Source organism: Devosia sp., from assembly GCF_017744655.1.
In the GTDB taxonomy this organism is placed as follows: domain Bacteria; phylum Pseudomonadota; class Alphaproteobacteria; order Rhizobiales; family Devosiaceae; genus Devosia.
Map to the genome: position 1 here is coordinate 115,344 of NZ_JAGIAW010000014.1, position 230,686 is coordinate 346,029.

Below are 230,686 nucleotides of genomic sequence, written 5' to 3' on the forward strand. Positions count from 1 at the left end.
AGCGTCCCCACCACCACCAGCACGCTCAGCATCAGGATGAAGCTGGCGGCCATGTACATGTCCTGCTCCATCAGGGCCTTGATCAGCAGCGGCCCCGTGGTCTGCAGGCCCATGACGATTGCCACGATGGTGCCGCCCGAAACGATGTCGACGAAAATGTCGTTCTGCCCGGAAACGAAGGGGTTCATTGCGTGGCGCACCGGATATTTCATGAGGAGGGCAAACTCGCCCTTGCCCTTGGCGCGGGCCGCCGTGACATAGGGCTTGTGCAATTCGTCGATGAGGTTGGCCCGGATCACGCGGATGACGCTGGCCGTGCCTGACGTGCCCAGTACCACCATGGGCAACCAGAGATGGGCCATGAGATCAGTGAACTTGCCCCAGCCCCAGGGCGCCTCGATATATTCGGGCGAAAAGAGTCCGCCCACATCCTGCCCAAACCAGGCGAAGGCGACATACATCAGCGCCAGCGCCAGCAGGAAATTGGGCACGGCCAGCCCGAGAAATCCCAGAAAGGTGAAAATATAGTCCCCGACCGAATAGCGGCGCACCGCCGAATAGATGCCGATGGGAATGGCGACGACCCAGACGAAGAGGAGGCTCGCCAGCGACAGCACCACGGTCAGCCCAAGGCGCGGCCAGATGACTTCCTTGACAGGCAGGTTCCAGCCGAAGGAATAGCCAAAATCCCCGCGCAGCACGACGCCGGTGATCCAGCTCCAATATTGCACGAGAAGCGGCTGATCGAGCCCATAGGCCCGGCGCATGGCCTCGATTTCCGCGAGCGGCATGATATCGCCCTTCTTGGCCGCTTCCTCGGCGAGCCGGTCGACGAAATCGCCGGGCGGTACGGCGATGACGAGAAACGATATGAGCGAAACCGCAATGAGCGCTGGGATCACATAGATGATGCGGCGCAGAATGAATGAGCCCATACCGGTCTCCTCTACTTCACGCCACGGACCCTGCCTCGCCCGTCAAAACGGAGGTTCCCGCTTTCGCGGGAATGACATCGGGGGTTGAACGAACCCGGCGAGATCACGGCAATGCGTGGCAATCAATGAGACGGCCGGCCCCTGCAGGGAGTGAAGAGAGACCGGCCGATGCCGGATGGCCCCTGGCGTGGCCATCCGTAGGGCGAGACCTATTGCTTGATGAAATAGGTCGACAGGTTCGACGGCGCCGGGCCCGGATAGAGCCAGCCTTCGATCAGTTCGTCCGGCACGTTGTGCACCTCGTTCTTGACCGACCGGTAGAAGCCCGCCGGGGTGGCGACGCCGATGGCGAGGAGTTCTTCGGCCGCAAGGTCGGTGAACTCCTTCATCAGCGCGGCCTGCTCGTCGCCGATCTTGGTCGGAATGAGCGAACGCAGTTCATACATGCGGGCGACATTGGCGGGCGGTTCCACCGGGGTCACGCCTTCGGGCAGGCTCGCACTGGGATCAAGACGCTGCTTGTCCCAGGCCGCCCAGCCGTCCCAGTGGCCGAGCTGCCAGCCACCGTAGTCATTCATGAAGCGGCCGAGATTGAGCAGCGGCAATTGACCGCAACCATTCTCGCCCACCCAAACGCCGGCGTCGGATGCAGCGTCGGCCAGCGCATTGCGATAGACGCCATCGGCATGGAAATTGAGCCGCACATCGAGACCGGCCTGTTTCCAGGTACGTTCGATGAGCTGGAAGGCGTCAACCGTGTCCGGCTTGAAGTCGGCATTGATGTCGACGGCGAAAGAGAACGGCTGGCCATCGAGGCCCACGCGCACCCCGTCCGGCCCCAGGGGTAGGATCTTGTCGAGATATTCGGCAGCCTTGGTCAGGTCGAACTCGGTAAAGTCCTTGGCCATGGCTTCGTTGAAGAACGGGGAGTCACGCAGCGGCGCGGGCTGGAAGGCCTCGCCCTGCCCGAGATAGACCGTGTCGATGATTTCCTGGCGATTGATGGCCAGGGAAACGCCCTTGCGGAAATCGGGGCTCGAAAACACAGCTGCCTTGCGCGGATCGGCACTGTTCACCGAGAAGGCGAGCACGGCCGTGTTGTAGTCGCAACTCCTGGCATTGACGAGGTGATAGTCGCCTGCCTCCTGATTGTCGAAGAACACGGCGCGGTTCTGCGGAATGGAGACATTGCGGGGCGACATCGAGATATTGCCCTGGATCGCCTGGAGCAGCGTCACTTCCGGATCGGCCGCCAGCGCCCAGACGCGCTCGTCGATATAGGGAAGCTGTTGGCACTCGGGATCGACCGCAAAGTAGTAGGGATTCCGGACATAGGTCAGGCGTTCCTTGCCCAGAAGCGTATCGGTGCCGATCCAGGCATGGATCGACGGGCGCTTCGGGTCGTTGAACTGCGCGGCGTCGTTATAGGTGCCGACATTGGCCTTCCACCAGGCCGCATAATCGGTCTGGCCGGCATCGGCCATCAGCTTGGCCACGCCATCGGGATTGGCGTCAATGTCGAACTGCTCGAGATAGTGCTTGGCGAACTGCACGGCGCGCTGGCCATAGGGGCCGGCGAGGTTCTGCAGGAACAGGCCATTGGGTTCGGCATAGGCGAAGGTCACGGTGTAGTCGTCGACCTTAGTGACGGTCGGCGCCTGACCGTTATTCTTCCATTCGGCGCGCGGCCCGCCGGTCATGACCTTGGGATTGTTCTCGACCCGATCCCACCAGAAGAGGATGTCGTCGGCGGTAAAGGGCTGGCCGTCCGACCACTTCATGCCTTCGCGCAGATAGATAGTGTAGGTGCGCGCGTCTTCGCTCACATCCCAAGCCTTGGCGACGCCGGGCACGACTTCCGAGCCATCGACGCTCCAGCGCACCAGCGGCTCGTATCCGAACTGGCGGATATCGGCGATATTACCGCCGCCCCAGCTATCGATGAACTGGCCACCATAGGTGCCGATCTCCTTGGCCGGCTGAATCACCAGCGGCTCGATCGGCAGGCGCTCCGCCACCGGCGGCAGCGTACCTGCATCGACAAGAGCCTTGAGTTGCGGCGCTTCGGTAAAACCGCTCGCGCAAACCGCGGCGTTATCCTGCGCCTGAACCGGCAAAACCACCGCGCCAGGCAAAGTCGATGCGCTCAACAGCAGCGATGCTGCCATGAGCCTCGTTAGGCCAAAACGTACCTTCTGCATTTGCTTCCCTCCCACGAATTGAACACTTCGCATCCTCCGAGGCCCGGCCGGTGGGTTGGAGCCGGAAGCCTCACCTTCCTGAGGGTGCTTTTGCCCCTCGTCACTAGTACCCACATCTATCGGTTTAGTGACGCTATCTTGTAAACGTTTTCAATACAAGCTAGGAAAATCGACATGGTCGGGCGCTTCGCAAAGTGCTATCGCAAAGGCCTTTCCGTCACCCCTGATGTGAACAGTGTGCTAACCAAGTGGTAACCATCAAAGACGTCGCGAAGCTGGCCGATGTGTCGATCGCCACCGTGTCGCGCGTGGTCAACGGCTACGCACATGTGCGTCCGGAAGTTCGCGACGCGGTCAACAAGGCCATCGACGCACTGGGCTATCGCCGCAATGGCCTCGCCAGTTCCTTCCGCACGCAACAGTCTAATATCGTTGGCGTTTTGCTGCGCCAGCAGCGCACACCCTTCTCCAGCGCGCTCGCCTATGCCATCGAAACCACCATGTTCGACCAGGGCTACCGCGTGCTGCTCTGCTCGACCAATGGCGATGCCGACCGCGAACAGGCCTATCTCGAAACCATGCTCGACATGCGGGTACAGGGCATCATCATCCGCCCCTCCGCCACCACTGCACGCACCGTCAAGCAGGTCTCAACCCTGCGCGAAAGCGGCGTTTCCGTCGCCTTCGTCGATATGAAGCCCAAGATCGCCTCGATCAGCTCCGTGGTTTGCGACAATTTTTCGGGCGGCTATCAGGGCATGCGCCACCTTATCGAGCTCGGCCACCGCAAGATCGGCGTTGTCGCCGGCGGCATCGCCCAGCGCGGCGGCAGCCAGGACGTCGGCAGCGAGCGCGTTCGCGGCATCCGCCAGGCGGCACACGACCTTGCCGACGATGTCGAGATCGTCTTCTCGCATCCTTTCGACACCGCCAGTTTTGAAGTGGGCCGCGAAGCGGGCCAGGCCATGATCACAGGCAGTCCCGGTATCACGGCCATTTTCGGCACCACCGACATGCTCGCTATCGGCGTCATGCACGCCGCCCACGCGCTTGGCCTCGAACTACCGCGCGACCTGTCGATTCTGGGGTATGACGGCGTCCTCGAATCCGCCGTTACCTTCCCCACGCTCTCCACCATCGCCCAGCCGATCCACGAAATGGGCCAGATCGCCGCCATGACGCTGATCGACCACATGCGCGAAGCCAGCAAATCGCCGCGCCAGGTCGTTCTGGAAAACACCCTCATCCAGCGTGCCTCGACCATTCCGCTGGAGATCTAAGGGCCCCATCGCCCGCCCAGGCCCAGCGGATTATTCAGGCCGATCGTTCGGTTCATCCGCGCAGTTTTCATCTCCACGATGCTGGCGCGGGCCCGACCCGAGAGCCAGTGCAGAAGCCACGGCACTTGCGCTGTTGAGACCTCGGGTCAAGCCCGAGGCAAGTGCGGGGGGTAGCTCGATGAGTGCCCAAGACAAACACGTTCCCGGCACACGCGAACCCGCTCGCTCAAGATTTTCGAGACCCTCTCAACCACGGCAGCATTTCTCCCGAAAGCGGGAATCTCTGCTTCTACGCCGGGACTCCCGCTTTCGCTAATGCCCCCGACGGGAGCGCGAAGGCCCTGCCCGGGCCCACCCTCCAAGTCCCCGACGCCTCTTGCCCGGCCGGCCCACCAGCGCGCGGCCAAACCATCAGCTTATCCCCGCCCCACCCACCTCCGTTATACTGGGCACGACGGGAATGCAGCCTATCGAAAAACGTGGTCAGACCAGCAACAGCATCTTTTGCAAATTTAACAGCCAACGCCTCTTGCGGTATAATCTTGAAAACGATTACAAGATTGCCAGCGACAGCCGATCGTCAAAGGGAAGTCTCATGTCCTCGCCAATCCGGGCCGCCACCGCAGCGGAAATCGAACTCGCTCGCCGTCTGGCCCCCGTCATCCGCTTTTGCGACAACGAGCCATTTCTGCCCGGCCGCGTCGGCATTTCGGTGTTGACCGAACCCTGCCGCTCGCCCTCTGCGGCGCTCGACATCACCTTCGGCCCAGGCATCGCCAAGGTCGTCGAATATGCCATCTGGTGGGACTGGGACATCCAGCACCTCTATGAGCTCGAGCACATCTGGCTCAAGCTCGACGCAGAAGACCGTGTGGTCGCCGTCGAGGCCAGCGCCCATGGCGGCATCTTTCCCATGGTGCAGGAAGACGGTGCGCTTCCCCTCGAAAACGGCCGCGTGACTCTGGTCTCCGCCCCCGGCAAGCACGCCTTTTCCGCCACCCCCGAAGGCCAATTGCCCGCCGCCAAGGTGACGGCCCTCTGCTGCCAGGAGTTGGCCGGCCGCGACACCATCCTCGTCAACGACATGTTCCGCGCCGCCCTCGATGGCCTCACCGCGGAGGACCATCGCGCGGTAAAACGCTACCTGCAGGCCCGCGCCTTCCTGCCTTCGGTTCATTTCAACCAGCGTTTCGATCTATCCTCGGTCGAATTTTCGTCCTGGGCAGATCTCATGGCCTGGATTCCAGGCCGAGTCCGGACGGTTCTGGCCGAGGTGCGGCAGCAGCAACCTCTTCTCAAAGCTGTGTTTCTCGATAGCGGCGACACGCTGGTCAATGAAGCCACCGAAATCTTCGACGCCGAGGGCTATGTCATCGAGGCCGGACTTATCCCCGGTGCTCTGGAGATGATCAACGCCCTCACCAACGAGGGCTATCGCCTTGCCCTCGTCGCCGACGGCCGCGTCCGCAGCTTTGCCACGATCCTCGGCGGCCATGGCATCGAACCGCATTTCCACGCGCAGGTCATTTCCGAGGCGGAAGGCTGCGAAAAGCCCGACGCGCGCATGTTCCAAAAGGCCATATCGTCGCTTGGCCTTGCCGAAAGCGACGCCAAAGACATCGTCATGGTCGGCAATCACCTCGAGCGCGATATCGGCGGCGCCAACCGGCTGGGGATCGTCAGCATCTGGCAAAGCTGGTCCAAGAAGCGCAGCCACATTCCGGCGAACGAGGATGAAGTCCCGCGCTACACGATCCGGACCCCTGGCGAACTCCCCACGCTTCTTGAAGAAATCGAACGGCAAATGGCAAGATGTCACATGAACCCGATTAAACCGGCGGCATGACAGCCATTTTCGGAGCGATTCGCCGTGACCTTGAAATTCCTCGTGCTCAGCGACCTGCATGTCATGCCCGAGGGCGAATTGTCGGTCACGCTGGACACCGGCGCCCGCTTCGAACAGGCGGTCGAGGCGATCACGGCGCGCTATGGCAATGCCGATTTCTGCGTACTGGCCGGGGATCTTGCCGACCTCGGTCAACCGGCCGCCTATGAGCGGCTCAAGGCCATCATCGATCGCATTCCGATCCCCGTGCACATCACGCTCGGCAATCACGACGATCGCAATAGCTTCCTTGAGGTCTTCGGCGCCAGCCACATCGCCGCAACCGGCAAGGTGGATAAAGCCTTTGATATCAAGGGCTACCGCATCATCCTCCTCGACTCGTCCGAACCCGGCCGGGTCGATGGTGTGCTGACCGCATCACAGATCGACTGGCTGAAATCCCGCCTCGACGAGGCTGCGGATCGCCCCGTCATCGTCATCCTGCACCACAATGCCAATGCGCTGCATATCGAATCCGACGACATCCGCATCCTCGAACCCGGCGCCTTTATCGACGCGCTCAAAACCCATCCAGATATCCGTCAGGTCATCGCTGGCCACGTCCACCTGACCTCCACCGCCACCTGGCACGGCATCGCTTTCACCACGCTTTCGGGCGGGCATTATCAATGCACGGTCGACCAGCCGCACGTCCCCATGCGTCGCCTCACCGGTCCCGGGCAGATGGCCTATGTAATCGGCACCGAAGACAGCACTACCGTGCTTTTCGACGACTATATCGACGGCAATACCGAGATATTTCTGGAGAATCTGTAGCCGTTCCAAAGACCTAGCGCGGCAACTCCGGCGTCGAGCGACCCCAGCGCACAACGCAGTCGACCACACGCTGCATGGGGGGCTCCGTCGGGTCCCTGTCTATGATCTCGGCAAGAGCGGTGCTGACCATGCCTTCCAACGGCATGATCGTGGTTATGGAATGTGCTTCCCAATTGGCGAGCGCGACACCGTCGTGGCCGACGATAGCAAGGTCTTCGGGCACGCGGATATTGAGGAGCGATGCTGCGTCCTTGACCCCGATCGCCATCAGGTCGTTGGCGCAGACGATGACGTCGGGGCGAGCGCGGCGCAGCAGGAGAACGGCTTCCTTATAGCCGGATTCATAGGAATAGTCGCCGTGCTCGACAACGTCGAAGGCAAGCCCCTGGGCTTCGAGGGCGTCGGAAAACCAGCTCATGCGCTGCTTGTCGATATGGCTCGAAGAACGGCCTGAGAGATAGACGAAATGGCGGCGGCCCATATCAACGAGGCGATCGACAACCTGGCGCGTCGCGGCAGATGCGTCGAGCCGCACGTCGGAAACGGCACGGCCCTGCAAAGGCTCGGAGGACGCAACAATCAGAGTGGCGGAACGAAAAATATCGGCGGCGTCATCGATCGAAACGGCGTCGGAGTAAAGCACGACATGATCGACGCGATAGGCCGAGGCGATGCGCATCAACTGGTTGCGGTCTTCGTGATTGGCGCAGCAAAGCAGCAGCGGCATGCGCTCGCGGGCCTGCAGACGATGCACCAGTTGATCCAGACCTTCCCCTTCGGCCGGATTGGCAACTGTATTGACCACCAGGGCGACGAGGCGCGACTGGCTCATATTGAGCGAGCGCGCCATTGCATTGGGGCGATATCCGTGTTCATCGGCGAGCGCGAGAATGCGCGCCCGCGTTTCGGGCTTGATCAGTGAATCGGCAGTGAAGGCACGCGAAATGGTGGCTGACGAGACGCCGGCGAGCTTCGCCAATTGTACTGATGTCAGCCCTTTACTTCGCATGCCGGCCGCGTTCCGTTGAGTGTCAGGAGTGTGACACCTCTATGGCAATTGGCGTGCCGTCGCCAGCCACAGATGCCTTGATCGCATCCCAAAGACGCGCAAAGCGCAGGCCATTGGCGACCGTCGAAGGATTTTCGAGGCGTCCGTCGCGGACAGCCTGGAAGGTCTGCATCGGAGTATCGCGAATCTCGTTTTCCTCACGCGGCTCGGCGACACCCTCAATGGTGACCTCGCGCCAGCCGCCCCAGGCATCGATGCGGACAATGGCCTTGGTGTAGAAGAAGGTGATGGCGGAAGCACAGCCCGGGGGACCGTCGCCAGCGGCATTGAACGTGACGAGCGCGCCATTGCTGAGTCGTGCGGCCACGGCAGTCGCCAGATCGACCGCGAGGCCACGATTGTTTGCATAGGCCGACAGGCGCTCGAACTCGGCATCGGCCAGCACGCAGACCGTGTTCATCATGTGTGCGCCGGTGTCGAACATGAAGCCGCCGCCGGAGATGGCCGGGTTCTGCTTCCACTGCCCCGCATAGTTCTTGGCCCAGCCTTCCCAAATGGAGGCATTGACGCTGACGAGGTCGCCGAAATCGCCACGGCGGGCGCGGTTCTTGGTGTCGTGAACGAGGGGAGAGAGACCGCCCTGAAAAGCGATGACCACGGTGCGACCAGTACGCTTCTCGGCTTCGGCCAGCGCCAGGGCTTCCTCGACGGTCGTGACCATGGGCTTTTCGAGAAGCAGGTCAAAGCCGGCCTCGACGACGGCCAGGGCATTGGCACCGTGGAAGACGTGCGGCGTGGAAACATAGACCGCATCCATCTGGCCCTGCATGGCGGCGAGCATCTCTTCGGCATTGCCATATTCGGCGGGCCGCTGAGCGCCTGCGGCTTCGCAGGTGTCGGCGAACCGCTTGCGCGAGACTTCGCTCACTTCGGCCGTGGCAACGATTTTGACATCCGCCATCGCCGCCCAGCCCTTGGCATAGTCGGCCGCCTTCAGGCCCGCACCAATGACTCCCAAACGCAAAACCATGTTCGCAATCCTCCATTTTGGAGACGTGTACATGAGGTTTTGCCCAGCCGCAAACGTCAAAATGAACGAAAAATTCTGCCATTCTGAAAAATGGAAAGAACGTTCGATTTCATCTTGTGGGTAAAATGTAAGCGTGTACATTTGTGTCGTCACGCTAAGAGACATGCGGCGCCGACGCGCCGCCAGGGAGGAAATTGTGAACAAACTTGTTGCAGGTGGCCTGGCGGCCATCGCTTTGAGCCTGCTCGCCGGTACGGCCAATGCGGAATCTCTCCGCGTTGCTTTGCACGGTCAGGCCGGCATCGACGCCTTCACCCCCACTGCCGAGCGCATCGAGAAAAATCTCGGGATCGACGTCGAAATCGTCGAATATCCTGCGCCCGACAAAGACTATATGACCAAGCTCCTCACCGAGCTGGCTGCGGGCAATGGTCCGGACCTGTTCTCGATCCCGAGCGCTGCCGACGTCGCCGACATGGTGGCCGCCGGCTATCTTGCTCCGGTCGGCGCGGAACTCGCCGCCTGGCCCGAATATGCCGACTTCGTCGATGTCGCCAAGCAGCTCGCCGTGAGCCCGGATGGCGAGACTTATGTGGCCCCCTACATCCTGGGCATTCAGCAGATCTACTTCCGTCGCGACGTGCTCGAAAAGGCCGGCATTTCGACCGAACAGCCCAAGGACTGGGCTGATCTCCTCGCACGCGCCAAGGAAATCAAGGAAAAGACCGGCTCGTTCGGCCTGTTGTTCCCCGCCGGCGTGAGCTGGGGCGGCGGCGCCTTCGACGAAGGCTTCTCGCACCTCATTATCGGCTCCTCGACCCCGCAGCTCGTGACCGACGACGGCAAATTCGACCTGACGAGCCAGGGCGTGCGCGATGTGTTCCAGTTCTACAAGGACCTCATCGACGCCGACCTGATGCCGGTCGACCCGCTGCTCGGGCCTGAGCCGTGGGTGATCCCGAAGTATGAAATGTTCCCCAGTGGCGAGCTGGCGGCGACCACTTGCGGCTCCTGGTGCTACATTTTCGACTGGGGCCGCGAGAGCCGCAACCCGATCCCGGATGTGACCAATGTCGTGGGCACCTGGGCTGACCCCGGCCAGAACGGTGGCGAATTCGTGCTCGCCAACCTTGGTGCTCCATGGGCCGTCAACGCCAAGGCCGCCAATCTCGAACTCGCCAAGAAGGCGCTGCTCGAAGCCGGTTCGGTTGAAAACCAGATCGAAACCGCAGCCCGCATCGGCAATATCCCGGCCAGCAATGCCGTGCAGAGGGACCCGCGCTTCCAGGCTCTGACCGAGCTGGTGCCGATCCAGGCTGCTGCCAACCACGGTACCTATCTCAAGCAGGCAACCGGCATGTCCGTCGTGTCGGAAGGCGTGGCACGCGCCACCGAAGCCCTCTTGCGCAAGGAAACCGATGCGGCCGGCGCCCAGCAGATCCTCGTCGATCACGTTCGCCAGACGCTCGGCGACGAAGCGGTGAAATAGGCGTCGTCGGATTCCTCCTCCGATGCCCCGGACGCGGCCTCCCAGGGTCGCGTCCCACCTTTCCAGTCGAGCCGCAGCCTCGAGGGCCGCGTCTCCCTTTCTCCCAATCGAGGCACCCGTTCATGGCCTTCGACGCGTTCCAGAAGCGCAAGGAGCGGCAGCTACTCTGGCTGCTTTTGCCCGCGCTCGTTCCGCTGCTGATCCTGACCATCTATCCGGCGCTCTATGCTGTTTATCTCAGCATGACCAATGAGGCGCTGACCGGCGTCGCCGCGGCAAAGCCCCGCTTTGTCGGCGCCGCCAACTACCTGCGTCTCTTTTCGGACGGCCGCTTCTGGAACTCGCTGTTTGTTACCTTCGTCTTCGTGGTCGGTTCGGCCATTATCGGGCAGTTCGTACTCGGCTTCATTTCGGCCATGGCGCTGCGGCGCAAGATCGTCGGTGCACCGGTGTTTGGCGCGGCAATCCTTCTGCCCAATGCGGCACCGGAAGTGGTGGCTGGCTTCATGTGGATTTCGATGCTCGCCGGTGGTGACCACGCGACGCTGAGCAAGATCCTCGTGTTCTTCGGCCTGCCTTATGTCGACTGGCTGCAGACCTTTCCGCTGTTCATGGTGGTCATGGTCAATACCTGGCGCGGCATCGGCACCGCCATGATCCTGCTGACCGCCGGCCTCGCCGCCGTGCCTGCCGAGGTCTATGAAGCGGCGCGCATGGATGGCGCCAATCCGCGCCAGATGTTCATGCGCATCACGCTGCCGCTGATGGCGCCGACCATCTTCCTCTACATGCTGATTTCGACCGTCTCGACCATTTCGGTCTTTGGCCTCGTCTACGCGCTGACCCGTGGCGGCCCCGGCAACAAGACCGAGGTGATCTCGGTCTACATCTACAACCAGTCCTTCGCCGCTTTCCAGATCGGCTACGGCGCGGCCGGTGCCGTGGTGGCGCTGGTGGTCTCACTGGCGCTGGGCATTGCCTATGTGCGCTCCCTCAAGGTGGAAGTCTGATGGCCGGCATTTCCGAAAAGCGCTCGGGCGCTTACACCCTACTTGCCTATGTCACGCTGATCGTCATTTCGATCTTCTGCGTACTGCCTTTCGTGTGGATGGCGCTGGCCTCCATCGACAGCAATGTGCAGCTGTTTCTGAAATGGCCCGATAGCGTCACCTTCGACCACTACACCAAGGTGTTTGCTGAAGAGAACGGCGTGCGCTGGTTCGCCAATTCGCTGTTCACCGTGCTTAGCGCGACCTTCATCGTCATGGTGGTGGCCGGGCTCGGCGGCTATGCGCTGTCGCGCTCGAAAGCCTGGTGGAAGCAGCCGTTCCTCTACGCCATCCTGCTCATTCGCGTGCTTCCGTCCACGGCGCTGCTGGTGCCGCTCTACAAGATCCTGCTGACGGCCAATAACGGCATCGGCACGGTGCTGCGACCGCTGGTGGGCGAGCACTATCGCTTCGTCATGCAGCTCTTCGGCTTCATCGATGGCTATCTCGGGCTGATCATCGTGCTCGCGACCGGGCAATTGCCCCTGGCGCTCTGGATTATGAAGGTCTTCTTCGACGGCGTGCCCAAGGACTATGAGGAAGCCGCCATTCTCGATGGCGCCACCCTGGTCCAGCGCATCCGGCGGGTGCTGATCCCGCTAGCCCTGCCGGGGCTCGCGGCAGCCGGGCTCTTTGCCTTCATGTCGGCCTGGGGCGATTTCCTTTTGCCGCTGATCCTCCTGTCGTCGCCTGAATTGCAGACCCTGCCGATCGGTCTTTTCCGCGCGTTCCTGCGCGTCAACGAGATCGACTACGGGCTCCTCGCGGCACTGGCCACCATCTACCTCATCCCCGCCGTCATCGCCTTCAGCTTCGCGCGACGGTTCCTCGTTCAAACTTTCTCCGGCGGCGTCAAAGGCTAAGCGATGACCACTCCCATGATTCAACTCTCTGGCGTGCGCAAAAGCTTTGGCTCGGCCGAAATTATTAAGGGCGTCGACATTGCCGTGGAAGACGGCGAGTTCACCGTCTTTGTCGGACCCTCGGGGTGCGGCAAGTCCACCCTGTTGCGCATGATTGCAGGCCTGGAATCCATCGATGGTGGCGACCTTGTGCTCAACGGCAAGCGCATAAACGATGTGCCGCCCGACCAGCGCGGCATCGCAATGGTGTTCCAGTCCTACGCGCTCTATCCACATATGACCGTGGCGCAGAATATCGGCTTTTCACTGGACCTGAAGAAGGTGCCCAAGGCCGAGATCGCCCGCGAGGTGGGCCGGGTTTCCGAACTGCTGCAGCTATCCGAACTGCTTGATCGCCGGCCGGCCGAACTCTCCGGTGGGCAGCGCCAGCGCGTTGCCATCGGCCGTGCCATCATCAAGCAGCCCCGCGTCATCCTGTTCGACGAGCCACTCTCCAACCTCGATGCGGCTCTCCGCGTGCAGATGCGCGCCGAGCTACAGAAGCTGCATCAGGAACTGAAACCCACCATCGTCTATGTGACGCATGACCAAGTGGAAGCCATGACCATGGCGACACGCATCGTCGTGCTCAACAAAGGCAAGGTAGAGCAGTGGGATACGCCCATCGAGCTCTACAATAATCCCGTCAATACCTTCGTCGCCGGCTTTATCGGCTCACCGCGCATGAATCTCGTTCCCGGCACCATCATTGGCGATGCAACCGGCCAGAGTTTCAAGGCGAATGCCGGCTGGACGACGCGGCTCGATAATCGCTCTCTGGCCGGTGCCATCGGCCAATCGGTGACACTGGGCATGCGGCCCGAGCACATCCAGCCGGCAATCGACAATGTCGATCTCGAAGCCACCATCGCCATCGTCGAGCGCCTCGGCGCCGAGACCTATCTCAATCTGCGTAATGGCGACGACACCCTGCTCGTGCGCGCCCAGGGCGACCTGGCGCTGGCGCCGGGCTCAACCGTGAAGCTGGCGCTCAACCATGGCGCCTTCCACCTCTTCGATCAGTCCGGACGCGCTATCACCGGCTGATTCATTCTACGGAGACTATTGTGACTATTCGCCTGACCATGTGGAACGAAGGCCGCCACGAAAAGAACGATCCGCCAGTCGCCAAGATTTATCCCGACGGCATGGATGGCGCGCTCGCCGCCGGCTTTGGGGATCGTGACTTCACCATCGAGCGCCGTACCATCGACGATCCAGAACAGGGCCTGACGCAGGAACTGCTCGACCGCACGGACGTGCTCACCTGGTGGGGCCATGTCGCCCATGATGAGGTGAAGGACGAATATATCGACCGCGTACAACAGCGCGTGCTCGCCGGCATGGGCCTGGTCGTTCTCCATTCAGGCCACCACTCGAAGATGTTCCGCCGCATGGTCGGCACCAATGCCAATCTTTCCTGGCGCGAACTGCCGGAAGGCGACCTCGAGCGGGTCTGGACCATCCTGCCCAACCACCCGATCGCCGATGGCGTGCCGCCATTCTTCGAGATTCCAGCCTCGGAAATGTATGGCGAGCCGTTCGACATTCCCGCGCCCGACGAGATCGTCTTCCTCTCCTGGTACAAGGGCGGCGAAGTGTTTCGTTCCGGCGTGACCTTCTATCGGGGCCTTGGCCGCATCTTCTACTTCTCGCCCGGCCACGAGACCTTCCCCATCTATCACCATCCCATGGTGCAGCACGTGATCGGCAATGGCATCGAATGGGCCATGCAACCGCACAAGCCTTCGCGCAAGTTGGACAACTGGCACCGCAAGGAGCCGATCCACCGCTAGAAGTGGCAGCGATATCTAGAAGAGAGGGGCGCCCGAAAGCGCCCCCCTCATTTTATTCCATCTATTATTCCGCCGGCTGAGCCTGAAGGCGATCGGCATCTCTGGGCTTATTATCCCCAAGCACCCCCTGCCCCAGTGCTATGATGAGGGCACTGGCCGCACCTGCCGCCACCGAGACCCAAAAGCCATGCTGCGGACCATAGGCATCGACGATCCAGCCGGCTGTGAATGACCCCAACGCCATGCCGATACCAATGCCGGTCATCACCCAGGTAACGCCTTCGGTGAGCATGGACTCCGGCACGCGCCGCTCGATGAGACCAAACGCCGTGATAAAGGTTGGCGAAATCGCGATACCGCTGATGAACACCGCAACCGCCAGAGCTGCCACTGAGCCGGTGGAAAACAGGAGGGGGATCGAGGTTACTGCCAGCACGCCGACGGCGATCATCAACTGTCGATGGAGAGCCATCTTCGGGTTGAGGGCACCCAGGACGAGGCCGAGCACGAAGGACCCTATGGCATAGACGCCGATGACGAGGCTGGCGGCGCTCGCCTGGCCGAGCGCCTCGGTGATCGCTACCGCGCTGACCTCTGCTGTGGCAAACATGGCACCAACAAAGACCAGCGCCAAGGTGATGATCTGAACTGGGCGCAGCCTGATGGCGGAGCCGCGTGCCGTCACGCGATCATGCAGCCGCACCTTGGGTTCGCTGCCGCGCTGCAACAGAAAGGCAATTGTGCCCAGAGCCAGAAACGCGGTGCCGGCAATCATGCCCGCTTCCGGAAACACCGATACGGACAGGGCCACCGAGACAGAAGCTCCGGCAATATAAACGAGTTCATCGGCCGAAGATTCGAAGGCAAAAGCGGTATTGAGCTCAGGACGACCACTGAACAACTCGCTCCAGCGGGCGCGAACCATGGCCGAAATGCTGGGCATGGTGGCCGCGAGAAGAGCCGACACAAAGAGCGTCCAGATTGGCCAGCTCTGGTTCGCAGCCAAAATTAGCGCGACGAACGCCACGACCGAAATCAGCATGGCCGGCGCGACAACAGCCGATTGGCCGTAGCGATCGACGAGTCGGGAAATCTGCGGCGAGACAATCGCATTGGCAATGGCGAAAGTCGCCGAGACCGCACCGGCCAGCCAGTATTCGCCATGGGTCTGGGACAGCATGGCGACGATACCGATCGGCGCCATGGCCATCGGCATGCGCGCAACGAAGGCGGCGGCGGCAAAGCCCTTCGCACCGGGTGCGCGGAAAATTTGAGCATAGGGGTTGGACATTTCACCCATCCTTGATGAACTCTCGCAACGCTTATATACGTTACGTATGTGAAATGGATATTGGCATACATCTCGTATGTCAATTCCAAATACGTTGCGTATGCGAATGGAGTGACATGGTCGGAAAATCGCGAAAGGAAACCATGGCCGAGACCCGCCAGAAGTTATTGGCGGCGGGGCGAAAGGCTTTCGGCACCATCGGCTACTCGGCGTCCTCAATGGATGATTTCACGGCGGACGCCGGCCTGACGCGCGGCGCGCTCTATCACCATTTTGGTGACAAGGAGGGATTGCTGCGCGCTGTGGTCGAGGAGATCGACGGCGAAATGTCCGAGCGCCTGCTTGCCATTTCGACAAAAGCGCCCTCCCGGTGGCAGGGGCTGGTCGACGAATGGATCGCCTATATCGAAATGGCGCTCGAACCCGAAATTCAGCGCATCATGTTCCGCGATGCACCGGCCGTGCTCGGCGACCCCTCACAATGGCCCAGCGCAAACGCCTGCATCATGGCGCTCAAGACTAATTTGGACGCTGCAAAGACCGAAGGGCAGTTGATCGATGTCGACACGGAGGTCGCTGCCCGCTTGATCAACGGCGCGAGTTCTCATGCCGCAACCTGGATTGCCAGCGCCGACGACCCCCAGGCAACCTCCAAGCGGGCGGTCGCCGGGTTTCGACTATTGCTCGAAAGCTTGCGCAAACCCGACCATGGCGGCACAGCCTAAAGGGTCGCCAGTTCGCGATTGGCGATCCGTTTCCCATAGGCGTCGCTGATGGCCTTTTTCTCCTCCAGCGCCGCGATGACGCTATCGGAGAAATTGGTTTCGTAGAGCTCGGAGAGATTGTTCAGCCCGCCGGGGGTGAAGACATTGATCTCCAAAATCTTGTCGCCGACGATGTCGAGACCGACGAGAAACATGCCATCGTGGATGAGCTTTGGCCGAACCGTTTCAGCTATGGCCAACATGGTCTCCGTCACCTCGACGGGCGCGGGGCCACCACCGACGTGGATATTCGAGCGAATTTCGCCCTTGGCTGGCACCCTTCGAAAGGCTGCATATTTGCCATCGCGGACCAAAGGGCGTCCGTTCATCATGAAGAAGCGAACGTCTCCCTCGCTGGCCTCCGGCAGAAAGGCTTGGGCAATCAGATAGCCCTCGCCGCTGACGGCTTCGAAAATCTGGTTGAGATTGTGGTCCTTAGGCGACGTCACCTTGAAGACGTTCTTTCCGCCCGATCCCTGCAAGGGTTTGACGATCGCCCCCTTTTTCTGGCCGTCGAGGAAGTCTCGAATTTCCTCGATATTCTTCGAGATGAGCGTTGTGGGCCGTACTGAAGCGGGAAAATCCTGGAAATACAGCTTGTTCTGCGCCTGAGCCAATCCCTCGGGATCGTTGACAACCAGAACGCCGCGCTGGGCAGCCATGCGACCAAAAATGATGCCGACATTGGCGGCCCAGGGCCGATCCACCGCATCGAGAGACGGATCGTTGCGCAGAAACAGCACATCGATCTCCTCCACATCGAATGTGCGCATCTCGGCGCTTTTGCTCTGCAGGTCCTTATGGAGCGTTTCAGGCTTCTTGTAGTTGGAGGCCGGAAGTTCGAGGCCGCGAATGGCCAGCCCATCGTCGGCGCGCAGCACAAAATCCGACGGCGTGACATAGCAGACGTCGTGACCGCGCCCCAATGCGGCCAGGGCGAGGGTTGTGGTCGTGTAATGGGGCGACTCGCCTTCGATTGAGTTGACAAAAAATGCAATGCGCATGGCCACTCCTAGGCAGCGATGAGATCGAGGGGTGAAAGCCCGCCCTTGAGGCGGGCCAGGCGCTGGTCGGCGCCCGGAATGTCCAAAAATTGGGGCAGCAGGCGCGGCGCCTTGAGAAGGCCACGGGTGCTCAATTCCTGAATGACAGAGAAATGAGCGGAAGCGATCTTGCCCAGCCAGAAAGGGTCAAGAGAACCCCCGCTTGAAAGGTGATCCAGCAGCTCAAAAAGCCCGCGCAGGTAGATGGCGTCCTTGGCGAGGCCGCCTCCGCGATGGACGCGCAGGGCAATGTTGAAGGCATTGCGCTCGGAGAACTTGTGCTCCCCGGCCAGCATGGCGAAGGTATCAACAAAGCCAGCGCCGCTCAGCATGGCCGACACGGCCAAGACGCGACCTGCAAGGAGACGCAAGCGGGCGATCGTCATGCCGCCTGCCAGATACTCGGCCAGCACGGCGAGCCCTTCCTGGGCACCCTCATAGCCGGCAAGTCCGCTGCGGAATATCTGCAGGCCGTGGCCGGAGCCGTTGAAATAGGTCAAGAGATGCACACCCACCTCATGGCTGAGCAGGGCTTCCACGCGATCTCTAGCCATTGTGGTATTGCGCGAGATCAGCAATTGGCCATTGGTCACCATCATGCCGGCGGGTAAATCGTCCCGCAGGTCGATGGACGCCGCAAAACTGTTTGACTGGGCGGCATAGCGGTCGATCATCGCCTGCGCGCGTCGCTCCACAAACCGGTAGTCGACATTGGCGACCTCGTTGCCGGATTGGCTTTTCGCCGTTGCCGCCAGAATTTCGTGCGCCGCTTTTTCGAGGCGCGGTTCGATGGAGCGATAAAGCGCCCGGCCCAGTTCAAGGAATTGACGATCCTCGCGCATGGCAAGCATCGACAGCTGCAGATCGAGTTCACGCTGCTTTTCCCGATAGAGCGTGCTCAGCACGGGATCCTCGAAGTGATCGAGGCCAATGGAAAAAAGCGCCTTCTTGCTCGCCGCGATATCGATGGTCAGCGGCCTATAGAGAAAATGGGGCGCACGCTGGAATTTGCCGGCCTTGAACTCGGACCAGGCGTCTTCCGCATTAATAGGCGTAACGGCGAGGAGAAAATCAAAGCTACTGGCAATCGCGTCGATGGCCTTATCGGCGCGCAGAACCGCATCGACGAAGACTCGGCGGCCCAGCGCCCGATGGCTGGCCGGGGACAGACTGGTTCCGTGGCGGGCGAATTCAGCCACCGCCTGCAAGGCGGCATCGAAGACATTCGCGACAAGACGCTCCCGCAGTTCGGGATAGGTCGCGTGGGACTGCGGCACCTTGTAGATCGGCGCAAACCGCAAGGTCAGCACGGGAAATGCTGGGAGACGACGGGCGAGGCCCGCATGACCGTCTTCATCGAGGGCCTTGCGGGTCACTCTCGGCGCCCGGTACCGCGCGTCAACCGTTTCGAGGCCACCGATCAACGCCGACAGTGCCGACTGTACGGCCCGACCTGCCGGAGCTGAAGTGCTCACCTCAAAGGGAGCGAGATAGGGTGCGTCCTTGGCGAGACCGTCCTTGGTCAATTCTCCAATGTCGAGGACGACAAAGGCTCCGAAGCGTTCGAGCATGGCGGTGCCCACCAGGCGGATCACGGCCACGGCATCGGTCAGATTGGGCACCAGCAAATAGGCGGAATTGGCCATGGCCACATCCCGCGCCGCCGGCTCGGATCGTCGTCCGATATGCACCACAAGAAAGGGCATGGGCCGGTCCATGAACAACCGCCCCCGCCCGGCCAGGTCCAGCCGAATGGGACCGTCTTCCCGCAGCGCGGCCTCAACCGCTCGGATATCGACGCCGCTCCTTCCTTGCTTCATGGCCGACCCAGCAGAGCGGCTTGCAGAACAGGCAGGCTCGTCGCCACCGCGCGGCGGAGATCGGCAATTGCCGCCATATCCGGCGTGCCGGTCCACTCGTCCATGAAGATTTTCTTGAACTCGACGGCAATGGCGCAGCCGGTTTGCGGGAAATGCTCGTGGATGAACCGTGTCTGTTCGCCCTTGCCGGCGAAGGCGACATTTTCGCGAACATCCAGCGGGCGACCTTTTACCGTGGCCTGCCGCAGGCGGGCGATGAACGGATCAAGGATATGGGCCCAGCGCGCACGGTCCATCGAGAAGGTTCCGATATTGATATCGGGCGCATCGGCCTGCGGCGTGGCCGGCCCCTCCGCACCATTGCGACGATGGTTGTAGCTGTGCATGTCGAGCACGACAAAGGCGCCAAACTGGGCCTCGATGTCGCCTAGCACGTGCCGCAGGAGGGCGTAGTAGCGCGCATGCTGGCGCAGAAGTTGGGCGACATGTTCCTCGTCAGGCGGACGCCGCCAAACGTCGAGGCCCCAGGCCTGTTCGGGGCGAAGATAGACAGCGCCTTCCGGCGCCCTGTTGAGATCGACCTCGAAGCGTGATCGCCGCACGACGATGTTCGTGGGGATATCTTTCACGAATTCGGCGGTGAATGGATCCTCTTCACGAAGGCGCTGCGCCTCATCAAGAGCCATGATCTGCGACAGGTGCGGCCAAACGGCGTGCCCATCGTGAATGGCGGTTCCGACCAGGGGCGAGGCGGCAACACGAAGCGCCCACAACTCGCCCTGATCGAGGTTCTCGGAAAAATCGACGCTGGTTTCCATGGCGGGCTCAACGCCCGCCGTGCTGGTCCAGTTCCGACATCTTCGGCCCGCGGCCTATCCGAGGGCTGACTGAGCCGCGCAGATGCGGTCAACCAAGGCATCGAAATCGCCCTTTGGCGGGCGGTTCGTCGCGAGCCGCTGCTTCAAGTGAATAATGGGCTCGGCCAGGATTTCATCGAGACTTTCAGCGCAGGAAAAATCGCCGACCACACTCTTGATCTTGGAATTATCGAAGATCGCGGTCCAGACTTTGTCGCCGGTCAGCGGGCCTACCCATTCGGGATTGTAGCGGACCAAGGTGTCGGTCGGCACATGCACGATCTTGGCTTCGACGCCGAGCAAACGGCCTATGGCCTTCTGGATATCGTCCCAGATATGAGCGCGGTCATTGGTGATGTGAAATATCTCGTGTAGCGCAGCCGACTTGCCGAAAAGGCGGACGAAGGGCACGGCAAAATCGACCGAACGCGTCAGCGTCCAGGGGGTATTGCCATCCCCGGCGACGATAGTGGGCTCACCGTCTAGCATGCGGCGGGCCATGATATCGCTGTCGCCCATCATGATGGGCAGGCCCGTGCGCACCGTGTGGCTCGGTCGCACGATCGTCCAGGACAGGCCTTCCGACTTTTCCAGCAATTGCTCGCAGGCAATCTTGGCCTGGCTATAGGGCCAGTAGGGATTGATGGCCGGGGTCTTCTCGGTGATCACATAGTGCCGCGCCGGCTTCTCGTAGACCGAGGCCGACGAGATGAAGATATATTGCCCGCAATGGCCGGCAAAGACCTCGATGTCGCGCGCGACTTGATCGGGCGTGAAGGCGATGAACTGGCAGACGACGTCAAAGTTTTGCTTAGCAAGCTCGGCATATTCGGGCCCCGCCAGATCACCAACAATGGACGTTACGCCTTGAGGCAAAGCGTCCCCGCGCTTGCCGCGGTTGAAAACACTGACTTTATGGCCCTGCGCCACCGCTTTTGCGACACACGGATAGGAAATCTGACCGGTACCACCGATGAAAAGAATAGTCTTAGCCATGGAAACCTCGAAGGGTGAAGGGAGTTTTTGGCGCCTCAGGCGCCGGCAATGGTCTTGATATAGGCCAGACCGCGTTTGTATTCGGGCACACCAAAGTGCTCGAGCATCAGCGGAACTTCGCGTCCAAGCTTCCGGATTTCGGCGACATAGGCGCCGTAGTCGAGATTGCCTTCGCCAGGGGGCACTTCGTCGAGATGGAACGAGATCGTCCCCGGTCCACCCTGCATCACGATATCCTTGGCGTGGCATGACACCACCCATGGCCCGAGGAGTTCGAAGGCCTCGCGGATCATGCGCCCGGTATTGAAATAAATCCGCGGGCTGATCACCATATTGGCCGCATCGATATGCGCACCGAATTGCGGACGGTCGATCGCCTTAAGCAGTTTCAGATAGTTCTCCGCCGTATCGGTCACGAGCCACGGCACCATTTCGAGCGAGAATTTGGTCCGCTTGGGCTTTACCGCATCGATGACATAGCGCGCCGTATCCACTGCCCGCTGAAATCCGGCTTCGCTCTGATTGTCCGGATGCGGGCCATAGTCGTAATTGTCGCTGAGTTTCCAAGGGTCGCCAGCATGGCCGACAGTGCCATGGAAAGCGACACATGCCCGCGCCCCCAACTCATCCGCCAGCGCCAGTTGGTGGACGGCATAGTCGAGGTTGGCCTTCCGCTGCTCCTCATCGTGGGCAATCAGGTTTTTCCAAGCGCCCCCCTCGGCGATGATCACATCTGCTTCGGCCATGGCCGTGATGATGGCAGCGATCTCGTCGCGATTTTCGAGGCTGATATTGGGCATGTAGGCCGCATTGTATCCGAAGGCGACATGCGCTTGCGCATAGGCTTCGGGGTCGCCCGCATAGTCGATGCCGTAACCACCAAGTCTCATCGTCATACCCCTGCTCCCTGACCACCTGGATAGAGCAGCACCTTGCCGCAATGCCCTGTTTCCTGCAGCGCGAAAGCGTCGCTGACATCAGCCAGGGCGAAACGATGCGTCACGAGCTTATCGAGCAGCGGTCGGGCGTCGCGAACACGCTGCATCATGCGCTCCCCAGCCTGATCATGGTTCCAGTGCCAGCAGCCAAAGATATCGACGCCCTTGCCGGTAATGCGATTGACCGGCAAAGCGCCACTCCAGGTGACGAAGGCGAGACGACCACGAGCGCGCACCAGTTCGAGCACCACCGGAGGCGCAGCTTCATTATTGCTGGTCTCGATGACAGCATCGGCGCCGTAACCACCGGTCAGCGCCCTGACCTGCTCGATGAGGTCGGGCGCGCGCGGATCAAGCACATGTTCGGCACCGAGCGCACGGGCGAGATCGGCGCGGAACGGATGCAATTCGAGCGCAATGACGCGCGCCCCGATGGTTCGCGCATTGACGATGGCGCCGAGGCCAACCGCGCCGCAACCCGACACCACCAGCGTATCGGCTGGAGAGAGACGCATGCGCTCCATCGCCGTGAAGCTGGGGCCGAGCGCACAAAGCGCCATGGCCGCGTGGTCGGTTTCGATATCATCGGGTACGGGATAGAGCAGGTAGTCGGGCTTCAGGAGGTATTGGGCATAGCCGCCAAGTCCGCAACTGGAACCGGTCTCGGCCAAGAGATCACGTTGATCGGTGCAATGGATGTGCTCCCCCGAAAGGCAGGCAGGGCACTTGCCGCATCCCCAATGCGGCATGGCAATCACCCGGTCACCGACCTTGAGGCGCGTGGACGAGGCGGCGTCGACAACTACGCCGACCGCTTCATGGCCGAGTTCATGACCGGGCTTGCCGGCGCGCCAGGACTGCCACTCGGTGCACATCGGCGCGACGAGAATTTCGACCTTGACGACATCGCCTGCCGCTTGCGGGTCTGGACGTTCCGCAACCACGGCTTCGCGCACACCGGTAATTTCTACACTTAGAATTTTCGTCTCCTCCTCGAAAACCTAGAGTTGCCCGATTGAGGGCTAGTCTCCCCTGCCCGCCGTACTGTCGCGAACGATGAGTTCTGGATCGATCATGGTGACCCGCGGCTCCGGCAGGCCATCCGGGGCGGCGATCAGTTGCAACAGGCGCTCCACTGCCAGTTCGGTCACCATATCGACTTCATATTTGACCGAAGAAATCGGCGTCGCCGCATGCTCGGCAAATTCGATATTATCAAAGCCCATGATGGCGACATCCTTGGGCACGCGCATATTGTTCTTCTGCGTCCAGCGCAGCGCGCCGATGGCCAGGGAGTCATTGGCCGCAAAAACCGCCGTCGGCCGCACCTGCATGCTCATCAGGCGATCCATGGCCCAATAACCGCGGATCACCGAATTGCCCAAGGGGTCGGCCAGCAATTCATTGTCGATCGGCAGCCCGGCCTCTTTGTGCGCCTGATTATAGCCATCGCGCTTTTCGAGGTTTCCCTTGGCATTCGAAGTATCGATGATGGCAATGCGCCTGTGGCCGATATCGATGAGGTGGCGCACGGCCCGATAGGCACCACGACGCTCGTCGATGCAGACGGCGTCGATACCAGCATCGGGATCCCCCACCAGCAGCACCACGGGATAATTGGCCTGGCGCAGCCGACGGATATGATCGAGTTCGCGGTGGCTGCGCGGGTAAATGAGCATGCCGTCCACCTGCCGAGAGCGGAACATCTCGATGACCCGCTTTTCCTCGTCCAGGTCATTGTTGGAGGTGGCAAAGAGCGTGGAATAGCCGCGCTCCGACAAGAGCGTTTCAACGGCCTGGGCAACCTGCGTAAGGGCCGGATTGGTAATGTCGGTCAACACAAGCCCGATGGTCTTGGTTTCGCGGCTGACCAAGGACTTGGCGACATGATTGGGCAGATAATTGAGCTCTGCGGCCGCCTCGCGAATGAGGATCGAGGTTTCTTCGGGAATGCGCGGGCTCTGCCGCAGGGCCAGCGAGACCGTATTGACCGAGAAGCCGGTGCGATCCGCAATATCCTTCAGGCGAACGGTGGATTTGCCCATGATCTCAACCTACCGACATGCTGCGTGAGCGGCGAACACTGACCGATACGCGGATATACGAGGCCGACGAGAGACGATCAAAATCATGGGCGACAATACACACCAGAAGCGGCTCTAAACTAGACGCCTTCTGCGTGGAGACGGCGAATGGCCTGATATTGCAGGCAGTCCGGGTGCATTTCCATCAGTTCGATGCGATTGCCATCTGGATCTTCGAGCCAGGCCTGGCGATTGCCATCGAGCCCGGCCTTGGGTTCGGACAGAAGCTTTATGCCCGTGGCCTTGATGCGATCGCAGGTGGCGTCGAGGTCGTCGATGGTCCAGCACATATGGGTCATGCCATTGGTGTGCCAGCTCGCCGGAGCGCGATCATTTTCGGCGCCGGGGAAGATTTCCAGATATTGCTCGTCGGTGATGCGCAGATAGACGAGCCATGTCTCGCCATCGTCACGCTTGAGCCGCAGCATTTCGGGGAAGCCGAGCTTGTTGACATAGTAATCGAGCGACTTTTCGAGATCGACCACGTTGATGGCGATGTGCCCGAGGCTGGTAATGCCCTTCATAATTCCTCCACGCCGACATTGCGGCCATAGCTGATCCTTTCCGCCGGCAAGGGACCAGCGGACCGCCCGATATGTCAGTATGGGCGACCTAGTAGGAACGTTAATACGACAAGCTATTATCCCAAGTCGCGGCGTTGTCAACAGCCGCCGAGGCGCTCAATCCCAGTCCGGCCCCCAGGCCGGGTCGATGACGCGCTGCCCACGATCCACCGTTTCGATCGTCGCAATATCAGCGGCGGAAAGTACGAGTTTAGTGGCGAGATAATTGGAGCGGATGCGGTCTGCCCGGCTCGATGTAGGGATGGCGATATAGCCTTTGGCAAACTCGAAGGCCAAAGCCACCTGCTCCGGCGTCGCGCCATGGCGGGCGGCGATTTGGGCAATCTCCGGCACGGCGCCCAGAATGCCGCGGGCAATCGGCAGATAACAAGTGACAGAAATTCCTTTTTTAATACAATAGTTTGCAAGTTTTTTGTTCTGAAGCAGCGGATTCAGCTCGAACTGGTTGTTGGCAATCTTGAGGTCACCGAGAATGGCCTGAGCCTCTTCAAGCATGGCAATGGTGAAGTTGGAAACGCCGATCAGGCGGGTCAGCCCCAGTTCATGCGCTTCGGCCAATTGCTCGATATAGACCGCCAACGGTACGGCGTTGTTCGGGGATGGCCAGTGGATGAGCGTCAGGTCAAGCTGGTCCATTTGCAGATTATCAAGACTCTGCCGCAGCGATGAAATCAACGCACCGGCTCCCAGATTTCCGGTGGCAATCTTGGTGGTAATGAAGACATCAGCGCGATTGAGGCCTGATCGCTGCACGGCCTGACCAACCTCCGCCTCGGTCCCATAATCCTGCGCAGTATCAAGATGTCGATAACCCGTCTCGAGCGCTATCAGCATCGCCTCGATGCCATCGCCTCCTTTTCGCGCATAGGTACCGAAGCCCATTTGCGGTATATCATATTGATTTTTCATATTTTTATCTCCTCCAACCGAGATCCCTGACGACGAACTCGCTCCATCAGTCGATCAAAACACCCATCCGGCAAGCGAAAAGACTATTGACGGATCGTCCGGCATGACCCTAGTTTAACGATAATACTGCCCGCAAGAGCTGTCACGACGAAGAGCGGAACAATCCGCCGCGACGTGCAAGGGAGGACAAGCATGACCTTTCGGTGGAGCCGATGGTCACCCCAGCTGGCATTGATGCCGGCTGGCCTGGTGACCTTGGTCGCCTTCATTGGCGCCATCCTGTGGACGATCTACCTGTCCCTGACGCGCAGCCGGCGCCTGCCGGAATACGAGATCGACTGGACCGACTGGGGCCGGCAATACGAGCGCCTGTTCAAGGACGACGCCTGGATGATCTCGTTGCAAAACCTGATCGTGCTGGGCCTCGGCAGCGCTCTCGCCATCGTCTTCGGCTTCATCCTCGCCGCCATGATCGATCGAGAAAAGCGCGGGGAAAGCCTATTCCGGACGGTGTTTCTCTATCCCCTCGCCATCTCGCTGATCGTTACCGGCGCGGCATGGCGCTGGATTTTCAATCCCGAACTGGGCGCCGAGCATTTCATCCATTCCATTGGCCTAACCTGGGTCAATGCCAGTTGGCTGGCGCGCCCGGAAACCGCCATGTACGGCGTCATTCTCGCCTCGGTCTGGCAGAGCGCTGGTTTCTACATGGCGCTGATGCTGGCAGGCCTCAAATCCATCAATTCGGAAATCTGGAGCGCCGCGCGCCTCGATGGCGTGGGTCTATTCAAGCTCTATACCGAGATCATCATTCCCATGATGAAGTTCACCTTCATCACCTGCGCCATTCTGCTCTCGCTGGGCGTTATCAAGGCCTATGACGTCATCGTCGCCATGACCAATGGCGGCCCGGGCCAATCGACCTATGTGCCAGCCTATTTCACCATCCAGGCGCTCTCGGCCAAGGGCAATCTCGGCTTTGCCTCGGCCGCCGCCGTTGTGATGCTGCTGATCACCGCCGTTATCTTCCTGCCGCTAGTGCTGCTCACCGCCTGGCAACAACGCCGTTCGGGAGCACGTGGATGACCGATCTCACCGCCACGCAAAAGGCCCTCGGCGCCGAAGTTGCCGTCCGCAGCGCGCCCTATTTTCCCCGCAAGAAGAAAGCGATCACCGGTCGTTCGATCGCCGTCCTCGCCTTCCTTGCCATCTGCGCCCTGTTCTTCTGCATTCCGCTCTATGTAGTGATCACCACCTCGTTCAAGACCATGGACCAGATCCGCGAGGGCGCCATGTTCGCGCTGCCCAATGTGTGGACGCTGGAGGCCTGGGACCATGCCTGGAACACCGCATGCTCCGGCACGCGCTGCGAAGGCCTGAAGGTCGGGTTCTGGAACTCGGTCTCCATCCTCATTCCCTCGCTGGTCCTCTCGATCGGCCTTTCCATCGTCACCGGCTATGCACTGGCGCTGTGGAACGTCAAATGGGCGGGCCCCTTCCTTTTCGTCCTCTTCATCTGCGCCTTCGTGCCGTTCCAGATCATCATGTTCCCGCTGATCTCGATGACGGCGACGCTCAAGGTCTATGGCAGCATCTGGGGCGTCGCCATCATCCATGCCGTGCTGGCCATGCCGGTGCTCACGCTGATTTTCCGAAATTATTACAAGGATATACCGCAGGAAATCATGAGCGCGGCCGTCATGGATAGCGGCTCGTTCTGGAAGATCTTCTTCGAAATCATCCTGCCCATGTCCGGCAATATCCTGATCGTGGTGCTGATCCTGCAGATCACCTCCATCTGGAACGACTATCTGATCGGCGTGACCTTTGGCGGCCTGGGCGCCCAGCCCATGACGGTGAACCTTGCTAACCTAATCACCATCTCGACCGGCACCGTTCGCTACAACGACAACATGGCGGCCGCCCTCCTCACCGCCATTCCCCCTCTCGTCATCTATTTCTTCGTCGGCAAGCTCTTCGTCCAGGGCATTACCGCCGGCGCCATCAAAGGTTGACCTGAATGCCCCGCGTAAGCTTCGAGCACATCACCAAGACCTATGGCCTCCTCAAGGTCCTGGACGATCTCAACCTCTCTATCGACGATGGTGACTTTCTCGTGCTGCTTGGCCCCTCGGGCTGCGGCAAGACCACACTTCTGAACCTGCTCGCCGGCCTTCTCGACGTCACGGATGGCCGCATCATGATCGGCGAGCGCGATGTGACCGACCTCGATCCCAAGGATCGCGGCCTTGCCATGGTATTCCAGTCCTACGCGCTCTATCCGACCAAGACCGTGCACGGAAATCTCAAGTTCGGCCTCTCGGCCAGCAAGCTGCCGCGCGAAGAAATCGAAAAGCGTATCGCTTGGGCGGCAAAGTTGCTGCAGATCGAACCCTTGCTAAACCGCAAGCCAGGCCAGCTCTCGGGCGGCCAGCGCCAGCGCGTCGCCATCGGCCGGGCCCTGGTGAAAAATGTCGGCGTCTTCCTCTTCGACGAACCGCTCAGCAATCTCGACGCCAAACTGCGCACCGAGATGCGGCTAGAAATCAAGAAGCTGCACGACCAGCTCAAATCGACGATCGTCTACGTGACGCACGACCAGATCGAAGCCATGACCATGGCGACCAAGATCGCGGTGATGAATGGCGGCGTTATCCAGCAGTTCGGCACGCCGGACGAAATCTACGAGCGCCCCGCCAATCTTTTCGTCGCCGGCTTCATCGGGTCCCCCGCCATGAACTTGCGTAAGGCAAAGCTGAGTGTCGCCGCCGACAAGGTCGAGGCAGTCTTTGCCTCTGGTGTGCGGCTTGATGTGTCTGACTACCCCTTCGCCAGCCCGCCACGAGACGGCGACGACGTAATCGCCGGCCTTCGCCCGGAACATTTTGTGCTGACAGCAACCGGCCCGGTCGCGGCCAGCTTCACCGTGCCAGTGCAATATGCAGAGCGTACCGGCCCCGATGCGTCAGCCTACTTTAAGTTCGAAGACGAATTGCTTGCCCTGCGCGTCGAGCCTGGCGCCGCCGCACAGTTGACGCCCGGCCAATCCGTCGCCGTCAGCTACCTCAAGGGCAAGGCCAACCTGTTCGACGCCCGAACCGGGCAGCGAATGTAAGCATAAATAGGGAGAGAGAACGATGTCTACCAAGAGACTTGCCGGCATTGTCGCTGGCCTCATGCTGAGCACCACCTCATTCGGTGCCATGGCGACCGACCTGGTCATCTATCATAGCTGGTCCGCCCCGCCAGAAATCGCCGCCCTCAACGTCATCAAAGTGGGGCTCGAAGCCAAGGGCCACACCTGGACCGATATCGCCATTCCACACGATACCGGCTCCAACGTGAACTTGATGAGCCTGATCACCGGCGGACAGCCGCCCAATGTCTTCATGGAATCCAACCCTGGCGTCTATCGCGACATTGCCGGCATGGGCCTCGGCTTTCCACTGACCCAGTGGTTCAATGACAATGCGATCGTAGACAAGCTGCCCGCGGCCGTTGCCGCCTCGATCTCTGTCGATGGCGAAATCGTCAAGGTGCCACAGGCGCTGCATATCGACGGCATGCTCTACTACAATATGGAAGTCGCCAAGGCTGCGGGTGTCGACCCCACGGCCTGGGACTCGATGGACGCCATGTTCGCCGACTTTCAGAAAATCCGCGATGCCGGCTACGCTCCGCTCGCCGTCGGCAGCCAGCCGTTCCAGGTCGGCTATCTGACTCATGCGCTGGTGGCTGCCGTTGCCGGGCCTGACGTCTACAAGAAGATCTATGGCGAAGAGGTCGATCCGACGGCGCTGGACGATCCCAACTTCGCCAAGGCTCTCGAAACCCTGCGCCTCTTCGCCAATGAAGCAGGCCCCGAAGCTCAGAACCGCCCCTGGAACGAGACCACCAACGAGGTCATCACCGGCAAGGCGCTGATGCAGATCCATGGCGACTGGATGAAGGGCGAATGGCTCGGCGCCGGCAAGGTCGCCGGAACCGATTTCGGTTGTATCGAAATCCCCGGCGCGCAGGCCGTGGTCGTTACGGTTGACGCCTGGGGTCTGCTCGGCGGCACCGCCGAGGACATCAAGACCGCCGAACTCGACTTTGCTTCGGTGGTACTCGATCCCGCCGAACAGGCCAAGTTCGCAGCGGCAAAGGGCTCAACCCCAGTGCGTCTCGACGCGCCGGCGGAGAGCCTTGATGCCTGCTCGACCGAGGTTCTCCGCATTCTCGAAGATCCGGCCCAGCAGGTTCAGAACCCGCACAATACCGCCGACGCCGACTGGCAGGATTCGATCTGGAACGTTGTCTTCAACTTCTGGAGCGATCCGAACATGACCGTCGAAGACGCCATCGCCCAGATGCACGAGAACTACGACACCATCCTGGGTTAACCGCCTCTCCCTGGGTCGGCGACCCCAAGGGCCGCCGGCCTCCCTCCCTTTGAATGGACCGATTGAAATGGATAAGCGCCTGCTTGATGAAGACGAGGTAATGCAGATCTGCTTCGTCACCGACGATGTGGATAAATCCGCGCAATGGTTTGCCGACCTGACCGGCAAGCCCATGCCATCGCTCGGCAAGGCCGCGGAGCCGGAGGAGGCCAAGGCCATCTATAATGGCATGCCGGCTGCGGTTGGCTGCAAGATCCGCATGTTCAAGTTCGGCAATATCGACGTAGAGTTTCTTGAGCCCGGCCCCGAGAAAAGCGCCTGGCGCGATCTTCTCGAAGAAAAGGGCCCCGGCTGCCACCACATCGCCTTCCGCACCCGCAACCTCACCAAGCGCCATGCCTATCTCGAAGAAAAGGGCCACAAGTTGTTGCAGCGCGGCGAATTCGACGGCAGCCACGGACGCTACGCCTATTACGACACGGTCAAGGACCTGGGAGTGATGGTGGAACTGCTCGAATTCGACAAGGACAAGGAAGTTCAGCCGTAGCTGTTGCCTCTCGGGGGACGTGGAGCCCCATTATCCCGCCCTGCTGCGACCTCGTCCTTCGGCACGCCCTACGAGAAGATCATGCCCTATCCAATTGCCTACCAGCTCTATTCCTCACGGAACTTTCCGCCGCTCGCGGATCAGTTGCCCATTCTCAAATCCATGGGCTACGACGCCATCGAGCCCTGGCTTCCGGCCTACGAAGCCGACGCCAAGCTGTTCCGACGTCAGCTGGATGATGCGGGGCTCGCCTGCTACGGCTTTCATATGCCGTTGGCAGGCCTCGTATCGGAGCCAAACCGCTTCATCGACATGGCCCTGACACTGGGCGCCACAGTCATGATACCGCCCTATGTCACGGCAGAAGAGCGCCAGAACACGCCGGACTACTGGCGGGAGTTGGGGCACAAACTGGCGCGTGGCGCGACCCAGGCGGGCTCGCACGGTCTCAAGGTGGCCTGGCACAATCATGATTTCGAATATGTCCCGCTGCCCGACGGGACGCGACCTATCGACCATATTTTCGAGGCCGGCGGGCCTGATGTCCTATTCGAAATCGACTGCGGCTGGATCACGAGGGCTGGTGCCGATCCGGCCCAGGAACTGAAGCGCTATGCCAACCGCATCATCGCCATCCAAACCAAGGACACCGCGCCCCTAGGCACCAAAATCGATGACGGCTGGACCGCGACCGGCGACGGCATCATCGACTGGGCGAACCTGGTGCCGCTATTCCGGGCAACCAAAGCCGATCACATCGTGACCGAGCACGACAATCCCAGCGATTGGCAGCGCTTCGCCAGGCGTTCGATCGACCATATCAAGGCGTTGGGACTCTAGCCGGTTAGCCCAAATTGGCTGACTTTGTGCGCGGGCGGGGGGTTAGTTACTCACCCGCCCGGCGTTCACATTATGAGAATCCGCCCCGCCATACCCTACATAGGAAGCAGCTTTCTCCTTCGGTGTCTGGCACACTGGAGCGTGAGTATGTTGGCTCTCAAAGGGTATTGCGGTGGAGAAGCTCGTTCCAGGCACGGCGCTGTTGCGCAAGCTTTTTGTCCTGCTCGATATTGTTGGGCAGGGACCCGGGAATGTCACCGTTGCTGATCTCGCCACCGAGACCGGCTGGCCTCGTCCGACGATCTATCGGATTCTCAGCGCAGCAACCGCCAATGGGTTTCTGCGGCTCGACCCCCGCAGCAATGGCTATACGCTTGGTTTCCGCTTCATCGAACTGGCGCAAAACGTCTGGTCTTCGGGCGAACTGGTAACGACAGCGTCCCTGGAATTGCGTCGCCTGCGCGACATAACGGGAGAAACCACCCATCTCGGCGCCTTGCAAGGCGATCACGTCCTGGCGTTGGGCAAATTCGAAGGCCCGCATCCGCACAAGGGAGCGGATCGGCTAGGGGCACAGAAGCCGCTCCATTCAACCAGTCAGGGCAAGGCCATCCTCGCCTTCCTGCCGAAAAACGAGGTGGATGCGCTGATCGCCCGCATGAATTTTCGCCGCGGCACCGAGCACACCATTACCGATCCCGATCTCCTGCGCTCGCAACTGCGGATCATCCGCCAGCGCGGCTATGCCATTGATGATGAGGAGGTTGCGATCGGCACGCGCTGCGTCGGCGCACCAGTGCTCGACTCTTCGGGGCGGCCGGTTGCAGCCATCAGCATTGCCGGCCCCACCTATCGCGTCACAAGCGAGCGGGTCGAAAGACTCGGGCCGGAGGTGGCGCAGGTCGCTCAGGATATCTCTCAACTTCTGCGCAACCAGGTAGCAACGCCCGTACCTCCCGCCGATTGGCCGGTGCCTCACGGCGGACATCGTGAACCTGCCCTCCATGGCGTTTCACCCAGCTGGGATGAGCACCGGCAGGCCTTGCATTGGGCTGACCGGTTCGCGCCGCGTCTCCATACAAGCCATGCCTCCACACGGGCCCATGGTTTCGCATCAGAGGTCGCTATTGACGCCGTGGCGCACACGGCCAGTCACGCGATTGCCTTTGCCAAGGGCACATTGCTGTTCGTCGACCGGGAAGGCGGCAGTCATGAACGTCACTTCGAGGCGCTGCAGAACCTGACATGCCTTTCCGTCCGAGCCGATGGCGTGCCCTATGGCGCCACCTTTTGCGAGCATGAGGCGCGCACCAGCATAGGTTCGATCACCAAGGCCGGCGAAATCGAGGAAACCTGGACCATCGCCGCTCAGGTAGAGCATATGACTTGGTCGGCCGATGGCCAGGTTCTCTATGCTTCCGTTCCTCAGCGTGGCCTCATTTATGCGCTGTCCCGCGGGTCCGGGGCTCCGCGCATATTAGCTCGCATCTCCAAGGCCTCAGGCGAACCGCATGGACTGGCCATCGATACCGAAGACCGCCTCTGGGTCGCTCTCTACGATGGTTGGAGCCTTGCCCGGCTCACGCCGGAAGGAGAGATCGACCACGTCATCGCCCTGCCCGTGCCCCGCCCGACCGGTCTTGCCTTCTCCAGCGCAACTGAAGGCATATTGCATGTCACAACGGCACGCATGGATCTGGCACGCGAAGTTCTTGAGAACGCGCCTCTGTCCGGGCGGCTGCTGACGGTCAAGACGCCTGTAAAAGGCATCATACCGCCAGCCATGGCTTATGCGCCGGGCGATGCTTAGCCCAGCACTGTCTCGATCGACGTGAGTTCCTCTTCGGAAAAATCGAGACGGTTGATAGCCGATATATTTGTCTCGAGCTGGGCGACGCTCGACGCGCCGACCAGTGCCGAGGTCACCCGTCCGCCTCGGAGCACCCAGGCGAGGGCCAATTGTGCAAGGCTCTGCCCACGACCCGTCGCGATCTTCGACAACTTGCCGACCGTCTCCACCACCCGCTCATCCTTTGCTCGCTCCAGGAGAGACGGATTGCGGCTCGCACGCGATTGCGCGGGGACGCCGCCGGCATAGCGATCCGTCAGCACCCCCTGATTGAGCCGCGAGAAGGCGATAGAGCCAACGCCGAGATCGTCGAGCGCGTCCAGAAGGTTCGGCGCGCCCTGCTCCACCCAGCGGTTGAGCATGGAATAGGACGGCTGGTGGATCAGCAAAGGCGTGCCCATTTCGCGCAGGATCGCGGCTGCCCGCAAAGTATCCTCTGCCGAATAGGATGAGATCCCAGCATAGAGTGCCCTGCCCGACCGTACCGCAGTGTCAAGCGCACCCATCGTCTCTTCAAGCGGCGTCTCGGGGTCGCGGCGGTGGCTGTAAAAAATGTCCACATAGTCGAGCCCCATGCGCTTGAGCGACTGGTCGAGGCTGGCGAGCAGATATTTGCGGCTGCCGAAATCGCCATAGGGGCCGGGCCACATGTCGTAACCCGCCTTGGTGGAAATAATCAGCTCGTCCCGGTATCGAGCAAAGCTGTCGCGCAGATGCCGGCCGAAATTGGTCTCGGCCGAGCCATAGGGAGTGCCATAATTGTTAGCGAGATCGAAATGGGTCACGCCCAGATCGAAAGCGCGATGCAGGATGCCTCGCTGTGTGCCGAAATCCCGATCGTCGCCGAAATTCTGCCAGAGGCCGAGAGAAACGGCGGGAAGTTTTAGCCCACTGCGGCCAACGCGGCGAAAAGGCATGTCGCGATAGCGCCCGGAGGCGGCAAGGTAGGTCATGGTTCGATCCAGTTGGTGAAGATATCAGGCCGGCACTTTGCCGGCCTGAGCCAGCCGGGCCCGCCGGCGCTCGGCCTGAGCGATGGGATCCGGTACCGGGGCCGCCATCAGCAGGCGCCTCGTATAGTCGTCCTTGGGAGCGCTGGTAACCTGGTCAGCCGGCCCCTGCTCGACGATCTTTCCACCGCTCATGACCGCCACACGATGGCTGATGGCACGCACCACCGCCAGATCGTGGGAGATGAAGAGATAGGCCACGCCCGTGCGTTCCTGGATTTCGATAAAGAGATCGATGACTCGCGCCTGGGTTGAAAGATCGAGCGCACTGACCGGTTCGTCGCAGACGATAAGCTGCGGATTGATCGCCAGAGCGCGCGCGATGGCGATACGCTGGCGCTGTCCGCCGGAAAACTCCCGCGGCAGACGCGTCGCCGCATCGGACGGCAACCGCACCTGATCCAGCAGTTCCTGCACGCGTTCTCGTGCCTTCGCGCCATTGACTCCCTGAACCAGCAAGGGCTCGACCAGTATGTCGCCAACGCTGAGCATGGCATTGAGCGAAGTATAGGGGTCCTGAAAAACCACCTGGATTTCGCGCGACAGCGCACGCCGCCCGGCCCGATCAAGACGGCTGATCTCCTGGCCGAGGTACCGGATGCTACCCGATGAAACCTCGGCTAGACCAAGGACGGCACGCCCGAGGGTGCTCTTGCCTGATCCGGATTCGCCGACGAGCCCTAGGGTTTCACCCGGTGCCAGGGTAACTGACACACCCTTCAGCGCCTGGAACTTGCCATAGTGGACCGTGAGATCATCGACTTCGAGCAAGTTGGTAGTCGCGATAATGCTCATGTCTCTGCTCCTGCGTTCTGCCGGCGGGGTGGCCGCGGTACGAGTGGCGGGCGCACAGGCGCATCCTCCAGCGTCGAGGCAAGGAGGGTGCGCGTATATTCATGTTGGGGACGCGCAAAGATATCGTTGACCGCGCCCAACTCGACGATCTCGCCGCCGCGCATGACGGCGACGCGATCACAAAGATCCGCGACGACGCCGAAATTATGCGTCACCATCAGCACGCCGAGATTGCGTTCGGCCTGGAGGTCCCGGATCAGGTCGAGAATTTCGGCCTGTACCGTCACATCGAGCGCCGTCGTCGGTTCATCGGCAATCAGCAGGTCGGGATCACAGGATAACGCCCCGGCAATGAGTACGCGCTGGGCCATGCCGCCGCTGATCTGGTGCGGATAGCTCATGAAGACGCGGTGTGGATCGGCAATGCCGACGCGCTCGAGAAGAGCCAATGCCCTGCCCCTGGCCTCTTGCCGGCTGAGGCCGCCGACGACCTGCAGGGGTTCACAAAGTTGGCTGCCGATACGGAACAAAGGATCGAGATTGCTCATCGGCTCCTGCGGAATATAGCCGATGCGCTTGCCGCGAATGGCCTGCATCTGTGCGTCGCTAAGCCCGGCCAAGTTCTGTCCCTCAAGCCAGATGCCGCCGCCGGTGACCATGCCGCCCTCGGGCAGGAGGCGCAGCACGCTGAGCGCCGTCTGGGTTTTCCCCGAACCGGATTCCCCCACAAGGCCAAGTATCTCGCCCCGCGCGATGGTAAAGCCGACGGACCTGACGACGGTCTTGGTGGAACCATCCCGACCGGCATACCCCACCGACAGGCCCTGCACCTCAAGGAGAGCTTCTGGAACCGAAGGCACCGCCGCTTCCGCCCGCGCCGCGTCCTTCACTCGCTGGCGCGGCGCGACGATAATGGCCTCTTCGCCATTGAGCGCATCGCGCAGGCCATTGCCGATCAGGATAAGCGCCCCCACCGTCAGCCCGATCATCAATCCCGGCGGTAGCAACAGATGCCGGCCGATATAGATATTGTTATAGGCATCGAGCAGCATGCTGCCCCAGGTGGGCGTCGTCGGATCGCCAAGACCGATGAATTCAAGCCCGGCCTGCACCACGATGGCGATGCCCCAGACCGATGCCGCCATGATGATGATCGGCGCCCGGACAACGGACAGGATGTGCCGGCTGATGATGCGGCCATCGGACAGTCCCGAGACCCGCGCAGCATCGACATAAAGTTCGTTCCGCACCGAAATGACGAGGTTGCGCACCAGACGGAAAAAGTTCGGGGCGATCAGCACGCCCAGAACCACCATGGTGATGATGATATTGGGCCCGATCAGCGTGAACATGGCGACGAGCACGATGGTGCCCGGCAGCACGATGAGAAAATTGGCCATCCACCCGCCGAAACGATCGAACCAGCCGCCGAAATAGCCCGCGACAAGGCCAGTGCTGACGCCAAGACCCGCCGCCACGAGGACGGTGAGAAAGGACCCCGCCAGCGTCAACTGCCCGGCATAGATGAGGCGGCTCAGCACATCGCGGCCGGCGCCGTCCCCGCCAAGCAGGAATTCCTCTCCCGGGGGGGCGGTCACCAAAGCGAGCTTGGTGAAATTAGCGCCATAGGGCGCAAGCCAGGGGGCGAAAACAGCGGACAGGACGATAGTCAGGAAAACGAGGCTCGCAATGACGGCCAGGGGATTGCGCAGGAAGCGGCGCAATACGGCGCGATCCTGCCCCGTGGCAACGGCTGGCGTGGTGGCAGCTTCAAGGTCCACTGTACTCATGCCAGCCTCGCTTTCGGGTTGATCCAGGCATTGGCAAGATCGACGAACAGGTTCACCACCACCACGATCAGCGCCATGGTGATCAAGACACCCATAATGACCGGTATATCGCCGCGCACCGTCGCATCGATGGCCAGCGTTCCCATGCCGGGCAACGCAAAAACCTTCTCGATCATCACCGCGCCACCAATCATCCCGATGAATTGCAGGGAAAGAACCGTGATGGCGGCCGGCGCGGCATTGCGCAGCGCATGGCGCAGAATGACCCGGTTTTCAGGAAGGCCACGGGCACGCAAAGTTCGGATATAGTCCCGGCTCAACACATCGATCAACGCACCGCGCACCTGGGCAGCGGCCGAGGCGACGCCGCCGATCACCAGTGCCGTCACCGGCAGCGTGATGCTGCTTAGCCAGCCAAGCGGCGAGCGATTGAGTGGTACGAAGCCCGTGGCCGGGAAAAGCCGAAGGGAAATGGCGAATGTGGCGACCAGCAATAGCCCGACCCAGAAATTAGGCAATGCCTCGCCGATGACGGAAACGATCTGCACTGCCCTGTCCCACCAACCGCGCCTGACCGCAGCAAAGGCCCCCAGGGCCACGCTGATCACGGTACAGATGAGAATGGCCACCGAGACGATGGAGAGGGTGACGCCCAGCCGCGACGCGATCGCGTCCGACACGCGTTCGGCGCTGAACCATGACCGGCCGAGATCGCCCCGAACCGCATTGGCCAGCCAATTGCCGTATTGGATGGGCAGGGGCTGATCGAGGCCCAGTTCGACATTCTTGGCGGCCACCTGTTCGTCGGTTGCCAATTCGCCCAGGATCGAGCGCGAGACTTCCGCGCCGCCGCTATAGATCAGGCCATAGGCCACCGCCGTAATGGCCAGCAACAAGAGCATCGCCGAAGCGAACCTCTGGATCACATATCCGGTCATCCATCGTCCTTTCAGATTGCCGGAGCGGCCATGGTCCATGGCTGCTCCGGTTCAGTGTAGCTGGGAGGCTACTCCGTTGCGGGGGCGAAGTGGCGGATATAGGGGACCACATTTTGCGGATGCATGGTCACCTTCACATCGGGCGCCGCGAAATAAACCGCATCCGCCTGGTACCAGATATCGAACCAGGCATTCTCGGTGACATAGGTGTTCACATCGCGCATCAGCGCCGTATATTCGTCGCCGCTGGCGGCTTGGGCTTTGGCGAGGAGCGCGTCGAGTTCGGGCGTAGCGCTGTCGAACGGGTTCCAGGGACCGCTGGCCGAAATCTGCTTGGTCATGTCCCACCAGGGATTGCCGGTGCTAAGCGACATCCAGAACGCGCCATAGCGCTTGGATTGGGCTTCGGTCACGTAGTTTTCGGACACGACCTTGTCCCAGATCACGCGGATGCCGACATCGGCGAGCTGTTGGGTGATGATCGGATTGGCCGGCACCGTGGGGTTTTCCGGCAGGGTCAGATCGAAGCCATTGGCATAGCCGGCTTCAGCCAGCAGCGCCTTGGCCTTTTCGGGATCGAAGGGATAGCGGTCCTCGAGCTCGGGCACATAGGCGACGCTGTTGAGATTGAAGACCTGCGTCGTGTGGTGGCCGAGATTGCGCTGAATGGCTGCTAACAGACCCTCGCCGTCGATGGCGTGATTGATCGCCTGACGCACGCGCACATCGCCTAGTGCCGGCACGAGGGCACCTTCGCGGTCCGCAAGGATCAGGCCGTGCCGGTCGATGGGTGTACGGTTGACGCTGAGACCCGAAGCTTCGGCCTCGGCAGCCGTCTGGGCATTGCCCTGCGCGCCATCGACCTGACCAGACCGCAAAGCGTTCATGCGTGCGGTGATTTCCCCCATCGGGATCAGCACGACCGCGTCATAGGGGAAGGCTTCGGCGTTCCAGTAGTCGGGGTTGCGCACAAAGCTATATTGCGCGCCCTTGGTGGTATTGGCGACGTCGAGCATATAGGGGCCCGAGCCGACCGGCACGGAAATGATCTCTTCGGTACCCAGTGCCGCAGGGCTCCCCATGACGCCGCCGGCCATGGTGAGATAGGTTAGCTGCGCCGGATTGGCCGCCGACAGATGCAACTCGACGGTAAAGTCGTCGACAATGACGATATCGGTAACCGCACCGACCATGAAGCTGTTCTGGCCGGTGCCCCCGCGCAAATGCTCGACATTGGCTTTGACCGCTTCGGCATTGAAGGGCGCGCCATCGGTGAACTTGACGTCTTGACGGAGCTTGAGGGTGAGGACCGTATTGTCCTCGTTGTAAGCATAGCTCTCAGCGAGGTTACCGACGATGGATCCATCCGGTTCCATCAGCAGAAGCGTGTCATAGACGGCCGCCCAATATTGGGCGCGCGGACCATTTTCGACGATGGCCGGATCGAACGAACCATTGTCGAGCGCAACCGCCAGGGTCAGCGTTTCGGCGGAGACGCCAGCGGTCAGCATCCCCATGAACGAGAGAGCAAGCGTGGCGCGGCGGAGCGTCGGTCGCCCAGCCCACGACAGAGTGATGGTCATATGCAGTTTCCTCCTGTTGCATTGCCCTTTCGAGGGCGGGGACCCGGCTGTTCCTGGCTCCCCAGGCCGGGCCCCGGTTCTTCAAGTGGTCTTGATATTGAGGCTCTTGATGAGATCAACCATATTGAGCAGCGGATCGAATTCGTGATCGCCCAGCGGCTCGGCACCCGTCATGCGGCTGAACGGGGTCATGCGCAGGCGGCCGGTCTCGTTGAGCAATTGCTTGAGCGAGCTGGGATATTTGACATTGATCATGCGCTCGAAGACCGTCATCAAGCGTTGAACAAGACGTGTATCCTCATCATCGCGCGTGCCATTGGCACAGAGCCAGACGAGCAATTCCGGCGCGATGCTCGATGCATAACCCGAATGGCCGGAACCACCGAGCTGCATGGATTCGATGACAGAGGAAATCTGGCCATTGTAGAGCCGCATCGGCGATCCGCGCGAGACCTCGAGCTTGGCCTTCATATCAGGCACTGAATGGCTCACGTCCTTATGGAACACGAAGCGCCCGGTCCTGGCCGCCCATTCGTAGACCGTGGTTGGAACGAGGCGTTTCCACGGCGTCGGGCACTCGTAAAATCCAAGCGCAATATCGCCGGTTCCATCGACGATGCGCTTGAGATTGCCGCTCCACTGCGCCTCGGAATCCCCGGGCGAGCCGAGATGATTGGTGAGAATGCACACCGCGTCGGCCCCCACATCGGCAATCTGCTTGATCGAAGCGATCTCCTTGTCGGGCGATGCGCCAAACGTGCCCGTCGCGATGACGGCGGCGCGGCCATTCGCGCGCTTGACCACGCGAGCGGCAAGCTCGACGCGCTCTTCGGGCGTTAGAAATTCGACCTCGCTTGAGCGCGAGTTGGTGAAAAGTCCAAGGCACCCTGCCTCGATATACCAGTCGGTCAAGCGGTCCACCGCATCCCAATCGATTGCGCCGCTCCAGGTCATGGGCGTCAGCATCACCGGCCAGACCGCATTGGTTTTCAAATGTTCGCTGCTCATCTCGTGTCCGTTCCATTTGCAATCTTTGAGGGAATGACGACAAAGCTTCGCCACCAGCCGGCAATGCTCTCGCTGCCAGTCTCCAAACTCGAGATTTCTGGTTTTCCCTCGAAGGCAAGCTCCTCGCGCCCTCGACAAGGTTCTTGCACGCACCATCACGGGAGGAAAGCCGCACGCTCGGGAAAGCGCAGAGCTGTTATCACGATGTGGACACTGGGCCCCAAACGACGCAGTAGCATCGAAGGCGAATTGGGTGACAGACTGTTCCCCTTTCGCCTCACCGACGAGCGATTTGGATGTTGCTGAGGGGCTCGTCGGCCGTCCGCAACTTGCGTGGCCTCAACGGGCGCGCTCTACCCGAATATCGTCAAGGCGCCATCGTGAGCTAGCACTGCTCCAGCGGCCAGGGCCAAATCCAGTGAATTTCCCATTTCCCGACTTGGCTGAGACGACGTGCAAAGCCAGGTTTGTCATCATGGCCGGTCCATCGCACCTGAAGCGCATCGACTTCGTTATTAATACCCATCTTCAAGCCGCATGGAATCGTGCCGTCTGGAGCGTCTTGACCAAACGAACTCGAGACGCGTCGGCGACGTGACCTGCTGGCACTGCCCGTGAGGTCGTTGAGCGACATGTTGACGAAAGCGGGGTATTTGCCGAGCTATCCCGGCAGCGATTTTCTTCTTGGCGAGGCTGAGGATATCGCTGTCTTACTTAATTCAATGCAGTTGCGGTGCCGGGACAACACATTCGCCGGCATTGAGCGACGCCGTATGCGTGGTTCCCGGCGTCACTTTTGAACCCCGCAGGCGGCCGCGCCAATTTTCTCATCGGCCTGCTCGGAATAGTCCGCTACCGACCGACATGGGCGAGCCGGTATGAACTGCTATCGTGCTGGCAAGGTCATCCCTCCGCTCACGTTGCGCGTCCTCACAGCTATCGTTTGCGGCGGCCGCGACCATAACAGGCAGAAGGAATCGCCATAATGGTACCCGGCCGCCCGGTTTCGAGTTTTGATCTATGCCCGAACATCACATCTCGGTCAGGCGTGTCCTGCCGCTTCTAACCTCGCATTTCGAGCGTCAGAAACGGTTCGATAGATCGATACAGCCCAGATCAGCAGCGTAGCCACGCCGAACACGGCAGCAACGGGCCGGCCGAAGAAGCCAAGCAGGTTGCCGTCGGCGATCATCATCGAGGTGGTGAAGTTGGTCTCGACCAGCGGCCCCAGAACGATGCCGAGAATGATGGGGGCAATGGCGATCATTCGCGCCTCGAGCACGTAGGCCACGATCCCCGCGCCCAGCATCAGCCAGACGCCGAACATGGAATTGTTGATCGAGTAGGAGCCGACGATACAGAAGAGCAGGATGGCGGCATTGAGCAGTGCGCGTGGCACCTCGAAAATCCAGCGAGCCGATTTCGCAGCCACCCAGCCGAGCGGCAGCATCAGGATATTGGCGATCGCGAAGACGATCATCACCGCATAGAAATTCTGCGGATGCAGCGTCATCAGCGTCGGGCCGGGATCGAGCCCCTTCATCACCAGCACGCCCACGGCAATGGCCGTCACCGCGTCACCGGGAATGCCGAACACCATGGCCGGAATCCACGAGGCGCTGAGCGCCGCATTGTTGGTGGCGCCAGCTTCGACGAGGCCTTCGGGATGTCCCTTGCCGAACTTTTCCGGTTCCTTCGACGTGCGCTTGGCCAGCGAATAGGTGATCCAGGCCGCAAGGTCGCCGCCAACGCCCGGCAAAGCGCCCAGCAGCGAGCCGATGATCGAACCCCGCATCTGGTTCTTGCGATACTTCCACAGTGCCGCCATCGTCCCCTCGAACGGGTTTTTCAGGTTCATCTGCGGCACTTCGGCCATGGCACGGCGGCCGGCCCGCATGATTTCGGACACGGCGAACATGCCGATCATGATCGGGATGAAGCTGATGCCGCCCATCAGTTCGAGATTGCCGAAGGTAAAGCGCGGCGTCGCCGTTAGCGGGTCCATGCCCACCTGGGCGATGAAAAGGCCGAGCAGCAGCGCCAGCGCGCCCTTGACGAGGCCACCCGAGGAGATCAGCGCGGCGCAGGAAAGACCGAGCACGGCGAGCCAGAAATATTCAAAGCTCGAAAAGCCCAGTGCAGCCTTGGCCAGCATCGGCGCGGTGAACAGCAGGAACAGGAAGCCGAAGAGACCACCGAGAACCGAGCCGACGACACCGATGCCGATGGCAAGGCCAGCCTTGCCGTTCTGGGCGAGGCGATAGGAGTCTTCCACATAGGCGGCCGAGGCCGGCGTTCCGGGAATGCGCAGCAGCGTGCCGGGCAGGTCACCCGCCGTGATCGCCATGGCGGTGCAGGAGATGATCGCGGCAATGGCCGGGATCGGCGCCATGTAGAAGGTGACGGGCACGAGCAGCGCGGTCGCCATGGTGGCGGTCAGGCCTGGAATGGCGCCGACAAACAGGCCGAACACGGCAGCGAGGAAAATGGTCAGCAGCGTCTCGAAATTGAAAACGAGGCCGAGGGCGAGAGAAAAAGCTTCCATGGTGAATTATCCCAGGATGCCGCGCGGCAGCGGAACGCGCATCAGTGCGGTGAAGGTGAAGTAGATGGAGGCCGCTGCAATCGGACTGAAGATCACGGCGGAAAGCCACTTGCCACCACTGAGCAACACCACGACGACGGCGAAAAGCGTGCCGGCGACGAGGAAGCCGAGATAGGGCATGACGAGCGTTACCACGACGAGGGCAGCGACAATGCCGAGTGCAAACCAGGTGACGAGCGGCTGCGCTTCGTCTTCGGGCGTATCGCGCACGATCCAGCCCTGGATGGTGAGCGCCACACCCATGATGGCCATGCCGGCGCCGACGATCGAGGGGAAGAGGCCGGGGCCTACATTCATGCCGGGCAGGGTCTGCATGGCGAGCGCCTGCTGCAGGATTGCAGCGCCGCCCAACGCAAAGACCACGCCCAGGGCGCTATCCATTGGAAATGACTGCCTCATGCGCTCCTCCTAAAAGCTCTGGACTGGGGCGCGGCCGTTCGGGGCAGAACCGCCGCGCAAAGAAAGAACCAGAGCGCCTGATCCGATGACGTTTGGACCATTATGCGCTCTGGAAAGAAGACGGCCGGAGGTGCATTCCGGCCGCCGAAGCAAGCGGGCGCTTACTTTGCGAGGCCGACGGCCTGCAGGGCCTTGCCGATCGACTCGTCCGCATCCTTGAGGAAGGCCTCAAAGCCGGCGGCGTCACGATAGTCGATGCCGAAATTGCGCTGGGCCATGAAGTCCTTGAACTCCTGCGAATTCACGACCTTGTCCATGGCTTCCGCGAGGCGTGCCTTGACGTCTTCCGGCAGGCCCTTCGGAGCAGCAATGCCGCGCCACGCATAGGCGGCCCACTTGTTCCCAAGCGCTTCTTCGGCAGTCGGCACATCGGGGGCAGCTGCAACACGCTCGTTGGCGGCTACAATCAGCGGCTTGACTTCACCAGCATCGACCATGGGACGCGCGTCGGGCATCGTGGTGGTAACGACGCCAATGGCGCCGGAGGCAAGCAGCTGGAGGCTGGCCGAGGCTCCTTCCGAGGGGACCCAGGGGGCAGCCGCCGGATCGATCTCGTTGGTCACGAGCACGCCTGCCCAACCCAGATGCGCCATACCGCCGAGATTGGCACCGGAAGCCTTCACGGAACCGGGATTGGCGCGGATTTCAGAGAGCAGGTCTTCGATCGAGGGGCCGTCGGTGCGCACGAACACGGCTTCCGGATCGGCGTTGAACAGCGCGATCGGCTCGTAGTTCTCGTAGTTGAGCGGCGATACGCCGGTCCAGTGATACATGGACAGTTCGGTGGTGATCACGCCCAGCGTATAGCCATCTGGCGGCGAGTAGGAAATTTCGGTGTGGCCGACAATGCCGCCGCCGCCGGTGCGGTTGATGACGTTGATCGGCTGGCCAAGTTCCTTTTCGAGCAGGGTCGCGATGATGCGACCGGTGGCATCGGTGCCGCCGCCTGCAGCCCACGGCACGATCAGGTTGATGGCATGGTCAGGATACTGCGCGGCCGCCGGGGCGATTGCCAGGACCGAGAGCGCAAGAGCGCCAGCGAGCGTCTTCAAATGGGTCATTTCTGTCCTCCCAGGTAAAGTCGGGTGTTCCGACATACGAACATTGCTTGCCGTATTGCAAACTTCTGTACCACATTCCGGAACTAACATGTCAACTCCCCGGGCGCAGAATCTGCATTTCTGCGCAAATTGGCCCAAATATGTTGACACGTGAGTGCGATCACTCCTATCAAATGCAGGAATGATGTTCCGGATTGTGGAATTTCATGAATGTGAGGCGCAAATCGCGCCCCGTATGGTGGAAAAATTTCGGACTGGCATCGCCATGGTGGCGGCCGTCCAGGCCTTGGAGGAATTCGATGAGCAACCCCATCGCGCTCAAGCTGCGCAACACCCTGACGGGCATCCTGCCGCCCCTTTCCATGCCGTTCGACGAAAAGGGCAACCTCGTCAAAGGTGCGCTCAAGGCTCAGGTCGACTTCATGATCGATTCCGGCGTGCGCGGCCTCGTCGTCGGCGGCTCGACCGGTGAGGGCCACACGCTCTCGTCCACCGAATTCACCGAAGCCATGATCGAGGCGCACGACGCCAATGCCGGCCGCGTGCCCTTCGTCGTCGGCCTCATCGTACAGTCGACCCGCGAGGCCATCGATCGCGTCAAGGCGCTGGGCGACATCAAGATCGACGCCCTGCAGGTGACCCCGGTCCACTATCTGTTCAAGCCGGGCCGCGAAGCTACCATCGAGCACTTCCGCGCCATCTGGGAAGAAACCCAGGTTCCGATCCTGATCTACAATGTCATTCCGTGGAACTACCTCTCCATCGATGACATGCTCGCCATCATGGATGCCGTTCCCGGCGTCGTCGGCATGAAGCAGTCCTCGGGCGACGTGAAGTCGGTTTCCGACCTCATGCTGCGTTCCAAGCCCGAAAACATCGTCCTCACCGGCATCGACGCGCTGCTTTACCCGAGCTTCGCCCTTGGCGCCCATGGTGCCATCAGCGCGCTCACCTGCGCCGTGCCGGGCGTCACCGTAAAGCTCTTCGACGCGGTTCAGGCCGGCGATCACAAGACCGCTAGGGATATCCACTTCCGCCTCAACGCGCTGTGGAATGCCCTCCGCCACGACAACCTGCCGGCCTGCGTGAAGTACATCCAGCACCGTCAGGGCCTGCCGCTCTTCCACCCGCGCGCTCCGATGGAACGCGTCACCGATGCGCAGAAGGCTGCCATCGATGCCGTGCTCGGCCCGGTTCTCGAACTGACCAATGTGCGCGCCAAGTCGGCCGCCTGATTGACCTGAGGCGGGCCGCCGCAGAAGCGGCCCGCCTCCCACCACGACGCCTGGGAGGACGACATGAAAAAGCTGATCAACGACCCCGCCAACTATGTCGACGAGATGCTCGACGGTCTCTGCCTCGCCCATCCGGGCCTTGTCCGCGTCGGCGATGACCGTCGCGCCATCGCCCGCAGCACCAAAATGCGCCGGGGCAAGGTCGGCGTCGTTTCCGGCGGCGGCTCGGGCCACCTGCCGCTCTTTACCGGCTATGTCGGTAAGGGCCTGCTCGATGCCTGCGCCATCGGCAATGTCTTTGAAGGTCCCACCATCAATTCCTGCCAGGACGCGATCGCCGCCGCCAATGGCGGTGCGGGCGTCCTCTGCCTCTTCGGAAACTATGGCGGGGACAAGATGAACTTCGAAATGGCAAGCGAATTCGCCGCCATGGACGGGGTCGAAACCCGCACCGTGCTCGGCACCGACGACATCGCCAGCGCCAAGCGCGAAGAGAGCCAGAAGCGCCGCGGCGTCGCCGGCCTGATCTTCGCCTACAAGGCCGCCGGCGCGCTCGCCGAACAGGGCGCCAGCCTCGACGAGGTTGCCGCCATCGCGCAGAAGGCCGTCGACCGCACCCGCACCATCGGCGTCGCGCTCTCCTCCTGCCAGATCCCCGGCGCCGCAGGCCCCAATTTCACCATTGCCGATGACGAGATCGAATTCGGCATGGGCATCCACGGCGAGCCCGGCATCTGGCGCCACAAGATCCGCCCAGCCGACGAACTCGTCGACGAGATGATCTCCCTGATCCTTGCGGAAAAGCCCGAAGGCGCGAGCCGCGTCGCCGTGCTGGTCAATTCGTTGGGCTCCACGCCCTTCGAGGAACTCTTCATCCTCTATCGCCGCGCGGCCCAGCAACTCGGCGCCGCCGGTCTGGCGATCGTCAACCCGCTGATCGGCCCCTATGTGACGTCCATGGAAATGGGCGGCGCCTCGATCAGCCTCTGCTTCCTCGACGACGAAATCGAAACCCTGCTTGCGGCTCCCGCCGAGTGCCCCTTCTGGAAGGTGGGCTGAACCATGGCCATCACGCTTGAAACCCTGGCCGACGCCATCACCCGCGCCAATGCCGCCATGTCCCGCTTGACCGACGTGCTCAACGCCGCCGACGCCAAACTGGGCGATGGTGATACCGGCACCATGCTGGCCCGCCTCATCGGCACGTTTGCCGCCGTGGATGTCAGAAACGCCGAAAACCTCGGCGCCGGCTTCATGGCCCTCGCCAAGGCCGGCGCGGCCTCGACCGGCTCCAGCTTGGGCACGCTCATCATCACCGCCATGATGACCGCCGGCAAAGCCACGACCGGCAAGACCGAACTCGACTGGTCCGACCTCTCTGGCCTCCTCGCCGCCATCCGCTATGCCGCCATGGTGCGCGGCAAGGCCGAACTGGGCGCTAAAACCATCATCGACGGTCTCGATGCGCTTGCCTCTAGCCTCGAAGGTAAGACCGATGCCGCCAGCGTTGCTGCGGCGGCCGAACAGGCCATGGACGCCGTCCTCGCCGAATTCCGTAATCGCCCATCCGCCATGGGGCGCGCCCGCATGTTCGCCGAAAAGAGCGTCGGTCTCGACGATCCTGGCATGCTGGCTTTGGCCGAAATCGTTCGCAGTCTTGCCAAAACCGCTCAACATGGCGCAACGCCCGTTGCTTGAGAGCGGCCAAGAAGTGAAATAAGAGGATTAGGCTTTGCGGTCGTGTGCGATTGTTCAGCCAAAGTGTTGAGACCCAGCCGATGACCGAAACCGATCAAGCACTGGCCCCAGCCAAGCCGGCGCGCAGCGACGAAAGCCTCAAATCTCTGACAAAAGTGTCGCGCGTGCTCGATTGTTTCGACACCGCACACCGCTCGCTGACCCTGGCCGAAATCTGCGCCAGAACCGGCTATCCGCGCTCCACCACGCACCGTCTCCTCGCCGCCATGCGCGAGGTTGGCTTTATCGAGCAAGAGCGCGAACGCGACGCCTACCGGCTCGGCCTCAGGCTCTTCGAGCTCGGCAATACCGTGCTCGCTAATCTCGAACTGAACCGCGAAGGCCGGGTCATCGTCGATGCCCTCCATCGCCTCACGAGCCGCGCCGTGCACCTCGCCGTTTTCGACGGCCACCGCGCCGTCGTCATCCAGCGCACCGAAGCCGAGCCCATGCTCAGCAACACCATGGTCGAAAATTCGCCGGTCCACTGCACCAGCGTCGGCAAGGCTATCCTGGCACATCAACCTGAAGAGATCATCGCGAGGGTTATCGATGCCGGTCTTGAGCGTTTCACCGAAACCACCTTCACCGAGCCCGACGCATTCCGCGCCGAACTCGACCTCACCCGGCAGCGCGGCTACGCCATCGACAATGGCGAACACCAGCCGGGTCTGCGCTGCATCGGCGCGCCGATCCGCAACCAGTCCGGCGCCGTCTTTGCCGGCATCAGCATCAGCTCCCCCGCCTGGCAATTGCCCATGGCCGAGGTCGATGAGCTCAACAAAGTTGTCATCTACCACGCCAACCTGATTTCCCAGCGTCTGGGATACGTCCGCTAACTGCATTCGCCTCCCTCCTCTGGTTGGCGTGTTTTGGGCTTTTGCGCCGGTGGCATTTCGTGCCGCCGGCGCTGTTTCATCTGCCGATCAAACGGGGCCGCCGGTCTTGCCGACCGGCCAGATCTTCTGCAGGTCTTCGCCGGCGAGGATGCGCTGGCGGCAGGCCACTTCGTTCTTGCCCAACTCGTCTGCCGCATCGGCAATCACGCCCACCAGCTCATGGGGAATGACCACCACGCCGGTCACGTCGGCGAAAATGACGTCGCCGGGGCGGATGCGCACGCCATCGATATTGAGTTCGGTCTGGAAATAGGTCGCTTCCATGCGGCCCGAAACGCCCACCGGGCTCATGCCCTTGGCAAAGAGCGGGTAGTCGAGCTTGCGCACTTCAGCGAGGTCGCGCACCGTGCCATTGACGACGGTCGCGGCCGCGCCCTTGGTCTTGGCGCCGCTCGACATCAGTTCGCCCGTGCCCGAACCTTCGGCGCAGGAACTATCGACCATCAATATGCCGCCCTTGACCACGGCATCGATGGCACCGTGATAGACGTCCTGCGGCTGGCCGACGCGCGGGCTTTTTTCATAGAGCACGGTCGAGACGGGGCCACACACGACCTGTCCGGGCGCCAGCACGCCAAACTGCGAAATGCCCTTGAGGTAGCCATAAGGGCCGCGGCCATCGAGCACGTCGTGGATATCGCCCGAATACCACTGGGAAAGCCGCTTGATCGCTGCCCAGTCAGTATTGTTGTAGTCATAAGCCGCCATTGTCTCAGCGTCCCTTTCTTGCGGCGTCGATCGCCTGTTCGAGATAGGTGGTGGAATTGTCGATATGCTCGCGCATCAGCGCGCGGCTCTGTTCAACATCGCCACTACGGATGGATTTGAAGATGGCCTGGTGTTCGGCGACGCCTTCGGCCTGCGTCTTGCTCGGCACGCGGCTCGTCAGTCGGATCACGTCGGTGATCAGCCCATAGAGATTGGCATAGACGCTGGACATGATTTCATTACCCAGCGACTGCACCAGCGCGAGGTGAAATTTCGCGTCGGCCTCGGCATAGTGGGCAAAATCCTTGGCCGCTGCGAGATCAGCCAAAGCCGTCTCGACCGCCTCGGAAACCTTGCCCTCGCCCGCCGCCAGCCGCCCAACCACCTCCAGCTCGAACATGCGGCGCACATCCATGAGCTGCACGAGATAGGCCGGGTCCTCGGCAAAGAGCGTCTTCACGCTCGTCGCCAGCGAACCAAGAAACTGGTCCACGTCATCGCGCACGACTTCGGCGCGCTCGCCATGGCGGCGACGGACGAGACCCTTGGTTTCAAGGATTTGCAGCCCTTCGCGCACCGAGCGCGTCGAGATCGAAAAGCGGCGCGCCAATTCGGCTTCCGAAGGCAGGCGTTCGCCGACCTTCAATTCGCCCGAGAGGATGTCCGCCTCGATGGCGGCTACCACTGAAGCGTGGAGTTTTTCCCGATCTGACGCGCCTGGGGTCACCATGCGGTAAACCCGCCATCGACCACGACGTTGGAGCCGGTCATGTAGGAGGAGGCGTCCGAGGCGAGGAATTGGATGACCCCGTTATATTCGCCCTTTTCCGCCTGGCGGCGCATCGGCACACGCTCGAGGAAGTTGTCGACGAATTCCTTGTCGAAGCTGCCGGTCTTGACCCCACCGAAGGAGATCAGGTTGCAGCGGACATTCTTCTCGGCCCAATAGGTCGCGACATAGCGCGTCAGGTTGACGAGACCGGACTTCGAGGCCGCATAGGACACCGCCTTGATGAAAGGCACGCCGTCGCGCTTTTCACGATAGGCATAGAGCGCCTGGTTGGGCGAGACGATGCCGTAGATCGAGCCCACATTGATGATGCTGCCGCGGCCCTTCTCGGCCATCTTGGCGCCGACCACCTGGCTGCACAGCATCACGCCGGTCAGGTTGGTATCGATGATCTCGTCCCAGAATTTCTGCGGATAGACTTCAAACGGCGCATTCTGCTCGGCGCCGCCATCGGGTTTCGAGTCGATACCAGCATTGTTGACCAGCACATCCGGCACGCCCCAATCGGCGATCACCTTGTCGGTCGCAGCTTCGATGGCCGCCTTGTCGGTAACGCTGGCTTCATAGATGCGAACGTTTTCGCCGAGCCCGGGAAACAGCTCGTCAAACTTTTCCTGGGTGATCGAACGGCGGCTATAGACCGCCACCTTGGCACCGGCCTTGGCCAGCGAAGTGGTAAATTCGCGACCAAGCTGCCCCAGACCACCGGTCAGGACCACCACTTTGCCAGCGACGCTGAAAAGGTCAGACATCTATCGCTCCAACTTATGTCATAAGTCATATGTCATAAGTTGGCTGAGGATGTTTGACAAGGGTCCGAATAGAGTGCGTGGTGGGTGGCAGGCCAACCCATCACGCTCTCGAGCTTAAAAATGCGAGGTCGGCGCTCCGAAGAAACTCGGCGGAACGCGTCTTAGCGCCGGATCCTGAACCGGCACTCATAGTCGCCTTGGAATTCCGTAGCTAAGTGGGCAGCACCCGTGGGCTCAAAACAAAGGCCGCCAAAGCCGGCCTTTGCGTCGCGGTGTCTCGGACGATCAATCCGCCGGATCATACCGGCTACCGGCCCCTCGTTCGGGCTATGCGTCAACCTGCTGGGGTGCGGCCTTGGCTCCGGTCATAAAGGCCACGGCGTCGGACATGGTATAGTCCTTAGGATCAATGACGCAGAGCCGGCGGCCAAGGCGATGCACGTGGATGCGGTCGGCCACTTCAAACACATGCGGCATGTTGTGGCTGATTAGAATTATCGGAATACCACGCGCTCTAACGTCCTGGATCAATTCCAGCACGCGCCGGGATTCCTTGACACCGAGTGCAGCAGTCGGCTCGTCAAGAATAATAACCTTCGAGCCGAATGCCGCCGCACGCGCCACCGCAACACCCTGCCGCTGCCCACCGGATAGAGTTTCGACCGCCTGGTTGATGTTCTGGATGGTCATCAAGCCCAGGTCCGACAGTTTTTCGCGTGCAATTCGCTCCATGGCAGGCCGGTCAAGCTGGCGCAACACCGAGCCCATGAAACCCGGCTTCCTCAGCTCACGCCCCATGAACATGTTGTCGGCAATCGAAAGGGCCGGCGACATGGCAAGTGTCTGGTAGACGGTTTCGACGCCCGCCTGGCGCGCAGCGATCGGGGAGGGAAAACTGACTTGGCGATCCTCGAGGAACATCTCGCCGCTATCGGGCTGGATGGCGCCCGAGAGCACCTTGATCAGTGAGGTCTTTCCCGCGCCGTTGTCACCGATGACAGCCAAGATTTCGCCGGGCATCAGGTCAAAATCGCAATTGTCGAGTGCCGTGACCTTTCCATAGCGCTTGTTGAGGCCACGCGCGTAAAGAACCGGTTGGGTCATGCCGACACCTTTCTAATCCACTGATCGACCGCGACGGCGGCGATGATGAGAACGCCGATGAGGAGATAAGTCCATTGCGCATCGGCGCCGAGGAGACGCAGCCCTAGCGAGAATACGCCGACGATCAGCGCGCCGAACAGCATGCCCATGATCGAGCCGCGCCCGCCGAAGAGCGAAATGCCGCCAATCACCACGGCCGTAATGCTTTCGATATTGGCTGTCTGCCCCGAGGTCGGCGAGACCGAGCCGATGCGGCCGATGAGCACCCAGCCCGCAAAAGCGCAGATAAGGCCCGACAGCATATAGACCGAGATCAGCACTGCCCGCGTATTCACGCCGGCAAGCTTGGCCGCTTCGGCATCATCGCCCACGGCATAAACATGCCGGCCCCAGGCCGTGTGGCGCAGCACATAGGCGAGCACCAGCACAATGGCGATGAAGGCGATAACGCCATAGGTGAAGACCGCCCCGGCCACCGAAAACGACTGCCCGAAAAACTGCAGTAGCGGAGCCTGGGTCTCGATCTCCTGGGCGCGGATCGTCTCATTGCCCGAATACAAAAAATTGCTGGCAAGGGCGATCTGCCAGACGCCCAGCGTCACAATGAAGGGCGGCAGTTTGACCCGCGCGATCAGCCAGCCATTGACGAAGCCGATAAAGGTGCCGAGCGCGAGGCCAAAAGCGATGGCGACCGCTGGCGGCATGCCGAGACGGAAGGTGAACTGGCCCATCACCACCGAGCTCAAAACCATGATGGCGCCGACCGAGAGGTCGATGCCGGCGGTGAGGATGACCAGCGACTGCGCTGCGCCCACGATGCCGACAATGGCCACCTGTTGCAGGATCAGCGTCAGCGCAAAGGACGAGAAGAACTTGCCGCCGAGCAGCGCGCCAAACACCACGATCGAGAGTACCAGCACGATCAGCGGCACGAGCGCGGGATTGCTGTGCAGCGCATGCTGCAGGCGCGAGAGCAGGGTAATCTGCTGCTCGAAGCTCGCAATCGACTCGTTGCGGCGCGCGAGGCCGGCTTCGGCCTCGGTTGGGTTGGTCATTGGGTTTCTCCTCGCCCGAATTCACTGTGGTGGTTCGGGGCGACCTCCACCGCCCCGAACCGACGACTAGATTATCAGCCCCAGCAAAGGTTGGCGCCTTCGGTCGTATCGATGGAGTCGACGCCATCGACCGGCTGGTCGGTCACCAGTTTCACGCCGGTATCGTAGAAGTCCTTGCCTTCAGTCGGCATCGGCTTGGTGCCGCTATCGGCCCAGGCCTTGATCGCTTCCACGCCAAGGGCCGCCATCTGCAAGGGATACTGCTGCGAGGTGGCGCCGATGACGCCGTCCTTCACATTGGCCACGCCCGGGCACCCGCCGTCGACGGAGACGATGGTGACATCCTTTTCGCGACCGATGGATTTCAGCGCTTCATAGGCGCCAGCAGCGGAGGGTTCGTTGATCGTATAGACGACATTGATCATCGGGTCCTTGGCGAGGAGGTTTTCCATGGCCTTGCGACCGCCCTCCTCGTTACCGGCCGTCACGTCATGGCCGACGATGCGCGGATCGCTTTCATCGCCCCACTTGTTGGGATCGCCCAGGTCGATGCCGAAGCCGGAGAGAAAGCCCTGGTCGCGCAGCACATCAACGCTGGGCTGGCTGACGGCGAGGTCGAGCATGGCGATCTTGGCATTGGCAGCCTCTGCGCCAAGCTTGCCAGCGGCCCATTTGCCGATCAGTTCGCCGGCCAGGAAATTGTCGGTGGCGAAGGTAGCGTCAGCCGCGTCGACCGGATTGAGGGGGGTATCAAGCGCGATGACCAGCAGGCCGGCATCGCGGGCCTTCTGGACTGACTGGACGATAGCCGAAGTATCGGAGGCGGCGATGAGAATGCCCTTGGCGCCATCGGCGATGCAGGTTTCGATGGCGGCAACCTGGGTTTCATGATCGCCGTCGATCTTGCCGGCAAAGGCTTTGAGCGTCACGCCCAGTTCCTGCGCCTTGGCTTCGGCGCCTTCCTTCATCTTGACGAAGAAGGGATTGGTATCGGTCTTGGTGATGAGGCAGGCGCTGACGGCATCCTGTGCCAGGGCAGCGGACGACATGACGGCAAGGCTCAATGCCGTGCCAATAAGCAGCTTCTTCACGGATTTCTCTCCCTTGAAACAGCCCCCGCCAAAGCGGCTCCTCCACAGGCGGAAGGCTGGTTCCATGCGTTTTCACCCTTCCATCGTTGCGCGGAAGAGGATCGGTCGTCAATATATAAATCTCATTTATTTATTTATTCGAGATGCGCTATCTTCCGCTTCGGAAAAGCTCCAACTATGGTGCCGCCATGACTACGGCAAACATCAGAAGCGTCAGCAGCGGGGTCAACCAGAGTGGGGTTCGGGATCACAACGAACGGCTGCTGCTGACCCTTTTGCAGCGTCATGGAGCACTGGCCGGCAGCGACCTGGCGCGCCTCGCAAACCTCTCACCGCAAACGGTTTCGATCATTCTGCGCGAGATGGAGGCTGAGGGACTTCTGGCGCGCGGTGCGCCGGTCAAGGGCAAGGTCGGGAAGCCTTCCGTGCCTATGAGTCTGGCCGAGGGCGGCGTGCTCTCGGTCGGCTGCAAGATCGGGCGGCGCAGCGCCGTGCTGCTGCTCGCCGATTTCCGCGGCACGGTGCGCCAGCAGCTGCAGATCACCTATGCCTATCCCCTCCCGGAGCGCATCTTCGCCTTCCTGCGCGAGGGCCTGACGCAGATTCTCGCCTCCTGTTCGGCGGACGAACGCACCCGCATTTGCGGCATCGGCATCGGCGTGCCGTTCGAACTTTGGAAATGGAACGAACTCGTCGGTGCCCCGGCCGAAGAATTCCTGCTCTGGAAGGATGTCGATTTCGCCACTGAGCTGGCCGAGTTCACCGACCTGCCGGTCAGCCTCGTCAACGATGCCACAGCAGGATGTCAGGCCGAGCACATCTATGGGCGCGGCAAGGAGTTTCGCGACTACGCCTATTTCTTCGTCGGCGCCTTCATCGGCGGCGGCATTGTCCTCAACAACTCGGTCTATCCCGGCCATCGCGGCAATGCCGGAGCCCTGGGCTCGCTCCGCAGTTTTGGTCCGCAGGGCGAAAGCCAGCAATTGATCGACGTTGCCTCGATCCACCTCCTCGAAACCCGCCTCATCGAAAATGGCCACGACCCGGCAGAACTCTGGACGTTGCCGCAGGATTGGAGCCGTTTCCCCCGCTTCGTCGAGCCCTGGATCGGCCGCACCGCCCAGGAACTCGCTCGCGCCAGCCTTTCGGTCTGCGCCGTCATCGATTTTGAAGCCATCCTGATCGATGGCGCCTTCCCAACTGCGGTCAAACACGAGCTCGTCGAAAGAACCCGCCGCTACCTCGTCAATCAGGACATGCGCGGCCTCATAGCCCCGCGCGTGGAAGCCGCGACCGTCGGCTTCAACGCCCGCGCCATCGGCGCCGCCGCCAGCCCCCTCTTCGACCGCTACTTCATGAACGGCAACCTGCGCCTGACGGCGTAAAGCCCATCAGGTGTAACGAATGCGAGGGTCGAGCCAGGCAAGTAGGAGATCGGAAAGGAGGGTACCGATCACCGTGAGGACGCTGAGCATCATGATGAAGCTGCCCGCCAGATACATATCCTGGCTGATCAGCGCCTGAAGCAGCAAGGGACCGGTCATGGGCAGGTTGAGCACTACCGCCGTGATGGTCGCGCCCGAGACGAGCGTGGGCAGAACCCAGCCAACCGTGGAAATGAACGGGTTGAGCGCAATGCGGACCGGATATTTGAGCAGCATGCGCCTTTCCGACAGGCCATAGGCCCGCGCCGTCGTCACATAGGGCTTGCCCAGTTCATCGAGAAGATTGGCTCGCAGGATGCGGATGAGAGATGCCGTGCCGCTGGTCCCGAGCACGATGGTGGGGATGATCAGGTGCTGTCCCATGTCGAGCAGCTTGCCCCAGCTCCAGGGCGCATTCTCGTATTCGGCCGAGAACAGACCGCCGATACCGGTGCCGAAATAGCGGAAGGCGATATACATGAGGACGAGGGCAAAAAGGAAATTGGGGATGGCAAGGCCAAGCACGCCGACGAACGTGGCGAGATAGTCGCCAATCGTGTTCTTGCGCACGGCCGTGTAGATGCCGATGGGCAGAGAGATAGCCCAGATGAAAAGCAGGGTGATGAGCGCGAGGACGAAGGTAAGGCCAAGCCGGTTCCAGAGAAGATCTGCGACCGGGCGGCGCCATTCGAGCGAATAGCCGAAGTCCCCGGCAAAGATGATATTGGAGATCCATTTCCAATATTGAACCCAGAACGGATCATCGAGCCCGTAGCGTGACCGGATGGCAGCCATCTCCGCCGGATCGACCGTCGTGCCCTGCAGGTTCAACTGGGCGACCATGGCGGTCACATAGTCGCCGGGCGGCAGTTGAATGATGACGAAGGTCATCAGCGAAATCGCAGCGACGGTGACGATCATGTAGAGCAAGCGGCGCAGGATGAAGGCGGTCATCGAACTCTCCGAAACGGGAGTCGCCCGGCCCTTGGGCCGGGCGACGGAACAAGGTCTATTCGGCTTCGTAGTAGAACTGCTCGGGATTGGCGGCGCCCGGATGGGCGTATTCGGAGCTGGCAAGCAGCACGGATGGGAAATTGCCCATACGCTTGTTCACGATGCCGTAGTCCGAGGTCGGCTGCATCACGCCGATGGTATAGAACTCGTCCTTGGAAATGCGCAGCACTTCCTGCATCAGCCGCAGGCGCTCGCTGGCATCCACTTCGGCAAAAACCTGCTGGTAAAGATCCATCTGTTGCTTGGCGGCTTCGGACGGCTCTTCTGGGTTGGTGTCATTGGTGAACCACTGTCCCCAGGTCGTGGCGTAGAAGGCGGCCCAGGACGAGGGAAAGTAGTATTTCGGATCAAAGATAGAGTCCGCGCCGCCCGATGCAGACCAGACCGCCGCATCGTGGTCATTGGACTCGACCCGCTGATTAAGGGCCGTCGTGTCGGAGGTATTGACGAGCAGATCAACCCCGATCTGGCGCCAATAGCCCTTGATCAGTTCAGCACTATCGATCCAGGGCTGGCGAATGACCGATATGTCGATGGTGAATTGCAGCGGCCGGCCATCGGACATGAGACGGATGCCATTGCCGTCCTTCTCGGTGAGCCCCAGGCCATCGAGCATTTCATTGGCTTTGGCGATATCGAAATCGGTGAACTGGGTCGCCATTTCCTCGTCAAAGAGTGGGGATTCGGGACGTTCAACCGTCTGGTAGGGCAGGCCCTGGCCCAGCCAGACAAGCTCGATGACCTCTTCGCGGTTAATGGCCGTCGACAGTGCCTGGCGGAAGACCTTATTGCCGAACAAATCGCGCAACACGGGATCCTTGTGGGTCATGTTGAGCGAAACGATCATGAGGTTGGCGCGGTTGGGCAGCACCTCGTAGAACTCATAACCGCCCGCTTCCTGATTGTCGAAAAAGGTGCCGCGATTTTCCGGCGTGGCGACAAACCCGACATAGGAGTCGAGCATGTCGAAGTCGCCATTGGCGGCCTTGAGCGTGGTGACCTGCGCGTCGGTAATGATGTCTACTGTGACCCGATCGAAATAGGGCAGTTGGTTCCCTTCGGTGTCGACCTTGAAATAATAGGGATTGCGCTCGGCGATGACCTGCGAGCCGCTGCCTTGCCCGATGCCCTGGGTTATGATCCAGGGGTGGAGCCGCGGCATTTCGGGATTGCGCCACATATCCGCCTTGGCGTGGAAATTCTGCACCCAGTCGGTGCCGCCGGCGCTTGCGTTGAAATCCGGATGGAACTGCTCGAGATAGTGCTTGGGATAGGCGAAGGGCTGGTTCTGCTCGGCGTCATTGGCAGGCGTCGCCATATATTGCAGCAGGAGCCCATTGGGTCCGCCAAAGACGAACTTGACGGTGGTGTCGTCGATCTTCTCGACCACCAGCGGTTTGTCATTGCGGACGGTCCAGGTGGGTTTGGAAGGGAAAAGCGCGGTGTTGGAATAGACGTTCTTGTACCAGAACATCACGTCATCGGCAGTGAAGGGTTCGCCATCGCTCCACTTGTGTCCCTCGCGCAGATGAAAGGTATATTCCGAGCCGTCCTCGTTGATCTCGACGTCTTCGGCGACGTTCATGATGACATCAGGGACGATGTCGGCCTGCTCGATATCGGGCTGCCAGGTCACGGAGCGGACGAAGTTCTCGTAGCCGATGGTGCGCGCCAGGGTACCGATATCGCTTGGTGAACTCATCACCATGCGCCAGGTGCCGCCATATTGACCGACGGATTCAAAGGGCTCCACCACCATTGGATTGGCGGGCAGGCGCTCCTCGACCGGTGGCAGCGCCCCGGACGCGACCTGATCGGACAGGACCGGGGCTTCGTGATAATCCTGCGCGAGCGCAGCGGCCGACGACAGCAGCAGGGCAACCAGAGTCAACTTGGGCACTGTCAGTGCCAGCTTCGACAGATCAGGCATGAGTTTCTCCTCCTCCATGTTCAGGTCTATGGCGGTGTATCCGCCTTGGTCTGGAGCCGGCGGGGCACGCCGGCTCCCGAAATCAGTGGGCGCGGACCTGGATGGCCTCGAAGGCCTCGACCGGGGGCAGCGCGTACCAGAGATAGCCTTCGCTATCGGCGGGGCCCTCAGGCTGCACCGTCTCGCCCGATACAAGGGCCAGGGCCGCACCCGTGACCCCGCGAACACCGAGGCGCAGGCCATGCAGAGCCGGCGCGTCCTCGTAGAGATTGTTGCGTTGGCCGCTGTAATTGATGAGGTGGACCAGCACCTTGCCCTCGGCGGGCTGGCTCTGCACCGTCACTTCGAGCGAACCGCGTCCCTCCACCTTTACCCTCGCCGGCGCGATGTGGCGGACGACAAGATCGGTGAGGAAGGTCCGGGTATGGGGCAGGCTGTCGCGATAGTAGAGCGCATCGGCATGCCAGGGCACATAGATCGCCCTGCCCTTGCCATGGGCGCCGATAATCGCGCCGGGCATGTCGCTTTCATAGTCGGGGAAGCAGAGTTCGGGCGGGCCGAACCGTTGCGGCGGCAGGAGTTTCAGAACCGTTTCGGCCCCTTGTGCGGCCTCTGCGACGTAATAGGTGTGATCAAGCATCAGGAGCTTGACGTCGTCGCTGATCGGCAATTCGCCCGGCGTGACGCGGAAATAGGCCCCCTTCATGTTGGGGCGTGCCATCGGCCTGTCGGTAATGGGCAGGCTCTTGAGCGCAGGCGTCTCACGCCGCGCACCCTTTTCGTCATAGAGCCCGGTTTCGCCCGTAGCGAGCAGCACGCCGCCGGCCTTGACCCAGGCGTCGATAGCTCTGGCTTCGGCATCGGACATGCAGGTGACATTGGGCAGGACCAGCGCATCGTAGCGCGAGAGCACATCGGCGCCCTTGTCGCCTGTGATGACTTCATCGACGACGAGATCGAAAGGCAGGCGTGCTTCGACCAGGGCCCGATAGGCGCCGCGGAAGGCGGCCTCGGCGAGATGGCCGCTGGCCGGGCGCTTGGAATAGCCCCCTGCCCCATGTCCGGGTACGACAGCGTGGGAATGATAGAGCGCAATTTTCGAGGCCGGCTTGAGGCCGACATAGTGGCGTTCGTTGGCCTTGTGCCAATGAAAGAGCCTTGAAGTGTCCGGGAAGGCGGTCTTGTCGTCCTGCTCCATCACGCCGAGCAGATAATAGTCGAGCGTGGCCCCGCTACCCAGTTGCTGGGCGGCGCGGGCCAGCTGATAGGGCCCGGTCTCGGAGACGAAGCGCCAGGCAAAGTCGATGAAATTGGCCGATGTCGAGGACACCGTCTTGCCCTGACCATAGGCCTGTCCCCAACGCGCCTGTTCCCCGGCCTGATAAGGCCATTCCGGTTGCGGCCGGTCGACGGCGCGCTGGGTTTCCATGCGGATGAGATCGCTGTCACCGCGATGGCCGGTCATGGCGACCTGCGGGGCGACCTGCTTGATGTGCTTGTAGACCTTGGCGCGCAATGCGAGCGAAGTGCGGTCCTTGAACTCCAGATAATCGGCATAGGATGGATCGGAGAAATCCTCCTTGAGCGGGAGGGCCTTGCCATACATATCGTGGAAGAGACGTCGGCAATTGTCGCACACGCAGGTGCCGAAATAGTGCCCCGAATAGGTGAAGTTGGTGTAGCCGAACATGTTGAAGAACACGCCGTCCACGTCATATTTGCCGAGAGATTCCGAGATGATCTCCAGCGAATAGTCCTGATACCAGCCCCCGTTCACGCAGGCCTGGTAAGTGCCGTTATATTCGAGCGCCTCGCCCCTGGCATTGTGTACAAACCAATCAGGGTGGGCCTCGTAACCCAAGCGGGTGGCCTTGGACATGTCATAGCGTCCGACAAGCGCAATGCCTTCGGAATGGGCAGCCTCGATGGCATCCCCCAGCGCATCGCCCTTCATATGCGGGTTGATGGCATGAAGATCGAGCGTCGTGGGGTAGAAGGCGTAGATACCACCGATATTGTAGAGCAGCACGTCGGCGCCGAAAGCCTTGACCTCGCGGGCGAGCGCCTTCTGATCATAGAGCGCGTCGGTCTGGCGCAGGTTGGTCTGCACCATGCGATAGGGGCGCTTCCACCAGTTCTTGGTATCGGCAGCGACACCCGCGCCGGCCTCTTGTTCATGCAGCATCGACAGTAACTCCCTTGAGCATCAATTCTTCGGCGTGGTGGCAGGCAACAAGGCTGCTACCGACCGGGCGCAATTGCGGATCTTCGGCCTGGCAGCGGTCGGTGGCGTAGGGACAGCGCGGATGGAAAGCGCAACCGGTAGGCCGGTTGGCGGGATCGGCGACCTCGCCCTTGAGGCGGGTCGGGCGCTTGGCACGGGCGCTACGCGGATCGGGCCTTGGCACGGCCGCAAGAAGCGCAGCCGTATAGGGATGGCGTGGTGCGGCGAACAGCTGCTCGGTATCGCTGAGCTCAACGACACGGCCGGCATACATGACCGCCACGCGATCCGAGATATATTCAACAACGCTCAGGTCGTGGCTGATAAAGACATAGGTCAGCGCGAACTCTTCCTGCAGGTCCTGCATCAGGTTGAGTGTTTGGGCCTGGATCGACACATCGAGCGCCGAAACGCATTCATCGGCAACGACCAGCCGCGGATGTACCGCGAGGGCCCGGGCTATGCCGATGCGCTGCCGCTCGCCGCCCGAAAAGGCATAGGGGAAGCGGTTCATATATTCGGGGCGCAGGCCCACCTTGCGTAAGAGCGCGGCGACCTGGCTCTCGAGTTCGCGCTCGTCGCGGACGCCGAAATTGCGCATCGACTCGCCGATGATGTCGATGACCCGACGCCGCGCATTGAGCGAAGCAAAGGGATCCTGGAAGATCATGCGGATATCGGAGCGATAGGGCCGGAGCTCGGTTTCGCCGAGATGGGCAATATCTGTGCCGTTCTGATCCTTGCCGAAATAGTCTATCGACCCATTGGTGGGTTCGAGCACACGCACGAGCGCCTGTCCGAGCGTGGTCTTGCCACAGCCGCTTTCGCCCACGATGGAAAGGGTTTCACCGGCGCGGATATCAAGGCTGATGCCATCGACGGCGCGGACATGGCCGACCGTGCGCTTGAGAATGCCGCGCTTGATGGGGAAATGGACCTTGAGGTCCTTCACCCGCATGAGCAGTTCCGGCGGGGGCGCGGCGTTGAGGGTGGGCTGAACGTTCATGCCGATACTCCCGCGGCGTCGCCGACAATGGCCGGATCACGCATGTGGCAGGCCGCGAAATGCCCGGGCGCCAATTCGAGGTTGCGTGGATCGACCTGATCGCAGAGCCCCGCGCGCGCTTCGGCGCAGCGTGTATTGAACGGGCAGCCCTTGGGCCGGTTGAGCGGATGGGGCACCATGCCCTCGATGGCCCGCAGGCGCTGCCCCCTCGCCCGGCGGGCACCGAGCTTGGGAATGGAGGAGAGCAGCGCCAGCGTGTAGGGATGCTGAGGATTGTAGAAAATTTCCTCGACCGGACCGCGTTCGACGACGCGGCCGAGATAGACCACGGCCACTTCATCGGCGATCTCGGCGACCACACCGAGATCGTGGGTGATGAACACCACCCCCATACCCAGTTCGCGCTGCAGATCCGCGATGAGATCGAGGATATTGGCCTGAGTGGTCACATCGAGCGCCGTGGTCGGCTCGTCGGCAATGAGTAAGGCCGGTTCGCAAGCGAGCGCCATGGCGATCATGACGCGCTGGCGCATGCCACCGCTCAATTCAAAGGGATAGTTGTTAAGGCGCTGGCGCGGGTTGGGGATGCCCACCTTGTCGAGCGCGTTGACGGCACGATCGATTGCGGCGGCCTTGCCGATGCGATGGTGGAGCAGGATCTTTTCCACCAGCTGGTCACCGACGCTGTGGATCGGGGAGAGCGAGTTCATCGGCTCCTGGAAGATCATGGCGATGTCGCGACCGCGCACGGCACGGATGGGCTTGCCCGTTGGATCCAGCTTGGCGATGTCGACGGTGGGTTGGCCGGACCGCGTAAAAAGGATCTCGCCACCGGTGACCCGGCCGGGCGAGGCCACGATCTGCAGCAGCGAGCGGGCCAGCATCGACTTGCCCGAGCCGCTTTCGCCCACGATGCAAAGCGTCTTGCCTGAATGAGCGTCGAGATCGACACCGTCCACTGCCCGGATCGTGCCTTCACGCAGGGCGAATTGAACCTGGAGATCGCGAATGGAAAGGAGGGGTTTGTCGCTCATGTGTAGGGATCCGCAGCGTCGCGCAGGCCATCGCCGAGAAAATTGAGGGCGAGGACGGTGATGATGACGAGAACGCCTGGTGTCAGGAGCCACGGCGCTTCGGCGAGGGAGCGGATGTTCTGCGCTTCCTGCAGCAGCACGCCCCAGCTGACGGCGGGCGGGCGGAGACCGATGCCAAGGAAGGACAGCGAGGTTTCGGCGATGATCATGGCGGGGATGGCCAGGGTCACCGAGGCAATGATGTGGGAGACAAAGCCGGGCACCAGATGGCGCCCGATGATGGTCATCTGGCTGGTGCCATCGAGCCGGGCGGCTATCACGAAGGGCTCGTTGCGCCAGGACATGAAGCGGCCACGCACTTCGCGCGCCAGGGACGTCCAGCCGATCAGCGAGATGATCATCGTAATGATCAGATAGACCATGATCGGCGACCAGGTGACCGGGATGGCCGCAGCCAGACCCATCCACAGTGGAATGGTAGGCACCGACATGATGAATTCGATGACGCGCTGGATGAAATTGTCGACCCAGCCGCCGAAGTAGCCCGAAATGCCCCCAAGGATGACGCCGAGCACGAGGCTGATGGCGACCCCGATAAGACCAATCGAGGTCGAGATGCGCGTGCCATAGACGACGCGGCTGAGCACGTCTCGACCTAGACGGTCTGCACCGAGGAGATAGAAGGGCTGGGAGGGATCGACTGGCCCGATGAGATGAATATTGGCCGGGATCAGGTTGAAGAGCTTGTAGTCCTGGCCCTGCACAAAAAAGCTGACGGGAATGATGACGGATTCATCGGGCGCAAAGACGCGGCGCAGTGTGTTGGGGTCGCGCTGGGACGAAAAGCCCGTGACATGGAGGCCGAATTGCGTCTGGCCGGCATCATCCGTGTACCACAGCTTCAGGGGCTGGGGCGCCAGCATGGTATAGGCGGAGTCGTAATGTTCCGGACTGCGCGGCGCGACGAACTCGCAGAAAATGCCGACGAGATAGATTAGCCCGATCACGACCAGACTGGCGAGCGCGAGTTTGTGCTCGGTGAATTTTGTCCAGATCAGTTGGCGCTGGGTGGCCATGCCGACGGACGACGGTTCGTTCTGGGCGATGGTCTCGCTCTCTTGTGTCGCAATCGTCATGGCGGCCCACGACGGCACAAAGCGCGCGCCACGGCGGGCAAAGCACAGGGCTTCACTTGCACGTCCTCCTCTCGCTGCAGGTGCTTTTTGCACCATTTGTTTTGTAACAATTTAGCCAAACAATGAGCACGCAACATGCAAAGCGTCAAGCACATATGTGCCGATATTTTGGTTCACCAATCCCCTGATATGGGAGAACTTATCGGAATACCTTCCATTTTCCGGCATTTTTGCCCAATTTTCCGCCCACACAAAGCTTTGAAGTTTGGTAGTTCGTTTGGAAAGCGATTTCGCGCTCGTTGACAAACGAAACAAAAACAACATAACAAATGAAAAACAACCAAACACGCGATCAGAGGGAGCGTGCCAAGGCACGGATCATGTCTCGCGTCACCATACAAAGCATCGCCGATCATCTCGGCATTTCGAAATTTGCGGTTTCGCGGGCACTGACGGGCAAGCCGGGCGTCAGCGAAGCGACGCGTCTGCAGGTCCACAATGCTGCAACAGAACTGGGCTATCAGAATCGCCGCCGCACGCCGGTGATCGGCACCACGATAGAGGTGATCTTCAGGGATCGGACGGTCGCAAGCCGCGAACTCTGGATCGACGTACAGAACGGAGTCGACAGCGAAGCCGTGCTCAACGGCTACAACATGGCGGTGCGCTGGACCGATGATGCATCGATCCTGAAGCGCCTTGAGACCAACACGGCCGGTTTCGTACTCATCGGCCCGCAAAGCCCAGCTATGTTCGATGCCATATGCAACAGCCCGCTGCCGGCCGTGGTGGTAAATCATGTGGTGCCGCCGCTGCTCGACATCGACCAGATCAGCGCTACGGACATCGAGGCGGGCGTTTATGTGGCGCGTTACCTCGCCAATCTGGGGCATAGGCGAGTCGTCTATGCCCACGGCCGGATGGGCTATCCCGGCCGCTATGCGCGCCTGCGCGGCTTTGCCGAAGCAATCAATGCCATCGAGGGTATGGAACTGCGCGAAATCGCCTTTGCGGATGACCAGGCCGCGAGCGATCTGCGCGATGCGTTGCTGGCCATGGTAAACGCCGATTTCGAACCGACGGCATTCTTCTGCGGCAGCGACGGCGTCGCCGTTACCGTCGTCTCAGAACTCATGCGGATGGGCTTGCGCGTGCCGGAGGATGTCTCGGTCATCGGCCATGCTGACTATGGCATTGCCACCCAAATCTCTCCGCAACTGACCACGGTAAAAATGCCTCATCGACAGATGGGGGTGGCGGCGGTGCGAATCCTGCTCGGCCGGGCCGGAGGTAGTTCGGAACTCGAAGGCCTGCCCGCGCAACGGGTCAGCCTTGTGCCTCAGTTGGTCGAGCGCCAGTCGTCGGGGCCAGCCTCGACCCGGTCCTGGCGCAGCCGACTACGCGGCGCACCGGAAATCTCGACGGTGGAGGGCCAATGAATGGCACAGCGATTGGTGGTCGTATCGAGCGATGTGGACGAAGCCCGCCTTGGCGAAGTAGCCGCGGCCATGCCCAACGCTAGGGTGAAGCGCGCGGGTTCGCTGGCAGAATTGGCCGCGTTGGCGTCTGAGGCCGAAGTGATCGGCGGCCAGGTTCCCGCCGATCTTCTGGCGAAGGCCGTCAAGCTGAGATGGGTACATAGCTGGGCAGCCGGACCTGATGCGCAACTCTATCCTGAATTTGTCGATCACCGCGCGCAGTTGACATCGTCGGCGGGCAATGGGGCCATTCCGCTGGCTGAACACGCCATGATGTTGATGATGATGCTCAATCGCGATGCGGGGCGCTGGTTCGAGGCACAACGTGAACGGCGTTGGGCTCGCCACACCCATGGCGAACTCAACGGCCAGACCCTTGGCATTATCGGCGCCGGTCATTCGGGCACCGACCTGGCGCTCAAGGCGAAGGCTTTCCATATGCGCGTCATTGGCTTGCGTCGCCGCAACCTGCCGGCAGAAAATTATGACGAATTCTATCCCCAAGACTGCCTGCACGACTTTCTCGGCCAATGCGACCACGTGGTGATTACCGCGCCTTTGACCGATGACACGCGCGGCCTGATAGACGCCGAGGCCATTGCAGCCATGAAGCCATCGGCCTTCATCATCTGCTTTTCGCGAGGCGGCATTATCGACGATAATGCTCTCATCGTCGCCTTGCGCGAGCGGCGCATTGCCGGGGCGGGTCTTGATGCCCATGGCGTCGAGCCATTGCCGCCTGATTCAGAATTCTGGACCCTGCCCAATACTATCGTCACGCCGCATAACGGCGCCACGACGCCGGGCACGAGGGAACGCGGCTTCCAGATTTTTCTCGAAAACCTTCGGCGCTACAGCGCCAACCAGCACATGATCAACCTCGTCGACAAACAGGCGGGATATTGAACCCAAGGGAGATCTGAACATGATCGGATTCATCGGCCTGGGCGTCATGGGACGCCCCATGGCCCAGCATCTTATTGCCACCGGCCAGAAGGTCTTTCTGCATCGTATCAAGCCCGAGAGCCAGTTCCTGGTCGACCAGGGCGGCATTGCGGTGGACAGCGCCCGCGACGTCGCTGCGAAGGCCGAGATTATCATTCTCATGCTGCCCGATACGCCTGACGTCGAACATGTGCTGTTCGGCAGCAATGGCGTGGCCGAGGGGCTGACGGAGGGCAAGCTCGTCATCGACATGAGTTCGATCTCCCCGGTTGCCACCAAAACCTTTGCGCAGCAGTTGCGCGCTAAGGGTGTGGGTTATCTCGATGCGCCTGTATCGGGCGGCGAAGTGGGGGCGCGCAACGCGGCGCTCACCATCATGTGCGGCGGCAGCGATGAAGACTTCGCCCGCGCCCTGCCGCTGCTCGAAAAGATGGGCAAGGCCATCACCCATGTGGGGGCCAATGGCGACGGACAAACTGCCAAGGTCGCCAACCAGATCATCGTCGGCCTCACTATCGGTGCTGTGGCCGAAGCCTTAACCTTTGCCCAAAAGGCCGGCGCCGATATCGGCAAGGTGCGCGAGGCGCTGATGGGCGGCTTTGCCTCTTCGCGCATTCTCGAAGTGCACGGTCAGCGCATGATCGACAAGACCTTCGATCCCGGGTTCCGCATTCGCCTCCATCGCAAGGACCTGTCGCTCGCCGCCGACGCGGCCAAAGCCATGGATCTGGCCCTTCCCGCAACCGCGCTCACCCAGCAGTTGATGAACGCCGCAGTCGGCCTGGGACTTGGGGATAAGGACCACTCGGCGCTGATCGAAGTGTTTGGCGCACTATCCGCCGCCAAGGACTAGGCGTACATCTCACCCTCGGGGAAACTCCGAGGGCCTAATGGCGCGCGTAACCGTTCAATCCATAGCCGACCAGTTGGGATTGTCGAAATTCGCAGTGTCGCGCGCTCTGAGTGGGCACTCCGGCGTCAGCGCCACGACGCGCGCTGCCGTGGTCGAACTGGCCGAGCGCCTTGGCTACAGTCCCCGCAGCCGGCCTCAAGCGACAAAAACCAGCATCGAGATTATCTATCACGACCCCGATGTGATGTATCGCAACCTCTGGACCGAGGTGCAGGCCGGCGCCCAGATCGAAGCGACGCAGCGCGAAGTGAGCGCTGCGGTGCGCCTGACCGACGATCCCGCCGTGATTGCCGAGTTGGGCAAGACCGCAGATGGCTTCATGCTGCTCGGCCCGCATGACGATATTATTCTCGAGGCTGCCCGCAACACCGGCAGGCCCTGTATTCGTGTCGGCGATCCTCTGCCCCCTCTCGACGTAATGGACTATGTATCCGGCGTCGACGAGGAGGGCGCGAGCGCTGTGGCGCAGTATCTCCTCGCCGAGGGGCATCGAAGCTTCGTCTATGTCCATGGCAAGCTTGGTTTTCCCCGTCGCATGGCTCGCTATCGCAGTTTCCTCGAGGTCATCGAGGGACACGAGGGCGTCGGGGTGCGGGAACTGGTGCTGAGCGACGACAGCGCACCCGGTGAATTCAGCGACGCCTTGGTAGCACTACAGAAAGACGGCGTTCGCCCGACCGGCTTTTTCTGCGGCTCGGACTATGTCGCGGTCACCGTCCTGACCGAATTGTTGCGCATGGGCATTCACGTACCGGAACAGGCCTCGGTGGTTGGCTATGCCGACTATGTCGTGGCGCAGCACACCTCCCCGGCCCTGACCACCGTGCGCGTACCCTTCCGCCAAATGGGCGCCGTCGCCATGCGCCAGTTGCTCAGCCGCATCGGCGGCGTCGGCATAAGCAACGACTTGCCGCCACAGCGGATCGGGCTCGTTCCCAAACTCATCCTGCGTGGCTCGAGCGGACGCGCGCCCTAAGGGCGGGTTCGCCAATAGAGCAAGTCGTCACAGAGAGACTAACCGCGGGCACAAATCCGGCGCCCCACCTGCGCGCCAATACCAATGCGGCGGAAACCACCTCGAGAGCTCGTAAAGGAGGTCCACACATCGGGTCATCTGTCGCCGACCCGAGTGCCGTTAGCGGTAACGGTCATGATGCCGAACCCAATCCATTCCTTCGCCCTCATTGCGGCCTTTCGGAGCGATATCGAGCATTGCGTAGGTGCCCATCATAACTTCCACACCACGCCCGTAGGTTGAGTAGGTTCGGAAAACGCGCCCTTCCTCATCCTTGTAGAAGGCACTGACACCTGGCCACTCCTCGCCGGTCGCGCCCCACTCACCGAAATTATAGTCGATGTGTCCGCTTGCGATTTCCTCTGGCGAGAAGCTGACACGAAAATCGAAGTTGAACGCGTTGTCATGAGAGGACACCCACTGGAAGTTCCAGCCCATACGGGCACGATAAGCCTCGATCTCGGCCAGGGTTGCCCTCGACACAGCGACCATTGTCACGTCGTGATTGGCAAGATGCTTGTTCATGCCATCTGTGTGGTCGGCCATGAATGAGCAACTCTTGCATCCCTGCCGCCAGCCGGAAGGGAACATAAAATGCTGCACGAGCAGTTGGGATCGACCATCGAAGAGATCGGCCAGCGTCTTGGGCCCTTCGACAGAGGCAAAGACGTATTCCTTCTTCACCTCGACCCATGGCAACGCCATCCGCTTGTGGCGGACCGCGTCTTTAAGCTTCGTGAGTTCCTTTTCGGAGGCGAGCAGCTCTCGCCGGCTTTCCAGCCATTCCTCCTGTGAAACGACTTCATGCTGGAGCATCATCTTTGGCTATCCTGTGGTTCGTTTTCATGCTCCAAACCATGCCCGATCAGCGTCAACCACGTAGGCAGATGGACCAGGCTCATCAGCAGGTACATCAGCCCCATATCGTGGAACGCGAATGTCGCGGAGCTCGACATACAGGCGACGCCGCCGCTGGGTGTCAGCAGCGACAGGCACGCGAGCACACAGAAGAGTGGTGACGCCGCGAGGCGTATCCACTTCGCCAGGGCGAGCTCCAATGTCGGCTTGCGCTGGCCTATCATGTGATTGGTGTTGTCGTGCATCTTGCTGGTCTTGGCTTGGATGCTCGAAGATAGTGACAGGACAGATAAGTCAGTGAGTTACAAATCTGGCATGATTGCCCGGCCCCTGCTCAACGACACCGCGAGACCCTAGACGGCACGAATGGATTCCACCCTGAATTCAGCAGCACTGGCGCTTTCCAGCGGCGACATTCTGGGTGCGCTCAATCGTATAGCTCTGCGCGACGACCCGGACGCGCTCGCCATGCGTGGCATCGCCATGGCGCAATTGGGGGAGTTGCCACGAGCTCGTGAACTGCTTCGCTCGGCAGCCAAGAAATTTGGACCGGAAAGCGTTGCAAGAGCACGCTGCGTTCTGGCGGACGCGGAGATCGCCCTGGTATCGCGAGACCTCATGTGGCCGGTGGCAAGCCTGGAAGCTGCGGGTCGAATCCTTCTGCAGCGAGGCGATATCCTGAATGCCGCTCATGCCTCTATTGTCGTCGCGCGCCGGCATCTGCTTCTCGGACACCTTGAACTTGCCGCGGCATGCCTCGCCGACCTCGACACGCTTTCGCTCTCCCCCGCCCTGTCAGCCAGCAAGGACTTGGTCTTGGCCGGCATCGAGATCAGGCGTCTGCATGCGAGCACAGCGCGATCAGCATTGGCTCGAGCCGAATACGCTGCGCACCGGTCAGGCATCGCTGCCCTGATGGGCGAAGTAGCAGAAGCGCAACGTTCACTCGATGAGCCTGCAGCCCTGCTCCATCATGCCGGCAGCACTCAGCCAATCGCACTTGATGGGATTGAACGGCTGCTGACGTCGAATGTGCTCGTGTTCGACGCATCGCGAAATGTACTCCGATCTGGGGAGACAATCGTCTCGCTGGCTTCTCGCCCGATCCTGATGTCTCTGGCAGTTGGGCTTGCGGAGGCTTGGCCACGTGCCGCGACACGGGAAGTCCTGCTCTCCCAGGTGTTCGGAGCCCGACATGCCGACGAGTCCCATCGAACTCGGCTGCGCGTGGAAGTCACCCGGTTGCGTAAGCTTCTTGCGCCCTTGGCGACCATATCTGCGACCAAGAAAGGCTTCCGTCTGGTGCCCATGGCAGGTGACGTTGCCGTGCTGACACACCCCATGAGAGGGCAGGACGCATTGATAATGGCGTTGCTGGCAGATGGTGAACTGTGGTCGAGCTCGGCACTTGCCATGGTTCTTGGCTTGAGCACCCGTTCCGTGCAGCGGTCACTTCAGGGGCTACAAGAAGCGGGCAAGATCCAGTCGATTGGTCGAGCGCGCAGCTTGCGTTGGACGGCTCTTGCCGTCCCAGGCTTTCCCATGAGCTTACTGTTGCCGGGCGTGGCCTGATTTTCAGTCTTTGCTCACAATCCTGATCAGGCCGCTATTGCCGCCACCGCAGAAAAACCGCCCTGCCCCATCGGACTCGACGCCAGACACGGCCACTCCCGGCATTTCTAATGTCGCTAGTTCATCGCCGCCATCAGGATCGATCCGGGCGAGACCGCCACTGCCATCTTCCGAATAGCCGTGCCACAACTCTCCATCGACCCAGGTCACCCCGGTCACGAAGCGGCTGGTGGAAATAGCGCGGATAACCTCTCCAGTGCCCGGATCGATCTGAACGATTTGGCGATCGCGATATTGCCCGACCCAAAGGTAACCATCTGACCAGGCTAGGCCGGAATCCCTCCCGCGTCCGGGCGCAGGAATTGTGGAAACGACGTTGCCGGTCGCAGGGTCGATCTTTTGGATCAGATCATCGGCAATCTGGAAAAGGTGACAACCATCAAATGCAGTGCCCGCGTGAGCCGCGACGGGCAGTGCTCGCACTTCCGTTCCGTCTTCAGGGTCGAATGCCCGAACATGCGTGCCGGTAGCAGCCCATACGAGCCGACCGTCGTAACTGACACCGTGAACGGGTCCATCGGCATTCGCAGTGAATTGGCCGATTACCTGGGCGTGCTGTTTCATCACTTGTCTCCGGCTATGGATATGCTTCGTGCTGGGCAGTCCCCGGCGAAGGTAACAGATGCAGCGGCCCATACTGGAGTTACATACCTGTCGGTTGAGCCCTTATTTCGGTTGGCCGATCCGCTGGCGACGCCCAGAGGAGCAGCCATCGACGGTAAGCTCAGGCGTGATAGGTCCTGTTGAACGGCCGCCTTTCCGCGCTCCCAGCGATCGGGCACGCCCACTTGGTTCGAGTCTTGCTTTGCAAAGCACCTCACCATGAGGGCTGCTGGGAGGGCTTCAGACCCCGTCCAAAATCCGCTTGTGATCGAGATCGAGGCATGTGACGAGGGCGTTGCGTGCCTCTTCTCCTTTGCCGGTTTCGATGGCGAGAACGACTTTTTCCAGCCCCGCCACTGTGGCTTCGCAATAGGCCATGACCGTGTCGCTGCGCCGCGTCAGAGCGACGGCGAGCAACAGCTCTACGACGCCCACGACGGCGCGCAAAAGGGTGTTCTGCGAGCTTTCGGCGATAAGGCTGTGGACTTCCAAGCAAGCTAGGCCGAACTGTTCGAGGCTGTCGCCTGAGGTCGCGGCCTGATGCAGCCAGTATTTCATCAGGCGGACATGTTCAGCCGTCCGATGACGCGCGGCACCTTCCACGGCGGGCAGTTCCAACGCGGCGCGGACTTCGAAGAGGTTTTCGTAAAAGCGCCGGTCCGGCGGGGCGTGAAAGTGCCAGGCGAGGACCTGAGAGTCGAAAAAGTTCCAGCGGCTTTTGTGGGAGACGCGGGTGCCCACCTTGGGGCGGGCTTCGACGAGACCCTTGGCTTCGAGCGTCTTCACCGCCTCGCGCAGCACTGTGCGGGAGACGCCATAGGTTTCCATCATGACGGCATCGCTGGCCAAAACGGAGCCGACCGGGAACTCACCGCTGACGATGGCCCGGCCGATTTCGTTGATCACGAAAGTATGGAAATTGCGCGCAGCGTGCCGGCCCGAAAGCGACCGGATAAGGCTGCCAGCTTCGATCATGACGTCTTCGCCTTAGGCCTTCTGGGCTTTTTCTCCGGGTGCGGACGCAACGAATATCAGGCGCTGCAGCACGATGAACAGGAACAATAGAATGCCGATGACGATTTTCGTCCACCAGCTCGATAGCGTGCCATCGAAGATGATGTAGGTCTGCACGAGACCCAGCAGCATCACGCCGATGAAGGTGCCGAGGACGAAGCCATAGCCCCCTGTGAGGATTGTGCCGCCGATGACCACGGCACTGATGGCGTCAAGCTCGACGCCGACCGCGGCCAGCGGATAGCCGGCCGAGGTATAGAGGGAAAAGACGATTCCCGAAATGGCGGCGAGGACGGAAGAGAGCGTGTAGATGGCAACGGTCGTGCGCGCCACCGGCACGCCCATCAGCGAGGCCGAAACCGGATTGCCGCCGAGGGCATAGACATAGGAGCCGAATTTCGTGCGGTGCGCGATGAGCGCGCCGACGATGAAGATGGCGACCATGGTGAGCCCGATGAAACTCAGACGGCCGCCACCGGGGAGGCGAATGGTTAGGTCGGAAATCCAGGCATAGAATTCGTGATAGATGGGCACGGAATCGCGCGTGATGACCGAGGCGCCGCCGCGGGCGAGGAACATGCCGGCGAGTGTGACAATGAAGGCGGGCACCTGGAGATAGTGTATCGCGAGGCCCATGGTGGCGCCGAAAGTGCCGGCCACGATGATGGCGATGGCGAAGGCGAAGAGCGGGTGCATGCCAGCCCAGGTGATCAGCACCGCCACGAGCACGCCGGTAAAGCCGATGACCGCGCCGACCGAGAGATCAATACCGCCCGAGAGAATGACAAAGGTCATGCCGACGGCGGCAATGCCGAGGAAGGCGTTGTCGGTTAGGAAATTGCCCAGCACCCGGGTCGAGAACATGGACGGAAACTGCATGACTGCCAGGGCATAGGCGATGGCAAAGATCAGCGCTGTAGCGAGAAGGGGGCGAAGGGAGCGGTTCATTTCGCAGCGACCTTGGCGGCTGGCTTCAGACGGGGCGGAGCGAGGCGGCTCGCCAAGGGCGACTGGATGACAAGGACGATGAAGATCAGTCCGGCTTTGACGATCAGGTTGAATTCGGGCGGGAAGCCCGAGACCAGAATGCCGGTATTCATCGCCTGGATGATGAGGGCGCCGACGACGGCCAGCGGCACGGAGAAGCGGCCGCCGAGGAGCGAGGTGCCGCCGATGACCACGGCAAGGATCGCGTCGAGTTCGAGCCAGAGGCCGGCATTGTTGGCATCGGCGCCGCGGATGTCGCCCGCCACGATGATGCCGGCAATGGCGGCGCAGAGGCCGGAGAGGCTGTAGACGAGCAGCAGCAGCATGCGACTACGGATGCCGGCAAGGCTTGCCGCGGCGCGATTGACGCCGACGGCTTCGATGAAGAGGCCGATGGCGGTGCGGCGGACGACGAGGGTGACGATGATGGTCAGCACCAGGGCGATGACGGCGGCCATGGGGAAGCCGAGGAAGGAGCCGGTGCCGATATAGATCAGCAGGGGATCGTTGAAGGTGACAATAAACCCTTCGGTGATCAGCTGGGCGATGCCGCGACCGGCGACCATGAGGACGAGGGTGGCGATGATCGGCTGGATATCGAGCACGGCAACGAGGATGCCGTTCCAGAGGCCGCAGAGGAGGCCGACGACGAGGGCGGCGACAACGGCGATGGGCGCGGGATAGCCGGCGACGACCATGGTGGCGGCGACGGCGCCGGCCACGGCCATGACGGCGCCGACGGAGAGATCGACGCCCTTGGTGGCGATGACGCCGACCATGCCGACAGCGAGAATGGCGACCGGGGCGCCGCGATTGAGCACGTCAATCAGCGAGCCAAAGAAGCGGCCATCCTGCCAGGTGACGCGGAAGAAATTGGGGAACAGAAGCCAGTTGATCAGCAGTACGCCGACAAGGGCGAGGAGCTGTGGATTGGCGAGTTTGAGGAGCGAACGACGGATCATGCAGAAACTCCGTCTTTATGATTGGCGATGGCCTGCACGATGACCCCGGGATTGATGTTTTCGCCATTGAGCTCGGCGACCAGCTCGCGATCACGCATGACGACGATGCGCGAGGAATAGGCGACGACCTCGTCGAGCTCGGAGGAGATGACGACCAGCGCCAGACCTTCATCGCGCAGGCGATTGATGGTGCGGACGATTTCGGCATGGGCGCCGACATCGATGCCGCGCGTCGGTTCGTCGAGAATGAGGAAGGCAGGATCGGTGGCGAGCCAGCGCGAGAGGATGACCTTTTGCTGATTGCCGCCCGAAAGCAGTTTTACCGGCATATCAAGCGAGGCGGCGCGGATATCCATGGCTTCGCCGAAACGGCCGGCGATTTCGAGCTGTTCGTCGCGATTGAGGGCGCTGAACCAGCCCAGCTTTCCTTGCAGCGCAATGACGATGTTTTCGCGCACCGAGAGATCGCCAAAGATGCCTTCGGCTTTTCGATCCTCGGGGCAAAAGCCGAAGCCGTGGGCGATGGCGTCGGTAGGGCGGGCGATGGAAGTTTGGATGCCGGCAACGGCGACGGTGCCTTCGTCGGCCGCGTCGGCGCCGAACATGATGCGGGCCATTTCGGTGCGGCCGGAACCAAGGAGACCGGCGACGCCGACGACTTCGCCTTTGTGAATGGTGAGATTGAACGGCTGGACGCTGCGCTTGCGGCCGTAATTCTTGAAATCAAGCAGCACTTCGCCGAGGGGGCGGTTCTCTTCGAGTTTTGTGGCGCCGGAAAACGCAATATCCTTGCCGAGCATGAGGCGAACGACGTCGGTGCGCGTCAGGTTGTCGAGGGCTTTTGTGTCGATCAGCTTGCCATTGCGCAGGATGGTCACGCGGTCGGCAATGGCAAAGACCTGGTCGAGGAAATGGGTGATGAAGACGACGGCGAGGCCGGATTTTTTCAGGTCGGCGATGATCTCGAAGAGGCGCTCCACCTCATTGCGGTCGAGGGATGCGGTTGGCTCGTCAAGGATTAAAACCTTGCCGGAGAGTTCGACGGCGCGGGCGATGGCGACGATCTGCTGCACGGCGACGGAATGGGCGCCGAGTTCGCTCGAGGGATCGATGTCGAGACCGTAACGAGCGAGGACTGTCCTTGAGTCTCGCTCCATCTTTCGGCGATCCACAAAGCCGAAGCGGGTGGGCTGGTGGCCGAGATAGAGGTTTTCGGCAACGGACCGGTTGGGCAGGAGATTGACCTCCTGATAGACCGTGCCGATGCCATAGGTCTGCGCATGCTGGGGATTATTGAGGCTGACCGGGAAACCATCGACAAGTACTTCGCCCAAAGTGGGCTGATAGGCGCCGGTGAGAATTTTGATCAGTGTCGATTTTCCGGCGCCGTTTTCGCCGAGGAGCGCATGGACCTCGCCCGGTTTCAGGCCGAAGTCGACCTTATCGAGCGCTACGTGATTACCAAAGATCTTGACGATCCCGCGCGCTTCAAGCGCGTAGCCGGTCTCCGCCATTGCCTCTCCCCCGCCGCCCTTTGGAGCGGTCTAGTCCATTCAGTGTCGCCCGTTCCGCTCACTGTGTCATCCCCCGCGAAAGCGGGGACCTCCGTTTCGAAACAGGGGTTCCCGCTTTCGCGGGAATGACACAGTGGAAAGGTGGGCAGCGGCGGCGTGCGCCGCTGCCCGGACAGGATGCCTAACTTAGTACCCAAGACCCTTGCGGCGTTCGTATTCGCCGGCCGGATCGTCAGCCGACGTATAGAGCTTGGACTCGGTGATGATGAACTTTTCCGGCTCGGTGCCGTCTGCGAGATATGCAGCAAGAGCGTCGAAGGCTGGGCCGGCCATGTTCGGGGTCAGTTCGACGGTGGCATTGGCTTCGCCAGCCGCGATGGCGGTGAAGATATCGGGCACGGCGTCGATGGACACGACGAGAATGTCGGTGCCAGGCTTGAGACCAGCATCCTTGATGGCCTGGATGGCGCCGACGGCCATGTCGTCATTGTGGGCATAGACCGCGCAGATATCGGCGCCGCCATTGGAAGACTTCAGGAAGGCTTCCATGACTTCCTTGCCCTTGGAGCGGGTGAAGTCACCGGTCTGGCTCTGGGTGATCTTGATGTTGGCAGCGCTGGCTATGCCTTCCTCAAAACCCTGCTTGCGATTGATGGCCGGGCTCGAACCCACAGTGCCCTGCAGTTCGACGACATTGCAGTCCTTGCCAGCAACCTGATTGACTAGCCATTCGCCGGCCACGCGGCCTTCGAGGACCTGGTCGGACGCAACGGAGGTCAGGTACAGGTCTTCCGGCGCATCGACGCCGCGATCGAGCAGGACGACCGGAATTTCCGCCTCCTGGGCTTCCTTGAGCACATCTTCCCAACCGGTGGCGACAACGGGGGCGATGAGGATGGCATCAACGCCCTGGGCGATGAAGCCGCGCAGGGCTTTGATCTGGTTTTCCTGCTTCTGCTGGGCGTCGGCAAACTTCAGATCGACGCCACGGGCTTCCGCTTCCTGCTTGGTCACGGACGTTTCGGCCGCGCGCCAGCCCGATTCCGAGCCGATCTGCGAAAAGCCGATAACCTTGCCGGTCAGGTCCTGCGCAAAGGCAGCAGTGGACAAGGCAGTAGCGAGGCCGGCCGCGATGGCCAGCTTGGTAATGATGCTCACGATGGATCCTCCCAAAAAACCGCCCGGCGTTTCGCTTCGGGCAGTGAGGGGACGCTATATAAAGTACTATTATATGTAAAGAGGGTTCGGAACGGGAACGAAACACGGCGGCCCAAGGGCCGCCGTATCGACATCGCGACACCTCGCGAAGGACGCCAATTGAACGTTGCATATGCCGACCGCACATCGCTGCCAAAGCTTCATCCTGGCCCGCTCAGCTCTGGCATGGTCATCCTATCGCAAGTTTTCGATCAATGCGGAGTGATCCTTGTCACCGAGGCCGTCGGCCACCGCCTTGGCAGCCGAGTGCTGCGCGGTCGCATGGAACGCCTGTTCGGCCTGCGCGAGGCGCTGCTGAGCGTTGACGAGGCAAGCGTCGTCGAACTGCAATTTGGCGAGGAGGGCTTGCCAATGCCTTCCTGGCGCTCAAGACCGAGGGGGAACTGCCGACGGCGCTGTTCTGCGCCCATGGCAGCCTCGGGGTCCATGTCGTTTCCGAACTCCACCGCATGGGACTAAGGGGCCCGACGACATTTTCGGCGGTCGGCTATGGCGACTTCGCTGCGGCGACGCAGATTTCGCCGCCACTGACCACGGCGCGCCTGCCCGGCGCCGATATGGGCATTGCGGCCTTCCGGCTCCTGCTCGAACGCATGAACAGCAACCACCCCTGCCGCCACGGCGGTTGATGCTGGTGCCGCAACTGGTCGAGCGCGCTTCGGTCAGAGCCGTGTCCAAAGGTCTAGACTGACACGGCGCATGCACGGATTTGATCCCATGCACCTTTTGACCAATACCAAATGCACTTCGCCGGTTGGCCGACGGGTGTGCGCCTAATATTTTAATTGCCGTTCGAAAAAGGCGGCGAGTTTGCCGTAAGCGAAGCGGGTGAGGGTGCGGTCCTGTTTCGCCCAGGCGTGGCCGGTGCCTGGCAGTGAGACCAATTCGAACGTTTTGCCCTGACGGATGAGCTTTTCGACGAGCGCCATCGTGTCGGCATAAAGAACCACTTCGTCCTTGGTGCCATGGAGGATAGTAAGTGCATCTTCGAGACCGGCGCTGTGGAACAAAGCCGACTGGGCGCGGTAGCGCTCGATATAGTCTTCACCCTCGGTGAGGCCCATGATCCAGCCTTGTTCCGGGTAGGCGTGCCAGACATTCGTGGCCGGCGCCCCGGCAAAGCCGGCGGCGTAGAAGCCCGGCTTCTTGAACAGCGACATCAGCGTCATCAGGCCGCCATAGCTGGAACCCCAGATGCCGACGCGCTTGGCATCGGCATAGCCAAGCGCGCAGAGCGTCGTGACGCAATCAGCGATGTCGTCGATATCCTGTGTGCCATAGCTGTTCAGCATTGCCCGGTTCCAGTCGCGGCCGCGGCCGAAACTGCCGCGGATTTCCGGGCTGACCACGACGAAGCCGCGCGAGGCGAGATATTGATCGATGCCCCAGCTCGGATGCGCGGCGCGGCCGCCCCACTGGTTGAGCAGACCGTCTGAATAGACCGAACCGACCACCATGGGGTTGGTGCCATTGGGCTCGAAGCCGGGCGGCAGCATAACGCGCGCCATCAGCTCGGCGCCGTCGACATGGCTCTTGAAGGTGACATAGCGCACCTCACCCCAGCGTCTTTCCGCAAAAGCAGGCGGCGGCGAGTGAGTGACTTTTTCCGGTGTACTACTGCCCGGCAGTGTCTGCACGAACAGTTCAGGCGGCGTCATGTCATCGCTGAACAGATCGGCGAAGGCACTGAAATCCGGCGCAAAAGTCGGGACATGGATGCCGGCCGGGCCAGTCAGGCGCGACACGTCACCGCCGGCCATCGGCACAGAATAGACATGGCGCTCGGCCGGATGGGCTTCATTGCTGATGAAATAGATCGTGCCGCTCGCGGCATTGAGGGTGAACTCGGCGATCTCCCAGGGACCCGAAGTGATCGGTTCAAGCGCCGCGCCCTGCCCCGGCAAGCGATGCAGATGATTGAAACCATCGCGATCGGTAAGGACGATCAGGCCCCTTCCGTCGGGCGCGAAGGCTACCTGCCAGTCGGGTCGGATTTTGACCGGATCATGCGCGGCATAATGGATGCCGCGGGCCCCGCTCGACGTATCGAACATGAAGATGGTGTGGTGCTTGATCGACAGGTCGCTGCTGCTGATGAACAGCGATTTTCCATCGCCCGAGACCCCAAAACCCCAGATCGCATCCTCGGCATCCGGCCGCTCGAACCAGGCCAAATCGCCGCCATCGACGCCAACCAGGCCAACGCGGCGACGGGTGAGCAGGTCACCGGGAAAGGCGCGCACAAAGCGATCCTTCCGTGCCTCGCCCTGTGAGTCATAGGAGATTTCGATCTTTCGCGTATTGGTGTCGTCGGCCTCGACGAAGACGAGACGTCCATCCGCGGTCCAATGGAAAGACTCAACGCCGACAAAGCGCGACCCGGCCACAGCTACATTTGGCCGCGCTGCCATGTCGGCCGCGACCGTCATCAAAGAATTGCCGGCGAGAAATGCCAAAGTGGCGCCATCCGCCGAGGCGGCAATGGCGCTAACGCCACCGGTGCCGATGGCCAGCGGCTGCACCTTGCCGTCGAGGGAAACCATGTAGAGTTGCCCCAGCAGCACGAAGGCCAGCCGACCCTCGCTCAGCCAGGCGAGCTCCGAAATTCCGCCCGGCTCGCCGCTCGTCCTGCCAACGCCGAGCTGGGTCAGGCGACGCCGCGACTTGCCGGCGACATCCCAGATCCAGATATCGCGAAACGTATGACCCGCATCGTTCCAGAGGAAGACGAGGCGCTGGCCGTCCCCCGACCAGGCGGCAGCCGTCGGCAGCGTGCCGATAATGCTGGGCTCGCTATAGAGCGTTTCGAAGGTCAGCGGGGCGGCAGCGGTCTCGGTGGTCATTAAAATCTCTTGGCGAAACGGGCAGGATAAAACTCAGACCCTGGGGCTGAGGTCGGTCTTGTAGATTTCGCCTTCCTTCATGATCAGGCGCAGGTTCTTTTCCGGCTCGGTGAGTACCGAAATATCCTTGAGCGGATCACCATCGACCACCAGGATATCGGCGGTGGCGCCCGGGGCGATGACGCCCAGGTCGGGCCGCTGCACGATTTCGGCATTGATCGAGGTTGCCGACTTCAGCACATCCACCGGTCGCTGCACGCGGGCGCGGATAGTCAGCTCCTGCAACTGGGCAAATTCCATGTCGCCCATCAGATCGGTGCCAAAACCGAGCTTTACGCCGGCATCCTCGCAAAGGCCGAGCATCACGATGCCGGCATCGTTGACCATGTTGAGCTTCTGCATGACATAGCGCGAGAGGCCCAGGCGCTCGCCATGCTGCGCGGTGACTTCATAGGCAACCAGCGTCGGCACGACATAGGCATTGGCCGCGGCGACCATGGCTGCGGTTTCTCTGTTGATCAGGTTGGCATGCTCGATGGTGCGCACGCCGGCGCGGATCGAATGGGCGATCGCTGCGCTTTCATAGGCATGGGCGCAGACATATTTGCCGCGCACCGCTGCCTCACGCACCACGGTGCGGAGCTCTTCTTCGCTATATTGCGGGATCTCTATGGCATCGTTGGGAGAACCGACGCCGCCCGAAGCCAACACCTTGATATGGTCGGCGCCCTTGCGCAGTTCGTTCCGCACAACGCTGCGGAGATTGTCGACACCCTCAACGATGCGGCAGGTAAAATAGAAGGCGCTCGAATTGAGATCGATATCGAGGCTTTCGTCGGTCGTGCTGCGATGGTCGCCATGGCCGCCGATCTGGCTCAGCGCCGGGCCCCCGACAAACAGCCGCGGGCCCGGAATATAGCCCTGAGCGATGGCATTGCGGATGCCAACATCGCCGCCGGCCACGTCGCGCACGCTGGTGAAGCCGCGATCGAGCATCTTGCGGATGCGCGGCACGGCCCGCGCCGTCATCTCGGTCAGCGCGATATTGCGGTCATGCTCGGCGACGAGGTTGATGGCGAAGACGTGCGCGTGCGCATCGATCAGGCCGGGCATCAGCGTGCGTCCGCCAACGTCATATTCGGTGACGCCCGCGCCGGAAACCGAGTTCTCGGTGACGGCCTCTATACGCCCATCGACCACGAGAACGTTCATGCCCGGAATGGCGTCGTCACTGCGCCCGTCAAAGAGCGTGGCATTGGTAAAAGCATAGGCTGCCATGGTAATTCCTCCGGCCGGACACGTGCATACCGGCCGCGATCAGCCGATGGTCGGCCACTAATGTGTCGGCATCATCGGTGGCTGTAAAGCCATTTGATCAAAAAATCACAAACACCTGCTGTGCACCGGCTGCCCGCCTCTGAATGGCGTTTTGCACAGCCGGGGTCGTTGACAGCGCCGCAAACCGCCCACTACTATCGCCGCGTTTGATCAAATGCTCAGACATGAATTTTCAGGCCAGAGGGGAAGCATGGCCCGACTTTTTGCGAGCGTGATCGTCGAGGTTTGAAGGGAACTGCCGGATTGGCAGAAAGGGAAAAAATGACACATCGGACATCTGCGAGGATCGCCCTCGCCGGGCTGACGCTCGCGCTGATGAGTTCTGTGGGCGCTATCGCACAGGACGCCCAGACGGGCGGCACGCTGCGGATTCTGGGAACGGCTGAGGTTGATCGTTTCGACACGGTGCCGCCGGCCACCGCTGATACCGGCAGCTTCTTCCGCGCCGTGACGCGGCAGCTGATCAATTTCGCCGCTTCGGAAGATCCGGACGAACAGATCGCGCCACAGGCCGACCTTGCAGACAGCGTGCCCGTGCCGACCGACGAGGGCCTGACCTATACGTTCAAGCTGCGTCAGGGCGCCAATTGGGATGCGCCGGATGGCGCGCGCCAGATCGTTGCGGCCGACGTGGAACGCGGCTTCATGCGCCTCTGCAACCCATCCCTTCCGGCCCCGGCTGTTTCGTACTTTGAAGACCTCATCGTCGGCTTTGCTGACTTCTGCGCCGGCTTTGCCGATGTCGAGCCGACCGCCGAGGCAATGAAGGCTTATATCGAGGCCAATGACGTCGCCGGCATCGAGACGCCGTCGGACGACACCGTCATCTTCCGCCTCAAGTATGCGGCCAATGACTTCATTTACCTCCTCACCCTGCCGGTCACGACGCCTGCACCGGTGGAAGTACTCGACTACCTACCGGACAGCCCGGAATATCGCGAGAACTTCATTTCGAGCGGCCCCTACACCATCGAGTCCTATGTGCCCGACACGCAGGTCACGCTGGTGCGCAACCCCGCCTGGCAGGCCGAGAGCGACCCGCTGCGCAAGGCTTATGTCGACACGATCGAAGTCATCGCCGGAGTGCAGCCCGATGCTGCCATGCAGCAACTGCAGTCCGGCGACGGCGACATGCTCTATGACATCAACGTTCCGCCCGTAACGGTGCAGATGCTGAGCATGCAGGGCGACGAGAAGATCTCGACGCTGGCCGAGGGTTCCTCGCGCATGATCTGGATCAACACCGTCTCGGAGAACAATGACGGCGCCCTACGCAATCCGCTGGTGCGCCAGGCGCTGAACTATGCTGTCAACAAGGCGGCCATCGTGCAGCAGCTGGGCGGGCCGGAATTCGCCACCCCGCTCAACGGCATCTTCCCGCTCGGCATCCTGGGCCACCACGATTTCGCGCCCTATCCGAGCAACAACAGCGAAGGCGATGTCGCCAAGGCCAAGGAACTGCTGGCCGAAGCCGGCTACCCCGATGGCCTGTCGCTGAAAATGCCGTTCCGGAATGCCGGAAATGGCGCTGCCGAAGCCCAGGTGCTGCAGGCAAGTCTCGAAGCCGCCGGCTTCAAGATCGAGCTGGTACCGACCCCGGCCTCCGACTTCTATCCGCGCCTGATAACCAATTTCGACAATGCCCTCAATGGCGTGTGGGACCTGGTGCCATCGGGCTGGTCGCCGGATTGGCCGGGCGGGGCCGCGCGCTCCATTTTCCAGCCGCAATATACCTATGACGGCACCCACGGCACCTTCAACTTCTCGGACTACAACAACGAGGCTGCCAACGAAGTCGCCGCCCGCGCGCTGGCCACCTCCGACCTGGCCGAGGCGGCGAAGCTCTGGAACGAGGTCGACGAGATCGTCATGGCCGATCCCCCGACCGTGCCGCTGATCTCTCAGACCACGGTTCTCTACCATGGCATCGCCGTCCAGAACTTCCTGCCCTATGCCGCTGGCGGCAATGGCGACTGGACCAATGTCTGGCTGAGCCGCTGAGCTCTATGAATTCGACGGAGGCCGGCATGTCCGGCCTCCTCATACCGGCCCCATGGCGACATAGTTCTTTATGACCGTTCTTTCCGTCCGCAACCTGAACATCGATCTGCCCAGCGGCGACGGTCATGTCCACGCCGCCCGCGACGTCTCCTTCGATGTCGAGGCTGAAGAACTGTTCGGCATTGCCGGCGAATCCGGTTCGGGCAAGAGTGTCCTGTCCCAGGCCATTATGGGCCTTCTGCCCGGCGCTATCATCTCGGGCGAGATTCTTTTCGAGGGCCGCAATCTGCTGGACCTCCCGCCGAGGGAGATGCAGCGCCTGCGCGGCAATCGCATTGCCATGATCTCGCAGGATCCGCTCTCAGGCCTCCACCCCTTCTACACTGTCGGCGCCCAGATCACCGAGGCCATCCGCACCCATCGCAAGGTGAGCGAGGCCGAGGCGCTGCAGGAAGCCGTGGACATTCTTGGACGCGTCGGCATTCACGATCCCGACAAGCGCGTCCATGACTATCCGCACCAGTTTTCCGGTGGCATGCGCCAGCGCGTCATGATCGCCATGGCCATCGTGCTCCGCCCGGCCCTTCTGATCGCCGACGAGCCGACCACCGCACTCGACGTCACCGTGCAGGCGCAGATTATCAGCCTGCTCAACCAGATGCGGCGCGAGCTCGGCACAGCCATCATCATGGTCACGCACGATCTCGAACTGCTCTCCTCTATCGCCGACCACGCCATGGTCATGTATGCCGGCAATCGCATGGAGCTGGGCCCCGGCGAGGCGGTGCTGACGGCACCCGCCCATCCCTATACGCTTGGCCTCCTCCGTTCCTCGCCCAATCACGAGAGCCGAGGTGCCCTGCCCTCCATTCCCGGCCAGCCACCGAGCCTCCTCATCGAGCAGAAGGCCTGCGCCTTCGCGCCCCGCTGCGCGGCTGCCATGGACATCTGCCACAAGGAGCGTCCGCCGCTGCGCAACTTCGCCGATGGCACGCGCTCGCTCTGCTGGCTAGAAGACAAGGCGTCGAACACTGCGGCCGCCCTCCCTGCCATCCCGGAAGAACCGCCGGCCGTGGCGCAAAGCTCCGACATCGTCGTTAAAGTCTCCGACGTTCGCCTGACCTATGGCGGCCGGTCGCTGTTCGGGAAAAGCATCAATCTCGATGTCCTCAAGGGTGTCAGCCTCGAACTGCCCCGCGGCAAGACGCTCGGCATTGTCGGGGAAAGCGGCTGCGGCAAGTCGACCCTCGCCCGCATCATCGCCGGCCTGCTGCCGCCCACCTCAGGCGATGTCACCATCGAGGGCCAGAGTGTCCTCGGCCTCGAACGTCATGACTGGGTCGAGATGCGAAAGCGCGTGCAGATGGTGTTCCAGGACCCATTCGGCTCGCTCAATCCACGCCGCCGCGTCGGCTCGATCATCGGCGACCCGTTCCGCATCCAGAAGGTCGCCCATGGCGCCGCGCGCAAGAACAAGGTGCGCGAGTTGATGGAAATCGTGGGGCTCAACCCCGAGCACTACAATCGCTTCCCGTCCGAATTCTCCGGCGGCCAGCGCCAGCGCATCGGCATTGCCCGCGCTTTGGCGCTCAATCCCTCGATCATCATCTTCGACGAGCCGGTCTCTGCCCTCGACGTCTCCATCCAGGCGCAGATCCTCAATCTCATCGCCAGGCTGCAGCGCGAACTGGGCCTCTCCTATCTCTTCATCTCGCACGACCTCGCCGTCGTGCGCCATGTCAGCTCCGAGATCCTCGTCATGAAGGCCGGCCAGGTGGTCGAGCGTGGCGAGACCGAGGCGCTCTATCACCACCCCCAGCACCCTTATACGCGCGAATTGCTGGCGGCGGCTGATCCTCACTATCGCAAGAGCGGCGGCGGCCTTGCCGATCCCCAGTCGTCGGGAGCCACGCCATGAGCTCCGAGATCAAACAGCGCGGCTCGCTGGAGCTGACCCTGCGTCGCCTACTCGCCGACCGCGCCGGCCTTGTGGCCATGCTCTTCATAATAGCCCTCGTGGCCGCAGCTATCGGTGCCGACGGCATCGCGGCGCTAACCGGACACGGCCCAACTGCACAATTCCTCGATGTGGGCCTCACCCCCACCGGCCTGCCCGTGCCGCCTAGTGGCGAGTTCCTTTTCGGCACCGATCAGTTAGGCCGCGACGTGCTCGTCCGTCTCGCCCATGGCGCCCGTATCTCGCTATCCATCGGCGTCGTCGCTTCGCTGCTGGCCGCGATGATCGGCGTCACCATCGGCCTTGTTGCTGGCTATTTCGGCGGCTGGGTTGACGTCGTACTGGGCCGGCTGATGGACCTTGTCATGAGCATCCCCGTGCTGCTCTGCATGCTCTCGCTGGTTGCCGTCTTCGGCCCCAGCCTGCCGCTCAGCCTCTCGGTGATCGTCTTCTTCTCCTGGACCACGATGGGGCGCGTCATCCGCGGCCAGGTCCTCTCGCTCAAGGAGCGCGAATTCGTCCTCGCCTCCCGCTCGATGGGCGCCGGCCATCTCTCGATCATGTTCACCGACATCCTGCCCAATCTGGGTGCCCCGATCATCATCTACACGACGATGATGGTGCCCACCTCGATCATCTTCGAGGCGACGCTTTCCTTCCTCGGCCTCGGCATCGTGCCGCCAGCCCCGAGCTGGGGCGGCATGCTGGCCGAGGCGGCCAATAACTCGATCTACATGTTCGCCTGGTGGCTGGTGCTGTTCCCGGGCCTGGCGCTGCTGTTTACCACCCTGTCCTTCAATATCCTGGGCGATGCCCTGCGCGACGCGCTCGATCCGGCCAGCATGCGCAACAAGCTGCAGAAGAAGAAAAAGAAGCCCTCCGTGGGGACCGCGTCATGATCCGCTTCATCGCCAGCCGCATCGGCTTTGCCGCGCTCGTCCTCGTCATGCTCAGCGGCTTCGTCTTCACCCTGTTCTTCGTCGCGCCCGGCGATCCCGCGCGCATCGTCGCCGGCGAACGCGCGACCGAGGCCCAAGTGGCCCAGGTGCGCGAAAACCTCGGCCTCGACCGCCCGATCATTGAGCAATATTTCAGCTTTGTCGGTCGCAGCCTCAGCGGCGATCTCGGCTATTCCTACCGCAATCAGCAGCCGGTGCTGGAGCTGATCAAGAACCGCATGCCCGCAACCATTTCGCTCTGCGTCGGCGCCGTCGTGCTCTGGCTTCTCATGGGCATTCCCATCGGCATCATGTCGGCGCGACGGCCGGGTAGCCTTGTCGACCGGCTGGGCCAGGGTTTCGTGCTGATCGGCGTCAGCTTCCCGTCTTTCGTGCTGGGCATGGCCGCGCTCTATTTCCTCTATTTCGTGCCGCGCCAGGCCGGCTTCACCCTCTTCCCGCCCGGCGGCTTCCGCCCCTTCCTGCCCAATCCCGGCCTCTGGGCCTGGCATCTGATGCTACCCTGGTTCACCCTGGCGCTGACCTCCGCCGCCATCTATGCCCGCCTGACCCGCGGCCAGTTGCTCGAAGTGCTGGGCGAGGACTATATCCGCACCGCCCGCGCCAAGGGCCTTTCCGAGCGCAAGGTGGTCTACAAGCACGGCGTTCGCTCGATCTTTTCGCCCCTCACCACCCAGCTCGGTGCCGATATCGCAGCGCTCCTGGGCGGAGCGCTGGTCACCGAGCAGGTATTCGGCCTCCAGGGCATCGGCTCGCTGGCCGTGCAATCGGTCCAGACGCAGGACCGGCCGGTGATCATCGGCGTGGTCATGCTCGCCGGCTTCTTCATCGTCATCGCCAACCTGATTGTGGATTTCCTCTACATCCTGCTCGATCCACGGATCCGGACCTGACCATGCCTCTTCCCACCCCGGACACGCTCTGGACACGCACGGCACGGCTGCCGGCAGAAACCGACGCCACGCTGCCTCAATCCGTTGATGTCGCCGTGATCGGCGGCGGCTTCACCGGCCTCACCGCAGCCCGCGAACTGCTCATCGCCGGACGCTCCGTCGCCGTGCTGGAAGCGGGCCGCATCGGCACCGGCGCCAGCGGCATGAATGCCGGCTTTGTCGTCCCCAATTTCGCCAAGGCCGATCCCAACGCGGTACGCGCCAAACTCGGCACCGAACGCGGCAATGCCCTGCTGCGCCTCGTCGGTGACGGTGCCAATGCGGTGTTTCGCACCATAGAGGAAGAGGGCATCGCCTGCGATGCGCGCCAGACCGGCTGGCTGAACCCAGCCTTCGGCGCCGCCAGCGCCGAAATGCTCAAAGCCCGCGCTGCCCTCTGGCGCGATCTCGGGCGTCCCGTCTCATTTCTCGACGCTGATGAAATCCGCGAACAGACCGGCATGGACATCTATTCCGGCGCCCTGCTCGACGCCGAAGGCGGCACCATCCATCCGCTCGATTATCTGCGTGGCCTCGTGCAATCCGTGCGCCGCCGCGGCGGTGCCGTGCTTGAGGGGCAAACTGTCGACAAGGTGACGCGCGACGGCACCAGCTGGCGCCTCACCATGCGCTCCGGCGCAACCCTCATTGCCAGCAAGGTGCTGCTCTGCACCAACGCCTTCACGACTGGCGCTGCCGCGCGCATGGGCCGTTCGACCGTGCCTCTGCGCGTCTATCAAATCGCCACCTCCCCGGCCGATCCCGAAACGGTTCGGCGCATCGCCCCCGACGGGCGCCCCGTCGGCGACACGCGCCAGAACCTCTTCACCTATCGGCTCGATCGCGACAATCGCCTGATCAGCGGCGGCATGGCGGCCATTCCCTTTGGCGCTTTCGAACGCCTCGGTCGCGCCGTTGCCGAACGGCTCAGCAGTGAGCTCGGCCTGCCCCAGGCCGTGACGCCCGAAGTGGTGTGGACCGGCGTCGCCGCCATGACGCCCGATTTCATGCCGCGCATTCATAAACTGGGCGAGGGCTGGTTCGGCGGCATTGGCTGCAATGGTCGCGGCATCGCCATGGCGGCGCAGCTCGGGCGCGTGCTGGCCCGCGCCGCCCTGGGTGAAGACCCCAAGCAATTGCCTATTCCGCTGCGGCCTCTGCGCCCGCTGCCCTTCCACCGCTTTACGCCAATCGTGGCCTCGGCTGCCCTCCTCCAGGCCCGCCTCAAGGACACATTGGCCCGATGATCGCACAACAAGCGACCATGAACGCCGTCAGGATATCAGTGACATGAAGCAACTCGCCCGCCGCATCACCGGCACTTCGAAAAAATCCTTCGGCATGTATGCACGCGCCGCAGCCAGCGGCCGCGACGACCTGATCCACATGGAGCTTGGCAAGCCCTTTGCCGACACGCCTCAGCACATCAAGGACGCCACCATTGCCGCGATCCAGGACGGCAAGGTGCACTATTCAGACTTGCCAGGCATTCTGCCACTGCGTGAAGCCGCCGCTGCAAAGCTCGCCCGACAGAACGGCATGGACGTCTCGCCCGACCAGATCGTCGTGACCAATGGCCTGACCCACGGCTCCTATGCCGCGCTCATGGCTTTTATCGACGATGGCGACGAAGTCATCCTGCTCGAACCCTACTACCCCCAGCATATCGGCAAGATCGAGCTGGCCGGGGGCATAGCGGTGCCGGTGCCACTCGACGCCGCCAGGGATTACGCTATCGATGCGGCGCGTATCGAGGCCAGCGTCACCCCGCGCACCAAGATGATCGTACTGATCAATCCGTGCAATCCGACCGGCCGCGTCTATTCACGCGCGGAATTGCTGGCTTTGGCGGACATCGCCATCCGCCACGACCTGATCGTGGTCTCGGACGAGGTCTACGAAGAGATCGTCTATGACGAGGCCAGGCACATCTCCATCGCCTCCCTGCCCGGCATGGCCGAGCGCACGGTGACGCTCTTCGCTTTCACCAAGAGCTATGCCATGGACGGTTGGCGCATCGGCTACTTGGCAGCCCCCAAGGCGGCGGTCGGCGCGATCCTCAAAATCACCGCCAATGACGTGACCCACGTCAATACCTTCATCCAGGAAGGCGCCCTGGCCGCGCTCACCGGCGATCCCGCTGTCCTGTCCGAACTGATCGCTGACGACCGTGCCAAGCGCGACCGCGTCGTCACCCGCCTCAACCAGATTTCCGGCATCACCTGCCCCTGGCCTCAGGGCACCATCTATGCCTTCCCCGACATTTCCGCCCTCGGCCTACCGGCCCAGACCCTGGCCGAGCGGCTGATGGACGAGACCGGCGTCGTCACCGAGGCCGGCAGCTTCTATGGTGCCGCGGGCGAAGGCCGCTTGCGCGTCTGTTTCGGATCACTGTCCTTGGAAGAGATCGATACGGCACTCGACCGGGTCGCCGCCTTTGTCAGGCAACTGGGCTAGCGGTATTTCCGAGTTGCGATGGGTGGCGGTTGATCATACTAGCAAAGAATAGGGATCGCGGCCGATAGGAAAGGGTATTGGATTGCTCGAAAGCAAATTCTCGACCGGCGAGCTGAAGCCTGTCTCCTCCCGCAAGACGGTGCACGATCTCGTCTATGAGCAATTGCGCGACGCCCTAATGTCAGGCGCCTTCGAAGCCCGCAAAGCCTTTACTATCGCGTCGCTTTCCGAGCGCTTCCACACCTCGCATATGCCAGTGCGCGAAGCGCTGCGCCGCCTCGCCTCAGAAAACGCTCTCAGCATTTCAGCCTCCGGCACGGCCTATGTTCCCGCCATCACTGCGCCGGAACTGCGCGACATCACCCTGGCGCGCATGATCGTCGAAGGCGCCACCGCCCGCATTGCTGGTCCGCTGCTCACCGAGCCGGACATCGCCACGCTCGAGCAGATCCTCGCCCATCACCGGGCCAGCGCCAGCGCCGGCAATAATACCGAAATGACCGCGGCCAATCGCGCGTTCCACTTCCACATCTACCAGGCCGCCGGCAGCCGCGTGCTGCTCAGCCAGATCGAAAACCTCTGGCTGCGCTCCGGCCCCTATGTCCGCTTCCTCTCCGACCGGATGAGTGACCTGCTTAAAACCGAGCACCGTTCCGGCTTCACTGACCAGCACGAAGCCATGATCCAGGCCATTCGCGGGCGCGACTGGATCGCGCTGGGCATGGCCTGTGAAGCCGACATTAAAGGCTCGCAAGACCTGCTGCTCGATATTCTGGCGGCAGAAGAAGAAACCTCCGACACAGCCTGAGCCGAGAAGCCAGGCCATTTCCGCGCATGACGCCCTGCGCATTCCCTCCCAACATCGAGACCGCCCCCATGTCCACTGACCGCCGCGCCATTTCCTTCGGCTCGAAATTCGAAAAGCTGGCCGGCTATTCCCGCGCCTTGGTTGACGGCGAATGGGTCTTCGTCTCCGGCACGGCTGGGCACAACGAGGATGGCACCATCTCGCCCGATCCCGACGAGCAGACCCGCCAGTCGCTTCGGACCATTGCCCGCGCGCTGGAGCAGGCCGATGCTGGCCTCAGCGACATCGTCCGCCTCAACGTCTATATCGCCGACCGGCAGGACGTGATGACAGTATCAAAGGTGCTTGGCGAAACCTTTTCCGATCCCCGCCCCACCAATACAACCATCATCTGCGGCTTCCCGGTGGAAGAGATAAAAGTCGAGATCGAGGTAACCGCTCGAAAGCGCGTCGATTGACGTAGCCCCGCCTACGGTAGCAAACCTCGAACCCCGCGGTCTACGCAACACCAGCTAGCATCTGCTATTCGCAATACATAGAAGCCTGGCGAGGAGCCGATGCCACCTGTGAGCCGCTGCCGGTTCGGCGGACACGAGCGCGAAGCGGCCAAGCGCTGCCGCTAGACCACCAGGGCCTTGTCCAACCACAGCGCGAAGCCGCCCTTGAAGGCATTTGCATTATCGCCGCGCCGGGCCTTGGGTGGCAAATGGTCGAGCCTCACGGCATTGCCGCCGCCGATCACCACATAGTCGGGCTCCATGGCCGCCGTGAGCTGTTCGACAGCATCGAAGACATGCTTTTGCCATTTGTCATGGCCGCGTTTCTCAAGGCTCGCTTCGCCAAGATAGTCCTCGAACGTGCGGCCCTTCCGATAGGGCAGATGCGCCAGTTCCATGGGCTGCGCGATGTTCTCAACGATCATGGCGGCGCCGAGGCCGGTGCCAAGGCCGAGAAAAAGCATGCGGCCGCCCTGATAGCTGCCGATGGCCTGCATCAGCGCGTCGTTGACGATCCGCACCGGCTTGCCGAAACGCTTGGCGAAGTCGAAACCAACCCAGCCGGGGGCGAGGTTGTGTGGATCGCTGAGTACCTTGTCGTGCACGACCGGGCCGGGATAGCCCATGGCGATGACATCGTAGTCGATCCCATCAGCCAGCTTTTCGACGATGTCAGCCATCGTCGCCGCATTCATCGTGGGGCCGGAAACGGCCTTTCGCTCGTCGCCGCCGGCGCTCGACAAGATCTTGACGTGCGAACCGCCGATATCGATGGCGAGGACGACGGGCTCCTTATTTTCCATGGAGGATCACTCCATCCTTGCCCGGATCCACCCAACCTCCGGGCGGCTCGAAACCCTGCATCGCGGCGTGTGGCCCCCAACTCCCGGGAGCATAGGAAGCCGGGGCGGATTTGCGGGCGAGGACGGGATCCACAACGCGCCAGGCGAGTTCGGACGCATCCTGGCGCGTGAAAAGCTGACGCTTTCCGTCCATGGCGTCGCCGATCAGGCGCTCATAGGGCATCATGTCGTCGGTAGTGTCATCGACGGCATCGAGTTCGACGGGCTCGCCGACCATGTCGCTGCCCGCTGCCTTACGCCGCGCCCCTATGCCAATCGTCACCTGCGGGCCGACGCGGAAGCGGACGTAGTTGGCAGCAGCGTCCTCCACGTCATCGAAGAGGGCAACCGGCGGCTTGCGGAAACGAACCACGACTTCGGTGGCGCGAACCGGCAATTGCTTGCCGGCGCGGATATAAAAGGGCACGCCTTTCCAACGCCAGGTATCGACGAAGAGCCGCACTGCAGCAAAGGTTTCAGCCTTGGAGTCCGCCGCGACACCGGGCTCGTCGCGATAACCGTCGAACTGGCCACGGATCACATCGGCTTCGGTCAGCGGGCGCATCGCCTTGAGAATCTGTACCTTTTCGTCGCTGAGATCGTCTGACGCACTGGTGACCGGTGGCTCCATGGCGAGAAGCAAAAGCACGTTGACCAGATGGTTCTGGATCACGTCGCGAATGCAGCCGACTTCGTCATAAAACTTGCCGCGACCGGCAATGCCAAAGTCCTCGGCCATGGTGATCTGCACGCTTTCGACATAGGTGCGATTCCAGACCGGCTCGAGAAAGGCATTGGCGAAGCGGAAATATAAGAGGTTCTGCACCGCTTCCTTGCCGAGGAAATGGTCGATGCGGAAGACCGCTTCTTCAGGGAAGGCGCGATGCAGCACCGCGTTGAGCGCCTTTGCAGTCGCAAGATCATGTCCAAAGGGTTTTTCAACCATCAGTCGCGACTTCTTGGCGATACCTGCGGCCTTCAACGCATCAATGACAGTGCCAAAGAGCGAGGGAGGAATGGCGAGATAATAGAGCGGGTGGGTAGCGCCGCCGAGCGCGGTGCGCAGCTTCTCGAAGGTCTCGGCATTTTTGTAGTCGCCGCTGACATAGCGCAGTTGCGACTTGAACCGGGCAAACACGGCTTCATCCACGCTACCAAATTGCCTAGTGATGCCGTCCCGAGCCCGCTCGGCCAATTTTTCGACATCCCAATCGTCGAAGGCGACGCCGACGATGGGCTCGCTGAGATTACCGCGGCGCACCATCTGGTAGAGCGATGGCAGGATCATCTTATAGGCCAGATCGCCCGTAGCGCCGAAAACCACGAGCGCGTCGGAGCGATCGTCCGGGGGTCTGGTTGTGCTCATTTCTCTTCGTGCCCGCCAAAAGAGTAGCGCATTGCCGAAAGCAGCTTGTTGGCGAATTCGTCGTTATCGCGCGAGGCGAAACGGTTGAAGAGGGCAGAGGAGAGGACCGGCGCCGGAACCCCGGTTTCGATGGCGGCCTGCAGGGTCCAGCGGCCTTCGCCGGAGTCCGAAACCTTCCCGCCAAAGCGCGAGAGGGTCGCGTCGTCCTTGAGGGTCTGCGCGGTCAGGTCGAGCAGCCAGGAACCGATGACGCTGCCGTGACGCCAGACTTCGGTGACGGCGGCGAGATCGATGTCGAAGCGGTAGTATTCGGGATTGTGGAGGGGCGCTGTCTCGGCGTCGGCGGCGCGTTTTTCGTTGCCCGCATCGGCAGCCTTGAGAATGTTAAGGCCTTCGGCATAGGCGGCCATGATGCCGTATTCGATGCCGTTGTGCACCATCTTGACGAAGTGCCCGGCGCCCGGCGGGCCACAATGGAGATAGCCCTGGCTTGCCGTGTCCGCCGTGCCGGGTGTGGCGCCGGAGCCATCCTGGCCCGGGGCGAGTGCGGCGAGGATGGGGTCGAGCGTTTTCACCGCCTCGACCGAAGCGCCCACCATCAGGCTATAGCCGCGTTGCAGGCCCCAGACGCCGCCGCTCGTGCCGATATCGACATAGGAAATGCCCCTCGCGGCAAATTCCGCGGCGAGGTCCACCGCGTCGCGATAGTTGGAATTGCCGCCATCGATGAGAATGTCGCCCAGTTCCATCTGGCTGGCGATCTCTCGGGCAACGCGACCGGTGATCGCCGCGGGGAGCATCAGCCAGACGGCGCGGGGTTTTGCGAGCTTGGCCAAGAGATCGGCAATATCAGAGGCTCCGATGGCACCCTCGGCGACCAGCGCCGCAACGCTTTGCGGGTTGAGGTCCTGTACCACGCATTGATGGCCCGCCTGCATCAGTCGCCTGACCATGTTGGCCCCCATGCGACCCAGACCAATCATTCCCAGCTGCATATGCCTAGCTCCTGTTTGACGCTTATTCGCCGACCACCTGGACCCTATATTCAGATGGGTCCCAGCGCTCGCCGTCGAGCCAGAAGAAGGTGAAGACCACCGCCCTTCCCGGCTCTAGTTTGGATATGTCGAGATCGGCCACGTAGGTTCCAAGACCACTTTCGCGCGTTTTCGTGTCAGTTGCTGACTGCCAATCGTCGAGTCCCCAATGCACAAGGGCGGGCTCAGTCAGTTCGAGCCGCAGCGTTTTACCGGGCGGCACGCGGGTGATGGCGTTATTGAGCCGCCAGATACGCAGGTGTGATGGCGTCTTCCTGGCGATATAGCGCGCATACGTCTGCGGCGGCATATCGAACACAGCGCCGTCGGCGAGCGAGCGCAGAAGCTTGATGTGCTCGGCATGGGCCCAAACAAGCGGCATGGCACTACCCGACGGCCGCCCAAGGAATAGCTCGCGATCGGGAATGTCGGCTGCGTCCCAGCTTTGCTCTGGAAGGAGGCCTTCGACGCTCGCCGACGCTTCGAGGGTCTCCAGGAGCCGTTCGGCCTCTTCGGGCCGCCCGGCGCAAAGCTCATAATGCGCGCGTTCGCCTGCGAGCAAGGGCCAGGCACGACCCTGCCCCGTGCCGTTGAAGGAGGAGCCATCGACGTGCTCGCCATAGCCATCGCCGGTATAGCGATACCAGAGCGGGCCTTGCGGCAGCTCCACCTTGAGGGTGGCGTCGATCATCCTGATAGTATCGAGAATGCGCGGATCGTCTGCAGCGCGCAGGCCGAAACGCACAAGGGCCAGTGCGTCGGGGCTAACGACATTCCGGGTCGGCAGTTCGGATTTGCCGGTGATCTGGTTGCGGATAACGGTCACGCCGGAACCGGCATCGGCGATATCGGTGGTCCGGTCATTGCCCATGCGAACATAGTAGCCGCCAACGCCGAGACCGGGGTCGGGATCGCCGACATAGGTCCAATTTTCGATCTGCTCGTTCCAACAATCCGCCGTCTCGCGCAGGTGTTTTCCGGCCCCTTCGTCTCCGAGAAGGTCGGCCGCGGCGAGGAGAGCGGCGATCTCGACCGAAAGCGTAAAGGGGCTGTAGCCGCCGTCCTCCTCCCAACGATCCTGGCGACTGGCCGGACCATTGGCGATGATATAGCCGGCGGCGGCCCGGACCATGGGCAGATAACGCTGCAATGCCTCGCCCTTGAGAACGCCCTCGCGCCGCAACAGGTCGGCCAGGAGGATAGGGAAAGCGCATTCATCCATCTGGACGCCGCGCCAATAAGGCCTGCCATCGAGCCACATGTTCTGAGCCCAATGGCCGGAGGACAATTGCACCTCGCGCAGATATTCAAGGATGCTCCAGGCCTCGCGATGATCGCCGGCCGCCAGAAAACCGCCTGCGGTTTCGACGAGATCACGCGGCCACACCAGGTGGTAGCCGCCCATATCGTCGTCGCCTTTGCTTGTGCCCCAGGGGACGGAGAGGCTTGCGACCACCGCTCCCGGTCGATCGACGGCTCGGTGGCTGGCGAGGACCGCAGTCGACACCCGATAGGCATTGATCTTGCCAGGCACAGATCTGTCAAGATTGTTCAAGCCAGCCTGCCAGCCACGCCAGTTTTTGCAGTAATCGGCAACGGCTTTGTCCCAGCCACCGCGCAGGCTTTCGAGCACATTGGCCCCGGCTTCGGTCTCGGACTGGCCAAAACCGAGGACCAGATCGACGCGGTTCTGCTCACCAAAGCCGATCTCGGCAGTGATGGCGACATTGCCGTCGTCGGCGCGCTGATATTGCGGATCGAGCAGGCCGGTCTTGCTCAATTGCTGGAACCCATCGGACTGTCCGACGAATCCAACGGAGCGGCTACGCCAGGGCAGTGAACCTCCGAGCGCCAGATAGCGCGAGCGCCCGCTGGCATAGAGCAGCGTCACATCGCGTTGCGCGCTGATCCATGCGGAATTGCCCATTCCGGCATTGACGAGATGCGGGGCAAGCAGCGCATAGATGCGATAGTCGGCCAGGGTTCCAACGAGCGGGATAAAGCTGATCCGCTGGATGAGGGCGGGACGATCAGGATCAGTGATGATCTGCTTTTCAATCCGATATCGACCATCTCTCGCCGTGTTGACGATGTGGAACGCCGGCACGCCATCTTCGAGATGGGTCGTCGTGCTTTGGCAATCGCGCTTCTCTTCGGAGAAATAGCCGTCCGGCCCGGTGATCAGGAGTTCGAAGTCGCGCGTGCAGGCACTGTCGACGCGCGGGTAGTAGACTTCGTTCAGAACGCCGTGGCTAAGGGTGAACCAGACCGGGGATTTTCGGGATAGGGCCGTGCCTACACCACTCTTGGCACTGGACGTCCATCTGGGCGTGATGCCAGGCGCGCCGGGAGCAAAGTCAAGCAAATCGGCTTTCGAAAGTACCATGGCATAGCCTCGCAAGCCACGACAACTGCCCCCAGGAGCGAGCCCAAAAAGCGTAGCCAATAAGCAACTTATGGCTCCAATGGGCCGCACCGCAAGGCCCCGATGACGCGCGAGATTGGGTGCTGTCGCTTACCCCGATCTCCGTGCTGGACCAAGCACGGACGAAGCGTCCCCCCTTGTATGGGATGCCAACTGCCTTACGGCAGGCTATCGTCGGCAAACCTCGCCGGCGAGAGCCTTTGAGCATCGATCTGGTCGGTCCCTTCTATCACGGACTGAGACTTCGCCTGGTCCAATATGGCTTGAGTGCCGACGGTAAGGCGTGCCTAGTTCAGGCCAGGAGTATGACGCGCAATGGCCTTGATGACCTGCTTGGCTGTAACTCGACCTATTTGGCGACCGTCACTGTCCTGCACGCCAACCCATTGATGTTCGGCAAACAATGGCAGGACATCCTCACACCGTGCGTCTTGGGAAACGGACGCCTGGCAATGCTCGTGCTCGCCCCTTTCCATGATCGATCGAACATGGATGGCTCGGGCCTTGTTCACCTCGCGGACGAATTCCTCGATGTGCTCGTTTGCAGGTCGCAGCACGATATCTTCGGGTTTGCCGACCTGCTGCACTGCGCCATCCTTCAGCACCGCAATGCGATCGCCGATCTTGAGGGCTTCATCGAAGTCATGGGTGATGAACAAGATGGTCTTGCCCAGCGTCTTTTGCAGTTCGATCAATTGGTCCTGCATGCCCGAGCGGATCAGCGGATCGAGCGCTGAGAAAGCCTCGTCCATGAGGATGATCTCCGTATCGAGCGCGAGAGCGCGAGCAAGGCCCACGCGCTGCTGCTGCCCGCCGGAAAGCTGGCGGGGGCGCGACTGTTCGTAGCCGGAAAGGCCGACGATCTCGATCCATTTGGCCGCTTCCTTGAGCCGTTCGGCCTTCGGCACGCCTCGCACTTCGAGGCCATAGGCGACATTGTCGATGACCGATCGGTGCGGCATGAGGCCGAACTTTTGGAAAACCATCGCCACCTGGGTTCGCCGATAGGTGCGAAGCTGATTGAGGCTCATCTTGAGCACGTCCGTGCCGTTGACAACGATCTCACCTGCCGTCGGCTCGATCAGACGGTTGACGTGGCGGATGAGGGTCGACTTGCCGGAACCGGAAAGGCCCATGACCACGAAAATCTGGCCACGCGCGATGTCGAGCGAGACATTGTCGAGACCAACGACGTGATTGGTCTCTGCCTGCACCTCGGCCTTGGATTTTCCGGACTGCAACAGGGCCAGGGCCTCCTGCGGCTTGTCGCCGAAAATCTTGGTGACGCCGCGCATGGCGATGGCGATGGCGAGGTCAGTCATGTCTGTCGGGTCAGTCTTGATATCTGTCATGGCGTTCATGTCAGCGTGCCTCCGCGAGGCCGATGCGCCCTTGCAATTGTTTGCCGAAGGATTGGGTGACGCGATCGAAGATGATCGCGAGAGCGACGATGCCGAGGCCGGCAAAAAGGCCGCGGCTGACCTCGAGGCGGCCGATGCCCTGCAGCACCTGATAGCCAAGCCCCCCTGCGCCGATCATCGAGGCGATAACGACCATGGCGAGGGCCATCATCGTGGTCTGGTTGATGCCGGCCAGAATGGTCGGCAACGCCAGCGGAATCTGCACGCCGAAAAGGCGTTGGCGCGGATTGGTGCCGAAGGCGCGGCTTGCTTCCATGACGGCCGGGTCGACGGAGCGCAGGCCGAGATCAGTGAGACGCACCAGCGGCGGCGCGGCATAGACGATAGTGGCGATCAGCGCCGGAATCTTGCCTGGCCCAAAGATCATCACCGTGGGAATGAGATAGACGAAACTCGGCAGCGTCTGCATCAGGTCGAGCACGGGCGTAACGACGTTGCGGACGTTAAGCGAGCGGCTCATCCAGACTCCGACCGGGATGGAAACGAGGATGGCCGTGATGGTCGCAGCGATCATCAGTGCCATGGTCGTCATGGCATCCTTCCAGAGGTCCATGACGCCCAGGAAGAGAAGCGAAAGGAGCACGATTACCGGCAGCTTCCAACTGCGGGTGGCGAGCCAGGCGACCCCCACGAGAATGGCCATGATGAGCCACCAGGGTGTCGCGACCAGCAGGTCTTCGATGGCCTTGAGCAGCATGAGCAACGGATAGGCAGCCGCTTCAAATTCGTCGCCCCAATTGCGCACGACCCAATTGAGGCCGTCATCGATGGCGCGGCGCAGGGGCTTTGTGTCGATCAGTTCAGGAAACACGTCTTCTTCTTTCGCAAAGGACGCGCGATGCTGAAACGCGTTCCCTGGCGCATTCGGGCATCACGCGAAGGTGGCCGGGCTTGCAGCCCAGCCACTTCGATTTTTGTCTCTAGCAAGAGCTAGTTGAGGGTCGCCTTGACCTTGTCGGCCACATCGGCGGAGACCCAGGTGCTCCAGAGATCTTCCTTGGTCTTGAGGAAGTTCTGGGCGGTTGCGGCGGCATCAGCCTGGTTCTCATCGCCATAGACCAGCAGTTCGCTGATTTCGGCATTGGTGAGACCGACCTTGGTGAAATATTCGGCGACGGCGGGCGCGTCTTCCTGTAGCCAGGCAGCAGCGCCGACGACGGCAGGCGAGGACGGATAGGCGGTTACGCCCGCAGGTTCGTCGCAATCAGGATCGGTGTTGCAGGCATAGACGTCGGGCTTGGTTTCACCGAGGTCGAGCTGCACGGCGTCGTACTTGCCGAGGATGGCCGTTGGCCCCCAATAATAGAATAGGATTGGCTCTTCACGCGTGAAGGCGCGGGCAATCGAGGCATCCAGCGCACCACCCGACCCGGGCGAGAACAGGTTCCAGGCGCCTTCCATGTCATAGGCTGCAAAGAGCGCCGTTGTCGAAAGTTCGCAAGCCCAGCCCGGCGGGCAGGAATAAAGGCGCCCCTGGCTGGGTTCCTCGGGATCGGCGAAAAGATCTGGGCGCGCAATCACAGCTTCCGCCGTCGTCAGCTCGGGATGCGCTTCCTGCACATAGCGCGGAATGAACCAGCCCTCGACCGTGCCATCGGTAATGGCGTCGGAAAGCTGAACCACATCCCCGGCGGCAATGCCTTCGGCCCATGGTTCTTCGATCGTGCTGGTCCAAAGCTCGGGAGCGACGGCCGGCGTGCCGCGCGTCAACATGGACGAGGAAGTGGGAACTGTGTCGCCGGTGACAATCTCGACGCTACAGTCAAAACCGGCTTCGAGAATGGTGGCGTGGATATGGGCCAACGCAGCGGCGGATGGCCAGGTCATTTCGGCAATATCGATAGTCTTGTCTGTGCCGCAGGCCGATCCGGCGCTGTCCTGCGCCAAGGCACCTGGAATAGTGGTCGAAAAAAGGGCGAGCGTCATCGCGGCGGCAATGCCACCGGATTTCAAAATCATCAGGTCTTCTCCTGCAGTTTTCGGATGCCCAGACCGTAGAAACTCAAAGCGCCCATGTCAAATTTCGCATTACTTCGGGCAGTAAACTAAATATGTCTGATTTTTTCCTCATTATACCTCCGCTCAAATTGCTCAATTAAGTTCTGTCACCAATAATTTCTTCAGAAGAACCCTGAATTATAATTGCGAGTAGAGCGCCGTCGTAATACAAAATATTTCTCACAGTGAGTTCAATATCAGAAACACCCGGTTTCTGGCGCATTTTCGCCGCAAAGCGACCATTCGGGCTCGACGACGATTTCTTAGCCAACCTCCTGCTGTCGACGCCACCCTCCAATCTCCCATCGGGCGGGATTGACTCACAAAACGCCTGATGCGTATATGACACCGATGTCATGACATCGGTGTCACTATCACCGGGAAGACATCGCGGTAGATCTGATTGCAAGGATGCGAGAGACGCATCGTGTCAAACAGACCCACCGAGGGAGGATCGCATGGCCACAATTTATGACGTTGCGAAAGCTGCGGGCGTATCGCCCAAGACCGTCAGCCGCGTGATGAACGGGGACGCGCCCGTCAATGAAAAGACGCGCGAAGCCGTCGAAGCAGCTATGGCCTCGTTGAATTACTCGCCCTCGAGCGCCGCTCGTGCCATGCGCTCGCAGCGTTCGGGCCTGATCGGCATGATTACCGGCGCCATCAGCACCACGCACCAGTTCGAAGACACCGGCCTGCCGGAAATCTACCTCGTGCAGGGCGCACAGCGCGTCATTGCCCAAAGCAATCGTACGCTGCTGATTGCCGATAGCGGCGGTCAGGCTGATCGCATCCCTGCCCTCCTTCAAACGTTCCGCGAGCATCGCGTCGAAGGGGTGCTTTACGTTGCCGAATATCACCGTGAGGTGGGCCTCCCGGCCAATCTGCGTGACCGTCCCATCGTCCTCGTCAACTGCTTCGATACCGATGACACACCGGCAGTTCTGCCGGATGACGAAGGCGGGCAGTTCGCCTTGGTAGACGGCCTCATCAAGCGCGGCCATCGCCGCATCGGCTTCCTCACCCTGCCCGAGCAACAGATCGCCCACGGCCTGCGCGCCGAAGGGTATGTTCGCGCGCTCAAGACCAACGGCATCGAATTCGACGAGCGACTTATGCAGGTCGGCGCACTGCCCATTCCGGCCAATGAGTTTGACCTGCTCTGGGACGCGCTCGACCGCGTCCTGCGCGCCGAACCGACCGTGATCTGTTGTGCCAACGACAAAATGGCAATGCGTGTCTATGGCCTGCTGCGCGAGCGCGGCCTAGCCATTCCCCGCGACATTTCGGTGGCCGGCTATGACGACTACCGCATGATCGCCGAACATCTGCATCCCGGGCTCACCAGCGCTCAGCTTCCCTATGCCGCCATGGGGGCACGCGCCGCCGACAAGCTTCTGCGTCTCATCGCCGGCACGCAACGCCCGGACGAACCGGCCCATGAGCTGGTGTCAGGCCCTGTCGTTTGGCGCGACAGCGTCCAGCCGCGCGACAACACCATCACCCATCTATCTACCAGGAGGAAAGACACGTGAAATCCCTAAGCATTCTGGCCGCAACGCTGGCCTTCAGCACTGCCCTTGGCGGCGCCGCTTTTGCCCAGACGAACCTGACCATGTGGTATCACGGCGCCGGCAGCACGGTGGAACGTGACCTGATCAACGGCATCATCACCGATTTCAACGGCTCGCAGACCGATTGGAAAGTCTCGCTGCAGGAATTCCCGCAGGCCGCCTACAATGACTCTGTCGTTGCCGCAGCCGTTGCCGGCAACCTGCCCGATATCATCGACGTCGATGGTCCCGTCATGCCCAACTGGGCCTGGGCCGGCTATATGCAGCCGCTCCAGCTTTCCGAAGGCGCGCTCGATGGCTTCCTGCCCGGCGCCATCGGCAAATACAACGACCAGGTCTACTCGGTCGGCCTCTGGGACGCTGCGGTGGCCATGTATGCGCGCAAGTCGACGCTTGAAAAGTTCGACATCCGCGTGCCGACCCTCGAAGAACCTTGGACGCGCGAAGAGTTCGACGGCATTCTTGAAACTCTCAAGGCCTCAGGCGAATTCGACTATCCGCTGAACCTCGGCATGGCCGACCAGGGCGAATGGTATCCCTACGCCTTCGCACCATTCCTTTGGAGCTTTGGTGGCGATCTGGTTGACCGCACATCCTATGAGACCGCCGAAGGCGCGCTCAATGGCGACGCAGCGGTCGAGTTCGGCGAATGGTGGCAGAGCCTTTTCACCAACAACTATGTGCCCGGCACCAGCCAGGACATGGCAAGCCACGAAACCGGCTTCATCGATGGCGATTATGCGCTGCAGTGGAACGGCAATTGGGTAGCGGTGAAAACGCTCGAAGCCCTCGGCGACGACGTGCTCTTCCTCCCCGCACCTGACTTCGGCAACGGTCCCAAGATCGGCGGCGCATCCTGGCAGTTCGGCGTGTCGTCGACCTCGGCCCATCCCGATGGCGCCAGCGCCTTTATCGAATTCGCCCTGCAGCCAAAATATCTGGCCGCCTTCTCCGATGGCATAGGCCTGATCCCGGCCACGGCTGAGGCTGCGGCCTTGACCAAGAACTATGCCCCCGGCGGCGCGCTCGAGAGCTTCTACGCCCTCTCGGAGAAGCAGGCCATGCTGCGTCCGGTGACCCCGGGCTATGTGTTCGAGGCGCTCGAATTCCGCAAGGCCCTGTCGGACATCGCCAATGGCGCCGACGTCGTCGATGCCCTTGATGCGGCAACCGACGCCATCAACGCCGATATCGCGCGCAACAACAACTACGCCGCCGCGCAGTAACCTCTCCCTCCCGAGCACGGTCGGCCCGGATCATTCTGGGCCGGCCTCCCGGCACGTCTTCAAGGCAGTCGCACATGCGCCCCAACCAGACCAAATCGCTGCAGTCCAATACGCTCGCCGGATGGCTGATGAGCGGCCCTGCTTTGCTCTTGATCACGCTTTTCCTGATCGTGCCATTTCTCCTTGCCTTCTGGTTTTCCTTCACTAACCAGCGGCTGATCTCGCCCAATCCGACCCAATTCGTCGGCACCTCGAACTTCGAGCAGTTGCTCGGTGTCGGCACCCTGGTGCTGGAGCCAGAAACGGCCGAAGACGGCAGCCTTGTCGTCAGCGACAAAGGCGAACTGAGCTATCCGCGCGTGCGCGATTTCACACGCAACAATCCCGACTTTCAGCATCTCAACGGCATGCGCGAATGGTTCGGCTGGGACTGGGGCAATACCAGGGTTCTGGTGCTGGCCCGCGACCTCGTCTTCATGAAGGCGCTGACCAATACGCTCTTCTTCGTCGCCGTCGTCGCGCCGCTGCAATCGCTGATTGCGCTTCTTTTGGCGCTGATGATCAATCAGAAGCTGCGCGGCATAAACGTCTTCCGTACCGTCTATTTTATGCCGGTCGTCGTCTCGATCGTCGTCGTCTCGCTCCTCTGGCGCTTCATCTATGACGGGCGCAGCGGGCTTCTGAACAACCTCTTGCAGTTTCTCTCCTTCGGGCATTTCAGGCCGGTCGATTGGCTCGGCAATCCTGACACGGCCATGTGGGCGATCATCGTCATGTCGATCTGGCAGGCGGTTGGCTTTCATATGGTGATCTGGCTGGCGGGGCTGCAGAACATTCCGCTCACGCTTTACGAAGCCGCCGATATCGAGGGCGCGTCAAGCTGGCAGAAATTCCGCTTCGTCACCTGGCCGGGCCTGCGCAACACCGCCGTCCTGATCCTCGTCGTCATCACCATGCAGGCCTTTGCGCTCTTCTCGCAAATCGACGTCATGACCAATGGCGGGCCGCTCGATTCCACCCAGACGCTGGTCTTCCAGGCCGTGCAGCGCGGTTATGAGCAACAGAACATTGCCGGTGGCTCCGCCATCTCAGTGCTCCTGTTCCTCATGGTGCTGGCGATCTCGCTGGTCCAGCGCTACCTAACCCGGGAGCGCTAGGAAATGGCCGCTGTCACTTCCCCCAACCAACGCCTCAAGATCAGCCTCAAATATCTGCTGCTGATCCTCGTCGCCCTGGTTTTTGTCTTCCCCATCGTCTTCATGGTGGTGAGCTCGTTCAAGCCGGACCTGCAATTGCTGCGCGATACGTCCTCATTCGCCGCTTTCCTGCCGGTCGGGGATATCTCCCTCGACAATTACTTCGCGGCATTCCGGCGCGCGCCGGTGGGCCTGTTCGTCTTCAATTCCATCTTCGTGACGACACTGACCGTCCTGGGCTCGCTGTTCCTCTGCTCGATGGCCGCCTTCGCCTTCGTCTTCCTGGAATTTCGCGGCAAGGAGATTGTCCTCTCGATCATCATCGCAACGCTGATCGTGCCCTTCGAGACCATCGCAGTGCCGATGCTGATGGTGGTCAATTCCCTGCCCTGGATCGGCGGCAGCGGCATTACCTGGGGCTGGCTCAACACCTATCACGTCCAGATCGTGCCGTTCCTCGCCGATGCGCTGACCATCTTCCTCTTCGTGCAGTTCTTCCGTGATTTGCCGAAAGAGCTGATCGAAGCCGCTCGTCTCGATGGCGCCAGCTGGTTCCAGATCTATTCCATGGTCATCGTGCCGATCGCCGGCCCGGTCTTTGCGACCGCCGCGATCCTAAAATTCCTCGCCATGTACAACCAGTATCTCTGGCCGCTCATGGTCACGCAGTCCGAGCAGTTCCGGCCTGTCATGGTCGGTCTCCAATACTTCTTCCAGCTCAACACCGCCTGGGGCGAAGTCATGGCTTACCTCTCCATGATCACCCTGCCGGTCCTCGCCTTCTACCTCTTCCTGCAACGCGCCTTCATCACCTCGATCGCCTCTACCGGCATCAAGGGCTGACCCTCCCAGACTTAGAAAGACACGACATTGGTTCTCGCACTTAAAGACAAATGGATCTGGGACTTCTGGACCTATCGCGACGGCGACGACTACCACATCTATTTTCTCCAGGCCGACAACACCCTCGCCCATCCCGACATGCGCCACCGCAATGTCACCCAGGGCCATGCGGTCTCGAAGGACCTGATCAACTGGACGCACCTCGGCACCACCTTCGCCCCTGCCGCACCGACCGCCTGGGACGACTGGACCACCTGGACCGGCTCGACCCTGCGTGATGACGCTGGCCTTTGGCATCTCTTCTACACCGGCACCGAGCACGCCGAAGAAGGCATGAAGCAGCGCATCGGCCATGCCACCTCGACCGACGGGCACAACTGGACCCGCGTCGGCAATGGCCTGGCGCTCGACATTTCCGGCCCCGATTACGAAGAATATGCCCCCGGCCACTGGCACGACCGCGCCTTCCGCGACCCATGGGTGATGAAGAACCCCAAGGGCGATGGCTGGATCATGTATATGGTCGCTCGCCAGCCCGACATTGCCGAACCCAATGCCGGTGGCACGATTGGCTTTGCCACCTCGCCCGATCTCAACACCTGGACGCTGCAGCCCCCCGTTTATAAGGGCGGCATGTTCGGCCAGATGGAAGTGCCGCAGGTCTTCGAGGTCAATGGCAAGTGGTACATGCTGTTTTGCACCGATGGCTCTCACTGGTCAGAGGCCTACAAGAAGTTCAACCCTGAAAAGCCGGTTCGCGGCTCGCACTATCTCATGGCCGATGATCCGCATGGCCCCTGGGAAGTAGCCCCCGGTCCATTCTTCGATGGCGCCCAGGGCAGCCGCTATGCCGGCAAGATCGTCGAAACCGACAATGGCCTTGTCTTCATGGGCTTCCTGCACGATGCCGCCGATGGCTCCTTCATCGGTCAGGTTTCCGACCCAATCCCCGTGCGCGTGGATGCCGATGGCCTCTTGCACACCGAACTCGACAAGCTGCCCCCGGGCGCCAAGGTCTAAGCGAAAACGGAGAGAACATCATGGCTGGACTGAGCCTGCAAAACCTCCAGAAAACCTATGGCAAGGTCGAGGTCATCAAGGGCGTCAACCTTGAGATCGAGCACGGCGAATTCGTCGTGTTCGTCGGCCCGTCCGGCTGTGGCAAATCCACATTGCTCCGCATGATTGCAGGGCTTGAAGACATTACCGGCGGCGAACTCAGCATCGGCGGCCAGGTCGTCAACGCCATGCAGCCGCGCGACCGCGGCGTCGCCATGGTGTTCCAGTCCTATGCGCTCTATCCGCATATGACGGTCTACGACAATGTCGGCTTTGGCCTTCGCATCAAGAAGACGCCAAAGGACGAGCGCGACGCAAAAATCCGCGAAGCAGCGCGCATCTTGCAGATGGAGCACCTGCTCGATCGCAAGCCCGCGCAGCTCTCCGGCGGCCAGCGCCAGCGCGTCGCTATCGGCCGCGCCATCGTGCGTCAACCTGAAGTGTTCCTGTTCGACGAACCACTGTCCAATCTCGACGCGTCGCTGCGCATGGACATGCGCATGGAGATTTCAAAACTCCATCAGGATCTCGGCGCCACCATGATCTATGTGACGCACGATCAAGTCGAGGCCATGACCCTGGCCGACAAGATCGTTGTCCTCAATGCCGGCGTCGTACAGCAAGTCGGCTCACCGCTGGAGCTTTATAACCGCCCCGCAAACCTGTTCGTTGCCGGCTTCATCGGCTCGCCGAAGATGAACTTCATCGCAGTTCAGGTCGACGAAATTAAACCTGGCATGGTGACGGTGTCCGGTCCGGACATCAGAGCGGTTTCCATTCCGGTAGTCACCGATGGATTGACGGTCGGGACTGCTCTGACGCTTGGCACCCGACCCCATCAAATGCTGACGGCAGATCAGGGGGCAATCACTGCAACGGTCATGCTGGTAGAGCACTTGGGCAACGAAACGATCGTCAGCCTGCGACTTCCGTCAGGAAAGGCCATTGTCGCCGGCCTTGATGGGGACTTTCCCGTGGCCGTCGGCGATACGCTGCACCTCACCCCTGAGGCGAATAAGGCAGTCCTGTTTGATGAAGACGGCCGGTCATTGCCAATCAAATCATAACAGCGGGTCGCAATAGAGACTGACATCACACCAATCCGCAGAGGCTCTTTGTCAGCGCCGCGGCACCGACGAGAAGAAATCATGGTACTCGCCGGTCCCCGCCTGGCTCATCAGATGGCTCAATTCTTCTACCGGCTGCGCGGACAGGTCGATCCGAAGATCGAACTCGGCAAATGCTTGGGAACCATGGACGCGTAGGGCAGCCGATCCAAGCCCTCGCTTGTCTCCCCCCGCTGCTGCACCGGCCCGGAGCGCCTCAAGCAGCGTATCGGCAAAGGTGGATTTGCCGAGATGCCGATGATAGCAGGCCATCATGTCGGACAAGACGGCCTCGCCGGTGAGCAGGTTACCAGCAACGGCCACACCGACATCGACCAGGTGACCTGCAAACCCGATGCACTGGCCGCCGGTCCATCCGTCCGCAATCCCATTCCGATCCACAATGATGACCTGCCGCAGGTCAGGCTGATCATCGTTGGCCAGTGCGGTAGCCAGAGCATCGCTCGCACTCAGTTCGCCTAAGACCGCGAAAGCATCGAACGCCAGGTAGGGATTGGTCATCGCCTGCGTGGCCACCGCGCCCAGGCCGCTGCGCGTATGCGGCACCAGTGCCCCCACCATCGGCCCGGCCGTTGCCGTCGCAACGCCGAAGGCGCCGGTTTTTGGATCGCGGGCAACGATGGAAAAGGTCATGCAACATCCTCTTTGCGTCATTTATCATCATAAATTGACAGGCAGCAAATTTATGATGATAAATTACCAAGCCCTTCTCACATGGTCCCCACCGCGAGGCAAGGGCGAGGGAACGCAAGGAGGTTATCAATGATCCGCACCTGGAAAGGGCTAGCGCCGCTTTTGCTCGCCGCCACCGCCCTGGCCCTGGTCTCGCCGGCCATGGCGCAGACGCCACCCAATGTGCTTGTCGTCGGCCAGATTGCCGAACCGGCATCGCTCGACCCAAATGTGTCGACCGCCGCCAACGATTTCCGCATCGCCGTCAATATCTACGATGGGCTCGTGCGCAACACGCCCGGCACGCTCGAGATCGAGCCGGCTCTCGCCACCGACTGGACCATTTCCGAGGACGGCCTCGAATACACCTTCAACCTGCGCGAGGGCGTTGCCTTCCACGATGGCACCCCGTTCAACGCCGAAGCGGTGAAATTCAACTTCGACCGCATGTTGAAGGAAGACCACCCCTTCGCCTCGACCGGTCCCTTCCCGCTCGCCTTCTTCTTCTCCTCGGTCAAGGATGTGGAAGTGGTGGATGACCTGACGGTCAAATTCACCCTCAACGAGCCATTTGCCCCCTTCATGAGCAACCTGGCCTCCCCCACCGGCCTCATCGTCTCGCCCGCGGCGGTCGAGCAATATGGCGCCGATTACGGTCGCCATCCGGTCGGCACCGGCCCCTTCAAATTCGAGGAATGGCAGTCCAATACCAGCGTCGTCGCCTCGCGCAACGATGCCTATTGGGATGGCGCGCCATCGCTCGAAGCAGTCATCTTCCGCCCGATCACCGACGCCAATACCCGCGTTGCCGAAATGCTCTCGGGCGGCATCGACGTGCTGCTCGAAACCCCGCCCGACAATGTGGCCCAGTTCCGCAACGACGCTAATTATCAGGTCGTGGAGGCCGTCGGCCCCCATGTCTGGTATGTCATGCTCAATGCCAAGGACGGCCCCTTTGCCGACAAGCGCGTCCGTCAGGCGGTGAATTACGCGGTCAACAAGGAAAGCCTCGTCAACGACGTGCTTCAGGGCACGGCCGACGTTTCCGCCGGCCCCATCCCGCCCGCCTTCAACTGGGCCTATAACGAGGACGTCGCGCCCTATCCCTATGATCCGGAAAAGGCCAAGGCGCTCCTCGCCGAAGCCGGCGCGGAAGGCGCGAAATTGACCTTCCTCGTCACCGAGGGCGGCTCGGGCATGCTCGATCCGGTCCCCATGGGCACCGCCATCCAGGCCGATCTCGCCGCCGTCGGCCTTGATGTCGAGATCAAGACCTATGAATGGAACACCTTCCTTTCCGAAGTGAACCCCGGCCTCGAAGGCAAGGGGGATATGGCCGAAATGGCCTGGATGACTTCGGACCCCGACACCCTGCCCTTCCTCACCCTGCGCACTGCGGCCTTCCCCGCCGAGGGCGGATTTAACTCGTCCTATTATTCCAATCCGGAAGTCGACGCCCTCCTCGACAAGGCGCGCCTGTCGACCGACCCGGCCGAGCGCGGCGAACTCTACAAGGAAGTCCAGGCCATCACCCACGAAGACGCTCCCTGGCTCTTCGTCGCCAACTGGAAGCAGAACGCGGTCGTTACCAGTGCCGTAGGCGATTTCGAACTGCAGCCCGACTTCTCGCTGGTTCTGCGGGACGTGACCAAGCAGTAGAACCCAGGGCATACCCCTCACCCGTCTCGGCCTTCGACCGATCCGCCCTCTCCCACAAGGGGCGAGGGAGCTCCGGGATAGCCCGGAGCTCGGTGTCCCCTTCTCCCCTTGTGGGAGAAGGTGCCCGAAGGGCGGATGAGGGGTCGCCCCCGCCGACACCGCAGCAGGAGGACCGCCCCGTGCCCACCTACATCGCCAAACGCCTCCTCGCCGCCATCCCGGTCATCCTCGGCCTCTCCATCATCGTCTTCCTCGTGATGAAGCTGATCCCTGGCGATCCCGCCCAGGCCCTCCTCGGCTCCTATGCAACCCCCGACAATGTCGCCCGCATCAATCGCGCCCTTGGGCTCGATCGTTCCTGGCCCGAACAATATGTCATCTGGATCGGCAATCTCCTCCAAGGCGATTTCGGCCGCTCCTACATTCTCAATCGCCCCGTGATCGACGAAGTGCTCGAACGCTTCGGCGCCACGCTGATCCTTGCCGGTGCCTCTCTCGTCATCTGTTCGGTCCTCGGAATTCTCGCCGGCATCGTCTCGGCCGTGCGCCAGTTCGGCTGGACCGACCGCATCGTCACCTTCTTCGTCCTCATCGGCATCTCCATGCCGGCCTTCTTCCTCGGCCTTGTCTTCATTCTGTTCTTCGCCGTGCAGTGGCGCCTGCTCCCCGCTTCGGGCATGTATGCCGTCTATGGCGGCGGCGATCTGCCCGATCTCCTCCGCCACCTGATCCTGCCCGCCTCGACCCTCGCAATCGTTGCCACCGGCGTTGTCGCCCGCCTCACCCGCGCCGCCATGCTCGAAGTCCTGCGCCAGGATTTCATCCGTACCGCCCGCGCCAAGGGCCTCAGCGAAAACAAGGTCATCTACCGCCACGCCTTCCGCGCCGCTTTGGTCTCCATCATTCCCGTGCTCGGCATTCAGGCCGGCTTCGTGCTCGGCGGCGCCGTCTATATCGAAACCGTCTTCCAGTGGCCGGGCCTGGGGCAGATGCTGGTCAAAGCCGTCTCCACCCGAGACCTGCTCCTCGTGCAGGGCGGCGTCCTCGTTGCCGCCACCGTCTATGTTCTCGTCAACCTTCTGGCCGACGTCGCTCAGGCCCTGCTCGATCCGAGGCTCAAGGCATGACCGATCTCACGACCCCCGCCCCGGCCCGCAAACGCCGCAGCAATCTCCAATTGCTGCTCGCCAATCGCCTTGCGGCCGCAGGCCTCTTCATCTTCGGCTTCATCGTCATCCTGGCGCTGCTCGCGCCGATCCTGCCGATCCCGAACCCAGACATTACCGATCAGCCCAATCGGCTCCTGCCGCCGCTGAGCGAAGGACATCTCCTCGGCACAGATCACCTCGGCCGCGACATTCTTTCGCGTCTCATCTGGGGCACCCAGGTTTCCCTGCTGGTCGGGGTCAGCGCCACCGCGCTCGCCGCCTTCTTCGGCTCCCTCATCGGCCTCGTCGCCGGCTATGCCCGTGGCGCCACCGACAGCGTGCTCATGCGCTTTGTCGATATGCTCATGGCCTTCCCCTATATTCTGCTGGCCATCGCCATCGTCGCCGCGCTGGGCCCCGGCCTTCTCAACGCGCTCTACGCCATTGCGCTGGTCAATATCCCCTTCTTTGCCCGCAACATCCGCGGCGTCACCGTCTCGATCCGCAATCGCGAATTCGTCGATGCCGCCCGGCTTTCGGGCAAGAGCCACGCTGCCGTCCTGTTCACCGAAGTCCTCCCCAACGTCCTGCCAGTCATCGTCATCACCATGTCGACCACCGTCGGCTGGATGATCCTTGAAACGGCCGGCCTCTCCTTCCTGGGCCTCGGCGCCCAGCCGCCCACCTCCGATCTCGGCTCCATGCTCGGTCAGGCCCGCGCCCAGCTTTTTACCGCGCCTCATGCCTCCATCATTCCGGGTATAATGATCTTCGTGCTGGTGATGAGCATTAACCTGCTTGGCGATGGTGTTCGCGACGTGCTCGATCCCCGCCTCCGCTCCGGCACACTGGGCCGTCCCATGCCGGTAACGCGGATCAAGCGCTCGGCCAAGCCCAGCCTGACCCTTCCAGAGCCACCTGCCCTCGTCGTTGAAAACCTCTCGACCGGCTTCGATACCGGTGGCTCGATCACGCCCGCCGTAAACAATATCGGCTTCCGCCTCGACAAAGGCGAATGCCTGGGGCTGATCGGGGAAAGCGGCTCAGGCAAATCGGTGACCGCCCTCTCCCTTATGGGCCTCGTCGCCTCCCCACCCGGTGTCATCACTAATGGCGGCGTTTATATCGGGGGTAAGGACGTACTGTCCCTGCGCGAACAGGAGCTTATCGCTCTCCGCGGCGCCCGCGTCGCCTACGTCTTCCAGGACCCGCTGACGACGCTCCATCCGCTGTTTTCGGTTGGAGACCAGATCGCCGAAGCCGTTCTCACGCACAATCCGATTGGCAAGCGGCGGGCCCGCCAGCGCGCCATCGAACTGATGGATACCGTCGGCATCCGCGATGCATCAGGAAGGGCCAGCGCCTATCCGCACGAACTCTCGGGTGGCCAGCGGCAGCGCATCGGCATCGCAATGGCGCTCGCCAATGATCCCGACATCATCATCGCCGACGAGCCGACCACCGCGCTCGACGTCACCGTGCAGGCCCGCATTCTCGAGCTTCTGCAAAATCTGCGGCGCGAACGCGGCCTCGCACTCCTCCTCATCACCCACGATTTCGGTGTCGTGGCTGAGGTCTGCGATCGCGTCGCGGTGATGAAAAATGGCGAAATCGTCGAACAGGGCGAAACCCAGACTGTGCTGCGCGATCCCCAGCACGACTATACCAAACGCCTCATCGCCTGCGTGCCGGAGCTGGGGGAAGGCCGAAACTTCCTCGATCGCGTCCGCCCGCTCTTTCCGGAGGCAAAGGCATGAGCCAGAACGCCCTTCAAATCCGCGATCTGGTCAAAACCTTCGGCGGCGGCCGCAGTCTCTTCGGACGACAGGCGAACGAAGTGCAGGCCGTGAAAGGCATTTCGCTCGACCTCACGCGCGGAGAAACCCTCGGCATTGTCGGTGAAAGCGGTTCGGGAAAATCCACGCTCGCCCGCATGCTGGTCGGCCTCGAGCATCCCACCTCCGGCACCATGCTCATCGACAACAAGCCTTGGGCGGAGCTTGCCGCCTCGGGTCCGCGCGCCTTTGGCCGCACCATTCAATATGTCTTTCAAGATCCAGTCGCCTCGCTCAACCCGCGCAAGACCATCGGCGACATTCTCGATGTCCCCCTGCGTCTGCTCTGCGCCTATGACGGCACCCGCCGCGCCATTCGCAAGCGTGAACTGATCGACGCCGTGCAGATGCCGCTCGACACCCTTGAGCGCTATCCGCACGAATTTTCCGGCGGCCAGGCCCAGCGCATTGCCATTGCCCGCGCCCTTGCGGCCGAGGCCAGCATTCTGGTTCTCGATGAACCGGTCAGCGCACTCGATGTCTCCGTTCAGGCGCAGGTCCTCTTGCTGCTCCAGCAATTGCGTAATGACCTCGGCCTCTCCTACCTCTTCATCAGCCACGACCTGGCTGTCGTAGAATCCATTTCCGATCGTGTCGCCGTCATGTATCTCGGAGAGGTGGTGGAGGTGGGTCCCGCGGCCCAGCTCTTTGCCAAACCTGAACACGACTATACGCGGTCGCTCATTGCCAGCGCGCCGCGCCTTTCCGCACCGGATAGCGCCGCATGAGCGAAATTACCCCCCTTGATCCGCCACGCCGCAAGCGCACCGACGAAATCGTCGATGCCATCAAGCGCATGATCGTCGAACATGGCCTCGGCCCCGGCGACCGCCTACCGCAGGAACGCGACCTCATCTCCCAGTTTTCGGCCAGCAAGGGCACCGTGCGCGAAGCGCTCAAGTCTCTTGAAGTTCAGGGCCTGATATCGGTCCGCACCGGCCCCGGCGGCGGCGCTTTCATCGAGCGCATGTCCGAAGGCCGGGCCATGAGCCTTCTCTCCAATTTCCTCTTCGCCAAGAACCTGACGATCGCCAATATCTACGAGATGCGAAAGGTCCTCGAACCGCAACTGGCGGCGAGCGCTACCCCCCACATCGATGAGGCCGGCCTCAAACGCCTCGAAGCCATCATCGGGATCTACGACCACGAGCCGGCAGACCAGAACGAGCGCTGGACCCAGCGCATGGCCGAGCTCGATTTCCATGGCGTCGTCGCGGAATATTCCGACAATCCTATTCTCGCGTTCACCTGCCGCTTTCTCCAGCGCCTCCTCAAGGATCTCACCGTTGCGCAGGACATTTACGTGCAGCCCGAGCCGGTTTCGCGCGCCAGCGGCATCCAGCACCAGCGCGACCTGATCGCCGCTATGCATCGCCGTGACGCCACCGCTGCCGCCGCCATCCTCACCGAACATATGCATGAGGCCGAAAAGCATATGCTCGACCTTGAGGCCAGGCTCGAAGACCGCTTCCTCGAAGAGGTATCCCCGGTTCGAACGAGAAAGCGCCGCACCGCATGATCGACAAAGATTACCTCCTCGACCGGCTGCTGCAACTGGTCAAGACGCCGAGCCCCGTCGGCATGACCGAGCGCGCCTCGGCCCTTGTCGATACCTGGCTGCGCGATCTCGGCTATCATCCGAAATATACCCGCCGCGGCGTCCTTTACGTCGAAGTCGGCGATGGTCCGCCCCGCCGCGCCCTCGCCGCCCATCTCGACACCCTCGGCGCCATGGTGACCGAACTCAAGCCCAATGGCCGCCTTGCCCTCCGCAACACCGGCACCTGGGCTGCCCGCTTCGCCGAAGGCGCCCGCGTCACCATCTTTTCCGACCATGCCGAGCACCGCGGCACTATCCTGCCGCTCAAAGCCTCAGGCCACCGCTTCAACACCGAGGTCGATACCCAGTCCTCCGATTGGGACAACCTCGAAATCCGTGTCGATGCCACCCTGCCCGACCGTGACGCCCTCCTCGCCGCCGGCTTCAATGTCGGCGACATGGTCGCCATCGACGCGCAGCCCGAAGTGGTCGACGGTTTCATCATCTCACGCCATCTCGACGACAAGGCCGGCTGCGCCACCCTCCTCGCCGTCCTCAAGGCGATTGCCGAAGGCAAAGTGAACGTCGCGGTGCCCTTCCAGGCCATGTTCACCATCGCCGAAGAAATCGGCATCGGCGGCACGCACGGCTTCGGCCCCGAGGTCGAAGAACTGCTCGCCATCGACAACGCCGTCACCGCTCCCAACCAGACCTCGCGCGACGACGCCGTCACCATCGCCATGCGTGACCGCCAGGGTCCCTTTGACGCCCGGATGACGCGCCAAATGTTAACAGTCTGTCAGCAGAACCATATCCCATTCGTGCGCGATACCTTCCGCCACTACCGCTCCGACAGCGCCGCCGCCGTCGAAGCCGGCTGGGATATCCGCGTTGGCCTTATCTGCTTTTCCCTCGACAGCTCCCACGGCTGGGAACGCACCCACATGGCCTCGCTCACCGCGCTGGCACGCGCCATTGTAGGCTATCTGGCGACCCCTCTTCCAAGCTAAAATACCAGGCACCGGCGTCGATCTCGGCCTATAGGTTATCAAGCCCGCGCCCGGAAACCGAGGGGTTGTGAACTCGGGCGGAAGCGGCATTAGGCATTAGCCGACCTTCATCGATGGCTTCATCCCCGCTTCGGTCTTCAAGCTCAACCGCAATAGTATGGCTGCGCCTGATCCCGCGATCTGGTCGCAAATCCGTGCGGCTTGTCGGCAATTACGATGATGGCAAGGCTTGTTCGACCGACCTCGTTCCCTATGGCGGCGATCGCACCGGAGATGAACGCCGAGTAGACGATGATCATGATGGATCGGCAGTCCAGGGTCTGTGCCCCTGGCGAATGGCAGCCGATGGAATTTGCCGACCAGCGAAGGAGCAATTGGCCGACGATACGCGATACCGAGATCTTTGGCTCCATATCGGGGATCGATGAGTGGGCATTGTCGAGAACTAGACGACGCCGGCTCCGTGGTCACCTCGAATAGAATGGTCCTTCCACCGGGTGTGTTCACACTCGGACTTCGTCGCCCCCGCGCTCGCGCGTTGAATAGGTTGCATAGAGCAGGCACGCATAAACTGCTGCAACGATCGCGACCATCAGCCAACCCGGCACTGGCCCGGTGGACGCCTGTTCGACGAGAACAGCGAGTGGCCGATCTGGGTCGAGGTGGACGCCCGCCTGCAAGTCCGGCGACGCGATCTTGAGCAGCCATGCCATAAGCAGGATGAGGAACATCCAGATATAATTCCGCCGTAGCCGCCGGCCCATCGCTCGCCAGAACGAGATGCGGAACTTGGGATGTCGCAGATCCCGGGCCAACATCAGGAGCCACGGCTCGGGGCCGCTTTGCGTTTCCGGCCCGAACAACTGCCCGAAATAGTGGCGCTCGAACTGGCGCACCCTCATCCGGTAGACATCAAAGAAACGATAGCGCCGCGCCTCGACCCCGAGGAGCAGCATCACGATGACCATGGCGAAAAGCACGAGGCCATGGTGTGCCGTGGGGGTCGACAGGGTCACCGAGAGCATGGCAGCAACAACGGTGATGGCCCAGTTGGTCGTCAAATCGAGCCGGGATCGCCAGGTGTTCATCCGGCCCATCTCGGCGCGATAGTAGTGGATCATGGCATTTGTCGCCTCTGCCGATGTCGTTGGCAGGGAAGCCACCGCAGAAGGCGGGTTTTCCGGTCTGTTCATGTCGATCTCCTTCCCACTTTCATTTTCGGGTCTAGAGCGCCCAAACCAGCAACAGCATGGGTACGGAAACCAGGATCACGAGTAGGGATAGAGGCAGTCCGAGACGCCAGTAGTCACCGAAGCGGTACCCACCGGGCCCCATCACCAGCGTGTTGCACTGGTGGCCGATGGGGGTGAGGAAGTCGGACCCCGCGCCAATGGCGACCGCCATCAGAAAAGCCTCCGGCTGGTAGCCGAGATCGGCGGCGAAGGTTGCCGCAATAGGCGCCATGACCAGCACGGTGGCGGCATTGTTGAGAAAAGGCGTCACGGCCATTGCGACGACGAGAATGAGCGCTAGGGCGCCATAGGCGGGCAAGACCGATGCTGTCGAGGAGAGCCAGTTGGCAATCAGGTCGGTTGCGCCAGTCGTTCTCAGCGAGTCGCTGACGGGAATGAGGGCCGCCAACATGATCAGGATGGGGGCGTCGACATGCGAATAGACATCGCGGATCGGCACAGTGCGCGTCACAACCATCAGTACCGCCGCGGTGAAAAATGCGATCGGCACCGAAACGAGCCCCAGTGCCGTGCTGCCCATCGCCAGGACGAGAATGACAACGGGAATGATACCGTTTCTAAAACTGCCGATCGTCAGGTTGCGCTCTACCAGCGGCAGACAGTTCCAATCACGCAGTCTTTCGGGAAGCGTGTCGAGATCACCCTGCAGCACAAGCACATCGCCAACCTGGAAGCGGATTTCGCCGAGACGATCCGTGAGACGCTTTTCCCGCCGGCTGACTGCCAATAGATTGAGGCCGGCAGCATCGAAAAGGGCCAGTTCCTTCGCATTGCGGCCGACGAGCGAAGAACTGTCGCCGACCACCGCTTCGACGACGCCAACCTCCCGGGAGGACACTGCCTGGTCCCGCCTTTCAGAAAAGGCGAGCTTTCCCTGGGACACGATCCTATCGAGTGCCTCGGGCTCGCCTTCGACGATAAGCAGTTCCCCGGCCTGAACCAGCGAGTCAGGCAGAGGCAGACGGCGCTTGCCGTTCGGGGCAATGATACCAGTGATCATCGCCTGTCCCCCACCGAGGCGCTGCACGGCGCCCACGGTCTCTCCGACACTTGGAGACTCCGCCGGCACGCGAACTTCGGTCGTGTAGTTCTTGATTGCAATCGCCTGGTCGAGCGAGCCTTTTACCTGCGTACGCTCCGGGAGAAGGCGGTAGCAAAGACCTAAAAAGATCACGCCGACCAAAGCCAGCGTCGCGCCAACTGGCGTGAAATCGAACATGGTGAAGGGCGCACCCGTCAGCTCTTCGCGAACCCGCGAGACGATGACGTTTGGCGAAGTGCCGATCTGGGTCATCAGGCCGCCCAGCAGCGCCCCAAAAGACATGGGCATCAGGAACAGCGAAGGGGAAACACCTGACTTTCTCGCCATCTGGAACGCGATGGGGATCATGATGGCCAGGGCGCCGATATTCTTGATGAAGGCTGAGAGCAGCGTCACCGTCAAAACCAGAACAACGAGCTGCGCCCGTGGTGTCCGAAGATTGGGCGCGAAGCGCCGAACGGCAACTTCCATCACGCCGGACCGCGCCACCGCAGCGCTGACAATGAGAGCACTGCCAACGATGACGACGATATCATCAGAGAGACCTGAGAACGCGTCCTCGGGTGCTACAATGCCCACCGCGACCGCCGCCAAGAGCGCGCCAACGGCGACCAGATCGTAACGCCACCTCCCCCAGACAAATGCGACCATCATGAAAAAGATTGTGCCGAAGGCGAAAATCTGAGGGGTAGTCATCGAATGAGCTCCATCGGATTGGAGCAACGGCTGACACGGCGATTAGTCTATGATGCGGAGCAATTTTTCCGCATCAGCGGTGGCAAGGGTATCGCCCGACCTCAGGCAATGAATACGCCAACAGGACCGTCACCATCTCCGGCAACGCATTTACCAAAACCCGACGTGTCGCCGAGGCCCGCAGAATGCCACCGCGACAGATCGGCTAATACTGTCAGCGTCACTCCAGAATGCCGACGCCGAAATCCAAGGCGAGCCTGGCCAAGGTCGATCGGCTCGTAGCTACCCTTGGAAAACAGCACTGGGTGGCTCTGGCGCAGTTCTAGGAGTTGCTGGGTCATCACCAGCTTGTCGTCCCGGCCCGCTTCGGGTTTGGTTAGTCGTCTCCAGAGAGCTGCAAAGTCGAGAGGCCGGCGATTGTCCGGATCAACGAAGCTCTGCTCCCAGTCTTCTGCCCCGCGATAAATGTCGGGCACACCGGGGAGCGTGAATTTCAACGCGACATGGATCAGCGTTTTGCGCCGACCGATCGCTTCATAGCGCGTGCGCACTGAATGAAAGCTGTCACGGAAGCCCTCGTCGGCAAGCATGCCGTCGATTAGTGTCTCGACCTTCTTCTCGTAGCTAAGAACATTGACCCCCCAATCGCTGCGTTGCCGCGCCTCGCGCAGGGATTTGGTCATCGCGCCCTTGAGCCGATCGGCAAAATCCTGGGTGATCCCAACAATCGGCCAACCGCCGAGGAGGAGTTGAAACAGCAGATAGAGATCGTTGGGATGAATATCTTCCGCCTTGCTGCCCAGAAGGGAACGCCAGGTGATAACCGCTTCCGCCCAATGACTGGGATCATCGGCGATGGCCGAAGTCAGCAACCGAATGTCCTCGCCTCTTTTGGTGTCGTGCGTTGACGTTCCAATCAGGCAATGCGGATGCCGATCCAATCGCCGGATGTTTCTGTCGTGAAAGCTGGCGATCGACTGATTGAACCGGTCGGGATGGGCGCCGACCTCATTGAGCGAGACCAGGCGATTGTAGCGATAAAGAGATGTGTCCTCGACGCCCTTGGCCATCACTGGACCCGTATATTGCTGAAAGCGGCCGACAACCTCTGCGGCTTGATGCGCGTCGTAGCTGCTGTTCAGAGTGCCGAAGAGAAGTGCCGCTATAAAGTCGAAGGTCGCTGGCTGAATTTGCGGCTGCGCGCGGGCGGCTCGCGCCAGAGCAAGGGAGAGCTCCCGGCGATCCATCGACCCGGGAACGCCATCGTGGGCATAGACGCGATAAACATCGAGTTGCGCAATCAGCTCGCGCCAGACACGCTTCAAGGCGTGCTCGGTGAGATCAGCCGACGCAGCAACGGACCAGGCCAGGCGAGCCGTGCGGCTTGCCAGATTACCCAACTCCGCTGCAAGCTCATTGTCCATCACCCGCAACTTGCAGCGATAGGCCTCGGCATGCGGAGCCGGCACCGCCCCGACGAACCCCGTGTACGCTTCGGTCAGGGCCTGCTCCCCTTCGGCTCGGGTCAGCACTCGGGTCAGATCGGCGCCCACTTCATAGCCAGTCGTACCCTCGACCGGCCAGTCGCGGCGAATATATTCGTGCGGCGCGAGGATCTTTTCGACCGCGAGATAGATAGGCCGCGGCGATTTGCGCCGGAGCATTTTCAAGTAGCCCAGCGGATCAAGAAGACCATCGATATGGTCGATCCGCAGACCGTCCACCAAACCCTCCGCAATGAGGGAAAAGATCAGCGCGTGTGCATGATCGAATACCTCAGGGCGATCGATCTGGATGCCAGCCAGTTCGCTGTTGATGAAGAAGCGCCGATAGTTGATCTCGTCAGCGGCCGTTGCGAAATGGGCGAGACGCCAATGCTGGCGCGATATGAGTTCTCGCAGGGCTTCGGGCTCAGCATGCGCCGCCACGACGGCATCGACCTCGCCATAACGGTTGATGAGAGCAACGCCATCGTCAGTACGGATGGGCAGTTTCTCCTTGTCATAGGCCCAGACTGCAAACCCTTCTGCATCCGCCTTGAGGCAAATGTCGCCGTCGGCCAAGACCTCGGCAAAGGACTTGCCGAGAAAAGGCAAGAGCACTTTGCCGTCCATGCCCGGGCGCGACGGATGCCAATCGATGTCGAACCAGTCAGCATATCGGCTGTCGGGGCCATGCCTCAGGACATCGAGCCATAGAGCATTACTCGCCCCGCCGATGCCCATGTGGTTGGGCACGAAGTCGAGAATGATGCCCATGCCCCGCGCCTCTAGCGCAGCGGCCAGGGCCCGGAAATCATCGCGAGTACCAATCTCGGGGTTGATCCGGGCATGGTCAACTGTGTCATACCCGTGCGTACTACCCGGCTGCGCCATGAGAATGGGCGAAAGATAGGCGTGGCTGACACCCAGTTCGTCGAGATAGGGCACCAGCCCCTTGGCATCGGAGAGGCTGAAATCCTTGTTGAGCTGCAGACGATAGGTAGCGCGAGGCGGCTTCACTTGCGCGCCTCGCTGCGCAGCATCAGGGTGCAGTCGCTGGGCAGGATCCAGAAATGTTCGGGGTCGACCGGTCGGCGCCCCGCACCATCATAATCGGGATGCTCGCTGCTCCAGGTCAGCGACCAAACGCTCCCATCCGGCGGCGCTAATAGCGGTTCCGCGGTGACCGCCATGGGTAGGTCGCGACCGAGGTTGAAAAGGATGAGCCGGTGCCCCGCCGGGTCCGGCGTCATATAGCGCAGCAGCAGGGCGCCATCTCCGAGCACTGCCCCGTCGATCCGCCGCTCAGTCTCCTGCGAAAAAATCGGGTCTGTCCGGCGTAGCTTCAGCAGGTCACGATGGAGCGCAAGTAGCCCCTGATGCCGTTCCGCCTCGGCCCAATCGAGCTTGCTCTGCGCGAAGGTGGCCGGGTCCGCCGGATCGGCCAACCGCTCCAGCATGGCGGGATCAGCAACACCTGGGAAATTCTTCAAAGACGTCCTTCGTCCTGCGACCACCGCCTTGCCATGCTCACCCTCAATGCCAAAGAAATAATAGAATGGCCGGGTCGAGCCGAATTCCTGTCCTTGGAAAAGGCAAGGCGTCTGGGGGCCCAGCAGCAGTATGCCTGTGATAGCCCGCAGACGCGCCGGACTGAGCAGCGAACTCAACCGAAGACCACGCGGCGAATTGGCGACCTGATCGTGGTTTTCAAGGAAATGGACGAAATGCCGGGGCGGCGTCTCGAGATTATAGGTCCCATAGGCCTTGTCACGGGCATCCGAGCGCTGGCCCTGGTAGAGAAAACCATATTTCAGCGCCGAGACCAGTTCCTGCGGTGTGCCGCGATAATCGCGATAGTAGAAATCGTCGTGCCCGGTGGTGGCGACCCGCAGCGTGTGCTGAAAATCATCGCTATACATCGCATCGACGCCGAAGCCGCCGATATCAGGGCTTTCGATCATCCGCCGTTCCTGCGGCTGGTTCTCGACCACGACATAGGCCGAGCGGGGCTTGGCGGCCTCTCTCACCGCTTCCGTCAATTCGGCGAGGATATGTCGCTCACTGCTGTCGAACATGGCCTGCACCGCATCGATCCGCAGCCCATCGAGATGAAAATCCCTGATCCAGTAGACGGCATTGTCGATGATGAAATCCCGCACAGCTCGCGCACCTTCACCATCAAAGTTAAAACTGGCGCCCCATTCGTTCTCGCAGCGGCTGGTGAAGTAGTAGTCTGAATATGCCCTGTAATGGTCCCCAAGCCCCACGTGATTGTAGACGACGTCGAGAATGACCCCCACGCCGACACTATGCGCCGCATCGATGAAAGCACGCATCTCGTCGATCGTTCCGTAAGGAGCAAAGGGCGCAAAAGGCAGCGTCGTGTCGTAGCCCCAGCCGAAAGCGCCGCTAAAGGTACCTACCGGCATGAGCTGAATAACTGTGATGCCAAGGTTCTTTAAGTGTTCGAGCTTGGTCGCTGCCGCGAGCCAGGTCCCCTCATTTGTAAACGTACCGATGTGAAGCTCATAGATCACTTGGTCACCGTTCGACACGCCAGCCCAATAGCGGTCAGTCCAGGCAAAACTGCTCGAAACGACCACTGATGGCCCGTCATTGCCGTCCGGCTGGAAGCGAGACGCCAAGTCCGGCACGGGATCTCCACCATCCAATCGGAAGGTGTAGCGCGCTCCGTTGCCAACACCACCTATAAGGCTACCAAAGTAGCCATCCCCTAAGTCGTCCAGTTTGAGCAGGCCCTTCCCCTCGATCTCGACTTCGGCGCGAGCCCGGCCCAGGGCCCAAAGAAGAAAATGGGTTCCCTGCTCATTGGGAATTGCCCCGAAATTTCTACGAAGTGACATGGAAAAGCTCGGGCGTACGGACAGAGGGCAAACGGCGGTGGCGGCCTGGGGTTCCTGTGCTGCCAACTGATTACGTCTCCCCGCCTCGCTCGTCCTTGTGAGGAGAACAAGGATCAAACTCCTATGTTTTGCCGTAGTGAGGCATGAACGGAGACTAATATCGGCGAGATGTATGACTACATCGGGATGCTCTACAACCCGACCCCAAGCACGTCCGCAATGGAATGCTATTGCCGGTCGAGTTCGAAAAACGATACCAAATCTAATCCCGAAGGGGCCTATCAGAGGTCGCGCCAAACCTGCAGTGCTTGGGCCATGCTTCTGGGTGTCTCACCGGTAACGATCGCCCCCAGAAGTGGAGCCGCAAGTCCTACGGCCTTAAGCCGAAGGCCATCTTGTGGTGTGAGCTTAAGCTGGCTGGGAACGATCACCGGAACATCGACCGCTGCAGCGATCTCGGCATAGCGGGCGAGGTCGGCATCGGTCATCGACGTGCGATAGCGCCCGAATTCCATAATCGAGGCCTCGACGATGCAGCCGGGAACGGCCGCAATCTCGGCTATGTCGTCGGGCGTACTGGTCGAGGAGAGGGCCGGCATGGGGCGCAGGCGTGACTGCAGCAGGTGGGGCTGCATGTGGTCGATATAGACGTTGAAGCCTTCGAAGCCGAGATCGGCGAGGGCGTCCATCTCTTGGGCTGTGGGTACGGTTTCCTGGCCGGCCATGACGAGCAGCGGGCAGCCGAGTTTGGCGAGCTCTTCGAAGAAGGGGCGTTCTTGCTCGAAAGTGCCGAATGTTGTGCCGGTGGCGCGGTGGTAGGCGTTGAGATGAGTCTTGAGGGCGAAGGCGCCGCCGTCGAGGGCGGCCTTGGCGAGGTCGAGGTCGTGGCGGGCGAGGGAGACGATGACCGGAAATTCGCCGGAGGTCAGGGCGGTGTAGAGTTTGGTCGGGCGGTACATCAGTCGATCCGGGTGCCGGTGGCGTCGAAGAGGTGGATGGCGTTGGCGTCGGGGCGGATGCGGATGGTCGTTCCCGGCTGGGCTTTGATGCGTTCGCGGAAGACGGCGCTGATGGACTGCTCGCCGAGGGACAGGGAAACCTGGGTTTCCGAACCCATGGGCTCGACGAGTTTGACCACGGCCTCGACGCCGTCGTCGGCCAGCATCAGGTGTTCGGGTCGGACACCGTAGGTTGCCTTGCCGGATGTCGGCGCATTGGCCGGGAGCGGCAGGGTGATGTTGCCGGCCTTGAAGCCTGCAGGGGTCAATTCGCCTTCGATGAAGTTCATGGAGGGGGAGCCGATGAATCCGGCGACGAAGAGGTTTGCCGGGCGATCGTAGAGGTCGAGCGGAGCGCCGACCTGTTCCACCTTGCCGCCATTCATCACGACGATGCGGTCGGCCATAGTCATGGCTTCGACCTGGTCATGGGTGACGTAGACGGTGGTGACGCCGAGGCGCTGGTGGAGGCCCTTGATCTCGCCGCGCATGACGACGCGGAGTTTTGCGTCGAGGTTGGACAGAGGTTCGTCGAAGAGGAAGACCTGCGGGTTGCGGACGATGGCGCGGCCCATGGCGACGCGCTGGCGCTGGCCGCCGGAGAGCTGGCGGGGATAGCGATCGAGGAGATGGGTGAGGCCGAGAATGCCGGCGGCCCATTGGACGCGCTCGGCGATTTCGGCTTTCGAGCCACCGCGGTGTTCGAGCGAGAAGCCCATGTTTGTGGCGACGGTCATGTGCGGATAGAGCGCGTAGTTCTGGAAGACCATGGCGATGTCGCGGTCTTTGGGCTCGAGGTCATTGACCACGCGGCCACCGATCTCGATGGCGCCGCCGGTGATGGTTTCGAGGCCGGCGATCATGCGCAGCAGGGTGGACTTGCCGCAGCCGGAGGGGCCGACGAGGACGACGAACTCGCCATCGGTAATGTCGATGTCGATGCCATGCAGCACGGATGTGGCGCCATAGCTCTTGGTGACGGATTTGAGGGTAACGGGAGCCATGGGGTCAGCCTTTCAGCCCGGTATGGGCGAGCCCTTCGACGAACTGCTTCTGCGCCACGATGAAGACCAGCAAGACGGGGATGGCGGTCATGGTGGCAGCGGCGAGCTGGATGTTCCACATGGCCCCGCCATAGGCGTCGGTGAACTGGGTCAGGGCCTGGGGCAGAGTGAACATCTGGGTCGAAGAGAGGAATACGATGGGTTCGAGATAGAGGTTCCACGAGTGGAGGAAGGTGAAGATCGCCACGGCGCCGAGGGCGGGTTTTGCGAGCGGCAGGGCGATGGTCCAGAAGATCTTGAAGCGGCCGAGGCCATCGACGCGGGCTGCTTCTTCCAGCTCGTTGGGGAGCGCGATGAAGAACTGGCGCATGACGAAGGTGGCGAAAACCGAGGGCGCGCCGAAGATGGGCACGAGGATCAGCGGCCAATGGGTGTTGATCATGCCCCAGCCGAGGAAGATCTGGAACAGCGGCACGATGGTGACTTCGGAGGGGATCAGAAGGCCGAGCAGCACGACCATGAAGATGGCATTGCTGAACGGGAATTTTATGCGCGCGAAGGCGTAGCCGGCCATGGAGGAGATGACCATGGTGCCGACGGTGACCAGGGCGGCGATATAGGCCGAGTTCCAATACTGCCGGGCGAATGGCTGCAGCTCGAAGACCTGGGCATAGGTCGAAAAATCGAAGCGGCGCGGCCAGAGGTCGGGCGGGAAGGCGAAGATGTCGCTGATCGGTTTGACCGACGAGGTGATCATCCACCAGGTGGGGAAGACGAAGGGGATGAGCAGGATGCACATCAGCCCGTAGAGGGCAGTCTTCATGCGGGGGCTGAGATCAGTTTTCATAGAAGACGATCCGCTTGCGGAGCTGCCACTGAACGAAGGTCAGGACCGCGACGATGACGAAGAGCAGGATCGACAGGGTCGAGCCATAGCCGAAGAAGTGGAACTGGAAGGCCTGCTGATAGAGGTAGTAGACCAGAACCGTAGTGGTCATGCCTGGGCCGCCCTGGGTGAGAACGGCGATCTGGGCGAAGACCTGGAGGGAGCCGACGATGGTGATGATCGAGGTGAGGAGGATCGTGGGCGAGATCATTGGCAGGGTGATGCGGCGGAATTGCTTGAAACCGCTGGCGCCATCGACCCGCGCGGCCTCGTAGAGTTCCTTGGGCACGCCCTGAAGGGCGGCGAGGAACAGGATCATGTTGAGGCCCACATTCTTGAAGACCTGCACGACGACAACGGAAATCATGGCCGTGGTGGGGGTGCGGAGCCAGTTGGGGCCTTCGATTCCGAGCATGGCCAGCATGCCGTTGATGCCGCCATTGTTCTGGAGGAGGAAGCTCCAGACGATGGTCCAGGCGACGAGGGAAACGACAACAGGCGAGAAGAACAGGGTGCGGAAGACCACCATGCCTTTGAGCTTCTGGTCGAGGAGGACGGCGAGAAGCAGAGCCAGCGACATATTGAGGATGACGAGGCCGGCCGAGAAGATGGCGGATGCGATGAGCACCTGCGGCAGGTTCGGGTCGGCTAGCAGCATCTGGTAATTGGCGGCGCCGACGAAGTTGAAGCTCGCGGCCAGCACGTTCCATTCGTGGAGGGAATACCAGAAGACGAGGCCGAGCGGCACGAGCACGAAGGTGATGATGCCGATGAGCTGGGGCGCGATGAAGATATAGCCTGCCGCCGCGTCGCGCCGGGCGATGGTCCAGAAGGGCGGCTTGTGCGGCGCTTGTGTGGGCTGAGACATGGAGGTTCCTGCGGCGGCGGCCTGGTGCCGCGCGGTAGTGGGAGGAAGGGGCGGTGGCCGCCCCATCCCAAGGTCAGCTAGAGATCAGCGTGCCAGCAGCGGGCTGACGCTGGAACACACGTTTGCGAGCACGGCGGCGACGTCGGCTTCCGGGACCCAGAGGGAGTCGAGGCCAGCGCGGATGGTCTGCTGGATCTGGGCGAAATTGGTGTGGCCCGGCAGAACGGTGCCGTTGGCGATGCCTGATATCACGACGTTTTCGATCTGCTCGGGAGAGAGCAGCGGGTTGGTCGAGGCGAGGGTTTCGGCATTGAGGAGGCTGGCGCGGGCCGGCGGGAAGAATTGGGCCAGCTTCTTGGAATTTTCGGCATTGGTCATGTAGCCGAGGAATTCGACGGCGACGTCCTTGTTGGCCCCCTTGGCGAAGGCGCCGACACCGGCTTGGCCGACGACGGAATACTCACCGGCAGGGCCGGCCGGAAGCGGCACGAGGTCCCAATCGAAGGGATTTTCCTTGGGCAGCAGCGAGGCACGGCTAATCTGGGTGATGGTCATGCCGGTTTCGCCAGCGAAGAAGTCGATGTCTTCGCCCGGGCCGGGCATGGCCTTGTCGGTGAAGATGGCCTTGTGGATAGCGGTCAGCGCATCGACCATGGCCGGCTCGGTGAAGGTGCAGGTCTTGCCATCCGCGCTCCAGGGGGCGGCGCCCCAGCCGTTCCAAATGGAGGCGAGGTTCTGCCAGGTCTGGAACTTGAAGTCGCGGACGACGAGGCCGGTTTTGCCGGACTGACCGACCGTGGCGGCCGAAGCGAAGGCATTGTCCCAGGTCCATTCGCCGGCGGCGATCAGTTCGGCCGGGGTTTTGGCGCCTGCGGCCTTCAGCACGTCGTTGTTCGCGAAAATGGCGAAGGGCGAGGTCGAGAAGGGATAGGCGTAGAGCTGGCCGTCCTTGGTCCAGAGGGCGGTGGCCTTTTCCGAGACGTCGGCGAGATCGTAGCCTTCGGTTGCGGCAAAGGCGTCGGTCAGCGGGGCAAGGGCGCCGGAATTGACGAAGTCGGCGGCGGTGGTTTCGAGAATCCAGGCCAGATCAGGCGGGTTGCCGCCGGCGATCTGAGTGGTCAGGGTCGTGGTGTAGCTGTCGAAGGGCAGAGGTTCGAAGGTCACCGAGACATTGGGGTGGGTAGCTTTAAAACCCTCTGCGATCTCGTTGAACATGGCGAGATGGGCTTCGTTGGCGCTCCAGATGGTCATGCGTAGATTGACCGCGTCCTGGGCCCAGGCCGTGCCGGCGGCGGCAAGGCCCAGAATGATGCCGGCCGTTGCGGCCGTGGTTTTCAGCAGATGTTTCGTCATTGTTTCCTCCCTGGATGACATGAGTTGGTTAGTAGCCACGCACGTCGGGCCAGCGGATTTCGATGCCTTCCGCATGGAGACGTGACTGGAAATCGGTGAGCAGGGCGTCGTCGGCCTGCACCTGGTGCGGCGTGAGCCCGTGGTTGAGGCAGTGGGCGGCAAGGAGCCCGGCGACTTCGCCGACGTTCCACTCGACCGGATGCAGTCGGTAGCAGCCATTGGTGATGTGGGTGGTGCCCATGTTCTTGCCGCCGGCCAGCAGGTTTTTCACGCGGCGCGGCAGCAGCGAGCCGAGCGGGATTTCGAAGGGCGCGGATTCGACGTCGACATAGTTGTCGCCACCCGTGGAAGGGTGGAGGTCGATGCGGTACATGCCGATGCCGACGCTGTCGCGATACTGTTTTGACAGCGTGTTGCCGTGGATGGTCATCGAGACGTCCTGCTCGACGATGCGGGTGACGGGCAGGATGCGGCGGCTTTCGCGGATATAGGGGGCCATGGCGAGGCCATGGTCGGCGCCGGTGATGTCGCCGCGGAGGCGGAGGCCCGGAAAACCCTGGCCGCCGTCGAGGCGGGGGGCTTCGGTCTGGAGCCAATAGAAGACGGAGTAGGAGAGGTCGGCGGCGGATTTGAGGTGCGCGGCCTTTTCTTCCTCGGAGACGTCGATGATGGAGCCGAGCATGTAGTCGATCATCGGCCAGTTCACGAGGCAGATGTCTGAGCCATAGGCACCGGGCACGAAATTGCGGCGAGCGGCGATGCGGCGGAAGGTCCAGAGATTGCCGTCGCCGGGATTGCGGCGCTGATCGGCGTCGACCAGCAGCGGATCGTCGTCCGGGTTCGGGGTGAAGCTGCGCTCGGTGATTTCGAGGGTGCGCGGGTGGGGAGCCTTGAAGCCGAGCAGCGGGCCGCCCCAGAAATCGGGCTGGTATTGGCGCCAGAAATCATAGTTCGCCGGCTTGTCGATGACCTGGTTGCCGTCGACGTGGTCGATGGCGAAACAGACGGAGACGGCCTGCACGTTTTCGGGCTGGGCGGTTTCGGGCGCGCTAGGTTCGCCGGTGTCGGACTGGGATTCGAAGCCCTTGGCGTATTCGGTGCCGGTGAGGGGCAGGAGATCGCCGAGTTCGGTGGCGTCGACGACGTAGGAGGCGGAGACGGTGATTTCTGCGCCGGTGTCGCGATGGCGGAGGGTGATGGCGCGGACCGCGTCGCCTTGCACGTCGGCGGCGATGGGCAAGTAGGGTTTTAGTACGCGGAGCTGGCCGCCGCCGCGCCAGGGGGCGAGCATGGCTTCTATGACGGCGAGGCCGGTGCGGGGCTCGGCGCAGAGGCGGCTGACCCATCCCGCGCCGGGGTTGAGATCGCCCCAAGCGCGGCTCTCGGCGGTCAGCGGATAGTGGTCGCGATAGTATTGGCGGATGCCATTGCGGAGCTGGCGATAGGAGCGGGTGATGCCGAACTGCTCGACCCAGGAATGCTCATCGGGCGGGACGGCCTGGCTCGTGAGCTGGCCGCCGAGCCAGTCGAATTCCTCGGTGAGAATGACTGTGCGGCCAGAACGAAGGGCGCCGAGAGCAGCGGCGACGCCACCGAGGCCACCACCGACGACGAGGAGATCAGCGGAAAGTTCTTTGGTCATTTGGTCTTCTTGGTTTTGGAGGAGGGAGCGCCGAGGGTGTCACCCTCGAGCGGCTCGCAATGGAGGAGGAGCTGTTCCACCGGGGCATCGTGCTCGACGCGGCGGACCAGCATTTCGGTGGCAGCGCGGGCCATGGCCTCGCGCGGAATGGCGAATGAGGTGAAGCGGCGGCCGGGTTCTTCGGCGCGGATGTGATTGCCGAGGACGACGATGGACAGATCGTCGGGAATGGATAGGCCGCGCTCGCGGGCGGCGTGTTCGATGGCGATGGCGTCGGCGAGTTCGGTGACGAAGACGCAGGTGGCGCCGGCCGCGAACAGGATGTCGAGGATTTCGTTGGGCGGGCGGCCGACTTCGAAGATCGAGGTGACGAGTTCGGCTTCGCCGACGGAGCGAGAAAAACCGTACCAGCGGTCGACGGTGGATTCGGCGCCTTCATTGAGGCCGACATAGGCGATCCGGCGGTGGCCGAAGGATTTGGCGCGCTCGACGAGGGCGGAGGTGGCAGGGGCGTAGTCGCCACCGACATAGGGGACGGGACCGCCGGCGTCGTCGCGGCGGCCGACGGCGACGAAGGGGAAGTCGCCGGCAACGAGGCGGGCGAGTTCGGTATTGTCGAATTTGCGGCCGAGGATGACGCAACCATCGGCGAGGCGGAGCCTGGCATTCTCGCCGAAAATCTTGCGCTCGCGCCCTGCCCCGGTCATCAGCAGCAGATCGTAACCCTTGTCCTGCGCCGCCTCTTCGATGCCGAAGAGGAAGGGGGTGAAGAAATCTGCCTGACCGGAGGGAAAGGCCGGCTCATACGTAAAGACCCCCAGGATACGATTGAGTCCCTTGACCATGCGGCGAGCAACCGGGTCGGCGACATAGCCCGTATCTCGAATGACCTTTTCAACGCGTTCTCGCGTCTCCTGCGGGATGCGGGCCCGGGAAGACGGTGCGCCGTTGAGCACAAATGACACCGTCGCCTGGCTGACTCCGGCCAACTGAGCAATATCCTTCTGCGTCAGTCGCCTGTTTGCAGCCAATCGCCCCTCCCCAGTTTGCTAATACGTATTATCTGCTAATGCGTATTAGCAACTCAACTGACGCAGGTCAATGGTGTCTTGGGCGAAGCAACGTCTTGGCGCCGTGTGTCTCTGACAAACGCTCGGTGCAACCAAAACCTATGCGGCGCCGTTAATGCGCGACTGCATAAGGGGCGATTGTGCGTAGCGAAATCGATGGCTTAGCCGACATTTTTCCTGGCGAAAGCATCATGGCACAGGCCATGCGAGAGCGGGACTGGACTGAGACCTCGCTTGGCGATCCCCGCGACTGGCCGGACGCTCTCAAAATACCGTTGCGCATGTTGCTGACCTCCCGCTTCGAGATGTGGCTCGGCTGGGGTCCGGATCTCATTTTCTTTTACAACGACGCGTATATTCCAACGCTTGGCATCAAGCATCCCAATATGCTTGGCCGCCCGTTTCGAGAGGTGTGGTCGGAGGTCTACGAGGACGTCGCCAATCAGGTCGAACTGGTAAAGGCGGGGACGGCCACCTGGAACAAAGCCCTGCTTTTGCTGTTGGAGCGCAGCGGATTTCCAGAGGAAACCTATCACAGTTTTTCCTATAGCCCGCTGTTCCAAGGCGATGGAAGCGTAGGAGGACTGCTCTGCGTCGTCACCGAGGAAACGGCGCGCATCATCAGCGAGCGTCGCCTTGAAACATTGCGGCAGCTTGGAAGCGGGCTTACGGCCGTCAGGGACAAGCCAGGCCTTCATGCCGCCGTTCAGTCGGCATTCTCTACAAACCGCCGAGACTTTCCCTTCGTGGAAATGCGCCTCGCTGACCAAGTGGCGGGCGCGGATGGTGTACCTGTCTTCGAGGGCGTGGTCGGGACGTCTCTTCGGGATGCCGAAGTCGCCGGCAAATACCTCGCTCTTCCGCCGGATCGCTCCTGGCCGACAGGCGACTGGGATCGACCACCGACCGAGGCGATTGCGATCGCCATTCCGGAATTAGGCACGGACAAGACCGCGGGCCTGCTGGTCTTGGGCCTGAATCCCTATCGGGCCCTCAACGATGACGTGCTGAATGTTGTTCGGCTTGCTGCTGCCCAGATCGCTGGCGCGCTTGCCAACGTCGTCACACTTGGCAATGAAAAGCGCCGGGCAGATCGCATCTGGAGCGTGTCGCGGGATTTGATCGTCGTCGTGGATTCCGAGGGTGTCTTTCGTTCCGTCAGTCCCTCCTGGACCCGCATCCTTGGTCATGCGCCACAACATATCGTCGGGCGCCACTTTAGCGACTTCATGCACCCTGAGGATATCGAGAGCAGCCTGGCAGCGCTGGCCAGGGCCGTCGGCGACGAGGAACTCGACAATTATGAGAACCGGTTTCGTGCCGTCGATGGCACCTATCATCGGATAGAGTGGCACACGACGCAGGAGGAAGGTCTGGTCTATGCCTATGGGCGAGACGTGACTGAGCGGCGGGCGGTCGAACAAGCGCTGAACGACAGCGAAAAGCAGTTCCGCCACCTTGTGCAGGGGGTCACCGACTACGCGATCTATATGATCGATCTGGAGGGCCGCGTTTCCAGCTGGAACGAAGGTGCTCGCAGGATCAAGGGCTACGAGCCCGAAGAAATCATCGGCAAGCACTTCTCGCGCTTCTATCGGGAAGAAGACCGGAACAATGGCGAACCGGCGAGGGCTCTCGAGACGGCACGCAGGGAAGGCCGGTTTAGCGCGGAAGGCTGGCGGGTACGGAAGGACGGCGACCTCTTCCGCGCCAGCGTGGTGATCGACGCCATCCGCGACGACGAGGGCCGGCCCATCGGCTTTGCCAAGATTACGCGCGACATTACGGAACGCGAGGCGACCCAGCGCGAACTGGAAGCTGCGCGCGAAGCTCTGTTCCAATCTCAAAAGATGGAGGCCATTGGCCAGCTCACCGGGGGCGTTGCCCATGACTTCAACAACCTGCTGATGGCAGTCATGAGCAGCCTTGAATTGCTGCAAAAGCATTTGCCGCCGGATCAGATGTCGCGAAGGCTGCTCGACAATGCGATTGAAGGCGCCAAGCGCGGCGCCACGTTGACCCAGCGCATGTTGGCTTTTGCGCGACGCCAGGACTTGCATCTCGATCAGGTCGACGTTGCCGGCCTTTTGGCCGGAATGAACGATCTGGTGCAAAGATCGATCGGACCGGAATGGCCGATCACCACCAACTTCCCGCTGAAATTGCCGGCAGTTCGGGTCGATGCCAATCAGCTCGAGATGTCCCTCCTCAATCTGATCGTCAACGCCCGCGACGCAACGCCGAATGGCGGACCCATCGTGATTTCCGCGGACCGCCGCCGGATCGAGAACGGGATGGGCGCGACCTTGGCCAGGGGCGACTACATTCGCCTGGCGGTTGAGGACAAGGGCAGTGGCATGGACGCCGAGACCTTGCGGCGCGCAACCGAGCCTTTCTTCACGACCAAGGGGGTCGGAAAGGGAACGGGTCTGGGTCTACCGATGGTGCATGGCATGGCGAAGCAATTAGGCGGAGACTTCGAGATCGAGAGCAAGCCGGGCCAAGGCACGAAGGCCATTCTTTGGCTGCCGATCGCCGAAGGCGAGGTTTCTCGTCCGGCGCCAACCGAGAACGATGCCGTCCAACCGCCGGTGCCACGGCTCACCGTGTTGGTGGCCGACGACGACGCTCTGGTGTTGATGAATACAACTGCCTTGCTGGAAGACCTCGGCCATGAGGTCGTCGAAGCCTATTCGGGCGGCGACGCGCTGAAGAAGTTCCGCGCCCGCAACGACATCGACCTCATTATTACCGATCAGGCAATGCCCAATATGACGGGCACACAGTTGATCAAAGCCATCGACGAGGACCGTCCGGGCATTCCGGCCATTATCGCCAGCGGATATGGCGAAGGCGTGGATTTACCCGGTAGGCGTGTAGAGCGGTTGGGCAAGCCGTTCGATCAGGTGCACCTTGCCAGATCCATTGCGCGGGCAATGGATCGCAGCCCGGCTTAGTGACAACGGGGTGTCAAAGCGCCTGCTTGAGCAGCAGGTCGCGCGCCTGGTTGATTTTGGCGGCAAGGTAGCTGGAGCCGCCGTGGTCGGGATGGACTGCCTTCATCAGATCGCGATGAGCGGCCCGGATTTCCTCATGGCCGGCGCCAGGCTTCAGGCCAAGCACGTCATAGGCCTCGGCGACGGGATCAGCCGCCGTGCCAGCGCTCGATTTTTCGCCCGCGTCCTGGCTGGCGAAATACTCCCGCCAACCGCTCCGATTGGCGTCAAGCCAGCTCTCGAGAAGCGTCAGGCTATCTGTGTCTTCTTCCACTTCGGCCAAGAGGAGCCGGGTATCCATCTCGCCGAGGTCCATCAGATCCATGCCGGCAAATTGGCCATTGAGCACCCGGCCGGAGACTGCACCGGTGTCGTGATCCAGTTCCATGGCGAAGCTGTGACTTTGCACCTTCGAGGTATTGCCTGCGCCCGTCGCCGGCCCGTCGAAGGAAAATGCCCCCAATCGGCCCGTGCGCAACACTGCAAAGGCGCCCGCACCGACAAAGAGAGCAAGATCAAATCGTCTGGCGAAGAGTAGACCCGCGGCGGCCAGAATGCCGAGCCCCCCAATCGCCCAGCGCAGGCCACGCCTTAATATCCGTCGATCCATCCGAAGCAGATAATTGCCGAGGGCGAGAGCGCCCAAAAGAGCCAGTGCCCCTAGAAAAATATAGGTCATGGCGGCAACTGAGCCAGCAATGCCTTGGCCTGGTAGCTGTCCTGCAGCTTCAGCATGTTCCTGCCGCCGCTGGCATAGACTGCGACCGCCTTGAGCAAAGCCGCTAATTCCTGTGGCGCTGAAGCATCAAAGCGGGCGTAGGCGCCCTTGCTTAACTTGGCAAAGCCGCGAAAGGCGGCCTCGACCGCGGCATCACGGCCTTCCTGGAAGACAAAAATGGGTAGACCGAGGAGCCCCAATTGCCCCGCTTGCTCAGACAGCAGATCGACATTTTCCTCCATCGCATCGCCAACATAGATCACCGCATTGATCCGCCGCTTCGCATGCTCTGCTCGCGCGTGAGAGAAGACTTTGGAAATCTGCGTATTCCCGCCACGGCAATCGATGCCGCCCATAAGCCTAGCCAAGGCATCGCCATCGATGACCCATTTGCTGGCCCTGCATTCGCCGAACCCACGGAAATAGAGCAATTGCACCTGCAAAGCGCTCTGTTTGGGGATGGCACGAAACATTTCCACCTGCAGCGAACAGGCAAGGTCCCATGTGGGCTGGCGGCTCATCGTCGCGTCAAGGGCAAACAACAGCCGCCCACCCTGCGCAGCATTGGCGCGAGCCAGCACGCCAACCCTTTTGACGAAAGCAGCGATATCGCCGCTCACCCTGCCCTTCTCGGGCAAGCCAGATGTTTCCCGCGCGTCGAGGTCTTTTTTCGCCATTGCTTCAATATGTGAGGCAAGGACAACGGCTGCAAGACCCGAGCCACCCAGGCAACGAACCTGTTTACGTCCGAGCAGCTCTATTCTGAATTGGATATTTGGCGCACCCGGCGAGATTCGAACTCACGACCTCTGCCTTCGGAGCGCAAAAAGACGTTATTTTACCACTTGGTTATATTTTTTAACATCATGAAATATAATGTATGTTATTATATAACGAAAGACGGTTTTGCCTCTCTTGGTACACTGTTTTGTCCCAAAATTGTCCCAAAACGTGACCTCTGCCTTTCCGGCAGTGGTTTTTTGAACGGGTTGGAAATCGCTATGTGCGAAGATGCGTGGCCTGTTCGTCAGCAGTACTTAGCAGTCGGCACGACCAATTAAGCGCAGGGACATTCCATGAGACATCCTGAACGGATTTCATCACGCGAGCTCGGAAACGGTGCATGTTGAGCCCAGAGCCGTTATCGCACATTCCCCGGCGAAGGGGCCATTGTGCGATCGATATGAGCCATTAACGCATAGAGGTGCCCGGGGAAACCTGTAGGGCTAGCTGTCGGCCGGTTGCACATCTCGACGCCGATGAAGCGCTTGGGCATCGAGGCGATCTATCGGCGGCCTGGTACCAGCAAGCCTGCGCCAGGCCACTGCCGAGATTCGTGCCCCGCTTGCGAATTCGGATTATCGACCTAGCCGCCCTCGTGTTATAGGACGGCCGCGAGCGCTGCCGAAATTCTGCCGCGGGCGCGCAAAATACCCTATCTAACCGCTTGTCTGAATTCCGTAAGAAATTGAAAAGTGACATTTATTATAGATAACGGACGACGCTTTTGTATGCCTTAGTACGGTGATTTGTCCCGATACCGTGCAAAATTCGGTAGTAGCTCACAGAGCAGTAGGTGATACTGGATGGTACCATTGTCGCCGGACAATGCCGCCGGATACAAAACCTTCGACACCGCAAAGGTAGCCTTCTCTGCGAAGTATCGAGGTCGGGAAATCAACCGATTTGGTCGGCAACCTGTCCATGCGAAAACACCCTGCTAGCTTTGCCGGAAGCACCACTACACCCGGTGCGTTCAAGATCACTTTGGTGAAACAAGCGGTAAGATCATAATAGTAGCCATTGATTCCGATCGAAGGCGAAGCGGCTCTTTGTTGCATATTGACGCGACTGCAATAGGTACTGGAATACGAATGTTGGATCGGCTGCGTTCCTCTATTTTGTCTTTGCCTCGCCGCTGGAAGCAGGCGGTATTGGTTATTTTTGATTGCTTGGTACTGTCGGTGTCTCTGTGGGCCAGCTTTTGCCTCCGATATGACAATTGGTACTCGCCACAAGGTATCGATCAGTGGATCATTATCCTTTTGGCGCCGGCAGTGGCCGTGCCGATTTTTATCCGCACGGGTCTTTATCGGGCAGTGGTGCGCTACCTGCCCGAAAGGGCAACCTGGAAAATATTGCAGGCCATGTTTCTGGCGACCGTCATCTGGGTAGTCGTCGTTTTTCTATCGGAGTTGGCGGGGCGGGTCGTCGTCCCCCGATCCGTTCCAATCATCTATTTTGGGCTCGGCACATTCATCGTCGCGGGCAGTCGTTTTCTGGCAAAATGGATATTTCTGCCGCGCAGTAGCCGACTTGGCGCTGAACACCGGGCCGTGCTCATCTATGGTGCGGGCGATGCAGGCATGCAGCTCTTGCAGTCGTTGCGCAGCACCCACCGAATTGCCGGGTTCTTGGACGACAACCCGAGCCTGCATCGCCGCGAGTTGGCTGGCGTAAAGATTTACCAGCCAAGTGCGCTGCACAACCTGATTACCGAGTATGGCGTGAAGGATGTCATTCTATCTATTCCGTCTCTATCTGCGCAGCGTCGAAAAGAGATCGTGAACTCGGTCAGCCAGTACGGCGTTAAAATCAGAGCATTGCCCTCAATAGTCGATCTGGTTACCGGAAAATATCTAGTCAGCCAGATCAAAGAAATTGACGTGATCGAATTGCTCGGTCGATCTTCCGTGCCCCCGGATCCCACTCTCATTCGGAATATGGTCGTGGGAAAATCCATTATGGTGACGGGGGCCGGAGGATCAATCGGCTCCGAACTCTGCAGAAAAATAGCGCGATGGAACCCGCACCGCCTGGTCCTGCTGGAAGCCAATGAGTTCGCGCTCTACAAGATAGAACAAGAACTGATGGCCATGTCGGATTTGGCCCTCGTGCCGGTCCTCAGTTCCGTAACGGATCGCGCGCGCGTCGATGAAGCCCTCAAGGATAACGAAGTCGACGTGGTGTTTCACGCCGCAGCGCACAAACATGTGCCGTTGGTGGAGGCGAACGCCCTGGAAGGCATCAGAAACAATGTTCTTGGCACCGCGGTCGTCACAGAAGCAGCCTATGCCTATGGCGTAGAGCACTTCGTACTGATTTCGACCGACAAAGCTGTGCGGCCAACAAACATCATGGGTGCAACAAAGCGATGGGCTGAGTTGATCGTCGGGCACTATGCGGCAAAGGCCAAAGCAGAAAACAGCGGCCAGCGCTTTTGTGCCGTTCGTTTCGGCAATGTGTTAGGCTCGAATGGCTCAGTGGTTCCGTTGTTCAAAAAGCAAATCGCCGAGGGCGGCCCGGTAACCATCACCGATTTGGCGATGACCCGATATTTCATGTCGATAGAGGAGGCCGCCGAGCTGATCGTTCAGGCGGGCGCGCTGTCAGAAGGCGGCGACGTCTTTCTGCTCGACATGGGCGAGCCGATGTTGATTTCGGACCTCGCCGAAAATATGATTCAGCTAGCTGGGTTTACGGTTAGAAACGAGAGCAACAAGGACGGCGATATCGAAATCGTCGTAACAGGGAAGCGTCCTGGTGAAAAACTTTACGAGGAACTGTTCTACAATGCCGCCTCCGCCGAGGTGACGGCCCACGCAAAAATCATGCGAGCCTCGCCCAGGGAGCAAAGTCTCGACATCGAGGAAACCGTCGGTCAGCTTCGCAAGATGATGCAGGCTCGCGACGAACAAGGTTCGCGCCGCCTACTCTTTGAGGTAATTGATAGAAGTATCTGACCCCAAAAGACCGTTACTGTTCACCATGCGAGCGCATCAACGCAGCGCACTAGATTGAGATCGACAAATGCTGGGAACGAACTTCTCGCCTTGGCCAAGCTATTCGCCTGACGAAGTCGAAGCTGTCAGCGAGGTCCTCCGATCCAACCGCGTAAATTACTGGACCGGAGACATCGCTCGTCACTTCGAAGAGGCGTTTGCCAGATGGGTCGGAACACCGCATGCGGTCGCACTTGCCAATGGAACGCTGGCACTCGACGTGGCCCTCAAAGCGCTCAATATCGGCCCCGGCGACGAGGTCATTACCACGTCCAGAACGTTCATCGCGTCAGCGTCGTCTATAGTCACCGCTGGCGCGACGCCGGTGTTCGCCGATGTTGACCGAGAAACACAAAACATTACTGGCCAGACGATTGCTGCCGTTCTGACGGAGCGAACCAAGGCGATCATATGCGTCCATCTGGCTGGTATGCCGTGTGATATGGACCCGATTATCGCCCTCGCAAAGGAACATGATCTCAAAGTCATCGAGGACTGCGCGCAGGCCCATGGCGCGCAGTACAAGGGTCGAAGCGTTGGATCGCTCGGCGATATCGGCGCTTGGTCCTTTTGTCAGGACAAGATCATGACGACTGGTGGTGAAGGAGGAATGGTCACGACCTCGGACCGGGAGCTGTGGTCGCTGATGTGGTCCTATAAGGACCACGGAAAAAGTTGGGACGCCGTCTACAACCGTCAGCATCCCCCTGGCGTTCGCTTCCTGCATGAGTCTTTTGGTACGAACTGGCGCATGCTCGAAATGCAGGCCGCAATCGGCCTCATCCAGTTAGCGCGTATGTCGGAATGGACAAGCCGGCGTGCCCATATCGCAGGCAGAATTGCCCAAGCCTGTGCTGGGCACGAAGGAGTCCGCGTGCCCAGTGTCCCCGAGTTTTCCACGCATGCCTGGTATCGCTTTTATTGTTTTGTGCGCCCTGAGAGTTTGTCAGACGGATGGACCCGCGACATGATTGTGGCAGAGATCAACGCAGCCGGTGTGCCATGCCTACATGGCTCTGCTTCAGAAGTGTATCTGGAAAAAGCATTCGATGGCACGGGGTGGCGTCCGCTGAATAGACTGCCGGTTGCGCGCGAACTCGGAGAAACGAGCCTGGCCTTTCTTGTTCATCCAACTCTCACGGATGCGGAGATAGAAAAGACCTGCCGGGTTGTTAACGACGTCTTGGGTCGCGCAACTCGTGGACAGGAATAAGTGCGTCCATACGTCGAACGCCCTATTTTGTTGGCGGGTGTGAGAAATGTCGTAACAGGACAGGCTTACCGCGCTTTGCGCTGAAGTGGCCGCAGAGGCTGAAGGATGGCGCATATGAGAATTAATTGGTAACCGCTTTGCGCGGGCTGTTTTACACCCGCAGCAATTTCTACTTTTCGAAGGCTGGCGATGCGGCAAATTATGCAAGACATGGGTTCTGGCGCAACTTATGTTGCCGATGCGCCGACCCCGATCGCCAATTCTGGCGGGATATTGGTCGAAACCACCACCAGTTTGATTTCCGCAGGGACCGAACGGATGCTTGTGGACTTCGGTCGGGCATCTTTGCTGCAAAAGGCACGCAAGCAGCCCGAGCGCGTTAAGCAAATGATCGAAAAGGCGCGTACGGACGGCGTACTCAATACCATTGACGCCGTGCGTTCGAAGCTCGCCCAACCGATTCCGCTCGGCTACTGCAATGTCGGTGTCGTCCGCAGTGTTGGACAGCGCGTCAGCGATCTGGCGCCGGGTGACCGTGTAGTATCAAACGGTCCACATGCTGATGTGGTCAATGTGCTTGAAAATCTGTGTGCGCGCATCCCGGACAATGTGGATGACGAGTCCGCAGCGTTTACCGTAGTAGCGTCTATCGGATTGCAAGGCATTCGCCTCGCCGAACCGACACTCGGCGAGGCGGTTGTCGTCATCGGGACTGGCCTTATCGGGCTGCTGACGGTTCAGTTGCTCCGCGCTCAAGGCTGCCGTGTACTGGCCGTTGATTTCGATCAGGCGAAACTCGACCTGGCCAAAACCTTTGGCGCCGAAATCTGCAACCCGGCCCTCGGGCACGACCCAGTTGCGGCCGGGATCGCCTTCAGCCGCGGCCGCGGAGCCGATGCCGTCATAATCACCGCATCGACATCAACCAGTGATCCGGTAACCCAGGCGGCAAAGATGAGCCGCAAGCGGGGGCGCATCGTTTTGGTGGGTGTGACGGGGCTCGAACTCAATCGCGCCGACTTCTACGAGAAAGAACTCTCGTTTTCCGTATCATGTTCCTACGGTCCAGGGCGATACGATCCATCCTACGAACAGGCGGGCAACGACTATCCGATCGGGTTCGTTCGCTGGACAGCGCAGCGCAATTTTGAAGCTATTCTGGACATGATGGGCGAAGGCGCACTCAACGTGCGCCCGCTGATTAGCCACAGGATCGCTTTCGAAGACGCCCCCTCCGCTTATGACACCCTTGCTGGCGACAAAGCGGCTTTGGGGCTCTTGCTGACTTATGGCAGCGGTCCGAAGGCCTCCTTCGAGCGCACACTGCCACTGGCACCGGAACGATCCGCGGCGACGGGCAGCGCCCAACTCGGTTTTATCGGAGCTGGCAATTATGCGTCACGCATGCTCATCCCGGCATTCCGAAAGGCTGGCGCACAGCTTTCCACCATAGTCGCCAATTCCGGCACCAGCAGTGTTGTGCACGGCCGCCCTGCCGGGTTTGCTCAAGCGTCGACAGATGTCGATGTCCTGCTGAAGGATAGCCAGACCAACGCGGTTGCGATCGTTACCCGGCACGACTCGCATGCCGATCTCGTGCAGAGAGCCCTGGCGGCCGGAAAGCATGTGTTTGTCGAAAAGCCCCTGGCGCTGACGTTGACCGATCTCGAAGCGGTTGAGAAAGCCTACGACCTGGCCGCAGACCGATTGCTGATGATCGGGTTCAACAGACGCTTCGCGCCGCATGTCGTCAAGATGAAGCAATTGCTGGACGGCATCCAGGAGCCGAAGTCTTTCATTTTCACCATGAACGCAGGTGCCATCCCCGCGAGCCATTGGACGCAGGATCTGCAAATCGGTGGCGGGCGAATTATCGGCGAAGCGTGTCATCATATCGACCTCATGCGCTTTCTCGCGGGTGCTCCAATCGTTTCGGTTACCGCACGGGGGATAGGTGCACCTGCGGGAGTGACACCGACCGAAGACAAGGCCGTCATCACCCTCGGCTTTGCCGACGGCTCTTTCGGTACTGTGAATTATTTGGCAAATGGCGCCGCAAGCTTCCCCAAAGAACGGATCGAGGCCTTCGCGGGCGGACGGATATTAGCTTTGGACAATTTCCGCTCCCTGAAGGGTTACGGCGTGCCCGGTTTTCGAAAGCTCGGCGCGTGGACGCAGGACAAGGGCCAGAACGGCTGCGCAGCAGCGTTCCTACGCGCCATCACAACCGGCGACCAGGCCCCAATCCCCGCCCAGGAAATCTTCGAAGTGACGCGTGTCACCATCGAAGCTGCCGAACAATTGCGCCAACAGAAGTGACCAGCCGGCAAAGCAAGATACGGACGCTGCTGGCGCTAGGGCCGGGGAACCTGCTACGGGTCGCTTCGTATCGGCTTGCGTTGCGTTATCCCAGAAGCTCAATTCGGCGTCTTCACGCACCGGTTCCCCAGGGGCCGTTCTTTTCGACGCCGATACTTCCCCACGCACCAGCACCAATCTCGACCGACTGGAACGACACCGCGACCTATTTTGGTCATCACGAATTTACCTTGGGGCATGCCGCGCCCGATTGGTTTACAAACCCGTTCAATGGTGCAAGCGTCAGCAACCCAGAGCGCCCGTGGTGGGCGATACCAGATTTCGATGCACGACTGGGCGATATCAAGACTGTTTGGGAAGCCTCGCGGATGGACTGGGTCGTCGTCTTCTCGCAACGGGCCGTTGCCGGTGACGTCGAAGCACTGCGAAAGCTCGAATGCTGGCTGGACAGCTGGATTTCAGCCAATCAACCCTATCGCGGACCAAACTGGAAATGCGGACAAGAGGCCTCCATACGTGTCATGCACATGGCGCTCGCGGCTTTGTTGCTTGGAACGGTGCAGACTGCCCAGAACGGCATTATTTCTCTCGTTGAGCTGCACCTGAAGCGCATTGCACCAACCATAAGCTACGCCCAGGCGCAAAACAACAATCACGGTACATCCGAAGCAGCGGCGCTTTTTATCGGCGGGAGTTGGCTGGATCGCCTAGGAAATGCCAACGGCGCAGCTTGGGCCCAGACCGGACGGCGCATGCTGGAAGAGCGCGTGCTGGCCCTGGTGGAGCACGATGGCTCATTCAGCCAGTATTCGACGAACTATCACCGCCTCATGCTGGACACTGTTTCGCTAGCCGAAGTTTGGCGACGACAGCTAAACCTAACGGACTTTTCGGACGCGCTGCGTGAGCGAGCCGCTGCGGCTGCCAAATGGTTGCGCGTTATGACGGCCGATGAGAATGGCGCGGCAGCAAACATAGGGGCAAACGACGGCGCACGCCTGCTCCCCCTCGGCCCTTCTCCCTATCACGACTTTCGTCCTTCGGTGCAATTGGCCAGCGTGCTGTTTGCAGGCCAGCGCAGCTATGCCGGTGAAGGCGACTGGAATCATTATGTGCAGTGGCTGGGCGTTACTTTGCCGACCACCACGCTCGAGCCAGAACGTAGTCGGCTGCTGGACGATGGTGGCTACGCTGCTCTCGTGACTGGCAATAGCCGCGCCTTGTTACGCTATCCTAGGTTCCGGTTTCGCCCCAGTCACGCGGACGCCCTACATGTCGATTTTTGGGTGGGCGGTCGCAATATTCTCCGAGATGGCGGGACCTTGACCTACAATGCTGCCAACGAAACGCTGGATAAATTCTCAGGCACCGAAGGGCATAACACCATTCAGTTTGACGGGCGCAACCAGATGACACGGATCAGCCGGTTTCTGTTTGCCGATTGGCTCCAAACCGAAAGCGTGACGTTTGACGCGAACCAACCTCTCGTGGAGGCGTCCTATCGCGATGCTTATGGTGTACGCCATTCGCGTTGCATGCGGCAGACAGGAATCGGGCAATTGGACATAACCGATATCGTTTCAGGGCCCTTCAAAGGCGCCTGCCTGCGATGGCGTCTGGAACCAGGCAACTGGGAGAAAACCGCCAACGGCGCACGTTCATCGCTTGGCGATATTGCTGTCATAGGGGATATGCCCATGGTCATCGAGTTGGCGACCGGGCTCGAATCCCGTCATTACCTCGCCCATTCGCACTTACCCGTTCTCGAAGTGCGTTTTGAGAAGTCTGGCACTATCTCCACCGAAGTGAGGGTGCGGTGAAAGTAATCTACTTCCATCAACATTTTTCGACCCCGGATGGTAGCGCCGGCCTGCGATCTTACGAGATGGCCAGAGCATTGATCAGACGCGGGCATCAGGTCACCATGGTGTGCGGCTCGTATAGCGCCGGTAAAACAGGCCTGAGCCAGCGCTTCAACAAGGGAGTACGTCGTGGTGTGGTCGATGGCATCGATGTCGTTGAACTTGACCTCAATTATTCCAATAGCGATGGTCTCCTAAAGCGAACTTGGACTTTTCTGAAATTTGCCGTGCGCAGCATCGGTCTGGCGCTTACAGAAAAGTATGATCTGGTCTTCGCCACGACCACGCCACTGACGGCCGGTATTCCCGGGATTTTTGCGCGGTGGCTACGCAGCAAGCCTTTCGTGTTCGAGGTCCGTGACCTGTGGCCGGAATTGCCCAAGGCTATGGGCGTCGTACACAATCCTCTGGTGCTTTGCGCGCTCGGGGCTCTCGAATGGCTCAGCTATCATTCGGCCCACAGGTTGATAGGGCTTTCCCCTGGAATTGTCGAAGGTATCTGCAATCGTGGCATAGACCCGCAACGGGTCACCGCCATCCCCAATGGTTGCGATCTCAACATTTTTTCGGTGCCTGTCGAGCCTTGGAGCCCCCCGGGCATCGCACCGCATGACCTGGTAGCCATTTTTGCCGGCACGCATGGGCAGGCCAACGGTCTCGATGCTGTGCTTGATGCAGCCGCCGAACTCAAAGCACGAGGGCATCAGGAAATAAAGCTCCTGCTGATCGGCAACGGCAAGCTCAAAGCAGGACTTGTATCGCGGGCTCGCCAAGAAGGTCTGTACAACGTAATTTTCTTGGATCCAGTCAACAAAGCCCGCCTGGCGCAGTTGATGGCTCGCAGCGACTTGGGTCTGCAGGTTCTTGCCGACGTTCCCGCCTTTTACTATGGCACTTCACCGAACAAGTTCTTCGACTACATCGCGGCCAGCAAGCCCGTCCTTAACAACTACCCTGGCTGGTTGGCCGAGCTGATTGAGGCAAACCAATGTGGATTTGTTGTCCCGCCAGGAAACGCTAAAGCGTTCGCGGATGCCCTTGAGTCGGCGGCAACTAATCCGGCCTCTCTCAAGGCTATGGGAGAACGTTCACTGGCTCTAGCCCGCGCAGAATTCGACCGACGTGAACTTGGCGAGCGTTGGGTCGACTGGATTGAAGGCACAGCAAAGCCATGAAACGCCTGTTTGACATTGTGATATCGGGGGCAGCGTTGGCTCTGCTGTCGCCCATTCTCGCTCTGCTCGCCTGGCAAGTCGCGTGCAACCTAGGCAGGCCCGTTTTATTTCGTCAGGTCCGACCTGGACTGAACGGCAAGGCTTTTGAAATGATCAAGTTTCGCACGATGCGTGATGCGGTCGATACGACTGGTAGCCCTCTACCGGACAGCGAGCGACTGACCGCGTTTGGTGCTCGTCTGCGCGCGCTAAGCCTCGATGAGCTGCCGGAGCTGTGGAATGTCCTGCGCGGCGAAATGAGCCTGGTCGGCCCTCGGCCACTGCTGATGGAGTACCTTCCCCTATATTCCAATGACCAAGCACGACGGCATCTGGTTCGCCCGGGTATTACCGGATGGGCTCAGGTCAATGGTCGTAATGCGATCAGCTGGGAGGAGAAATTCCAACTCGATACGTGGTACGTCGACAACCGCTCATTCTGGCTCGACCTCAAGATCCTGTTCCTGACCGTGCGGAAGGTGATTGCTCGCGAGGGCATCAACGCTGCCGGCGAAGCTACAATGACGCGGTTTGGAGGAACAAACGACGAGGCTTAGGCCATACGTTTGTCGCCATGCGCTGCTCCAATAGGTTGGTTAATCGACACACCAAAAAAATGAAGTGACGAATAATACAATACTTAGTCAAATAGCACCTACCTTGTAGGTGCATAATATGTCTATAAAATCAAGTTGGAGCATGATTCCGGTGATTGGCAATCAACTTTGTGTTATCGTCTATATTATAGTCAGCGTTCCACTTCTCGTTATATTCCCAACCTTGCATGCCATCTCTACAAACGCCGACCCATTCGTTTACGGAGGGCTTATTGCATGCTCCATTCTATTATTTATACTTCCGTGTTTGTATATTTCAAGCCAGGTTAGCAGCCGCTTTTTAGCGCCGATGGCAAAACCTTCGTCAAAATCACACCTGCCAATCATTCTATTCATCACCGGGGTGGCGATATATGCTATCGCTTTCAGTTACTTCACATTTTCTTACGATTTATTTTTTCGTCGAGTTGGTTTCGCCGGACTGGTAGAGCGGAGCATGCGTATCCCCTTCTATGGCCTGATCATTCATCGGTCATTTATGGAGAACGCGGTCACTCTGACTTGCGCGCTTGCGTTCCTTTTAGTTCTGACGCCGATGCCGCGTATCACCCGCGTATATGCCGCCTTCGTGTTGATCGCGACGTTTCTGCTTTATTCGAGCTTCGTGCTGTCCAATAACCGCTTCCAAAGCGGCATTCTCTTCGTCTGTATCTGCCTAGCCGTCGCCTATTCGTGGCCGAAAAAATGGAACCGATTTTACCTTGCTCTTGTTATCGGGGGCATTGCCGCACTGTCCGCATACAGTTTCAAAGTAACTGAGAATATTCGGACCGAGATTTATCTGTCGGGTCATGTGACCCCCATAGCGCTCAATCCGCTGCTGTCCACCAGGGACATCTATGAGGCGACGAAGTCATCTCTCGATGATGGCGAAGCAACCGATCTCATGAAACAACTCCGGCAGGCTGAAGCGAGTGGCATGCTTACAGATGGTCAAAACCCGGCCGTGGAAGACGTGCTCGCTGCGCAGATAGAGCGCCCATTGAAAGAACGACTAAACGGCCTTGATCTAATGGCTCAGATTACACGGCCAGCTTTTGAGAGAGGTTTTGGTTGGGGGCGTTTCTGGGTGCAGCCGATCAGCCTATACTACTACTATTTCGCTGATCAAGAAAAATTTCTTGAAATGAAGGAGGAACTACGAACCAACCCCAAGGTCTATATCGCATCGTTTTATCTTGGGAAGGAGATAGACGATATACCTTCGTCTATCCTGACCGACTCCTATGCCAATTTTTCGATTTTTGCTTTTCCTGCCGTTGCCATAATTATCGGCGTGCTGCTTGGGGGTGTGAATACTACTTTGCGCAGTACGACGTCTGCGGGAGCGGCGCTGCTCGCTTTTTTCGTTCTGGAAAAGGCGCTCTACGTAGAGAAAGAAATGTTCGCGCTAATAATTGATCTAGTAAAGTTCTCGCCGGTGCCTCTTGTCGCGGCCTGGTTGCTTTGGCATGTGCCGATAAAGCGCGATAACCAACCGCGCTGAGCAACGGTCTTAATAGATCCGCAAGGGCTGCAAGTGGCGGCGCATCCAGCTGCAGCGCTTTAAAAGAGGCGCAGCAGCCGTCTCAGACCTAGCTGCGGCGGGCCGGGACCCTATTATTGCGCCAGCCTGTAGCCAAACAGCGCACTCCACGTTTGAATAGACGGCGCCTTTTCCGTAAACCACTCCATCGCAAAGACGCGCGAGAACGCGGCCTGGCCCAGAAGCTCGTCGAGTTCGGCATCAAAGAAGCACCGCATTGGATGGCGTTCCTGAAACTGCTGCAGTCTGCCGGTGGCCCTATCTTTAACAAAGATGTCGTAGTTCACATCGATGACATTTCGATCATAGTGAAACTCAGGCTCGGCGATCCTCAGTATTTCCGCGTTTTCACCAATGAGGCGGCGCGTGCGAACATGAGGCTTCTGCGTATAAACCCCCGGCCCGTACCAGCAATCGAAGACCAACAGACCGCCAGGTTTCAGGACCGACTTGATATTGGACAAAGCCTGCTTGAATGCCCCATTGTCGGGCAGGTAACTCATGACGTCGAACAGCGAAATCACATGATCATAGCGGCTCGGTGCGGAAAAATCGCGCAAGTCTCCTACTGCAAATGACAGACGCGAAGCGATGTCATCCTCGAGCAGCGAGGAGCGCTCGTCCGCAACCCTAAGCATTTCGGGGCTCCGGTCTATGCCGTGCACAGTAAAACCCATTTGCGCGAAATGAGTTGCGTGAATTCCCGTCCCGCATCCCAACTCAAGCAAATGCTTATCACCAGCGCCGTATCGTTCGAGCAGTTTGGCTATGAACTGCGCTTCTTTTCCATATTTCTTCCCTTCGTAGAGAAGATCATAATAGGCTGAGTAAATATCAAAATTCTCGGATGACATCTTTGATTATCTGGCTGATTTCGGGAATATCATTGAGATTCATACCGAGCCCCGACGGGACGTAGAAGCCACGTTCAGCGAGCTTTTCGCTGTTGGGAAGACGCTGTGTCGCCAAACTTGGATATCGGTTGATCAGTGCCGGCTGCATATGCAGTGGATAAAAGAAATGCCGCGTGCCCACCCCATGTTTGCCGAGCGCCGCCATTACTTGCGATGCATCGGCATTGATCGTGTCTTCCAGCACAACCGCGTATACCCAGTAGATATTCTCCGCAAAGTCCGTTTGGGCAATCGGCAAACGAAGACCTTCGACATCCCCGAGAGCGTTGTTGTAGGCAGCACCGATCTTGCGCTTCAATTCGACATTTCGCGGCAGCTTCTCCATCTGCGCGCAACCCAAGGCCGCCTGCAGATTGGTCATGCGGTAGTTCCAGCCGAGCTCGGCATGGATATAGCGTCGCTGGCTGTCGAAGGCCAAGTTCCGCATGAAGCGAATACGCGCGATGATCTCGGGATCATCCGCGAGGATCATGCCGCCCTCGCCCGTCGTAACGTGCTTGTTGGGGTAAAAGCTAAATATGCTGATATCGCCGAAGCTACCGCATTGCTTGCCCCAGTAAGTCTGCCCAATCGCTTCCGCCGCATCTTCAATGACTTTCAAGCCATGGCGCCGCGCAAGGTCCAGTATCGGGTCCAGGTCGACGGGCAAGCCATAAATGTGTGGAACCAGAATGGCTTTTGTTTTGGGAGTGATTGCGGCTTCGATCAGCTCGACATTAGTGTTGAACGTATTTTCATCGACGTCGACGAAAACCGGAACAAGACCTAATTCCGGCAGCGCGCTCGCACAGGATATGATTGTGAAGGCAGGCATGATCACTTCCGACCCGGGCGGCAGCCGCAAAGCGTCAAAAGCGAGATGCAATGCCGCCGTTCCACTGGTCACAGCGACACTATGCGCCCTCCCCACATAGGCAGCGACGTCCCGCTCGAAGCGCTCGACAAATGGCCCTTCCGAGGAAATCCATCCAGTTTCGATGCATTCCTTCAAATAGTTTAGTTCGTTGCCATCAATGAGTGGCTGATTTACCGGATAAGGCACGACTTGGCTCCTTTACGCAGCAGGTGAATGCAGCGTCAGGGGATTATGACGGCGGAAGACAGCTCTTCGGGAAAATACGATACTTGTCGTTTTCAAAGCCACTATATGGTCCTTGCTTGATTTCGAAATAGCGCGTTCCAGCAGCAAACGTCAGTTCGTGCCCGCCTGTCATCTGGAGCAGTGCCATTTGCGCCGAGAGAGTTTCGCGGCCAATTTCAAGTTCCTGCTGATCGAAGAAAACAACGTCCAGCTGTCCCGACAGCAAAAAAATGAACTCCGCCGTCCCCTCGACCTGCCGCGTGACCGGCTTGTGAATATGGGCTGGCGACGTCCACTCCTGGGGACAATAGCCCACCCCAAATTGCATTGGAAATTCATGGGGCGTAGGGAAGCTCTTCGCGTCCACCACGTTGAGGTCGTAGATGTGCGCAACTACCTCATTGCCACTCTGAATAACCTTGGTCTGCATTAAACTGGCCTTCCACTCTGGCAAGAGATGCGAGAGGTCCTCGCCGCCTTTGGCATTGCGTTATTGAAGCGCGCCTACCGGATCAATGACAAGCGGATGCTGGCGGATGGCCTCGATCTCCGCTCGGAAGCCTGCATGGTTCACCAGAATTGCGACCACCTTCGCCTGCGCCAGAGCTTCAGAGAGCGAAACCAGTCTGATGCGACCGTTGTAATCGCCAGTTGGGAGCGCTTCAATGTTTGGCTCGACGACCAGAATTTGCGAAAAACCCTGGCCGAGCAGGCCCTCTAAGATTTCGAGCGAAGGGCTTTCCCGCAGATCATCAACGTTCGGCTTGTAAGATAAGCCAAGCAGCGCGATCGCGCTATTCGAGTCTCCTGCCGCATCCGCAATCCTGACTGTAACGCGATGGGTCTTCTCATGGTTTGCGACGCGCGCCGCCCGCATCACCTTGGCGGTATCGGGCGCCCGATTGATGATGAACCACGGATCCACTGGGATGCAGTGTCCGCCCACACCGGCGCCCGGTTGTAGAATGTTGACACGTGGATGTAGATTGGCCGCTTCGATGACCGACCAGACATTGATATCCAACTCCTCGCAAACCATGGAGAGTTCGTTGGCGAAGGCAATGTTCACGTCCCTGAAGGCGTTTTCCGTCAACTTGGACATCTCGGCAACCCGCGCGTGGGACAAGATCATCTCTCCCTTGACGAATTGGGCATAGAGTTCTTCGGCCCGCGATGCGCTTCGCTTGTCCAGACCACCTAAAATGCGCGCGTTTTCCACAAGCTCCCTCAGCGTTGCGCCGGGCAGGATGCGTTCGGGGCAGTAGGCCATCAGAACGTCGGACGCTTCCGGGTGGGTCGATGGGAAAGTCAGGTCCGGTCGCGCCTGTGCGAATAATTGCGCGGCGCGCTCCGTCGTACCGACGGTCGAGGTAGACTCAATGATGACCAGGTCATTTTTCTTCAACACCGGCGCAATCGCTGCGCAAGCCGCATCCACCAGGGTCATGTTGGGGGTGTTGTCTTGATTGACCGGCGTCGGCACGGCAATCATGAAAACATCGGCAGGCTCTGGCGCAACGCTCGCGCGCAATTGTCCGTTCCGAACCATCTGCTGGACGATGCCAGCAAGGTCGTGCTCGGCGATGTGGATCCGCCCCTCATTGACCGTATCGACAACGGCCTTATTGACGTCAACTCCAAGCACCGTGAGACCAGAACGCGCAAGAACCGCTGCCGTGGGGAGGCCGACATAACCCAGACCGATGACGGCAACGTTACGGATTGACTGCATTTCGGAGAAGGTCCTCTGCGATTTTCTTGGATGCGCTACCGTCGCCAAACGGATTGCTGACATGCGCCATGGCCGCATAGGCCTGAGGGTCGTCGAGCAAGAGCGTCGTCTCGCGCACAATTTGCTCGAAGCTGGTGCCGACGAGTTTGGCAACGCCCGCGTCGATGGCCTCGCGGCGCTCGCTCGTCTCGCGCATCACAAGCACCGGCTTGCCAAGGGACGGCGCTTCCTCCTGAACACCACCGGAATCCGTCAGTATGACGGTGGCGCGCCCCATCAGAAAGACAAACTCGTCATAGGCCAATGGCTCAAGCAGGTGCACGTTCGGAACCCCACCCAGAATTCTATTGACCGGTTCACGAACATTGGGATTGAGGTGGACGGGGTAGATGACGGTGGTGTCGGATCTTGATGCTATTTCGCGAATGGCGCGACAAATCGATTCAAAGTTGCCGCCGAAGCTCTCCCGCCGGTGGCCCGTCACCAGAACGATCTTATGTCCCACGCCCAAAGAGCCGAATTTTTCCATCATTCGCGCTTGATCTGCCGAGGTGACGTCTATGCGTTTCTTGACCCATTGCAGCGCGTCGACGACAGGGTTTCCTGTTTGGACGATCCTGCTTGCTTCGACCCCTTCGCGCAACAGATTGCCGGTCGCAACGTCGGTTGGCGTATAATGCCGCCAAGCCAAAAGACCAACGATACGCCGATTGCCTTCCTCGGGCCAGGGGTGCTTCATATTGCCGGTCCTGAGACCCGCTTCGACGTGGCCAACCCTAATGTTACGATAAAAGCCTGCCAAGGCGCCGACCATTGCCGACGTCGTATCGCCCTGAACCAGGATGAGGTCGGGTTTCTTTTCCTCAAGCACGGCGCCTAGCGAGCTCAGTAGAGACGCTGTCAATCCTTCAAGCGACTGCCCATGCTTCATCACATTCAAGTCAATGTCCGGCGTAAGACCGAATACCTGCATGGCCATTTCGGCCATTGAACGATGTTGCCCCGTGAAACACAGAATAGGCTCGATACCTGGAGTTTGCCTAAGCTCCATAACAACCGGCGCCATCTTTATGACTTCCGGACGGGTACCGCACAACACAAGCACGCGCACAGCTATATTTCCATTCATTTTGCCCTGAGTTAGGGCCGTCGCGAAGGTGCCACCATTGGCTGCAAATGAACTCTGATGTCAAGCGCTCGGCAAGGCAATCTCAGCTCTTCCCCAAACCCATGCGACCGCGTCTGTTCACTGAAAAGTCCCGCCAAACCACAAATACCGCAGCGCCGCCAACCAGAACCACCGAAGCCAGACTAGAAACGACACGGGCGTAGGCCCCGCCAAGCGCCGCCTGCTCCGGTACGATCACAACCGCCGTGGTCAGTCCGATCACCACGGCGACGACAAACATTAGAGCCAGAAGCAGGGTTCTGCGCTTGATGATCAGCACGTCCGCAATGATCGACGCGATTCCGAACAGGAAGCATGACACGGCGGTGGGTGCGATTAGCTCGACTCCAGAAAGATACTCGGTGCCAACCATGTTGCTGGCGAAAGCATCGCCGGCAATGACGATAATCGCAGCGATGGCACCGGTTGCCGTCGTCGTTGCCAGGATGACCAATCCCAAAAATCGTAGAGCTTGCCGCTGGTGGCCCTGTTCCCAATGATTGGCCAGCAAAGGAATGAGCGCTGTCGCCGCGATGGCGGTCACGAAGCCGACGATGCGCTCAATCGGCGCGTAATAGGCCGCGTAAATGCCTGCTGCGCTGGCGCTATGCAGATTCTGGACGATGATTTGCGTCCCAAGATTGCTCAGTAAAAACGCCAGATTCATCAGGACCAGCGGAAGACCGAACCTGAGATACTCGGTCGAGTACCCTAGTGCTCTCTCGTTCCACAGCAAGACAACCCGGCTCCACAGGTCGGTGCCGGCCACATGCTCATGCCAGCCGGCGACAAGCAAGAATATACCGTAGGACGCCGCAAAAACGACCACGGACCACGTCACGCCGTTGCCACCGGCAAAGTTCAGAGCCGTATATAACGCGGCCAGCAACAGGATGGATTGACCAGCGCTGAACAGAAGGTACTGACGCGGCTTTCGCGCCGCTATCAGGTGCCCGCAATATATGAGGAAAATGATGCAGAGTACGAAGGCAATAGCGGTGCCCATCCACTGGGTAAAGTCGAGTACCACCAAGTCATAGGCCCAGTTTGCACCTAGGAAAATGACGAACACCACCAGTGACAATCCGAGACAAATTTTCGCCGAAACGACCGATGTTTCGACATAGGAGTGAAGCTCGTTGTTCTTTTCAAAGCGCGCGTAAAACCGTCTTTGGGCCGTCACCAGCCAGGATGTTGCTAGGGACGCGGTTCCCGTAACCAGGGTGAAGACTTGCCAGAACTGTGCATATTGGCTCGGAGCCAGGTTGGAGGTGAGGACCCAGACCGTCGCCACCCAGGCGGTAGCTGCGATGATCCGCGAGGCGGCGTAGACACTGAAATCTGCAGCGAACGCCCGTACGATACTCATTCGGCCAGGACCGAAAAGTAATACTCCCAGCTATATTCATCCAACAGCTTTGCGGATGCAATTACGGTACCGTCTCGACCTTCACGCATGGCCTCCGCAACCGGGCCCTCCAGTGCGTCGCAAATAGTAACGCCAGGTGTTCCGCCCAATTGGCTGTCGGCATCGAATTCCCGGGGCAGGATGATCGGCGTTCCCAGGACAAGGGCCTCAAGTGGCGAAATGTCATAATCGCCAATGTCCATGCTGACGAAAAGGTTCGCGCCTGCCTTAAGTGGCATCATCTCATCGTCCGCCACGCGACCGAGAAAGCGTATGCGATCTGCGCATCCCGAGGCAGCGGCGACCTGTTCGAGGTTTTGCCGCTCCGATCCACCACCGCCCACGACCAGAAGCAAATCATCAATGCCGGACTGCGCGTAAGCTCTAATGATCAGTTCAATGCGCTTCTTGGGTGCCAGCCTGCTGAGTGAAAGAATATACTTCTTGTTCGTCAGACCCAGTTTTTGCAGGACATCGTCGTTTTTCACCGGCGTATCGGCCACGTAACGGCGGTACGCGCCATGGGCGATGGTGGCTTCTTTGCCGTAAAGGAGTTTGGTTTCCCATCCAATCTGCCGGGTAAACACGAAGCGGCGCTGCGCAGACCGCACAGCGAGGAAGCGCACGATGCAGATGAACTCCAGCGCCCATCGATTTACAAAGCTGAGCTTTGGGGCGACTAGGGAGGTCGTGATGCGATATCCCTCGCAAGATTCCACGATCTCCCGAAGGTGCCGGCGAAACACCAGCGAATATTTGGCGTAGTCCTCCGGAAACTGGAACATCTGGCCAAAGATGAGGAAACGATAGGGAATGGCGCTGAAACGGGTCGCCATATAAGCCAGAGCTACATCATATTCGCTCTGAACAAAGACCAGGTCGACGTTATTTTCTTTCAGAACGCGCCGCAGCTTGGGCACGTCCCGCAGCCTCTTAAACGCACGGGCGGCACTTTTCCCCTCGCCCCCGTCGCCTATGACGATGACGTCCCGTTCCTCATACTCGCCGTCGAAGGTTGCCTCGGCACTGTAGGACCATGTTATCAGCAATACGCGATAACCTAGGCTCCGATAGTAAAGGGCACCTTCTTGTATCAACCGCTCACCGCCGCCAACCTGATCCAGGGTTGCGGTGATCCATGCAATAGTCTTGGTCATCGGACACGCCAGTTCAGTTCGGACATCGGGTCCACACGGCAACTTAGAAAGCGCAATCGGCGGCCGGCGTCACGCCCATGCGTTGCGCCAGTCGGCGTAGTCGACCATTTCGCCATTGCGCAACTCGGCGATATCGCAGCTCACCATTTCCGCAACCAGAGTATCGAAGCTGTAATTCGGCTCCCAGCCCAGTAGCTTTTTGGCCTTGGAGGCATCGCCCAAAAGCAGATCGACCTCCGTGGGACGGAAATAGTAGGGATCAATGCGGATGACGGTCTGTCCCACGCTGGGCTGAACATTCTCATCATCGGCGTCGATGAAGGTCGCCAGTCGATCTATGTCCACCGCATCGATAACGCCGCGTTCTTCGACGCCAATTCCGCTGAATACCACTGAAATGCCAACGTGCCGAAATGCGGCGATGATGAACTCACGCACACTGCGAGTTTGGCCGGTCGCAAGCACGAAATCGTCCGGGGTGTCTTGTTGAAGCATCATCCACATGCCGCGGACGTAGTCACGGGCATGCCCCCAGTCGCGTTCCGAATTCAGATTCCCAAGGTACAGCTCTTGCCGCCGGCCGATCACGATCTCAGCGACACCGCGCGTAATCTTTCGGGTAACGAATGTCTCGCCCCGGCGCGGGCTTTCGTGATTGAACAGAATACCGTTGCAGCCAAACATCCCGTACGCTTCGCGATAATTATTCACGATCCAATAGGAATAGAGCTTGGCAACGCCATATGGGCTGCGAGGATAGAAGGGAGTCGTTTCCGATTGCGGCACCTCGGCAACCTTGCCGTAGAGTTCGGACGTTGCCGCATTGTAGAATTTCGTGGAGCGCTGAGCCTCCAAAATCCGCAGCGCCTCGAGCAAGCGCAGCGTTCCTAAACCGTCTACATTGCCGGTTAGCTCCGGCGTCTCGAACGACACGTGAACATGGCTCATTGCACCCAGATTATAGATCTCATCCGGCTGCACCGATTGGACAATCCGGATTAGATTGGTCGCGTCTGAGAGATCACCGTGATGAAGGAATAGCTCCGCCCCGTTGTCGTGCGGGTCTTTATAGAGGTGATCGATTCTGGCAGTGTTGAACGATGAACTGCGTCTCTTGAGACCATGCACCTCGTAACCCTTGCACAGAAGCAACTCCGCCAGGTAGCTACCATCTTGGCCAGTAATGCCCGTAATCAGTGCCTTCTTGTGCATATAGCGGCCTTAAAGAACTAATTTTCCACTGACTTGTCCCCGCGCCTCTATTTGCTACGGCTTCTGATGAACCTACGAAGAGAGCGGTGTGGAAGCTGCCACTCGGGGTGGCGCAGTGACTAGCGAATATTGACCCTTGTTTCAACCCCTATCGATCGGCCCTGCAAGTCGCTCTGCGGCCATAACAAGGTATGCCGTAACTCGTGTTCGACAGCTATGAGCGTGAATCATGTAAATGGGCCTGTACGCCAGAAAGTCGCCGTTTTGCCTGTTCGGTTATGGGGATGACCACCCCCTCCCCCTCGATCAGGCGGCCGCCTGCTTGGTCTTCCACCCACGTCGCTATCGTCGCCTGCCGGCGATCGAGTGCCACCACTTCAGCTATCGCGGTGTATTTTTCGCCGATAAACACCGGCTTGAGGAACTTGACCGTTTGATCCAACCAAAGCGTGCCAAGGCCGGGCATATCCATTCCAAAGATGCCAGAGAACTTTGCGACGGAGATCATGCCATGGGCAATCCGGCGGCCGAAAATCGTGCTCGCCGCATAATCATCGTCGAAATGCACCGGATTGAAGTCGCCCGAAAGCTGGCCAAATGCCAACACGTCTGCATCCGATATGACATAGTCGCGGCGAATCTTTTCACCCAGCTTCAAGTCTGAAACGGTCTTGCAAGCGCGAGGCTTTTCCATCTTACTCTCCGGGCCCAACGGGGTTAGTGACAACAACCAGCAGGAGATTGCAATGGCCTTCGCCATATACGGAACCGGCGGCTTTGCAAGGGAAGTCGCGCCCGTAGTCGCCATGAATTTGCGTCAGAAGGCGCAAGCTACCCCTGTTGCAATTGGCGCGGACATCGTTTTCGTCGACGACGCTGACGTCACCCCTCCGGAGGTGAATGGCTATGCCGTCATAGATTTCGAAGCCCTAAAATCTGAAAACCACAAGCATCGAAAGGTGGTCGTGGCTATTGGAGACGGGGCCGTAAGGCGCAAGATCGAAGAAAGATGCGTCAGCGCGGGGCTCACACTGGCAAGCGTTCAATCAGCAAGTTCAAGGGTGATGGACGACGTGGAAATCGGCGCAGGCGCCATTATCTGCGACCAGGTTATACTCACCTCCAACATCAAAGTCGGAAGGTCGTTTCAGGCGAATCTTTATTCCTATGTCGCGCATGATTGCGTCGTGGGAGACTATGTAACATTTGCCCCACGCGTCAGCGTAAATGGCAACGTGATCATCGGCGACGACGTGTACATTGGTACGGGCGCCATGATTATTCAGGGCACTCCCAGCGAACCGATCAGCATAGGCCATGGGGCAGTTATTGGCATGGGGTCCGTTGTGACCAAATCCGTGCCGGAAAGAACCTTGGTGGTGGGGAACCCCGCGCGCGCGATCAAGACGTTCGACTGAAGAACGTCAGTGGGAGATGCGCTACCATCCCAGTTGGGATGTCGAACAGCGCTATACGGGCCGCAGACGGCGCGTAGCATCCAAAGCTGTTGAATGGCAGATGACGTGAGGTGGCAAAATTCATCAATGTGTTATAATACGATGCTTGACCATTGAATGCCTGAACTGAACGGTGCCCCGATGCCGAAAATACTATTCATAACCTCGATATTGCTCACCGCATTCGCCACCCCCGCCCATGCTTACCTTGATCCAGGTACCGGCAGCATGTTGCTCCAGGCTATTATCGGCGCGGTGGCGGTCGCTGGGGCCACTCTGTCCATGTATTGGCGTCAGCTGCGCGACAAATTCTCGTTCCTGTTAAAGCGGGCACGAGGCCAGGGTAAGAATTGAAACCACTCGCCGCTTCGTTTCGCGATCCGTCTGGCCACATTTACAGCTCGGATGGACGCATTCTTCGGGTCGTAACGCCCACCGGTCTCGACTATTTCTCTCGCTCTCACGGCCTACTGCGCCAGATGGTGGCAGAAGGGAGATTGGTGGACTTCTCCGAGGTTAATGCCGAGGGGCTGGATTTCGAAGATAATATCGGAGTCGTGCTCGAGCATCCGCGTCTCGACTTGCTGTCCATGCCCTATGAATGGTCTTTTTCTCTGCTGAAGGCCGCAGCGCTATTTCACCTCGATTTCCATATGGACCTTCTGGAACAGGGCTTCACTCTGTCAGATGCCTCGGCCTACAATGTACAATTTGTCGGCGTGCGCCCAATCTTCATCGATCACCTGTCCATTCGGCCCTACAGCGAGGGTGAGTTTTGGACGGGGCATCGGCAATTTTGCGAGCAATTTCTCAACCCGCTCCTGCTTCGGAGCTATTTCGACATCGCACACAACGCCTGGTATCGGGGAAATCTGGAAGGAATTCCGCTGTCTGATTTCTCCCGGCTTCTGCCCTGGCACCGCAGGCTATCGTGGCGAGTACTCAGTAACATCGTTTTGCCAGCTCATTTCCAGAAGCGGACCCAAAGCGAAAGAGATGTCCCGGTAGACCTCAGCAGCAGAAGCCTGCCCAAGGCCGGCCTCCTAGCCATGCTCCGCCAGCTCCGCGCTTGGATTGGCTCGCTCAATCCGGCGAACCAGACAGCTACGACCTGGGCCAACTATGCGGCGACGGCGACTTACGATTCCGAGGAAATGGCAGCCAAGAAGCGTTTCGTTAAGAAATTTATCGGCGAAGCCGACGGCGGCACCGTGATAGACCTCGGATGCAATACCGGTGACTATAGCGTTGCGGCGCTGGAGGCAGGGGCATCTTCCGTGGTCGGCTTTGATTTCGATCAGCAGACGCTCGACATCGCCTACCAGCGCGCATTGACAAGCGGTCTCAATTTTCTTCCGCTTTTTCTTGATGCCAGAAACCCCTCGCCTGCCCAAGGTTGGCGCGAAGCAGAGCGCGATGCGTTCTCCACGCGGTTCAAAGCCGATACGGTGTTGGCCTTGGCCTTCGAGCATCATCTAGCCATCGCGCATAATGTGCCGATCGATCAGGTCGTCCACTGGATTACCAAACTGGCTCCCCGCGCGATTATCGAGTTTGTCCCCAAATCGGACCCGACTGTCCAAAAAATGCTGGCCCTGCGTGAAGACATCTTCGCGTCCTATAGCGAGGATGCCTTTGTAGCCGCGCTCAACCAGGTCGGCAGTATCGTAGGGCGCGAAGTGGTCAGCGCAACCGGCCGGACGATATACGCTCTGCAGGCGCGTTGAATGGCCCGCAATCATCTCCTGGTTGCGGGCGCCGCTCTGTTGTTGCCGAGCATCCTTTTTCTCGGCTTTCCGGCCGAGATCGCGAACGCTAACAGCGCGGAAATCGCCTTTTCGCCTTCGGACCTGTTGCCGTTCGTCTGGTGCTTCCTGGCGATCTCTGCCGCATCATATGCGGTGCTTATCGCATTTCCCGGTATCGCAGGCGCAATATTGGCCACTATGGCAGCCCTATCTGCTGCGATTATCACCTGGAACGTGGTCTTTTCGACACTCGGCCCCACCGATGCTTCATGGCGGCCGGCCGGAATAGCGATTGAACTTGGCAGCCTCGCGATGGCGGCTGTTCTCTTTCTCCGCCTACCCAGAACATTGATGCTCAGGGCAGCATGTCTGTTCGGCCTGATGAACTTTGCGGTTACGGCGAGCCAGATGGCAACGCTTCTGACGACACTCACCCCACGCGATGTAGGGGCACAGGTCGAACGTGACTTTCCAGCACCAGTATCAGCACAGGCAAATGTTTATCACATCGTTCTCGACGCCTTTTCCGAGCAGTTTCTGGAAAGCCAGCTGAACAAATATGCAGACCAGTTAGCCGGCTTCACCTTTTATCCGCGCGCTTTCACGCATTACGGGACCACTGATCTGTCGATGCGGGCAGTCTTCAGCGGAACGCTTCATGGTGCCGACTTGGTGGAGTGGGGGGATGCCGCATTTTCGAACGGCCTTCTCAAGTCGCTCAGCGATGCCGGAATACAGCTGACCCAATACCCTTTCTACAACTCCTTCTGCAGCCCCGATGCCATCGTATGCGAGGCAACCCAGGATCATTTCACCAATACAAGACCCGGTTTCGAAAGCTTCAGTTTGATCGACCTTGCCTTTCAAAAAACGATGCCCCCATCAGTCCGCAGCTGGATGCTGACCCTCGGCTCCGAGGATTCAGGGCGGCCCGGTTGGGAACTTGGCTTTTCGGTCTCAAGCTGGATTGAAACCCTCCTCAAAGGCGAGGAGCCAGTCTGGCGGCGAAATATTCAGGCGCAGACGATCCAGACGGTGGATGACTTCATACGAACCGAGCCGCGTTTGGGCGATAGCGGGCGCTACACATATCTGCACGTTATGCTGCCGCACGATCCCCATGTATTCGACCCAGACTGTCGATTTGCGCCCGAGGGGCGGGAGGCGGAGAAATCACAACAACAACGCATTGATGATCAATTCGCCTGTGCAATGTTCCAACTCAACCGTGTCCTTCAAACAATTAAGTCGCTGTCGCGGTTTGACAATGCCCTTATCCTGGTTCACGGCGACCATGGTTCATCCTATACTTGGGCTTGCCCGGCTTGGGACAAGGCTCAGGCTTTTGACGAATCAGTATTGGATGCTGATCGTCATGCCGACGAGACGGAGAACTGGTCAGATCAACAGGTTCGGTGCATTGCCCAGCCTCTATTGCTTGTGAAACGGCCAAATTCGACGATGTTTAAGGTATCAACCGAGTTAGCAAGTCTCGTAGATATTGCGTCGACTATTCTGGACCACTTCGGTTTATCTATGCAAAGCGATGGCTCCTCCCTTCTCATCGACAATCCGCGACGGTGGCCGGTACCAACTTTCTTCGCGACCCAATCTGGCACGCTGCAGCAAATTCAACGTTTTTCACGCTACGAGTTTGACGGGCTAAGTTGGAGGTTCGTTGGAACGACTGTTAACGGTGCTAAAACAAATCAGTAATCGAACAACGAGAGATCGGGGCAGAGCGTGCTTTTCAAACCTCGTGCGTAGCACGTTGGACTGCGACATCGGAGAGGCAGGCGTTTCAAATTTCGAGAGTCTGGCAAAAGCCCATCGGAAATTAGCTTTGCTGGTGCACAGGTGTGCGTTCTTCAATTTGCTTCGATATGATTTGTATTGCGTCAAGATGCTTCATTTTGCTTCAGCGTGCTACAATGGGGATGAGAGGCTGATTAGGCGGGCTGAGAGGATAGTAAAAGGTGGCAAGGCGTACGATCTTGAGCGACGAAGAGCTGGCGACAGGCGCCAAGGCCCTTGCGGACGACCTGCGCATTGGCGAAACCCGCCGACTGAAGCTGGCCAAGGTCATCGACGACCACCTTGCCTGGTTCGACCTAGCTCGGGCACGCGGCCTGGAATGGACAGACATCATCGACCTCCTGTTCCAGGCCGGCGTCACAAGGCCAGACGGGCGCCCCCTCTCGCGGGGGCACCTGTCCTCCCTTGTGTGGCGCAAGCTACAGTCGTCGGATGTTGGTGCCCCGGCGCAGGCCACGGCTCAAGCTCGTCTGGCCGAGCCGCAAGAACTTGGCCGGAAACGTAGCACAGTGGCAGGGATGACCAAGCCCGAGGAAGCTGTGAGCGAGTCGGTCGTGACGGCATCGCCAACCCTCACTCTGAAACCTGCTAAGCAGAACAAGACTAAGCCGGTCGATGGCGATGGCAAATCGTCCGATCGCGACAAGCTCATTGCTTTCATGCGCCGCTCTGCAAGGGTTCGGCGAGACGAATGAGGGGCGACAGTCCCTCGGTTGCGGCAAGAAGCCGATACCAGGACTGATGACGAAAGAGCGAGCACCATCAGCCACTCGAATTGTTGGCCGGATCATAATTGTGACTTCGGGTCGGGCCACCCCGCTCTTTCCGGCCGATCCGCAGGTTTTTCTTCGCAGACTTGGACATGAAATTTCTCCGCGACCGGAAGCGGGCAACCTCTCCCGACCTCTCAACCCGTCACGGGGAAAGCGCCGCCCTCTCACTCGAGGACGGCGTCACAAACCTGGCCGATAGGATGGGGCAGAATGGCTCAGCACCAGTCGGCCAGCCTCTTGGCCTTGCCTTCGAGATCGAGCCGGACATCCAAGCTCTGCCGGCACCGAGCCTCGGCGGTGATGCTGTGAGAAATAGAAGACAGACGAAAGCGGGCCGCCTTCCCTTGCGAGGACGGTTTCGACGATTTTCGTGGTTTGGGCTCTTGAGCATCCGCCCTTGCGCAGGAACGCGCTGCGGCCTTCCTGATCATGGTGACGATTTGCGATGCTGCACCCGTCACCACACCACCTGTCAACCTCCCTTCCTTCTCCTGAGTTTAAATCGGAGAGACCCCACGCAGCACCCGACAAAGTTGAGTCTGACTACGATGTCGTATATTGTCGTTTAAAAGGAGTATGTCGATGTCGGATCAACCGAAGACAGAGAAGACTGCGATCGCCCAACGGGTCGAGCAGCGCATGGAGGACTTGGGGATATCCCAGGCCGAGGTGGCTCGCCGGGGACGGTTCAACAGGGCTTTTATCTCCGACATCATTGTCGGGAGAAAGGTCAAACTCCGGGACAGGAACTACGTTCGACTGGCCCACGCACTCCTGACCACACCTCAATATCTGCGTTTTGGAATACCACCGACCAAGGAGGAAATGGCGCTGCTTGGTGCCGGAGGCTTGCTTCCTCCATCGAGTGCGGAAGGATCTGAACAATCAGCCGAAGATATGGAGGCGATTGCGCGGGCGTTCGATGATTTCAGCCTTGAGCAGTCAAGCCGGATCGAACCGATAGCCGAGGCAAGGCGCACTGTAGGTTGGACCAAAACTCCAGCAATTCCGCTATTTCGCTCCGAAGGCCGATCAGATGGAGCGGCGGTTATCAGAAACCCTGCGGCCCAAATGGTGCAGGGGCCGCACTTCGCAGTGCGAGACTGGTACGCGCTTGCCATAGCCGATGCAACAATGGCGCCCCGCTACGAAGCGGGCGACTATGTTTATGCCGCTCAGGGCAATGACGTACGGGCGAAAGACTATGTTGTCGTGCGTGTCGCGAGCCGCGTCGGCCGAACGCCGGTACAGCTTGCCTATGTTCGCCAATTGCTGCGTCGCACTCCGGACGAAATTGTCGTGCGCCAGCTTTCTCCGAGCATCGAAACTGTCATTCCGCAAGCCACAGTTCTTAGTATCGATCGGATCGTGGTAGCGGGAGAAGTTTTCGGCGGGTCCGATTTTTAACCATGCGTTCAGCATGACTTGAGGAACAGAGGCCCAATGCAGCCATGATATCCGATATCTGATTGACTCTATATCTGACTTTTCTTTATATCAACCCGACATCAGGCGGCACGTAAATCTGTCCAAGTCTGAGTGATTGGAGTTGAGTTATGCGTAGCAATGAATACGGCACTGTCCTCTCGGTTGGTCGCTACACCCCGTTCGGAACCTTCGCCACATCCGGCGCCAGCTTTGTGCTCGATGGCCACAGCGTAGCAATGCTGGTCAATCAACTGCCACGCCGTGAGCACTATGCTGATCGCAATATCCTCGAGTATGGGGCGATCGAGGTGGCTTTGCTTACCGAAGGTGTTTCGGCCCTCTTGGCCTGGCGGTGGAAGACCGGTGAAACTGAGAATGATTTGCTTGCGGTCGACACCCCGTTCCATATCGGGCTCGAGGATCCCCCACACCGGCATCTCCCCCTGATCGATGACGGCCGAATTCCGCTTGTGCTCGTGACTCAGGACCATAAGGGGCGGTGTGTCAGCATGCGCCATGGCGCCATCGGGTCCGAGGTGACCTCAGCTTTGGTGCAATTACGTCGGCACCAGCTCGCCGATATTCACCGGTCCGATTTCGAGGTTCAGCATCGCCGCAACATCAGGTCGCTGATGCAGCGCCTTCCTGATCCCCTCACGGCCTTCAATGCCGCCGAAATTCGCAGCACTGTCGCCGCTGGCTTTCCCTTCGAAGATCTGGGCACACGCCACTGATGTAGACGACCTCCCGGCAGCGCTGCGGGCCGCAGGAAAAGCTGGCCATGGCCTCCGCATCCGCACGGCCGGGAGCCGGCTTTGTCCCGCGCTAAGGCAGGGACTGAGCTGATGTGAGTTAATCCCAAAGACTGAACTCCTGGCCGCCCTCAGGAATAGCGACAGGCAGGAATTCCCCTGCCAATAGTTCAAACCGGAGATGGCAAATGCCTGACAGCATTACCCCCAACGCCGAAAGCACCTCCTGTGCCTACCCCGAGCGCCCCAGCCTCGACATGTGCACTGCCGCATTGACCAAATATGCAACGCGCGGCCCGTTCGTCCTTTATGACTGGCGCTCGCAGTGGGAAGGACTCGAAGCGGCCAAGGTCATGGTGGACGAGATCAAGCAGCTCGGACGGGCCGCGATGATGATGAAGACTGATGCTGACTATTTCGAGGCACTTCATATCTATGTCCCGCCCGATGTAGAGCAGGCTTTCCGCGCGGGCCTGCCCATTACCGTTGAGGTGATTGCCAACGACGAACGGAAAAAGGGCAACCGTCACCGCCCCAATGACACGGTTGCCGTCAAGGTGGCCAAGGTGGCTCTGGAGGTCAACGCCTTCCGCCTGCTGGCCTCGCAAACCAAGCTTGAGCATTGGGAAAATCCCGAGCAACATCATCAGAGCCATACCAGCGCCGGGGCTGCGGCGTCCACGACGCTGGCAGGGGCAAAATCTCACCACGGCAAGGCCATGGTCGACAAGAAGCTTAAGGTATTCGATGGCTGGATCGATCGCGGTCGCCGCAAGGTGCGGGACTTTTTCAACGCCAAAGAACCGGGTGATGTAGCTCGGGCAGCCACGATCGAGACACAGGAAAAGCTCGACACCGGCATGAGCGGGGAAGCGATCAGCCAACACAATGTGGCGCAGATCCGGGCTTTCGAAAAGCATGCAGGGCGGGCCGTGGCGCGCGAAACCGCAATGTATCGCTGGAGCACCAGCGATGACGATACGCCCGTTGCCGAGGCGGATGGGCGCGACATTGCCAATGCGCACCTCGAGCGTCAGTCGGCGATCGACTTGATGCAGGTGGCCATTGCCGGTGGCCTGAACCCCTCGCAGATCCAAGGCCACTTGCTCACCATGCGCCAGGCGTTCGACACGGGGTGCAAGATCGGGCGCGTGCTGCGTGGCAATCCGATCACTGTGACCATCGAGGATGCCAACGAGATCGAGAAGGCAATCGCGACCGTGCGTCGTGGCCCGCCAGAAACCCATGAGGATGGCTGCTACCACTATCTCGCTGACGCTCTTGCCAAATGCGAGGAAACATTGGGCCTCTCCAAAGTCGCGGCGCGCGTGCGTAGCTCGAGGATGACGGAAATTATCACCCCTTCACGCAATCCGAGTTAATCCCAAAGCCGAGCGCGGGTGTTTCGCCGCAGGATTTTTCCATCGGGGTGGCAGTGCCCCCTAAGGAGAAGTCGAATGAAACATCTTACCAACACCCTGATGAGCGGCACCGCGCCGCTCATCGTTATCATCGCCAACGAAAAGGGTGGCCAGGGCAAGTCACTGACCGGCCTCGCGATCGCTGACTATGCGCATCTCTGCCAGATCCCGATTGGCGTCGCCCAGATCGACAATCAGGCTCGTCTGAGCAAGGCCCTCGGCCGCAAGGTTCTGACCATCGATGCGGTGCCCGGAAATGCCCGCCGCGACCCGGCTGCAGAGGCGCGCAGCTTCACCCCGCTTTACGGCTTCCTCCAGAAAGGCGCGAAAGCCAATGCCAGCATCCTCGTCGATGTCGGCGCCAACCAGGCGCAGCGTCTGGCGCATTGGAGCGGTCTCGTCGATCTTGAGGAAGACCTTGCTGCCTGGGGTTTTAAGACGGTCATCGTCGTGCCGTTCGTGGCGGAAGCCGAAGGTATTCGCCAGGCCGGCAAGACCGCCGAACTTTTGGGCAAGGCTTTCACAAATGCCCATCTGGTCCTGATCGAAAACGCGCGCGATGGATCCTTCGAAGCGCTTCATCCCGCTTCCGATACGGCCCTGGCCTATCGCGAAGTCATCGAGCCGCTCAAATCGTCCGCCTCGGTTCTGACCATGCCGGCCGTCGAGGCTGGGTCGTGGCGCCTGTTCGAGGCTGGCAATTCCCGCCTCATCCACGTGGCGGGCATGCCGATCGGAAAAGTCATGGCGCTCACCGGCTTGCCTCACCCGGAGGCCAAGATCTCCCGCGGTGATGTCGCCGCCTGGGCGGGCACCTTCTTTGCAGAACTGGACCGTGTCTTGCCCTGGAACCAGGAGGGCGACGATGCCTAAGCGCCGCAACCAGTTCGAGGCCGATGCCGCGGCCGCCCGGATCGAGCGCGCCAAAGCCGAAACAGCTTTGGTGGGGCACCTGGCCAGTGAGATCAAACGTGATCTCGCCAGTTTTGACCCCACGCGCCTTGCAGGCCTCGGCCCCCAGGGCCTGCGGGGATTGCTGCAGGCACTTGAGCTCACGGAAGAGGAAGGCGGCGCTATGGCGCCGCCCTCCGACCACACGGCATTGCCCGGGACCATCAAGGGGTGGGCCGATCGCCGCCGTCCCGAACCCTGGCATTGGATTGGCGAAGTGTCTGTTGCTTCGTTTTTGGGGCTGGCTGCAGCCCTCGTTCTATTCATGGCTATCGGCATTCTGTCGTAACCGCATTCAGGAGACTGATATGTACACCTCCAAATCCTCGGCTCCGGCTCTTCTCGGCGCCTTCTCAGCCATGGTGATCGCCATGGCTCTGTCCTTGCTGACGCTGCTTTTACACCCAAACCCTACGATGATTGAGCTCGACAAACAGCTCATCCCATTCGACCGCGTTACTATCTCTACCGTGGTCATCGGCGCCTTATCGGGCGCCTCTTGCGATGCCGCAGTTGACGAATTGATCGGCGTAGAATGGATCGACTGTCGCCTCGCCCCCGTGACTGACCTGCTGGAAGCAGCCTTCAACGCTCCAAGGATGCGCTATTACTTTGCCGCTTTAGCAGTGGCCGGAATCATCGCTTTCGCCATGGCTATGCGCTCCATTGATGCAACGACGCCAAAGCGGGAACTGGATCGCACCGTCAAGGGCAGGCGCCCGGTATACGATCTTGACGCGCGCAACAGCCTGCGTTCAGAGATCAGGAAAACGGGTAAACCGGCCAGGGACGGATTGTGGGTCGCACCCCATGTGCAGCTGACGCCTGCACTTGAAAGCTACAATCTCCTCGGGCTCGGCACGCAGGGATCAGGCAAGACTTCGCACTTCCGCGCCCTGATCGAGCAGTTTGTCGGCCGTGGCGACAGGGTTTTCATTCATGACGTCAAGGGCGACATGACAGCCGGGTTGCCCGTTGACGACTTTATTCTTGTCGCGCCGCACGACGCCCGCAGTTGGGCTTACGACATTGCTGCCGACATCAGGAACCACCATCACGCTTACGAATTCGGCAAGCGAATGGTGGATGAGGATGGCGACGACCGCATGTGGGGCAAGGGCGGCGGATCGATCACGGGCGATCTGACCTGGGGCTTGGCAAAGGACCAAAAAGGGAAATGGAGTTGGGGCGAGCTTGCCCACACCCTGCTGGTGCCCGGCGGGCAGATGAAGCTCAGACTGGAGGAACTGGGCTCGATCAATGCCAGCCGGCTGATCTTCGGCAGCCAGGATCCTGAAGAAAACCGCACCACCATGAGCTTGTTGATCACGATCTGGATTGCGGCGACCACCATTATCCTGCCGCTGGCCCAGGCCTGGGCGCAGGTCCCACCAGCCCGTCGTTTCAGCTTGCGTCTCTGGGTAAACCGGAAAGGAAAGCTGCCCGGCACCATCGTCCTGCAGCGATCCTCGGAATACGCCTATCTCTCCACGGCACTTGGCGGGTTTCTGATCGATCGGCTGCTGGGCCTTGCCATGAGTCCGGATCGAGATCGTAATCGTGGGGGCAAACTCGTGCTTTGCTTGGATGAGCTTCCGGAGCTGGGCGTCATCACCCGCCTTCCCAATGCCTTGAACATTGGTCGCGAACTCGGCCTTGTCACCATCGGCGGTGTGCAGGATATCGCGCATCTGGTCAAAGTTTACGGCACCGAACTCGCCCAGGTGCTGCTCGCCCGATTCCGTATCAAGGCCATCCATCAGCTTGACGCAGGCGACACCGCGGACCGGATCAGCGTGCTCATCGGCGACCGCACGATTTTGCGTCCAAGCCCCTCAGAGTTCAATGCCAAGACCGGCAAGGCTGTACTCGTGCGTGAGAAGGAGCGGGTGCTCGATCCCTACATGTTCGAAACCGAGCTTGGCGTGCGAAACCACAGGGGTACATTGGTTTCGAGGACGCTGATCATGGGCCTTGGCAATCCAGCAATCCTCGACATTCCGATTACCGGGTGGTCAGAACGCCGCCCCGGGCACGTGCCGGCTGGCTGGGTCGACCAGCTTGAGCAGTCTGTTCACAAGCCGAAGGCCCGACGTCAGATCGACGACGAGGGGACGGAACAGAGTTAATCCCAAAGACCCTGCTCAGTAACAAGCATAGTTGAAAGGCCTCCCCTCGGAGGCTTTTCTTTTGGTCGCCAGTTTCGCCGTCATGAAATCGTCCGCCTACTACACCCGCCAATCCCAGGCGGTGTCGTATTATGCCGACAACGAGTCCGCTGGTATCTGGCTGCGCGGCCACGACGCACTGGGCGTGGCTGCCGGTGATCGCGTCGAAGCGGCAGATTTCGACCGCATCTGCGCCGGCCTTGACCACGCGGGAAAACCGTTAATCAAAGCGGGCGCGAAACCGCGCATGCTGGGCATCGACATTACCTTGTCCCCGCCCAAATCCTTTTCTGTGCTTTATGCCGCTGCGCCCAACGACCTCCGGCTGAGCCTGGCAGGGGCGGAGCGCAGCGCCCTTGAAGCCACGATCCAACTCATCGAGCGGGAAATTCCGCTCTCGCGCCGCGGCCGCAATGGCGAGCGACGGGAACACTCGAATTTTGTGGCCGCTGCTTTCACCCATTCCGAAGCAAGACCCGAACGCCATGCCGATGGCAAGGTGTTCGCAGATTGCCAGCGGCACCATCATGTCTGCCTGCCATCCATAGCCGAGCGTTCAGACGGCACGTGGGGCGGCATTGATAGCCGCCAACTGCGGATTTGGAAAAAATCCCTGGGAGCTGTATTCAGATTGCAGCTTGCTTCAGCCCTGCAGCAGCGCGGCTTTGCGATCGAACACGTCAATGATGGCTGGTCCTGGGCGATCGCTGGCATACCGCAAACGTTGATCGATTATTTCAGTGCCCGCCGTGCGTCCCTCGAAGAAGAACTGGCCGATGCCGGACTAACCTCCGGGCAAGCCCCGGCGCTCGCCTCTGCCATCAATGCCACGGATCGCCGGGCTAAAGAGAACGTGAGTCTCGATCACCTCACCGCGCAGTGGCACGAGGCTATCGAACGTCTCGGATATATCCCCGACCAGATCGTTGGCGCCGCTTTCGCAACCGGTCGCGAGCAGGCACGCGCGCCACTCGATCTCTCTTCTGCACGTCCGCAAAGGCTGGCGGCAGTGCCGGCGAAGCTGACCGAGTTCCAGGCAACGTTTTCGCGTCGAGAACTCATTGAAGCCAGCGCCAATGCTTTGGTCGGAACTGGAGCAGGGCTCGAAGAGGTCCTTGATGGGGCCACTGACTTCATCGGTGGCAACGCTGTTCTTGAATGCGCCCAGACTCCCGAGGGAGCCATCTTCACCACCCCCGAAATGCTCGCTGCCGAGCGCGCGCTGGTGGCCTTGGTCACGCGCAATGCGACGACATTCGTTGCGGCGCCCGAGAGGGCAACGACCGATCAAATCCTGGCGATATCAGGCCTCAACGCAGAGCAAGAGCATGTCGTTCGCGAGGCGACACGAGGCGCCCGTTTGGTCCTGGTTCAGGGCAGCGCCGGGACCGGCAAATCGACGACTCTCAAAGCGGTCGCCAATGCATGGCGATCAGCTGGTTATGAAGTTGCCGGCGCCTCTGTCGCCTGGCGAGCGGCAAACACTCTCGGCGCTGATCTTGGAATAGAAGCCCGCGCAATCGATGCCTGGCTCAAATCTATTGAACAGGGAAACACGCCTTTCGTTGACAAGACCTGTCTAATTGTCGAGGAGGCAGGCCTGCAGTCAACACTCCAGACCCTGAAACTGCTCGAGGCCGTCGACAGGACTGGTGGTGTCGTCCTCATGGTCGGCGACGAAAACCAGCTCACGCCCATCGGAGCCGGTCACGCCATGCGCCTGATCAGGCAGACCATTGGCGCCACCCGCATCGAAACCGTCGTTCGACAGCATGAGGCCTGGGCACGGCAGGCTCCCAAGGATTTTGCTCGCGGCAAGGCTCAAAAAGCACTCGACGCCTTTGCGTCGCACGGCCAGATCGCATTCGAAAACAGCCCCAGGGCGGCCGTGGAAGCTGTCGCCGACCGTTGGAACAAGATTGTCGGCACCGAACCCTCTAAATCCGTATTGGTGAGCGCAAAGACCAATGCTGAGGTTCGCGCTCTATCCGCCTCCATCCGCAACCGTATGCGCGAGCGCGGAGCGCTCACGGGCCCGGACATCAGCATCGAAGCAGCGGACTCATCAGGCAATCGGCATAGGCTGCGCCTTGCTGCCGGTGACAGAATTCGTTTCCTGCGCCGCGACGACGCTCTCGGCGTCGTCAACGGCAGCGAGGCACGCATCGTCGCCATTGCTGAAGGACCGGACGGGCGGGTCAGGATCGCCGCTGACCACAACGGCGCACGCCTCAACTTCTCGCCCGACGATGTAGCCGATGCCAATGGTCGTGCGCGTCTCGCCCATGCCTATGCAACCACACTGTTTCAGGCGCAGGGCCTAACCGTCGATCGCGCCTTGGTCCTATTGTCTGCGCGCTTCGATCGGCACGATGCCTATGTCGCCAGTTCCCGCGCCCGAGAAAGCTCCGAGCTGTTCGTCGACACCCGGACGCTCGATCGCGAGATCGAGACGGATTTCATCTCCGAGACCGGCGAACGTCTTGAGACGGCCCGGCTGAACTACCTCGCACAACGATTGTCTCGACAAAACGTAAAAACGCTCGCCCTTGACTACCTCCAAAAGCGCGAGCGGACGAAGGAGCTCAACCATGAGCTCTAGACGCTCGTCATCGCCCGGCCATCAAGGCATGGACGTCCCCCTGAAAGACTTGGACGCGCCAGAAAATAACTTCACCCGAGATGAAGCCCGGCCAGCGGATCAAGAAAGCAGCGACAGCGTCTCCGCGACGCCCAAGATCTACCTGACAAGGTCCGAAGTGGCGCAACGCTATCCCATTTCGACCCACACGCTGGCCAAGCTTGCGTCGCAGGGCAAAGGCCCCCGCTATTTCAAGCCCACAGACAAGTGCCTCTACCGCCCCGAAGATATCGAAGCGTGGATCGAAGCCGCTGCCATTGTGCCGAGTGCGGTGGCCACGATGGAGACGGGTAAGGCCCGGAGTCCAAGCCCAACCACCGCGCTGAATGGGCGTGGCAAGGCGAAACCCACACCGATTCCACCAACACTACCCAAGAACGGCAGAAAGTCTTTGCCGCCCTCGGCGAATTCCTGGCTGCGCCGAACAGACTAAGCATCGACGCTGGCATGGTCCTCCACCACCTTGCCGTCCAGAGTACCTGGTAGAAGTATCGCAGTGGCCGGCCGGGATTTCTTAAGCGCGCGCAAGCGAGCCACGCTCTCGTCCACCTTGGAATGGCGGTAGCGCAGCAGACTTTTGACGTCGACGTGGCCGGAAAAGTCCATTACCTGCTCGCTGGTCCAGCCGGCATCGAAGCAGCGCGAAATCGCTTCATGCCGGAAATCATGCCAGCGCAGCGTTCCCACGCTGACCAGATCCAGCCGTCCCAGGCTTTCCGCCCGTTTTGCCGCTCGGGCACGGGCATATTCGAAAGCTTTTTTGAGCTGGTTGCCGCTCACCTTGAACAGCTTCCCGCCTTGAGCGCGTCCCGGTAGGGCTTCGACAATCTTCTGAGCCTGCTCGCTCAAGAGAATGTATCGGCCCCGGCCGTTCTTGGCATCCGCCAGCCAGATGGTGCTCCCGCGCGTGTCATAGTCCGGCCATTCCACGCGCAGCATCTCGCTGCGACGGCAACCCGTCTCCAACGCGAATTGCGCGGCAAGTGGTACGATCTTGTCCTGCGCCATGATCAATTCGGCAAAAAGCAATTCCTCTTCTTCCGGCTGAATGCGTCGGATGCGTTCGTCGATTGCCTAGGAGCGTTGATGTAGGCCATGGGGGAGCGCGCTAGATCGAACTTTCTTGCTGCCGCTTCAAACAACGGCTTGAGCAAGCGCACGTCGCGACCAACAGTGTTCGGTTTGACCTCTTCAAGGCGTTCGGCAATCCAGTCTTCGAACATATCTTCGGTCGCGTCAGACAACGCGGTCGCACACAGCAGGACGCTGTCGCGGCGAAAGGCGCGCAGGCGATAAAGCTCGGTCGTCGCACCCTTGACGCGGCGCCTGCCAGTTTCAAGCGCGTTGATGGCGCTGTCGATGACATCGCCCACGCAGGTTCGGTGCCCGATCAAACGATCGATCTTGTGGCCACGATCTTGGTCACCCATCACTTGGCGTACAAAACGCTTGGCTTCTTCGAGATCGTCGAAGGAGCCGGTGTGATTGGGAAAGCCCTTGCGACGGATTTTGACTTGGTAGCTGGTCAGGCGTCCGTCTGTAGAAATCCGCTCATAGATGTAATCCGTGCCACGGAGTTTATAGGTCGGCATGACGTCTTCTTCTCACGGTTAGTGGAAAAAGGGCCTTCGACATTCCGAGGATTCGCAATGGCCGGCGCGAATTTTGATTCGGGGGCGTTGTCCCAAAACTTGTCCCAAACTTAATGTGTTACATCAAGTACTTAGACTAAGCATTGGTGCACCCGACGAGATTCGAACTCATGACCTCTGCCTTCGGAGGGCAGCGCTCTATCCAGCTGAGCTACGGGTGCAGGCCGGATTCGGGACTGGCCCGAAGAATGGGCGCAAACTAGTCGAAGCTTGCGATTGGCGCAACGGGGGAAATCCCGAAGCTTGATAAGTGCTGACAGGAACTGGCATCAGCCTATGGGAGAGCAGGACTTCGCCTTTGGAGAATTGCCGATGACCACTCTTCCCGGTTCCGATGGATTGCCTCGTTGCCGCTGGTGCTCGGGTGCACCAGAGTTTTTGCCCTACCATGATCATGAATGGGGTTTTCCCGTCGGCGATGATACGCGCCTTTTCGAAAAACTCTGCCTCGAAGGCTTTCAGTCGGGCTTGAGTTGGCGGACCATTCTCAACAAGCGTGAGGCGTTTCGCGCCGGGTTTGCCGGCTTCAATATCGATAAGGTCGCCGCCTTCACCGAATTGGACATCGATCGGCTCCTCGCCGACAAAGGCATCGTGCGCCATCGCGGCAAGATAGAAGCGGCGATAAACAATGCGCGGCGCGCCCAGGAGCTGATCAGGGAGGCCGGTTCGATTGCCGCCTATGTCTGGCGCTACGAAACGCCCGGTGACGAAACGCCGCCGCAGAGCCAAACAACCAGCCCCGCCGCCATTGCCCTTTCAAAAGACCTAAAAAAGCGCGGCTGGAAATATGTCGGGCCGACGACAGTCTTTGCCTTCATGCAGGCTATGGGCCTCGTCAACGACCATGCCGTCGGCTGCATCAGCCGGGAGAAGGCGGCGCAGGATCGCGCCGCATTTGTCGTTCCCGGCCGCTGAAAGCGAAACCGCGCCACCCTTTTTGGGATGGCGCGGTTTGTTTATTCGGCGGGCTTGGCCGGAACGGTGTCGGCCACTTCGTGCTCATGGTCATCCGGCGCCTTGGGCATGAAGCGGCGGGTGAAGGCGCTGAAGCTATCGATATAGGTGAGCAGCACTGGCACGACGAGCAGGGTTAGTGCCGTCGAACTGATGAGGCCACCAATCACCGCATGGGCCATGGGTGCGTTCTGCCCCGAACCTTCGTGAAGGCTCAGCGCCAGCGGCAGCATGCCGAAGATCATGGCGAGCGTCGTCATGATGATCGGGCGGAAGCGGGTTACCCCGGCTTCGACCAGTGCCTCATAGAGGTTCCAGCCTGCCCTGACGTGCTGGTTGGCATTGTCGACGAGCAAAATGGCGTTCTTCACCACGAGGCCCATCAGCATGATGAAGCCAATCGCGGAGAACATGTTGAGCGTCGATCCACCAATGAGCAGGCCCACCATGACGCCGATCAACGCCAGCGGCAGCGAGCCCATGATGGCGATCGGCTGCAGGAAGCTTCCGAACTGGCTGGCGAGCACGAGATAGATGAAGATCACCGCCAGAAGCAGCGCCGAGCCGATGGCGCCCATCGTGTCGGCGATCTGCTCGACCTCGCCACCAAAGCTGCTGCGATAGCCCGTCGGGAATTCGAGGCTATCGACGGCCGCCTGGAGCTGCGGCGTCACCGTGCCCAGTTCAACACCTGAAAGATAGGCCTCGACGGTCACACCACGCTGCAGGTCCTGACGATTGATCGTCGCCGGACCGGTGCTGGCCACGACTTCTGCCACCTGGCCAAGCGTGATCATGCCGTTCGACCCAGTCGCGCCCGACTGGGCGATCGGCAGGTTGCTGATCGCGTCGAGATCGTTGCGCAGGCTCTCCGGCAGCCGGACGACTAGTGAAGAAATCTCCCCGTTTGGCGCGGTCCAGTCGACGACTTCTTCGCCGCTGATCAGCGGCCCCATGGTCGCAGCCACCTGCGACATGGAGACGCCGAGATTATTGGCCAGTTCGCGATCGACATTGATGCCCACGATCGACTGGGCATCGTCGAGGCTGGAGGTAATGTCGATGAGCCCATCGATCTTTTCCATCTCGGCCATCAACTGGTCGGCTAGCCGCCCAAGTTCGACAAAGCTGTCGCCGTATAGGGTAATCGAAACCGGCGCCGAGGACTGACCGAGGCCAGAAGCAGCCGATACCTGGAATTTGGCGCCGGGTACGGCTTCGAGCAGGCGTCGCGCCTCCGGCATCAGGTCCTGAGGCGAACGTGTCCGCTCTTCTGTCGAAACCAGGGTCACGGTCAGCGTGCCGGTATTCGCGCCACTGGAGGCCAGGCCACCGGCGATGGTCGAATAGGTCCGCTCAACTTCCGGGATCTGGCGTAGCACCGTTTCAGCCTGACGCAGCTTTTGCGCCGTGTGCTCTTTGGTCGATCCGGCCGGCGTTTCGGCCGTGACCGTGAAGATACCCGTGTCGGTTGCCGGCACAAACTCCACCCCGACCCGCGGGAAGAGAGCCAGCGCCCCGACCAGCGACAACACGGCGATCATCAGCACCGTCTTGCGATATTTCAGACCCCAGCGGATGAGGTGGCGATAGCCCTCGGTGACCCATTCGAAGAAGCGGTCGAATTGCTGGATGGCCCGGCCGATCGGGCCGCGCTTCGCATTTGGGTTGGACGCCGGATCGTACCAGACGCTCGACATCATCGGGTCGAGGGTGAAGGCGACGAAGAGCGAGATCAGCACGGCGACCGAAACGGTAACGCCGAACTGCAGGAAGAACCGCCCCATGATGCCATCCATGAACGCGACGGGGAGGAACACGGCCACGATGGAGAGGGTCGTAGCGAGAACTGCGAGGCCGATTTCATTGGTGCCGTCAAAAGCCGCCTGACGGTGGTTCTTGCCCATATGCAAGTGGCGCGTGATGTTTTCACGCACCACGATGGCGTCGTCGATAAGAATGCCCACTGCCAGCGACAGCGCCAGCAGCGTCATCATGTTGAGCGTAAAGCCCAGAAAGTTGAGCGCCACCATGGTGCCGATGATCGAGATCGGCAGGGTGAGGCCGGTGATGACGGTCGAGCGCCAGGAGTTGAGGAAGAGAAACACGATCACGACGGCAAGAATGGCGCCTTCAATGAGCATGTTCTGGACAGCATGGAAGGAGTCTTCCACGGGCTTGGCATTGTCCACGACGACTTCGATATTAATGCCGGCGTTAGACAATTCGTTGGTGAGTAGATTATTGATCGTGCGACGGATGTTTTCCGCCACCCCAACCGTGTTGGCGCCCTGGGTTTTGAGAATGTCGATCGCCAAAGCCCGCTCGCCGTTGAGAATGGCAAGGCTTGACGCTTCCCCGGTCCCGTCCTCGATCGTCGCCACATCGCGCAAGGTGACCGGCTGCCCGCCCTGATTGCCCACGATGATGTCGTAGAAATCCTCCTGGTTTTCGAGGCGTCCGAGCACCTGGATGGACTGTACGATGCTGCCCTCGGTGATCGAACCGGCCGAGAGATCGCGGTTCGAAGCCTGCAGCGCCGAAATCACGGCATTGGGGGCGATGTTGTAGGCCGTCAGGCGATCGGGATCGATTTGGATATTGAGCTGACGCGGCACGCCGCCGACCACCGACGCGCTACCCACACCCGAAATATTGGAGAGGCGGGTAACGATGATGTCTTCGGTGAGCGAGGTGAGGTCGCGATCCGAAAGCGTGTCGGAGCTGACCGCGAGCGACAGCACCGGCAATGCCGACGGGTCAAAGCGCAGCACGCGCGGATCGCCGGCATTGTCGGGCAAGTCCGCCTTGATCGGATCGATCTTGTCGCGAACCTCCTGGGCCATCTGCTGGGAGTTCTGCTCAAGGTCGAAGATCATGAGCACCATGGCCTGGCCCGACTGGGCCGTGGACTGGATGGTGTCGAGACCGGCAAGCGTATTCACCGCATCTTCGATGGGTTTGACGATATCGGCTTCCACGGCCTCGGGAGACGCGCCGGGATAGCTGACGACCACGGCAACGACCGGAAAGTCGATGTCGGGCATCTGCTCGATGGGCAGGCGCTGGTACGAATAGACACCGAACACCAGGATTGCGACCATGATCATGGTCGCAAAGACTGGGTGGTTGACGCTGATGCGTGTGAGGAACATGGGCGTCAGTCCTCTACGGTTTCATAGGCCGAGCCAGCCGTGAGTTCGGTAAGCGGCGCGGAGACGATGACGTCGCCCGCATTGAGCCCTGTCACCTCGACGATGGCGCCACGGCTCCAGGCTTCGCCGGGTTCGACCGCCTGCCGGGCGAGCGTCCCATTGTCGAGCTTGAGCACGAACTCGCCCTCGGCGTCTTCGCGCAGCGCTGTCGCCGGCACGGCGATCGCATCCGCCTTTTCGCTTACGGTGATCTGACCGGTGGCAAACATACCGCCGCGCAGCAGCCCGGCTTCGTTGTTGATCAACACATAGATCGGAATGGTGCGGGTCCCGGTGGCAGCCACCGGATTGACGCGCGAAACCTTGCCTTCAAATGTCTGATTGGCGAGACCCGTCGCCGTTACGTCCACGGCCTGGCCGGGCGCCACGAGAGCACTCGAGGTCACCGAACCCGAGGCCTGAAATTCCATGTCATCGAGATTGACTACGGTGAAAAGCGCTGTGCCCGTGGCGATAGTCTGACCCGCTTCCACCGAACGTTCTGACACCACGCCATCCATGGGCGCGCGCACGGTGGCATTGCTCAGCGCTAACTCGGCCACTGACACGGCGCTTGAGAGCGCCGTCATATTGGCCTCAAGCGCCGCGGTGGCGGATCGGGCCTGCTCCAGTGCCGAAGGGCTGGTCAGTCCTTGCCGGGCCAGTTCTTCGGTGCGTTCAAGCTGTTGCTGGGAGGAAACCAGTTGCGCGCGCGTCGCGTCAGCCGTCGCTCGCTGCTGCGCCAATTGCAGGGAGAGATTGGCCGGATCGATTTCGACCAGCACCTGACCCTCTTTGACGCTGTCGCCGGGCCGAACCGCAACGCTGAGCACGCGACCGGCAGCCTGGGCTGCCACGACGGCCTGCTTGGAGGGAACCAGCGACCCGGTGACCCGCACCGTCTGACGCAGCAGTTGCGGCGCGATTTCCATGGTTTCAGAGGCCAGAAGCTGCCGCACGACGGGCGCTTCCTCGGCAACCTCGACAGGCGCAGGTGCGGGCGGGCGGGTGACGAAGAAGACGACACCACCAATGACGATCAGCCCGAGCACGATCCATGGCCCGATCCGGCGCTTGGGTTTCAGGCCCTCCGCGACCCGGCGGGCATTTTCTTTTTCCCGCTTGCTTTGTGCCCATTCGGGCTTTTCATGGGCTGTGGTCATGGAGAGTGTCCTGATGAAATGGGGTCGATTGATAGTCTATCGGCCTGTGGGCACTGGCCTATCGGAGGATTAACCGGCTTTGGAAGGGCGAGGGCGACAGCGTCCTGCGCAGTTGTCTCAAACGTTGGGCCAAGGCTGTTTCTATCCAGGATTGGCGCAAAGTCCGGAGGGCCGGCCGACGCGCATGTTAAAATGCTCGCATTCGGCTCCTTTTCCGTGGCCCATATTGCCGCAACATTACGAAACTGCAAAGTCCGCGCAATGCAATGGCAATCATTGTCAGACATAACCCCATCCATGATGAGGTAGCCATGCGTATTCTTTTAGTGGAGGACGAGCTCGATCTGGCACGGGCGTTGATCAGTGCTCTCGAACGCCACGACATTCTGGTAGATCACGTTTCGACCCTGGAAATGGCGCTCGAAGCCGTCGAAAATGCCGTCCATTCGATCGCGGTCCTCGACCGCAAATTGCCCGATGGCGACAGCCTGACGATCATCCCGCAATTGCGCCGTGCCCAGGCCGGCCTGCCGATTATCGTGCTCTCGGCCCTCGGCTCTCCCGAGCATCGCATCGAAGGCCTCGAAACCGGCGCCGATGACTATCTCGCCAAGCCTTTTGTCGTCGATGAACTGGTTGCCCGCATTCGCGCATTGATGCGCCGTCCCGCAATGATTGCCGACATGGGCATCACGGTCGGCAAACTCACCTTTAACCTCGGCGATGGCACGGCCACGGCCGCCGGCGAACCGATGACGCTGACCCGTCGCGAAGTCCTGGCCCTCGAAGTTCTCGTGCGCCGTGCCGGCAGGACGGTCGCTCGCTCCGCCCTCGAAGAAGCCGTCTACGGTTTTGACGACGAAATCGCCTCCAACACCCTCGACGCCCATATTTCTCGGCTGCGCCGCAAGCTGGCGCCGGCCAATGTCGAGATCCACAGCATCAGGGGGATCGGCTACCTCCTCAAGGCGACGGCATGAAACACCGGGTATTCTCGCTGCGCCGCGTCCTGTCGAAGGGGCTCATCACCATCCAGGTGGTCGTTCTGGTTGGTTTCGTCCTTCTTGCAGCCGTGCCATTCCTCCTTGCCATGAGCGCTCAACAGGGCCTTGACGAGGGCGTGGTCGACGACGTCGTCCGCTCGGTGCAGCGCATGGACGACGACAGCTTTACCTTGCGCCCGGTTTCGGACCTGCAAAAGGTCATCGACGGCTATCCAGACTTCTGGTTCATCCTCGTCGATGCCGCCGGAAATATCGTCAAGCGTGGCAATGTGCCCGCACCGGTAAATCTCTTTCCGCAAAACCTCGTCCACGTATCCTCGGCCAATTTCAGCGACTTCGGCGATTCAAAATCCCCCTTCGCCATTGTCCGCACCCGGAACACCAGTATCGGTCGGCTTTGGGTCATGACGGGGGGAGGCCCCGCCGTCGGCTACGGTGTCATCGGCAAAGCCTTTGGCAACCCGATGTTTCTCGGGCTGATTGTCCTCCTTTCTACCGCAACGCTTCTCACCATTCCGCCCCTGATCCGCCGTTCCCTCCTGGGTGTCGAGCAGGTGGCGCGCGATGCCGAGCAGATCGATATCGGCCAGAGCGATGTGCGCCTATCCTATGACCGCGTGCCTGCCGAGCTTATCCCGCTGGTGCGCGCCTTCAACGAGGCGCTTGATCGCCTGGATAGCGGCATTGCTCGCCAGCGGCGTTTCCTCGCCGACGCCGCGCACGAACTCCGCACGCCCATAGCCATTTTGCAAACACGGCTGGAATCCCTTCCCGATAGCCCGGAAAAGCGGCAACTGCAGCGCGACTCGGCCCGGCTTGGCGGGATGGCTAACGAACTCCTCGATCTTCATCGCCTGGCACTGTCGCCCGATAGTTTTGAAACCGTCGATCTCGTCGATGTCGCGGAACATGTCACCGCCGACCTAGCGCCTCTCGCCATCGATGCTGGCTGCGATATCGAGTTTGTTGCGCCCGAAACGCCGATCCACATAAAGGGTGATGCCTCCGCGCTTTCGCGCGCCATCGCCAATCTCGTCCTCAATGCCATGTCGCATGGCGGCCCGTCGGTAAGTATCCGGGTCGAGGTCAATCCCGGTGGCCGCGTATGCGTCTCGGACAATGGTCCGGGCGTCGACCCCGACCATCGCGAAGAAATCTTTTGGCCCTTCCATCGCCTTTCCCAATCGCCAAACGGCGCTGGCCTCGGCCTGAGCCTAGTCTACGACATCATCAAGCGCCATGGCGGCAAGGTCAGCGTCGCGACCGCACCGCAAGGTGGCGCCCTCTTCGAAATCAGCTTGCCCCTGATCAAGGCCTAGCGCCGGAGGCGATCGCGCAGCAGCCAGTAAAGCGCAAAGAGCGAAAGCAGCGTCAGCCCGAACCAGGTCAGGGCATAGACGAGGTGATTGTTCGAGAAGGTGAGGACGGTGAGCCCGCCGATCGGATAGGTTTCGCCGCCGGCCTCTGCATCAACGAAGAACGGCGCGAGATTGTCGACCCCGCTCGCCACCCCGATCTCGGCGACATCGCGCGAATACCAGCGGCCCGCATCGGGATCGTTGCTGCGCAGGAAACCGCCATCGGGTTCGCTGGCGCGCAAGAGCCCAACAACGTCGACGACGCCGTCCTGCCGCGGAATGCCCGCATCACGCTGCGCCGCTGTGACAAAGCCACGATTGATGAGAACCGCCCGGCCATCGTCGAGCACCAGCGGCGTCATCACCCAGAAGCCGCCACCATGGACCGTGACCGCCTGGCTCAGCGTGTCATCGCCTTCGAACCGGCCACGGACCGAAACATGCTGGTATTCGCTGGCCTCAGGGTCGATCGCACTCCAGTCGGCCAGATCGAGATCGAGCGGCGCAGCAGTGCTCCGCGCTTCGACCGCGGCGACGAGACTGTTCTTCCAGGCCAGCCGCTCGACCTGCCACACGCCGAGGGCACCAAAGCCCACGGCGCAGACCGCGGCGAAAGCGGCAAAGGCAACGAGGCCGAAGGAGAGCTTGCGCGCCCCCTGCCCTTCCCGCTTCGTCATGGCGTCAGATCAGGTCTGCCGGGTTCATGATATGGCCCGGCATCATATTGGTATTGAGGTGGAACATCACCCAGAGCGAGCCCGAAAGAGCAATGACGATGACGATGATCGTGAAGATCGCCGCCATCATCGTCCAGCCGCCCTCGGACTTGGTGTTCATGTGCAGGAAGTAGACCATGTGCACAAAGATCTGCACCACACCAAAACCCATGATCACGATGGTCGCGATCATGGTGTCCGAGATGACGTCAGCCATCACCAGCCAGAACGGAATGGCGGTGAGAATGACCGAAAGCGCAAAGCCGATGAGATAGGTGCGGCGCGTACCGTGATCATGGCCATCGCCATGCGCGTCGGGATTGGGATGCGCATGCGTGCCATGGGCCAGCGTGTCGTGAGAGGTCGAAGCGCTCATCGCAGCATCCCCATGAGATAGACAACCGTGAAGACGCCGATCCAGATGACGTCGAGGAAGTGCCAGAACATCGACAGGCACTGCACGCGGATCTTGTTGGCCGGGATCAAGCCCTTCATGCCGATCTGCACCAATAGGGTCACGAGCCAGAGAATGCCGAAGGTCACGTGCAGCGCGTGCGTTCCCACCAGCACGAAGAAGGCGGAAAGGAAAGCCGAACGTTGCGGCACCGCACCTTCATGGATCATGTGGTAGAATTCATAGAGCGTCAGCCCCAGGAACACCGCACCGAGAAGCCCGGTGATCACCAGCCAGACCAGCGTACCGGTCTTCTTGCCCTCGTCCATATCCAGCATGGCAAAGCCATAGGTGATGGAGCTGAGGAGCAGCGCAGCCGTGCTCACCGCCACGAGTGGCAGGTTGAACAGGTGTTCCGGCGACGGGCCGGCAGCATAATTGCCGCCGAGCACGCCATAGATGGCAAAGAGCGAGGCGAAGATGAGACAGTCGCTCATCAGGTAGATCCAGAACCCGATCTGGGTCGACCCATGCGGTGCATGGTGATGCGGCACCAGCTCGTAGAACTGCGGGACTTCGCCCTCAGCGGTCGTTGCGTTTGAACTCATCTTAGCGCGCTCCGCTCAGCAGGCGCGTGCGGGTGTCTTCGACCTCGGCAACGGCCTCGACCGGGATGTAATAGTCGCGGTCATAATTGAATGTGTGGATGATGGCAGCGCCGATGAGCGCCACGAAGCTCAGGATGGCGAGCCACCACATGTACCAGATCAGGGCAAAGCCAAGCACGACGCTGAGACCCGCCAGGACGATGCCTGTGCCGGTATTGCACGGCATATGGATTTCCATGAAGTCCTTGGTCGGACGCTGTGCATGCCGCGTCTTCATGTCCGCCCAGGCATCGTTGTCGTGGATGATGGGTGTGAAGGCAAAGTTGTACTGCGGCGGCGGTGAAGAGGTCGCCCATTCGAGCGTACGGCCATTCCACGGATCGCCCGTCGTGTCCCATTCCTTGTTCTTGCCAAGGATGGAAACGGCGAACTGCACCAGCATGGCCGCAATACCACCCGCGATCACCAGGGCGCCGATACCGGCAATGATGAACCAGATCTGCAGCGACGGATCGTCGAACGTACGCAGACGTCGCGTAACGCCCATCAGCCCGAGCACATAGAGCGGGCCGAAGGCCAGCCAGAAGCCGACATTCCAGAGCCAGAACGAGATCTTGCCCCAATAGGTGTTGAGCTTGTAGCCAAAAGCCTTGGGCCACCAGTAGTTGATGCCGGCGAAGATGCCGAACAGCACGCCGCCGATAATCACATTGTGGAAGTGCGCCACGAGGAACAGCGAATTGTGCAGCACGAAGTCGGCCGGCGGCACGGCAAGCAGCACGCCGGTCATGCCACCGATGGTGAAGGTGAGCATGAAGGCGATGAGCCACATCATCGGCAGTTCGAAGCGGATACGGCCCTTGTACATCGTAAAGAGCCAGTTGAAGATTTTGGCACCTGTCGGGATCGAGATGATCATCGTCGTGATGCCGAAGAACGAGTTGACGCTCGCGCCCGAACCCATGGTGAAGAAGTGGTGCAGCCAGACGAGGTAGGACAGCACGGTGATCACTACGGTCGCATAGACCATGGACGTGTAGCCGAAGAGCCGCTTGCCCGAGAAGGTCGAGGCAACTTCGGAAAAGATGCCGAAGCACGGCAGGATGAGGATGTAGACCTCCGGGTGACCCCAGATCCAGATGAGGTTGATATACATCATCGGGCTGCCGCCGAAATCGGCGGTAAAGAAATTGGTGCCGACATAGCGGTCGAGCGCCAAAAGCGTCAGCACGGCGGTCAGGATGGGGAAGGACGCAACAATGAGCACGTTGGTGCAGAGCGAGGTCCAGGTGAAGACCGGCATCTTCATCAGGCTCATGCCCGGGGCACGCATCTTGATGATGGTCGCGATCAGGTTGACGCCCGATAGGGTCGTGCCCACGCCCGCCACCTGCAGCGCCCATATATAATAGTCGACGCCCGAGGCCGGTGAATGCTCGATCCCCGACAATGGCGGGAAGGCCAGCCAGCCAGTTTGAGCGAACTCACCGATAAAGAGGCTGATCATGACCAGCACGGCGCCGCCGGCGGTCATCCAGAACGAAAAATTGTTGAGGAACGGGAAGCTGACGTCACGCGCGCCGATCTGCAGCGGCACCACATAGTTCATGAAGCCCGTGATCAGCGGCATGGCCACGAAGAAGATCATGATCACGCCATGCACGGAGAATAGCTGATCATAATGGTGGGCGTTGAGGTACCCCTCATAGCCATTGAAAGCGATGGCCTGCTGCAGGCGCATCATCAAGGCGTCGGCAAAGCCGCGCAGCAACATGATAATGCCGAGCACCATGTACATGATGCCGATCTTCTTGTGGTCGACGCTGGTAAACCACTCTTTCCAGAGATAGCCCCAGAGCTTGAAATAGGTCAGCGCGCCCAGAACGGTGAGGCCACCAATGGCCACGACGATGAAGGTGATGACCACGATCGGTTCATGCAGTGGCAGGACGTCCCAGGTGAGACGCCCGAAAATGAAGGACCAGAATTCGTTTGTCATAGCGCGTCAGCCGAGGTGTTTTGGTTGAAGGCGAGCTTGCCGGCGAGCCAGTCAAGCGCGGGCGCATTGCTTTGCGCGACCATTTCGGGACGGGTCAGCCCCTTGCCGACGAGCGGCGCTGCGTTCGGAGCCTTGAGCGCCGGCAGCTTTGCCGTCATGGCAATGGCTTCGTCCGTCGAGCAGATCGCCGCGACATAGGTCTTCTGCGGCCCGAAGGGTGCACGGTTCTTTTCGCCGCCGCCATAAAGCTCGGGCGCCAGATTGTTGACGCCGGCATGGCCGAGGCCACCCTGCTCGTCGATCGACATCATCTCGCTTACACACATCTTGTCGCGCTCGACGCACATATTGACGATGGCGGTGTAAAGCCCGCTTTCTACGCCTGAGAAGTGCATCACCGGCACACGCTCGCTCGGCTTTTCGACTTCGAGATAACGCTGGCGGCTGAGCATGTCGGGCGAGTTGCGAACCTCGGCGACCCAGGTCTCGAATTCGCCATCGCTCACGCCCTTGGTTTCGAAGTGCATGCCCGAGAACCCGTGGCCGCTATAGTGGGCAGCAATGCCCTTATAGGTGCCCGGCTCATTGATGACGCCGTGGAGACGCGTCTGCATGCCCGGCATGGCGTAGATCTGGCCAGCCATGGCGGGAATGTAGAACGAGTTCATCACCGTCGAAGCCGTCAACTTGAAGCTGATCGGCCGATCGACCGGCGTCACGAATTCGTTGACGGTGGCAATATCGTATTGCGGGTAGATGAACATCCACTTCCAATCGAGCGCCACGACCTCCACTTCGAGGGGCTCGACTTCTGCGACCACTGGCCGGTCCGGACCAAGGCGACCAAGCTGGCGATAGGGATCGAGCAGATGCGTCGATACCCAGGTCACCGCGCCAAGGCAGATAATGATGGCGAGCGGGGCAGACCAAATCACCAGTTCGAGCTGGGTCGAGTGATCCCAGTTCGGCTCATATTTGGCATTGTTGCCCTGCCGATATTTGCGCGCGAACAGCACGACCAGCACCATCACCGGAATGATGATGAGCAGCATGAGCACTGTTGCGATGATGATGAGATCGCGCTGCTGCACGGCGACATCGCCGGCCGGCGCCATCACCACGGCATTGCAGCCGGCGAGAAGTGGTGCCACCAGGGGCACAAGAAGAAGTTTGGCAAAACGAGACATTGCGGCCCTTGGGAGGAAGACTGCGCTTGGTTTGCGGACTACTCCCGTGGCATCCTCTGCGCCATCGGACATTTTGTCCACTCGCAAGCGCCCTCTCTTTGATGCAAGACAGCTTCAAACCAGTCCATAGCGAGTGACTGACCGCCTTCTCCCCTCTCCCGGAATGCGGATCGGAAATTCAATAAAACCAGGAGCTTAGCGACATGGCAGCCTCCACCCCCCAGGTCCCTGAGACTTCAGCCGAACACGACGCACGCCAACTTCACGACACGCACAGACCCGTCGACGCCAACGAGATCGCCATCGGTGTGATTATTGGTCGCACCTCGGAGTTCTTCGATTTCTTCGTTTATGCCATCGCCTCGGTTCTGGTGTTCCCGACGCTGATCTTCTCTTTTGCCGATCCGTTAACCGGCACGCTTTTGTCCTTCGCCGTCTTCGCCCTGGCCTTCGTTGCCCGCCCCATCGGCACGGCGATCTTCCTTGCCGTCGACCGCCGCTACGGGCGCGGGGTCAAGCTCACCATCGCGCTGATGCTGCTCGGCGTCTCCACCGTGGCAACAGCGTTCCTGCCCGGCTACGATCAGGTCGGCTGGCTTGCCGTCGCCATTCTCGTCATCTTCCGTATCGGCCAGGGTCTCGCGCTCGCCGGCACCTGGGATGGTCTCGCCTCGCTCCTCGCCCTCAACGCCCCCCAGCAGAAGCGCGGCTGGTTCGCCATGGTGCCCCAGCTCGGCGCCCCCATCGGTCTTATCGTTGCATCGGCGCTCTTCGCCTATCTTTCTTGGGCCCTTTCGGCCGAAGATTTCCTCGGCTGGGGCTGGCGCTATCCCTTCTTCGTGGCCTTCGCCATCAATATCGTGGCGCTCTTCGCGCGCCTTCGCATCGTGGTCACGCCCGAATACACCCATCTCTTCGAGAGCGGCGAACTCGAACCCTCGACGCTGCGCGAGACCATCACCAATGACTGGCGCAACATCGTCATCGGCGCCTTTGCGCCGCTCGCGAGCTTCGCCCTCTTCCACATGGTGACCGTGTTCCCGCTCTCCTACGTGTTCCTCTACACCCAGGAAGTGCCGGCCAATTTCCTCGTCATCGAAATCGCCGCCGCCTGCGTCGGCCTCGTCGCCGTGGTGCTCTCGGGCTATCTCGCCGACAGCATCGGCCGCCGCCAGCTCCTCGGCTATTCGGCTGCCGCCATCGGCGTCTTCAGCATCTTTGCGCCACTGCTGCTCGGCGCTGGCCAGACCGGCGAAACCATCTACATGATCATCGGCTTTGCCCTGCTTGGTCTGTCCTTCGGTCAGTCCTCTGGTGTCGTCGCCGCCAACTTCACCCGGCTTTATCGCTATACCGGCTCGGCCCTGACCTCGGACCTCGCCTGGCTTTTCGGCGCCGGCTTCGCGCCGCTCGTCGCATTGCTGCTGTCGAGCAACTTTGGCCTCATCTCCTCGGGCGCCTATCTACTCTCGGGTGCGGTCTGTACGCTTGTTGCACTCTACCTCAACCGGCACTTGGCCCGTACTAACTAACTGTTCTTGCAAACCTATTGAAGCGCGCGGCCATTCCCATGGCCGCGCGTTTCGTCTTTTTCGCCTTCCTTCCAAAAGAACGAGTGCACGCCGTCAATCTTGTATGGTACATGTAACCGCGCGGCGAAAAGACGAGTCACCAAGCCGTGGTTTTGATGGCATGCGAGGAGCGGAAATGGCCAAGACTTATGCAATCGTGGGCACGGGCGGACGGGCCAGGATGTTCTACGAGGCCATCCTCGGACCGCATAAGGACAACTCGCGCGTCGTCGCCCTTTGCGACACCAATCAGACCCGTATGGACTACACCAACCGCCTCTTCGTCGAAGAGCTCGGTGGTCAGGCCGTGCCGACCTACAAGGCCGGCGACTTCGAGAAGATGATATCAGAGCAAAGGCCCGATTTCGTCATCGTCACTTCGGTCGACCGTACCCACCACAAGTACATCATCCGCGCCATGGAACTCGGCTGCGATGTGATCACTGAAAAGCCGATGACCGTCGACAAGGAAAAGTGCCAGGACATCCTCGACGCCGTCGAGCGCACCGGCAAGAACATCCGCGTCACCTTCAACTATCGCTATGCCCCGCACAATTCGGCCCTGCGCGAACTGATCGCCGAGGGCGCCATTGGCACCCCCACCTCGATCCATTTCGAATGGCTGCTCGATACCCGCCACGGCGCCGACTATTTCCGCCGCTGGCACCGCGACAAGCGCAATTCCGGTGGCCTGATGGTCCACAAGTCGACCCACCATTTCGACCTCGTCAACTTCTGGCTCGGCAGCCAGCCCGACACGGTCTTTGCCATGGGCGACCTGAAGTTCTACGGCCGCGCCAATGCCGAGGAACGCGGCGTCTTCACGCCCTATACCCGCACGACGGGCGTGGAAGCCGCGAAGGACGACAAGTTCGCCATCGACCTGACCTCGAACCCCGTGCAAAAGGCGCTCTACTGGGACGCCGAAAAGGAAGATGGCTACCAGCGCGACCAAAACGTCTTTGGCGACGGCATTTCCATCGAAGACACGATGAATGTCATGGTCCGCTACCGCAACAAGGCGGTGATGACCTACTCGCTCTATGCCTATGCCCCGTGGGAAGGTTTTAACGTCGCCATCAACGGCACCGGCGGGCGCTTGGAATTGATGGTGCGCGAAACCTCCTACATCAATGCCGGCTCGACCTCGACCGCAGAGGGCGCCGCCAAGGGCATCGACCTCTACCACTTCCCGCTCCACGGTGAGCCACGCGTCATCCCGATCAAGCATGCCGAGGGTGGTCATGGCGGCGGCGACAAGATCATGCTCGAAGAAATTTTTGGCAACGCAACGCCGCGCCCGGGCTATGGCGCCAACCATCGCGACGGCGCCCTCTCGATCCTGACCGGCATCGCCGCCAACCAGTCCTTTGCTACCGGCCTGCCGGTTGACGTGCGGACACTGGTAAAACTCTGATCGGGGGCCGGGCGATGCGAAAAACGCCCGACCAGCTCCGTTCGGCGCGCTGGTTCGCGCCGGACGACCTCCGCAGCTTCGGCCATCGCTCGCGGCTGATGCAGCTCGGCTATTCGGAAGCCGACTTCATGGGAAAACCCGTGATCGGCATCCTCAATACCTGGTCCGAACTCAACGCCTGCCACAGCCACTTTCCCGAACGCGTCGAGGCGGTGAAGCGCGGTGTCCTGGCCGCTGGCGGCTTCCCGGTAGAGCTGCCGACCCTCTCGGTCGATGAGAGTTTTACAAAGCCTACCTCCATGCTCTACCGCAACATGCTCGCCATGGAAGCGGAAGAAAACATCCGCTCGCACCCGCTCGATGGCGTGGTGCTGATGGGCGGCTGCGACAAGACCACGCCCGGCCTCGTCATGGGCGGCATCACGGCCAATGTGCCGATGATCTATCTGCCCGCCGGCCCCATGCTGCGCGGTAATTATGCCGGCAAGCCCTTGGGCTCGGGCTCCGACGCGTGGAAATACTGGGACGAACGTCGCGCCGGCAATGTCACGGATGAGCAGTGGCAGGGCCTGCAAGGCGGTATCGCCCGCTCGGCCGGCGTCTGCATGACTATGGGCACGGCCTCCACCATGACCGCCATCGTCGACGCCATGGGCCTCACCCTACCCGGCGCCTCCTCGATTCCCGCCGTCGACTCGGCACACCAGCGCATGGCCGCCGATTGTGGCCGCCGCATCGTCGATATGGCCTGGGACGACATCACCCCCGCCCACATCGTCACCGAAGCCGCGGTGCGCAACGGCGCCGTGGTCGCCATGGCGACCGGCTGCTCGACCAATGCCGTGGTGCACCTCATCGCCATGGCCCGCCGCGCCGGCGTCGACCTCTCGCTCGACGACCTCGATGCGCTCGGCCGCACCACCCCGCTCATCGCCAATGTCCGGCCCAACGGCCAGGGCTACCTGATGGAAGACTTTTACTTCGCCGGCGGTCTCCGCGCGCTGATGACGCAGATCACCGACCGGCTGCATCTGGGCTGCATGACGGTCAACGGCAAGACCCTCGGTGAAAACCTCGAAGGCGCCGTGGTCTACAACGCCGACATCATCCGCCCACTCTCAAACCCGGTCTATCACGAAGGCTCTTTGGCGGTTCTCCGCGGCAATCTCTGTCCCGATGGCGCGGTCATAAAACCCGCAGCCTGCGACCCCAAATACTACCGCCATCAGGGCCCGGCGCTGGTCTATGATTCCTATGCCGAGATGAAGGCGGCGATTGACGACGAAGACCTCGAGGTCACACCCGACCACGTCCTCGTCCTCCGCAATGCCGGCCCGCTCGGCGGCCCCGGCATGCCCGAATGGGGCATGCTCCCCATCCCCAAGGCCCTCATCAAGCAAGGTTTTCGCGACATGCTGCGCATTTCCGACGCCCGCATGTCCGGTACCTCCTATGGCGCCTGCGTGCTCCACGTCGCGCCCGAATCCTATGTCGGCGGCCCGCTTGCCCTGCTCCGCACCGGCGACATCGTGCGCCTCGATCTCGACGATCGCCGGCTCGATATGCTGGTCGCCGAGGACGAACTGGAGCGCCGCCGCGCCGCCTGGACCCCGCCTGCCCCGCGCTTCGAACGCGGCTGGGGCTGGATGTATTCCAAACACGTCACCCAGGCCGACAAGGGCTGCGATTTCGATTTCCTCGAACGCAGCTTTGGCGCGGCTGCGGGCGAACCCGACATCTACTGAACCGAAAGGCGCGACATGACCCGCACGCTCGACCGGGCCCTCACCGGCATTTCAGGCATTCTCGTCACGCCCTATGACGAAAACGGCGACATTGCCCCGCAAAAGCTGGTGCCCGTCCTCGACCGCGCCCTCGGCGCGGGCCTCCACATGCCGGTGATCAACGGCAATACCGGCGAGTTCTACGCGCTGACGACCGAAGAAGCCTCCACCATGGTGCGCGAGGTGGTTCACCTCGTCGCCGGCCGCGCGCCGGTCCTCGCCGGCGTCGGCCGCGGCATCCGCGATGCAGAGGCATTGGCTAAAACCTCGGCCAATGCCGGCGCCGCCGCCCTCATGGTGCATCAGCCACCCGATCCCTTCGTCGCCCCCCGCGGCATCGTCGACTACCTCAAGGCCATTGCCGACGCCTCTGGCGGCTTACCCATGATGCTTTATCTCCGCAACGACACCATCGGCACCAAGGCGATTGCCGATCTCTGCGCCGTGCCCGGGGTAAAAGGCGTCAAATGGGCGACACCCAATCCCCTAAAACTCGCCGAAGCCAAGGCCGCCTGCGATCCCGACATCGTCTGGGTCGGCGGTCTCGCCGAAGTCTGGGCCCCCGCCCTCTACGCCGTCGGCGCCCGCGGATTCACCTCCGGCCTCATCAATGTCTGGCCCGAACGCTCCCTCGCCATTCACGCTGCGCTCGATAACGGAGACTATGTCAGCGCCAACAAGCTCATCGCCGGCATGAAGGCCTTCGAAGACATTCGCGCCGAAGAAATGAACGGCACAAACGTCACCGGCGTAAAGGCCGCCTTGCAGGCCTTGGGCCGCGATTGCGGCCCCACGCGCCCACCCTCCGCCTGGCCGCTGAGCCCGCCCCAGCAGCAGAAGCTCGAAGCCTTCATAGCGGAGAACGGGCTCACATAGCTCCAGCACTCAGCACCTCTGCCACTGCGCCGATACCTATGGCGACCAACACCAATGCCATCAGCACAATGACGGCAATGACGCCCCTTTCGAGATCATCGCGCGCCGTGCTTGAGCCACTTTTCGCCCGTCTGATCGGCCGTCTCATCCGGCGACCCATACGACGAAACCGGCGAGAACACAGAACGACACACAAACAAAGGCAATGATCAGGAGCGCGCCCTTATCGACATCGCTTTCATGCGCCTCAGGCCCACGCCGGGCCATATCCCGCCTCATGACGCCACCAGCGGCAGACGAAACTCGCCGCCCTTTCCGCTGAGAAAGCCGCTATCGGCGAGAAAGGCCTGCAAGTCGGCCGCATCACCCGGAACATGGGCAGTCACCACGGCGGCTCCCGCAAGGTCCGCCCGCGCAATGCCGGTTTCGAGCAATAGCCGCCCGATGCCGCGCCGCCGGGTCGAAGCCTCGACACCGAGCCAGGCCAGCCGGGCCACGTCGGCGCCCTTGTGATGCCAGATCACCACCGCGCCGACCACAAGCTGGCACTCCGTCGCGACATGCACATGGGCGTCTTCTGCTTGCAGCAATGTCTGCCAGATCGGATGTTCGCCACCGACGCCACCCGGCAGCCGTTCGGAAAGGCCCCACAAGCCGTGTACATCCCCGAGGCGCGCTTCATGCAGCCGCGCAAAGGTTTCAAGGCGCGTCATCGATGCCACCATGGACATGACCTGCTCCTCACCAACCACTGAGAAAGGCGATGGCAATCAGCCCTGCCATGATGATCGAGCAGGTGAACAGGACAAACCTGCCGCCTTTCGGCTCGACCACTTCATGCGGCTGATCGCCAGACAGGCCATTTCGATAATGAAGAAGGTAATAGGGGGGACGCATGGTCTTGCACTCCAGGTTGGTTGCAAGACGATCCTGCGCCTCTGGCGCATAAAGCCTCCATTCGAAATCATGCGCGCGATATAAGGCCGGCATAAAGAAGCCGCGCTCACACGGTCCGTCACCCCGGTCCGACCCGGGGTGACGCTCGACACCGCTAGGTCAGCACCACATGCTGCGTCAGTTCCTCGATCGTCGTGTCGGCCTTCGCCACATCGAACACCTTCGTGCCATGGCTCATGATCACGAAGCGATCGCAGACCTGGTAGGCGTGGTAGAGATTGTGCGTCACCAGCACGCTCGACACGCCCTCGGCTTTCAACTTCAGCACCTGATTGAGCAGGGCCTCCGTCTCGCGCACCGATAGCGCCGAAGTCGGTTCGTCGAGCAGCAGCACGCGCCGCTTGAAGAACACCGCCCGAGCAATCGCCACGGCCTGCTTCTGTCCGCCCGAAAGATCACCCACGAGCTTATCCGGACTGTCGATGCCCGAAATATGCACGGCGCTTTCCAGCACCTGCATGGCAATCTCGCGCATCTTTTTCAGGTCCAGAAACCCGAAGCGATCAGTCAATTCGCGACCAAGGAAGATGTTTCGCGATATGGACAGGCAATCCACCAGCGCCGTGTTCTGGTAGATGGTCTCAATCCCTGCCTCGGCGCTATCGCGGCGATTGGCAAAGGTCTGGCGTTGCCCATCCACCGAGATATAGCCCGAGCTTGGCTGGTGAATGCCCGAGATCATGTTGACCGTCGTCGACTTGCCGGCGCCATTGTCGCCGAGCAACCCCACAACCTCACTGTGCCCAACTTCAAAACTCAGGTCCGTCAGTGCCTTCAGCGGCCCAAAGGTCTTGTTGATATTGTGTAGCTCAAGCAGGCTCATGACTCGGCTCCCCGGCGATCAAGACCGTGATTGAAGATCGAGGCAGCAACGATCAGCGTGGCGATGAACATGTCGAGATAGAAGCCCGGCGCCCGCATCAGCAGCAGCACGTCGGTGATGGTGAAGATCAGCATCACCCCTAGAAACACGCCCAGGATCGAGCCACGACCGCCACGAAGGGAAAGCCCGCCGATGACACAGGCGGCGATGGCCTGAAGCTCCAGCCCTGCCCCCTGTCCCGGCTGCACCGAGCCGACGCGCGTAGTCGCTAGGATGCCGGCAAAGGCAGCCATGAAGCCGGCAATGGCAAAGGCGATCATCTTGATCCGCCCGGTATTGACCCCGATCGCCGTAGCCGCAGCCCGGTTGCCGCCGGTCGCAAAGATATGGTTGCCCAGCCGATGCCGGTGCAACAGCGCCCAGAAGATGAGGCACAGAGCGATGAACCAGATGAAGGCGGCATTGATACCGAAAATCGTGCCCGAAAAAAGCGCGTTGAACACAGGGTTGGGATCAAACCGCACCTGCACTGCTCCATTGATAAGAAGCACCGCGCCGCGCCAGAACAGCAGGCCGCCCAACGTGACGATAAAGCTTGGCAGATGAAATCGGAGGGTCAGAAACCCGTTGCCAAGCCCGATGACAGCGCCGACCAGCAACCCCACAGGCGCGGCGAGAAACGCATCCACGCCCGCCCCCACCAGCATGGCCATGATGATGGCGGTGAGCGTATAGACCGAGCCGATGGAGAGATCGAACTCCCCGGCGATCATCAAGACGCCAGCCCCAAGCGCCAGGCAGCCGAGCACCGGCACCGAGCGCATCATGATGCCCATATTGGCCGATGAGAGATAACGGAAATCGTCCGGGAACAGCAGCCCCGCGATGATGCAGGCAAGCTGCACGACGATGAAAACCAGCAGAATAGCGCCCGCCGGCATGCTGAGAAGGCTATGCAGCCACTCTCCTGCCGAGCGCCGGGGCGCAACGGCCCGGTCATGGGTCATATCGGTCACGTTTCGTATCCAGTTGTTCGAGCATTCAGCGCCCTTGCCCTTCCTTCGCCGCTCATTCCCGCGAAAGCAGGAATCTTTCGTGTGGCGACAGGGATTCCTGCTTTCGCGGGAATGACGCCGTGGAAAATTGGGTGGGGCCGAAACCCCACCCACTGATCAGCGATAGGTGCCGATGAACGGCTTCACGACGCCGATGCGGGCCTGGTCGAGGAAAGCACCCTGGCCGGTATCGACATCGGTCGGCGTCAGACCATAGCGCGCGGCCATGGCGATCTGGGCGATCGGATAATAGCCCTGGAGGTAGGGCTGCTGGTCCATCGTGGCGAACATGGCGCCCGATTCCACCGCATTGACGATCTCGACCGCGAGGTCAAAGCCGCCGAACGGCACGTCGACGCCCGCGTCCTTGATCGCACCCGCGCCAACAGTGGAGGTCACCGAACCGGTGCCGAACACGGCCTTGATATCGGGATTGGCGATCAGGGCCTGTGCCATGATGTTCTGTGCTTCAGCAGGATCGAGTCCGGCACGCACGGTTTCAACCTTGATGCCATGCTCGGTCATCGCGCGCTCGATGCCGCCGCCACGGGCCACGGCAAAGCTGGCTTCCGGGATTTCGCGCGGGTTGAAGACGGTATCGCCTTCCTTGAGATCGAAGGCTTCGATCATGCGGATGCCCAGTTCATAGCCCGAGGCTTCTTCGTTCATGCCCACATAGGCCTGGCGGCAATTGCCGGCTGCACCTTCGAGGTCGTCATTGTTGAAGCCGATGACCACGACGCCCGCGTCGACCGCAGCGCAGATGCTGTCATCAAACGCGTCGGACGAGGAAATGGCGACAGCAATGCCATCAACCCCGGTTGCCACGGCCGTATCGATCAGGTCATTCTGGCGCACCGGATCATTGTTTGCATATTGAACGTCGAGATCGACGTTGAATGCGGCGGCGGCATCTTGCGCGCCCTTCACCACCGGATTGAAGAACTGCACGCTGGGATCGAGATAGATGATCATGGTCGCTTTGACGGGCGCCTGATCCTGCGCCAGCGCGCCACCGACGGTTGCGAACAGAGCGCAACCGGCCAACAGAGCAGCTTTTGACTTGGTCAATTTCATCGCTTAATCCTCCCTTTGGATTGTGGCGGGCCCTCCTCAGGTCCCGCTTCGGGCGGCGTGCTCCGACCAAAGATTGCGCCGCCAGATTCTGTCATTCCCACCACGTCATCTCCGCCAAAGCGGAGGTCTCCCTCCTCAGGTGAGATTCCCGCTTTCGCGGGAATGACGCCGTGGGTGTGTTTCTCCTAGTGCTCGAACCAAGGCTCCCCGCGCCCAAGGGTCATGTGCAGACCCTTGAACTGCGAATATTCATCAAAGCCATAGCGCCCGAGTTCGCGACCAACGCCGCTCATCTTGTAGCCACCGATGGGCATTTCCGGCGTTCCCTCGATCACCGAATTGATCCAGCATCGCCCCGCCCGCAGTTTTCGCGTGGTTTGAATCGCCGTCTCCAGGTCGCGCGACCAGACGCCGGCCGAAAGACCGAACGGCGTGCCATTGGCAAGAGCGACAGCCTCCTCCGGCGTGTCAAAACCAATGGTGGCGAGCACCGGCCCAAATATTTCTTCTTGGGCGATGCGCATGTCAGGTCGCACCTTGTCGAAGACCGTCGGAGCAAAGAAATTACCCGATCCCTCATCGAGCATCTCGCCGCCCAGCAGCAGTTCGGCGCCCTCTTCCAGACCAGCCGCCACGTAGCCCGCAACCTTGTGGAGATGCGGCACGGACACCATTGCGCCATAGCGGGTCGTGGCGGCCAGCGGATCGCCGAACGGCAGGCGACGCGAGAGATCGAGCAGGCGCTCGAGCAAGGCCGGACGGATAGAATTTTCAACGATCAGCCGGCTGCCCGAAATGCAGCACTGACCGGCATTGTGATAGACGCCATAGGCAATGCCATCAGCTGCCGCCTCGAGATCGGCATCGGCAAAGACGATCTGCGGCCCCTTGCCCCCGAGTTCGAGCCCGACACGCTTCACATTGCTCGCCGCAATCCCGGCAAGCTGCGTGCCGACACGCACGGAGCCCGTGAAGGCCACCATGTCGACACGCGGGTCTTCGGCGAGGATTTGCCCGACATCCGGCCCATAACCGGTGATGACGTTGAACACCCCCGCCGGCAGGCCCGCCTCAAGCGCGATCTCGGCCAGCCGGACCGTCGTGCCGGAGGTGAATTCACTCGGCTTCACCACAACGGTGCAGCCCGCTCCCAGCGCCCACGGCACACGCTCCGACATGATGATGAAGGGAAAATTCCACGGCGTGATGATGCCCACAACCCCGGCCGGCTCGCGCAGCACAAGCCCAAGCCGATTGGCCCCGATGGCATTATGCGTATCGCCCTCGAGCCCGCGGCATTGGCCGGCCGCATAGGTCCAGAGATCGGCGCAATAACCGATTTCGCCGCGCGCCTGGTTGATCGGCTTGCCCGTCTCGAGGCATTCGATCAGCGCCAACTCGTCCTGATGCTTCAGAATGCCCTGCGCGATGGCGTGAAGAATGGTCGAACGCTCGGCCCCGCTCATCCGCCCCCAGGGGCCATTGTCGAAAGCCGTGCGAGCTGCGCCGATAGCGCGCGAAGCATCTTCCGTCGTGCCAGCAGGCCAGGTGCCGATGACCTTGCCGCGATGGCCAGGGCTCTCCCGCTCCACGACCTTTCCAGACACAGCATCCACGGATTTGCCATCGATAAGCATGCGATAGGCGCGTTTACTCTGAACACGCGGATCACTAAGATTCGGAACGGCAAAATTGTCCTGAAAGCTGGATTGACTTGTGATGGCCATGGCGGACTGATCCACCTCCCCGAAGATGCTGGACCCGTTCAAACGCGTCCTGTATGGAATTGTATGGTACCGTATGGCGCATTGACCCAAGCTGTCAATGGCATGGGCGAGATGTAATATGACCTTGGATATGCAGACGTCGGCCGAGAGCGGAGAAAGCGCGGCAGCATCAATCGAGAAGGACCTGCGCCGCTCGATCATCGAGCTCGAGCTCCTGCCCGGTACGCGCCTTTCCGAACAGGATATCGCGACAAAACTAGGCGTTTCCCGCCAGCCCGTACGCGAAGCGCTGATCCGCCTCGCCAATTCCCGCCTGATTGAAATCCGGCCCCATCGCGGCACGGTGGTCGCCCGTATTTCAGCCAAGGAAATGATCGAGGCGCTCTTTGTCCGTCAGTCGGTGGAGATCGCCGTCGTCGCCAAGGCCGCACAAAATTTCGACGCCTGGCAGCGCAAGCGAATCTCGAGCCTCCTGGTAAAACAGGCCGAAGCCGCCGAGAAACTCGACCATGCCGGCTTCCGCGAGCACGACGAGGCCTTTCACATCGCCATCGCTACCGGCGCCGGCGTCGGCATCGCCTGGATCGCCATTGCCGATATGAAGACGCACATGGACCGGGTCTGTAACATGACCCTACAAAGCGAGGCCGACATGGCCCGCCGCGTCCGCGAACACACCGCCATCATGGATGCCATCGACGCTCATGATGTGGAAGGCGCAAAAGCGGCCATGGCGACGCATTTGGGCAGTATTCTCGACGAACTTCCCGAGCTAGAAACCCGTCACGCCAATCTTTTTATCTAGACCGCTCGGAGTTCACCAATGACGCAATCCGCCCGCTATCCGAGCCTTGCCGGCATGCCCGTGGTCATTTCCGGCGGCGCCTCCGGCATTGGCGGGGCCCTGGTGCGAAATTTTGCTGCACAGGGCGCCAAGGTCGGCTTTGTCGACATCCAGGACGACCGCGGCACGGCTCTTGCTGCCCAACTGACCGCAGCCGGCCAGGCCGTACTCTTCACCCGTTGCGACATCACCAACACCGACGCCTATCAGACCGCCATTGCCGGCTTCGCTGCCGCCCATGGCGACGCCTTAGCCCTCGTCAACAATGCTGCCCACGACCAGCGCCACGAATGGCAGGAAGTGACCTCGGCCTATTGGGACGACCGCATGGCGGTCAATTTGAAGCATTCCTTCTTCGCCATCCAGGCCGTCGCACCCGGCATGGCCAAGGCCGGCCGCGGCTCGATCATCAATACCGGCTCCATAAGCTGGATGATCATGTCGCCCAAAATCCCGGTCTATGAGACCGCAAAGGCCGCCACCCATGGCCTCACCCGCGGCATGGCACGCGAGCTGGGAAAATCCGGCATCCGTGTCAACACACTGGTGCCCGGCTGGGTGATGACCGAGCGCCAATTGACCCACTGGGTCGATGGGGCAGCCGAAGCCCAGATTGACGCCCAGCAGGCCCTTGCCGGCCGCGTCCAGCCCGACGACATCGCCCGCATGGCCCTTTTCCTTGCCGCCGACGACAGCGCCATGATCTCGGCCCAGCAATTTGTCGTCGATGGCGGCTGGGCGCATAGTTGAGGGCCCGAGCCACAAAGCCCCTCCCCTGTACCGTCACCACCGGGCTTGTCCCGGTGGTCCATGCCATCCGGAGGATGGCGGGCCGCCACAAAAATGGATTGCCGGGACAAGCCGGCAATGACGACACCTGAGAGAAGGCTCTAGACGTTCAGATGAACAGCGCTGCCGGCTCGACGTCCAGCGCCTGGGCGAGATTATCGATGTCATCGAGCGCCAGATTAAATTTGTCCGACGTTTCGAGCGCCCGCACCTCGGCAATGCTCCAGCCGAGCCGCGTCGCAAACACTTCAAGGCTCAAGTTGCGGATACGGCGCAGGCGAACCACATTGCTGGCAATGAGCATGGCACCGGTCATTTCGGGCTCGACGGCAAAAGCGGTAGCGGCCATGGCGATCAACCCACCAGCTTGAGCTTGGCCCGGGTCTCGGTAAGCTCGGGATTGGAAAGGCATTTGAGAAGCTTGATGGCCTTGTAGATGGCGCCATTCATCAAGAGGCCATTGACCTCGGCCACGAGGCTCGAATGCTGCGGCGCCTCGGCAAGCAGCGCCTGCACGGCTTCGAAATAGGCAATGTGGTGACCTGCAACATCGCCAGTCAGATACATCTGCTGCACGGCATGGCGCAGGCGATGGGCGGGTGAATTGAGGTCCGCGTCCGAAACATAGTCTTCGGAACGCAAAACGGGGGCCTTACCCCCTACGAGAACGTTGACGATTGCATCGCACTGCACGGTGATTTCCGCGGTGCCGACGAAGAAGCTTTCGCCGGGCTTTACAGTGAGCTTCAGAGCCATCGTCTTTCCTTCTGGGTAGGACCGGGGGCGACGACGCCGCCCCCGGAAAGTCTTGGCGATTAACGCAGGAGCTGCAGAACAGCCTGGTCCTGCTGCGAGGCCATGGACAGAGCCGACGAGGAGAGCTGCTGGCGGGTCTGGAGAGCCAGAAGGTTTGCAGCTTCTTCGTTGGTGTCAGCCAGGGTCAGGTTCGCAGCGCCGGTTTCCAGCGTGTTGATCATGTTCTTGGTGAACGACTGACGGTTTTCGACCGACGACAGGTTCGAACCGAAGGACGATGCCTGCGAGCGGAGTTCGGTCAGAGCCGAAGACAGCTTGGAAAGGAATGCGTCGATCTTTTCGTCGGTGTCGAGGTCGACGGCGTCGAGGCTGTCAACGCCCAGGTTCGAGGCGTTGATACCGCGAACGTTGCCGTTGGCATCCTTTGCCTGGATGTCGATCGAGGACGTGCCGCTTTCGTTGAAGGTGATCTTCAGCTTGTCGCCACGAAGCAGGTTGATGCCGTTGAAGGACGAGTCATCAGCGAGCTTGTCGAGCTGGTCGCGCAGTTCGTTGAACTGCTTGGACAGGTTCGAACGTACCGTGTTGCCGTCGATCTTGAGCGGGGTGATGGCGTCGTTGCCATTGAGGTCAACACCGATGTTGAGATCCTGGGTCGACAGGTTCTCGATACGCAGCTTGCCGTTGTCGTTCGAAGCGCGGATCTTGCCCGCATGGTCGCGGTTGATCAGTTCGACGAACTTGTCGACGGTCTTGGTTGCGTTGAGCTGGCTCTTCTCGGCAACGCCGGTGTTCACACCATTGGTACCGAAGAGGGCGACAGCGTCGGTGCCGGAAACGGCGAGGGTCTTGGCCTCGGCGGTCTTGGCGACCAGCGAGAACTTGCCATCGGCGTCGAACGAACCAGCAACATTGGTGATACCCTTGGCTTCAAGCTGAGCAGCAACCGACGCGAGGGTCGCATCCTGCCAGTTCTTGACGTCGAGAGCGTTTGCACCAGCCTTGACGCCACCGATCGAGATGTCGGCGGTCTTGCCGTCATAGGAAACGGTGAAGGAGTGCTTTGCAGCAGCAACTTCGGTCGTGTAGGCGCCAGCAACGACGGCAGTGGTCGTCACATTGGCAGGAGCGATGCCGACGATGGCCGGAGCCGTACCGCCAAAGTCCTTGTTTTCCAGCTTGATGGCACCGGTGGTGGCATCGGCGGTGACGGTATAGCCATTGGCTTCACCATCGTCCTGGAGGGCCTTCACGAAGTCATCAAAGCTTGCGCCGGTGCTGATCGTATTGCCGCCAACGGTGATCGAGGTGGGGACGTCCGAATAGTTGAATTCGGCGGCGCCCTTGACGGCAACGGTAGTTGCGTCGCTGACATCAACGGTCGCAGCGGCCGCACTCGGATTGACCGATTCCACGATGATCTTGCCAGCATTGGCGCCGGTACCGGCGGAAACGTTGTACTGACCGGCAATACCGCTGGCGTCGAGATCGCCCTGGAGCTTGGCGACGAAAGCGGCGTCAGTAGCGAGATCGGCAGTTGCCAGAGTGATAGAGACGCCACCAATGGTGATCGTGTCCGTGTTGGCAAAGCCGGTACGATCGATCATCGTGCGGGCGCCGGCACCAGCAGCGCTATCGCTGGTCGAAACCGGACCGACATAAGCGGTCGATGCGGCAGTCGTGAGCTGGGCCTTGACGCCCGGAACGGTTGCCGTTGCGAGGCTGACATCGACGCCGGCTTCGCCGAACTGGCCGCCTGCGATCTTGATCTTGGTCAGGTCGCTGACTTCGAAGGACTGGGTCTGGAAGGACTTGTCCTGACGAGCCTGGCGCAGCGTCGACTGCATGGATTCCAGGTTCTTGGTCAGCGCGGTGATGCCGTTATTGGCGGCTTCGATGACCTTGATGCCCGAAGCCATCGAGTCGAGCAGGTTGCTCATATCGGCAGCGCGGCTGTTGAGGGCCGAGGCGGTGAAGAAGTTCGACGGATTGTCGAGGGCAGAGTTCACCTTGTTGCCGGTGGCAAGACGAGACTGCGTCTTGTCCATCATGGTGGCGGTGTTCTGGAGGCTCAAGAGGTTCGAACGAACGGCTTTTGAGAGAGAAACTTCGGAACCCATGTGTGGTGCTTTCCTTCTGGAAACATGAGCCGCTTCATGCAGCCCTTTTACAAATCAGAGGATTGTACGCATCACATTAAAAGCGCGTTAATGATGCGCATAGACCTACAATTAAGCAAGGAAATTTTGTAGTCATAAACCCAGCCGGACATGTGTCATCGGCGCCCGCCCCCGGGAAAGCGGGGACGAGCCTGGGGCTTGGACAGGCGCTGGAAGCGGAAAATCAGGCGCCGCGATAGCGCAGGGCAAATTGAGTGCGGTTGGAGGCATCGAATTTACGGAGCAGGCTTTTGACATGCACCTTCACGGTGCCGACCTGCAGCTCGAGCTGCTCGGCGATTTCCTTGTCCGAAAGGCCGCGCGCCAGAAGCGCCGCCACGTCCTGCTCGCGCGGCGTCAGGGGGCTCGCCTGCTGCCGCAGCAGGAGGTCGGCCGGCACGAATCGCTCGCCCGCAAGGACGAGGTTGAGCGCATTGATCAGCGCTTCCCCGGGCATGGATTTGGGCAGCCAACCGACGACACCGCGTTGCAGCGCCTCTCCGGCCACCTGCGGATCGTCGAGTCCTGAAAGAAAGGCGATGCGCAGGCCGGGCCGCCTTGTTGCCGCCATTTCCACCGCTTCAATGCCGCTGGTGCCCGGCATGGAATAATCCAGCAGCAGCAGGTCTACCGGTGCGTCGGTGGACAAATAGTCCAGAACGCTTGCGAGCGAGGAGAAAACCTGCGCCTCGATATCGGCACCGCTAGATTCCAGCAAGAATTTAACGGCATCGGCGAAGAGCAGATGATCATCAACGAGCAGAAGTTTTCTAGACAAATTCCTGCAAGCCCAGAAGTTTGAGAGATTTTATGCGAATTTTACGAACCATGATCACGGTAATTCTTCTTGCCGCGATTTGGCTCGTATCCTTCCGTATCGCCGATCTATTTACCGTTTTCAAAACTTATTCAAGTGTGTGGTTCCTGCCCTCCGGCGTCACCATGGCCATGGTCATGGCAGCTCCCGGCTGGCTAAAACTGGTGCCCTTGCTCGCGCATCTCTCGCTCGCATCGCCACCGATGCGGCAGGTCTTCGACATCCACATCACCAGCGATTTCGACCTGCTTCTCCACAGCATTCGAATATATCTTATCTATGGCGGCACCGGCCTTTTCCTTACCCAGGTGATGCGGATCACCCTGCCCTTCCGCACCTGGGGCGAAGTTCAATGGTTCATCGGCGCCGCGCTGGTCGCTGCCTCCGTCGCCTCTGCCGCCGGCATCGGCCAGAGCGTCCTGCTCGGCGAGCTCGACCCCGGCGCCGCCCTGCCCCTGGCCGAGCCGTGGTTCCTCGGCGATGCCCTTGGCGCCATCATGGTCCCACCCATGCTGGTCCCTGCCATCATGCTGGCACTGGGCCGGCCGCTCGGCGACTGGCGCTGGCCCAGCCCCCGCGCCTTTGCCCTTCAGGCGCTAACGCTGTCACTCGCCGCACTTATCGGCGCACTTGGGCCCATGCTCGAGATCAGCTTGTGGTACCTGTTGCTGCCATCTGTGATCGTCTTCGCCCTGCGCGGCGGCCTTGAGCACGCAGCAACCGCGGCATTTCTGACCTGCGTTCTCACGCCAGCCGTCGCCATGATCTTTACCGGCGCTGTGGAAGTCTCCGGCCTCCCGCCCCTGCTCCTCACCACGGCCATCGCCGCCCTGCTCGTGGGCGCCGCCACCACCGAGCGCCAGCAGACGGCCGAGCGGCTCGAGGCGCAGGTCGCCCAGCGCACCGAGGAACTGGAAAAGGCCTACGAATTACAGCGCCATCTCGTGCGCTCGCTTGGCCACGATCTGCGCCAGCCGGTCGAAGCGATCAACCTGACGGTTGCCGCCATCGGTGATCACAGCGACATCGCCATGCGCAATACGGCCCTGACCCGCGTACGCCAGCTTGGCGCCGTCACCTCCGACCTTCTCACCCGCATTCTGGCCTATGCCCGGCTCGATACCGGCGACATCAAGGCCGAACTCGCGCCCCTGCCGCTCCACCAACTGCTGGACCAGTTGCGCGTCACCTATATCCCGCAGGCCCAAAAGCGCGCGCAACGTCTCGTCTGGCCCGAAACCGACATCACGGTGATTTCGGACCGCGAGCTGCTGTTCCAAATTCTCTCCAACTATCTCGACAATGCCATTCGCCTGACCCCCGAAGGCGGCACGGTCGAGTTGCGGATAGAACGGCGCGATACCGGCATCGGCATCATCATCAAGGACGGTTTCGACCCCACCGCGCCCCATCGCTCCAGCCGCGGCGGCCTCGGCCTGCGCATCGTCTCGCAGCTCTCCGATCTCCTCGGCGCTGCAATGGTCAACGAGCCGAACCGCAAAGGCATCATTCTACCCCTAAAGGGGTAATTAAGCCTTCCTTAATACCCCCCGCCCGCGCGCCCTTCGCCGATACATTCGAACAGATAAGGTCCACGATTCGGAATGCCCATGAACCACTTGCCGGCCGCCACCCTCCTCGGACAAAACGTCCGGCGGCTCTGTGAAATGCAGGGCATGAGCCTCGACGCGCTCGCCGAACGCCTTGGCTGGCCCGGCGAGAAGATTGCCGATCTCGTCGCCTCATCGCTCGATATCGCGCTCGATCAGGTGGACGAACTTTCTGCCGCGCTCGGTGTCCCACCGCACGAACTCTTCGACGAAGTAACCATGGCAGAAAATCAGACCCGGCAACTGCGCTACGGCTGATTGCACCGCTGGCGCGCTTTGTGTAGCGTTCTCCGTGGGGGGCGCCGAAGCTTTTATGGATAGTCGTGAACTTGTAGCCTGGAACATGCGGCGCCTGCGCGTCGAACGAAAGCTGTCCCAGGAAAAACTCTCCGAGCTCGCCGCGGTAGATCGCACCTATGTCAGTCGGCTCGAGCGCATGATGGAAAATCCGTCCATCGGTATTCTGGACAAGGTCGCCACCGCCCTTTCCGTCTCCATCGCCGAACTCTTCGTGCCTCCGGCCGCCGACGAAGCCAAGCCCAAGCCCCTCAAGGCCGGTCGCCGCCCGTCAAGCGCGAGCTAATCCAAAAATACCGTGACCGTATCGCCCCGCCCCTCGGCATCAACCACCGAGAGTGTGACATAGCCCGGCCCATCCGGGGTCCAGCTATCCTGCCGGGCAAATTGCGACCGCCCAAACGGCGCGCCATTGGCAAAGAAGGTGAAGGGGGGCACGCCATTGCGCACCTTCACCACCAATGGCGACTGCGAACCGCCGCGCAACCCAAGATCGACATCGACGCCATCGCCGGGGAAGGCAATCTCGGGAGCCGAAACGCGCGCAACAAGATCTTCATTCGGGTGCCGGAACCGCCGCAACGGCGTCGGCAGTTCCGTATTTGACGCAAACAGCACACCCGGCGGCGCCTTGGGCAAAGCCGCCTTGCGGCTCCCAAGCCGATCGAACGCCTCAAAGAGGATCGGCGCCGCCCCGGTAATCCCCGAAAGCCCCGGCACCGGCGCTCCATCCGGCCGCCCCACCCAGACTCCCACCACCGTCTTGCCATCGAACCCAATGGCCCAAGCATCGCGATAGCCATAGGATGTGCCGGTCTTGTAGGCCACACGTCCCGGCGACCCATTCAGCGGCGGCGGCACATCGGAGAGAATATCCGCCACATACCAAGCCGAGACTGGATCAAGCACCGGGGCCGAAACCTGCTGCACTGGCCGCTCCCCCAGCCCGTCATAGAGCGTAACCGGCTTGCCGCCATGCCCAAGCGCGGCATAGACGGAAACGAGATCGCGCAGCGTAATCCCAACCCCGCCCAGCCCCACGGCAAGGCTCGGCGCCGTGTCCACCGGCAGCAGCGGATTGGCATGCGCCCGCTTCAATCGCGACACCAGCCGCGCCGGCCCCACCGCGTCGAGCACCACTACCGCCGGAATATTCAAAGACTCTGTCAGCGCATCATGGATGGTGACCGTGCCACGATTGAACCCATCGAAATTGACCGGCACATAGCCGCCAAAGGCCGTGGGACGGTCCTCGATGAGGCTCTGCGGATGCGCCAGACCCAATTCGAAGGCGAGCCCATAAATCAGCGGTTTCAGCGTCGACCCCGGCGAGCGAACCGCCTTGGTCATATCAACAAAGCCGGCGCTTTCCGTCGCCAGCAGCCCCGCCGACCCCACCGACGCCAGAATTTCCCCACTATCGATATCTGCCGCCACAATGGCCACAGACACACGCGGATCGATCAACCGCGCCCGCGCCGCCGCTAATCGCTCCAGCGCATCCTGCAATCTTTTGTCGAGCGTCAGTTCCACCGTCCGCGCCAGGGGCTGCGCCTTCACGGCCTGCTGCGCCATATGCGCCGCCAGCATTGGAAAGGGCTTTCGCGCCGTCGGGATCGGTTCGAGCTTTGCCGCCCGCGCTTCTTCCTCGGCAATCGTGCCGATCGACACCAACCGATCCAGCACCATGTTCCGGCTCGCCAAAGCCGCCGCGGAATCCCGATCCGGCCGCCGCGCTTCCGGCGATTGCGGCAGCGCCACCAGCAGCGCCGCCTCCGCCGTCGTCAACCGCGTCGGCTCCTTGCCGAAATAAGCCAGCGTTGCCGCACGAATGCCTTCAATGTTCCCGCCATAGGGCGCCAACGTCAGATAGAGATCGAGGATTTCGTCCTTGCTGAGATTGGCTTCCAACTGCTGCGCATGGATCATCTGCCTCAATTTGCCAAAGGCGTTTCGCGTCGGCTGTCCCTCGACCAGCCGCGCCACCTGCATGGTCAGCGTCGAACCGCCCGAAACCACCCTGCCCCCGGCCAGCACGAACTGCCCCGCCGCCCGCAGCATGGAGTTCCACGCAATGCCTTCGTGATCAGCAAAACCCCGATCCTCATAGGCAATCAGCATGTCGATGAAGCGTTTGTCGACCTCGTCGCGCGTCACCGGCAGGCGCCAGTGGCCACCCGATGTCGTGAACGGCCGCAACAACAGGCCATCCCGATCCGTGACCTCCGCCGAAACCGGCAGCGTCTCCAGATCCGGCACGGCCGGCAGCGAAGCCGAAATCGTCGTCGTCCACGACACCAGCTGGATCACCCCAGCCAGCACCAGTACGAAAACCGAAAAACCAAAAAGCGTCAGCCGCGCCACCCATGGGCGCGGCTGCTTTTCTTGTGACTGTGTACCGTCGTCGCTCATTGGCCCTGGGCGGTGATCTCGATCGAATAGGCCGCCGTATTGCCGCGGGATTCAGGACGATACATGTCTTCCACCGTTGCGCCCGGCAGCACGAACGTGCCCGGCGTCACCGCACGAACCATATAGGCCGTGGTGAAGGTGCCGGGATCCGAGCCATACCGGAAGGCGGCGACATATTGGTCGGTTCGCGATTCCACATGTACCGGCATGTTGAGCGACAGCCAGTTGAAATCCGACACGCCCTCGCCATCCGACAGGTTCGGGTTTTCGATTTCAAAGCCCGCCGGCAGCGGATCGGCCACCACATATTGCCCCGAGCCCAAATCATGCGGCCGCACGCGCAGCACCACGATCAGGCGGTCATTCTGGGCAAGAATACCCTCAGTCGGATCGACCTCGGTGCCGTCAGGCAGGTAATAGGCCCGCGAAATGGCAAAGCCATCATCCGAGGCATCCGGCGGCACCGCCGGATAGCCCGTCACCGTCACCTTGGCCTCGGTATCGGCTGAACCGCCATTGGCAATCTCGACCGTCTCGAAACCGGCCTGCTCGACGCGGCGGTAGACCTGCCCCGTCAGTGCCTCGCCATTGATGGTGATCGACCCATCCGTGCTGCTCGCCCCAAGAGCCGAAGCAGCCAGCAGCGTCCAGGTATCCTCCTGCGTTGAGGTGTAACGCGTCCGATCGCGCAGCTTTGCCAGTTGATTGGCCAGCGAAGTCAGATCGACGCCAGCCGGCTTGAACTCGGCCGCAAGTGCCAGAACTCCGGCCATATCCCGCAACCGGCTGCCATAATCACTGCGATAACGATTATTGTTCCGGGCTGTACCCACGCTGTCGACCGCAGCTACAAAAGCCTCATTGGCGCGCGTCGTATCGCCATAGAGAGCCAGCGCCGCACCCAGCTGCGCCTGTGCCAGCGGCGAGCCGAAGGCGGCAAGACGGGCCTCGAAATAGTAGCGCAGATCACCCATCGACACCCGACCGGCACGCGCCAGATCGTAAAGCGCATAGGCAATGTCTTCGCCGCCATTCTCGAAGTCGCTGGCATAGGAGAGCTGGTTGGAGAGGTTATCGAGCGCCATGCTCAACGCCTGTTCCGGCACGGTGTACCCAGCCGCCTTGGCGCGCAGCAGGAAGTCGGTGACAAACCCATCGAGCCAGAAATCCCCGCCATCGAATGGCCCCCAGAGGCCAAAACCGCCAGAAGACGTCTGCTTGGCCAAAATGCTGGCTATCGCATCAATGACGGTCTGGTTGAGCTTGTCGTCCTTGGCCACCCCGATCATCTGCGCCACCTCATTGAGATAGAGCAGCGGTAGCACGCGGCTGGATGTCTGTTCCGCACATCCATAGGGATAGCGATCGAGCGACAGCAGCAGCCCCGGCACATCGAGCCGCGCAATCGGCCCAATGGCGAGGGTCATCGATCCGGTATCCGCCAACAGCCCATCGAAATAGCTCGCGTCAATCGAGGCGCTGCCATCCGCCTTGATCGCCACCAAACGGCTGGTGGTGACAGGCGCACTGGTCGGCCGCACGCCAAGCAGCAATTCCTTGGTCTGTGTCGTTCCATCAGGCCCGGTCACCGTCAACTGCACCGGCCAATCGCCGATCTGCATGCCGTTGAGTTTCAGGTCCAGCGAAGTCCGCTCGCCCTCGCCCAGCTCCACATCACTGGTCTCGGCCGAAGTCGAAATCCCCTCGCCAGTCGACAGCGCCACCTCGTATGAACCGGCGGCCCCACCGACATTGTTGACCTCAACCAGCAGCCGCGCCTCGTCACCGACACGCAGGAAGCGCGGCGGGCTCAGCGTCACCACCACCGGATCCCTAACGATCACATCGGTCGACGCATGCCCCACTGCCGAGGCAGTCCAGGCCATGGCCATCACCCGCACCGTGCCGGTGAAATCAGGCATGTCGAACGAGACAGTCGCCTTGCCGTCAGCATCGACTTCCACAATCCCCGTATGCAGCGCCACCAGCACCGAGATCGGCGGCGGCGTGCCCAAGCGCGAACCGCCACCATCGCCACCCGAGCGCATCGCGCCCGCCAGCCCCTGTGTCGGATCGATCAGCGAGCCATAGAGATCGCGGATTTCCATGCCGAGCTGGCGCTGACCAAAGTAGTAGTCATCCGGTGCCGGCACCTTGAAATTGGTGACATTGAGAATGCCGAGATCGACCGCAGCCACCGCCACATAGGCCTTCTCGCCCGCAGCCACATTGGCGAGATCAACGCTCACCTCAAAACTCTGCCGCGGCAGCGTCACATCCGGCGCCCCAAGCTTCACGTCAAGCTTGCGATCCCCCGGCTCCACATCGGCAAAAGCGAGGCCCAGCGCACGCGAAGGCATGCGCTTTTCCGCCGTATCGGACGGACGATAGAGCACCGCCGTCACATAGGCGCCCGGCCCCCATTCCTCGGTCACCTCAAGCGGCACGGTCGTGCCGCCTTCAGGCACCTCCACCGCTTCCATGGCGATGACGCGATTGTCGATCACCATGACCAGCGCCGTACCGGCAAACTGTGGATCGAGCTTCAGGTTCGCCGTCTCGCCCACCTTATAGGCCGGCTTGTCGAGCGCCACCTGCAGCGTGTCCGGCGTATCCGAACCCGCATCGGCATAGTAGTAGCCGGCGTAGAATTCGTAGCTCGACGAGGTGCCCTGCCCCTCGACTTCGAGACGATAGAGCCCCCAATTAACATTGGCGCCCACGGTCACCGAACCGCCATCGGGCGTATCAGCCTCGCCATTGGCAATCTCACGGGTAGTGGTGATCCCTTCCCACTTCCACGTGCTGCCATCGCGATACCACTGATAATTGGTCTCGACCCGCGACAGCGTCCAGTTCAACCCCGTCCCCGGAACCTTCTTGCCCTCTGGTGAAACGACGATCAGCTCGAACTGCGCTTCGCTGCCCTCTTCAAGCCCCGTCGCATCGGCAAACACCGGCTTGATGCCGATCCGATCGCCATCTGCGAGAACCGGCCGGGTAATACTGCGCTCAACGGTGCGCCCGCTGGTGTCAACCAGCCGCAACAGCACCTGCGCCTCAAGTGGCCGCGTCGTCGCCTGCCCCTCGGGCAAGCTCACCTCGGCCACCGCATTGCCCTCGTCATCGGTCACCCCGACAACGCCCAGCGGTTCGCGCGTCGTTTCGATAGTGTCGTCCAAGCGGCCGAACGTAAAACCCGGGAATTCCGGCAGCGTCGTCCGCGGACGCACAATCGCATCGGCCTCGATAGAAAGCCCCGGCGCCGTCGCGCCATAAAGATACTTTGCAGCGATATCGATGAGATTAGCCTCAGTGGCCGAAAACGCCCCCTCGCCCTGCGGCTTGATTTCAAAGGCCAGACGCTCCGGCTCGAAATCTTCCACGAGAAACGTCGTGCTCGACAGCGAAGCCGCATTGGGATCGGAATAGATCCGCAACGTCCATGAGCCGCGCATGGCTTCGCTGGCCATAGGTAGCGCCGCATAATAGCCGCCCGCACCCTCGTCATCCAAAACCTGGCTCGACGCCACGACACCGTCAGGCCGCTCGACTTCCAGCGTCAAAGGCAGGTTCTCGACCGCCTCGGCCCGTGCATCGCGCAGCAGCGCCGTTAAATGCACCACCTCGCCCGGTCGATAGACCCCTCGCTCCGTGGTCATGAACAGATCAAGCGGCCCCGGCGACGGACGCCCTTCCACCCCGCGATCGGTCAGATCGAACGCAGGCTTCGAGAGATCAAGGAAGGCGTAATCGTCTGCCGTCTCCGCGACCAGCAATTGCGGCGCCCTGCCACCCGTTCCGCGCGCCAGACCCGGCGCAAATACCGCGCGACCATCCACGTCGGTGGTGGCTTCGCCCAGAATTTCATTGTTGACCGCCACGAGCCGCACATCGGCCCCAACCACCGGCTGCGCCGTCTCAAGGCTGCGCACAAAGGCATGCACGCCATCATCGCCGGCAATCGTCGTCACGCCAAGGTCGGTGACGATGAACCACTGCGTCGCCAGATCCGACCAATAATCGTCATCCGGCTCGCCCTTGATCCGCGCCGTGATCACGTAGGCCCCGGCCTCCAGTGTGCCCAAGGCATCCGCCACCGGAATGGCCGTCGTCGTCAGCGCATTATTGTCGCCCTGCGCGAGATCAACCTCGCCGGTCCACACCTGCTGCCCCACGCGATCGGCAATGTCCTCGGCATTGTATTGATTGAGGCTCCCTTGGAACACGCCATCGCGCACCGCCGTAGCAATCCCGCGATCACCAATGCGGTAGATCATCACCTCGGCCGTCTCGGCATTGACCGAGGTAATCGGCAGCCCGCCACCGAGCCCGGCCGGCATCACATAGGCATTATTGGCAAAGCCCACGAAGGGCGCGCGATCCGGCACATAGACGCTGAGATCAACATCCTTGCTCAGCTCTTCGCCGCTGGCCGCTTCAAGCCCCGCACGCAGCTTGATCGTATAACGATTGCCGTGCTGCACGCCCTCGACGCAAACCTGCTCGCTTTCGGTTTCGACCGAAACCTGCGGCGCATTGGCAATCGAGACATAGGCGGAAACATCCGTGCTCGCGAGCGGCTCGGAGAACACGACGCAAATGCGCGGCGCCGCCGCTTCCGCATCGACCACATGATCGGTCACGCGGAACCCGTGCTGCGCCACCACGCTATCGAGATGCGCCTCGACATCGGCATCCGGCACCAGCGCCAAAGCCGTGCGATAGGTCGCGATCACCTCGCGCCACATCTCGCGATATTCCATGGCATTGGCGAGCGCCCGCAGGCTCGCGGCCCGATCATCTTCACTCGTCGAGCGCAAAAAGGCATTCATCGCCGCATTGGAGCCGACATAGGAGAGGTCATAGCTATTGTCCCCCTCGCTCTGTCCGGCCACCGCATCGGCCCGCCGCAAGGCAGCCTCGGCCAGCGCCTGCCACACGGCCCGATCATTGGCATTGATCGCCAGCGCCTGCCGATAGGCGACGATAGCGGAGGGATAATTCTCGTTGGCCACCTCTTCGTCGCCCGAAGCCACGAGATCGGCATAAACCGCCTTCGGCGCCGGTGCGTCGGTCTGCGGCAGGTCGCGCGCAAAACCCTTGGCTGCATCGATCAACGACTGCGCCGGGAACGGTAGTTCCGCCTGGCGCACAGCCTCGGTCACGGCCGGCGTGGGCGCGCGGCTAACGCGGCCTGAAGTTGCACCGGAGAACTCGGCGCGATCCCCAATGTCACCCTTGAGGAAGCACCACTGGCTGCGCGAATTATAGGTAAAGGCGCGACAGATATTGTCCTCGCTACACGCCGCCTGGCAGCTCTGGAGGTCCGTATTCTTGATGATGGAATAGTCGAACCCGGGCAGGTCGGTATTTTCGAAGAGCGTTATCTTCGTCTCGGCGGCAACAGGCATGATACCGGCCAAAGCCAGAACCAATGCGCCAAAGACGGTTCGAACTGCGCGGCGTCCACCCAGCATCCTGCCCTCCCAAATACGGCCCCGCATAGAAAGGCCAACCCCAATGAGAAAGCAAGAGGTGGGGATTCTATGAATTCATGAACCGCGTCATCACATCGCCACAAACAGCATTGTCAGGCTCCACCGAAAAAGACGGCAGCGCCTAACTGAAAGCTGCAGCGCTTTTTTCGCGAGACGGAGTACTCACTGGAGGAAAAATGGCCGGTCAATTGAACCGGCCATCGCAAATCAGGCAGCTTTTTCCGATACGTCACCGCTGTGGCGGATTTCGGTACCCAGAACCTTGAGGCATTCGCGAATGAAGGCCGCGAGTGCGGTCCAGCCCTTGGCTGAAACCATTGTGCCGTCGACATAGGCCTCAGTGGGCGACAGGTCGATATAGGTGCCGCCAGCCAGCGTTACTTCCGGCTCGCAAGCGCCGAGTGCCGCGACCTTCTTGCCACGCACCACGCCATCGACGGCGACGAGGATCTGCACGCCGTGGCAGATGGTGAAGATCGGCTTCTGCGTCTCGTGGAAGTGGCGCACCATGGCCTGCACGCGCTTGTCCGTGCGGATATATTCCGGACCGCGACCGCCGGCCGCATAGACAGCGTCATATTCTTCGAGCCGCACTTCGCTGAAGGTTTTGTTGATCAGGGCATAGTGGCCCATCTTCTCGGTATAGGTCTGGTGACCTTCGAAATCATGGAGTGAAGTGGCGATCAACTCGCCCGCCTTCTTGTCCGGGCAGACGACGTGCACGGTGTGGCCTACCGCTTCCATGGCCTGCTGGTAGACGTAGATTTCGTATTCCTCGGTGAATTCACCGCACAGCATCAGAATCTTTTTGCCGGGCATTCTCGGGTCTCCAATCAGTAAAGTGGTTGGGCCGCGCCAGAGCGCAGCCCATTAGCAATCAGAACGGGGAATCGGGGAAGTAATATTCTTCCGCATTGTCCTTGGTGATCAGCGGTGCGTCGAGTTTGACACTGCCACGCACGGGCGCCTGGCCGTTGAACTGGGCAGCAGTCATGTAGATCGCGGTCTTGATCATGGACGGCGGATAGGGTGTCTCGATTGGGGTCATCGCGTCACCAGCCATGACTTTCTCGATGATTTCCTTCATGCCATTGCCGCCGAGCGCATACTTGATCTCGGTGCGGCCCGACTGCTCGATGGCTTCGAGCACACCCAGGAGCATGTCGTCGTCATTGGCCCAGACGGCGTCGATATGCGGATACTTGGCGAGGTAATCCTGCATCAGGCTGAAGGCTTCGTCGCTGTTCCAGTTCGCATACTGGATGTCGAGGATCTTGATATCGGAGCCTTCGAGGCCTTCCTGGAAACCCTGGATACGCTCGTCATCGATGACCGTGGGAATGCCGCGCAGCACGACGACATCGCCCTTGCCGCCCAGATTGTCGACCAGGAACTTGGCCGTGGTAGAGCCCACCGCGATATTGTCGCCGGCGACGTAGAGATCCTGGATTTCGGGATCGGTCAGGCCGCGGTCGACCACGGTGATGAAGGTACCGGCATCGGAAACGGACTGCACCGGGCCGGTCAGTTCATCGGAGGAGAACGGCAGGATGACAAGCGCGGAAAGACTGCCCGAGGCGGTGAGATCTTCGAGGGCGCTCACCTGAGCCGCGGCAGACGGCGAGGTCTTGACCGTGACTTCGATATTGGGGAAGGCGGCGTTGATTTCCTCGGCGGCCTTCTGCGCGTGATAGACGACGCCACCGGTCCAGCCATGCGTTGCGGCCGGGATCGAGACGGCAATGGTTTTCTTTTCCTGGGCCAAGGCGGGTGCAGCGACGAGGATCGTCGCCAGAGCCGCCGCGGCCAGAAGATTACGTTTCAACATAAGATTTCCTCCCAGAAATAAATGGACCTGAACTTTATGCAGCCGTGAGGTCCGGTCACGGCTGCTTGGAGAACCTCTGTACGAGCATGGCGATGATGATGATGACGCCCTGTACGGCTGCGACGAGGTATTCGGAGATGAAGTTCGAGAGCACCATGAGGTTGGCGATCATCTCGAGGATGACGGCGCCGGCGATGGTGCCCCAGATGCGGCCCTTGCCGCCCCGCAGCGCCGTGCCGCCGATGACCACGGCGGTAATCACCTGCAACTCCCAAAGCAGGCCGGTTGTGGGCGTGGCGGCACCAAGGCGCGGCACATAGCAGATGGCTGCGATGGCGACGCAAATGCCCTGGATGACGAAGGCCATGGTGCGGATGCGGCCAACCGAGATCCCCGAAAAGCGCGCCACATCCTCATTGGCGCCCACTGCGGCGCAGCGGCGGCCGAACTTGGTCTTGTAGAGAATGAAGGCGCCGATCAGGGCAACGACGATGGAAACGATGATCGGGATCGGGATGCCTATGAAGTTGCCATAGTAGACCGGGCGGAAGGGCTCGCGCAGGCTCCTGTCGATGGGGATATTGCCGCCATCGGACATGAAGGTGATGAGCGCCCGGAAGATGCCCATGGTGCCCAGGGTCACGATGAAGGGCTCGATCTTGCCCACAGTGACGATGAGGCCGTTGAAAAGCCCGCAAAGCGCACCAACGCAGAGCACCAGAGCCATGCCGGCGATGATGGCATTAGCGCCCATCGAGGGGACCATGGCATTCATGAACATGATCATGATGCCGGTGACGAAGGCCGCCATGGAGCCGACCGAGAGGTCGAGACCGCCCGAGGAAATGACAAACGTCGCGCCCACCGCAATGATCGCGATGAAGGCCGACCGCGTCACGACATTGGCGACATTGGTGGGCGAGAGAAAGTCGGGATTAATAATGACGCCTGCAATGATCAGCACGGCGAGGGCGATGAAGGGGCCTATATCGACCCAGTTGATACGCTGCGTGAAGGGTTCGCGCTGCGGTAGCGCTGCAATGTCGGTCAACGGGAATCTCCTCCTGCCGCAGCGGTTGGTCCGCCACTTGTGGCCGCCAGAACGACGGCTTCTTCGGTAATGTCATCGCCGGCAAATTCGGCCACGATGCTGCCGGCGCGCATGACAAGGATGCGGTCGCAAAGCCCGACGAGCTCCTGCAGCTCCGACGAGATAACGATGCAGGCCTTGCCGGCCCGGATCAGCGCGTCGATGAAGGAGTAGATCTGGCTCTTGTTGCCGATATCGATGCCGCGGGTGGGCTCGTCGATGATCACCACCTGCGGGTCGAGCATCATGATCTTGGCGAGCAGCAATTTTTGCTGGTTGCCGCCGGACAATTGCCCGGCTTCGAGGCGCCTGGAGCGGACACGAATGTCGTATTCGCCGATGGCGCGATCGAGCTCGCGGGCCTCGACCTTTTGTTCGATATAGGGCTTGCGATAAAGCCGAGAAAGCGCGGTGAGCACCAGGTTCGGCGCCAGCCGCTCGCGCAGCAACAGGCCTTTGCCCTTACGATCCTCGGTCAGGTAGCCGATACCTGCATCGACGCCATCGGCGACCGAATGGATGCGTACTGGCTTGCCGTTGACGCGCACCTGCCCAACCTTGGTGGAGCGCAGGCCCAAAAGACCTTCGAAAAGTTCGGTGCGCCCTGCCCCGATCATACCGCCGAGCCCAAGCACTTCGCCCGGCCGGGCGACAAGCGAGGCGTCGGTGACGAAGCCCGGGACGCTCAGGTGCTGGATTTCGAGAACCGGCGGGAGCAAGGAGACACCGCGCTTGGGCGGATACAGCATTGCCAGCTCCCGGCCAACCATCAGGCGAGCCATATCTTCCTGCGTCACCGCGGCTGCGTCATAGGTGCCGATCATCTTGCCATCGCGCAGAACGGTGATGCGGTCGGCCAGTGCTTCCACCTCGTTGAGCCGATGGGAAATGTAGAGCACCGCGACACCACGATCGCGGAGGCCGCGCACAATGCCGAGCAGCGTATCGACCTCGGCCGTGGTCAGCACGGCAGTCGGTTCGTCGAAAATGACGACGCGATGATCCTCCAGCAGAGCGCGTGCGATCTGCACCAATTGGCGCTGCGCGATCGGCAGGTTGCGCACAAGCTCCCGCGGCGATGCCGTTGAGCCCAGGGCCTTGAGGCGTTCTGAAGCGATATGCTCCATGGCACGATCGTCGACGACGCCATTGCGCGTGCGTTCGCGGCCGAGAAAGAGGTTCTCGACGACCGTCAGTCCGTCTGCGAGGAGGATTTCCTGGTGAACGAGGGCGATACCGGCATGTTCGGCCACGACGGGCGTATTGAAGGTGACTTCCCCGCCGGCGAGGCGAATGGTGCCTGCCGTTGGCTTCACATGGCCCGAGATGACCCGCATCAGCGTCGACTTGCCGGCGCCATTTTCGCCGATGATCGCGTGGATCTCGCCGGCGCGGATGTCGAGATTGACGTCAGACAGCACGGTGACCGGGCCATAGGCCTTGCTGAGCTCGGAGAGCTGCATCAGCGGCACGGCGCCGGCCGGCGATTGCACCGGCTCCTGGATCATCTGGACCGCGCTCATTCGTCGAAAACCGGCAACAGGCGATCCCGCGAGCGCTCGATATGGATGCGCATGGCCTTTTCGGCGGCTGCGGCGTCGTGCGCTTCGAAAGCGGCGACGATCGCTTCGTGTTCGGCGAGCGCTTCTTCCGTGACGCGCGAATGGAACATCAGGCGGAAGATGTGGAAGTGCACGTGCTGGTGGTTGAGCGTGTCACGAATGAGCTCGTTGCCTGCTACCTTCAGGATCATGTCGTGGAACACGGCGTCCTGCCGGGCGAACTGAGAATAGCGCGCACGTTCGTCGCCAGTCTTGGCCCGACGCCCCATGACGCCGGCCGCCTCGGTTAATTCGGCGACGGACTCGGCATCGAGCCGCGCGACGGCACGGCGCGCGCCATCAGGCTCAAGCAACAGACGCAGGTCATAGAGATCAGCGAACTGCTTGGCGGTGATCTGCGGCGCGGCGCTATAGCCCACGAGATGGGTCTTCCGCACCAAGCCTTCAGCTTCAAGGCGGCTCAGCGCCTCGCGGATCGGGGTCTGCGACACTCGCAATTCGCGCGCCAGGTTGTCGACGGTGATGCGCGAGCCTGGCGCAATCTTTAGGGACATGAGCTGGCCGAACACCGTCTCATAGACTTCGGTCGCAAGGCTATGGCGCTGGATGGCCGTCACCGGTGCGGCGCTGGCGCCCTGATCTGTCGGAAGGTCTCTGGCCATCTTTTCCTCTTGACTTAACCATTGGCTAACATGATGTTCGCCGACATGCAATACGATATCGTATAGGATTTCCGATGAGGATCGAGGCCAGCGAATTGGAGGAGGTGGCAACAGCGCTTTTGCTGAATGCCGGCGCGCCGCTTGCGCATGCGCGCCTCCAAGCCGAAAATCTCATCTATGCCGAATTGACCGGCCATCCGTCGCACGGGTTGCAGCGACTACCGCGCCTGCTCGATCGCATCGCCAAGGGTCTGGCTGACCCCCGCTCACGCGGCATCCTTGACTTGTCGCGCCCGACGGAACTCCATGTCGATGGGCAGCAGGGCCTCGGTCCAGTGATCGCCCTTGTGGCCATTGAAGCCCTGCTCGATCGCGTCGCCCAATATGGCATCGCCTATGCCGCGATCAGCAATTCTAATCACTTGGGGATGATGGCGTTCTACGTCGACACAGTGGCGCGCGCGGGCAAGATCTGCATTGCTCTCTCGACCAGCGAGGCGCTCGTGCACCCATTTGGCGGCACTCGCGCCATGCTCGGCACCAATCCCGTCGCCATCGGCATTCCAACTACCGAAGAACCTTTCGTGCTGGATCTGGCCACTAGCGTGGTTTCGATGGGCAAGGTGCATGACCACGCTTTGCGTGATGTTGCGCTGCAGAGCGGCTGGGCACTCGACGCAGATGGTGAGCCGACGATCGACCCCGAACGCGCCAAGCACGGCTCGATCGCCCCTTTCGGTGACGCCAAGGGATATGGCCTCGGTCTCGCCTTCGAGCTACTGGTCGCAAGCTTGGCCGGCTCGGCCTTTGCGCCGCAGGTGCATGGCACGCTCGACGCCCGGTACGCGGCCAACAAGGGCGATGTATTCGTGATAATCGACCCGCCCCACGCTGGGCTGCAGACCCAACGCATCACCGACTATCTCGCCGCGCTGCGCCGCAGCCCGCCGGCCGATCCGCGGCGTCCCGTCAGCGTGCCTGGCGACGGCGCACGGCAGCGGCGGCAGGTCGCCCTCGAACATGGCGTCGACATCAACGACACCCTCTGGACTGCCCTTCGCGAACGCCTCGGCAAGCCAATCCCTCATTCTCCAGTCAATCAGGAACTCTCGTCATGAGCCTATTCGCAGCCCTTCGATTGCCGCGCGAGGTCCTGTTCGGCGCCGGCCAACGCCATGCCTTGGGTAAAGTCGCCGCACGCCTGGGCAAGCGCGCCCTCGTCTGCACTGATGCACGCCTTGCCGGCGAAGCCGTCTTTGTGGAAATGATCGGCCTTCTCGAAGCCGAGGGCATCACTGTGCTCGTCGATGCGAGCGTCGAACCCGATGTACCCCGCGACTCCTGCACCAAGGTCGCCGATGCGGCGCGCGGCTTTGCGCCCGATCTCGTAATCGGCATCGGCGGCGGCAGTTGTCTCGACCTTGCCAAGACCGTTGCCCTTCTGCTCAAGCATGGCGGCTCGCCGGGCCAGTATTACGGCGAGGGCAAGGTACCCGGCGCCATTCTGCCGATGATTGCCGTGCCGACCACAGCCGGCACCGGTTCGGAGGTTACGCCCGTCGCCGTCCTCTCCGATCCTGATCGCGCTATGAAGGTGGGCATATCGAGCGCCCATCTCATCCCCTCCGCCGCCATCTGCGATCCGGAATTGACCCTGACCTGCCCTGCGGGCCTGACCGCAATTGCCGGTGCAGATGCCCTGACCCATGCGATCGAAGCCTTTACGGCGATCCGCCGCGCGCCCAGCCCAGCCCTCGCGCAAGAACGTGTTTTTGTCGGCAAGAGCGCCCTCACCGATCATTTTGCACTCTTTGCCATCGAACTCCTCGGCCGCAGCCTCGAGCGCGCCTATCGCGAGCCCGACTCAATCGATGCGCGATCCGATGTGATGATGGGCGCGCTCTGCGCGGGCATGGCCTTCGGCACTGCAGGCACTGCCGCGGCTCACGCCATCCAGTATCCTATCGGCACGCTGACTCACACGGCCCATGGCCTCGGTGTTGCCTGCATGCTGCCCTATGTCATGACCTTTAACCGCTCGCACGCAACCGCCGAATTCGCCGCCATCGGCGAAGCCCTGGGCTCGACCGAGACCGACGAAGCCAAGCGCGCCGATGAGGCTATCGAGCTCGTGCGCACGTTGTTCGCCCGCATCGGCATTCCGGCCAACCTCAAGCTTTTGGGGCTCGAGGAAGACAAACTGGGCTGGACCGGTGAGCAGGCGCTGACCATCGGGCGCCTCATCGACAATAATCCGCGGCCGCTCGATACCTCCGCCATGCACCGCCTGATCGGAGCTGCCTTTTCCGGCAACCTCCAGCACGCGATTTGATCTCGGGAATTCTTCAATGACACTCGCTTCTGTCCTGCCCCTCACCTCCCCCGCACTCGATTGCTCGCGCTATGCCAAGGGGCTCTATATCGGCGGCGCCTGGGTCGCGGGCGGAGGCATTCCGGTCGTTGACCCATCGACCGAAGCTGTGCTCGCCGAAGTTGCCGACGCAACAGAGGCGCAGGCGACCGCGGCCGTCGATGCCGCTGCCGCTGCAGCGGCCGGCTGGCGCGCAACCCCGCCCCGCCGGCGCGCCGAAATCCTGCTCCGCTGCCACAAGCTCATGCTCGAGCGGGCTGACGAACTGGCGACCCTGATTTCCCTCGAGAACGGCAAGGCTCTCGGCGACGCGCGCGGCGAGGTCACCTATGCCGCCGAGTTCTTCCGCTGGTATGCCGAAGAGGCCGTGCGCATTGCCGGCGAATATCGGATGGCCCCCTCGGGCAGCAATCGTATCCTGGTCGACATGGAGCCGATCGGCATCGCGGTGCTGATCACGCCCTGGAATTTCCCCGCCGCCATGGCCACGCGCAAGATCGCCCCGGCGCTGGCGGCAGGCTGTACGGTGGTGCTGAAGCCCGCGAGCGAAACTCCGCTGACGGCCTATGCGCTGGCCGAACTCTACGCCGAGGCCGGTGTGCCGGCGGGGGTCGTCAACGTGATCACCACCAGCCGACCCGGCCCGGTGACAGCCGCCATGCTCAACGACGCACGCGTGCGGAAACTCTCCTTCACCGGCTCGACCGGGGTCGGGCGCACCCTTCTTGCCGAAGCGGCAAAGACGGTACTGAGCTGCTCGATGGAACTGGGTGGCAATGCGCCCTTCATCGTCTTCGATGACGCTGATCTCGATGCGGCGCTCGATGGCGCCATGGTTGCCAAGATGCGCAATGCCGGCGAGGCCTGCACTGCGGCCAACCGCTTCATCGTCCAGAATGGCATTTACGATCGCTTCGCCGAAGGCCTCAACAAACGCATGGCCGCCCTTCGCGTCGGCGCCGGCACGGATCCGGCGACGGCCTGTGGTCCGATGATCACCAGGAAGGCCGTCGAAAAGATCGAAACTCTTGTTGCCGATGCCCTGGCCAAGGGTGCGCGCGTCACGACAGGCGGCCAGCGCCCGGATGGCGATGGCTTCTTCTATCCACCCACCGTGCTCGTCGATGTGCCTGCCGATGCGGCCATGGCCAAGGAAGAAATTTTTGGCCCCGTTGCCCCGCTCTATCGTTTCGAGACTGAAGACGAGGCCATCGCCATGGCCAATGATACCGAATATGGCCTCGCAGCCTATGTCTTCACCAGCGACCTCAAGCGCGGCCTCGCCATTTCGGGCCGCATCGAAGCGGGCATGATCGCGCTCAACCGCGGTCTGGTCTCGGATCCCGCGGCCCCCTTCGGCGGCGTCAAGCAAAGTGGGCTTGGTCGCGAAGGCGGCATCCATGGTATCGCTGAATTCATGGAGCCCAAATATGTCGCGGTATCATTCTGATGACAGATCTTTTCCGCACGCGTGACCATGTCGCCGATTTCGATGGCTATCTCACGCGCTTCATCGAGCGCAGCGCGTCAAGCCGTGCCGCGCTTCGAAACAAGCTCGATGTCGCCTATGGCGAAGGTCCCGACGAGCGTCTCGACCTATTCTTTCCGGAAGCGATGAGAACACCGGCTGCCGTGCACCTTTTCGTGCATGGCGGCTATTGGCGCATGTTCAGCAAAAGCGACTATTCCTATGTGGCCGACACGGTCACCCAGGCTGGCGCCATCGCCGCCATCATGGACTACTCACTGATGCCCGCGGTGCGGATGGAAACCATCGTTCGGCAGGTTTCGCGTGCGGTGGATTGGCTAAAGACTAATGCGGCGACGTTCGGAGGTGACGCTGATCGGTTATCCGTCTCGGGCCATTCGGCAGGCGCGCACCTTTGCGCCATGCTGCTCAGCCAAGGCAGTCTTGGTCCCTCGCCCCGCGCACTTCTTCTTAGCGGCGTCTATGAACTCGGCCCTCTCCGCTCCTCCTTCCTGCAACCCCAAATCGGTATCACCGAGGATGAAGTGGAGCGCTTCTCGCCCCTAGGGCTGGACTTGGCACCAGCCGAGACCGCTCGTATCCTCGTCGGCGACAAGGAAACCGGCCCGTTCCATATGCAGGCGCAAGATTTGGCCGAAAAGCTCAAGACATCCGTCGAGGTTATCCCAGGCAATCACATGAGCGTCGTCCTCGATCTCGGCGATTCCAACGCTCCCGCCGGCAAAGCGCTTTTCGAAATCTGTTCCTAGCCTCGTCCGCGCCAACTTGAAGTGATGCGCAATATCCGCGCAGCGTCGCGGGTTCCAACGACTGTTGGCAAACACAACGCCGTCGGCATGCCATCCCACGGGACGGAATTTCGGTAGAGCTTGATCGTGTTGGTCAGTGCCATCGCGCATAACGGGTAATTCAACGATTACACCGGATGCGATTATGTCTGAACTCGTCCCTCGCCATGGATTGAACGTCGCCCCAGAGATGGCGACCTTTATTGAAACCGAGGCGCTGCCTGGTACTGGCGTAGATGTTGATGCTTTTTGGGCCGGATACGCCAAGACGCTGAATGAGCTTGCCCCGGTCAACCGCCAATTGCTGCAACAGCGCGACAGCCTGCAAGCGGCAATCGATGATTGGCACGAGCGGCATCGCGGACGCGACGTTGACGCGCTGCAATATCGGAAGTTTCTAAGCGAAATCGGCTATCTCGCGCCTGAAGGCGGAGAATTCGCCATCGAAACGCGCAATATCGATCCTGAGATTAGCCTCATGGCCGGGCCGCAACTGGTCGTGCCGGTGATGAACGCGCGTTTTGCGCTCAACGCCGCCAATGCGCGCTGGGGCAGCCTCTATGATGCCCTTTATGGCACCGATGCAATTGAAGGCCGCGGTCCGGATGGTGGCGCGGAATATGATCCGGAGCGGGGCGCCGCCGTCGTGGCCTGGGCCGCAAACTTTCTCGACACCGCGCTGCCCCTCGCCACGGGGCGCCACGAGGAGGTTTGCCGCTACGTGATCGAAGGCGGTTCTGGTAGCAGCGGCCTCACCATCGAACTTGCCGATGGCACTCTGGCCGACCTGGCCAATCCCGGCCAGTTCCTTGGCCATGCCGATGTTTCGGAAACCCGGCGCGTTCTGCTGTTCGTGCATAACGGTTTGCACCTTGAAATCCATATCGACCCCCACCACCCCATTGGCCGCAACAGTCCCTCTGGTGTCTGCGACATCGTGATGGAGTCGGCGCTGACGACCATTCAGGATTGTGAGGATTCCATTGCGGCGGTCGACGCCGGAGACAAGGTGAAGGTCTATCGCAACTGGCTTGGCCTGATGAAGGCAGATTTGACCGAGACCATTACCAAGAATGGCCAAACTTTTACCCGCCGACTAGCGCCCGACCGTCACTATACGGGCGTTGATGGAAACACCCTCACCCTACCCGGTCGAAGCCTCATGCTGGTGCGCAATGTCGGGCACCTGATGACCACCGACGCCATCCTCGATTCGAAGGGGCAGGAAACCCCAGAGGGCATCATGGATGCGTTCGTCACGGCGCTCGCCGCCATGCATGAACTGCGCAAGACCGCGGGCCTTCGCAACTCGCGTTCCGGCAGCGTCTATATCGTCAAGCCCAAGATGCACGGCCCCGAAGAGGTGCGGTTTGCCAACACGCTTTTCGACCGTGTTGAAGACGTACTCGGTCTCGCGCGCCATACGCTCAAGATGGGGGTGATGGACGAGGAGCGGCGGACCAGTGTCAATCTCGGCCAATGCATCGCCGCCGCCGCGCAGCGGCTCGTCTTTATCAACACCGGCTTCCTCGATCGAACTGGTGACGAAATCCACACCAGCATGCGCGCCGGCCCCGTCGTGCCTAAGGCAGAGATCAAGGACGCAATCTGGCTGACGGCGTATGAGAACAATAATGTCGACCTTGGGCTTCGCCACGGCCTCGAAGGCCGCGCCCAGATCGGCAAGGGCATGTGGGCACGGCCCGACGATATGCGCGAAATGCTGGCGACCAAGATGGCCCACCCACGTTCGGGCGCCAGCACGGCATGGGTTCCGTCCCCGACCGCGGCAACCCTGCATGCTACCCATTACCATCAGGTCGATGTTGCCCAGGTGCGCGAGAGTCTGCGCCATCGCGAAAGAGCGGCGCTCGACGCCTTGCTGACCCCGCCGCTATTGGGCGGACGCAACCTCTCGAGCGAGGCGATCCAGCGCGAACTGGACAACAATTGCCAGTCCATCCTGGGCTATGTTGTGCGCTGGATAGACCAGGGTATCGGTTGCTCGAAAGTTCCTGACGTCAATGACGTCGCCCTGATGGAGGATCGTGCAACCCTCAGGATCTCGTCCCAGCACATCGCCAACTGGCTGCTCCATGGCCTCGTCACCGAGGCGCAGGTGGTCAGCACCATGCAGCGCATGGCCGTCGTCGTCGATATGCAGAATGCTGACGATGTTTCCTACCATCCGATGGCCCCTGCCCCAGAGCGATCCATCGCCTTCCAGACGGCGCTGGAGCTGGTTCTGGAAGGCGGTTCGCAGCCGAATGGGTATACCGAACCGATTCTCCACAAGCGGCGCCGGCAGGCCAAGGCGGCGGCGAGCCCGGAGCGCGCAACGGCATGATCACAGTTCAACGACTTGCACTCAGCGATAGCCACATTCTGCTCGAAGGAGCCCGACGCAAGGCAGAAGAAATCGGCATTCCCATGTGCATCGCCATCACCGACGAAAGCGGCAATCTCCTGGCTTTCGAGCGCATGGATGGCGGCAAGATCACCAGCACGACGATCGCCATCGATAAGGCCTATACCGCGGCCGGTGCGCGTCGAGCGACCCACGAATACGGCGCGGCCAGCCAGCCCGGCAGCCCCGCTTATGGCATCAACAGCGCCATTGGCGGCCGTCTGATGGTGGTGGGCGGCGGCCTGCCCGTGACCACTGACGGAGCGGTCGTCGGCGGGATCGGCGTCAGTTCCGGCACTCCCGCACAGGACCAGGCTGTCGCCCAGGCCGGTATCGACCACTTCTTCAGAATCTCCGGGGCCAGCCAGCGGCCGGGTTGATCCCGGCTCGTCCGGCTGGCCACCTATCACGCCTGGAGGGCGGTGTGATAGGGTTCGTTGGCGAGGTTGCCCTCAAGGCCCGGCGAGATGAAGGGGCCCGAGTCCATCACCCCGGTGACAAAATACTGCAGGTGATATGGGCTTTTTGTATAGTCGGCGGGAATGACGCCGAGATACGCACCATCCGATGCCGTCATGGTGCTCGCCACCCAGCGCTCAGCCTGATTGACGTGACGATAGTGAAGTACGGGTGGCTCGTCGAACACCTCGTCGATGCGCACCGTGAATGCCTCCCCCGCCTGCACCGTATCCGGAACGCTTTTGGCCAGCCGCCGACCCGTCACCGGCTTGCGCTCGGCGATCGCGTCAAGCGCATGCTGGACGTCGGGTCGCATGGGCGTCGTACTGCCCTGACCGGCGCCGGTATAGTTTTTAAGCGCCCCACGAGATGCTTCGATATCGAGGATCTCGGCCCTGATTTCCTCGAGCCGCGAATGCCAGGAGCCGCGCATCCAACTCTGCGGCCCATAGGTGATGTCGTTGTCGTAAACCTCTCGGCTGACCGCCGCGATCCCCTCCCATGCCGTCACCGAGCGCCGGACATAGTCGAGCGCTGTATCGATCACCGAGGTCACATGCGTTGCCAGCCATATTTCGGCGTAGATTGCGGCCCGGAAACGTTCGGCAAAAAAGCGCGCAATGCCGGCCGCAATGGCCGCGTCGATAACGAGACGCTGTACCGCGGGTCGACCTGACGCCTTGCAAGCCTTGATATCGATAAGGGCGTGTTCGACGCCCGCGGCCATCTCTTCCAGCCAGTCGGCGACGTCGAGCGGGGTGTAGCGATGGTCGACCTCCCCCGCCAGGAGGCGTTCGGCATGTTCGCGCGGGCTCATGAACAGCTCGGAATCGAACGGGACGACATTGCCAAACCGCGCTTCCCCCTCGATGTCGAAAGCATAGGCACGACCGTTATTGCCCGGGATCAGGCTGATATTCGTGTAAATCTCGGGCCAATAGTGATTGTTCGACGCCGACGGTGCGTGAGCCATCGATATCAATGGCAGGACCCGGCTCGCCAGGCCCAGCGCGCGCTCGCAGAGATCAGCCGCATCCCCGCAATCGCTGCGCAATTCGCGCATCCAGCTTTCCCGCGGTGCGTCAGGATTATAGAGGAGCCGCCCCCAGACGCGGTACTGATAGCGGTATTTCTCCCAATCGTATCGCGGGAGCAGGTCCTGCCGCTGATAATTGAGACGGCCGCCCGGAATACCCGTTCCCATCCGGCCCTTGAAGCTCAGCGGCTCGCAAAGCTCTACCCCATCGGCACCTGCAAACATTGAGCTGCGCGCGTATCCGGCAGCCAGTTCAGGATCACCCCAGAGGAGCACGCGCTGCGTGCCCGGCCAGATGCGGAAGATGACTTTATAGTCCTTATCCTTGGTCAGGAGGTCGCCATAGCTGTAGCGCAGGAAACTCCGCGACCCTGCGCTGATCCGTTCGCGGTCGCTGCGGCCTGGATTCTTGGGATATTCGCGATTGCGGATCGCCGACTGGTGATAGGGCAGTCCCATGTGTTCAGACATGTATTTGGGCGATGCCGCGACCGGCATACCGCTCCGGCGTGCCACATCGAGCATTTCGTGGTCGAGCCCCTTGCCGTGCATATCGATCTCGACGGGACGACCCGCAGCGGCAACACCGGCAAACGCCTCTTTCCAGAAATCATAGTCGCCCTCGGAAATGCCACCCTCGACATGGACCCGGAAGGTCAGGCCTGTAATCTCGGGGACCTGGATCAGCAGTTCGGTCAAGGCGTCCCGACAATAGGGCGCCAGATTGTCGTCGGTGACCCCCACCACGGTCTGCCTGGCCCGCGGCACATCATCGAAGTCGTAGCGCTGCGTCCAAAGGGCGAGCTGGAATTCCATTCCGCGGCGGGCCGTTTCTCTCGCCACGAACTGCAATGTCTCGAGATTGCGTCGCCGCTCCGCCTCGCCCAACCCTTCGATGGCAATGCCATAGCCGGGCATATCCAGCAGGTAGGGGTAGGGAAAGTAGAAATAGACGTCGGTGATCCACAGATTATGGCCGGGATAATTGTAGCCCATGCCCAAGGTCAGCGAAAAACGGTTGATCCTGTTATAGGCCAGCATATCGAGATAGGCGCACCACTGGTTCTGGTCATAGAACCAGATCTTGTCCTCCTCCTCGCTGCAGAAGAGCCTGGCGATGGATCGCACGCGCGCTGTCGGCGTCTCGGCAATCGGCAACTGCCCGAAGATGTTCTCACCGGTCCGCGCATGCGCGACGCGATCGGCGAGTTCGGTCAGGCCATAGATAAGGCCGCGCTCATCCGCGCCCCATACACCTATCCCACCCGCCGTTTCGAACAGCGCGTAGCTCTCCGCCGTGTCGGAGACGGCAAGCGCATCCGGAGCGGAATCCGCCAGTTCGATCTTGAAGGGCGCGGCAGCGTCGAGGACGACATTGCGCCTCTGAAGGCTCGAGTGCAGCTCGGCCAGGGCCCAGAGCACGGCAGGGGAGGTGTGCGAAACGGCAAGATGAACGGCGTTCGGCCAGACCATCGATATCTAACTCCAGAAAGAAGACACTGCATGGACGGCAGCGCCAGGTGGCCGGCGTCGCCGCCGGCCAGGTCGTTTGCTCACGTGCGGGTCATGCGCGTCAGATCCCAGTCCGAACCGCCCGATTCCACCTCGTAGCCGAGATCGACGCCGACCCCGCGGACCATAAGGAAGCCATTGGTGCAGATGGGCAGATAGACCGCATCGCGCAGCACCTGGGCCTCGGCCTCTCGGACCAGTTCGAGCCGCCTGTCGAGATTGGCCTCGGACAGGGCGGCCTCGATCATCTCATCGATACCCGGCATTTCGAGACCGTAGCGGCTCAGGTTCTGCCCGCCCTCCGCAGCACTCGTGGACGAGAGATACTGCAGCAGCGGCACTGTGGGCACGGGCGGGAACGCAGCAGAAAGCATGGAGAGCGAATTGGTGCCTGCCACCTGGTCTGCATGGAACGTGGTGTGCTCCTTGACCGCCAGGTTCATGGTGATGCCGGCGCGGCGAAGCTGCTCCTGTACCATCAGGGCGATGGACGAATAGTCCTCGCGCTGTGACGTATAGGCGTCGAAGGTAAAATTCGCGATGCCAGCCTCCGCCAGCAGTGCCTGGGATTTCTCGATGTCGAGATCGTAGCGGATGTCGTCCGGAATGGTCTCTGCAGTGAAGGCCCCCAGGAAACTGGGCGGATTGACACCGTAGGTCTCGGCCCCGAACGGGGCCATGGCCTGGGCGATCTCCTTGCGGTCGATGGCGTAAAAGATCGCCTGGCGCACGCGGACATCGTCGAACGGCTTGATCCTGAGATTGACGTGCAGGGAGAAAAAGCTTCCCGGACGGGAGACGTCAAAACCAAGGCCCGGCCGCTGTTGCTCGAGCGAAGGTACCCAGCCGGGCGCACGGACGCCCTCGATCATGTCGAGATCACCCGAAAGCAGGGCCAACGTGCGGGCCGTGGTGTCGGCCACATAGCTGAAGTGGATGCGCGGCGTTGCCGGCGGCTCGCCCCAATAGTCGGGATTGGCAACGAGCGTCACCCCGTCCGCGGGATTTTCGTGAACCTTCTCCACCTGATAGGGTCCGGTGCCGATAGGATCGAACTCGATGGCGGTCTCGCCCTTCTCTTCGATCGCCTTGCGAGACATGATATTTGTCGAATAGCCGAGCAGCGAACTCACGGGAAACAGCGGATCGGGCCTCTTGAGCGAGAACACGACGTCGTAGGGACCGGTCTGCTCAATACTGGCAATGTTCTCGAACACGGCCCGGCTCGTGCCGGCCCGCTCGGGGTCGAGCATGCGCTCCAGCGAGTACTTGACGTCGTCCGACGTCATCTCGCCATAACCCTTGTGAAACTGCACGCCTTCACGCAGCTTGAAGGTCCAGGTGCGCGCATCCTCCGCCACGTTCCAGGACAAGGCTAGACCGGGCTGCAGCTCATCGAGGCTTTCGGGATAGCGGCCCAGCGGCGCGGTCACCAGCCGATCATGGACGTGATTGATGGTCCAGGCATCGGCCCCCTGGTTGATCTTTGCCGCATCGAAATTGCGCGGTCCGCCGGCAGCGAAAGCGACCCTCAGCGTGTCGCTCCCATCCTGCGCCCAGGCACTGCGTCCAAGTCCGCCCGCCAGGATGGCGCCTGCGGCACCGGCTGCCAGGAATGTTCTCCGATTTACCATTATCTCTCCTCCCACCGACGCCGGATTGCACTGGCAAACTGGCGATGGGAGAAGGCTATTTGAGGTAGGCGGGATATCGGCTCGATTTAATCATACTTTTCACGATGCGGGACGCTTTCATCTGATGAAAACGGCTTTCCCGATACACAAGCCCTGCCCTCCCGGATCGCGGGTTCAGTGACCTGCGGGGGCCTGACCGCCCAACGACAGTGTAAGTTCCCGAGCAATCTGGGCGACCACCTCGCCCACCGGCTCCACGCGCTCATCCGTCAGACGGGCGGTCAAGCCGGAAACGGAAACGGCGCAAAGCACTTCTGAATGGGAATCGTAGACAGTGGCGGCGATGCAGCGCAGGCCGACCTGATATTCCTCGTCGTCGATCGCGTAGCCATTGATCCTCACTCGATGCAGTTCCTCCTTGAGGGCCGACATGCGCAGGATCGACTTCGGCGTAAAGCGTTGCATCCCCCGCACAGCGACGCTCGCGGCCACTTCTTCCGGCGAATAGGTCGAGAGGATGGCCTTGCCCAGACCCGAGTTGACGATCGGCACATGACCGCCGACCCGAGTGATGGCACGCATGATCTCCCGGCTCTCGACCTGCGAGAGGACGACGACCTCGCCGTCCTCGATATAGCCCAGATTTGCGGTCTCACGGGTCAGGTCGCGCAGCCTTCGCAGATAGGGTAGCGCCGTGGCCACGAAATTCCGTCGCCGAACGAAGCGCGTGCCCACCATGAAGCTCTGCCGCCCCACATGCCAGAGGCCGTCCGTTGGGTCGAATTGGACGAATTGACGCTTCTGCAGCGTCGTCAGCAGTCGGTGCGCCGTTGAAGGCGATAACCTCGTGCGTCCCGCCAAGTCCACAAGCCGGCAGCCTTCTTCGTCCTCCGCGAGGGCCTCAAGCAGCGATAAAGCGCGATCGACCGACTGCACACTTCCCGATCGGCTTGCGGGATCACGGGCCGCGCCCTTGCCGGGCGATATCAAAACCACGTCCACCTCCTCCTTCTCAACGGCCCGACAGCCACGCCCTCCTCAGGCCGCCGGCACCATCCTCTGCCAATCTTCCTTCCATTCCTGGACCAGATGCCCGCCTCCGAGATCCCGGTACTCTTGCGCCAGCGGCACGTAGTCGAGGCTCCGGATCGGACTCTTGATTTCGAAATTGTCGACGCCTCGCACCTGGTTCCGACGGGCCGGATCAGGCACCGGAACGGCAGCGATGAGGCGCTTCGTGTAGGGATGCTGAGGATTGGCGAACACCGCCTTTGTGGGGCCGATCTCGACGATTTCGCCCAGATACATCACGGCGACGCGATGGCTCATCCGCTCGACGACGGCCATATCGTGGGAAATGAAGAGGTAGCTCAGCCCCAATTGCTGCTGCAGGTCGAGCAGCAGATTGACCACCTGCGCCTTGATCGACACGTCGAGCCCGGACACAGACTCGTCCGCCACGATCACCTTGGGCGACAGTGACAAGGCCCTTGCAATACAGATGCGCTGGCGCTGCCCGCCCGAGAATTGCTGGGGGTAGCGGCTTGCAACGGCCGGATCGAGCCCCACACGTTCGAGCAGGTCGGCCACCATGGCGCGCGCCTGCTCGCGTGTACCGAGCTTGTGCGTCAGGAACGGTTCGGCCACAGCTTCACCCACACGGATGCGTGGATTGAGGCTGGCGAACGGATCCTGAAAGATCATCTGGATATGCCGGCGCATGTCGCGCATCCGGGCGGCGTCGAGGCTCAGCACATCTTGGCCATCGATACGCACCTCTCCACTTTGTGGCGCGGTGAGCCTCATGATGGTGCGGCCGGTAGTCGATTTCCCGCAGCCCGATTCTCCGACCAGGGAAAGCGTCTCGCCGGGCAGAATATCAAAGCTGACATTCTCGACGGCATGGACGCGTCCTTTGATGCCGCCGAAGAAACCGGAGGGAATATCGAAGCGCTTGACGAGATTGCGCACCGAGAGAGCGGGCGTCGCAACATGCTTCACCGTATCGGGACGCGGGGCCGAAATACGCAATTCTCCGCTCGTCTTGTCGATGAGCGGGAAGTGTTCCGGCTGCCCCGAGATCGCGCTGCCCAATTGTGGCACCGCAGCGATCAGGCTCCGCGTATAGGCGCTCGTGGGCGCCGAGAAGATCGTGTCCGTCGCGCCCTGCTCGACCACCTCGCCACCGAGCATCACCACGGTGCGTTCGGCGATCTCGGCCACCACGCCCATATCGTGCGTGATGAAGAGGACGCCCATCTCCTCTTCCTGCTGCAACTGCTTGATCAGTTGCAAGATCTGGGCCTGGATCGTGACGTCGAGGGCGGTCGTCGGCTCATCGGCGATCAGCAGCTTCGGTTTGCAGGCCAGCGCCATCGCGATCATGACGCGTTGCCGCATACCGCCGGAGAGACTGTGCGGCAGGTCCTCGGCTCTCGCCTTGGCGGCGGGGATGCGCACACGTTCCAGAAGGCGCACGGCCTCCGCCTTGGCTGCCGCCCCATCCATCTGGTCATGTATGGTCAGGGTCTCGGCGATCTGGTCGCCGATCCGCACCAACGGATTGAGGCTGGTCAGAGCCTCCTGGAAGACCATGCCGATCTGCCGCCCGCGCACCAGGCGCATCTGTGCCTCGGGCAGGCCGATCAATTCCTGTCCGGCAAGCGTTACTGACCCTTCGATGCGGCTGGAGGCAGGGTCGAGGAGGCGCATGATCGAAAGCGCTGTGACGCTCTTGCCTGATCCCGATTCCCCCACCACTGCCAGCGTCTGGCGCGGCTCAATATCGAATGAGGTTCCCTTGACGATCTGCGTCCAGCCGGTCGGCGTGCGAAAACTGGTCCTCAGGTCGCGGACAGAAAGGATAGGCGAGGAAGGCTTGTCACTCATGATGTTGCGCCTCACTCGGACGAAGAGGTGGACGGATCGAGCGCGTCGCGGATCGCATCCCCCACCAGGTTGAAGGCGAGCACGACCAGCGTGATGGCGGCACCGGCGCCGATGATCGGCCAGGGAGAGCCGAAGATATTGTTGAGGCCATCGCGGATGATGTTGCCCCAGCTTGGATTCGGCGGCGGCGTACCGATGCCGAGAAAGCTCAGCGAGGCCTCGAGGCGAATGGCGGAGGCGACCCAGAGCATGGCAAGCACCACGATCGGTGCCATGATGTTGGGAATGATGTGGCGCATGATGATGACAGGCGTGCGCACCCCGACGGAAATGGCCGCCTCGACATAGGGCTCGCGCTTGACTGCCATGGTCTGGGCTCGCGCCAGACGCGCAAAACCCGGCACAAAGGCGATCGTGATCACGAAGATCACATTCCAGAAGCCGCCCCCGAGCACCGCAGCGATCAGAA

The 230,686-nt window shown here is 60.9% G+C and carries 194 protein-coding genes and 1 tRNA gene (2 of these 195 only partly in view); 86 read left to right on the forward strand and 109 right to left on the reverse strand.

Annotated features, from left to right (window positions below):
- Nucleotides 1–935: the 5' portion of an ABC transporter permease gene (locus J7557_RS20230; RefSeq protein WP_291422044.1), read on the reverse strand. Its footprint begins 58 nt before the window's first position; the window shows 935 of its 993 coding nt (coding positions 1–935); the start codon lies at nt 933–935; its stop codon lies off the left edge, out of view.
- 209 nt (nt 936–1,144) lie between these two features.
- Entirely contained in the window at nt 1,145–3,136 is a 1,992-nt protein-coding gene (locus J7557_RS20235) for an ABC transporter substrate-binding protein (protein WP_291422046.1), read from the reverse strand.
- A gap of 248 nt (nt 3,137–3,384) precedes the next feature.
- Here J7557_RS20235 and J7557_RS20240 point away from each other — a divergent pair, with 248 nt between their 5' ends.
- The 3 genes from J7557_RS20240 (at nt 3,385) to J7557_RS20250 (ending at nt 7,078) form a co-directional block, all read left to right on the forward strand.
- Nucleotides 3,385–4,416 carry a LacI family DNA-binding transcriptional regulator gene (locus tag J7557_RS20240; RefSeq protein ID WP_291422048.1) on the forward strand — a complete coding sequence of 344 codons (1,032 nt, stop codon included), beginning with the start codon at nt 3,385–3,387 and terminating at the stop codon, nt 4,414–4,416.
- 595 nt (nt 4,417–5,011) lie between these two features.
- Nucleotides 5,012–6,262 carry an HAD family hydrolase gene (locus tag J7557_RS20245; protein ID WP_291422050.1) on the forward strand — a complete coding sequence of 417 codons (1,251 nt, stop codon included), beginning with the start codon at nt 5,012–5,014 and terminating at the stop codon, nt 6,260–6,262.
- Nucleotides 6,263–6,286: 24 nt separating this feature from the next.
- Nucleotides 6,287–7,078, forward strand: coding sequence for a metallophosphoesterase (locus J7557_RS20250; protein ID WP_291422051.1), 792 nt, complete (start codon nt 6,287–6,289; stop codon nt 7,076–7,078).
- Nucleotides 7,079–7,091: 13 nt separating this feature from the next.
- Here the strand turns inward: J7557_RS20250 and J7557_RS20255 are convergent, their stop codons facing one another.
- Both J7557_RS20255 and J7557_RS20260 read right to left on the reverse strand, forming a co-directional pair.
- Nucleotides 7,092–8,057, reverse strand: coding sequence for a LacI family DNA-binding transcriptional regulator (locus tag J7557_RS20255; RefSeq protein WP_291422053.1), 966 nt, complete (start codon nt 8,055–8,057; stop codon nt 7,092–7,094).
- 52 nt (nt 8,058–8,109) lie between these two features.
- A complete protein-coding gene (locus J7557_RS20260) occupies nt 8,110–9,117 on the reverse strand; it encodes a Gfo/Idh/MocA family oxidoreductase (protein WP_291422055.1) in 1,008 nt (335 codons plus the stop codon).
- Nucleotides 9,118–9,313: 196 nt separating this feature from the next.
- On the opposite strand from J7557_RS20260, the gene J7557_RS20265 reads away from it, so the two are divergent.
- From J7557_RS20265 to J7557_RS20285, 5 genes are all read left to right on the forward strand, one after another.
- Nucleotides 9,314–10,606: an extracellular solute-binding protein gene (locus J7557_RS20265; protein ID WP_291422057.1), complete on the forward strand. Its 1,293-nt coding sequence runs from the start codon at nt 9,314–9,316 to the stop codon at nt 10,604–10,606.
- Between the two features lie 122 nt (nt 10,607–10,728).
- On the forward strand, nt 10,729–11,616 hold the full coding sequence (locus tag J7557_RS20270) for a carbohydrate ABC transporter permease (RefSeq protein WP_291422059.1): 888 nt from the start codon (nt 10,729–10,731) through the stop codon (nt 11,614–11,616).
- Nucleotides 11,616–12,518 (forward strand): carbohydrate ABC transporter permease, encoded by a 903-nt coding sequence (locus J7557_RS20275; RefSeq protein WP_291422061.1) that lies wholly within the window; start codon nt 11,616–11,618, stop codon nt 12,516–12,518. The genes J7557_RS20270 and J7557_RS20275 overlap by 1 nt, the downstream gene beginning before the upstream one ends.
- A 15-nt stretch (nt 12,519–12,533) precedes the next feature.
- A complete protein-coding gene (locus J7557_RS20280; protein WP_291422493.1) occupies nt 12,534–13,604 on the forward strand; it encodes an ABC transporter ATP-binding protein in 1,071 nt (356 codons plus the stop codon).
- Nucleotides 13,605–13,624: 20 nt separating this feature from the next.
- The gene (locus J7557_RS20285; protein ID WP_291422063.1) at nt 13,625–14,353 is read left to right on the forward strand and encodes a ThuA domain-containing protein; all 729 of its coding nucleotides are present in this window, start codon (nt 13,625–13,627) and stop codon (nt 14,351–14,353) included.
- 64 nt (nt 14,354–14,417) lie between these two features.
- On the opposite strand, the gene J7557_RS20290 is transcribed toward J7557_RS20285, so the two are convergent.
- The gene (locus J7557_RS20290) at nt 14,418–15,644 is read right to left on the reverse strand and encodes an MFS transporter (RefSeq protein WP_291422065.1); all 1,227 of its coding nucleotides are present in this window, start codon (nt 15,642–15,644) and stop codon (nt 14,418–14,420) included.
- A gap of 116 nt (nt 15,645–15,760) precedes the next feature.
- On the opposite strand from J7557_RS20290, the gene J7557_RS20295 reads away from it, so the two are divergent.
- Nucleotides 15,761–16,369, forward strand: coding sequence for a TetR/AcrR family transcriptional regulator (locus J7557_RS20295; RefSeq protein ID WP_291422494.1), 609 nt, complete (start codon nt 15,761–15,763; stop codon nt 16,367–16,369).
- On the opposite strand, the gene J7557_RS20300 is transcribed toward J7557_RS20295, so the two are convergent.
- The 9 genes from J7557_RS20300 to J7557_RS20340 form a co-directional block, all read right to left on the reverse strand.
- Nucleotides 16,366–17,412 (reverse strand): glutathione synthetase, encoded by a 1,047-nt coding sequence (locus J7557_RS20300; protein ID WP_291422067.1) that lies wholly within the window; start codon nt 17,410–17,412, stop codon nt 16,366–16,368. The genes J7557_RS20295 and J7557_RS20300 overlap by 4 nt on opposite strands.
- A gap of 8 nt (nt 17,413–17,420) precedes the next feature.
- Nucleotides 17,421–19,157, reverse strand: a complete 1,737-nt coding sequence (locus tag J7557_RS20305; RefSeq protein ID WP_291422069.1) for a flavohemoglobin expression-modulating QEGLA motif protein — start codon at nt 19,155–19,157, stop codon at nt 17,421–17,423.
- Between the two features lie 110 nt (nt 19,158–19,267).
- The gene (locus J7557_RS20310) at nt 19,268–20,089 is read right to left on the reverse strand and encodes an N-formylglutamate amidohydrolase (protein WP_291422071.1); all 822 of its coding nucleotides are present in this window, start codon (nt 20,087–20,089) and stop codon (nt 19,268–19,270) included.
- Nucleotides 20,090–20,143: 54 nt separating this feature from the next.
- The gene (locus J7557_RS20315) at nt 20,144–21,124 is read right to left on the reverse strand and encodes an SDR family oxidoreductase (RefSeq protein WP_291422073.1); all 981 of its coding nucleotides are present in this window, start codon (nt 21,122–21,124) and stop codon (nt 20,144–20,146) included.
- 35 nt (nt 21,125–21,159) lie between these two features.
- Nucleotides 21,160–22,020 carry a sugar phosphate isomerase/epimerase gene (locus J7557_RS20320; protein ID WP_291422075.1) on the reverse strand — a complete coding sequence of 287 codons (861 nt, stop codon included), beginning with the start codon at nt 22,018–22,020 and terminating at the stop codon, nt 21,160–21,162.
- Nucleotides 22,017–23,018: a zinc-binding dehydrogenase gene (locus tag J7557_RS20325; protein WP_291422077.1), complete on the reverse strand. Its 1,002-nt coding sequence runs from the start codon at nt 23,016–23,018 to the stop codon at nt 22,017–22,019. Before J7557_RS20325 ends, J7557_RS20320 begins: the two co-directional genes overlap by 4 nt.
- A gap of 66 nt (nt 23,019–23,084) precedes the next feature.
- Nucleotides 23,085–24,107 (reverse strand): LacI family DNA-binding transcriptional regulator, encoded by a 1,023-nt coding sequence (locus J7557_RS20330; protein WP_291422079.1) that lies wholly within the window; start codon nt 24,105–24,107, stop codon nt 23,085–23,087.
- A gap of 119 nt (nt 24,108–24,226) precedes the next feature.
- The gene (locus tag J7557_RS20335; protein WP_291422081.1) at nt 24,227–24,670 is read right to left on the reverse strand and encodes a VOC family protein; all 444 of its coding nucleotides are present in this window, start codon (nt 24,668–24,670) and stop codon (nt 24,227–24,229) included.
- Nucleotides 24,671–24,826: 156 nt separating this feature from the next.
- The gene (locus J7557_RS20340; protein WP_291422083.1) at nt 24,827–25,639 is read right to left on the reverse strand and encodes an aldo/keto reductase; all 813 of its coding nucleotides are present in this window, start codon (nt 25,637–25,639) and stop codon (nt 24,827–24,829) included.
- A gap of 192 nt (nt 25,640–25,831) precedes the next feature.
- Between J7557_RS20340 and J7557_RS20345 the strand changes: the two genes are divergently transcribed.
- The 7 genes from J7557_RS20345 to J7557_RS20375 all read left to right on the forward strand — a co-directional run bounded on the left by J7557_RS20345 (nt 25,832) and on the right by J7557_RS20375 (nt 33,221).
- Entirely contained in the window at nt 25,832–26,725 is an 894-nt protein-coding gene (locus J7557_RS20345; RefSeq protein WP_291422085.1) for a carbohydrate ABC transporter permease, read from the forward strand.
- Nucleotides 26,722–27,654, forward strand: a complete 933-nt coding sequence (locus tag J7557_RS20350; RefSeq protein ID WP_291422087.1) for a carbohydrate ABC transporter permease — start codon at nt 26,722–26,724, stop codon at nt 27,652–27,654. The genes J7557_RS20345 and J7557_RS20350 overlap by 4 nt, the downstream gene beginning before the upstream one ends.
- A gap of 5 nt (nt 27,655–27,659) precedes the next feature.
- On the forward strand, nt 27,660–28,754 hold the full coding sequence (locus tag J7557_RS20355; RefSeq protein ID WP_291422089.1) for an ABC transporter ATP-binding protein: 1,095 nt from the start codon (nt 27,660–27,662) through the stop codon (nt 28,752–28,754).
- Nucleotides 28,755–28,776: 22 nt separating this feature from the next.
- Nucleotides 28,777–30,024: an ABC transporter substrate-binding protein gene (locus tag J7557_RS20360; protein WP_291422091.1), complete on the forward strand. Its 1,248-nt coding sequence runs from the start codon at nt 28,777–28,779 to the stop codon at nt 30,022–30,024.
- A gap of 67 nt (nt 30,025–30,091) precedes the next feature.
- The gene (locus J7557_RS20365) at nt 30,092–30,571 is read left to right on the forward strand and encodes a VOC family protein (RefSeq protein WP_291422093.1); all 480 of its coding nucleotides are present in this window, start codon (nt 30,092–30,094) and stop codon (nt 30,569–30,571) included.
- Between the two features lie 81 nt (nt 30,572–30,652).
- On the forward strand, nt 30,653–31,411 hold the full coding sequence (locus tag J7557_RS20370) for a sugar phosphate isomerase/epimerase (RefSeq protein WP_291422095.1): 759 nt from the start codon (nt 30,653–30,655) through the stop codon (nt 31,409–31,411).
- A gap of 172 nt (nt 31,412–31,583) precedes the next feature.
- The gene (locus J7557_RS20375) at nt 31,584–33,221 is read left to right on the forward strand and encodes an IclR family transcriptional regulator C-terminal domain-containing protein (protein ID WP_291422096.1); all 1,638 of its coding nucleotides are present in this window, start codon (nt 31,584–31,586) and stop codon (nt 33,219–33,221) included.
- Here J7557_RS20375 and mgrA read toward each other — a convergent pair.
- From mgrA to J7557_RS20420, 9 genes are all read right to left on the reverse strand, one after another.
- A complete protein-coding gene (gene mgrA / locus J7557_RS20380; protein ID WP_291422098.1) occupies nt 33,218–34,213 on the reverse strand; it encodes an L-glyceraldehyde 3-phosphate reductase in 996 nt (331 codons plus the stop codon). The two genes, J7557_RS20375 and mgrA, sit on opposite strands and share 4 nt — an antisense overlap.
- Before the next feature lie 24 nt (nt 34,214–34,237).
- Nucleotides 34,238–35,065 carry an ATP-binding cassette domain-containing protein gene (locus J7557_RS20385; RefSeq protein WP_291422100.1) on the reverse strand — a complete coding sequence of 276 codons (828 nt, stop codon included), beginning with the start codon at nt 35,063–35,065 and terminating at the stop codon, nt 34,238–34,240.
- Nucleotides 35,062–36,855, reverse strand: a complete 1,794-nt coding sequence (locus tag J7557_RS20390; RefSeq protein WP_291422102.1) for a dipeptide/oligopeptide/nickel ABC transporter permease/ATP-binding protein — start codon at nt 36,853–36,855, stop codon at nt 35,062–35,064. The genes J7557_RS20385 and J7557_RS20390 overlap by 4 nt, the downstream gene beginning before the upstream one ends.
- Nucleotides 36,852–37,793 (reverse strand): ABC transporter permease, encoded by a 942-nt coding sequence (locus tag J7557_RS20395; protein ID WP_291422106.1) that lies wholly within the window; start codon nt 37,791–37,793, stop codon nt 36,852–36,854. The genes J7557_RS20390 and J7557_RS20395 overlap by 4 nt, the downstream gene beginning before the upstream one ends.
- A gap of 68 nt (nt 37,794–37,861) precedes the next feature.
- Nucleotides 37,862–39,376 carry an ABC transporter substrate-binding protein gene (locus J7557_RS20400; protein WP_291422108.1) on the reverse strand — a complete coding sequence of 505 codons (1,515 nt, stop codon included), beginning with the start codon at nt 39,374–39,376 and terminating at the stop codon, nt 37,862–37,864.
- An 81-nt stretch (nt 39,377–39,457) separates the two neighbouring features.
- Entirely contained in the window at nt 39,458–40,384 is a 927-nt protein-coding gene (locus J7557_RS20405) for a dihydrodipicolinate synthase family protein (protein WP_291422109.1), read from the reverse strand.
- Between the two features lie 1,042 nt (nt 40,385–41,426).
- Nucleotides 41,427–42,929, reverse strand: a complete 1,503-nt coding sequence (locus J7557_RS20410; protein ID WP_291422111.1) for a tripartite tricarboxylate transporter permease — start codon at nt 42,927–42,929, stop codon at nt 41,427–41,429.
- Nucleotides 42,930–42,935: 6 nt separating this feature from the next.
- Nucleotides 42,936–43,388 (reverse strand): tripartite tricarboxylate transporter TctB family protein, encoded by a 453-nt coding sequence (locus J7557_RS20415; protein WP_291422113.1) that lies wholly within the window; start codon nt 43,386–43,388, stop codon nt 42,936–42,938.
- Nucleotides 43,389–43,549: 161 nt separating this feature from the next.
- Nucleotides 43,550–44,509, reverse strand: coding sequence for a tripartite tricarboxylate transporter substrate binding protein (locus J7557_RS20420; RefSeq protein WP_291422115.1), 960 nt, complete (start codon nt 44,507–44,509; stop codon nt 43,550–43,552).
- A gap of 299 nt (nt 44,510–44,808) precedes the next feature.
- Here J7557_RS20420 and J7557_RS20425 point away from each other — a divergent pair, with 299 nt between their 5' ends.
- From J7557_RS20425 to J7557_RS20440, 4 genes are all read left to right on the forward strand, one after another.
- Complete coding sequence (locus J7557_RS20425) at nt 44,809–45,744, forward strand: dihydrodipicolinate synthase family protein (RefSeq protein WP_291422117.1); 936 nt, start codon at nt 44,809–44,811, stop codon at nt 45,742–45,744.
- 63 nt (nt 45,745–45,807) lie between these two features.
- A complete protein-coding gene (locus J7557_RS20430; RefSeq protein ID WP_291422119.1) occupies nt 45,808–46,803 on the forward strand; it encodes a dihydroxyacetone kinase subunit DhaK in 996 nt (331 codons plus the stop codon).
- Between the two features lie 3 nt (nt 46,804–46,806).
- Nucleotides 46,807–47,442: a DAK2 domain-containing protein gene (locus tag J7557_RS20435; RefSeq protein ID WP_291422121.1), complete on the forward strand. Its 636-nt coding sequence runs from the start codon at nt 46,807–46,809 to the stop codon at nt 47,440–47,442.
- Nucleotides 47,443–47,522: 80 nt separating this feature from the next.
- A complete protein-coding gene (locus J7557_RS20440) occupies nt 47,523–48,320 on the forward strand; it encodes an IclR family transcriptional regulator (RefSeq protein WP_291422123.1) in 798 nt (265 codons plus the stop codon).
- A gap of 87 nt (nt 48,321–48,407) precedes the next feature.
- On the opposite strand, the gene J7557_RS20445 is transcribed toward J7557_RS20440, so the two are convergent.
- The 6 genes from J7557_RS20445 to J7557_RS20470 form a co-directional block, all read right to left on the reverse strand.
- A complete protein-coding gene (locus J7557_RS20445; RefSeq protein WP_291422125.1) occupies nt 48,408–49,088 on the reverse strand; it encodes an RraA family protein in 681 nt (226 codons plus the stop codon).
- Nucleotides 49,089–49,092: 4 nt separating this feature from the next.
- A complete protein-coding gene (locus J7557_RS20450) occupies nt 49,093–49,818 on the reverse strand; it encodes a FadR/GntR family transcriptional regulator (protein WP_291422127.1) in 726 nt (241 codons plus the stop codon).
- Entirely contained in the window at nt 49,812–50,630 is an 819-nt protein-coding gene (locus J7557_RS20455; protein ID WP_291422129.1) for an SDR family oxidoreductase, read from the reverse strand. The genes J7557_RS20450 and J7557_RS20455 overlap by 7 nt, the downstream gene beginning before the upstream one ends.
- Before the next feature lie 327 nt (nt 50,631–50,957).
- Nucleotides 50,958–51,734, reverse strand: a complete 777-nt coding sequence (locus tag J7557_RS20460; RefSeq protein WP_291422131.1) for an ATP-binding cassette domain-containing protein — start codon at nt 51,732–51,734, stop codon at nt 50,958–50,960.
- Entirely contained in the window at nt 51,731–52,789 is a 1,059-nt protein-coding gene (locus tag J7557_RS20465) for an ABC transporter permease (RefSeq protein WP_291422132.1), read from the reverse strand. The genes J7557_RS20460 and J7557_RS20465 overlap by 4 nt, the downstream gene beginning before the upstream one ends.
- Before the next feature lie 74 nt (nt 52,790–52,863).
- Nucleotides 52,864–53,838 carry a sugar ABC transporter substrate-binding protein gene (locus tag J7557_RS20470; RefSeq protein WP_291422496.1) on the reverse strand — a complete coding sequence of 325 codons (975 nt, stop codon included), beginning with the start codon at nt 53,836–53,838 and terminating at the stop codon, nt 52,864–52,866.
- 230 nt (nt 53,839–54,068) lie between these two features.
- On the opposite strand from J7557_RS20470, the gene J7557_RS20475 reads away from it, so the two are divergent.
- Complete coding sequence (locus J7557_RS20475; RefSeq protein ID WP_291422134.1) at nt 54,069–55,265, forward strand: ROK family transcriptional regulator; 1,197 nt, start codon at nt 54,069–54,071, stop codon at nt 55,263–55,265.
- A gap of 6 nt (nt 55,266–55,271) precedes the next feature.
- Here the strand turns inward: J7557_RS20475 and J7557_RS20480 are convergent, their stop codons facing one another.
- The 6 genes from J7557_RS20480 to J7557_RS20505 form a co-directional block, all read right to left on the reverse strand.
- Nucleotides 55,272–56,258, reverse strand: a complete 987-nt coding sequence (locus J7557_RS20480) for an ABC transporter permease (protein ID WP_291422136.1) — start codon at nt 56,256–56,258, stop codon at nt 55,272–55,274.
- 55 nt (nt 56,259–56,313) lie between these two features.
- Entirely contained in the window at nt 56,314–58,248 is a 1,935-nt protein-coding gene (locus tag J7557_RS20485; protein WP_291422138.1) for an ABC transporter substrate-binding protein, read from the reverse strand.
- Between the two features lie 82 nt (nt 58,249–58,330).
- The gene (locus tag J7557_RS20490; RefSeq protein ID WP_291422141.1) at nt 58,331–60,433 is read right to left on the reverse strand and encodes an alpha-amylase family protein; all 2,103 of its coding nucleotides are present in this window, start codon (nt 60,431–60,433) and stop codon (nt 58,331–58,333) included.
- Nucleotides 60,423–61,478 carry an ABC transporter ATP-binding protein gene (locus J7557_RS20495; protein ID WP_291422143.1) on the reverse strand — a complete coding sequence of 352 codons (1,056 nt, stop codon included), beginning with the start codon at nt 61,476–61,478 and terminating at the stop codon, nt 60,423–60,425. Before J7557_RS20495 ends, J7557_RS20490 begins: the two co-directional genes overlap by 11 nt.
- On the reverse strand, nt 61,475–62,512 hold the full coding sequence (locus J7557_RS20500) for an ABC transporter ATP-binding protein (RefSeq protein ID WP_291422145.1): 1,038 nt from the start codon (nt 62,510–62,512) through the stop codon (nt 61,475–61,477). The genes J7557_RS20495 and J7557_RS20500 overlap by 4 nt, the downstream gene beginning before the upstream one ends.
- Entirely contained in the window at nt 62,509–63,588 is a 1,080-nt protein-coding gene (locus J7557_RS20505; protein WP_291422498.1) for an ABC transporter permease, read from the reverse strand. Before J7557_RS20505 ends, J7557_RS20500 begins: the two co-directional genes overlap by 4 nt.
- Before the next feature lie 440 nt (nt 63,589–64,028).
- Here J7557_RS20505 and J7557_RS20510 point away from each other — a divergent pair, with 440 nt between their 5' ends.
- The 4 genes from J7557_RS20510 to J7557_RS20525 are packed head-to-tail and all read left to right on the forward strand — an operon-like array spanning nt 64,029 to nt 67,960.
- On the forward strand, nt 64,029–65,087 hold the full coding sequence (locus tag J7557_RS20510; protein WP_291422147.1) for a LacI family DNA-binding transcriptional regulator: 1,059 nt from the start codon (nt 64,029–64,031) through the stop codon (nt 65,085–65,087).
- Complete coding sequence (locus tag J7557_RS20515; protein WP_291422149.1) at nt 65,088–66,032, forward strand: D-2-hydroxyacid dehydrogenase; 945 nt, start codon at nt 65,088–65,090, stop codon at nt 66,030–66,032.
- 13 nt (nt 66,033–66,045) lie between these two features.
- The gene (locus tag J7557_RS20520; protein WP_291422500.1) at nt 66,046–66,924 is read left to right on the forward strand and encodes a 2-hydroxy-3-oxopropionate reductase; all 879 of its coding nucleotides are present in this window, start codon (nt 66,046–66,048) and stop codon (nt 66,922–66,924) included.
- Nucleotides 66,925–66,961: 37 nt separating this feature from the next.
- Nucleotides 66,962–67,960, forward strand: coding sequence for a LacI family DNA-binding transcriptional regulator (locus J7557_RS20525; protein WP_291422151.1), 999 nt, complete (start codon nt 66,962–66,964; stop codon nt 67,958–67,960).
- A 159-nt stretch (nt 67,961–68,119) separates the two neighbouring features.
- On the opposite strand, the gene J7557_RS20530 is transcribed toward J7557_RS20525, so the two are convergent.
- Nucleotides 68,120–68,818, reverse strand: coding sequence for a thioredoxin family protein (locus J7557_RS20530; RefSeq protein WP_291422152.1), 699 nt, complete (start codon nt 68,816–68,818; stop codon nt 68,120–68,122).
- Nucleotides 68,815–69,102 (reverse strand): hypothetical protein, encoded by a 288-nt coding sequence (locus J7557_RS20535; protein ID WP_291422154.1) that lies wholly within the window; start codon nt 69,100–69,102, stop codon nt 68,815–68,817. The genes J7557_RS20530 and J7557_RS20535 overlap by 4 nt, the downstream gene beginning before the upstream one ends.
- A 121-nt stretch (nt 69,103–69,223) precedes the next feature.
- Between J7557_RS20535 and J7557_RS20540 the strand changes: the two genes are divergently transcribed.
- Entirely contained in the window at nt 69,224–70,429 is a 1,206-nt protein-coding gene (locus J7557_RS20540) for a helix-turn-helix domain-containing protein (protein ID WP_291422156.1), read from the forward strand.
- A 3-nt stretch (nt 70,430–70,432) separates the two neighbouring features.
- Here the strand turns inward: J7557_RS20540 and J7557_RS20545 are convergent, their stop codons facing one another.
- The 7 genes from J7557_RS20545 to J7557_RS20575 all read right to left on the reverse strand — a co-directional run bounded on the left by J7557_RS20545 (nt 70,433) and on the right by J7557_RS20575 (nt 77,117).
- The gene (locus J7557_RS20545) at nt 70,433–71,056 is read right to left on the reverse strand and encodes a PQQ-binding-like beta-propeller repeat protein (RefSeq protein WP_291422158.1); all 624 of its coding nucleotides are present in this window, start codon (nt 71,054–71,056) and stop codon (nt 70,433–70,435) included.
- A gap of 276 nt (nt 71,057–71,332) precedes the next feature.
- Nucleotides 71,333–72,067 carry a FadR/GntR family transcriptional regulator gene (locus J7557_RS20550; RefSeq protein WP_291422160.1) on the reverse strand — a complete coding sequence of 245 codons (735 nt, stop codon included), beginning with the start codon at nt 72,065–72,067 and terminating at the stop codon, nt 71,333–71,335.
- Nucleotides 72,068–72,079: 12 nt separating this feature from the next.
- Nucleotides 72,080–73,054: a galactofuranose ABC transporter, permease protein YjfF gene (gene yjfF, locus J7557_RS20555; RefSeq protein WP_291422162.1), complete on the reverse strand. Its 975-nt coding sequence runs from the start codon at nt 73,052–73,054 to the stop codon at nt 72,080–72,082.
- Nucleotides 73,051–74,055, reverse strand: coding sequence for an ABC transporter permease (locus J7557_RS20560; RefSeq protein ID WP_291422164.1), 1,005 nt, complete (start codon nt 74,053–74,055; stop codon nt 73,051–73,053). The genes yjfF and J7557_RS20560 overlap by 4 nt, the downstream gene beginning before the upstream one ends.
- The gene (locus J7557_RS20565; RefSeq protein ID WP_291422166.1) at nt 74,052–75,569 is read right to left on the reverse strand and encodes a sugar ABC transporter ATP-binding protein; all 1,518 of its coding nucleotides are present in this window, start codon (nt 75,567–75,569) and stop codon (nt 74,052–74,054) included. Before J7557_RS20565 ends, J7557_RS20560 begins: the two co-directional genes overlap by 4 nt.
- Before the next feature lie 186 nt (nt 75,570–75,755).
- Nucleotides 75,756–76,727 carry a galactofuranose ABC transporter, galactofuranose-binding protein YtfQ gene (gene ytfQ, locus J7557_RS20570; RefSeq protein WP_291422168.1) on the reverse strand — a complete coding sequence of 324 codons (972 nt, stop codon included), beginning with the start codon at nt 76,725–76,727 and terminating at the stop codon, nt 75,756–75,758.
- Nucleotides 76,728–76,961: 234 nt separating this feature from the next.
- Nucleotides 76,962–77,117: a hypothetical protein gene (locus J7557_RS20575; protein ID WP_291422169.1), complete on the reverse strand. Its 156-nt coding sequence runs from the start codon at nt 77,115–77,117 to the stop codon at nt 76,962–76,964.
- Nucleotides 77,118–77,146: 29 nt separating this feature from the next.
- On the opposite strand from J7557_RS20575, the gene J7557_RS20580 reads away from it, so the two are divergent.
- Nucleotides 77,147–77,416, forward strand: a complete 270-nt coding sequence (locus J7557_RS20580; RefSeq protein WP_291422501.1) for a substrate-binding domain-containing protein — start codon at nt 77,147–77,149, stop codon at nt 77,414–77,416.
- A 144-nt stretch (nt 77,417–77,560) separates the two neighbouring features.
- Here the strand turns inward: J7557_RS20580 and J7557_RS20585 are convergent, their stop codons facing one another.
- Both J7557_RS20585 and J7557_RS20590 read right to left on the reverse strand, forming a co-directional pair.
- Nucleotides 77,561–79,630, reverse strand: coding sequence for a prolyl oligopeptidase family serine peptidase (locus tag J7557_RS20585; RefSeq protein ID WP_291422171.1), 2,070 nt, complete (start codon nt 79,628–79,630; stop codon nt 77,561–77,563).
- Between the two features lie 33 nt (nt 79,631–79,663).
- Nucleotides 79,664–80,908, reverse strand: coding sequence for an amidohydrolase family protein (locus J7557_RS20590; protein ID WP_291422173.1), 1,245 nt, complete (start codon nt 80,906–80,908; stop codon nt 79,664–79,666).
- A gap of 321 nt (nt 80,909–81,229) precedes the next feature.
- Here J7557_RS20590 and J7557_RS20595 point away from each other — a divergent pair, with 321 nt between their 5' ends.
- From J7557_RS20595 to J7557_RS20630, 8 genes are all read left to right on the forward strand, one after another.
- Nucleotides 81,230–82,969, forward strand: coding sequence for an ABC transporter substrate-binding protein (locus J7557_RS20595; protein WP_291422174.1), 1,740 nt, complete (start codon nt 81,230–81,232; stop codon nt 82,967–82,969).
- 70 nt (nt 82,970–83,039) lie between these two features.
- Nucleotides 83,040–84,887 carry an ABC transporter ATP-binding protein gene (locus J7557_RS20600; protein ID WP_291422176.1) on the forward strand — a complete coding sequence of 616 codons (1,848 nt, stop codon included), beginning with the start codon at nt 83,040–83,042 and terminating at the stop codon, nt 84,885–84,887.
- Nucleotides 84,884–85,825: an ABC transporter permease gene (locus tag J7557_RS20605; protein ID WP_291422178.1), complete on the forward strand. Its 942-nt coding sequence runs from the start codon at nt 84,884–84,886 to the stop codon at nt 85,823–85,825. Before J7557_RS20600 ends, J7557_RS20605 begins: the two co-directional genes overlap by 4 nt.
- On the forward strand, nt 85,822–86,778 hold the full coding sequence (locus J7557_RS20610) for an ABC transporter permease (protein ID WP_291422180.1): 957 nt from the start codon (nt 85,822–85,824) through the stop codon (nt 86,776–86,778). Before J7557_RS20605 ends, J7557_RS20610 begins: the two co-directional genes overlap by 4 nt.
- Before the next feature lie 2 nt (nt 86,779–86,780).
- Entirely contained in the window at nt 86,781–88,064 is a 1,284-nt protein-coding gene (locus J7557_RS20615) for an FAD-binding oxidoreductase (protein WP_291422182.1), read from the forward strand.
- Nucleotides 88,065–88,107: 43 nt separating this feature from the next.
- A complete protein-coding gene (locus J7557_RS20620) occupies nt 88,108–89,274 on the forward strand; it encodes an aminotransferase class I/II-fold pyridoxal phosphate-dependent enzyme (RefSeq protein ID WP_291422184.1) in 1,167 nt (388 codons plus the stop codon).
- An 82-nt stretch (nt 89,275–89,356) separates the two neighbouring features.
- Nucleotides 89,357–90,082, forward strand: coding sequence for a GntR family transcriptional regulator (locus tag J7557_RS20625; protein ID WP_291422186.1), 726 nt, complete (start codon nt 89,357–89,359; stop codon nt 90,080–90,082).
- A gap of 68 nt (nt 90,083–90,150) precedes the next feature.
- Nucleotides 90,151–90,540, forward strand: coding sequence for a RidA family protein (locus J7557_RS20630; RefSeq protein ID WP_291422188.1), 390 nt, complete (start codon nt 90,151–90,153; stop codon nt 90,538–90,540).
- A 161-nt stretch (nt 90,541–90,701) separates the two neighbouring features.
- Here J7557_RS20630 and J7557_RS20635 read toward each other — a convergent pair whose 3' ends face one another.
- The 7 genes from J7557_RS20635 to J7557_RS20665 all read right to left on the reverse strand — a co-directional run bounded on the left by J7557_RS20635 (nt 90,702) and on the right by J7557_RS20665 (nt 99,626).
- The gene (locus tag J7557_RS20635) at nt 90,702–91,382 is read right to left on the reverse strand and encodes an ROK family protein (protein ID WP_291422189.1); all 681 of its coding nucleotides are present in this window, start codon (nt 91,380–91,382) and stop codon (nt 90,702–90,704) included.
- Complete coding sequence (gene zwf, locus J7557_RS20640) at nt 91,372–92,787, reverse strand: glucose-6-phosphate dehydrogenase (RefSeq protein ID WP_291422191.1); 1,416 nt, start codon at nt 92,785–92,787, stop codon at nt 91,372–91,374. Before zwf ends, J7557_RS20635 begins: the two co-directional genes overlap by 11 nt.
- Entirely contained in the window at nt 92,784–93,782 is a 999-nt protein-coding gene (gnd, locus tag J7557_RS20645; RefSeq protein ID WP_291422193.1) for a phosphogluconate dehydrogenase (NAD(+)-dependent, decarboxylating), read from the reverse strand. Before gnd ends, zwf begins: the two co-directional genes overlap by 4 nt.
- A 22-nt stretch (nt 93,783–93,804) precedes the next feature.
- The gene (locus tag J7557_RS20650; RefSeq protein WP_291422195.1) at nt 93,805–96,207 is read right to left on the reverse strand and encodes a glucan 1,4-alpha-glucosidase; all 2,403 of its coding nucleotides are present in this window, start codon (nt 96,205–96,207) and stop codon (nt 93,805–93,807) included.
- 326 nt (nt 96,208–96,533) lie between these two features.
- On the reverse strand, nt 96,534–97,607 hold the full coding sequence (locus J7557_RS20655; protein WP_367272920.1) for a glycine betaine/L-proline ABC transporter ATP-binding protein: 1,074 nt from the start codon (nt 97,605–97,607) through the stop codon (nt 96,534–96,536).
- A 1-nt stretch (nt 97,608) separates the two neighbouring features.
- On the reverse strand, nt 97,609–98,478 hold the full coding sequence (locus tag J7557_RS20660; protein WP_291422197.1) for a proline/glycine betaine ABC transporter permease: 870 nt from the start codon (nt 98,476–98,478) through the stop codon (nt 97,609–97,611).
- A 119-nt stretch (nt 98,479–98,597) separates the two neighbouring features.
- Complete coding sequence (locus tag J7557_RS20665) at nt 98,598–99,626, reverse strand: glycine betaine ABC transporter substrate-binding protein (RefSeq protein ID WP_291422199.1); 1,029 nt, start codon at nt 99,624–99,626, stop codon at nt 98,598–98,600.
- A 497-nt stretch (nt 99,627–100,123) separates the two neighbouring features.
- Here J7557_RS20665 and J7557_RS20670 point away from each other — a divergent pair, with 497 nt between their 5' ends.
- The 6 genes from J7557_RS20670 (at nt 100,124) to J7557_RS20695 (ending at nt 106,630) form a co-directional block, all read left to right on the forward strand.
- Nucleotides 100,124–101,200 carry a LacI family DNA-binding transcriptional regulator gene (locus tag J7557_RS20670; protein ID WP_291422201.1) on the forward strand — a complete coding sequence of 359 codons (1,077 nt, stop codon included), beginning with the start codon at nt 100,124–100,126 and terminating at the stop codon, nt 101,198–101,200.
- Nucleotides 101,197–102,465 carry an extracellular solute-binding protein gene (locus J7557_RS20675; protein ID WP_291422203.1) on the forward strand — a complete coding sequence of 423 codons (1,269 nt, stop codon included), beginning with the start codon at nt 101,197–101,199 and terminating at the stop codon, nt 102,463–102,465. Before J7557_RS20670 ends, J7557_RS20675 begins: the two co-directional genes overlap by 4 nt.
- A gap of 74 nt (nt 102,466–102,539) precedes the next feature.
- Nucleotides 102,540–103,622 carry a carbohydrate ABC transporter permease gene (locus J7557_RS20680; protein ID WP_291422205.1) on the forward strand — a complete coding sequence of 361 codons (1,083 nt, stop codon included), beginning with the start codon at nt 102,540–102,542 and terminating at the stop codon, nt 103,620–103,622.
- A gap of 3 nt (nt 103,623–103,625) precedes the next feature.
- Entirely contained in the window at nt 103,626–104,504 is an 879-nt protein-coding gene (locus J7557_RS20685) for a carbohydrate ABC transporter permease (RefSeq protein ID WP_291422207.1), read from the forward strand.
- A gap of 27 nt (nt 104,505–104,531) precedes the next feature.
- Nucleotides 104,532–105,524, forward strand: a complete 993-nt coding sequence (locus J7557_RS20690) for a hypothetical protein (RefSeq protein WP_291422209.1) — start codon at nt 104,532–104,534, stop codon at nt 105,522–105,524.
- Nucleotides 105,525–105,544: 20 nt separating this feature from the next.
- Entirely contained in the window at nt 105,545–106,630 is a 1,086-nt protein-coding gene (locus J7557_RS20695) for an ABC transporter ATP-binding protein (protein WP_291422211.1), read from the forward strand.
- Nucleotides 106,631–106,681: 51 nt separating this feature from the next.
- Here the strand turns inward: J7557_RS20695 and J7557_RS20700 are convergent, their stop codons facing one another.
- On the reverse strand, nt 106,682–107,323 hold the full coding sequence (locus J7557_RS20700; RefSeq protein ID WP_291422213.1) for a DUF1028 domain-containing protein: 642 nt from the start codon (nt 107,321–107,323) through the stop codon (nt 106,682–106,684).
- Nucleotides 107,324–107,524: 201 nt separating this feature from the next.
- On the opposite strand from J7557_RS20700, the gene J7557_RS20705 reads away from it, so the two are divergent.
- The 6 genes from J7557_RS20705 (at nt 107,525) to J7557_RS20730 (ending at nt 114,554) form a co-directional block, all read left to right on the forward strand.
- Nucleotides 107,525–109,021: an ABC transporter substrate-binding protein gene (locus tag J7557_RS20705; RefSeq protein WP_291422505.1), complete on the forward strand. Its 1,497-nt coding sequence runs from the start codon at nt 107,525–107,527 to the stop codon at nt 109,019–109,021.
- 179 nt (nt 109,022–109,200) lie between these two features.
- Nucleotides 109,201–110,148 carry an ABC transporter permease gene (locus J7557_RS20710; protein WP_291422215.1) on the forward strand — a complete coding sequence of 316 codons (948 nt, stop codon included), beginning with the start codon at nt 109,201–109,203 and terminating at the stop codon, nt 110,146–110,148.
- Nucleotides 110,145–111,926, forward strand: a complete 1,782-nt coding sequence (locus tag J7557_RS20715) for a dipeptide/oligopeptide/nickel ABC transporter permease/ATP-binding protein (RefSeq protein ID WP_291422217.1) — start codon at nt 110,145–110,147, stop codon at nt 111,924–111,926. Before J7557_RS20710 ends, J7557_RS20715 begins: the two co-directional genes overlap by 4 nt.
- On the forward strand, nt 111,923–112,732 hold the full coding sequence (locus tag J7557_RS20720) for an ATP-binding cassette domain-containing protein (RefSeq protein ID WP_291422219.1): 810 nt from the start codon (nt 111,923–111,925) through the stop codon (nt 112,730–112,732). Before J7557_RS20715 ends, J7557_RS20720 begins: the two co-directional genes overlap by 4 nt.
- On the forward strand, nt 112,729–113,523 hold the full coding sequence (locus J7557_RS20725; protein ID WP_291422221.1) for a FadR/GntR family transcriptional regulator: 795 nt from the start codon (nt 112,729–112,731) through the stop codon (nt 113,521–113,523). The genes J7557_RS20720 and J7557_RS20725 overlap by 4 nt, the downstream gene beginning before the upstream one ends.
- On the forward strand, nt 113,520–114,554 hold the full coding sequence (locus J7557_RS20730; protein WP_291422224.1) for an osmoprotectant NAGGN system M42 family peptidase: 1,035 nt from the start codon (nt 113,520–113,522) through the stop codon (nt 114,552–114,554). Before J7557_RS20725 ends, J7557_RS20730 begins: the two co-directional genes overlap by 4 nt.
- Before the next feature lie 143 nt (nt 114,555–114,697).
- On the opposite strand, the gene J7557_RS20735 is transcribed toward J7557_RS20730, so the two are convergent.
- The 12 genes from J7557_RS20735 to J7557_RS20790 all read right to left on the reverse strand — a co-directional run bounded on the left by J7557_RS20735 (nt 114,698) and on the right by J7557_RS20790 (nt 129,675).
- Nucleotides 114,698–114,853, reverse strand: coding sequence for a hypothetical protein (locus J7557_RS20735; protein ID WP_291422226.1), 156 nt, complete (start codon nt 114,851–114,853; stop codon nt 114,698–114,700).
- A gap of 204 nt (nt 114,854–115,057) precedes the next feature.
- Nucleotides 115,058–115,747 carry a DUF2270 domain-containing protein gene (locus J7557_RS20740; RefSeq protein ID WP_291422228.1) on the reverse strand — a complete coding sequence of 230 codons (690 nt, stop codon included), beginning with the start codon at nt 115,745–115,747 and terminating at the stop codon, nt 115,058–115,060.
- A gap of 31 nt (nt 115,748–115,778) precedes the next feature.
- Nucleotides 115,779–117,545, reverse strand: a complete 1,767-nt coding sequence (locus tag J7557_RS20745; RefSeq protein ID WP_291422230.1) for an SLC13 family permease — start codon at nt 117,543–117,545, stop codon at nt 115,779–115,781.
- A 101-nt stretch (nt 117,546–117,646) separates the two neighbouring features.
- The gene (gene treY / locus J7557_RS20750) at nt 117,647–120,046 is read right to left on the reverse strand and encodes a malto-oligosyltrehalose synthase (RefSeq protein ID WP_291422232.1); all 2,400 of its coding nucleotides are present in this window, start codon (nt 120,044–120,046) and stop codon (nt 117,647–117,649) included.
- The gene (locus J7557_RS20755) at nt 120,043–121,959 is read right to left on the reverse strand and encodes an alpha-amylase family glycosyl hydrolase (RefSeq protein WP_291422234.1); all 1,917 of its coding nucleotides are present in this window, start codon (nt 121,957–121,959) and stop codon (nt 120,043–120,045) included. The genes treY and J7557_RS20755 overlap by 4 nt, the downstream gene beginning before the upstream one ends.
- A gap of 215 nt (nt 121,960–122,174) precedes the next feature.
- Nucleotides 122,175–122,852 (reverse strand): hypothetical protein, encoded by a 678-nt coding sequence (locus J7557_RS20760; protein ID WP_291422236.1) that lies wholly within the window; start codon nt 122,850–122,852, stop codon nt 122,175–122,177.
- Nucleotides 122,852–123,895 carry an ABC transporter ATP-binding protein gene (locus J7557_RS20765; protein WP_291422238.1) on the reverse strand — a complete coding sequence of 348 codons (1,044 nt, stop codon included), beginning with the start codon at nt 123,893–123,895 and terminating at the stop codon, nt 122,852–122,854. Before J7557_RS20765 ends, J7557_RS20760 begins: the two co-directional genes overlap by 1 nt.
- Nucleotides 123,896–123,899: 4 nt before the next feature.
- Nucleotides 123,900–124,742 (reverse strand): carbohydrate ABC transporter permease, encoded by an 843-nt coding sequence (locus J7557_RS20770; RefSeq protein WP_291422239.1) that lies wholly within the window; start codon nt 124,740–124,742, stop codon nt 123,900–123,902.
- Nucleotides 124,732–125,649, reverse strand: coding sequence for a carbohydrate ABC transporter permease (locus J7557_RS20775; RefSeq protein ID WP_291422241.1), 918 nt, complete (start codon nt 125,647–125,649; stop codon nt 124,732–124,734). Before J7557_RS20775 ends, J7557_RS20770 begins: the two co-directional genes overlap by 11 nt.
- Before the next feature lie 84 nt (nt 125,650–125,733).
- Complete coding sequence (locus J7557_RS20780; RefSeq protein ID WP_291422243.1) at nt 125,734–127,002, reverse strand: sugar ABC transporter substrate-binding protein; 1,269 nt, start codon at nt 127,000–127,002, stop codon at nt 125,734–125,736.
- A gap of 28 nt (nt 127,003–127,030) precedes the next feature.
- On the reverse strand, nt 127,031–128,644 hold the full coding sequence (locus J7557_RS20785; protein ID WP_291422245.1) for an FAD-dependent oxidoreductase: 1,614 nt from the start codon (nt 128,642–128,644) through the stop codon (nt 127,031–127,033).
- A complete protein-coding gene (locus tag J7557_RS20790; protein WP_291422247.1) occupies nt 128,641–129,675 on the reverse strand; it encodes a LacI family DNA-binding transcriptional regulator in 1,035 nt (344 codons plus the stop codon). The genes J7557_RS20785 and J7557_RS20790 overlap by 4 nt, the downstream gene beginning before the upstream one ends.
- Nucleotides 129,676–129,905: 230 nt before the next feature.
- Between J7557_RS20790 and J7557_RS20795 the strand changes: the two genes are divergently transcribed.
- Entirely contained in the window at nt 129,906–132,671 is a 2,766-nt protein-coding gene (locus J7557_RS20795; RefSeq protein ID WP_291422249.1) for a PAS domain S-box protein, read from the forward strand.
- 13 nt (nt 132,672–132,684) lie between these two features.
- Here the strand turns inward: J7557_RS20795 and J7557_RS20800 are convergent, their stop codons facing one another.
- Both J7557_RS20800 and J7557_RS20805 read right to left on the reverse strand, forming a co-directional pair.
- A complete protein-coding gene (locus J7557_RS20800; RefSeq protein ID WP_291422251.1) occupies nt 132,685–133,389 on the reverse strand; it encodes a DnaJ domain-containing protein in 705 nt (234 codons plus the stop codon).
- Nucleotides 133,386–134,105, reverse strand: coding sequence for a VWA domain-containing protein (locus J7557_RS20805; RefSeq protein ID WP_291422253.1), 720 nt, complete (start codon nt 134,103–134,105; stop codon nt 133,386–133,388). The genes J7557_RS20800 and J7557_RS20805 overlap by 4 nt, the downstream gene beginning before the upstream one ends.
- A gap of 1,197 nt (nt 134,106–135,302) precedes the next feature.
- Here J7557_RS20805 and J7557_RS20810 point away from each other — a divergent pair.
- The 7 genes from J7557_RS20810 to J7557_RS20840 all read left to right on the forward strand — a co-directional run bounded on the left by J7557_RS20810 (nt 135,303) and on the right by J7557_RS20840 (nt 145,921).
- On the forward strand, nt 135,303–137,171 hold the full coding sequence (locus tag J7557_RS20810; RefSeq protein ID WP_291422255.1) for a nucleoside-diphosphate sugar epimerase/dehydratase: 1,869 nt from the start codon (nt 135,303–135,305) through the stop codon (nt 137,169–137,171).
- A 67-nt stretch (nt 137,172–137,238) separates the two neighbouring features.
- Nucleotides 137,239–138,423 carry a DegT/DnrJ/EryC1/StrS aminotransferase family protein gene (locus J7557_RS20815; RefSeq protein ID WP_291422257.1) on the forward strand — a complete coding sequence of 395 codons (1,185 nt, stop codon included), beginning with the start codon at nt 137,239–137,241 and terminating at the stop codon, nt 138,421–138,423.
- A 189-nt stretch (nt 138,424–138,612) separates the two neighbouring features.
- A complete protein-coding gene (locus J7557_RS20820; protein ID WP_291422259.1) occupies nt 138,613–140,742 on the forward strand; it encodes a bi-domain-containing oxidoreductase in 2,130 nt (709 codons plus the stop codon).
- On the forward strand, nt 140,739–142,562 hold the full coding sequence (locus J7557_RS20825) for a heparinase II/III-family protein (RefSeq protein ID WP_291422261.1): 1,824 nt from the start codon (nt 140,739–140,741) through the stop codon (nt 142,560–142,562). The genes J7557_RS20820 and J7557_RS20825 overlap by 4 nt, the downstream gene beginning before the upstream one ends.
- Complete coding sequence (locus tag J7557_RS20830) at nt 142,559–143,779, forward strand: glycosyltransferase family 4 protein (protein WP_291422263.1); 1,221 nt, start codon at nt 142,559–142,561, stop codon at nt 143,777–143,779. Before J7557_RS20825 ends, J7557_RS20830 begins: the two co-directional genes overlap by 4 nt.
- Nucleotides 143,776–144,375: a sugar transferase gene (locus J7557_RS20835; RefSeq protein ID WP_291422264.1), complete on the forward strand. Its 600-nt coding sequence runs from the start codon at nt 143,776–143,778 to the stop codon at nt 144,373–144,375. The genes J7557_RS20830 and J7557_RS20835 overlap by 4 nt, the downstream gene beginning before the upstream one ends.
- 118 nt (nt 144,376–144,493) lie before the next feature.
- Nucleotides 144,494–145,921 carry a hypothetical protein gene (locus J7557_RS20840; protein ID WP_291422265.1) on the forward strand — a complete coding sequence of 476 codons (1,428 nt, stop codon included), beginning with the start codon at nt 144,494–144,496 and terminating at the stop codon, nt 145,919–145,921.
- A gap of 113 nt (nt 145,922–146,034) precedes the next feature.
- Here the strand turns inward: J7557_RS20840 and J7557_RS20845 are convergent, their stop codons facing one another.
- From J7557_RS20845 to J7557_RS20885, 9 genes are all read right to left on the reverse strand, one after another.
- Nucleotides 146,035–146,814, reverse strand: a complete 780-nt coding sequence (locus tag J7557_RS20845) for a class I SAM-dependent methyltransferase (RefSeq protein WP_291422266.1) — start codon at nt 146,812–146,814, stop codon at nt 146,035–146,037.
- Entirely contained in the window at nt 146,795–147,916 is a 1,122-nt protein-coding gene (locus J7557_RS20850; protein WP_291422268.1) for a DegT/DnrJ/EryC1/StrS aminotransferase family protein, read from the reverse strand. The genes J7557_RS20845 and J7557_RS20850 overlap by 20 nt, the downstream gene beginning before the upstream one ends.
- Nucleotides 147,917–147,959: 43 nt before the next feature.
- On the reverse strand, nt 147,960–148,385 hold the full coding sequence (locus J7557_RS20855) for a hypothetical protein (protein ID WP_291422270.1): 426 nt from the start codon (nt 148,383–148,385) through the stop codon (nt 147,960–147,962).
- A gap of 60 nt (nt 148,386–148,445) precedes the next feature.
- Nucleotides 148,446–149,687 (reverse strand): UDP-N-acetyl-D-mannosamine dehydrogenase, encoded by a 1,242-nt coding sequence (gene wecC, locus J7557_RS20860; protein ID WP_291422272.1) that lies wholly within the window; start codon nt 149,685–149,687, stop codon nt 148,446–148,448.
- Entirely contained in the window at nt 149,671–150,816 is a 1,146-nt protein-coding gene (wecB, locus tag J7557_RS20865; protein ID WP_367272921.1) for a non-hydrolyzing UDP-N-acetylglucosamine 2-epimerase, read from the reverse strand. Before wecB ends, wecC begins: the two co-directional genes overlap by 17 nt.
- Nucleotides 150,817–150,898: 82 nt before the next feature.
- A complete protein-coding gene (locus tag J7557_RS20870) occupies nt 150,899–152,224 on the reverse strand; it encodes an oligosaccharide flippase family protein (protein ID WP_291422276.1) in 1,326 nt (441 codons plus the stop codon).
- Nucleotides 152,221–153,420 carry a glycosyltransferase family 4 protein gene (locus tag J7557_RS20875; RefSeq protein ID WP_291422278.1) on the reverse strand — a complete coding sequence of 400 codons (1,200 nt, stop codon included), beginning with the start codon at nt 153,418–153,420 and terminating at the stop codon, nt 152,221–152,223. Before J7557_RS20875 ends, J7557_RS20870 begins: the two co-directional genes overlap by 4 nt.
- Nucleotides 153,421–153,489: 69 nt before the next feature.
- Nucleotides 153,490–154,632: a GDP-mannose 4,6-dehydratase gene (gene gmd, locus J7557_RS20880; protein WP_291422280.1), complete on the reverse strand. Its 1,143-nt coding sequence runs from the start codon at nt 154,630–154,632 to the stop codon at nt 153,490–153,492.
- 214 nt (nt 154,633–154,846) lie between these two features.
- Complete coding sequence (locus tag J7557_RS20885) at nt 154,847–155,326, reverse strand: MaoC family dehydratase (RefSeq protein WP_291422282.1); 480 nt, start codon at nt 155,324–155,326, stop codon at nt 154,847–154,849.
- Between the two features lie 52 nt (nt 155,327–155,378).
- Here J7557_RS20885 and J7557_RS20890 point away from each other — a divergent pair, with 52 nt between their 5' ends.
- The 13 genes from J7557_RS20890 to J7557_RS20950 all read left to right on the forward strand — a co-directional run bounded on the left by J7557_RS20890 (nt 155,379) and on the right by J7557_RS20950 (nt 170,219).
- Complete coding sequence (locus tag J7557_RS20890; protein ID WP_291422284.1) at nt 155,379–156,050, forward strand: acetyltransferase; 672 nt, start codon at nt 155,379–155,381, stop codon at nt 156,048–156,050.
- Nucleotides 156,051–156,206: 156 nt separating this feature from the next.
- A complete protein-coding gene (locus J7557_RS20895) occupies nt 156,207–156,443 on the forward strand; it encodes a hypothetical protein (protein ID WP_291422286.1) in 237 nt (78 codons plus the stop codon).
- The gene (locus J7557_RS20900; RefSeq protein WP_291422288.1) at nt 156,440–157,816 is read left to right on the forward strand and encodes a bifunctional 2-polyprenyl-6-hydroxyphenol methylase/3-demethylubiquinol 3-O-methyltransferase UbiG; all 1,377 of its coding nucleotides are present in this window, start codon (nt 156,440–156,442) and stop codon (nt 157,814–157,816) included. Before J7557_RS20895 ends, J7557_RS20900 begins: the two co-directional genes overlap by 4 nt.
- Nucleotides 157,817–159,553, forward strand: a complete 1,737-nt coding sequence (locus J7557_RS20905; RefSeq protein WP_291422290.1) for a sulfatase-like hydrolase/transferase — start codon at nt 157,817–157,819, stop codon at nt 159,551–159,553.
- Nucleotides 159,554–159,831: 278 nt separating this feature from the next.
- On the forward strand, nt 159,832–160,347 hold the full coding sequence (locus tag J7557_RS20910; RefSeq protein ID WP_291422292.1) for a hypothetical protein: 516 nt from the start codon (nt 159,832–159,834) through the stop codon (nt 160,345–160,347).
- Between the two features lie 660 nt (nt 160,348–161,007).
- Entirely contained in the window at nt 161,008–161,832 is an 825-nt protein-coding gene (locus J7557_RS20915) for a LexA family transcriptional regulator (protein WP_291422294.1), read from the forward strand.
- 149 nt (nt 161,833–161,981) lie between these two features.
- Nucleotides 161,982–162,587: a hypothetical protein gene (locus J7557_RS20920; protein WP_291422296.1), complete on the forward strand. Its 606-nt coding sequence runs from the start codon at nt 161,982–161,984 to the stop codon at nt 162,585–162,587.
- Nucleotides 162,588–162,793: 206 nt separating this feature from the next.
- Nucleotides 162,794–163,987, forward strand: a complete 1,194-nt coding sequence (locus J7557_RS20925) for a hypothetical protein (protein ID WP_291422298.1) — start codon at nt 162,794–162,796, stop codon at nt 163,985–163,987.
- Between the two features lie 75 nt (nt 163,988–164,062).
- On the forward strand, nt 164,063–164,899 hold the full coding sequence (locus tag J7557_RS20930; RefSeq protein WP_291422300.1) for a hypothetical protein: 837 nt from the start codon (nt 164,063–164,065) through the stop codon (nt 164,897–164,899).
- Nucleotides 164,892–165,266, forward strand: coding sequence for a hypothetical protein (locus J7557_RS20935; protein WP_291422302.1), 375 nt, complete (start codon nt 164,892–164,894; stop codon nt 165,264–165,266). Before J7557_RS20930 ends, J7557_RS20935 begins: the two co-directional genes overlap by 8 nt.
- A 19-nt stretch (nt 165,267–165,285) precedes the next feature.
- Nucleotides 165,286–167,106 carry a type IV secretion system DNA-binding domain-containing protein gene (locus tag J7557_RS20940; protein WP_291422304.1) on the forward strand — a complete coding sequence of 607 codons (1,821 nt, stop codon included), beginning with the start codon at nt 165,286–165,288 and terminating at the stop codon, nt 167,104–167,106.
- A gap of 61 nt (nt 167,107–167,167) precedes the next feature.
- Nucleotides 167,168–169,747, forward strand: coding sequence for a MobF family relaxase (mobF, locus tag J7557_RS20945; protein ID WP_291422306.1), 2,580 nt, complete (start codon nt 167,168–167,170; stop codon nt 169,745–169,747).
- Nucleotides 169,737–170,219, forward strand: coding sequence for a helix-turn-helix domain-containing protein (locus tag J7557_RS20950; protein ID WP_291422308.1), 483 nt, complete (start codon nt 169,737–169,739; stop codon nt 170,217–170,219). Before mobF ends, J7557_RS20950 begins: the two co-directional genes overlap by 11 nt.
- On the opposite strand, the gene J7557_RS20955 is transcribed toward J7557_RS20950, so the two are convergent.
- The 3 genes from J7557_RS20955 to J7557_RS20965 form a co-directional block, all read right to left on the reverse strand.
- On the reverse strand, nt 170,216–170,815 hold the full coding sequence (locus J7557_RS20955) for a tyrosine-type recombinase/integrase (RefSeq protein ID WP_291422310.1): 600 nt from the start codon (nt 170,813–170,815) through the stop codon (nt 170,216–170,218). The genes J7557_RS20950 and J7557_RS20955 overlap by 4 nt on opposite strands.
- A complete protein-coding gene (locus tag J7557_RS20960) occupies nt 170,797–171,378 on the reverse strand; it encodes a hypothetical protein (protein ID WP_291422312.1) in 582 nt (193 codons plus the stop codon). Before J7557_RS20960 ends, J7557_RS20955 begins: the two co-directional genes overlap by 19 nt.
- A gap of 144 nt (nt 171,379–171,522) precedes the next feature.
- A tRNA-Arg gene (locus tag J7557_RS20965) sits at nt 171,523–171,599 on the reverse strand.
- A 151-nt stretch (nt 171,600–171,750) separates the two neighbouring features.
- Between J7557_RS20965 and J7557_RS20970 the strand changes: the two genes are divergently transcribed.
- Entirely contained in the window at nt 171,751–172,356 is a 606-nt protein-coding gene (locus J7557_RS20970) for a DNA-3-methyladenine glycosylase I (RefSeq protein WP_291422315.1), read from the forward strand.
- Nucleotides 172,357–172,397: 41 nt separating this feature from the next.
- Here J7557_RS20970 and J7557_RS20975 read toward each other — a convergent pair whose 3' ends face one another.
- Both J7557_RS20975 and J7557_RS20980 read right to left on the reverse strand, forming a co-directional pair.
- Nucleotides 172,398–175,550 (reverse strand): efflux RND transporter permease subunit, encoded by a 3,153-nt coding sequence (locus tag J7557_RS20975; protein ID WP_291422317.1) that lies wholly within the window; start codon nt 175,548–175,550, stop codon nt 172,398–172,400.
- A gap of 5 nt (nt 175,551–175,555) precedes the next feature.
- A complete protein-coding gene (locus J7557_RS20980; protein ID WP_291422319.1) occupies nt 175,556–176,752 on the reverse strand; it encodes an efflux RND transporter periplasmic adaptor subunit in 1,197 nt (398 codons plus the stop codon).
- A gap of 311 nt (nt 176,753–177,063) precedes the next feature.
- On the opposite strand from J7557_RS20980, the gene J7557_RS20985 reads away from it, so the two are divergent.
- Together J7557_RS20985 and J7557_RS20990 are read left to right on the forward strand one after the other, a co-directional pair.
- A complete protein-coding gene (locus J7557_RS20985; RefSeq protein WP_291422321.1) occupies nt 177,064–177,732 on the forward strand; it encodes a response regulator transcription factor in 669 nt (222 codons plus the stop codon).
- Entirely contained in the window at nt 177,729–179,075 is a 1,347-nt protein-coding gene (locus J7557_RS20990) for a HAMP domain-containing sensor histidine kinase (RefSeq protein WP_291422323.1), read from the forward strand. The genes J7557_RS20985 and J7557_RS20990 overlap by 4 nt, the downstream gene beginning before the upstream one ends.
- On the opposite strand, the gene J7557_RS20995 is transcribed toward J7557_RS20990, so the two are convergent.
- From J7557_RS20995 to cyoA, 5 genes are read right to left on the reverse strand one after another with little or no spacing between them, the layout of a single operon-like run.
- Nucleotides 179,072–179,791 (reverse strand): SURF1 family protein, encoded by a 720-nt coding sequence (locus J7557_RS20995; RefSeq protein ID WP_291422325.1) that lies wholly within the window; start codon nt 179,789–179,791, stop codon nt 179,072–179,074. The genes J7557_RS20990 and J7557_RS20995 overlap by 4 nt on opposite strands.
- Before the next feature lie 4 nt (nt 179,792–179,795).
- Nucleotides 179,796–180,206: a cytochrome o ubiquinol oxidase subunit IV gene (gene cyoD / locus J7557_RS21000; protein ID WP_291422327.1), complete on the reverse strand. Its 411-nt coding sequence runs from the start codon at nt 180,204–180,206 to the stop codon at nt 179,796–179,798.
- Complete coding sequence (cyoC, locus tag J7557_RS21005; RefSeq protein ID WP_291422329.1) at nt 180,203–180,832, reverse strand: cytochrome o ubiquinol oxidase subunit III; 630 nt, start codon at nt 180,830–180,832, stop codon at nt 180,203–180,205. Before cyoC ends, cyoD begins: the two co-directional genes overlap by 4 nt.
- 1 nt (nt 180,833) lies before the next feature.
- Nucleotides 180,834–182,831 carry a cytochrome o ubiquinol oxidase subunit I gene (cyoB, locus tag J7557_RS21010; protein ID WP_291422331.1) on the reverse strand — a complete coding sequence of 666 codons (1,998 nt, stop codon included), beginning with the start codon at nt 182,829–182,831 and terminating at the stop codon, nt 180,834–180,836.
- Nucleotides 182,828–183,982: a ubiquinol oxidase subunit II gene (gene cyoA, locus J7557_RS21015; protein WP_367272922.1), complete on the reverse strand. Its 1,155-nt coding sequence runs from the start codon at nt 183,980–183,982 to the stop codon at nt 182,828–182,830. Before cyoA ends, cyoB begins: the two co-directional genes overlap by 4 nt.
- A 239-nt stretch (nt 183,983–184,221) precedes the next feature.
- Between cyoA and J7557_RS21020 the strand changes: the two genes are divergently transcribed.
- The 4 genes from J7557_RS21020 (at nt 184,222) to J7557_RS21035 (ending at nt 189,666) form a co-directional block, all read left to right on the forward strand.
- Nucleotides 184,222–185,550, forward strand: a complete 1,329-nt coding sequence (locus J7557_RS21020; protein WP_291422334.1) for an MFS transporter — start codon at nt 184,222–184,224, stop codon at nt 185,548–185,550.
- A 175-nt stretch (nt 185,551–185,725) separates the two neighbouring features.
- On the forward strand, nt 185,726–187,006 hold the full coding sequence (locus tag J7557_RS21025) for a Gfo/Idh/MocA family oxidoreductase (protein ID WP_291422336.1): 1,281 nt from the start codon (nt 185,726–185,728) through the stop codon (nt 187,004–187,006).
- A gap of 14 nt (nt 187,007–187,020) precedes the next feature.
- A complete protein-coding gene (gene araD / locus J7557_RS21030) occupies nt 187,021–188,751 on the forward strand; it encodes an L-arabinonate dehydratase (protein WP_291422338.1) in 1,731 nt (576 codons plus the stop codon).
- A 15-nt stretch (nt 188,752–188,766) separates the two neighbouring features.
- Nucleotides 188,767–189,666 (forward strand): dihydrodipicolinate synthase family protein, encoded by a 900-nt coding sequence (locus J7557_RS21035; protein WP_291422340.1) that lies wholly within the window; start codon nt 188,767–188,769, stop codon nt 189,664–189,666.
- Nucleotides 189,667–189,941: 275 nt separating this feature from the next.
- Here the strand turns inward: J7557_RS21035 and J7557_RS21040 are convergent, their stop codons facing one another.
- From J7557_RS21040 to J7557_RS21065, 6 genes are all read right to left on the reverse strand, one after another.
- Nucleotides 189,942–190,397 (reverse strand): GNAT family N-acetyltransferase, encoded by a 456-nt coding sequence (locus J7557_RS21040; protein WP_291422342.1) that lies wholly within the window; start codon nt 190,395–190,397, stop codon nt 189,942–189,944.
- A gap of 10 nt (nt 190,398–190,407) precedes the next feature.
- A complete protein-coding gene (locus J7557_RS21045; RefSeq protein ID WP_291422344.1) occupies nt 190,408–190,563 on the reverse strand; it encodes a hypothetical protein in 156 nt (51 codons plus the stop codon).
- Nucleotides 190,564–190,717: 154 nt separating this feature from the next.
- Nucleotides 190,718–191,446, reverse strand: a complete 729-nt coding sequence (locus J7557_RS21050) for an ATP-binding cassette domain-containing protein (RefSeq protein WP_291422346.1) — start codon at nt 191,444–191,446, stop codon at nt 190,718–190,720.
- Nucleotides 191,443–192,453 carry an ABC transporter permease gene (locus J7557_RS21055; protein WP_291422507.1) on the reverse strand — a complete coding sequence of 337 codons (1,011 nt, stop codon included), beginning with the start codon at nt 192,451–192,453 and terminating at the stop codon, nt 191,443–191,445. Before J7557_RS21055 ends, J7557_RS21050 begins: the two co-directional genes overlap by 4 nt.
- A 165-nt stretch (nt 192,454–192,618) precedes the next feature.
- Nucleotides 192,619–193,578 (reverse strand): substrate-binding domain-containing protein, encoded by a 960-nt coding sequence (locus J7557_RS21060; RefSeq protein WP_291422348.1) that lies wholly within the window; start codon nt 193,576–193,578, stop codon nt 192,619–192,621.
- Nucleotides 193,579–193,763: 185 nt separating this feature from the next.
- Nucleotides 193,764–195,305 (reverse strand): aldehyde dehydrogenase family protein, encoded by a 1,542-nt coding sequence (locus J7557_RS21065; RefSeq protein ID WP_291422350.1) that lies wholly within the window; start codon nt 195,303–195,305, stop codon nt 193,764–193,766.
- 118 nt (nt 195,306–195,423) lie between these two features.
- Between J7557_RS21065 and J7557_RS21070 the strand changes: the two genes are divergently transcribed.
- Both J7557_RS21070 and J7557_RS21075 read left to right on the forward strand, forming a co-directional pair.
- Complete coding sequence (locus J7557_RS21070) at nt 195,424–196,110, forward strand: GntR family transcriptional regulator (protein ID WP_291422352.1); 687 nt, start codon at nt 195,424–195,426, stop codon at nt 196,108–196,110.
- Between the two features lie 18 nt (nt 196,111–196,128).
- Nucleotides 196,129–196,899 carry an SDR family NAD(P)-dependent oxidoreductase gene (locus tag J7557_RS21075; RefSeq protein ID WP_291422354.1) on the forward strand — a complete coding sequence of 257 codons (771 nt, stop codon included), beginning with the start codon at nt 196,129–196,131 and terminating at the stop codon, nt 196,897–196,899.
- Nucleotides 196,900–197,047: 148 nt separating this feature from the next.
- Here the strand turns inward: J7557_RS21075 and J7557_RS21080 are convergent, their stop codons facing one another.
- The 4 genes from J7557_RS21080 to J7557_RS21095 form a co-directional block, all read right to left on the reverse strand.
- Entirely contained in the window at nt 197,048–197,287 is a 240-nt protein-coding gene (locus J7557_RS21080; RefSeq protein ID WP_291422357.1) for a helix-turn-helix transcriptional regulator, read from the reverse strand.
- Between the two features lie 5 nt (nt 197,288–197,292).
- Nucleotides 197,293–197,694: a flagellar biosynthesis repressor FlbT gene (locus J7557_RS21085; protein ID WP_291422359.1), complete on the reverse strand. Its 402-nt coding sequence runs from the start codon at nt 197,692–197,694 to the stop codon at nt 197,293–197,295.
- A 59-nt stretch (nt 197,695–197,753) separates the two neighbouring features.
- Nucleotides 197,754–199,814, reverse strand: coding sequence for a flagellin (locus J7557_RS21090; RefSeq protein ID WP_291422361.1), 2,061 nt, complete (start codon nt 199,812–199,814; stop codon nt 197,754–197,756).
- Nucleotides 199,815–200,037: 223 nt separating this feature from the next.
- On the reverse strand, nt 200,038–200,631 hold the full coding sequence (locus J7557_RS21095; RefSeq protein ID WP_291422364.1) for a response regulator transcription factor: 594 nt from the start codon (nt 200,629–200,631) through the stop codon (nt 200,038–200,040).
- A gap of 50 nt (nt 200,632–200,681) precedes the next feature.
- Between J7557_RS21095 and J7557_RS21100 the strand changes: the two genes are divergently transcribed.
- From J7557_RS21100 to J7557_RS21110, 3 genes are all read left to right on the forward strand, one after another.
- Nucleotides 200,682–202,199: an ATP-binding protein gene (locus J7557_RS21100; RefSeq protein ID WP_291422366.1), complete on the forward strand. Its 1,518-nt coding sequence runs from the start codon at nt 200,682–200,684 to the stop codon at nt 202,197–202,199.
- 81 nt (nt 202,200–202,280) lie between these two features.
- Entirely contained in the window at nt 202,281–202,538 is a 258-nt protein-coding gene (locus tag J7557_RS21105; RefSeq protein ID WP_291422368.1) for a helix-turn-helix transcriptional regulator, read from the forward strand.
- Nucleotides 202,539–202,593: 55 nt separating this feature from the next.
- Complete coding sequence (locus J7557_RS21110; RefSeq protein ID WP_291422370.1) at nt 202,594–202,863, forward strand: helix-turn-helix domain-containing protein; 270 nt, start codon at nt 202,594–202,596, stop codon at nt 202,861–202,863.
- Here the strand turns inward: J7557_RS21110 and pbpC are convergent.
- The 7 genes from pbpC to J7557_RS21145 form a co-directional block, all read right to left on the reverse strand.
- Nucleotides 202,860–204,989 carry a penicillin-binding protein 1C gene (gene pbpC, locus J7557_RS21115; RefSeq protein ID WP_291422372.1) on the reverse strand — a complete coding sequence of 710 codons (2,130 nt, stop codon included), beginning with the start codon at nt 204,987–204,989 and terminating at the stop codon, nt 202,860–202,862. The genes J7557_RS21110 and pbpC overlap by 4 nt on opposite strands.
- A complete protein-coding gene (locus tag J7557_RS21120; RefSeq protein ID WP_291422374.1) occupies nt 204,986–210,469 on the reverse strand; it encodes an alpha-2-macroglobulin family protein in 5,484 nt (1,827 codons plus the stop codon). Before J7557_RS21120 ends, pbpC begins: the two co-directional genes overlap by 4 nt.
- 228 nt (nt 210,470–210,697) lie before the next feature.
- Nucleotides 210,698–211,309 carry a DJ-1/PfpI family protein gene (locus J7557_RS21125; RefSeq protein ID WP_291422376.1) on the reverse strand — a complete coding sequence of 204 codons (612 nt, stop codon included), beginning with the start codon at nt 211,307–211,309 and terminating at the stop codon, nt 210,698–210,700.
- Between the two features lie 58 nt (nt 211,310–211,367).
- Nucleotides 211,368–212,318, reverse strand: coding sequence for a substrate-binding domain-containing protein (locus J7557_RS21130; protein WP_291422378.1), 951 nt, complete (start codon nt 212,316–212,318; stop codon nt 211,368–211,370).
- A 55-nt stretch (nt 212,319–212,373) separates the two neighbouring features.
- Nucleotides 212,374–213,360, reverse strand: a complete 987-nt coding sequence (locus J7557_RS21135) for an ABC transporter permease (protein WP_291422509.1) — start codon at nt 213,358–213,360, stop codon at nt 212,374–212,376.
- A gap of 5 nt (nt 213,361–213,365) precedes the next feature.
- Nucleotides 213,366–214,871 (reverse strand): sugar ABC transporter ATP-binding protein, encoded by a 1,506-nt coding sequence (locus tag J7557_RS21140; protein WP_291422511.1) that lies wholly within the window; start codon nt 214,869–214,871, stop codon nt 213,366–213,368.
- A 56-nt stretch (nt 214,872–214,927) separates the two neighbouring features.
- Nucleotides 214,928–215,632: a GntR family transcriptional regulator gene (locus J7557_RS21145; protein ID WP_291422380.1), complete on the reverse strand. Its 705-nt coding sequence runs from the start codon at nt 215,630–215,632 to the stop codon at nt 214,928–214,930.
- A gap of 74 nt (nt 215,633–215,706) precedes the next feature.
- Between J7557_RS21145 and J7557_RS21150 the strand changes: the two genes are divergently transcribed.
- The 6 genes from J7557_RS21150 to J7557_RS21175 all read left to right on the forward strand — a co-directional run bounded on the left by J7557_RS21150 (nt 215,707) and on the right by J7557_RS21175 (nt 223,067).
- On the forward strand, nt 215,707–216,750 hold the full coding sequence (locus J7557_RS21150; protein WP_291422382.1) for an Ldh family oxidoreductase: 1,044 nt from the start codon (nt 215,707–215,709) through the stop codon (nt 216,748–216,750).
- Entirely contained in the window at nt 216,747–217,964 is a 1,218-nt protein-coding gene (locus J7557_RS21155; RefSeq protein ID WP_291422384.1) for an iron-containing alcohol dehydrogenase, read from the forward strand. The genes J7557_RS21150 and J7557_RS21155 overlap by 4 nt, the downstream gene beginning before the upstream one ends.
- Nucleotides 217,965–217,980: 16 nt before the next feature.
- Nucleotides 217,981–219,453: an NAD-dependent succinate-semialdehyde dehydrogenase gene (locus J7557_RS21160; RefSeq protein WP_291422386.1), complete on the forward strand. Its 1,473-nt coding sequence runs from the start codon at nt 217,981–217,983 to the stop codon at nt 219,451–219,453.
- Nucleotides 219,453–220,241 (forward strand): alpha/beta hydrolase, encoded by a 789-nt coding sequence (locus J7557_RS21165; RefSeq protein ID WP_291422387.1) that lies wholly within the window; start codon nt 219,453–219,455, stop codon nt 220,239–220,241. Before J7557_RS21160 ends, J7557_RS21165 begins: the two co-directional genes overlap by 1 nt.
- A 184-nt stretch (nt 220,242–220,425) precedes the next feature.
- Nucleotides 220,426–222,627, forward strand: coding sequence for a malate synthase G (locus J7557_RS21170; protein ID WP_291422389.1), 2,202 nt, complete (start codon nt 220,426–220,428; stop codon nt 222,625–222,627).
- Nucleotides 222,624–223,067, forward strand: coding sequence for a heme-binding protein (locus tag J7557_RS21175; protein WP_291422391.1), 444 nt, complete (start codon nt 222,624–222,626; stop codon nt 223,065–223,067). The genes J7557_RS21170 and J7557_RS21175 overlap by 4 nt, the downstream gene beginning before the upstream one ends.
- A 26-nt stretch (nt 223,068–223,093) precedes the next feature.
- Here J7557_RS21175 and J7557_RS21180 read toward each other — a convergent pair whose 3' ends face one another.
- From J7557_RS21180 to J7557_RS21200, 5 genes are all read right to left on the reverse strand, one after another.
- Complete coding sequence (locus J7557_RS21180) at nt 223,094–225,655, reverse strand: hypothetical protein (RefSeq protein ID WP_291422393.1); 2,562 nt, start codon at nt 225,653–225,655, stop codon at nt 223,094–223,096.
- Nucleotides 225,656–225,735: 80 nt separating this feature from the next.
- Nucleotides 225,736–227,328, reverse strand: a complete 1,593-nt coding sequence (locus J7557_RS21185; RefSeq protein WP_291422395.1) for an ABC transporter substrate-binding protein — start codon at nt 227,326–227,328, stop codon at nt 225,736–225,738.
- Between the two features lie 174 nt (nt 227,329–227,502).
- Nucleotides 227,503–228,324: an IclR family transcriptional regulator gene (locus J7557_RS21190; RefSeq protein WP_291422397.1), complete on the reverse strand. Its 822-nt coding sequence runs from the start codon at nt 228,322–228,324 to the stop codon at nt 227,503–227,505.
- Nucleotides 228,325–228,366: 42 nt separating this feature from the next.
- Complete coding sequence (locus J7557_RS21195) at nt 228,367–230,217, reverse strand: ABC transporter ATP-binding protein (RefSeq protein WP_291422399.1); 1,851 nt, start codon at nt 230,215–230,217, stop codon at nt 228,367–228,369.
- An 11-nt stretch (nt 230,218–230,228) separates the two neighbouring features.
- On the reverse strand, nt 230,229–230,686 hold the 3' portion of the coding sequence (locus J7557_RS21200; RefSeq protein WP_291422401.1) for an ABC transporter permease. 430 nt of this gene lie beyond the right edge of the window; 458 of the gene's 888 nt are visible here — the last part of the coding sequence; the start codon falls outside the window, past its right edge; its stop codon occupies nt 230,229–230,231.

Excerpts from the sequence above, each read along its gene's own strand:
- J7557_RS20235 (WP_291422046.1), bottom strand. The coding sequence starts at position 3,136 with ATGCAGAAGGTACGTTTTGGCCTAACGAGGCTCATGGCAGCATCGCTG.
- J7557_RS20245 (WP_291422050.1), top strand. The coding sequence starts at position 5,012 with ATGTCCTCGCCAATCCGGGCCGCCACCGCAGCGGAAATCGAACTCGCT.
- J7557_RS20260 (WP_291422055.1), bottom strand. The coding sequence starts at position 9,117 with ATGGTTTTGCGTTTGGGAGTCATTGGTGCGGGCCTGAAGGCGGCCGAC.
- J7557_RS20270 (WP_291422059.1), top strand. The coding sequence starts at position 10,729 with ATGGCCTTCGACGCGTTCCAGAAGCGCAAGGAGCGGCAGCTACTCTGG.
- J7557_RS20275 (WP_291422061.1), top strand. The coding sequence starts at position 11,616 with ATGGCCGGCATTTCCGAAAAGCGCTCGGGCGCTTACACCCTACTTGCC.
- J7557_RS20280 (WP_291422493.1), top strand. The coding sequence starts at position 12,534 with ATGATTCAACTCTCTGGCGTGCGCAAAAGCTTTGGCTCGGCCGAAATT.
- J7557_RS20290 (WP_291422065.1), bottom strand. The coding sequence starts at position 15,644 with ATGTCCAACCCCTATGCTCAAATTTTCCGCGCACCCGGTGCGAAGGGC.
- J7557_RS20295 (WP_291422494.1), top strand. The coding sequence starts at position 15,761 with ATGGTCGGAAAATCGCGAAAGGAAACCATGGCCGAGACCCGCCAGAAG.
- J7557_RS20300 (WP_291422067.1), bottom strand. The coding sequence starts at position 17,412 with ATGCGCATTGCATTTTTTGTCAACTCAATCGAAGGCGAGTCGCCCCAT.
- J7557_RS20305 (WP_291422069.1), bottom strand. The coding sequence starts at position 19,157 with ATGCCCTTTCTTGTGGTGCATATCGGACGACGATCCGAGCCGGCGGCG.
- J7557_RS20310 (WP_291422071.1), bottom strand. The coding sequence starts at position 20,089 with ATGGAAACCAGCGTCGATTTTTCCGAGAACCTCGATCAGGGCGAGTTG.
- J7557_RS20315 (WP_291422073.1), bottom strand. The coding sequence starts at position 21,124 with ATGGCTAAGACTATTCTTTTCATCGGTGGTACCGGTCAGATTTCCTAT.
- J7557_RS20320 (WP_291422075.1), bottom strand. The coding sequence starts at position 22,020 with ATGACGATGAGACTTGGTGGTTACGGCATCGACTATGCGGGCGACCCC.
- J7557_RS20330 (WP_291422079.1), bottom strand. The coding sequence starts at position 24,107 with ATGGGCAAATCCACCGTTCGCCTGAAGGATATTGCGGATCGCACCGGC.
- J7557_RS20335 (WP_291422081.1), bottom strand. The coding sequence starts at position 24,670 with ATGAAGGGCATTACCAGCCTCGGGCACATCGCCATCAACGTGGTCGAT.
- J7557_RS20340 (WP_291422083.1), bottom strand. The coding sequence starts at position 25,639 with ATGAAAAATCAATATGATATACCGCAAATGGGCTTCGGTACCTATGCG.
- J7557_RS20345 (WP_291422085.1), top strand. The coding sequence starts at position 25,832 with ATGACCTTTCGGTGGAGCCGATGGTCACCCCAGCTGGCATTGATGCCG.
- J7557_RS20350 (WP_291422087.1), top strand. The coding sequence starts at position 26,722 with ATGACCGATCTCACCGCCACGCAAAAGGCCCTCGGCGCCGAAGTTGCC.
- J7557_RS20355 (WP_291422089.1), top strand. The coding sequence starts at position 27,660 with ATGCCCCGCGTAAGCTTCGAGCACATCACCAAGACCTATGGCCTCCTC.
- J7557_RS20360 (WP_291422091.1), top strand. The coding sequence starts at position 28,777 with ATGTCTACCAAGAGACTTGCCGGCATTGTCGCTGGCCTCATGCTGAGC.
- J7557_RS20365 (WP_291422093.1), top strand. The coding sequence starts at position 30,092 with ATGGATAAGCGCCTGCTTGATGAAGACGAGGTAATGCAGATCTGCTTC.
- J7557_RS20370 (WP_291422095.1), top strand. The coding sequence starts at position 30,653 with ATGCCCTATCCAATTGCCTACCAGCTCTATTCCTCACGGAACTTTCCG.
- mgrA (WP_291422098.1), bottom strand. The coding sequence starts at position 34,213 with ATGACCTACCTTGCCGCCTCCGGGCGCTATCGCGACATGCCTTTTCGC.
- J7557_RS20385 (WP_291422100.1), bottom strand. The coding sequence starts at position 35,065 with ATGAGCATTATCGCGACTACCAACTTGCTCGAAGTCGATGATCTCACG.
- J7557_RS20390 (WP_291422102.1), bottom strand. The coding sequence starts at position 36,855 with ATGAGTACAGTGGACCTTGAAGCTGCCACCACGCCAGCCGTTGCCACG.
- J7557_RS20395 (WP_291422106.1), bottom strand. The coding sequence starts at position 37,793 with ATGACCGGATATGTGATCCAGAGGTTCGCTTCGGCGATGCTCTTGTTG.
- J7557_RS20400 (WP_291422108.1), bottom strand. The coding sequence starts at position 39,376 with ATGACCATCACTCTGTCGTGGGCTGGGCGACCGACGCTCCGCCGCGCC.
- J7557_RS20405 (WP_291422109.1), bottom strand. The coding sequence starts at position 40,384 with ATGAGCAGCGAACATTTGAAAACCAATGCGGTCTGGCCGGTGATGCTG.
- J7557_RS20410 (WP_291422111.1), bottom strand. The coding sequence starts at position 42,929 with ATGGAAGCTTTTTCTCTCGCCCTCGGCCTCGTTTTCAATTTCGAGACG.
- J7557_RS20415 (WP_291422113.1), bottom strand. The coding sequence starts at position 43,388 with ATGAGGCAGTCATTTCCAATGGATAGCGCCCTGGGCGTGGTCTTTGCG.
- J7557_RS20420 (WP_291422115.1), bottom strand. The coding sequence starts at position 44,509 with ATGACCCATTTGAAGACGCTCGCTGGCGCTCTTGCGCTCTCGGTCCTG.
- J7557_RS20425 (WP_291422117.1), top strand. The coding sequence starts at position 44,809 with ATGAGCAACCCCATCGCGCTCAAGCTGCGCAACACCCTGACGGGCATC.
- J7557_RS20430 (WP_291422119.1), top strand. The coding sequence starts at position 45,808 with ATGAAAAAGCTGATCAACGACCCCGCCAACTATGTCGACGAGATGCTC.
- J7557_RS20435 (WP_291422121.1), top strand. The coding sequence starts at position 46,807 with ATGGCCATCACGCTTGAAACCCTGGCCGACGCCATCACCCGCGCCAAT.
- J7557_RS20440 (WP_291422123.1), top strand. The coding sequence starts at position 47,523 with ATGACCGAAACCGATCAAGCACTGGCCCCAGCCAAGCCGGCGCGCAGC.
- J7557_RS20445 (WP_291422125.1), bottom strand. The coding sequence starts at position 49,088 with ATGGCGGCTTATGACTACAACAATACTGACTGGGCAGCGATCAAGCGG.
- J7557_RS20450 (WP_291422127.1), bottom strand. The coding sequence starts at position 49,818 with ATGGTGACCCCAGGCGCGTCAGATCGGGAAAAACTCCACGCTTCAGTG.
- J7557_RS20455 (WP_291422129.1), bottom strand. The coding sequence starts at position 50,630 with ATGTCTGACCTTTTCAGCGTCGCTGGCAAAGTGGTGGTCCTGACCGGT.
- J7557_RS20460 (WP_291422131.1), bottom strand. The coding sequence starts at position 51,734 with ATGACCCAACCGGTTCTTTACGCGCGTGGCCTCAACAAGCGCTATGGA.
- J7557_RS20465 (WP_291422132.1), bottom strand. The coding sequence starts at position 52,789 with ATGACCAACCCAACCGAGGCCGAAGCCGGCCTCGCGCGCCGCAACGAG.
- J7557_RS20470 (WP_291422496.1), bottom strand. The coding sequence starts at position 53,838 with ATGTCGTCCGCTGCCCTGGCACAGGATGCCGTCAGCGCCTGCCTCATC.
- J7557_RS20475 (WP_291422134.1), top strand. The coding sequence starts at position 54,069 with ATGACTACGGCAAACATCAGAAGCGTCAGCAGCGGGGTCAACCAGAGT.
- J7557_RS20480 (WP_291422136.1), bottom strand. The coding sequence starts at position 56,258 with ATGACCGCCTTCATCCTGCGCCGCTTGCTCTACATGATCGTCACCGTC.
- J7557_RS20485 (WP_291422138.1), bottom strand. The coding sequence starts at position 58,248 with ATGCCTGATCTGTCGAAGCTGGCACTGACAGTGCCCAAGTTGACTCTG.
- J7557_RS20490 (WP_291422141.1), bottom strand. The coding sequence starts at position 60,433 with ATGCTGCATGAACAAGAGGCCGGCGCGGGTGTCGCTGCCGATACCAAG.
- J7557_RS20495 (WP_291422143.1), bottom strand. The coding sequence starts at position 61,478 with ATGAACGTTCAGCCCACCCTCAACGCCGCGCCCCCGCCGGAACTGCTC.
- J7557_RS20500 (WP_291422145.1), bottom strand. The coding sequence starts at position 62,512 with ATGAGCGACAAACCCCTCCTTTCCATTCGCGATCTCCAGGTTCAATTC.
- J7557_RS20505 (WP_291422498.1), bottom strand. The coding sequence starts at position 63,588 with ATGGCCACCCAGCGCCAACTGATCTGGACAAAATTCACCGAGCACAAA.
- J7557_RS20510 (WP_291422147.1), top strand. The coding sequence starts at position 64,029 with ATGTCTCGCGTCACCATACAAAGCATCGCCGATCATCTCGGCATTTCG.
- J7557_RS20515 (WP_291422149.1), top strand. The coding sequence starts at position 65,088 with ATGGCACAGCGATTGGTGGTCGTATCGAGCGATGTGGACGAAGCCCGC.
- J7557_RS20525 (WP_291422151.1), top strand. The coding sequence starts at position 66,962 with ATGGCGCGCGTAACCGTTCAATCCATAGCCGACCAGTTGGGATTGTCG.
- J7557_RS20530 (WP_291422152.1), bottom strand. The coding sequence starts at position 68,818 with ATGATGCTCCAGCATGAAGTCGTTTCACAGGAGGAATGGCTGGAAAGC.
- J7557_RS20535 (WP_291422154.1), bottom strand. The coding sequence starts at position 69,102 with ATGCACGACAACACCAATCACATGATAGGCCAGCGCAAGCCGACATTG.
- J7557_RS20540 (WP_291422156.1), top strand. The coding sequence starts at position 69,224 with ATGGATTCCACCCTGAATTCAGCAGCACTGGCGCTTTCCAGCGGCGAC.
- J7557_RS20550 (WP_291422160.1), bottom strand. The coding sequence starts at position 72,067 with ATGATCGAAGCTGGCAGCCTTATCCGGTCGCTTTCGGGCCGGCACGCT.
- yjfF (WP_291422162.1), bottom strand. The coding sequence starts at position 73,054 with ATGAACCGCTCCCTTCGCCCCCTTCTCGCTACAGCGCTGATCTTTGCC.
- J7557_RS20560 (WP_291422164.1), bottom strand. The coding sequence starts at position 74,055 with ATGATCCGTCGTTCGCTCCTCAAACTCGCCAATCCACAGCTCCTCGCC.
- J7557_RS20565 (WP_291422166.1), bottom strand. The coding sequence starts at position 75,569 with ATGGCGGAGACCGGCTACGCGCTTGAAGCGCGCGGGATCGTCAAGATC.
- J7557_RS20585 (WP_291422171.1), bottom strand. The coding sequence starts at position 79,630 with ATGACCACCGAGACCGCTGCCGCCCCGCTGACCTTCGAAACGCTCTAT.
- J7557_RS20590 (WP_291422173.1), bottom strand. The coding sequence starts at position 80,908 with ATGGCAGCCTATGCTTTTACCAATGCCACGCTCTTTGACGGGCGCAGT.
- J7557_RS20595 (WP_291422174.1), top strand. The coding sequence starts at position 81,230 with ATGACACATCGGACATCTGCGAGGATCGCCCTCGCCGGGCTGACGCTC.
- J7557_RS20600 (WP_291422176.1), top strand. The coding sequence starts at position 83,040 with ATGACCGTTCTTTCCGTCCGCAACCTGAACATCGATCTGCCCAGCGGC.
- J7557_RS20605 (WP_291422178.1), top strand. The coding sequence starts at position 84,884 with ATGAGCTCCGAGATCAAACAGCGCGGCTCGCTGGAGCTGACCCTGCGT.
- J7557_RS20610 (WP_291422180.1), top strand. The coding sequence starts at position 85,822 with ATGATCCGCTTCATCGCCAGCCGCATCGGCTTTGCCGCGCTCGTCCTC.
- J7557_RS20615 (WP_291422182.1), top strand. The coding sequence starts at position 86,781 with ATGCCTCTTCCCACCCCGGACACGCTCTGGACACGCACGGCACGGCTG.
- J7557_RS20620 (WP_291422184.1), top strand. The coding sequence starts at position 88,108 with ATGAAGCAACTCGCCCGCCGCATCACCGGCACTTCGAAAAAATCCTTC.
- J7557_RS20630 (WP_291422188.1), top strand. The coding sequence starts at position 90,151 with ATGTCCACTGACCGCCGCGCCATTTCCTTCGGCTCGAAATTCGAAAAG.
- J7557_RS20635 (WP_291422189.1), bottom strand. The coding sequence starts at position 91,382 with ATGGAAAATAAGGAGCCCGTCGTCCTCGCCATCGATATCGGCGGTTCG.
- zwf (WP_291422191.1), bottom strand. The coding sequence starts at position 92,787 with ATGAGCACAACCAGACCCCCGGACGATCGCTCCGACGCGCTCGTGGTT.
- gnd (WP_291422193.1), bottom strand. The coding sequence starts at position 93,782 with ATGCAGCTGGGAATGATTGGTCTGGGTCGCATGGGGGCCAACATGGTC.
- J7557_RS20650 (WP_291422195.1), bottom strand. The coding sequence starts at position 96,207 with ATGGTACTTTCGAAAGCCGATTTGCTTGACTTTGCTCCCGGCGCGCCT.
- J7557_RS20655 (WP_367272920.1), bottom strand. The coding sequence starts at position 97,607 with ATGAACGCCATGACAGATATCAAGACTGACCCGACAGACATGACTGAC.
- J7557_RS20665 (WP_291422199.1), bottom strand. The coding sequence starts at position 99,626 with ATGATTTTGAAATCCGGTGGCATTGCCGCCGCGATGACGCTCGCCCTT.
- J7557_RS20670 (WP_291422201.1), top strand. The coding sequence starts at position 100,124 with ATGGCCACAATTTATGACGTTGCGAAAGCTGCGGGCGTATCGCCCAAG.
- J7557_RS20680 (WP_291422205.1), top strand. The coding sequence starts at position 102,540 with ATGCGCCCCAACCAGACCAAATCGCTGCAGTCCAATACGCTCGCCGGA.
- J7557_RS20685 (WP_291422207.1), top strand. The coding sequence starts at position 103,626 with ATGGCCGCTGTCACTTCCCCCAACCAACGCCTCAAGATCAGCCTCAAA.
- J7557_RS20695 (WP_291422211.1), top strand. The coding sequence starts at position 105,545 with ATGGCTGGACTGAGCCTGCAAAACCTCCAGAAAACCTATGGCAAGGTC.
- J7557_RS20700 (WP_291422213.1), bottom strand. The coding sequence starts at position 107,323 with ATGACCTTTTCCATCGTTGCCCGCGATCCAAAAACCGGCGCCTTCGGC.
- J7557_RS20705 (WP_291422505.1), top strand. The coding sequence starts at position 107,525 with ATGGCGCAGACGCCACCCAATGTGCTTGTCGTCGGCCAGATTGCCGAA.
- J7557_RS20715 (WP_291422217.1), top strand. The coding sequence starts at position 110,145 with ATGACCGATCTCACGACCCCCGCCCCGGCCCGCAAACGCCGCAGCAAT.
- J7557_RS20720 (WP_291422219.1), top strand. The coding sequence starts at position 111,923 with ATGAGCCAGAACGCCCTTCAAATCCGCGATCTGGTCAAAACCTTCGGC.
- J7557_RS20725 (WP_291422221.1), top strand. The coding sequence starts at position 112,729 with ATGAGCGAAATTACCCCCCTTGATCCGCCACGCCGCAAGCGCACCGAC.
- J7557_RS20730 (WP_291422224.1), top strand. The coding sequence starts at position 113,520 with ATGATCGACAAAGATTACCTCCTCGACCGGCTGCTGCAACTGGTCAAG.
- J7557_RS20735 (WP_291422226.1), bottom strand. The coding sequence starts at position 114,853 with ATGATCATCGTCTACTCGGCGTTCATCTCCGGTGCGATCGCCGCCATA.
- J7557_RS20740 (WP_291422228.1), bottom strand. The coding sequence starts at position 115,747 with ATGAACAGACCGGAAAACCCGCCTTCTGCGGTGGCTTCCCTGCCAACG.
- J7557_RS20745 (WP_291422230.1), bottom strand. The coding sequence starts at position 117,545 with ATGACTACCCCTCAGATTTTCGCCTTCGGCACAATCTTTTTCATGATG.
- J7557_RS20760 (WP_291422236.1), bottom strand. The coding sequence starts at position 122,852 with ATGTACCGCCCGACCAAACTCTACACCGCCCTGACCTCCGGCGAATTT.
- J7557_RS20765 (WP_291422238.1), bottom strand. The coding sequence starts at position 123,895 with ATGGCTCCCGTTACCCTCAAATCCGTCACCAAGAGCTATGGCGCCACA.
- J7557_RS20770 (WP_291422239.1), bottom strand. The coding sequence starts at position 124,742 with ATGAAAACTGATCTCAGCCCCCGCATGAAGACTGCCCTCTACGGGCTG.
- J7557_RS20775 (WP_291422241.1), bottom strand. The coding sequence starts at position 125,649 with ATGTCTCAGCCCACACAAGCGCCGCACAAGCCGCCCTTCTGGACCATC.
- J7557_RS20780 (WP_291422243.1), bottom strand. The coding sequence starts at position 127,002 with ATGACGAAACATCTGCTGAAAACCACGGCCGCAACGGCCGGCATCATT.
- J7557_RS20785 (WP_291422245.1), bottom strand. The coding sequence starts at position 128,644 with ATGACCAAAGAACTTTCCGCTGATCTCCTCGTCGTCGGTGGTGGCCTC.
- J7557_RS20795 (WP_291422249.1), top strand. The coding sequence starts at position 129,906 with ATGGCACAGGCCATGCGAGAGCGGGACTGGACTGAGACCTCGCTTGGC.
- J7557_RS20800 (WP_291422251.1), bottom strand. The coding sequence starts at position 133,389 with ATGACCTATATTTTTCTAGGGGCACTGGCTCTTTTGGGCGCTCTCGCC.
- J7557_RS20805 (WP_291422253.1), bottom strand. The coding sequence starts at position 134,105 with ATGGCGAAAAAAGACCTCGACGCGCGGGAAACATCTGGCTTGCCCGAG.
- J7557_RS20810 (WP_291422255.1), top strand. The coding sequence starts at position 135,303 with ATGTTGGATCGGCTGCGTTCCTCTATTTTGTCTTTGCCTCGCCGCTGG.
- J7557_RS20815 (WP_291422257.1), top strand. The coding sequence starts at position 137,239 with ATGCTGGGAACGAACTTCTCGCCTTGGCCAAGCTATTCGCCTGACGAA.
- J7557_RS20820 (WP_291422259.1), top strand. The coding sequence starts at position 138,613 with ATGCGGCAAATTATGCAAGACATGGGTTCTGGCGCAACTTATGTTGCC.
- J7557_RS20835 (WP_291422264.1), top strand. The coding sequence starts at position 143,776 with ATGAAACGCCTGTTTGACATTGTGATATCGGGGGCAGCGTTGGCTCTG.
- J7557_RS20840 (WP_291422265.1), top strand. The coding sequence starts at position 144,494 with ATGTCTATAAAATCAAGTTGGAGCATGATTCCGGTGATTGGCAATCAA.
- J7557_RS20845 (WP_291422266.1), bottom strand. The coding sequence starts at position 146,814 with ATGTCATCCGAGAATTTTGATATTTACTCAGCCTATTATGATCTTCTC.
- J7557_RS20855 (WP_291422270.1), bottom strand. The coding sequence starts at position 148,385 with ATGCAGACCAAGGTTATTCAGAGTGGCAATGAGGTAGTTGCGCACATC.
- wecC (WP_291422272.1), bottom strand. The coding sequence starts at position 149,687 with ATGCAGTCAATCCGTAACGTTGCCGTCATCGGTCTGGGTTATGTCGGC.
- wecB (WP_367272921.1), bottom strand. The coding sequence starts at position 150,816 with ATGAATGGAAATATAGCTGTGCGCGTGCTTGTGTTGTGCGGTACCCGT.
- J7557_RS20870 (WP_291422276.1), bottom strand. The coding sequence starts at position 152,224 with ATGAGTATCGTACGGGCGTTCGCTGCAGATTTCAGTGTCTACGCCGCC.
- J7557_RS20875 (WP_291422278.1), bottom strand. The coding sequence starts at position 153,420 with ATGACCAAGACTATTGCATGGATCACCGCAACCCTGGATCAGGTTGGC.
- gmd (WP_291422280.1), bottom strand. The coding sequence starts at position 154,632 with ATGCACAAGAAGGCACTGATTACGGGCATTACTGGCCAAGATGGTAGC.
- J7557_RS20885 (WP_291422282.1), bottom strand. The coding sequence starts at position 155,326 with ATGGAAAAGCCTCGCGCTTGCAAGACCGTTTCAGACTTGAAGCTGGGT.
- J7557_RS20890 (WP_291422284.1), top strand. The coding sequence starts at position 155,379 with ATGGCCTTCGCCATATACGGAACCGGCGGCTTTGCAAGGGAAGTCGCG.
- J7557_RS20895 (WP_291422286.1), top strand. The coding sequence starts at position 156,207 with ATGCCTGAACTGAACGGTGCCCCGATGCCGAAAATACTATTCATAACC.
- J7557_RS20905 (WP_291422290.1), top strand. The coding sequence starts at position 157,817 with ATGGCCCGCAATCATCTCCTGGTTGCGGGCGCCGCTCTGTTGTTGCCG.
- J7557_RS20915 (WP_291422294.1), top strand. The coding sequence starts at position 161,008 with ATGTCGGATCAACCGAAGACAGAGAAGACTGCGATCGCCCAACGGGTC.
- J7557_RS20920 (WP_291422296.1), top strand. The coding sequence starts at position 161,982 with ATGCGTAGCAATGAATACGGCACTGTCCTCTCGGTTGGTCGCTACACC.
- J7557_RS20925 (WP_291422298.1), top strand. The coding sequence starts at position 162,794 with ATGCCTGACAGCATTACCCCCAACGCCGAAAGCACCTCCTGTGCCTAC.
- J7557_RS20930 (WP_291422300.1), top strand. The coding sequence starts at position 164,063 with ATGAAACATCTTACCAACACCCTGATGAGCGGCACCGCGCCGCTCATC.
- J7557_RS20935 (WP_291422302.1), top strand. The coding sequence starts at position 164,892 with ATGCCTAAGCGCCGCAACCAGTTCGAGGCCGATGCCGCGGCCGCCCGG.
- J7557_RS20940 (WP_291422304.1), top strand. The coding sequence starts at position 165,286 with ATGTACACCTCCAAATCCTCGGCTCCGGCTCTTCTCGGCGCCTTCTCA.
- J7557_RS20950 (WP_291422308.1), top strand. The coding sequence starts at position 169,737 with ATGAGCTCTAGACGCTCGTCATCGCCCGGCCATCAAGGCATGGACGTC.
- J7557_RS20960 (WP_291422312.1), bottom strand. The coding sequence starts at position 171,378 with ATGCCGACCTATAAACTCCGTGGCACGGATTACATCTATGAGCGGATT.
- J7557_RS20970 (WP_291422315.1), top strand. The coding sequence starts at position 171,751 with ATGACCACTCTTCCCGGTTCCGATGGATTGCCTCGTTGCCGCTGGTGC.
- J7557_RS20975 (WP_291422317.1), bottom strand. The coding sequence starts at position 175,550 with ATGTTCCTCACACGCATCAGCGTCAACCACCCAGTCTTTGCGACCATG.
- J7557_RS20980 (WP_291422319.1), bottom strand. The coding sequence starts at position 176,752 with ATGACCACAGCCCATGAAAAGCCCGAATGGGCACAAAGCAAGCGGGAA.
- J7557_RS20985 (WP_291422321.1), top strand. The coding sequence starts at position 177,064 with ATGCGTATTCTTTTAGTGGAGGACGAGCTCGATCTGGCACGGGCGTTG.
- J7557_RS20990 (WP_291422323.1), top strand. The coding sequence starts at position 177,729 with ATGAAACACCGGGTATTCTCGCTGCGCCGCGTCCTGTCGAAGGGGCTC.
- J7557_RS20995 (WP_291422325.1), bottom strand. The coding sequence starts at position 179,791 with ATGACGAAGCGGGAAGGGCAGGGGGCGCGCAAGCTCTCCTTCGGCCTC.
- cyoD (WP_291422327.1), bottom strand. The coding sequence starts at position 180,206 with ATGAGCGCTTCGACCTCTCACGACACGCTGGCCCATGGCACGCATGCG.
- cyoC (WP_291422329.1), bottom strand. The coding sequence starts at position 180,832 with ATGAGTTCAAACGCAACGACCGCTGAGGGCGAAGTCCCGCAGTTCTAC.
- cyoB (WP_291422331.1), bottom strand. The coding sequence starts at position 182,831 with ATGACAAACGAATTCTGGTCCTTCATTTTCGGGCGTCTCACCTGGGAC.
- J7557_RS21020 (WP_291422334.1), top strand. The coding sequence starts at position 184,222 with ATGGCAGCCTCCACCCCCCAGGTCCCTGAGACTTCAGCCGAACACGAC.
- J7557_RS21025 (WP_291422336.1), top strand. The coding sequence starts at position 185,726 with ATGGCCAAGACTTATGCAATCGTGGGCACGGGCGGACGGGCCAGGATG.
- araD (WP_291422338.1), top strand. The coding sequence starts at position 187,021 with ATGCGAAAAACGCCCGACCAGCTCCGTTCGGCGCGCTGGTTCGCGCCG.
- J7557_RS21035 (WP_291422340.1), top strand. The coding sequence starts at position 188,767 with ATGACCCGCACGCTCGACCGGGCCCTCACCGGCATTTCAGGCATTCTC.
- J7557_RS21040 (WP_291422342.1), bottom strand. The coding sequence starts at position 190,397 with ATGTCCATGGTGGCATCGATGACGCGCCTTGAAACCTTTGCGCGGCTG.
- J7557_RS21045 (WP_291422344.1), bottom strand. The coding sequence starts at position 190,563 with ATGCGTCCCCCCTATTACCTTCTTCATTATCGAAATGGCCTGTCTGGC.
- J7557_RS21050 (WP_291422346.1), bottom strand. The coding sequence starts at position 191,446 with ATGAGCCTGCTTGAGCTACACAATATCAACAAGACCTTTGGGCCGCTG.
- J7557_RS21055 (WP_291422507.1), bottom strand. The coding sequence starts at position 192,453 with ATGACCCATGACCGGGCCGTTGCGCCCCGGCGCTCGGCAGGAGAGTGG.
- J7557_RS21060 (WP_291422348.1), bottom strand. The coding sequence starts at position 193,578 with ATGAAATTGACCAAGTCAAAAGCTGCTCTGTTGGCCGGTTGCGCTCTG.
- J7557_RS21065 (WP_291422350.1), bottom strand. The coding sequence starts at position 195,305 with ATGGCCATCACAAGTCAATCCAGCTTTCAGGACAATTTTGCCGTTCCG.
- J7557_RS21070 (WP_291422352.1), top strand. The coding sequence starts at position 195,424 with ATGACCTTGGATATGCAGACGTCGGCCGAGAGCGGAGAAAGCGCGGCA.
- J7557_RS21075 (WP_291422354.1), top strand. The coding sequence starts at position 196,129 with ATGACGCAATCCGCCCGCTATCCGAGCCTTGCCGGCATGCCCGTGGTC.
- J7557_RS21080 (WP_291422357.1), bottom strand. The coding sequence starts at position 197,287 with ATGGCCGCTACCGCTTTTGCCGTCGAGCCCGAAATGACCGGTGCCATG.
- J7557_RS21085 (WP_291422359.1), bottom strand. The coding sequence starts at position 197,694 with ATGGCTCTGAAGCTCACTGTAAAGCCCGGCGAAAGCTTCTTCGTCGGC.
- J7557_RS21090 (WP_291422361.1), bottom strand. The coding sequence starts at position 199,814 with ATGGGTTCCGAAGTTTCTCTCTCAAAAGCCGTTCGTTCGAACCTCTTG.
- J7557_RS21100 (WP_291422366.1), top strand. The coding sequence starts at position 200,682 with ATGATCACGGTAATTCTTCTTGCCGCGATTTGGCTCGTATCCTTCCGT.
- J7557_RS21105 (WP_291422368.1), top strand. The coding sequence starts at position 202,281 with ATGAACCACTTGCCGGCCGCCACCCTCCTCGGACAAAACGTCCGGCGG.
- J7557_RS21110 (WP_291422370.1), top strand. The coding sequence starts at position 202,594 with ATGGATAGTCGTGAACTTGTAGCCTGGAACATGCGGCGCCTGCGCGTC.
- pbpC (WP_291422372.1), bottom strand. The coding sequence starts at position 204,989 with ATGAGCGACGACGGTACACAGTCACAAGAAAAGCAGCCGCGCCCATGG.
- J7557_RS21120 (WP_291422374.1), bottom strand. The coding sequence starts at position 210,469 with ATGCTGGGTGGACGCCGCGCAGTTCGAACCGTCTTTGGCGCATTGGTT.
- J7557_RS21125 (WP_291422376.1), bottom strand. The coding sequence starts at position 211,309 with ATGCCCGGCAAAAAGATTCTGATGCTGTGCGGTGAATTCACCGAGGAA.
- J7557_RS21130 (WP_291422378.1), bottom strand. The coding sequence starts at position 212,318 with ATGTTGAAACGTAATCTTCTGGCCGCGGCGGCTCTGGCGACGATCCTC.
- J7557_RS21140 (WP_291422511.1), bottom strand. The coding sequence starts at position 214,871 with ATGCAGCTCTCCGAGCTCAGCAAGGCCTATGGCCCGGTCACCGTGCTG.
- J7557_RS21145 (WP_291422380.1), bottom strand. The coding sequence starts at position 215,632 with ATGGCCAGAGACCTTCCGACAGATCAGGGCGCCAGCGCCGCACCGGTG.
- J7557_RS21150 (WP_291422382.1), top strand. The coding sequence starts at position 215,707 with ATGAGGATCGAGGCCAGCGAATTGGAGGAGGTGGCAACAGCGCTTTTG.
- J7557_RS21155 (WP_291422384.1), top strand. The coding sequence starts at position 216,747 with ATGAGCCTATTCGCAGCCCTTCGATTGCCGCGCGAGGTCCTGTTCGGC.
- J7557_RS21160 (WP_291422386.1), top strand. The coding sequence starts at position 217,981 with ATGACACTCGCTTCTGTCCTGCCCCTCACCTCCCCCGCACTCGATTGC.
- J7557_RS21165 (WP_291422387.1), top strand. The coding sequence starts at position 219,453 with ATGACAGATCTTTTCCGCACGCGTGACCATGTCGCCGATTTCGATGGC.
- J7557_RS21170 (WP_291422389.1), top strand. The coding sequence starts at position 220,426 with ATGTCTGAACTCGTCCCTCGCCATGGATTGAACGTCGCCCCAGAGATG.
- J7557_RS21175 (WP_291422391.1), top strand. The coding sequence starts at position 222,624 with ATGATCACAGTTCAACGACTTGCACTCAGCGATAGCCACATTCTGCTC.
- J7557_RS21180 (WP_291422393.1), bottom strand. The coding sequence starts at position 225,655 with ATGGTCTGGCCGAACGCCGTTCATCTTGCCGTTTCGCACACCTCCCCT.
- J7557_RS21185 (WP_291422395.1), bottom strand. The coding sequence starts at position 227,328 with ATGGTAAATCGGAGAACATTCCTGGCAGCCGGTGCCGCAGGCGCCATC.
- J7557_RS21195 (WP_291422399.1), bottom strand. The coding sequence starts at position 230,217 with ATGAGTGACAAGCCTTCCTCGCCTATCCTTTCTGTCCGCGACCTGAGG.